The organism is Lacinutrix mariniflava, from assembly GCF_001418015.1.
GTDB classification, from domain to species: Bacteria; Bacteroidota; Bacteroidia; order Flavobacteriales; family Flavobacteriaceae; genus Lacinutrix; species Lacinutrix mariniflava.
The window spans coordinates 1-230,686 of the sequence record NZ_LIQG01000020.1; the positions used below are offsets into that span (position 1 = coordinate 1).

At 30.9% G+C, this 230,686-nt stretch carries 230 protein-coding genes, 1 other RNA gene and 2 pseudogenes; 133 read left to right on the top strand and 100 right to left on the bottom strand.

What is annotated here, in order from left to right:
- Window positions 1-28: 28 nt before the first annotated feature.
- The 4 genes from ASC44_RS03270 to ASC44_RS03285 form a co-directional block, all read right to left on the bottom strand.
- Window positions 29-1,210 (bottom strand): hypothetical protein, encoded by a 1,182-nt coding sequence (locus ASC44_RS03270; RefSeq protein ID WP_055446200.1) that lies wholly within the window; start codon window positions 1,208-1,210, stop codon window positions 29-31.
- A gap of 215 nt (window positions 1,211-1,425) precedes the next feature.
- Window positions 1,426-2,259: a hypothetical protein gene (locus ASC44_RS03275; RefSeq protein ID WP_055446201.1), complete on the bottom strand. Its 834-nt coding sequence runs from the start codon at window positions 2,257-2,259 to the stop codon at window positions 1,426-1,428.
- A 54-nt stretch (window positions 2,260-2,313) separates the two neighbouring features.
- Window positions 2,314-3,696 (bottom strand): MFS transporter, encoded by a 1,383-nt coding sequence (locus tag ASC44_RS03280; RefSeq protein ID WP_055446202.1) that lies wholly within the window; start codon window positions 3,694-3,696, stop codon window positions 2,314-2,316.
- 54 nt (window positions 3,697-3,750) lie between these two features.
- Window positions 3,751-4,584: a M48 family metallopeptidase gene (locus ASC44_RS03285; RefSeq protein WP_055446203.1), complete on the bottom strand. Its 834-nt coding sequence runs from the start codon at window positions 4,582-4,584 to the stop codon at window positions 3,751-3,753.
- A gap of 248 nt (window positions 4,585-4,832) precedes the next feature.
- Here ASC44_RS03285 and msrB (ASC44_RS03290) point away from each other — a divergent pair, with 248 nt between their 5' ends.
- The 3 genes from msrB (ASC44_RS03290) to lpdA all read left to right on the top strand — a co-directional run bounded on the left by msrB (ASC44_RS03290) (window position 4,833) and on the right by lpdA (window position 7,344).
- Window positions 4,833-5,315: a peptide-methionine (R)-S-oxide reductase MsrB gene (gene msrB, locus ASC44_RS03290; protein ID WP_055446204.1), complete on the top strand. Its 483-nt coding sequence runs from the start codon at window positions 4,833-4,835 to the stop codon at window positions 5,313-5,315.
- The gene (gene msrB, locus ASC44_RS03295) at window positions 5,308-5,706 is read left to right on the top strand and encodes a peptide-methionine (R)-S-oxide reductase MsrB (protein ID WP_055446205.1); all 399 of its coding nucleotides are present in this window, start codon (window positions 5,308-5,310) and stop codon (window positions 5,704-5,706) included. Before msrB (ASC44_RS03290) ends, msrB (ASC44_RS03295) begins: the two co-directional genes overlap by 8 nt.
- Before the next feature lie 261 nt (window positions 5,707-5,967).
- On the top strand, window positions 5,968-7,344 hold the full coding sequence (gene lpdA, locus ASC44_RS03300) for a dihydrolipoyl dehydrogenase (RefSeq protein WP_055446206.1): 1,377 nt from the start codon (window positions 5,968-5,970) through the stop codon (window positions 7,342-7,344).
- Between the two features lie 105 nt (window positions 7,345-7,449).
- Here lpdA and aroQ read toward each other — a convergent pair whose 3' ends face one another.
- From aroQ to ASC44_RS03320, 4 genes are all read right to left on the bottom strand, one after another.
- Entirely contained in the window at window positions 7,450-7,866 is a 417-nt protein-coding gene (gene aroQ, locus ASC44_RS03305) for a type II 3-dehydroquinate dehydratase (protein ID WP_055446207.1), read from the bottom strand.
- A gap of 161 nt (window positions 7,867-8,027) precedes the next feature.
- Complete coding sequence (locus ASC44_RS03310) at window positions 8,028-8,660, bottom strand: porin family protein (protein ID WP_055446208.1); 633 nt, start codon at window positions 8,658-8,660, stop codon at window positions 8,028-8,030.
- A 182-nt stretch (window positions 8,661-8,842) separates the two neighbouring features.
- Window positions 8,843-9,472: an outer membrane beta-barrel protein gene (locus ASC44_RS03315; RefSeq protein WP_055446209.1), complete on the bottom strand. Its 630-nt coding sequence runs from the start codon at window positions 9,470-9,472 to the stop codon at window positions 8,843-8,845.
- Between the two features lie 690 nt (window positions 9,473-10,162).
- Window positions 10,163-11,035, bottom strand: a complete 873-nt coding sequence (locus ASC44_RS03320; protein ID WP_055446210.1) for a hypothetical protein — start codon at window positions 11,033-11,035, stop codon at window positions 10,163-10,165.
- 49 nt (window positions 11,036-11,084) lie between these two features.
- Here ASC44_RS03320 and ASC44_RS03325 point away from each other — a divergent pair, with 49 nt between their 5' ends.
- The 3 genes from ASC44_RS03325 (at window position 11,085) to ASC44_RS03335 (ending at window position 13,641) form a co-directional block, all read left to right on the top strand.
- On the top strand, window positions 11,085-11,429 hold the full coding sequence (locus ASC44_RS03325; protein ID WP_055446562.1) for a TM2 domain-containing protein: 345 nt from the start codon (window positions 11,085-11,087) through the stop codon (window positions 11,427-11,429).
- 67 nt (window positions 11,430-11,496) lie between these two features.
- Window positions 11,497-12,393 carry a site-specific tyrosine recombinase XerD gene (gene xerD / locus ASC44_RS03330; RefSeq protein WP_055446211.1) on the top strand — a complete coding sequence of 299 codons (897 nt, stop codon included), beginning with the start codon at window positions 11,497-11,499 and terminating at the stop codon, window positions 12,391-12,393.
- Between the two features lie 129 nt (window positions 12,394-12,522).
- Window positions 12,523-13,641 (top strand): PAS domain-containing sensor histidine kinase, encoded by a 1,119-nt coding sequence (locus ASC44_RS03335; protein ID WP_055446212.1) that lies wholly within the window; start codon window positions 12,523-12,525, stop codon window positions 13,639-13,641.
- 38 nt (window positions 13,642-13,679) lie between these two features.
- On the opposite strand, the gene rny is transcribed toward ASC44_RS03335, so the two are convergent.
- From rny to ASC44_RS03350, 4 genes are all read right to left on the bottom strand, one after another.
- A complete protein-coding gene (rny, locus tag ASC44_RS03340; RefSeq protein ID WP_055446213.1) occupies window positions 13,680-15,254 on the bottom strand; it encodes a ribonuclease Y in 1,575 nt (524 codons plus the stop codon).
- Between the two features lie 52 nt (window positions 15,255-15,306).
- A non-coding RNA gene (gene ssrS / locus ASC44_RS17685) (6S RNA) lies at window positions 15,307-15,448 on the bottom strand.
- A 53-nt stretch (window positions 15,449-15,501) separates the two neighbouring features.
- Window positions 15,502-15,795, bottom strand: coding sequence for a cell division protein ZapA (locus ASC44_RS03345; protein WP_055446214.1), 294 nt, complete (start codon window positions 15,793-15,795; stop codon window positions 15,502-15,504).
- Between the two features lie 16 nt (window positions 15,796-15,811).
- Window positions 15,812-16,102 (bottom strand): hypothetical protein, encoded by a 291-nt coding sequence (locus ASC44_RS03350; RefSeq protein ID WP_055446215.1) that lies wholly within the window; start codon window positions 16,100-16,102, stop codon window positions 15,812-15,814.
- A gap of 243 nt (window positions 16,103-16,345) precedes the next feature.
- Between ASC44_RS03350 and ASC44_RS03355 the strand changes: the two genes are divergently transcribed.
- Together ASC44_RS03355 and ASC44_RS03360 are read left to right on the top strand one after the other, a co-directional pair.
- A complete protein-coding gene (locus tag ASC44_RS03355) occupies window positions 16,346-18,031 on the top strand; it encodes a M23 family metallopeptidase (protein WP_055446216.1) in 1,686 nt (561 codons plus the stop codon).
- 100 nt (window positions 18,032-18,131) lie between these two features.
- The gene (locus tag ASC44_RS03360; protein WP_055446563.1) at window positions 18,132-20,591 is read left to right on the top strand and encodes a TonB-dependent receptor; all 2,460 of its coding nucleotides are present in this window, start codon (window positions 18,132-18,134) and stop codon (window positions 20,589-20,591) included.
- Window positions 20,592-20,595: 4 nt separating this feature from the next.
- On the opposite strand, the gene ASC44_RS03365 is transcribed toward ASC44_RS03360, so the two are convergent.
- Entirely contained in the window at window positions 20,596-21,432 is an 837-nt protein-coding gene (locus tag ASC44_RS03365) for a tyrosine-type recombinase/integrase (protein WP_055446217.1), read from the bottom strand.
- Between the two features lie 629 nt (window positions 21,433-22,061).
- Here ASC44_RS03365 and ASC44_RS03370 point away from each other — a divergent pair.
- From ASC44_RS03370 to ASC44_RS03430, 13 genes are all read left to right on the top strand, one after another.
- On the top strand, window positions 22,062-22,886 hold the full coding sequence (locus ASC44_RS03370; protein ID WP_055446218.1) for a hypothetical protein: 825 nt from the start codon (window positions 22,062-22,064) through the stop codon (window positions 22,884-22,886).
- Between the two features lie 161 nt (window positions 22,887-23,047).
- Complete coding sequence (locus ASC44_RS03375; protein WP_055446219.1) at window positions 23,048-24,808, top strand: ATP-dependent nuclease; 1,761 nt, start codon at window positions 23,048-23,050, stop codon at window positions 24,806-24,808.
- 331 nt (window positions 24,809-25,139) lie between these two features.
- The gene (locus tag ASC44_RS03380) at window positions 25,140-25,709 is read left to right on the top strand and encodes a hypothetical protein (RefSeq protein WP_055446220.1); all 570 of its coding nucleotides are present in this window, start codon (window positions 25,140-25,142) and stop codon (window positions 25,707-25,709) included.
- Between the two features lie 157 nt (window positions 25,710-25,866).
- Window positions 25,867-26,379 (top strand): hypothetical protein, encoded by a 513-nt coding sequence (locus ASC44_RS03385; protein ID WP_055446221.1) that lies wholly within the window; start codon window positions 25,867-25,869, stop codon window positions 26,377-26,379.
- A 347-nt stretch (window positions 26,380-26,726) separates the two neighbouring features.
- Window positions 26,727-27,149, top strand: a complete 423-nt coding sequence (locus ASC44_RS03390) for a hypothetical protein (protein WP_055446222.1) — start codon at window positions 26,727-26,729, stop codon at window positions 27,147-27,149.
- Window positions 27,150-27,308: 159 nt separating this feature from the next.
- Complete coding sequence (locus ASC44_RS03395; protein ID WP_055446223.1) at window positions 27,309-27,761, top strand: hypothetical protein; 453 nt, start codon at window positions 27,309-27,311, stop codon at window positions 27,759-27,761.
- 146 nt (window positions 27,762-27,907) lie between these two features.
- Entirely contained in the window at window positions 27,908-28,525 is a 618-nt protein-coding gene (locus ASC44_RS03400; protein WP_055446224.1) for a hypothetical protein, read from the top strand.
- Between the two features lie 145 nt (window positions 28,526-28,670).
- Complete coding sequence (locus ASC44_RS03405) at window positions 28,671-29,255, top strand: hypothetical protein (protein ID WP_055446225.1); 585 nt, start codon at window positions 28,671-28,673, stop codon at window positions 29,253-29,255.
- A 124-nt stretch (window positions 29,256-29,379) separates the two neighbouring features.
- On the top strand, window positions 29,380-29,781 hold the full coding sequence (locus tag ASC44_RS03410; RefSeq protein WP_055446226.1) for a hypothetical protein: 402 nt from the start codon (window positions 29,380-29,382) through the stop codon (window positions 29,779-29,781).
- A gap of 145 nt (window positions 29,782-29,926) precedes the next feature.
- On the top strand, window positions 29,927-30,376 hold the full coding sequence (locus tag ASC44_RS03415) for a hypothetical protein (protein WP_055446227.1): 450 nt from the start codon (window positions 29,927-29,929) through the stop codon (window positions 30,374-30,376).
- Window positions 30,377-30,986: 610 nt separating this feature from the next.
- Window positions 30,987-31,781 (top strand): hypothetical protein, encoded by a 795-nt coding sequence (locus ASC44_RS03420; RefSeq protein ID WP_055446228.1) that lies wholly within the window; start codon window positions 30,987-30,989, stop codon window positions 31,779-31,781.
- A gap of 226 nt (window positions 31,782-32,007) precedes the next feature.
- Window positions 32,008-32,433, top strand: coding sequence for a hypothetical protein (locus ASC44_RS03425; RefSeq protein ID WP_055446229.1), 426 nt, complete (start codon window positions 32,008-32,010; stop codon window positions 32,431-32,433).
- Window positions 32,430-33,671 (top strand): hypothetical protein, encoded by a 1,242-nt coding sequence (locus tag ASC44_RS03430; RefSeq protein ID WP_055446230.1) that lies wholly within the window; start codon window positions 32,430-32,432, stop codon window positions 33,669-33,671. Before ASC44_RS03425 ends, ASC44_RS03430 begins: the two co-directional genes overlap by 4 nt.
- 538 nt (window positions 33,672-34,209) lie before the next feature.
- Here ASC44_RS03430 and ASC44_RS03435 read toward each other — a convergent pair.
- Window positions 34,210-35,202 (bottom strand): IS110 family RNA-guided transposase, encoded by a 993-nt coding sequence (locus ASC44_RS03435; RefSeq protein WP_055446231.1) that lies wholly within the window; start codon window positions 35,200-35,202, stop codon window positions 34,210-34,212.
- A 212-nt stretch (window positions 35,203-35,414) separates the two neighbouring features.
- Between ASC44_RS03435 and ASC44_RS03440 the strand changes: the two genes are divergently transcribed.
- From ASC44_RS03440 to ASC44_RS03460, 5 genes are all read left to right on the top strand, one after another.
- A complete protein-coding gene (locus ASC44_RS03440) occupies window positions 35,415-35,942 on the top strand; it encodes a hypothetical protein (RefSeq protein WP_055446232.1) in 528 nt (175 codons plus the stop codon).
- A 166-nt stretch (window positions 35,943-36,108) separates the two neighbouring features.
- Window positions 36,109-36,534 carry a hypothetical protein gene (locus ASC44_RS03445; protein ID WP_055446233.1) on the top strand — a complete coding sequence of 142 codons (426 nt, stop codon included), beginning with the start codon at window positions 36,109-36,111 and terminating at the stop codon, window positions 36,532-36,534.
- Between the two features lie 152 nt (window positions 36,535-36,686).
- Entirely contained in the window at window positions 36,687-37,313 is a 627-nt protein-coding gene (locus tag ASC44_RS03450; protein ID WP_055446234.1) for a hypothetical protein, read from the top strand.
- Between the two features lie 134 nt (window positions 37,314-37,447).
- The gene (locus ASC44_RS03455) at window positions 37,448-37,873 is read left to right on the top strand and encodes a hypothetical protein (protein WP_055446233.1); all 426 of its coding nucleotides are present in this window, start codon (window positions 37,448-37,450) and stop codon (window positions 37,871-37,873) included.
- 178 nt (window positions 37,874-38,051) lie between these two features.
- Complete coding sequence (locus ASC44_RS03460) at window positions 38,052-38,621, top strand: hypothetical protein (RefSeq protein ID WP_055446235.1); 570 nt, start codon at window positions 38,052-38,054, stop codon at window positions 38,619-38,621.
- Between the two features lie 170 nt (window positions 38,622-38,791).
- Here the strand turns inward: ASC44_RS03460 and ASC44_RS03465 are convergent, their stop codons facing one another.
- A complete protein-coding gene (locus tag ASC44_RS03465; RefSeq protein WP_055446231.1) occupies window positions 38,792-39,784 on the bottom strand; it encodes an IS110 family RNA-guided transposase in 993 nt (330 codons plus the stop codon).
- Window positions 39,785-40,295: 511 nt separating this feature from the next.
- The gene (locus ASC44_RS03470; protein ID WP_055446236.1) at window positions 40,296-40,961 is read right to left on the bottom strand and encodes a bacteriocin fulvocin C-related protein; all 666 of its coding nucleotides are present in this window, start codon (window positions 40,959-40,961) and stop codon (window positions 40,296-40,298) included.
- Window positions 40,962-41,506: 545 nt separating this feature from the next.
- Between ASC44_RS03470 and ASC44_RS18015 the strand changes: the two genes are divergently transcribed.
- Both ASC44_RS18015 and ASC44_RS03475 read left to right on the top strand, forming a co-directional pair.
- Entirely contained in the window at window positions 41,507-41,683 is a 177-nt protein-coding gene (locus ASC44_RS18015) for a hypothetical protein (RefSeq protein ID WP_161804997.1), read from the top strand.
- 364 nt (window positions 41,684-42,047) lie between these two features.
- Complete coding sequence (locus ASC44_RS03475; protein WP_055446223.1) at window positions 42,048-42,500, top strand: hypothetical protein; 453 nt, start codon at window positions 42,048-42,050, stop codon at window positions 42,498-42,500.
- Between the two features lie 442 nt (window positions 42,501-42,942).
- Here the strand turns inward: ASC44_RS03475 and ASC44_RS03480 are convergent, their stop codons facing one another.
- Both ASC44_RS03480 and ASC44_RS03485 read right to left on the bottom strand, forming a co-directional pair.
- Window positions 42,943-43,608 carry a bacteriocin fulvocin C-related protein gene (locus ASC44_RS03480; RefSeq protein ID WP_055446236.1) on the bottom strand — a complete coding sequence of 222 codons (666 nt, stop codon included), beginning with the start codon at window positions 43,606-43,608 and terminating at the stop codon, window positions 42,943-42,945.
- A gap of 505 nt (window positions 43,609-44,113) precedes the next feature.
- Window positions 44,114-44,533: a winged helix-turn-helix transcriptional regulator gene (locus ASC44_RS03485; RefSeq protein WP_055446237.1), complete on the bottom strand. Its 420-nt coding sequence runs from the start codon at window positions 44,531-44,533 to the stop codon at window positions 44,114-44,116.
- Window positions 44,534-44,611: 78 nt separating this feature from the next.
- Here ASC44_RS03485 and ASC44_RS03490 point away from each other — a divergent pair, with 78 nt between their 5' ends.
- The 4 genes from ASC44_RS03490 (at window position 44,612) to ASC44_RS03505 (ending at window position 49,234) form a co-directional block, all read left to right on the top strand.
- Window positions 44,612-45,307 (top strand): hypothetical protein, encoded by a 696-nt coding sequence (locus ASC44_RS03490; protein ID WP_055446238.1) that lies wholly within the window; start codon window positions 44,612-44,614, stop codon window positions 45,305-45,307.
- A 701-nt stretch (window positions 45,308-46,008) separates the two neighbouring features.
- Entirely contained in the window at window positions 46,009-46,953 is a 945-nt protein-coding gene (locus tag ASC44_RS03495; RefSeq protein WP_161804998.1) for a hypothetical protein, read from the top strand.
- Window positions 46,954-47,004: 51 nt separating this feature from the next.
- Entirely contained in the window at window positions 47,005-47,691 is a 687-nt protein-coding gene (locus ASC44_RS03500) for a DUF6932 family protein (RefSeq protein WP_055446240.1), read from the top strand.
- A 703-nt stretch (window positions 47,692-48,394) separates the two neighbouring features.
- Window positions 48,395-49,234, top strand: coding sequence for a hypothetical protein (locus ASC44_RS03505; RefSeq protein WP_055446241.1), 840 nt, complete (start codon window positions 48,395-48,397; stop codon window positions 49,232-49,234).
- Between the two features lie 300 nt (window positions 49,235-49,534).
- Here the strand turns inward: ASC44_RS03505 and ASC44_RS03510 are convergent, their stop codons facing one another.
- Complete coding sequence (locus ASC44_RS03510; protein ID WP_055446242.1) at window positions 49,535-50,080, bottom strand: mycothiol transferase; 546 nt, start codon at window positions 50,078-50,080, stop codon at window positions 49,535-49,537.
- Between the two features lie 346 nt (window positions 50,081-50,426).
- Between ASC44_RS03510 and ASC44_RS03515 the strand changes: the two genes are divergently transcribed.
- Window positions 50,427-51,074, top strand: a complete 648-nt coding sequence (locus tag ASC44_RS03515; protein ID WP_152973257.1) for a DUF4919 domain-containing protein — start codon at window positions 50,427-50,429, stop codon at window positions 51,072-51,074.
- Window positions 51,075-51,241: 167 nt separating this feature from the next.
- Here ASC44_RS03515 and ASC44_RS03520 read toward each other — a convergent pair whose 3' ends face one another.
- Window positions 51,242-52,234: an IS110 family RNA-guided transposase gene (locus tag ASC44_RS03520; RefSeq protein WP_055446231.1), complete on the bottom strand. Its 993-nt coding sequence runs from the start codon at window positions 52,232-52,234 to the stop codon at window positions 51,242-51,244.
- A 230-nt stretch (window positions 52,235-52,464) separates the two neighbouring features.
- Between ASC44_RS03520 and ASC44_RS03525 the strand changes: the two genes are divergently transcribed.
- The 15 genes from ASC44_RS03525 to ASC44_RS03590 all read left to right on the top strand — a co-directional run bounded on the left by ASC44_RS03525 (window position 52,465) and on the right by ASC44_RS03590 (window position 66,072).
- Window positions 52,465-53,289, top strand: coding sequence for a DUF4328 domain-containing protein (locus ASC44_RS03525; protein ID WP_055446244.1), 825 nt, complete (start codon window positions 52,465-52,467; stop codon window positions 53,287-53,289).
- 146 nt (window positions 53,290-53,435) lie between these two features.
- Window positions 53,436-54,053 (top strand): hypothetical protein, encoded by a 618-nt coding sequence (locus tag ASC44_RS03530; RefSeq protein ID WP_055446224.1) that lies wholly within the window; start codon window positions 53,436-53,438, stop codon window positions 54,051-54,053.
- 144 nt (window positions 54,054-54,197) lie between these two features.
- Entirely contained in the window at window positions 54,198-54,905 is a 708-nt protein-coding gene (locus ASC44_RS03535) for a hypothetical protein (RefSeq protein WP_152973258.1), read from the top strand.
- A 657-nt stretch (window positions 54,906-55,562) separates the two neighbouring features.
- Entirely contained in the window at window positions 55,563-55,778 is a 216-nt protein-coding gene (locus ASC44_RS03540) for a helix-turn-helix transcriptional regulator (RefSeq protein ID WP_055446246.1), read from the top strand.
- Entirely contained in the window at window positions 55,775-58,627 is a 2,853-nt protein-coding gene (locus ASC44_RS03545; RefSeq protein WP_055446247.1) for an N-6 DNA methylase, read from the top strand. The genes ASC44_RS03540 and ASC44_RS03545 overlap by 4 nt, the downstream gene beginning before the upstream one ends.
- A 2-nt stretch (window positions 58,628-58,629) precedes the next feature.
- Window positions 58,630-60,144, top strand: coding sequence for an AAA family ATPase (locus ASC44_RS03550; protein WP_055446248.1), 1,515 nt, complete (start codon window positions 58,630-58,632; stop codon window positions 60,142-60,144).
- Window positions 60,141-60,797 carry an HNH endonuclease family protein gene (locus ASC44_RS03555; RefSeq protein ID WP_055446249.1) on the top strand — a complete coding sequence of 219 codons (657 nt, stop codon included), beginning with the start codon at window positions 60,141-60,143 and terminating at the stop codon, window positions 60,795-60,797. The genes ASC44_RS03550 and ASC44_RS03555 overlap by 4 nt, the downstream gene beginning before the upstream one ends.
- Window positions 60,798-61,141: 344 nt before the next feature.
- Window positions 61,142-61,678, top strand: coding sequence for a DUF726 domain-containing protein (locus tag ASC44_RS03560; protein ID WP_055446250.1), 537 nt, complete (start codon window positions 61,142-61,144; stop codon window positions 61,676-61,678).
- A gap of 34 nt (window positions 61,679-61,712) precedes the next feature.
- Window positions 61,713-61,862, top strand: coding sequence for a hypothetical protein (locus ASC44_RS18490; RefSeq protein ID WP_161804999.1), 150 nt, complete (start codon window positions 61,713-61,715; stop codon window positions 61,860-61,862).
- Window positions 61,863-62,010: 148 nt separating this feature from the next.
- Window positions 62,011-62,595 carry a hypothetical protein gene (locus ASC44_RS03565; protein ID WP_055446225.1) on the top strand — a complete coding sequence of 195 codons (585 nt, stop codon included), beginning with the start codon at window positions 62,011-62,013 and terminating at the stop codon, window positions 62,593-62,595.
- Window positions 62,596-62,790: 195 nt separating this feature from the next.
- Window positions 62,791-63,570, top strand: coding sequence for a hypothetical protein (locus ASC44_RS03570; RefSeq protein WP_152973259.1), 780 nt, complete (start codon window positions 62,791-62,793; stop codon window positions 63,568-63,570).
- Window positions 63,571-63,697: 127 nt separating this feature from the next.
- Window positions 63,698-64,192 carry a DUF2947 family protein gene (locus ASC44_RS03575; RefSeq protein WP_055446253.1) on the top strand — a complete coding sequence of 165 codons (495 nt, stop codon included), beginning with the start codon at window positions 63,698-63,700 and terminating at the stop codon, window positions 64,190-64,192.
- A 146-nt stretch (window positions 64,193-64,338) separates the two neighbouring features.
- Window positions 64,339-64,929, top strand: a complete 591-nt coding sequence (locus tag ASC44_RS03580) for a hypothetical protein (RefSeq protein ID WP_055446254.1) — start codon at window positions 64,339-64,341, stop codon at window positions 64,927-64,929.
- On the top strand, window positions 64,913-65,272 hold the full coding sequence (locus tag ASC44_RS03585; protein ID WP_152973260.1) for a hypothetical protein: 360 nt from the start codon (window positions 64,913-64,915) through the stop codon (window positions 65,270-65,272). Before ASC44_RS03580 ends, ASC44_RS03585 begins: the two co-directional genes overlap by 17 nt.
- A gap of 155 nt (window positions 65,273-65,427) precedes the next feature.
- Window positions 65,428-66,072, top strand: a complete 645-nt coding sequence (locus tag ASC44_RS03590; protein ID WP_055446256.1) for a hypothetical protein — start codon at window positions 65,428-65,430, stop codon at window positions 66,070-66,072.
- 647 nt (window positions 66,073-66,719) lie between these two features.
- Here ASC44_RS03590 and ASC44_RS03595 read toward each other — a convergent pair.
- Window positions 66,720-67,712 carry an IS110 family RNA-guided transposase gene (locus tag ASC44_RS03595; RefSeq protein WP_055446231.1) on the bottom strand — a complete coding sequence of 331 codons (993 nt, stop codon included), beginning with the start codon at window positions 67,710-67,712 and terminating at the stop codon, window positions 66,720-66,722.
- 265 nt (window positions 67,713-67,977) lie between these two features.
- Between ASC44_RS03595 and ASC44_RS03600 the strand changes: the two genes are divergently transcribed.
- The 4 genes from ASC44_RS03600 (at window position 67,978) to ASC44_RS03615 (ending at window position 72,129) form a co-directional block, all read left to right on the top strand.
- Window positions 67,978-69,516, top strand: coding sequence for a hypothetical protein (locus ASC44_RS03600; RefSeq protein WP_055446257.1), 1,539 nt, complete (start codon window positions 67,978-67,980; stop codon window positions 69,514-69,516).
- Window positions 69,517-69,529: 13 nt separating this feature from the next.
- On the top strand, window positions 69,530-70,162 hold the full coding sequence (locus ASC44_RS03605; RefSeq protein ID WP_055446258.1) for a DUF6705 family protein: 633 nt from the start codon (window positions 69,530-69,532) through the stop codon (window positions 70,160-70,162).
- A 569-nt stretch (window positions 70,163-70,731) separates the two neighbouring features.
- Window positions 70,732-71,433, top strand: a complete 702-nt coding sequence (locus tag ASC44_RS03610) for a DUF7674 family protein (protein WP_055446259.1) — start codon at window positions 70,732-70,734, stop codon at window positions 71,431-71,433.
- Between the two features lie 210 nt (window positions 71,434-71,643).
- Window positions 71,644-72,129 carry a hypothetical protein gene (locus ASC44_RS03615; RefSeq protein ID WP_055446260.1) on the top strand — a complete coding sequence of 162 codons (486 nt, stop codon included), beginning with the start codon at window positions 71,644-71,646 and terminating at the stop codon, window positions 72,127-72,129.
- 756 nt (window positions 72,130-72,885) lie between these two features.
- On the opposite strand, the gene trhA is transcribed toward ASC44_RS03615, so the two are convergent.
- Together trhA and ASC44_RS03625 are read right to left on the bottom strand one after the other, a co-directional pair.
- The gene (gene trhA / locus ASC44_RS03620) at window positions 72,886-73,512 is read right to left on the bottom strand and encodes a PAQR family membrane homeostasis protein TrhA (protein ID WP_055446261.1); all 627 of its coding nucleotides are present in this window, start codon (window positions 73,510-73,512) and stop codon (window positions 72,886-72,888) included.
- A gap of 40 nt (window positions 73,513-73,552) precedes the next feature.
- A complete protein-coding gene (locus ASC44_RS03625; protein ID WP_055446262.1) occupies window positions 73,553-74,215 on the bottom strand; it encodes a DUF4294 domain-containing protein in 663 nt (220 codons plus the stop codon).
- 124 nt (window positions 74,216-74,339) lie between these two features.
- Here ASC44_RS03625 and ASC44_RS03630 point away from each other — a divergent pair, with 124 nt between their 5' ends.
- The 3 genes from ASC44_RS03630 to ASC44_RS03640 all read left to right on the top strand — a co-directional run bounded on the left by ASC44_RS03630 (window position 74,340) and on the right by ASC44_RS03640 (window position 76,913).
- Window positions 74,340-75,428, top strand: coding sequence for a M42 family metallopeptidase (locus ASC44_RS03630; RefSeq protein WP_055446263.1), 1,089 nt, complete (start codon window positions 74,340-74,342; stop codon window positions 75,426-75,428).
- A gap of 76 nt (window positions 75,429-75,504) precedes the next feature.
- The gene (locus ASC44_RS03635) at window positions 75,505-76,059 is read left to right on the top strand and encodes an NUDIX hydrolase (protein ID WP_055446264.1); all 555 of its coding nucleotides are present in this window, start codon (window positions 75,505-75,507) and stop codon (window positions 76,057-76,059) included.
- A 167-nt stretch (window positions 76,060-76,226) separates the two neighbouring features.
- Window positions 76,227-76,913 (top strand): PrsW family intramembrane metalloprotease, encoded by a 687-nt coding sequence (locus ASC44_RS03640; RefSeq protein WP_055446265.1) that lies wholly within the window; start codon window positions 76,227-76,229, stop codon window positions 76,911-76,913.
- On the opposite strand, the gene ASC44_RS03645 is transcribed toward ASC44_RS03640, so the two are convergent.
- The gene (locus ASC44_RS03645; protein ID WP_055446266.1) at window positions 76,903-78,393 is read right to left on the bottom strand and encodes a T9SS type A sorting domain-containing protein; all 1,491 of its coding nucleotides are present in this window, start codon (window positions 78,391-78,393) and stop codon (window positions 76,903-76,905) included. The genes ASC44_RS03640 and ASC44_RS03645 overlap by 11 nt on opposite strands.
- Before the next feature lie 171 nt (window positions 78,394-78,564).
- Here ASC44_RS03645 and ASC44_RS03650 point away from each other — a divergent pair, with 171 nt between their 5' ends.
- The 3 genes from ASC44_RS03650 to ASC44_RS03660 are packed head-to-tail and all read left to right on the top strand — an operon-like array spanning window position 78,565 to window position 82,040.
- Window positions 78,565-79,050, top strand: coding sequence for an acyl-CoA carboxylase biotin carboxyl carrier protein subunit (locus tag ASC44_RS03650; protein WP_055446267.1), 486 nt, complete (start codon window positions 78,565-78,567; stop codon window positions 79,048-79,050).
- Window positions 79,051-79,052: 2 nt separating this feature from the next.
- Complete coding sequence (gene accC, locus ASC44_RS03655; RefSeq protein ID WP_055446268.1) at window positions 79,053-80,492, top strand: acetyl-CoA carboxylase biotin carboxylase subunit; 1,440 nt, start codon at window positions 79,053-79,055, stop codon at window positions 80,490-80,492.
- A gap of 6 nt (window positions 80,493-80,498) precedes the next feature.
- Window positions 80,499-82,040: an acyl-CoA carboxylase subunit beta gene (locus ASC44_RS03660; protein WP_055446269.1), complete on the top strand. Its 1,542-nt coding sequence runs from the start codon at window positions 80,499-80,501 to the stop codon at window positions 82,038-82,040.
- Between the two features lie 19 nt (window positions 82,041-82,059).
- On the opposite strand, the gene ASC44_RS03665 is transcribed toward ASC44_RS03660, so the two are convergent.
- The 7 genes from ASC44_RS03665 to ASC44_RS03695 all read right to left on the bottom strand — a co-directional run bounded on the left by ASC44_RS03665 (window position 82,060) and on the right by ASC44_RS03695 (window position 92,868).
- Window positions 82,060-82,683, bottom strand: coding sequence for a MarC family protein (locus ASC44_RS03665; protein WP_055446270.1), 624 nt, complete (start codon window positions 82,681-82,683; stop codon window positions 82,060-82,062).
- A 19-nt stretch (window positions 82,684-82,702) separates the two neighbouring features.
- Window positions 82,703-84,310, bottom strand: a complete 1,608-nt coding sequence (locus tag ASC44_RS03670; protein ID WP_241491396.1) for a cytochrome-c peroxidase — start codon at window positions 84,308-84,310, stop codon at window positions 82,703-82,705.
- Between the two features lie 175 nt (window positions 84,311-84,485).
- On the bottom strand, window positions 84,486-85,934 hold the full coding sequence (locus ASC44_RS03675) for an alkaline phosphatase PhoX (protein WP_055446564.1): 1,449 nt from the start codon (window positions 85,932-85,934) through the stop codon (window positions 84,486-84,488).
- A 135-nt stretch (window positions 85,935-86,069) separates the two neighbouring features.
- Complete coding sequence (locus tag ASC44_RS03680; RefSeq protein ID WP_055446272.1) at window positions 86,070-87,839, bottom strand: ABC transporter ATP-binding protein; 1,770 nt, start codon at window positions 87,837-87,839, stop codon at window positions 86,070-86,072.
- 172 nt (window positions 87,840-88,011) lie between these two features.
- Window positions 88,012-90,585 carry a T9SS sorting signal type C domain-containing protein gene (locus ASC44_RS03685; RefSeq protein ID WP_055446273.1) on the bottom strand — a complete coding sequence of 858 codons (2,574 nt, stop codon included), beginning with the start codon at window positions 90,583-90,585 and terminating at the stop codon, window positions 88,012-88,014.
- A gap of 142 nt (window positions 90,586-90,727) precedes the next feature.
- A complete protein-coding gene (locus ASC44_RS03690) occupies window positions 90,728-92,335 on the bottom strand; it encodes a hypothetical protein (RefSeq protein WP_055446274.1) in 1,608 nt (535 codons plus the stop codon).
- A gap of 86 nt (window positions 92,336-92,421) precedes the next feature.
- Window positions 92,422-92,868, bottom strand: coding sequence for a DinB family protein (locus ASC44_RS03695; RefSeq protein WP_055446275.1), 447 nt, complete (start codon window positions 92,866-92,868; stop codon window positions 92,422-92,424).
- A 64-nt stretch (window positions 92,869-92,932) separates the two neighbouring features.
- Between ASC44_RS03695 and ASC44_RS03700 the strand changes: the two genes are divergently transcribed.
- Window positions 92,933-94,168 (top strand): multidrug effflux MFS transporter, encoded by a 1,236-nt coding sequence (locus tag ASC44_RS03700; RefSeq protein WP_055446276.1) that lies wholly within the window; start codon window positions 92,933-92,935, stop codon window positions 94,166-94,168.
- Here ASC44_RS03700 and ASC44_RS03705 read toward each other — a convergent pair.
- On the bottom strand, window positions 94,165-95,226 hold the full coding sequence (locus ASC44_RS03705) for a proline iminopeptidase-family hydrolase (protein ID WP_055446277.1): 1,062 nt from the start codon (window positions 95,224-95,226) through the stop codon (window positions 94,165-94,167). The genes ASC44_RS03700 and ASC44_RS03705 overlap by 4 nt on opposite strands.
- 45 nt (window positions 95,227-95,271) lie before the next feature.
- Window positions 95,272-96,033 (bottom strand): NYN domain-containing protein, encoded by a 762-nt coding sequence (locus ASC44_RS03710; protein WP_055446278.1) that lies wholly within the window; start codon window positions 96,031-96,033, stop codon window positions 95,272-95,274.
- Window positions 96,034-96,511: 478 nt separating this feature from the next.
- On the opposite strand from ASC44_RS03710, the pseudogene ASC44_RS03715 reads away from it, so the two are divergent.
- The 9 genes and pseudogenes from ASC44_RS03715 to ASC44_RS03755 all read left to right on the top strand — a co-directional run.
- Window positions 96,512-96,727: pseudogene (locus ASC44_RS03715) on the top strand (peptide-methionine (R)-S-oxide reductase); the annotation flags it as partial.
- A gap of 11 nt (window positions 96,728-96,738) precedes the next feature.
- Window positions 96,739-97,278, top strand: coding sequence for a peptide-methionine (S)-S-oxide reductase MsrA (msrA, locus tag ASC44_RS03720; RefSeq protein WP_055446280.1), 540 nt, complete (start codon window positions 96,739-96,741; stop codon window positions 97,276-97,278).
- A gap of 632 nt (window positions 97,279-97,910) precedes the next feature.
- Window positions 97,911-98,402, top strand: a complete 492-nt coding sequence (locus tag ASC44_RS03725) for a peroxiredoxin family protein (protein ID WP_055446281.1) — start codon at window positions 97,911-97,913, stop codon at window positions 98,400-98,402.
- Window positions 98,403-98,651 (top strand): glutaredoxin family protein, encoded by a 249-nt coding sequence (locus tag ASC44_RS03730; protein ID WP_055446282.1) that lies wholly within the window; start codon window positions 98,403-98,405, stop codon window positions 98,649-98,651.
- Entirely contained in the window at window positions 98,630-99,532 is a 903-nt protein-coding gene (locus ASC44_RS03735) for an alpha/beta hydrolase (RefSeq protein WP_338035186.1), read from the top strand. Before ASC44_RS03730 ends, ASC44_RS03735 begins: the two co-directional genes overlap by 22 nt.
- Before the next feature lie 21 nt (window positions 99,533-99,553).
- Window positions 99,554-101,116: a protein adenylyltransferase SelO gene (locus ASC44_RS03740; RefSeq protein ID WP_055446283.1), complete on the top strand. Its 1,563-nt coding sequence runs from the start codon at window positions 99,554-99,556 to the stop codon at window positions 101,114-101,116.
- A 41-nt stretch (window positions 101,117-101,157) separates the two neighbouring features.
- Entirely contained in the window at window positions 101,158-102,102 is a 945-nt protein-coding gene (locus ASC44_RS03745) for an aldo/keto reductase (RefSeq protein ID WP_055446284.1), read from the top strand.
- On the top strand, window positions 102,093-102,581 hold the full coding sequence (locus ASC44_RS03750; RefSeq protein WP_055446285.1) for a peptide-methionine (S)-S-oxide reductase: 489 nt from the start codon (window positions 102,093-102,095) through the stop codon (window positions 102,579-102,581). Before ASC44_RS03745 ends, ASC44_RS03750 begins: the two co-directional genes overlap by 10 nt.
- Before the next feature lie 250 nt (window positions 102,582-102,831).
- Window positions 102,832-104,133, top strand: a complete 1,302-nt coding sequence (locus ASC44_RS03755; protein ID WP_055446286.1) for a patatin-like phospholipase family protein — start codon at window positions 102,832-102,834, stop codon at window positions 104,131-104,133.
- A 97-nt stretch (window positions 104,134-104,230) separates the two neighbouring features.
- Here the strand turns inward: ASC44_RS03755 and ASC44_RS03760 are convergent, their stop codons facing one another.
- The 17 genes from ASC44_RS03760 to ASC44_RS03840 all read right to left on the bottom strand — a co-directional run bounded on the left by ASC44_RS03760 (window position 104,231) and on the right by ASC44_RS03840 (window position 122,836).
- A complete protein-coding gene (locus ASC44_RS03760; protein ID WP_055446287.1) occupies window positions 104,231-104,791 on the bottom strand; it encodes a YceI family protein in 561 nt (186 codons plus the stop codon).
- Window positions 104,792-104,886: 95 nt separating this feature from the next.
- Window positions 104,887-105,471 carry a Crp/Fnr family transcriptional regulator gene (locus ASC44_RS03765; RefSeq protein ID WP_055446288.1) on the bottom strand — a complete coding sequence of 195 codons (585 nt, stop codon included), beginning with the start codon at window positions 105,469-105,471 and terminating at the stop codon, window positions 104,887-104,889.
- A gap of 176 nt (window positions 105,472-105,647) precedes the next feature.
- The gene (locus tag ASC44_RS03770; RefSeq protein WP_055446289.1) at window positions 105,648-106,382 is read right to left on the bottom strand and encodes an acyl-CoA desaturase; all 735 of its coding nucleotides are present in this window, start codon (window positions 106,380-106,382) and stop codon (window positions 105,648-105,650) included.
- Between the two features lie 57 nt (window positions 106,383-106,439).
- Window positions 106,440-107,012: a Crp/Fnr family transcriptional regulator gene (locus tag ASC44_RS03775; RefSeq protein WP_055446290.1), complete on the bottom strand. Its 573-nt coding sequence runs from the start codon at window positions 107,010-107,012 to the stop codon at window positions 106,440-106,442.
- A gap of 37 nt (window positions 107,013-107,049) precedes the next feature.
- On the bottom strand, window positions 107,050-108,759 hold the full coding sequence (locus tag ASC44_RS18240; RefSeq protein ID WP_206542778.1) for a serine hydrolase: 1,710 nt from the start codon (window positions 108,757-108,759) through the stop codon (window positions 107,050-107,052).
- A 409-nt stretch (window positions 108,760-109,168) separates the two neighbouring features.
- On the bottom strand, window positions 109,169-111,076 hold the full coding sequence (acs, locus tag ASC44_RS03785) for an acetate--CoA ligase (protein ID WP_055446292.1): 1,908 nt from the start codon (window positions 111,074-111,076) through the stop codon (window positions 109,169-109,171).
- A 118-nt stretch (window positions 111,077-111,194) separates the two neighbouring features.
- Window positions 111,195-113,090: an acetate--CoA ligase gene (locus ASC44_RS03790; RefSeq protein ID WP_055446293.1), complete on the bottom strand. Its 1,896-nt coding sequence runs from the start codon at window positions 113,088-113,090 to the stop codon at window positions 111,195-111,197.
- A 2-nt stretch (window positions 113,091-113,092) separates the two neighbouring features.
- Complete coding sequence (locus ASC44_RS03795) at window positions 113,093-113,311, bottom strand: hypothetical protein (protein ID WP_055446294.1); 219 nt, start codon at window positions 113,309-113,311, stop codon at window positions 113,093-113,095.
- Between the two features lie 71 nt (window positions 113,312-113,382).
- Entirely contained in the window at window positions 113,383-113,748 is a 366-nt protein-coding gene (locus tag ASC44_RS03800; protein ID WP_055446295.1) for a response regulator transcription factor, read from the bottom strand.
- Between the two features lie 16 nt (window positions 113,749-113,764).
- Window positions 113,765-116,455 (bottom strand): sensor histidine kinase, encoded by a 2,691-nt coding sequence (locus tag ASC44_RS03805; RefSeq protein ID WP_055446296.1) that lies wholly within the window; start codon window positions 116,453-116,455, stop codon window positions 113,765-113,767.
- The gene (locus tag ASC44_RS03810; RefSeq protein ID WP_055446297.1) at window positions 116,448-116,642 is read right to left on the bottom strand and encodes a hypothetical protein; all 195 of its coding nucleotides are present in this window, start codon (window positions 116,640-116,642) and stop codon (window positions 116,448-116,450) included. The genes ASC44_RS03805 and ASC44_RS03810 overlap by 8 nt, the downstream gene beginning before the upstream one ends.
- Window positions 116,643-116,809: 167 nt before the next feature.
- Window positions 116,810-118,576, bottom strand: a complete 1,767-nt coding sequence (locus tag ASC44_RS03815) for a sodium:solute symporter family protein (protein WP_055446298.1) — start codon at window positions 118,574-118,576, stop codon at window positions 116,810-116,812.
- 123 nt (window positions 118,577-118,699) lie between these two features.
- Window positions 118,700-118,960, bottom strand: coding sequence for a DUF4212 domain-containing protein (locus ASC44_RS03820; protein ID WP_055436786.1), 261 nt, complete (start codon window positions 118,958-118,960; stop codon window positions 118,700-118,702).
- A 12-nt stretch (window positions 118,961-118,972) separates the two neighbouring features.
- On the bottom strand, window positions 118,973-120,220 hold the full coding sequence (locus ASC44_RS03825; protein ID WP_055446299.1) for a hypothetical protein: 1,248 nt from the start codon (window positions 120,218-120,220) through the stop codon (window positions 118,973-118,975).
- Window positions 120,221-120,325: 105 nt separating this feature from the next.
- A complete protein-coding gene (locus tag ASC44_RS03830; RefSeq protein ID WP_055446300.1) occupies window positions 120,326-120,745 on the bottom strand; it encodes a transposase-like zinc-binding domain-containing protein in 420 nt (139 codons plus the stop codon).
- A 162-nt stretch (window positions 120,746-120,907) separates the two neighbouring features.
- Window positions 120,908-121,261: a DUF779 domain-containing protein gene (locus tag ASC44_RS03835; protein ID WP_055436783.1), complete on the bottom strand. Its 354-nt coding sequence runs from the start codon at window positions 121,259-121,261 to the stop codon at window positions 120,908-120,910.
- Between the two features lie 75 nt (window positions 121,262-121,336).
- Window positions 121,337-122,836, bottom strand: a complete 1,500-nt coding sequence (locus ASC44_RS03840) for an aldehyde dehydrogenase family protein (RefSeq protein WP_055446301.1) — start codon at window positions 122,834-122,836, stop codon at window positions 121,337-121,339.
- A gap of 171 nt (window positions 122,837-123,007) precedes the next feature.
- Here ASC44_RS03840 and ASC44_RS03845 point away from each other — a divergent pair, with 171 nt between their 5' ends.
- Window positions 123,008-123,928, top strand: a complete 921-nt coding sequence (locus ASC44_RS03845) for an AraC family transcriptional regulator (protein ID WP_055446302.1) — start codon at window positions 123,008-123,010, stop codon at window positions 123,926-123,928.
- Here ASC44_RS03845 and ASC44_RS03850 read toward each other — a convergent pair.
- Complete coding sequence (locus ASC44_RS03850) at window positions 123,925-125,301, bottom strand: alanine/glycine:cation symporter family protein (RefSeq protein ID WP_055446303.1); 1,377 nt, start codon at window positions 125,299-125,301, stop codon at window positions 123,925-123,927. The genes ASC44_RS03845 and ASC44_RS03850 overlap by 4 nt on opposite strands.
- A gap of 63 nt (window positions 125,302-125,364) precedes the next feature.
- Between ASC44_RS03850 and ASC44_RS03855 the strand changes: the two genes are divergently transcribed.
- Window positions 125,365-126,453 carry a heparan-alpha-glucosaminide N-acetyltransferase domain-containing protein gene (locus ASC44_RS03855; RefSeq protein ID WP_083476234.1) on the top strand — a complete coding sequence of 363 codons (1,089 nt, stop codon included), beginning with the start codon at window positions 125,365-125,367 and terminating at the stop codon, window positions 126,451-126,453.
- Window positions 126,454-126,545: 92 nt separating this feature from the next.
- Here the strand turns inward: ASC44_RS03855 and ASC44_RS03860 are convergent, their stop codons facing one another.
- Together ASC44_RS03860 and ASC44_RS03865 are read right to left on the bottom strand one after the other, a co-directional pair.
- On the bottom strand, window positions 126,546-127,496 hold the full coding sequence (locus tag ASC44_RS03860) for a phosphoribosylaminoimidazolesuccinocarboxamide synthase (RefSeq protein WP_055446304.1): 951 nt from the start codon (window positions 127,494-127,496) through the stop codon (window positions 126,546-126,548).
- A 334-nt stretch (window positions 127,497-127,830) separates the two neighbouring features.
- Window positions 127,831-128,787 carry a PhoH family protein gene (locus ASC44_RS03865; protein WP_055446305.1) on the bottom strand — a complete coding sequence of 319 codons (957 nt, stop codon included), beginning with the start codon at window positions 128,785-128,787 and terminating at the stop codon, window positions 127,831-127,833.
- A 122-nt stretch (window positions 128,788-128,909) separates the two neighbouring features.
- Here ASC44_RS03865 and ASC44_RS03870 point away from each other — a divergent pair, with 122 nt between their 5' ends.
- From ASC44_RS03870 to ASC44_RS03895, 6 genes are all read left to right on the top strand, one after another.
- On the top strand, window positions 128,910-129,743 hold the full coding sequence (locus tag ASC44_RS03870) for an SAM hydrolase/SAM-dependent halogenase family protein (protein WP_055446306.1): 834 nt from the start codon (window positions 128,910-128,912) through the stop codon (window positions 129,741-129,743).
- 40 nt (window positions 129,744-129,783) lie between these two features.
- The gene (locus ASC44_RS03875) at window positions 129,784-130,080 is read left to right on the top strand and encodes a putative quinol monooxygenase (RefSeq protein WP_055446307.1); all 297 of its coding nucleotides are present in this window, start codon (window positions 129,784-129,786) and stop codon (window positions 130,078-130,080) included.
- Window positions 130,081-130,107: 27 nt separating this feature from the next.
- The gene (locus ASC44_RS03880) at window positions 130,108-130,902 is read left to right on the top strand and encodes an SDR family oxidoreductase (protein WP_055446308.1); all 795 of its coding nucleotides are present in this window, start codon (window positions 130,108-130,110) and stop codon (window positions 130,900-130,902) included.
- 37 nt (window positions 130,903-130,939) lie between these two features.
- Complete coding sequence (gldG, locus tag ASC44_RS03885) at window positions 130,940-133,333, top strand: gliding motility-associated ABC transporter substrate-binding protein GldG (protein ID WP_055446309.1); 2,394 nt, start codon at window positions 130,940-130,942, stop codon at window positions 133,331-133,333.
- Between the two features lie 167 nt (window positions 133,334-133,500).
- The gene (gene dnaN / locus ASC44_RS03890) at window positions 133,501-134,619 is read left to right on the top strand and encodes a DNA polymerase III subunit beta (protein WP_055446310.1); all 1,119 of its coding nucleotides are present in this window, start codon (window positions 133,501-133,503) and stop codon (window positions 134,617-134,619) included.
- A 224-nt stretch (window positions 134,620-134,843) separates the two neighbouring features.
- Window positions 134,844-135,221 (top strand): hypothetical protein, encoded by a 378-nt coding sequence (locus ASC44_RS03895; RefSeq protein ID WP_055446311.1) that lies wholly within the window; start codon window positions 134,844-134,846, stop codon window positions 135,219-135,221.
- Window positions 135,222-135,334: 113 nt separating this feature from the next.
- Here ASC44_RS03895 and ASC44_RS03900 read toward each other — a convergent pair whose 3' ends face one another.
- The 7 genes from ASC44_RS03900 to ASC44_RS03930 form a co-directional block, all read right to left on the bottom strand.
- Complete coding sequence (locus ASC44_RS03900) at window positions 135,335-135,556, bottom strand: glycine zipper domain-containing protein (RefSeq protein WP_055446312.1); 222 nt, start codon at window positions 135,554-135,556, stop codon at window positions 135,335-135,337.
- 4 nt (window positions 135,557-135,560) lie between these two features.
- Window positions 135,561-135,899, bottom strand: coding sequence for a DUF4870 domain-containing protein (locus ASC44_RS03905; RefSeq protein WP_055446313.1), 339 nt, complete (start codon window positions 135,897-135,899; stop codon window positions 135,561-135,563).
- A gap of 524 nt (window positions 135,900-136,423) precedes the next feature.
- Window positions 136,424-136,840 (bottom strand): YeeE/YedE family protein, encoded by a 417-nt coding sequence (locus ASC44_RS03910; RefSeq protein ID WP_055446314.1) that lies wholly within the window; start codon window positions 136,838-136,840, stop codon window positions 136,424-136,426.
- Window positions 136,841-136,844: 4 nt separating this feature from the next.
- The gene (locus ASC44_RS03915; RefSeq protein ID WP_055446315.1) at window positions 136,845-137,399 is read right to left on the bottom strand and encodes a YeeE/YedE family protein; all 555 of its coding nucleotides are present in this window, start codon (window positions 137,397-137,399) and stop codon (window positions 136,845-136,847) included.
- 12 nt (window positions 137,400-137,411) lie between these two features.
- On the bottom strand, window positions 137,412-138,827 hold the full coding sequence (locus ASC44_RS03920; protein WP_055446316.1) for an MBL fold metallo-hydrolase: 1,416 nt from the start codon (window positions 138,825-138,827) through the stop codon (window positions 137,412-137,414).
- A 112-nt stretch (window positions 138,828-138,939) separates the two neighbouring features.
- Window positions 138,940-139,734: a sulfite exporter TauE/SafE family protein gene (locus ASC44_RS03925; protein WP_055446317.1), complete on the bottom strand. Its 795-nt coding sequence runs from the start codon at window positions 139,732-139,734 to the stop codon at window positions 138,940-138,942.
- 68 nt (window positions 139,735-139,802) lie between these two features.
- Window positions 139,803-140,435, bottom strand: coding sequence for a Crp/Fnr family transcriptional regulator (locus tag ASC44_RS03930; protein WP_055446318.1), 633 nt, complete (start codon window positions 140,433-140,435; stop codon window positions 139,803-139,805).
- Window positions 140,436-140,684: 249 nt separating this feature from the next.
- On the opposite strand from ASC44_RS03930, the gene ASC44_RS03935 reads away from it, so the two are divergent.
- The 3 genes from ASC44_RS03935 to ASC44_RS03945 are packed head-to-tail and all read left to right on the top strand — an operon-like array spanning window position 140,685 to window position 145,691.
- On the top strand, window positions 140,685-141,104 hold the full coding sequence (locus ASC44_RS03935; protein WP_055446319.1) for a response regulator: 420 nt from the start codon (window positions 140,685-140,687) through the stop codon (window positions 141,102-141,104).
- A 42-nt stretch (window positions 141,105-141,146) separates the two neighbouring features.
- Window positions 141,147-143,861: a TonB-dependent receptor gene (locus tag ASC44_RS03940; protein WP_241491397.1), complete on the top strand. Its 2,715-nt coding sequence runs from the start codon at window positions 141,147-141,149 to the stop codon at window positions 143,859-143,861.
- Window positions 143,862-145,691: a YfiR/HmsC family protein gene (locus ASC44_RS03945; protein WP_055446320.1), complete on the top strand. Its 1,830-nt coding sequence runs from the start codon at window positions 143,862-143,864 to the stop codon at window positions 145,689-145,691.
- Between the two features lies 1 nt (window position 145,692).
- On the opposite strand, the gene ASC44_RS03950 is transcribed toward ASC44_RS03945, so the two are convergent.
- A complete protein-coding gene (locus ASC44_RS03950) occupies window positions 145,693-146,469 on the bottom strand; it encodes a M90 family metallopeptidase (protein ID WP_055446321.1) in 777 nt (258 codons plus the stop codon).
- 106 nt (window positions 146,470-146,575) lie between these two features.
- On the opposite strand from ASC44_RS03950, the gene ASC44_RS03955 reads away from it, so the two are divergent.
- The gene (locus ASC44_RS03955) at window positions 146,576-147,241 is read left to right on the top strand and encodes an HAD family hydrolase (RefSeq protein WP_055446322.1); all 666 of its coding nucleotides are present in this window, start codon (window positions 146,576-146,578) and stop codon (window positions 147,239-147,241) included.
- 85 nt (window positions 147,242-147,326) lie between these two features.
- Window positions 147,327-148,526 (top strand): sensor histidine kinase, encoded by a 1,200-nt coding sequence (locus tag ASC44_RS03960; protein WP_055446323.1) that lies wholly within the window; start codon window positions 147,327-147,329, stop codon window positions 148,524-148,526.
- Between the two features lie 136 nt (window positions 148,527-148,662).
- Here the strand turns inward: ASC44_RS03960 and ASC44_RS03965 are convergent, their stop codons facing one another.
- From ASC44_RS03965 to ASC44_RS18020, 6 genes are all read right to left on the bottom strand, one after another.
- Complete coding sequence (locus ASC44_RS03965; RefSeq protein ID WP_055446324.1) at window positions 148,663-148,869, bottom strand: family 16 glycosylhydrolase; 207 nt, start codon at window positions 148,867-148,869, stop codon at window positions 148,663-148,665.
- A gap of 64 nt (window positions 148,870-148,933) precedes the next feature.
- Window positions 148,934-149,317 carry a hypothetical protein gene (locus tag ASC44_RS03970; RefSeq protein WP_152973262.1) on the bottom strand — a complete coding sequence of 128 codons (384 nt, stop codon included), beginning with the start codon at window positions 149,315-149,317 and terminating at the stop codon, window positions 148,934-148,936.
- 1 nt (window position 149,318) lies between these two features.
- Window positions 149,319-149,738, bottom strand: coding sequence for a hypothetical protein (locus ASC44_RS03975; protein ID WP_055446326.1), 420 nt, complete (start codon window positions 149,736-149,738; stop codon window positions 149,319-149,321).
- Window positions 149,739-149,749: 11 nt separating this feature from the next.
- Complete coding sequence (locus ASC44_RS03980) at window positions 149,750-150,169, bottom strand: GreA/GreB family elongation factor (protein ID WP_055446327.1); 420 nt, start codon at window positions 150,167-150,169, stop codon at window positions 149,750-149,752.
- Between the two features lie 25 nt (window positions 150,170-150,194).
- On the bottom strand, window positions 150,195-151,499 hold the full coding sequence (locus tag ASC44_RS03985; protein ID WP_055446328.1) for a Glu/Leu/Phe/Val family dehydrogenase: 1,305 nt from the start codon (window positions 151,497-151,499) through the stop codon (window positions 150,195-150,197).
- Between the two features lie 178 nt (window positions 151,500-151,677).
- A complete protein-coding gene (locus ASC44_RS18020; RefSeq protein ID WP_161805000.1) occupies window positions 151,678-151,842 on the bottom strand; it encodes a hypothetical protein in 165 nt (54 codons plus the stop codon).
- A 272-nt stretch (window positions 151,843-152,114) separates the two neighbouring features.
- Between ASC44_RS18020 and ASC44_RS03990 the strand changes: the two genes are divergently transcribed.
- Both ASC44_RS03990 and ASC44_RS03995 read left to right on the top strand, forming a co-directional pair.
- Entirely contained in the window at window positions 152,115-152,498 is a 384-nt protein-coding gene (locus tag ASC44_RS03990) for a VOC family protein (protein WP_055446329.1), read from the top strand.
- An 11-nt stretch (window positions 152,499-152,509) separates the two neighbouring features.
- Window positions 152,510-152,923, top strand: a complete 414-nt coding sequence (locus ASC44_RS03995; RefSeq protein WP_055446330.1) for an SRPBCC domain-containing protein — start codon at window positions 152,510-152,512, stop codon at window positions 152,921-152,923.
- A 7-nt stretch (window positions 152,924-152,930) separates the two neighbouring features.
- Here ASC44_RS03995 and ASC44_RS04000 read toward each other — a convergent pair whose 3' ends face one another.
- The 10 genes from ASC44_RS04000 to ASC44_RS04040 form a co-directional block, all read right to left on the bottom strand.
- Entirely contained in the window at window positions 152,931-154,259 is a 1,329-nt protein-coding gene (locus tag ASC44_RS04000) for a sigma-54-dependent transcriptional regulator (RefSeq protein WP_055446331.1), read from the bottom strand.
- An 11-nt stretch (window positions 154,260-154,270) separates the two neighbouring features.
- Entirely contained in the window at window positions 154,271-155,359 is a 1,089-nt protein-coding gene (locus ASC44_RS04005; protein ID WP_055446332.1) for a sensor histidine kinase, read from the bottom strand.
- Window positions 155,360-155,412: 53 nt separating this feature from the next.
- Window positions 155,413-155,859 carry an META domain-containing protein gene (locus ASC44_RS04010; RefSeq protein WP_055446333.1) on the bottom strand — a complete coding sequence of 149 codons (447 nt, stop codon included), beginning with the start codon at window positions 155,857-155,859 and terminating at the stop codon, window positions 155,413-155,415.
- Window positions 155,860-156,076: 217 nt separating this feature from the next.
- Window positions 156,077-156,841, bottom strand: a complete 765-nt coding sequence (locus ASC44_RS04015; protein ID WP_055446334.1) for a hypothetical protein — start codon at window positions 156,839-156,841, stop codon at window positions 156,077-156,079.
- Window positions 156,842-157,227: 386 nt separating this feature from the next.
- On the bottom strand, window positions 157,228-157,731 hold the full coding sequence (gene tssO, locus ASC44_RS04020; RefSeq protein WP_055446335.1) for a type VI secretion system TssO: 504 nt from the start codon (window positions 157,729-157,731) through the stop codon (window positions 157,228-157,230).
- A 24-nt stretch (window positions 157,732-157,755) separates the two neighbouring features.
- Window positions 157,756-158,913, bottom strand: coding sequence for a hypothetical protein (locus ASC44_RS04025; protein WP_055446336.1), 1,158 nt, complete (start codon window positions 158,911-158,913; stop codon window positions 157,756-157,758).
- A gap of 32 nt (window positions 158,914-158,945) precedes the next feature.
- Window positions 158,946-159,953 (bottom strand): PKD domain-containing protein, encoded by a 1,008-nt coding sequence (locus ASC44_RS04030; RefSeq protein WP_055446337.1) that lies wholly within the window; start codon window positions 159,951-159,953, stop codon window positions 158,946-158,948.
- An 11-nt stretch (window positions 159,954-159,964) separates the two neighbouring features.
- Window positions 159,965-161,392, bottom strand: a complete 1,428-nt coding sequence (locus tag ASC44_RS04035) for a hypothetical protein (protein WP_241491398.1) — start codon at window positions 161,390-161,392, stop codon at window positions 159,965-159,967.
- A gap of 20 nt (window positions 161,393-161,412) precedes the next feature.
- Window positions 161,413-161,796 (bottom strand): type VI secretion system baseplate subunit TssF, encoded by a 384-nt coding sequence (locus tag ASC44_RS18280; RefSeq protein ID WP_241491399.1) that lies wholly within the window; start codon window positions 161,794-161,796, stop codon window positions 161,413-161,415.
- 5 nt (window positions 161,797-161,801) lie between these two features.
- Window positions 161,802-162,233: a GPW/gp25 family protein gene (locus tag ASC44_RS04040; RefSeq protein ID WP_055446338.1), complete on the bottom strand. Its 432-nt coding sequence runs from the start codon at window positions 162,231-162,233 to the stop codon at window positions 161,802-161,804.
- A gap of 210 nt (window positions 162,234-162,443) precedes the next feature.
- Here ASC44_RS04040 and ASC44_RS04045 point away from each other — a divergent pair, with 210 nt between their 5' ends.
- The 27 genes and pseudogenes from ASC44_RS04045 (at window position 162,444) to ASC44_RS04175 (ending at window position 185,075) form a co-directional block, all read left to right on the top strand.
- Window positions 162,444-162,701 carry a carboxypeptidase-like regulatory domain-containing protein gene (locus ASC44_RS04045; protein ID WP_055446339.1) on the top strand — a complete coding sequence of 86 codons (258 nt, stop codon included), beginning with the start codon at window positions 162,444-162,446 and terminating at the stop codon, window positions 162,699-162,701.
- Between the two features lie 248 nt (window positions 162,702-162,949).
- Complete coding sequence (locus ASC44_RS04050) at window positions 162,950-163,471, top strand: C40 family peptidase (RefSeq protein ID WP_055446340.1); 522 nt, start codon at window positions 162,950-162,952, stop codon at window positions 163,469-163,471.
- 7 nt (window positions 163,472-163,478) lie between these two features.
- Window positions 163,479-164,396 carry a hypothetical protein gene (locus tag ASC44_RS04055; RefSeq protein ID WP_152973263.1) on the top strand — a complete coding sequence of 306 codons (918 nt, stop codon included), beginning with the start codon at window positions 163,479-163,481 and terminating at the stop codon, window positions 164,394-164,396.
- A 10-nt stretch (window positions 164,397-164,406) separates the two neighbouring features.
- Entirely contained in the window at window positions 164,407-165,285 is an 879-nt protein-coding gene (locus ASC44_RS04060) for a TssN family type VI secretion system protein (protein WP_055446342.1), read from the top strand.
- Between the two features lie 133 nt (window positions 165,286-165,418).
- The gene (gene tssD, locus ASC44_RS04065) at window positions 165,419-165,805 is read left to right on the top strand and encodes a type VI secretion system tube protein TssD (protein ID WP_055446343.1); all 387 of its coding nucleotides are present in this window, start codon (window positions 165,419-165,421) and stop codon (window positions 165,803-165,805) included.
- 651 nt (window positions 165,806-166,456) lie between these two features.
- Entirely contained in the window at window positions 166,457-166,843 is a 387-nt protein-coding gene (tssD, locus tag ASC44_RS04070; protein ID WP_055446344.1) for a type VI secretion system tube protein TssD, read from the top strand.
- Window positions 166,844-166,936: 93 nt separating this feature from the next.
- Entirely contained in the window at window positions 166,937-167,332 is a 396-nt protein-coding gene (tssD, locus tag ASC44_RS04075; RefSeq protein WP_055446345.1) for a type VI secretion system tube protein TssD, read from the top strand.
- A gap of 12 nt (window positions 167,333-167,344) precedes the next feature.
- Window positions 167,345-168,070, top strand: a complete 726-nt coding sequence (locus tag ASC44_RS04080; protein WP_055446346.1) for a hypothetical protein — start codon at window positions 167,345-167,347, stop codon at window positions 168,068-168,070.
- 63 nt (window positions 168,071-168,133) lie between these two features.
- Window positions 168,134-168,898 carry a hypothetical protein gene (locus ASC44_RS04085; RefSeq protein WP_055446347.1) on the top strand — a complete coding sequence of 255 codons (765 nt, stop codon included), beginning with the start codon at window positions 168,134-168,136 and terminating at the stop codon, window positions 168,896-168,898.
- A 5-nt stretch (window positions 168,899-168,903) separates the two neighbouring features.
- On the top strand, window positions 168,904-170,670 hold the full coding sequence (locus ASC44_RS04090) for a type VI secretion system Vgr family protein (RefSeq protein WP_055446348.1): 1,767 nt from the start codon (window positions 168,904-168,906) through the stop codon (window positions 170,668-170,670).
- Window positions 170,671-170,685: 15 nt separating this feature from the next.
- On the top strand, window positions 170,686-172,134 hold the full coding sequence (locus ASC44_RS04095) for a T6SS phospholipase effector Tle1-like catalytic domain-containing protein (RefSeq protein ID WP_055446349.1): 1,449 nt from the start codon (window positions 170,686-170,688) through the stop codon (window positions 172,132-172,134).
- A gap of 11 nt (window positions 172,135-172,145) precedes the next feature.
- A complete protein-coding gene (locus ASC44_RS04100) occupies window positions 172,146-173,189 on the top strand; it encodes a DUF2931 family protein (protein WP_055446350.1) in 1,044 nt (347 codons plus the stop codon).
- 18 nt (window positions 173,190-173,207) lie between these two features.
- Complete coding sequence (locus ASC44_RS04105; RefSeq protein WP_055446351.1) at window positions 173,208-174,095, top strand: hypothetical protein; 888 nt, start codon at window positions 173,208-173,210, stop codon at window positions 174,093-174,095.
- The gene (locus ASC44_RS17690; protein ID WP_083476235.1) at window positions 174,088-174,762 is read left to right on the top strand and encodes a DUF4280 domain-containing protein; all 675 of its coding nucleotides are present in this window, start codon (window positions 174,088-174,090) and stop codon (window positions 174,760-174,762) included. The genes ASC44_RS04105 and ASC44_RS17690 overlap by 8 nt, the downstream gene beginning before the upstream one ends.
- 5 nt (window positions 174,763-174,767) lie before the next feature.
- A complete protein-coding gene (locus ASC44_RS04115; RefSeq protein ID WP_055446352.1) occupies window positions 174,768-176,807 on the top strand; it encodes a M23 family metallopeptidase in 2,040 nt (679 codons plus the stop codon).
- A complete protein-coding gene (locus tag ASC44_RS04120) occupies window positions 176,804-177,397 on the top strand; it encodes a hypothetical protein (RefSeq protein WP_152973264.1) in 594 nt (197 codons plus the stop codon). Before ASC44_RS04115 ends, ASC44_RS04120 begins: the two co-directional genes overlap by 4 nt.
- A gap of 297 nt (window positions 177,398-177,694) precedes the next feature.
- The gene (locus ASC44_RS04130) at window positions 177,695-178,198 is read left to right on the top strand and encodes a M23 family metallopeptidase (protein ID WP_055446355.1); all 504 of its coding nucleotides are present in this window, start codon (window positions 177,695-177,697) and stop codon (window positions 178,196-178,198) included.
- Window positions 178,195-178,812: a hypothetical protein gene (locus tag ASC44_RS04135; protein ID WP_055446356.1), complete on the top strand. Its 618-nt coding sequence runs from the start codon at window positions 178,195-178,197 to the stop codon at window positions 178,810-178,812. The genes ASC44_RS04130 and ASC44_RS04135 overlap by 4 nt, the downstream gene beginning before the upstream one ends.
- Before the next feature lie 79 nt (window positions 178,813-178,891).
- On the top strand, window positions 178,892-179,755 hold the full coding sequence (locus tag ASC44_RS04140) for a hypothetical protein (RefSeq protein WP_055446357.1): 864 nt from the start codon (window positions 178,892-178,894) through the stop codon (window positions 179,753-179,755).
- Window positions 179,756-179,812: 57 nt separating this feature from the next.
- The gene (locus ASC44_RS04145) at window positions 179,813-180,460 is read left to right on the top strand and encodes a hypothetical protein (RefSeq protein ID WP_055446358.1); all 648 of its coding nucleotides are present in this window, start codon (window positions 179,813-179,815) and stop codon (window positions 180,458-180,460) included.
- A gap of 33 nt (window positions 180,461-180,493) precedes the next feature.
- Window positions 180,494-181,183: a hypothetical protein gene (locus ASC44_RS04150; protein ID WP_055446359.1), complete on the top strand. Its 690-nt coding sequence runs from the start codon at window positions 180,494-180,496 to the stop codon at window positions 181,181-181,183.
- A gap of 7 nt (window positions 181,184-181,190) precedes the next feature.
- Complete coding sequence (locus tag ASC44_RS04155; protein WP_055446360.1) at window positions 181,191-182,225, top strand: hypothetical protein; 1,035 nt, start codon at window positions 181,191-181,193, stop codon at window positions 182,223-182,225.
- A gap of 141 nt (window positions 182,226-182,366) precedes the next feature.
- Entirely contained in the window at window positions 182,367-182,927 is a 561-nt protein-coding gene (locus ASC44_RS04160; protein WP_055446361.1) for a hypothetical protein, read from the top strand.
- A gap of 97 nt (window positions 182,928-183,024) precedes the next feature.
- The gene (locus tag ASC44_RS04165; RefSeq protein WP_055446362.1) at window positions 183,025-183,807 is read left to right on the top strand and encodes a hypothetical protein; all 783 of its coding nucleotides are present in this window, start codon (window positions 183,025-183,027) and stop codon (window positions 183,805-183,807) included.
- 222 nt (window positions 183,808-184,029) lie between these two features.
- On the top strand, window positions 184,030-184,179 hold the full coding sequence (locus ASC44_RS18025) for a hypothetical protein (RefSeq protein ID WP_161805001.1): 150 nt from the start codon (window positions 184,030-184,032) through the stop codon (window positions 184,177-184,179).
- Window positions 184,180-184,191: 12 nt separating this feature from the next.
- A pseudogene (locus ASC44_RS04170) lies at window positions 184,192-184,497 on the top strand (M23 family metallopeptidase); the annotation flags it as partial.
- Window positions 184,494-185,075, top strand: coding sequence for a hypothetical protein (locus tag ASC44_RS04175; RefSeq protein WP_055446364.1), 582 nt, complete (start codon window positions 184,494-184,496; stop codon window positions 185,073-185,075). The pseudogene ASC44_RS04170 and the gene ASC44_RS04175, both read left to right, overlap by 4 nt.
- A 321-nt stretch (window positions 185,076-185,396) precedes the next feature.
- On the opposite strand, the gene ASC44_RS04180 is transcribed toward ASC44_RS04175, so the two are convergent.
- Entirely contained in the window at window positions 185,397-185,741 is a 345-nt protein-coding gene (locus ASC44_RS04180) for a hypothetical protein (protein WP_055446365.1), read from the bottom strand.
- A gap of 715 nt (window positions 185,742-186,456) precedes the next feature.
- Here ASC44_RS04180 and tssD (ASC44_RS04185) point away from each other — a divergent pair.
- The 19 genes from tssD (ASC44_RS04185) to ASC44_RS04275 all read left to right on the top strand — a co-directional run bounded on the left by tssD (ASC44_RS04185) (window position 186,457) and on the right by ASC44_RS04275 (window position 198,445).
- Window positions 186,457-186,843, top strand: a complete 387-nt coding sequence (gene tssD / locus ASC44_RS04185; protein ID WP_055446366.1) for a type VI secretion system tube protein TssD — start codon at window positions 186,457-186,459, stop codon at window positions 186,841-186,843.
- A gap of 79 nt (window positions 186,844-186,922) precedes the next feature.
- Entirely contained in the window at window positions 186,923-187,318 is a 396-nt protein-coding gene (gene tssD, locus ASC44_RS04190; RefSeq protein WP_055446367.1) for a type VI secretion system tube protein TssD, read from the top strand.
- Between the two features lie 8 nt (window positions 187,319-187,326).
- Complete coding sequence (locus tag ASC44_RS04195; RefSeq protein WP_055446368.1) at window positions 187,327-187,959, top strand: hypothetical protein; 633 nt, start codon at window positions 187,327-187,329, stop codon at window positions 187,957-187,959.
- Window positions 187,959-188,387: a hypothetical protein gene (locus tag ASC44_RS04200; RefSeq protein WP_055446369.1), complete on the top strand. Its 429-nt coding sequence runs from the start codon at window positions 187,959-187,961 to the stop codon at window positions 188,385-188,387. Before ASC44_RS04195 ends, ASC44_RS04200 begins: the two co-directional genes overlap by 1 nt.
- Before the next feature lie 79 nt (window positions 188,388-188,466).
- Window positions 188,467-190,278, top strand: a complete 1,812-nt coding sequence (locus ASC44_RS04205; RefSeq protein WP_055446370.1) for a type VI secretion system Vgr family protein — start codon at window positions 188,467-188,469, stop codon at window positions 190,276-190,278.
- An 18-nt stretch (window positions 190,279-190,296) separates the two neighbouring features.
- Window positions 190,297-191,826, top strand: a complete 1,530-nt coding sequence (locus tag ASC44_RS17695; RefSeq protein ID WP_083476236.1) for a polymorphic toxin-type HINT domain-containing protein — start codon at window positions 190,297-190,299, stop codon at window positions 191,824-191,826.
- A gap of 11 nt (window positions 191,827-191,837) precedes the next feature.
- Entirely contained in the window at window positions 191,838-192,257 is a 420-nt protein-coding gene (locus tag ASC44_RS04215; protein WP_055446371.1) for a tetratricopeptide repeat protein, read from the top strand.
- Complete coding sequence (locus ASC44_RS04220) at window positions 192,254-192,799, top strand: tetratricopeptide repeat protein (protein ID WP_206542779.1); 546 nt, start codon at window positions 192,254-192,256, stop codon at window positions 192,797-192,799. Before ASC44_RS04215 ends, ASC44_RS04220 begins: the two co-directional genes overlap by 4 nt.
- 87 nt (window positions 192,800-192,886) lie before the next feature.
- Window positions 192,887-193,420, top strand: a complete 534-nt coding sequence (locus ASC44_RS18170) for a hypothetical protein (RefSeq protein WP_055446372.1) — start codon at window positions 192,887-192,889, stop codon at window positions 193,418-193,420.
- Between the two features lie 49 nt (window positions 193,421-193,469).
- Entirely contained in the window at window positions 193,470-194,087 is a 618-nt protein-coding gene (locus ASC44_RS04230) for a hypothetical protein (RefSeq protein WP_055446373.1), read from the top strand.
- Window positions 194,088-194,174: 87 nt separating this feature from the next.
- Window positions 194,175-194,300 (top strand): HINT domain-containing protein, encoded by a 126-nt coding sequence (locus tag ASC44_RS18285; protein ID WP_241491401.1) that lies wholly within the window; start codon window positions 194,175-194,177, stop codon window positions 194,298-194,300.
- 99 nt (window positions 194,301-194,399) lie between these two features.
- Window positions 194,400-194,684: an HNH endonuclease gene (locus tag ASC44_RS04240; RefSeq protein WP_275044199.1), complete on the top strand. Its 285-nt coding sequence runs from the start codon at window positions 194,400-194,402 to the stop codon at window positions 194,682-194,684.
- Complete coding sequence (locus ASC44_RS04245; RefSeq protein WP_055446376.1) at window positions 194,684-195,217, top strand: SMI1/KNR4 family protein; 534 nt, start codon at window positions 194,684-194,686, stop codon at window positions 195,215-195,217. Before ASC44_RS04240 ends, ASC44_RS04245 begins: the two co-directional genes overlap by 1 nt.
- Window positions 195,218-195,313: 96 nt before the next feature.
- The gene (locus tag ASC44_RS04250; RefSeq protein WP_055446377.1) at window positions 195,314-195,604 is read left to right on the top strand and encodes a polymorphic toxin-type HINT domain-containing protein; all 291 of its coding nucleotides are present in this window, start codon (window positions 195,314-195,316) and stop codon (window positions 195,602-195,604) included.
- A gap of 15 nt (window positions 195,605-195,619) precedes the next feature.
- Window positions 195,620-196,084, top strand: coding sequence for a hypothetical protein (locus ASC44_RS04255; RefSeq protein ID WP_055446378.1), 465 nt, complete (start codon window positions 195,620-195,622; stop codon window positions 196,082-196,084).
- Window positions 196,085-196,454: 370 nt separating this feature from the next.
- A complete protein-coding gene (locus tag ASC44_RS04260) occupies window positions 196,455-197,159 on the top strand; it encodes a HEAT repeat domain-containing protein (RefSeq protein WP_055446379.1) in 705 nt (234 codons plus the stop codon).
- A gap of 62 nt (window positions 197,160-197,221) precedes the next feature.
- Window positions 197,222-197,545 carry a hypothetical protein gene (locus ASC44_RS04265; protein ID WP_055446380.1) on the top strand — a complete coding sequence of 108 codons (324 nt, stop codon included), beginning with the start codon at window positions 197,222-197,224 and terminating at the stop codon, window positions 197,543-197,545.
- A gap of 41 nt (window positions 197,546-197,586) precedes the next feature.
- Entirely contained in the window at window positions 197,587-198,243 is a 657-nt protein-coding gene (locus tag ASC44_RS04270; RefSeq protein ID WP_055446381.1) for a hypothetical protein, read from the top strand.
- Between the two features lie 4 nt (window positions 198,244-198,247).
- Window positions 198,248-198,445: a hypothetical protein gene (locus ASC44_RS04275; RefSeq protein WP_055446382.1), complete on the top strand. Its 198-nt coding sequence runs from the start codon at window positions 198,248-198,250 to the stop codon at window positions 198,443-198,445.
- Window positions 198,446-198,609: 164 nt separating this feature from the next.
- Here the strand turns inward: ASC44_RS04275 and ASC44_RS04280 are convergent, their stop codons facing one another.
- The 4 genes from ASC44_RS04280 to ASC44_RS04295 all read right to left on the bottom strand — a co-directional run bounded on the left by ASC44_RS04280 (window position 198,610) and on the right by ASC44_RS04295 (window position 203,720).
- Window positions 198,610-199,263 carry an outer membrane beta-barrel protein gene (locus ASC44_RS04280; RefSeq protein WP_055446383.1) on the bottom strand — a complete coding sequence of 218 codons (654 nt, stop codon included), beginning with the start codon at window positions 199,261-199,263 and terminating at the stop codon, window positions 198,610-198,612.
- Window positions 199,264-199,380: 117 nt separating this feature from the next.
- Window positions 199,381-200,739 carry a DUF5458 family protein gene (locus ASC44_RS04285; RefSeq protein ID WP_055446384.1) on the bottom strand — a complete coding sequence of 453 codons (1,359 nt, stop codon included), beginning with the start codon at window positions 200,737-200,739 and terminating at the stop codon, window positions 199,381-199,383.
- Between the two features lie 3 nt (window positions 200,740-200,742).
- Window positions 200,743-201,192 carry a hypothetical protein gene (locus tag ASC44_RS04290; protein WP_055446385.1) on the bottom strand — a complete coding sequence of 150 codons (450 nt, stop codon included), beginning with the start codon at window positions 201,190-201,192 and terminating at the stop codon, window positions 200,743-200,745.
- A 68-nt stretch (window positions 201,193-201,260) separates the two neighbouring features.
- Complete coding sequence (locus ASC44_RS04295; RefSeq protein WP_055446386.1) at window positions 201,261-203,720, bottom strand: ATP-dependent Clp protease ATP-binding subunit; 2,460 nt, start codon at window positions 203,718-203,720, stop codon at window positions 201,261-201,263.
- 263 nt (window positions 203,721-203,983) lie between these two features.
- Here ASC44_RS04295 and ASC44_RS04300 point away from each other — a divergent pair, with 263 nt between their 5' ends.
- Entirely contained in the window at window positions 203,984-204,778 is a 795-nt protein-coding gene (locus ASC44_RS04300; RefSeq protein WP_055446387.1) for a hypothetical protein, read from the top strand.
- A 420-nt stretch (window positions 204,779-205,198) separates the two neighbouring features.
- On the opposite strand, the gene ASC44_RS18030 is transcribed toward ASC44_RS04300, so the two are convergent.
- The 5 genes from ASC44_RS18030 to ASC44_RS18175 all read right to left on the bottom strand — a co-directional run bounded on the left by ASC44_RS18030 (window position 205,199) and on the right by ASC44_RS18175 (window position 207,858).
- Window positions 205,199-205,351: a hypothetical protein gene (locus ASC44_RS18030; protein WP_161805002.1), complete on the bottom strand. Its 153-nt coding sequence runs from the start codon at window positions 205,349-205,351 to the stop codon at window positions 205,199-205,201.
- 173 nt (window positions 205,352-205,524) lie between these two features.
- On the bottom strand, window positions 205,525-205,935 hold the full coding sequence (locus ASC44_RS04305) for a 5' nucleotidase, NT5C type (protein WP_055446388.1): 411 nt from the start codon (window positions 205,933-205,935) through the stop codon (window positions 205,525-205,527).
- Between the two features lie 4 nt (window positions 205,936-205,939).
- Window positions 205,940-206,233: a hypothetical protein gene (locus ASC44_RS04310; protein ID WP_055446389.1), complete on the bottom strand. Its 294-nt coding sequence runs from the start codon at window positions 206,231-206,233 to the stop codon at window positions 205,940-205,942.
- Window positions 206,226-207,656 carry a viperin family antiviral radical SAM protein gene (locus ASC44_RS04315; protein ID WP_055446390.1) on the bottom strand — a complete coding sequence of 477 codons (1,431 nt, stop codon included), beginning with the start codon at window positions 207,654-207,656 and terminating at the stop codon, window positions 206,226-206,228. The genes ASC44_RS04310 and ASC44_RS04315 overlap by 8 nt, the downstream gene beginning before the upstream one ends.
- A gap of 61 nt (window positions 207,657-207,717) precedes the next feature.
- Window positions 207,718-207,858 carry a hypothetical protein gene (locus ASC44_RS18175; protein WP_169787489.1) on the bottom strand — a complete coding sequence of 47 codons (141 nt, stop codon included), beginning with the start codon at window positions 207,856-207,858 and terminating at the stop codon, window positions 207,718-207,720.
- A 214-nt stretch (window positions 207,859-208,072) separates the two neighbouring features.
- On the opposite strand from ASC44_RS18175, the gene ASC44_RS04320 reads away from it, so the two are divergent.
- Both ASC44_RS04320 and ASC44_RS04325 read left to right on the top strand, forming a co-directional pair.
- Window positions 208,073-209,092: a LytS family sensor histidine kinase gene (locus ASC44_RS04320; protein ID WP_055446391.1), complete on the top strand. Its 1,020-nt coding sequence runs from the start codon at window positions 208,073-208,075 to the stop codon at window positions 209,090-209,092.
- Window positions 209,093-209,845, top strand: coding sequence for a LytR/AlgR family response regulator transcription factor (locus tag ASC44_RS04325; RefSeq protein ID WP_055446392.1), 753 nt, complete (start codon window positions 209,093-209,095; stop codon window positions 209,843-209,845).
- 61 nt (window positions 209,846-209,906) lie between these two features.
- Here ASC44_RS04325 and ASC44_RS04330 read toward each other — a convergent pair whose 3' ends face one another.
- The 10 genes from ASC44_RS04330 to ASC44_RS04375 all read right to left on the bottom strand — a co-directional run bounded on the left by ASC44_RS04330 (window position 209,907) and on the right by ASC44_RS04375 (window position 226,090).
- A complete protein-coding gene (locus ASC44_RS04330) occupies window positions 209,907-212,993 on the bottom strand; it encodes a type I restriction endonuclease subunit R (RefSeq protein ID WP_055446569.1) in 3,087 nt (1,028 codons plus the stop codon).
- A 4-nt stretch (window positions 212,994-212,997) separates the two neighbouring features.
- Window positions 212,998-214,842: a DUF262 domain-containing protein gene (locus ASC44_RS04335; RefSeq protein WP_169787490.1), complete on the bottom strand. Its 1,845-nt coding sequence runs from the start codon at window positions 214,840-214,842 to the stop codon at window positions 212,998-213,000.
- Window positions 214,842-217,826: an NACHT domain-containing protein gene (locus ASC44_RS04340; RefSeq protein ID WP_161805003.1), complete on the bottom strand. Its 2,985-nt coding sequence runs from the start codon at window positions 217,824-217,826 to the stop codon at window positions 214,842-214,844. The genes ASC44_RS04335 and ASC44_RS04340 overlap by 1 nt, the downstream gene beginning before the upstream one ends.
- Before the next feature lie 140 nt (window positions 217,827-217,966).
- Window positions 217,967-218,632: a hypothetical protein gene (locus ASC44_RS04345; protein WP_055446395.1), complete on the bottom strand. Its 666-nt coding sequence runs from the start codon at window positions 218,630-218,632 to the stop codon at window positions 217,967-217,969.
- A complete protein-coding gene (locus ASC44_RS04350; protein ID WP_055446396.1) occupies window positions 218,619-219,017 on the bottom strand; it encodes a hypothetical protein in 399 nt (132 codons plus the stop codon). Before ASC44_RS04350 ends, ASC44_RS04345 begins: the two co-directional genes overlap by 14 nt.
- Before the next feature lie 2 nt (window positions 219,018-219,019).
- Window positions 219,020-220,261: a restriction endonuclease subunit S gene (locus tag ASC44_RS04355; protein WP_083476237.1), complete on the bottom strand. Its 1,242-nt coding sequence runs from the start codon at window positions 220,259-220,261 to the stop codon at window positions 219,020-219,022.
- A 2-nt stretch (window positions 220,262-220,263) separates the two neighbouring features.
- Entirely contained in the window at window positions 220,264-221,253 is a 990-nt protein-coding gene (locus tag ASC44_RS04360; protein WP_055446397.1) for a virulence RhuM family protein, read from the bottom strand.
- Between the two features lie 2 nt (window positions 221,254-221,255).
- Window positions 221,256-223,667: a type I restriction-modification system subunit M gene (locus ASC44_RS04365; RefSeq protein ID WP_055446398.1), complete on the bottom strand. Its 2,412-nt coding sequence runs from the start codon at window positions 223,665-223,667 to the stop codon at window positions 221,256-221,258.
- Between the two features lie 385 nt (window positions 223,668-224,052).
- Window positions 224,053-225,447, bottom strand: coding sequence for a tRNA uridine-5-carboxymethylaminomethyl(34) synthesis GTPase MnmE (mnmE, locus tag ASC44_RS04370; protein WP_055446399.1), 1,395 nt, complete (start codon window positions 225,445-225,447; stop codon window positions 224,053-224,055).
- Between the two features lie 4 nt (window positions 225,448-225,451).
- Window positions 225,452-226,090, bottom strand: a complete 639-nt coding sequence (locus tag ASC44_RS04375) for a rhomboid family intramembrane serine protease (protein ID WP_055446400.1) — start codon at window positions 226,088-226,090, stop codon at window positions 225,452-225,454.
- Between the two features lie 60 nt (window positions 226,091-226,150).
- On the opposite strand from ASC44_RS04375, the gene ASC44_RS04380 reads away from it, so the two are divergent.
- Window positions 226,151-227,041: a lysophospholipid acyltransferase family protein gene (locus ASC44_RS04380; RefSeq protein ID WP_055446401.1), complete on the top strand. Its 891-nt coding sequence runs from the start codon at window positions 226,151-226,153 to the stop codon at window positions 227,039-227,041.
- A 110-nt stretch (window positions 227,042-227,151) separates the two neighbouring features.
- Here ASC44_RS04380 and ASC44_RS04385 read toward each other — a convergent pair whose 3' ends face one another.
- The 3 genes from ASC44_RS04385 to glmM all read right to left on the bottom strand — a co-directional run bounded on the left by ASC44_RS04385 (window position 227,152) and on the right by glmM (window position 230,590).
- On the bottom strand, window positions 227,152-228,651 hold the full coding sequence (locus ASC44_RS04385) for an aminotransferase class V-fold PLP-dependent enzyme (protein ID WP_055446571.1): 1,500 nt from the start codon (window positions 228,649-228,651) through the stop codon (window positions 227,152-227,154).
- Between the two features lie 53 nt (window positions 228,652-228,704).
- Window positions 228,705-229,139, bottom strand: a complete 435-nt coding sequence (locus ASC44_RS04390; RefSeq protein WP_055446402.1) for a hypothetical protein — start codon at window positions 229,137-229,139, stop codon at window positions 228,705-228,707.
- Between the two features lie 62 nt (window positions 229,140-229,201).
- Window positions 229,202-230,590, bottom strand: coding sequence for a phosphoglucosamine mutase (gene glmM / locus ASC44_RS04395; RefSeq protein ID WP_055446403.1), 1,389 nt, complete (start codon window positions 230,588-230,590; stop codon window positions 229,202-229,204).
- Between the last annotated feature and the right edge of the window lie 96 nt (window positions 230,591-230,686).

Sequence of the window (230,686 nt, forward strand, 5' to 3'; positions counted from 1 at the left end):
TTTTTTTGTTTTAAATAATTTCTAATTATTAATAATAAGTATATTCCGTAGTATGCGTTTCTTCATCTGCGCTTCCTTGGTTATAAACTGTATTTGAGGTAATAGGATAATTATCTGAATTATAGGTATAAGTATTATTCTCATTATCAGGAACAGTTGAACCTCCTGTATTTATATAACTTAAATAATTATTATTAAAAGCAGTATAACCTAACACTGCAAAAACTTCTCTCTTATGAATGTTTTTGGAGATTCCATTCTTGTCATCATATGTATAAGTATAATCATTATTACCATTAGTATTGTTTTCTAATATTATATTTCCATTTTCAATGGTATAAATATAAACCTGACCTCCATCTTCATTATGTGTAATTGTTCCATCAGGATTATGCACATAATTATCTATTTGTATGTTAGTGTCGTCTAATGTAGTTGTTACTGTTATTAATTCATTATCTGAATTATACTCTAAAACCATAGAATCAGTTTCTGTAAAACCAGCAGAATTTTCAACAATATCTATTTGTGCTAATAAGTCACCATTATAAGTAAATTCTTCAACTTCCGTTTCCGTTGGTTCTCCAACAAAATTAATAGTATATTCTATTTTAGTCAATTTGTTACCATTAAACGTGTAATCACCAATAATTGTAGAACCATCAGCATAAGTTTGAATTGACTTTTTAGGTAAAACTAAATCACTAGTCTCCGAACAATCTCCCAAACCATCTATAGTAGCTTGTATAGAACCATCTGCATCACCACAAATTTCTATTTGTTCTTCCAACGCCATAACATATCCTGTACAAAATTGTGTGTACATATCGGCTGGAGCGTTATTTAAATTAACTTCAGCAATACCAGAATTTGCAATGGCAGATTCACATGTGTCTGGATCTAATGGTTCGCTACAATCTCCTAAAGTTCCTAACAAAGCTTGAATACTTCCGCTTGGATCTCCACAACTATCTATTAAGCCTTGTAAAGATGCTGCATAAAGTGTGCATAAAGGCGCGTAAGTATCTTCATTTCCATCCCAATTTCCAAAATTAGTAACAGCTGTACTGTAGGCTTGTGTTGCTGCTAAACAGTCTAACTCTGACGTCTCTGCTTGAGGTAGTAAACTTGGCTCTAGTGGTTCGTTATCACATGTAAATAAAGACATGGTTAAGAATAACATTAAAAAAGGTATGGTTATTTTTTTCATAATAAATGTTTATGTAACAAACATAAGAAATATTCTGTTAAACTCAGAACTCTTTATTTACAGACGTAATTAACAACTTAGGTATACTAGAATACTATTTCGGCGACACCCGATTTTTATTCAACTATAAATAAAATATTCCTAATAATAAGCAAAACAAAAAAGCCACTTTTCACATAAATGAAAAATGGCTTTTTTAAAAGTTATAAAATATATTAATTTAAAGTATAAGCATCCAACTCTTGTAAAGTAGTTGATGTAATATTATCTGCATTATCACTTATAGTTCCTTCTGCCTTTACTAATCCTACATCTTTAGCAAAATAATAATAAATTAAAGAATTAGTAGTTTGTTCTGGAGCCGCAGCCGTAAATGTCTCTTGTAAATACTTAACCTTAATAACATCATTATAAGTAGTACCATTAACCGTAGTAGAAATATCTTTCTCAACTACTTCAAGAGTATTACTAATGTTATTAGTTATAGACGGTAAATCTGGAAATGTTTCATCATTAGATGTAAATGAAGTAACCGTTTGTACATTACTTGTCCAAGTAGTACCAACATTTACATAATCTTTAAGAATTATTATACTATATCCTGTTTGAGATAACTCAAAAGCTCCATCAAGATAACTTGCAGATAAATCACCTACAGAAATAATATAGTCACCTCCATTTTTTCTAACATACGTATCTATTTCCAAACCATCAAATTCCGTCCCATCTGTACCTGTAGCAGATGGTAAGTATTGATTAAATCTAAAAACATTTTCACCTTGATAAACATCGGTTGATCCAATACTCATATCGTAATCGTCTTGAGCTACATCATCAGCATATAAATTATAAGTCCAAGTATTATCTACTGCTAAAGGCCAATAGTCTCCAGATGAAGCACCTCCTGGATCAGTAATTTCGCTATCATCTGGAATAAAGGTTCCATCTTCCGATAAGAAGTCTGCATCCAATGGTTCGTTTTCACAAGACAAAAAGAACATGGTAAATAATGATAATGATAACACTGAGGCTACTCTAACTAGTTTCATATATAGTAATTTAGGTTTAAATATAATATTTTAACAAACATAAGAAATATTAAGTTATTCTGAAACCTCTTCTTTTGGTACTCTAAAAAGTAAAATAATACCAATAAAAAAGAAAACGAATAAAAACAAAATAGCATAACGCATTGTACTAATTTGGTCTACCACTGCAAAAATAGTCATACCTATTACAATTCCTATTTTTTCTGCTACATCATAAAAACTAAAATATGAAGTAGTATCCTCTGTCTCTGGTAAAAATTTAGAATAGGTAGAACGTGCAAGCGATTGTACTCCTCCCATTACAAAACCTACTAAACCTGCTGCAATATAGAACTGAAAAGGAGTCTCCATAAAATAAGCATAGAAACATAAAAACATCCAAAATACATTAATTACAATTAGTGTTTTTATGTTACCAAATTTTGATGATGCCTTAGACGTTAGTACCGCACCTAATATTGCTACAACTTGTATTACTAAAATACTAATAATAAGTCCTGTCGTTTTTTGATCTTTATCTGCCCAAGAGATTTCTTTCTCTCCAAAGTAAACAGCCATTAACATTATGGTTTGCACAGCCATACTAAAAACAAAAAAGGCTCTTAAATATAATTTTAATCTTAGATTGTTTTGTAATTGTTTCCAAACAACCTTTAGCTCTCTAAATCCATTAAAAACAACATCTTTATTTACTTTATGTCCTGAAGAAACGCCTTTTGGTAAAATATAAAAAGTGTATTGACTAAAAATAATCCACCATAAACCTACTGTTATAAAAGAGATTTTCATGGCTTCAAAAGATGCAGCATTTTTAATTTCTTTCGCTTTTAAAATAATATCTGCTTCGCTACCATTATCCAAAATATTTTGTGGCACACTAATATCAAAACCAAACCAATCTGGTTTCATTACCATTGCAAGATTTAATATTAATAATAAAACACTTCCTATGTAACCAAAAGAGAAACCTTTGGCACTTATGCTATCTTGTTGCTCAGGAAAAGCAATATCTGGTAAATACGAATTATAGAATACTAAGCTTCCCCAATAACCCATTAAGCCCATAAAATAAAAGAGCATACTTAGATGTATATAATCTCTATTAAAAAAGTACAGTCCAATACAGCCTATACTTCCCAAGTAACAAAAGAATTTCATGAAATTCTTTTTATTACCAACATAATCGGCAATACCAGAAAGTATTGGAGAAAGTATAGCCACTACTAAAAAAGTAAATGCTGTAACTATCGAAATAAGTACGGTTGGTTTCATTTCTAAACCAAAAGCGGAAACTAACTCATCTTCAGAAGAAAATAATGCGCCATAAAAAATAGGGAATATAGAAGAAGCTATGGTAAGTGTATATACCGAGTTTGCCCAATCGTAAAAAGCCCATGCATTTAATAACTTTTTATCTCCTTTTTGTAATTTTTTCATAAAAAAAGCCACTCTATTATTAGAGTGGCTTCGAAAATAAGAATTTATATTCTATTAGTAAGGTGTTACTGCTCTAAAAGATTTAACACCAAACTTTTTAGCTTCGGCTTTCGCTGTTGGAGCTAATGCTTCTAAATTTGCAATACGTGTTGTAGTTGCAGGATGCGTGCTTAACATTTCTGGTGGTGCTTCTCCTCCACTTGCTGCGCCCATACGTCTCCATAAATTTGCAGCTTCGTCTGGATTGTAACCAGCAATTGCGGTTAGTATTAAACCTATTCTATCGGCTTCTGTTTCATGACTTCTGCTAAAAGGTAACATACCTCCTACAGTAGACGCTGTACCATAATACTGATTAAATAAGTCTCTTTTTTCACCTTGTAAAGCTACATTACCTAAAAGATTTACACCTTGTTGTACCATTCCAGCACTCATACGTTGTTGCCCGTGGTTTGCTAAAGCATGAGCAACCTCATGACCCATAATTGCAGCAACGGCTGCTTCGTTTTGTGCTACAGGTAAAATTCCTGTGTAAAAAACAATCTTTCCACCTGGCATACACCAAGCGTTTATTGTTTCATCCTTTACTAAATTGTATTCCCATTTATAATCGTTTAAATAACCTTGATTTCCATTGGCATTCAACCAACGCTCTGCAGCTACTGCAATACGTTGTCCTACTCTTGTAATCATTTCTGCTTCTTTTGTTCCTGTAACAATATTGTTTTCGTTTAAAAACTGATTGTATTGAGCAAAAGCAGTTGGAAATAAAGAGCTATTTTCTGTACCTGGCAATGCCATTGTTTTTTTTCCTGTAAAAGGATTTGTAGCACATGAAAAAAAGATAAGCATTGTAAATGCTAATGTTATACTCGATTTAAATTTCATTTTTTGTTGTTTTTAGTATTATAAAACCAAGTTACAAAAAGTTGCGTAAATATGTAGTGATGCACTATCTAAATAGTAGGTGGTTATTCGATAAAACACACATTTAGTCGTTAAAGGTGTGAATTCTAACGAAAGATGAATTTGATTATTATAATGTTAGGATTTATATAAAAATACGACTAAAAACGGATAAAAAGATATTAAATATCTTTGTCTAAAAAAGAAAAGTTAATTTTAAAAAGATTTTTATGAAAAAAATGGCACTATTGGCTTTCGCCTTTATCTTATTTAATTGTAATGGTAATGCGCAAGATGCAAAAAAAGAGAAAAAAGTTTACGAGATTACAAAAACGGATGCCGAATGGAAAGCATCACTTACTAACAATGAATATTATGTTTTAAGAGAAGCGGGAACTGAAAGGGCTTTTTCTAGTAAATTTAATAAAGAATACGGTGCAGGTACTTATATTTGCGCAGCATGTGAAACACCTTTATTTCAAGGAGAACACAAATTCGATTCGGGAACGGGATGGCCAAGTTTTGATAGAGAGATTAAAGGAAACGTAGATTTCTCTATAGATTATAATTTAGGTTATGCAAGAACCGAAGAGCATTGTGGTACATGTGGTGGTCATTTAGGACATGTTTTTAATGATGGGCCAAAAACGACAGGTAAAAGACATTGTATAAATGGTGTTGCAGTAAAATTTATTCCAAAAAAAGATGAGTAATTTTAAAATTAATAAGTCTGATAAAGAATGGAGAGACCAACTTACAGACGAAGAATATCGTATTCTAAGAGATAAAGGAACAGAAAGACCACATACTGGAGAATATAACCTTAATTTTGAAGAAGGCATTTACAAGTGTGCTGGCTGTAACCAACAATTGTTTGAAAGCTCAAGCAAGTTTGATGCCCATTGTGGTTGGCCAAGTTTCGATGAAGCTATTAAAGGTACAGTTAAAAATGTGTTAGATAAAACGCATGGCATGATTAGAACCGAAGTTGTTTGTAATAATTGTGGTGGGCATTTGGGTCATGTTTTTAACGATGGACCAACAGAAACTGGTGCGCGTTATTGCGTAAATTCTATTTCTGTAAAATTTGATAAGCCAAGCTAATAGATACTTCTTAATACATTTAAATACTAGAATGTGCGTGAGTGATAGTAACGGCATCCTTTTGCTTTTTCTGCAAAAGATATAGTGAATAGCACGACCTTTAGGGCACGCCCAAAATATTTTAAATCCTCAAAAAACGTATACTATTTTAAGAATAGTATATGTTTTTAGAATTTTATTGTTTTTGGTTTTTGGAATTTAGGATTTTCCACTTGAAAATCCTTAAATTTGATACTTTATATAACGACTAAAAATTATACAATGAGTAAATACGATATTATTGTTCTTGGAAGTGGTCCTGGTGGCTACGTAGCAGCTATTAGAGCTTCTCAATTAGGTTTAAAAACAGCTATTATTGAAAAAGAAAGCCTTGGTGGTATATGCCTAAATTGGGGTTGTATTCCTACTAAAGCCTTATTAAAATCTGCCCAAGTTTTTGAATATTTAAAACATGCTGAAGATTATGGTCTTTCTGTAAAAGGTTATGATAAAGATTTTAATGCGGTTGTAAAACGTAGTCGTGGTGTTGCTGAAGGCATGAGTAATGGCGTTAAGTTTTTAATGAAAAAGAATAAAATTGACGTTATTGAAGGTTTTGGAACACTAAAAACTGGAAAGAAAATTGATGTTGAAGGAAAAGAATATTCTGCAGATCATATTATTATTGCAACTGGAGCTCGCTCTCGTCAATTACCAAGTTTACCACAAGATGGTAAAAAAGTAATTGGTTATAGAGAAGCAATGGTTTTACCAGAACAACCAAAGAAAATGATTGTTGTTGGGTCTGGAGCAATTGGTGTTGAATTTGCATATTTCTATAACTCTTTAGGTACAGATGTAACTATTGTAGAGTATTTAGATAGAATTGTACCTGTTGAAGATGAAGACGTTTCTAAACAATTAGAACGTAGCTTTAAGAAAAGTGGTATAAACATTATGACTTCTGCCGAGGTAACAAGTGTAGATACTTCTGGAAAAGGTGTAAAAGCTACAGTAAAAACTAAAAAAGGAGAAGAAATATTAGAAGCGGATATTGTATTATCTGCCGTTGGTATTAAATCTAACATAGAAAACATTGGCTTAGAAGATGTTGGTATTGCTGTAGATAGAGATAAAATTTTAGTAAATGATTTCTACCAAACAAACATACCTGGTTATTATGCTATTGGAGATATTACTCCTGGGCAGGCTTTAGCACACGTTGCTTCTGCTGAAGCTATTTTATGTGTTGAAAAAATTGCTGGACAACATGTAGAAGCATTAGATTACGGAAACGTTCCTGGTTGTACATATTGTTCTCCAGAAATTGCGTCTGTTGGTTTAACAGAGAAACAAGCAAAAGATCAAGGTATCGATATTAAAGTTGGTAAATTTCCTTTTTCTGCTTCTGGTAAAGCAAGTGCTTCTGGTGCAAAAGATGGTTTTGTAAAAGTTATATTCGATGCTAAATATGGCGAATGGTTAGGATGCCACATGATTGGTGCGGGTGTTACAGACATGATTGCAGAGGCTGTTTTAGGTAGAAAACTTGAAACTACAGGTCATGAAGTATTAAAAGCAATACATCCTCACCCAACAATGAGTGAAGCGGTTATGGAAGCTGTAGCTGCTGCTTATGGTGAAGTAATACATCTATAAGAAAACAGATATTAAAATAGATATGAGTTTTTCTCATTCTAAATATTTTATATAAAAAATGCGATTCAATTGAATCGCATTTTTTTTTATTCTGTTTGTATTGCTTTAAATAAAACTCTGTATTGCTAGTTCGTAACTCTGTAATCCAAAACCTAAAATAACACCTTTTGCGTTAGCCGAAATGTAAGATTGATGTCTAAACTCTTCTCTTCCAAAAGTGTTAGAAATATGGACTTCTATAACCGGAGTTTCTATTGCTTTTACAGCATCTCCAATACCTATAGACGTATGTGTGTAAGCCGCAGCATTTAATACAATACCATCGTAACTAAATCCGCTTTCCTGTATTTTATCTATTAACTCTCCTTCTATATTAGATTGAAAGTACTCTAAAGCTACATTTGGGTATTTTTCCTTTACAGTATCGTAGAATTCTGTAAATGTTAAGCTTCCATATATATTAGGTTCTCGCTTACCTAGTAAGTTAAGGTTTGGTCCGTTGATGATGATTATTTTTTTCATGTCCTTTTTTATTGTTTAATGCCTCATGCTATTCGCTAATACTATAAAATTTATATTTATCATTTTAGAACACGCGCATTTTATAATGTAAAAATACAAAAGTTATGGTATAAAAAAACCGAAGCGGTTAGGCTTCGGTTTTTTAAACATTATGTTTTATATTAATTTAAAGAAAATAGAACGCCTACATTAAAGCTACTTCTTCCATTTGTAACAGAATCACCTTCGTTATTTTTAAACACATCTGAAACACCAGATTGTCCGTCATACTCAATATAAAGTTTAGTATTATCTGCTATTTCAAACTTGTAACCTATACCGAAAGCTAAACCGAAATCTGTAGTATTAAAAGCTTCTTTTACATCCATACCTAAACGAGAATCTTCAGCATTTAATAAAATACCTATATAAGGTCCAAAATTTAAGTACCATTTTCTAGTTGATCCAAAATGCCAATTTGCCATTACTGGAATTGTTAAGTATGATAATTGAAAATCTGTAGTAGTATTTTCAAGTGTATCTTCATTAAAGATAAAGCCATCTGCCCAACCTTTTTGGTCGTAGTTTAGTTCTGCTTTAATTCCCCAACGGTCTGAGAAATAATATTCGCCAGAAGCACCAAAATTGATAGATGTTAACGAGTTAGTAGAATTTTCTGAATTCCCACTCACTGTAACATTAGAAAAACTGGCACCAATACCTGCACCTAGCTCAAAATCTCCTTTGTCTAATTGTGCGTTTACTGTTGATACCGCAAAAATGGCTAAAGAAGCAATAAGTAATAATTTTTTCATAATAAATTTGGTTTTTAGTTAGGCCGTAAATTTAGAATAAATAAGTATTAAAAAATTGTAAAAAAACGTAATTGCAGTTATTTGCTTTTTTTTGATTAGATCTAAAGACATAATGCTAAAAATAAAGCACAAAAAAAACCGAAGCCGTTAGGCTTCGGTTTTAAATTTTATAGTGGTTCTAATTAGAACTTGTATGCAATACCAAAGTTGATATCAGATAAATCTAAACCAATATTGAATTGGTTTCTAGCTTCTGCTCCGTCAACATCCGCTTTAAAAGTATTGTAACCTAAAACACCAATAGATGCTTCTAATGTAATGCTATCTGAAACGAAATAGCTAATACCTGGTGCAAATTCAAAATCTAATCCATCAAACTTTTGGTCTTCCTCAACAAAATCTTGTTCGTTTTTACTTGCAACAAATTTTGCTGCTAATTCTCCGAAGAAAGAAAATTGACTAGCTGGAGTAGCATAGTAACGTCCAAATACACCTGCACTTAAAGAAGTTCTTTTAGATTCGATAGTTGCTTCTTCAAAAGTTACAGGATTAATTCCTGAATTTTCATTTTTAAAAGATTCAAATCCTAAAGATACTCCAACTGCGATGTTATCACTTACAAAAAATCCAACTTTTGGAGAAATTTCAAATTGATTGTCCTTAGAATCACCTTGAGTAGTTGATCCAAAACCTACTGCTCCAGAAATAAATACATCTCCATTAGCAAAACCACCAACAGTAGTATCCTCTTGTGCATTAACACTTGTAAAACCTAATACTGCAATTGCAGCTGTAAATAATAATTTTTTCATTTTAAATTGATTTTATTAATTTGTGGGTACAAAATTAGAAGATACTTACATATTGAACAAGTAAAAACAAGTTAAAAAAATCATGCGATTTATAACTATTTGATTATTAGATTTAAACATAAAACATTTAACACAAAATTTAGTTTTATATCCCGAATGAAATTCAATAAAACCACACAAATCACTAATAATCAATCACTTAAATATTGTATTCACAAATAAATAATCCTATTTTTGAGTTTTTATCATAAAAAAATGCATTGTACAACAGACTCTTTATAAAAAGACACGAAACGCAATAGAAAACTTAAAAATAAGGTGAAAATTTAACTTATTTACAATACCATTTCTACTACTTTCAAGAGAATTATTGCTATAAAATTTTAATATATAATAAAACAGTGTATTATTATGCCTATAAATTTAATTAATACAGATGTTAATCTAATTGTGCACATAAAAAAAACCGAAGCAATTGCTTCGGCTTTAAAACTTGTTTACTTTTATTAATGAACTAAAAGAATATCCAACTGAAACTTGAATTACATCATTATTAACACTAAAATTTTTATCTCTGTCTTCATTTTAAGCAATGTTTGCTAAACCTAAGTTATAACGTGCAGAACAGTTTAAACCACTCTTTAATTTATTACCAGCTACTCTTTTAATAAAATGACCTTATATAGTTCCTTATTTTAAATAAAAATCTATTTGAGTTTGTTCTCCAGCATTTAAATTAGTTAAGGCTTTAATTTTAGAGTCATCAACAAAAATCTCAATTACAGCAGTATTTGTAGACATACTCCCAACATTATCTGCAGTTAATATAAAGGTGTTCTTTTTATTAACTAAAGTTAGTGGTATGCTTTTTCGTTCTCTTTTAGTTTCAAAATTTCTTAAAATAGTATTACCATTATATTGTAAAGTTACTTTATCTCCATCAAGTTGGCCACCATCGAAAATTTCAATTCTAATATTTTTACTTTTAGAAAACACACTCATAGTTTGCTTGCTTCTTAAAATATTCATTTGAATAGAATCCATGGTTTTAGCAAGATTGATATTCTTTTTTTGTTCTTCGGTAATTCGTTTTGTCTTTTTTATAAACTTATTCGCTTTCTCAATTCTTTTTAACTGTCTTTCTTTAGTTGAAAGCAGAATTTTTCCATTTATACATTCTGTATTATCAGGAAACAAGCCTTTAAAATCACCTTTAAGTTTCGAAGATTTTCCCAATCTATAAGCGCTTGATGTAAAATTTATGTAACATAAATCATCTTCTGCAAAGTAAGATTTAGTATAAATGGTTTCTACCTCACGAAAACGTAAAATTTTATCTTCTTCGTTATAGTCTCCTACAACGCTAGTTTTTGTTTCATGCTCTCCACCTATATCTGTTACTGTAAAACCTTTAAGTTTACCGTTGGTTTCTTCTAGCTTAAGCGTTAAACTTATTAAAGAAGAATCGTTTAATTTAATAAAGCCGACATATTCATACTCTTGCTGAGCAAAACATAGTATTGAGCAAAATGAAATTAATAAAAATAGTGTTATACTTTTCATAAATTAAAAAAAAGTTGATATTGTGCTAACAAACTTAAACCAAATAAATATGAAAGTTAAACTATTACTCTCGTTTTTAGTATTCTTTATTGGAATCACTACAGCAAGCGCATCTTTTCCTGTTAAAAGAGCAACAACTACGGTTGAAAACACAACAAACGTAACTACAGATACTGTGGATACAGCAATGACTTCTCCTGCAGTAATGAAAGGAAATGACAAAACTACAGCCATTTTATTATGGGTATTCTTAGGTGGTTTTGCAGCACACAGATGGTATTTAGGAAGCCCAATTGGTTGGAATATTCTTTTTATTCTTACTGCTGGATTCTTTTTTGTTGGATGGGTAATCGATGGTATTGATATTATTACAGGTAAATATCCTGGACTATAATAACCAAATAAAAAATTTATTTTAAAAAGCCACTTCTTTATTGAAGTGGCTTTTTTATTTTAGTGCTATGAAATGGCAACATGCACTTAAAGATTATCAGCTCTATTTAAAAATAGAACGTGGCTTATCAGACAATTCAATAAGCAACTACAGTTTTGATGTTAAAAAGCTAATTAATTATTTAGACGATAATGATATTGTTGACTCCCCTATTTCTATTTCTAAAGAAACTGTGCAACAGTTTATATATACTATTGCTAAAACAGTTAATCCACGGTCGCAGTCTAGGCTAATATCTGGATTAAAAGGTTTTTTTAATTATTTAATTTTCGAAGATTATCGTGAAACCAATCCGATAGATACCATCGATTCTCCTAAAATTGGAAGAAAACTACCCGATACATTAAGTGAGAATGAAATAAACCAGCTTATTGATGCTATCGATTTAAGTACGCCACAAGGAGAGCGCAATCGTGCTATTTTAGAACTACTTTATGGTTGCGGCTTGCGAGTAAGTGAATTAACACATCTTAAAATTTCTGATTTATTTTTTGAGGAAGGCTTTATAAAAGTCACTGGTAAAGGAGACAAACAGCGTTTTGTTCCAATTATTGATGCTACACAGAAGTATATTAATATCTATAAAAAAGAGATAAGAACTCATCAAACCATTCCAAATGAATTTCAAGATACTTTGTTTTTAAACCGAAGAGGCAAACAGCTAACCAGAGCAATGATTTTTACTATTATAAAACAGTTAGCTGTAAAAATTAATTTAACCAAAACCATTTCTCCTCATACGTTTAGACACTCTTTTGCAACGCATCTTTTAGAAAATGGAGCAGACTTAAGAGCGATACAGCTTATGCTTGGTCATGAAAGTATTATTACCACAGAAATCTACATGCATGTGGACAAAAGTCACTTAAAAAGTGTGATAACAGCTTTTCATCCAAGACAATAGAATAACATTTTTACTTTGTCTATTGCTTTTCATAGTGTTTTTATATATATTTGATTATCAGCTATTACAATGCAATAAGTCTTTTTTAAACTAACCTACGTTCTTTTTATAAAGGCTAACCTTTTTTATATGGATTTAAATACGCCCGAATCTAACCTGCGAAGATTTCAAACTGCTTTAGAGATTTCTAAAATTGGTGTTTGGCATTTTAATGAAAAAAAACAGTGTATTTTCTTCTCTAAAACTTCTAAGGCAATTATTGGCTTAGAAGATGACGACTCTTTTGGTGACCATTTAGACGATTGGAATAACCGTGTACATCCTGATGATAAGAAAAAATATCGTTCTGATTTTCAAAACCATATTAACGGAAAAACGAAGCATTATATTAACAAGCATAGAGTATTGTGTAAAAATGGATCTTATAAATGGGTTCTAGATCAAGGTCAAATAATTAACGACCATGTTAAAGAGGGTTATATTCATTTTGTTGGCACACATACAGACATTACAGAACAAATAAAGAATGATATAAAAGTCCATAACTCATTAACCATTGCAACAAAACAAAATAATAAACTTAAAAATTTCGCACATATTGTAACTCATAATTTGAAACAGTATTCTGGAAATTTTGAAAGCCTATTAGAGTTTTACAATCAAGCCGAAAGTGATGCTGAAAAAGAAGAGCTTATTAGCCATTTAAAGGACGTATCGACCTGTTTAAATAGAACGATTCAAAATTTGAATAAGATTGTTTCTGTGCAATCAAAAAAAGACACAGACGTACAAAAGCTTAACATTAACGCTTCTATAATAGAAACATTAAAGTTATTAGATATCGTTATTTTTGAGAGCAATGCTACGGTTAATAATAGTGTAGATCCAAAATTATTTATCCGGTATAATCCTGCATATATAGAGAGTATTATTCAAAATTTACTCACTAATGCTATTAAATATAAGCACCCTGAAAGAGATCCTGTGATAACCATTAGTTCTAAATTAATAAAAAACAAATTAATTCTATCTGTTAAGGATAATGGTTTAGGTATCAATTTAAAAAAGTATGGCAAAGAAATTTTTGGATTGTATAGAACTTTTCATCACAATGAGGATGCCGAAGGTGTTGGTTTGTACTTAACAAAAAATCAAGTAGAAGCTTATGGTGGTAAAATAACTGTTGAAAGTAAAGTTAATGCTGGTACCACATTTAATATTATTATACCAAATAAAAGGCCCAATTAGTTTTCTAATTGGGCCTTAATATAATAACGTTACAGTTTCTATTTTGCAATATTCACCGCTCTTGTTTCTCTAATTACTGTTACTTTTACTTGTCCTGGATACGTCATATCTGTTTGTATTTTTTGTGAAATACTAAAGGATAAATCTGCTGCATTTTGATCGTTTACTCTTTCACTTTCAACAATAACACGTAATTCTCTACCGGCTTGAATAGCATAAGCTTTCTTTACACCTTGAAAACCAAAGGCTATTTCTTCCAAATCTTTTAAACGTTGGATATAACTATCTAAAACTTGACGTCTCGCTCCTGGTCTTGCTCCAGAAATAGCATCACAAACCTGAATTATTGGAGATAATAAAGAAGTCATTTCTATTTCGTCGTGGTGAGCACCAATAGCATTACAAACCTCTGGTTTTTCACCATATTTTTCTGCCCATTGCATACCTAAAATAGCGTGTGGCGTTTCCATATCTGCTTCTGCATCTGGCACCTTACCTATATCGTGTAACAATCCTGCTCTTTTGGCTAGTTTTGGGTTTAAGCCTAACTCTGCAGCCATTATACCACATAACTTTGCAACTTCACGCGAGTGTTGTAATAAGTTTTGTCCGTAAGACGAACGGTATTTCATACGTCCTACCATTTTTATTAATTCTGGGTTTAAACCATGAATTCCTAAATCGATAACCGTACGCTTACCTACCTCTATAATTTCTTGTTCTATTTGTTTTTGAGTCTTCTTTACAACCTCTTCAATTCTTGCAGGATGTATTCTTCCATCGGTCACTAACTTATGTAAAGAAAGGCGTGCAATTTCACGTCTTACAGAATCGAAACAAGATAAAATAATAGCTTCAGGAGTATCATCTACAATAATCTCAACACCAGTAGCAGCTTCAATAGCTCTAATGTTTCTACCTTCTCTACCTATAATACGTCCTTTAACATCGTCGTTCTCGATATTAAATACAGACACACAGTTATCGACTGCTTCCTCTGTACCAATACGTTGTATAGTGTTAATAATTATTTTCTTAGCATCTTGTTGAGCCGTTAATTTCGCCTCTTCCATTTTACCTTGAACGTAAGCCATAGATTCTATCTTAGCTTCACCTTTTAGAGATTCTACTAACTGCGTCTTTGCGTCTTCTGCAGATAAACTAGAAATAACTTCTAATTGCTCAATTTGGCTTCTATGAAGTCTGTCTACTTCTTCCTGCTTTTTATCTATAACTTCTAAACGGTGATTGTAGTCTTTTTGTTTAGCTTCAATTTCTAAATTAGATTTTTTAGCCTTTGCAAGCTCACTAGAAGTTTGAGACTCTTTGTCACGCGTACGTTTTTCAGCATCAGACATTTTCTTTTCACGAGAAGAAATAACCTTTTCGTGCTCAGACTTAAGCTCAATAAATTTTTCTTTGGCTTGAAGCATTTTATCTTTTTTAATGCTTTCGCCTTCACTCTTTGCATCTCTTAAGATATTTGATGCTGTCTTTTTAGCATTTTTAGTCAGTTTAGAAGCATTACTTCTTTCCATCATTTTTGCTATAACAAAGCCAATAATAGCTCCAATAGCAACTCCTGCGATACTAAATATAATTGTTTGATCCATTTTAGTTAGTTTAATTGTATAAAAAAAGCCTACACTAATTTTGGTTTTGTATAAACTCCTTAAAAACACGTTTAGGGTTAACAAGCTGATCAAGTATCTGCCCAAATAGATACTGAAATAAATTCAGCAATACTCTATTAGCAGCACGCTTTTACAACTTCAACTCACCCTTTTTAAAGAATTAACTGTTGAGTTTATCAAAAAAATAATTAATGTAGGCAGTAACCTAATTTTATTTATAAGAACGTTATGAACTTAAATGCAAATCTAGCAATTGGTTTAAAGCGTTTATCTTCTCTTCCACGTGCTCGTTTACATGTTCTTTATCTAAAGTCTTCTGTTCTACTTGAGAAGCAAATTGTAAAGCACACATAGCTAAAACATCTTGTTTATCTCTAACAGAATAACTTTGCTCAAATTTTATTATCATAGCTTCAATATTTTTAGCTGCTTTTCGCAATCCTTCCTCCTGACTTGGTGGTATTGTTAAAGGATATACTCTATTCGCTATCGAAAGCTTTATTTTAAGCATTTCTGCCATAAGTTGCTATGTTACATTATTCAGAGAGTTGACCAATACAATGATCTATTTCTCTTATTAATGCGTTTATTTTGAGTTTTGTTTCTCTTTTATCTTCATCACTGCCAAGTATTGTATTGGCCATTTTGAGTGTATTGTACTTATCTTTCCAAGCATTAATTTCTAATTCTTGTTTTTTTATTGTACCGAGATATTGTTCTTGTTCTTGAGATAATTTTAAATTAGTTTCCTTTAAAACACCTTGGTTTTGCAAGACTTTGCTTATTTTTTTCTCTAAAGCATCTACAATATCCTCTATATTACCCATCTACAAATATCAATACTTATCTTACAAAGTTAACAGAACATAACCTATTTAACAATAGTTTTTTCATAAAATTTAAAATAAAACTGAGTAATAGAATTTATTGTTATTTAAACTACAAAAAACCAATACAATGGCTAGCTCTTTCATTTTGTCTTTGCTATTAATAATCAATTGTATATTTTAGCATCTATATCCAAATTCGCTACTATTTTAATATTTTAAAAATCGGTACAAATAATACATATGCGTAAATTTCTCTTACTTTTTCTATTAAGTTATTCTGTTTTTTCGCAAAACGAATACCCTCAAGACTATTTTAGATCGCCTTTAGACATTAATATTGTTCTAGCAGGAACCTTTGCAGAGTTAAGATCTAACCACTTTCACTCTGGTTTAGATATTAAAACAAAGCAAATGGAAGGTTTAAAAGTTTATGGCATTGCAGATGGTTACGTTAGTAGAATAAAAATTGCGCATTTTGGCTATGGGAAAGCTCTATATATAACGCATCCTAATGGTTATACTAGTGTTTACGCACATTTGCAAAAATTTAGTCCTTCAATAGAAAAATACATAAAAGACAAACAGTACGAGAAAGAGTCTTTTGAAATTGAGGTTTTTCCAACTCCGGAAGAATTAAAAATTACTAAAGGAGAAATAATAGCTTATTCTGGTAATACAGGAAGTTCTTCTGGCCCACATTTGCATTTTGAAATTCGTGATAATGCCGAAAGACCAATTAATCCAATGTTATTTGGTGTTGATGTTAAAGACACCACAAAACCTATTGTTTCTAACGTTTACGCGTACCCAATTGGTGACAACTCCCATGTTAATGGTTCTAACAAAAAGCAAAAACTTCGCGTCATTCCTCAAAAGAACGGAGATTATAAAATTGAAGATTTAAAGGCCTTTGGAACCATTGGTTTTGCGGTTCAAACCGTAGATAGGCAAGATTTAGCTGCCAATAAAAATGGCGTGTATAATATTTCTACTTTTTTTAACGGTATTCAGAATTTCGAAATAGACTTTAAACGTTTTTCATTTGAAGAAACAAAGCATCTAAACCGTTTAATAGATTATTCTCATTTTAAATCTGATAAGCAAAGACTTCAGAAGTTATTTATTGAAGAAAACAATCCGTTAAGTTTGTATGATAATATTATTGACAGTGGTTATATTACTATTTCCGATAGTACTGCTTCTGTTTATAAAGCTAAAATAAGTGATTTTAAAGGGAACGAAACCAACATTGACATTGCCATTAAAGGTGATGTTAAATCTCCAAACGATGTTGAAGAACGTGTTACAACACAACATTACATTCAACATGATTTAGAAGCAGAGCTAGAACAAGATAAATTTAAAGTTAATTTTTACAAAGACACTTTTTACGATAGCTTTTTTATAGACTTTAGTGTTAATAACGATACGTTAACATTACATAAACCAGTACTTCCTGTAAAGAAAAGTTTTACTATTTCTTACGATATTAGTGATTACAATGAAGAAGATTTAAAACAACTTTACATTGCCGAATTAATAGGTTGGAAAAAATGGCCAAGCTATTCTACTACAAAAAGAAAAGGAAATACGCTTAGTACCTATACTAAAGACTTAGGAACATACGTTTTAGCAAGAGATACCATTGCTCCTACAATTAAAGCCGTAAATTTTAAAGATGGTGGTTGGTTAAGTAAGTATCGCTATTTAAAAGTAAAAATTAACGATATTGGTACTGGAATTTCAAATTACAGAGCAACCGTAAATGGTAAATGGGTTTTAATGGAATACAATTATAAAAACAAAATATTAACTTACGACTTTAATGATGCTGCTGTTACAGAAACTAAGAATAAATTAAAAGTAATTGTTACAGATAACGTAGGGAATAATACTACATTTGAAACTACTTTTTTTAGGAAATAATTCTTTGTCAGCCTGAACAAAATCGAATACCTTTTTAACTTAAAACTAAAAAGCATTTCGACTGCGCTCAATGTGACATATAAAATAAAAAACAACCTTGATTACAAAAACTAACTTCCTTAAACTATTAACCTTACTGCTACCACTCTATGCGTTGTCTCAAACCGCGACCGTAAATGGAGTTATTTTAGACGAAGGTAACTTTCCGCTTCAAGCTGTAAATGTAAAAACTGAAACAGCAGGAACATCAACCAACGGTAATGGTTTTTACGCGCTATCTATTCCTGCAAATACCGATATTACCATAGTGTATTCGCACGTGTCGCACAAAAATGTAACAGTAACAGTCAACTTAAAAAATGGTGAGTTTTTTGAGTTTAATCCTGTTTTAAAAACAGATGTAGATCAAATTGAAACCATTATTCTTAACGGAAGAAAACGAAAAGATGTACAAGGTATTATAAACATAGCTCCAGAAACATTAATTAAAATTCCGGGAGCACAAGCCGGCGTAGAGAATTTACTAAAAACATTACCAGGCGTAAGTGGAAATAACGAATTAAGTACACAATACTCTGTACGTGGTGGAAATTTTGACGAAAACCTTGTGTATGTAAATGGTATTGAAGTTTACAGACCATTTTTAGTGCGTTCTGGACAACAAGAAGGTTTAAGTTTTATAAATAGCGATTTAGTAGAAAATGTAGATTTCTCTGCTGGAGGTTTTCAAGCTAAATATGGTGATAAATTATCTTCGGTTTTAGACATTACTTATAAAAAACCTAAAGATTTTGCTGTGGCTGCAGATTTAAGTTTACTTGGTGGAAGCGTTGCCGTAGAAACAGCAAGTAAAGATTCTAAGTTTACAAGCATTACTGGTTTACGATACAGAGACAATTCGCTTTTAGTTCAAGCCAAAGAGACTGAAACCAACTACAACCCTATTTTTGCCGATGTGCAAACCTATTTAACATATAGGTTTACAGATAAATTAGAAGTAAGTTTTCTAGGAAATGCTTCGCTTAATAAATATAATTACGAGCCACAAACCAGACAAACCAATTTTGGAACCTTAGACAATCCGTTAGCTTTATTAGTCTTTTACGAAGGACAAGAACGTGATAGCTACCAAACACTTTTTGGAGCTTTACAAGCTAATTATGAGCTAAACGATGCTGTAACTTTAGGTTTGGTTGCGTCTACATATCACACCACAGAAGAAGAACATTTCGATATTTTAGCACAATACCGTTTAGGAGAAGTAAATAGTAATATTGGAGACGAAAATTTAGGAGAAGTAGAATTTTCTGAAGGTATTGGCGGTCAATTAAACCATGGTCGTAACGATTTAGATGCACTAATTACAACTATAGAACATAAAGGAACGGCAGATATTAACGGCAACGAAATAAAATGGTCTGTAAAGTACACAAAAGAAGATATTAGAGACCGTTTAATAGAATGGGAAGTTATAGACTCGGCAGGATTTTCTATAAATCCACCAGCTTCTGGAGGTTTTAGTCAAGAACCATATGAGCCAGATACATTTCCTATTACTGCTTTTCAAAATGTACAAGCAAGAAATAATACTCAAATTAATAGAATTCAAGCCTATTTACAATGGAGTAAACGTTCTACTTTAGGTGATGCCGATGTTTGGTACAATGCAGGAATTCGCGCCCATAATTGGCAGGTAAAAGATGCTAACGTTACTGGAGATAATCAAATAGTAATTAGTCCAAGAGCGCAATTCGCTATTAAACCAAATTGGGAAAACGACATGCTGTTTCGTGTTAGTGGTGGTTTATATTATCAGCCTCCATTTTACAGAGAATTACGAGATGCTAGCGGAACTGTACAACCCAATGTAGAGGCTCAGAAATCGGTTCATTTAGTTTTAGGAAATGATTTCAGTTTTAAAATGGATGATAGACCTTTTAAGTTAACCACAGAATTATATTATAAAAACCTAAGTGACGTTAATCCATACACCGTAGAAAACGTGCGTATTCGTTATGCTGCCGAAAATAATGCAACTGCCTATGCCTACGGATTAGATATGCGATTAAATGGTGAGTTTGTTCCTGGAACAGAAAGTTGGTTTAGTTTTGGATACCTTAAAACTGAAGAAAATATTAATAACCAAGGTAATATTGCAAGACCAACAGACCAACGTTTAAAATTTGCTGCACTGTTTCAAGATTATGTACCAAATTTGCCAAACTTTAAAATGTATTTAAACTTAGTTTATAATACAGGATTACCAGGTGGTTCGCCCAGTTATGCTGATAAATACCAATACCAAAGTAGATTGCCAGATTACAAACGTGCAGACATCGGTTTTCAGTTTGTAATTGTAGATGCCAATAAGCAATTTGATCATGGTTGGAAAAAGCCATTTAAAGATCTTTCTTTCGGTTTCGAAATCTTTAATGTTTTCGATGTACAAAACTCTATTACTAATACTTGGGTTCGCGATGTGTATAGCAAAAGGCAGTATGCAATTCCTAATTATTTAACACCTAGAGTCTTTAATATTAGAACTACTATGCGTTTTTAAAGGTTTAAAGAAAGTCTAAAGGACTAGGTACATTTTCTAAAGTTTTATTAGTTACATGTGTATAAACAAGTGTCGTTTTAATAGAACTATGTCCTAATAATTCTTTTATTATTCTTACATCTGTACCTCTATCCATTAAATGTGTTGCGTAAGCATGCCTAAGGCCATGAAGTGTAATATTCTTATTAACTCTAGATTTAGCTAAAGCCTGTTTAAAAACTTTTCTTAAACTTTCTGATGAATATTGGTTTCCTTTTTGACCGCAAAATAAATAGGTTTTAGGTTTGTATTCTAAATAATAAGTTCTTAAAATTACTTTTAACGATTCTGGAAACGGTATTACTCTATCCTTATTTCCTTTGCCAGAACGAATATGTATTTGGTTTCTATCTCCATCAATATCATTAATTCTCATATTAATAAGCTCTCCACTTCTTAAACCTAAAGCATAAATAACTGTAAGCATTGTTTTATGCTTTAAATTACTGTGGCTATCTAAAATAGCTTTTACATCTTTAGTTGAAATAATTTTGGGTAATGGTTTTGGACGTATGGTTGGATAAACAGGTAAAAAATCTATATCTCTACCATACATTTCTTTATAAAATAGTTTTAGTGCAGCACAAAGTTGTTTATGTGTTGTATAAGCCAATTGTTTTTCTTTAACTGCTTCTATAATAAATGCAAGTAAATCCTTATTTTCAAGATCTGCCATATCTACATGAAAACCAATATACTTGTGAAACGATTTTAAAAGTCCTAGATAAGTAATAATACTATTTGAACTGTATCGTTTTATTTCAAGTAATTTTTGAAAATTTGAAAAAGTTGTGATATCCATCTGAAAAACAAATATATACAAATTAATATAAAAGTTGGGTTATTCTACCATATAAGCATGTAATACCTTAAAAATTGATTAGATTTGGTATATATAAACGTTATCTATAAGTTACTCACCAACAAAAATTATTGGAAAATCTATAAGTCTGAACTTCCAACAAGGGAATAATTACTCAAATGAATAATGTAATCTGAAAAACGTTACGGATTGGATTCTGTTTGATTTTATAAACCAAGATAATTTTAGATTAAAAAGATCAATAAAGTAAACCAAGATTGAAAAGCTTGCGTTTATCGTTACGACTGAATTACACGCAGAAAAACCAATCTGAGCTAATCTGGACAGTAGAAACGTATCATTGCGCTTAAACCGTTGCTAAAACCAGAATTCCTAAATTATATTTATATAAAAATTTAAACATCTGAACTCTGGCTAACTATGAAAAGACCTATAGATAACAACGTATATAATTAATGGCTAGTTTTAGCTTGCTTACGAAAATCTTTGCAGATTTTCTATTCCGTTTTTATTTACTAAATTAGGTGCTGAAACACGCCACTAATCATATACAAACACGTTAGCAACAAGCACTCACTCGAATGGAAATAAACCCGAAAAAATAAAATATGATGTTATTAGATTTAGCCTGTGCTGATTGTATAATTGAACAAGTAGACAAAGAAGGAGAAAAAACATTTGACGGAACTTCAATACCTACACCATTCGAACAAGTCAATAATAACGGAATTTATGAATTTACTTGCTTAAAAGGTCACAAAGCAAAAACTGTTATAGATAATGTACATTTTGAAATTCTATTCGAATATGGACTAAATGCAATTGTTGATGGTTATTATCGTGAATCTGTTTCTTCACTGACTTCAGCAATGGAAAGATACTTTGAATTTTTTATAAAAACGACATTAAGAACATCCAAAATTGATTTTGAGTTAATAAATAAATCTTGGAAAAAAATCTCAAATCAATCAGAAAGACAACTTGGAGCCTACATAATGCTTTATTTACAAGCATTTAGAGAAGAACCTTTGTTATTAAATCCAAATAGTGAAATTCCATTTAGAAATAAGGTTATCCATAAAGGATATATACCAACAAAAGAAGAAACTATTAAGTTTGCAAATTCTGTTATGAAAATCATTGAGGAATCTCTTCTAAAACTTAAAAGTAAATATCCAAATGAGATTTTTGAAACGTTTGACCATTATGGTTACAAGAAAAAAGCAAAAGAAGATATTGAGAAATCAGAAAAAGAATCAGGAATAGAACAAAGCATTATGCTTGTCAATATAATGACTACTATTGATGTGAAAAATGGTAGAGAAAAAAACCCAAAAGATGGTCGTAAAGGAAAAGTAGAAGAACGAATTATAAATATTAAAGAAAGAAGAGAACCACGAAGTTTAATTCTATTAAAAGATAAAACGAAATAAAAGCCAGTTGCTAACACCGTATATAATTTATTGCTGGTTCTAGCCTGCTTACGAAAACCCTCGCGGATTTTCTATTCGGTTTTTATTTGCTAAATTTAGTGCTTAAACACGCAACAAACCATATACAAACACGTTAGCCACAAGTAAAAAAAAACTCACGAATGAAATTTAAATTATCGGAATTTACTATTAAAAATTTTCGCTCTATTTCAAATATTAAACTGACAATAAATGACGGAAATTTAATAACAATTTGTGGCTCAAATAATGTTGGTAAAACGAATTTTTTGAGAGCTTTAAATTTGTTCTTTAATCCAAATATTGAAAATTTCAATGCCGAAGACGATATACCTTATCACATAGTAGAAGGCTCTAGAGGACAAGGTTATGCGATTTCATTAAAGGCAAAAATAATTGAAACTGGAAGTAATATTATTTATTCAATAACTCAAAGTTTCACAGAAAAACAAGGAATAAAAGAAATAATAATAAAAGGAAAAAAAGGTGACATCGAACTTACAGAAAAAGAGACTCGTGATTTCCTTAGTAAAAACTTCAAATTCTTTTTTGTCGAGGCTAGTAATGTTAATATCCCGAAATTAGTTTCCGAAATAGTTAATGATGAAATATTGCCATTAGGCCTAGATAAAAGAAGAGGGAAAAACCAAAAAGAATCGTTAGCAAAACTTGACGAGTTTATTGAACTTTCAAAACAATCTGTTGGAAAAATAGAAAATGAATTAACTAAAATTTTCCAAAGCCTACTAAAAGAGGTAGATTCAATAGATTCCAATGATTGGAAACTTCAAATCCGCTTTCCAGAATATCTATTTTTAAGAGACGCAATATCTAAAATTATTGAGTTTACTTTGTTTGACACAAATGAGCGAAAATTAGAAACTAAAGGAAGTGGAATTCAAAGAACAATTTTATTATCTTTAATACAATACGTTAATTCAAGAACTAAAAGAGATATTATTTGGGCTATAGATGAACCTGAAGCATTTCTTCAAGCTGGTTTACAAAAAAGTTTATACTCTAAACTAATTTCAGAATCAAATTCAAGTCAAATAATAATTACAACTCATTCTCATTTCTTTATTGACGTTAACGAACTAAATAACACATTTTTATTTGAAGGCACAAAAGAACTAAAAGAATATTCACGAAAAAAAGGTTTACTTTTTTACAAATTAAATACAGTGATTTTTAAAGGTTCCAATTTTGAACAAGCACAGAAAATAAAAGAAAATTTTGGAATAGGGAGAAATGACTCTTGGGAAGTTATGCCTTTTAACTTGCTTGTTGAAGGACAAGAAGATAAAGATTTATTTATTGTATTAATGAAAAAATTTAATCTTCCAATACCTAATATTTTAGTTGGCGGTGGTGTTGACAAATATCCAGGGTTTTTACAATTCTTAAATGATTTCTGTTCGGAACTAGAATATAAACCGAAAATAGTTGCAATTTTCGATAGAGATCCAGCTGGACGAAGTAAATTTAATTCTTTAAACAATAAAACTTATGCATCCTTGGAACTTAATTGTTCATATATAAATAGATTTGATGATGAGAAGTTTAATGATTTAGAACTTGAGGATTTTATTTATCCAGATTTATTTTTTGACTCAGTAAATAAGTTTTTAAGAAAGAAAAAATATTCCCAAATAAAAAAAGCCGACAGAAAAAAAAGAACACTTCCTGCTTATAATAGAAAAGCAATTCTTGACTTCACAACTGAAATGTGCAGACAAAACAATGAAGATAAACACGAAATCGATTTTAATACATTAGGTATGAAATTATTTTTATCTAAAACGATTTGTGATACAATTTCAAAAAAAGATATTTCAACATACGATAAAGAACATCCGAAAGTTAAACAATATTTGAAGGAAATAATAAATACCTGTGGCTAACACCGTATATAATTTATTGCTGGCTTATCGCCTACTTACGAAAGTCCTCGCGGACTTTCTTGGTTGGTAATTATTTACTAAATTAGTTGCTTGAAACACGCAACAAACCATATACAACAACGTTCTGGTTAATGCGCCGCTGCGCTCTGCATTAACCAGAACTCCTGGCGGCTACGCCTAACGTTCTTGTTGATTGCTTCGCTTCGCTGCGCACTAAACAAGAACGTTAGGCTATAAGTCATTTTTTGAAATTTAAAAATACTTCGTATATTCAAATTTCAAAAAACAACTCATAGCCGCCAGGAGTTGTATGCAATTAAAACCAAACTTTATGAATAAAAATTTATTGATTATCCTACTGACTATTTTCACTTTAAATTCTTGTCAGTCACAGTCGAAAGACAAAACCGAAATGTATAAAACTGAATCAGATGAATATGCTTCTGAAAGCGGGAATTTCATAATTGATTTTCCAATGAAACCAAAATTACAAGTAATAGATAATCAAATTGGAATGGATAAATATAAAATCCATAATTATCAAGTTGTTGCAGGACAACAAATGATTTATATGGCTGAATATATAGATTTTCCTGAATACATAATGAAATCGGAATCTTGGTCTAAAGAACAAGCTTATAATCAGATTCTAAAAACTCTTGAGGCGAAATATGGTGGAGTATTTAAATTGACCAAACAAGAGCCAACTGAACAACATAATCTGAATGGACAATATTTTGAATTTTCTCTAAATCCAAATGCCAATGTTCCAAGAGGTCTAAAAGGAGGAATAAAAGGAAAAATATTTTTTGTTGGAAATAGGTCGTATCAAATAATGTATCTAGGCGAAGAGCAAGTATTAATTGAACAATTTCTTAATTCATTCCGACTGATAAAATAACTGCATACAACATCGTATAAAATTAAGTGCTAGTTTTTGCTTGTTTACGAAAATCCCTTCGGATTTTCTAGTTAGTATTTATTTACTAATTTAGTTGCTTAACCACGCACCTAACCTTATACAAAAACGTTAGCAAAAATTTGAAAAACCAATCAATATGAATAAAATAGTACTCACATCAATTAGCATAATTTTCGCTTTCAATTCAATATTCGGACAAACTAACGAGGAAAAATATGAGAAAGACGTAAAATCACTAGATGCGATAATAAACGCGTATTATGATGTTGTTTCTGGTTCGAGTAGTGAACCTTGGGAATTTGAAAGAGATAAATTTATTCATTCAAAAAATGCTATAATCACAAGATTAGACGAAAACGGAAAAGCGGAATCACATACTCTTGAAGCGGAATATATTCCAATCGGATTATCACCGAAAGAGGATTTTTATGAAAAGGAACTTAAAAGAAAAATTAGTAAATACGGAAATATTGCACAAGTTTGGAGCGCATTTGAAATACGAACTGACCCAAAAACTGAATCCAATGTTCGAGGACTAAATAGCATTCAACTTCATTATGAAAATGGAAGATGGTTTATAGACAGTTGGACTTGCGAAATGGAATCTGAAAAGAATAATTTAGTAACTGAATTTTTGAATAAGGAATAAAAACTTTTGCTAACATCGTATAAAAATAATTGCGGTTTAGCGCTTAATCAAAGGTCGTTGCGTGTTTGTAACGTCTGATTTTCCTTCGGAAAATCCTCGCATACAAACACGCAACTATTCTTATACATAAACGTTCTGGTTAATGCGCCGCTGCGCTCTGCATTAACCAGAACTCCTGGCGGCTACGCCTAACGTTCTTGTTGATTGCTTCGCTTCGCTGCGCACTAAACAAGAACGTTAGGCTATAAGTCATTTTTTGAAATTTAAAAATACTTCGTATATTCAAATTTCAAAAAACAACTCATAGCCGCCAGGAGTTAGGCAACATTTGAGAAACCGCGAACTGAATGAAAAAATGGATATTAATAATAGTCGGAATTGTTCTAATTGGAATTGTTGGAATCGGAATAAAAATCAACTCGGATTTTGACAAAATTGCGGAAGCGTTTCATTCTGAACATTCTCTAAAAGACGCCAGTTTCGTTCTTATCTCGGAATCTATTTCACCGAACAAAAAACACAAATATTACGAATATCAATTTGACAATGGCGGATTTGGATACTCAAGAGTTTTTTGGTCAGTTATCGAAAATAACGAAAACAAAGCAGACCTTGAAAACGGACTCATTCCAGATGGATTTAAAATAGTTGGTTGGACAAATGAAAACGAACTGATTTTAAAAATATGGAAACCTTATTACGGAATAAATAAAACCGAATTGAAAAACGGAATTGAGTTGAACGGAGTGAAAATCACTCTAACTGAATAAAAAAAACGTTGCCTAACACCGTATAAAAATAATTGCGGCTTAGTGATTAGTCAAAGGTCGTTGCGTGTTTGTAACGTCTGATTTTCCTTCGGAAAATCCTCGCAGACAAACCCGCAACTATCCTTATACATAAACGTTACCAAACATTTGACCAAACCAATGAAAAAAGGAGTTTTAATAACAATAATTGGAATTGTAATTATCGGAATTTCCTATTTTGGAATTGAAATGTTTGACTTTGCAAAAGGAGTAAATGAAGGCGCAAAAAAAATAAAAATTGAACTTGAGCGAAAACCGATTACAAAACTTACGGAATTAAAAAATGGACGTTGGATAAATACAATTGATTCACTTGCTGGAATTGAAATTAAAAACGGAAAATGGATTATGTTTTACAAAGGAATGGAAACTGACTCTTCCGATCTTTACGATTTCAAAATACGAAAAGAATACAAAAAGGAATTAGGCACTGAACATAAACCTTTTGAATATCTAACTATAACAAATGATTCTGATACTTTAGAATATTCTATACTTGAATACAGTAATGAATTATTAAGTTTGAGTTATATTCCGAGAGGAAACACTCTGAATTATAAACCTGAAAAATAAAAACGTTTGGTAACACCGTATATAATTAATGGCTGGTTCTAGCTTGCTTACGAAAATCTTTGCAGATTTTCTATTCGGTTTTTATTTGCTAAATTAGGTGCTTAAACACGCCACTAATCATATACAAACACGTTAGCAAACATTTAATGAACAACCTCAAAATCATATACATACCATTATTTTTTTGCCTAATCTCATGTAAAAAGTCAACGGACTTAAAAACTGAAAAAGTCATTCTGAATAAAACAGAAATTGACACTTCTAAACGTTACCAAAGAATTAATATTCCTTATTATGACAATGGCGAATTAGTTGGAGAAAACGAAGCATATGTTTCTAAAAAGCTAGATACCTTTTGGAATACTTGGCTTTTTTACAAAAAAGGAGTGATAGATAGTTCTAAAAGTAAATTTTTTGATTTCAATATTACTGGAAATAAAAAAGACTCAATTCTTAAAGGGAAAATCAGTATTTACTCGCCTGCTGATAGTATTCCTAAATCAAAAATTAGCTCAAGAGAAATAACATTAGTTTTTCTACAAAAAGAAAACGATTCTGTAATTGTTAAAGAAATTAAATCAGAAAAAAGCACGTTTGAATTTGACTATAAAAATTTTGAAAACTATGGATTTGAAGGTTTTGTAATGGACTTACGTTTTATTAAAATAGATTCAACTTCTGAAAAATTACTTCTGAATAGAAACTATTTTGCGTTGGACACAAAACTTTCAACTAACAACGTTTATGTAGAATTATTAGAATAAAAACGATTTGCTAACACCGTATATAATTTATTGCTAGTTCTAGCCTGCTTACGAAAACCCTCGCGGATTTTCTATTCGGTTTTTATTTGCTAAATTACGTACTTAACCACGCAACAAACCATATACAAACACGTTGGCAACAATAATGAAAAATCCGAACTTCGAAAATATAAATCTGTTTGAATTTCTAAAATCGGAATTCAAAACACGTAAAAAAAGAAAAAGAATTTTCGGAACAATCTGCTCATTTTTTCAACTGTTCGTTTTTGGAACATTTAATTATCAAACAAAAAAATCGTGGAATGAAATTCACAAATCGATAGAGAATAAACTATTGAATTTCTATCCTGAACTGAATTGTAAGTTCAATGGAAAAAGACCAACTTTTATCGAATTATTAAAAAATTACGGAACTGAACGAATTGAATTCAAATTTAATAAAGCGCACGTAGCTGTTACGAACGATTCTCTTTACGTTTTCCCATTCGATTCGGCTGAATTGAAAGACCAAGGAGCTTATTATGATATGCTTGAGGAACCATTTCGGATAGTTTATAATACAACAGAGAAAAATGATAAATATTCCGTAATAAGTACTATTTCTGAATTTATATCAATGAAATCTGAAAACGGAAAAACGAATATTGAATTTAAAACAACGGAATTGAATGCTAGAACGGAATTAATATTTGACCAAGAAATTACAGTTGCCAACACCGTATATAATTAATGGCTAGTTTTAGCTTGCTTACGAAAATCTTTGCAGATTTTCTATTCAGTTTTTATTTGCTAAATTAGGTGCTGAAACACGCCACTAATCATATACAAACACGTTGTATGCAATTTGACAACCAATGAACAAAGGATTAAAATATGGACTTCTGATTTTCGGAATTGTAATAATTACAGTTGTCGGATTTATTGGATTTGGACTTTACTCAATGGAAATTGAAGACCATTATGGCGACCTAAAAGAATTATATTATGATTCAAAAAGTGGAGATATAATACTGAATAAATCTACTTCTGAATTTGGAATAATCGAAAAAAACTGGAAACGTTTAAATATCCGAACTCATAAAAAAGATTCTACGGATTTATATAATTGGGTTTATCAAAACGGAATTGAAACCAAGGCGGAAATTTACAGACCGATAATTGAAACGGAAAACATAAATAGTTTGAATTATTCAGAGGTTGTTGACAAAATAAATGCTTCTGAAATGACTTTTATAAATGGAAATAAAAAAGAATAAAAACTGCATACAACACCGTATAAAAATAATTGCGGCTTAGTGCTTAATCAAAGGTCGTTGCGTGTTTGTAACGTCTGATTTTCCTTCGGAAAATCCTCGCATACAAACCCGCAACTATTCTTATACATAAACGTTGTACACAATTATGAAAAAATATTACGGAATAATTATGTTAATAATATTTATGGCTTGCAAAGAATCAACATATCCTTCTGGAAAAGAAGAGGTAGTTACAAAAGACGAAATTGCAAGACTTACTAATATAATTGAAAAACGCGGAGACATTTCTGTTTATGAATACACAAAATTAAATTTGGAAAGACTATATCAGTTTAAAGAATTACTACCCATATCTAAACTGATGTCTGACAAACATAATTATGAACAAGCAACCTATGATGTTTTTCAGACTTATAAGAATCTGAATGGTTTTGAATTATCCGAATTAACAAGAAGCGAACAACAAATTGCACTGAAATATTTATTAAACGCATATGATAACGGAAACCAAGATGCAAAAAACGATTTAGAAAAGTATTCAAAAAAAGACTTGTTTGTTATTAAAGAGAATAATAAATTTAAACTGAGAAAGTAACTGTGTACAACACCGTATAAAAATAATTGCGGTTTAGTGCTTAATCAAAGGTCGTTGCGTGTTTGTAACGTCTGATTTTCCTTCGGAAAATCCTCGCATACAAACCCGCAACTAGTCTTATACATAAACGTTATCTATAAGTTACTCACCAACAAAAATTATTGGAAAATCTATAAGTCTGAACTTCCAACAAGGGAATAATTACTCAGATGAATAATGTAATCTGAAAAACGTTACGGATTGGATTCTGTTTGATTTTATAAACTAAGATTGAAAAGCTTGCCTTTATCGTTACGACTGAATTACACGCAGAAAAACCAATCTGAGCTAATCTGACAGTAGAAATGTATCATTCCGCTTAAACCGTTGCTAAAACCAGAATTCCTAAATTATATTTATATAAAAATTTAAACATCTGAACTCTGGCTAACTATGAAAAGACCTATAGATAACAACGTATATAATTAATGGCTAGTTTTAGCTTGCTTACGAAAATCTTTGCAGATTTTCTATTCCGTTTTTATTTACTAAATTAGGTGCTGAAACACGCCACTAATCATATACAAACACGTTGTGCGTCATTAAATAAAAATCGTAACTAAAAACAAAATTGAGTAAACAAATTATAGAAATAGAATCTTTTAACCCTTATGAAACTCGATTTCCAAACAGGAAATTAGTAACTCGGGAAACTTTGATACTTATGAAGTATTTAAGAGAAGAAGGTTACGAAGTAAAAGTTTTGCCTGATAACGACCAACCGATTGAGATACTTTATAAAAAAGGACTTGCAGAATTTTTTGCTGACCCGATATTTATAGCTCTTATCGGAATTCCAATTGGAGTTATAACAGCTATAGTTTCAAATAAAATTCAGAAATTAATTGATAGTCTTGATAAAAAAGAAACAATCAATCCAGAACATTTGATAATTCAAATTGATAATTCCACACACAATTATTTGGGTGAAAACTTTCCAAAGGAAAAGACAAAAAGGATTAAAAAGAAAAGAAAAGAATTTAAAGACGGTTTTGAACGGTGTTTTGAAATCAAATCACCAAAGTCTAAATTTCCTACGCCTATGTTTTTAGAACATAAACCAAAGATAATTGGATGGTGCTCTCTTTACACAGATGATGATGGCTTAAAAGCTGAAGGAATGATTATTGACAAAGTAGTTAAAAGAAGAATTAAGCAAAACAGACTGAATGGAATGAGCGTAACTGGAATTGCGACAAAAACAGAATGTTCGATTTGTAAAAAAAGCTATACGGAATGTAATCACGTAGCGGGAAATGAATATGATAATAAAGGTTGTTATAATTCAATTATTAAAACAGATTATGTCGAAACAAGTATAGTAAAAGAACCTATTAATTCCGAATGTTTAGTAAATTTGAGATAATAACGACGCACAACAACGTATATAAAAAATAGCGCGAATCGTTGCTAACACGAATGTTCGGGCATTTTTAGGAAGTCGCCAAATTTTTAAATTTGACAAATTCCCAAAAATAAAATAATTAGTAAAATTTAAAAATTCGGCTTGTGTTTCATCCGAAAAGTTATCGCTTATTTTCAGCGCTACTTTTCATATACAAGACCGTTAGCAGTAATACAAAGAAAAACCTATGAAATATAAATTTCCGAAAGTCAAACTAAATAGTGATGGTAATTTTGGACCAACTAAAAATAAGAATTTTTATCATCCCGTATTTTACCACAACAAAACAGCAAAGAATAATTCTGACAAAACAAAATGGGTTTTGAAACAGAATGAACAATTTGAGGTTTTCAGACTATCTGACGAAGGAAAATGGGAATGTAAAGAAAATAGTGGATTATTCGGAATTTTAGAAAATGGAGATATTATTCTTGGAAATGGAGAAGAAAGAATATCATTTTTCCCGAACCCTGCAAATACCGATGACCCTTGGCACGGATTCCCAGTTCATAGTGGAGAATTTGAACCAAGTAATAAAACTGTTGATAAATGGTTAAAGGATAAAGTTATTGATAACAGGATGCATATTAAAATTTTAAAAGGAGCAATATGAAAACTCTCAAGTTCACATTAGAAGTAAATGCTATCGAAAGCTACATTTATAGTGGTCATTTATTTCTTGTTCTTTTAAATGGAAGAATTGCTTATGCGCCTTTATCTCGCATTATATACAAACTTATAAATGAATATCCTGATTATGAAAATCTGATTAGAGTGTCATTTCAACGTAACGATTATCTCAATAATAGACAAGCTGAAGTCTTTTTTGGTATTGGAGAAATGAAAAAAAGTTTTATTCAATTGTGGGAAAAAGCTTCTGAAGAAATGGAATTCAAAATAATTCTTAATGAAGATGATTATACAGTAATTGATGAAGTACCAACAATGCCAGTTCTTGACCTTAAAATGTATGCAATGCGTTTATATATTGGTAGTAAAGAAGGTTTATATGAGATTAATTTAAATTCGGATGACAGATATAATTTAGAACCTACCAAACCTCAAAAACGTTTCGACGGTAAAGTAACTTGTTTAAATGCTAAATCGGGAGAAATAATTATTTCTTCAAATAGTAATGGGTTATTTCACGGAACTTTTTTAAACAGCTCAAACAGTCTTAAAGTTATTGAAAAACCCGTTTCTAAAAAATCAATTAGAACTGGTTGGTCTGGATACGACGTTATAAACTATGATAAACAAAATGATTTTGATTATTTTGTAAATGAAACGCAGAAAATTGAAAATAAATTAACTTATTCAAAATTTGATGAAAATAGTGAAAGAAGAAGAATAACAGATTTTGGTTCTTCTAAATATGACCTCTCAACGTTATTGACTAATTCGAGAATAGAAAAAGAACAAATCAATTACTGCTTTAATAGTTCAACATCTGGATTCTTTTTTATGAAAGATGGGAGTTTTGTAAATATTAATTTAACAAAACCAAAAGACAAACAATTGTACTTTGTATCAAATAATAAAAACTTACCAACCTTAAAGAATGGAAGTGCTAATTTTTTAACACCATTATCTACATCAATAGTTCCAGAAGGTTGCGTAGTTGAATATTTTGATAAGGTAGTGCTTTATCAAAACTCAAAAGCTAAAATAATTGAAACAAGCCCTTCAATTAATGTAAGAACATATCCTTCATCAAAAAGATATAGAAATTTAATTTCAGTTACTAAAGAGAAAGAAATCACAATTCATTCTATATTTCCTTTTAAAGAAGATAATTTTGCTCTGACAGTAGAAGACTTTGACAAAAAATCAGTTTTTGAATTTATGTAAAGTACTACTGCTAACACCGTATATAATTTATTGCTAGCTTCTTGCCTACTTACGAAAGTCCTCTCGGACTTTCTTGGTCGGTAATTATTTACTAAATTAGTTGCTTGAAACACGCAACAAACCATATACAACAACGTTAGCAAAAACAGTGTCAATCCTCTATTTTCTCTGCTATTGTTTTGGTTTGGGCTTACCTAATTCCCTAACTTATAATTAACAAAATTTGCTTAGATAAATCGGAACTAAAAGTAAAACTGAAGTCACAAAGATTTTAATTAACTAAATAATAAACAGATTATCTGGTGCGTAAATCTATCTGCTCTTATTTAACGTTGGAAATTTCTTTTAATTAAGTTCGCTACTAATTAGAGCTGCATTTGCTAACAACGTATATAAAAAATTGCTAGATTAGTGCTTAATTAAAGGCTGTTGCTCTTTTGTTACTTCTGATTTTCCTTCGGAAAATCCGCCTGTACCAAAACGCAACTTTCCATATACGTATTCCAAGATCAATTCCTAATAAATATTCTGTTTTTTTTTAAGCTACATGTTGTTGAAGAACCACATAAGGTGTTCCTCTTTTTACAACTGCAAAAGCTCTTGCAATTAATTTGTTTCTAACATTGTTTATCGCTAACATTTTATCCTTTCCTTCTGCTACTTTTCGTTTGTAATATTGTCTTAGTTCACTATCATGTTGGATTGCAGAAACACTAGCCATACTTAATAAACTTTTCATTTTTCTATCTCCTAAATAATGACACTGTTTTCGCTTATAGATACTAGTTCCAGAGCGATGCTCGAATGGTGCTGTGCCACAATAACTCGAAAATGCACGCCAACTAGCAAAGCGTGTAAAGTTTCCTGTGTGGTAAATTAATTGACTCGCAACCACTAATCCTACTCCTTTTAAGCTCGATAGTAATTCATAATTCTTTTGCATAGAATCATCTTCAGAAATAATTTCTTTTATTCTATCCTCTACCGCTTTTACTTGCTTAGATAAATAGTCTATACTACGTTTTAAGCTTATGCATCCAGAGTCTGTAGTTGGACTAGATAAAAGCACTTTCATTTCTTTTAAAGTACCTTTAAGTCCTGCATTATTTCTAACCAATTGATCGCGCAATGCTAACAAGCGCCCAAGCTCTAAATGAGACATGCTTTTTACAGTACTTGGCGCCAACTCTTCTCTATAGAGCCAAGCATAACGTGCTATTAAAGCCGCATCCAACTTGTCTGTCTTTTCTTTTACAATTCCGGACGAACGTTTTATTTTTAACGGACTTTCTTCTACAAAAACTATAGATTCACTAGCTAAATAAAGAGCTAATTTTAAGGAGTAATAGCCTGTATTCTCAAAACAATAAAAAACATCACTATCTTTACTGTACTTCGAAACCCATTTTAAAAGACTTTTGTAGCCTACTACATCATTAATAAACTCCTTGTGTACTTCGGCTTGATAACAAAAGGCATCTATTGTTTTTTTTGATACATCGATTCCTACGACTTCTTTGTAATTTTTCATATTTTTACAATTAGAGTGAATAAATTTGTTGCGTTAACTACTTCCTTTATCGGGAGATCTTCACTCCTGGTATTCCAAATGGTTCTTGGCAACTATATAGAAAGAGAGGACTCGTACGTGTAAGGGAGCGTTATTCTAAAACACGTTATAGTTCTCCTCTTTTTCTATCTAAAGATATTTATTACAAACTAAAGAAACACGTTGTAAGCAATATGAGAAAAACATTCAGCATAATAATTACATTCATCGGAATTTCATTCTGTGTTGCTCAAAACGGAGTAATTAACGGAAAAATAATTGCCGAAATTCCAGAAGAATCAGAATTGATTGCTGGAAATACTAAAGTAATCCTTGAGATTAACGGAATCGAAAAAACTACAACTGTTGACAAAAATCTGAACTTTTCATTCTATAATCTCGAATCCGACTCAATCCGAATTAGAACTGAACCTCACTCATACTTGCGGAATAGAATAATAATCGGATTTTTAAAACCAAATGACACGGTTGAATTAAAAATTCCATATTCATTGTCTTGTAAATATGACCAATCAGAAGAAAACAAAACTTGTCCAATTTGTAAAAAAGAAGACAAAGTTATTCCGATTTCCTATGGACTTATAGCAGAAATAACAAAAAAAGGAGAAGAGAAAAAAGAAAAAGAATATAAATCTGGCGGATGCGTAACATCAGGTTGCGACCCAAATTGGTATTGTAAAAGAGATGAAATTAACTTCTGATAAAATACTGCTTACAACACCGTATAAAATTAATGGCTAGTTATTTTCTTACTTGGAAAATTCCTGCGGAATTTTCTCTGGCAAGTATTTGTTTACTAAATTAGTGGTTTAACCACGCCACTAATCTTATACAAAAACGTTGTACACAAGCTAAAAAAATTCGTAATTGATTAAAAAGATAGTTTTTGGAATATTAATTTTAGGTGTAATTGCGATAATCGGATATCTGATTTTAATGGCAAATTTTGACATATTTAATGCGCCAACAGAAACGGAATTAAAACTGGAATGTGATGATTCAGGATTGCGGAAAATAACGATGTATGAAGTAAGTGGAAACGCAACAACGAATAAATCTATTCTAATTAAATCTTCGGATTGTAATGCGAAATTATACTCTGACGAACTGATTAACCCTGAATTGATTTTTTCTGCTACTTTGCCTAATATTAAAAATTCTGATGTTAACTTTGAGTGGAGAAATTTTGATACAATTACGATTAGATACAATAAAAAATTGCGGATTTTAAAAATGGAATCGGAATCGAGTACCTTAAATCCGAAAATAACGTTTGAATATATTGCGCAGTAAGCCTGTGTACAACACCGTATAAAAATAATTGCGGTTTTTAGTGCTTAATCAAAGGTCGTTGCGTGTTTGTAACGTCTGATTTTCCTTCGGAAAATCCTCGCATACAAACCCGCAACTATTCTTATACATAAACGTTGTACAACATTTGAGAAATGACTTCCGAAATCGAGAAAAGTAATAGAAAAATACTGTACTTACTGAAAAAGAAATTCCCAATGGAAGTTGCAAAAGGAATTCGATTTGATTTAAGTAAATATTCAATTATTCCAAAAGGTAAGTTTTTAAAAAACATCTACACTTGGAAATTAACGGAATTTGATTTTGATATTTATTTACTATCTATTCGCAATTCATATAAAACTGAAATAATGGGAACTGGCGGAGAGTCAATGGTTGAAATAGATACTGAAAGCAAACATAATGGTTTGATTTTAAAAACCGAATCAAATCTTCCTGAACTAATAATTAGACCTGCTTATCTGAAAGAAAAAATTGCAAATCTAATCCTCAGATTTGACAAAAAACTTGATGATAGAAAAGAGTTCAACAAAAAATACATTTTGGAATCGTCATTAAGCCAAACAAAATTAGAAAACATAATAACACGAAATTTAACAGATGAATTGATTAAAGTCAATGGATTTAGTTTGGAATTTAAAGACAATACAATCTTTTTAAAATTCGAAAAAGAATTTAATGAGGAAGATTCTATTAAACTTATAAAACTTGGAAAAACAATAGAAACGGAATTAAAAAACGTTGTACAACACCGTATATAATTTATTGCTAGTTCTAGCCTACTTACGAAAACCCTCGCGGATTTTCTATTCGGTTTTTATTTGCTAAATTTAGTGCTTAAACACGCAACAAACCATATACAAACACGTTGTACACAAGCTAAAAAAATTCGTAATTGATTAAAAAGATAGTTTTTGGAATATTAATTTTAGGTGTAATTGCGATAATCGGATATCTGATTTTAATGGCAAATTTTGACATATTTAATGCGCCAACAGAAACGGAATTAAAACTGGAATGTGATGATTCAGGATTGCGGAAAATAACGATGTATGAAGTAAGTGGAAACGCAACAACGAATAAATCTATTCTAATTAAATCTTCGGATTGTAATGCGAAATTATACTCTGACGAACTGATTAACCCTGAATTGATTTTTTCTGCTACTTTGCCTAATATTAAAAATTCTGATGTTAACTTTGAGTGGAGAAATTTTGATACAATTACGATTAGATACAATAAAAAATTGCGGATTTTAAAAATGGAATCGGAATCGAGTACCTTAAATCCGAAAATAACGTTTGAATATATTGCGCAGTAAGCCTGTGTACAACACCGTATAAAAATAATTGCGGTTTTTAGTGCTTAATCAAAGGTCGTTGCGTGTTTGTAACGTCTGATTTTCCTTCGGAAAATCCTCGCATACAAACCCGCAACTATTCTTATACATAAACGTTGTGTGTAATGCAAAAACCGGCTCAAACACGAATTAACAATTGATGAAAAACATTATTTATATATTACTTTTATTTCTAACTTTTGGTTGTGCTGAATCTGGAAAAGAAATCTTTATTCAAGAATTTAATTGGACTTTGGAAATCCCAAAAGACTTTACCGAAGTTCCCTTAAACATTAGAAAAAAATCTCAAGAAAAAGGAACAAAATTGATTGAATCAGCTTATCCTGAAAACGAAGTGAACATAGATTTTAAAAACTTGTTTCACTACAATAACGGAAAATATAACTCTTTGCAAGCCCAAATATCAGAACTGAATTCTGAACAAAATTTTGAGAAAGAATTTGAGCAAGCGAATGAAATTGTTGTAAATGCCTTCGCAAAAGAAAGACCGAACACAAAATTTGAACAAAACGTAGGGAAAGAAATAATAAGTGGATTAGAATTTAAAACCTTTGACTTTAAAACTCTAAATGATTCTGGAGAAAACTATGAATTAAAAGTTTATAGCAGAATGTTCGGAATAAAAAAATTGGAAATAATTGTTTTAAATAATAAAAAGGAAAAAGGAAAATTAATTGAGAATAGTATTTTGAACTCGAAATTTGAATGAACAAAGCACTACACACAACACCGTATATAATTAATGGCTGGTTTTAGCTTGCTTACGAAAATCTATGTAGATTTTCTATTCGGTTTTTATTTGCTAAATTAGGTGCTGAAACACGCCACTAATCATATACGTATTCCAAGATCAATTCCTAATAAATATTCTGTTTTTTTTTAAGCTACATGTTGTTGAAGAACCACATAAGGTGTTCCTCTTTTTACAACTGCAAAAGCTCTTGCAATTAATTTGTTTCTAACATTGTTTATCGCTAACATTTTATCCTTTCCTTCTGCTACTTTTCGTTTGTAATATTGTCTTAGTTCACTATCATGTTGGATTGCAGAAACACTAGCCATACTTAATAAACTTTTCATTTTTCTATCTCCTAAATAATGACACTGTTTTCGCTTATAGATACTAGTTCCAGAGCGATGCTCGAATGGTGCTGTGCCACAATAACTCGAAAATGCACGCCAACTAGCAAAGCGTGTAAAGTTTCCTGTGTGGTAAATTAATTGACTCGCAACCACTAATCCTACTCCTTTTAAGCTCGATAGTAATTCATAATTCTTTTGCATAGAATCATCTTCAGAAATAATTTCTTTTATTCTATCCTCTACCGCTTTTACTTGCTTAGATAAATAGTCTATACTACGTTTTAAGCTTATGCATCCAGAGTCTGTAGTTGGACTAGATAAAAGCACTTTCATTTCTTTTAAAGTACCTTTAAGTCCTGCATTATTTCTAACCAATTGATCGCGCAATGCTAACAAGCGCCCAAGCTCTAAATGAGACATGCTTTTTACAGTACTTGGCGCCAACTCTTCTCTATAGAGCCAAGCATAACGTGCTATTAAAGCCGCATCCAACTTGTCTGTCTTTTCTTTTACAATTCCGGACGAACGTTTTATTTTTAACGGACTTTCTTCTACAAAAACTATAGATTCACTAGCTAAATAAAGAGCTAATTTTAAGGAGTAATAGCCTGTATTCTCAAAACAATAAAAAACATCACTATCTTTACTGTACTTCGAAACCCATTTTAAAAGACTTTTGTAGCCTACTACATCATTAATAAACTCCTTGTGTACTTCGGCTTGATAACAAAAGGCATCTATTGTTTTTTTTGATACATCGATTCCTACGACTTCTTTGTAATTTTTCATATTTTTACAATTAGAGTGAATAAATTTGTTGCGTTAACTACTTCCTTTATCGGGAGATCTTCACTCCTGGTATTCCAAATGGTTCTTGGCAACTATATAGAAAGAGAGGACTCGTACGTGTAAGGGAGCGTTATTCTAAAACACGTTATAGTTCTCCTCTTTTTCTATCTAAAGATATTTATTACAAACTAAAGAAACACGTTGCCATTCATTACGCAACGCACTCTGGACGAAAAAAAACGTCAACTTTGCCTCACAAACTACAAATTAATTACACTGTATAAAGGTATTTATTAGATTTAATATCTTAAAGAAATGGATATAAACACAAATTATAATATCACTTAAAATATATTGTCAAAATGATAATAAGAATTATCAATGTTTATTTTTTGTTGTTAGTGCAATTAGTTAAACTTTTTTCATTTATAAATTAGTGATTAAGTTTTAGTTTTTTCATTTATAAAAAATAAGCCACTGCAAAATTAAATACAGTAGCTTAAATATTTGATTATGAACAAATTCCTCCACAGTCAGAATTACCGAAAAAACCACAATCATCATTAGCGTTCCCTTTATCGCATGCTCCTTTAGACGTATCACAATCCCAAGAAGGACAAGCTAAATCATATTTACATTCGCAAGCTAAGCCGGGATCAACTTGGGCTAATTTGCTAATATTATTTAATTGATTCCTATTTTGTATAAAATCATCATTTACACTTTCAATTGTAAAAAACAGTTGATGAACAAAACTTTTATCCCAACCAAATTTTTTCATTCCAGCAATAGTTTTTTCATATAAAGACTTTTCTAATTCTTCATTAGTAACAAAGTCATAATTTATTTTATCAAACTCAACTGAATACCATTTTAAAAAATCTTCCTCTTCATTAGTCAACTCAAGTGACAATATATGGAGAACTTTATCTCTCCATATTTCATTTTTACGTAAAGGTGATAACTCTTTTAAAATTGCTTGTTGATATTTTCTGGGATAAGCTCCGATAGTTTCTCTATCAAATTGCATAACCTTAGATTTGTTTTCCACAATCCATGAATCCAAACTAACATTTGGATCTGGCTCAATAAACGAAGATTCTGTACAGCTATTAAAGAATAAAAAAATAAATAAGCAAATAATTACTGGAAAATAAATTTTTGTTTTTTTGATCATAATAAAAAATTAAGTTAATATATACTCTATTGTTACAAAACATGATGAAATGTTACCCGACATAAATAAAAAAAATAAAATTGAGTAATTTTTCAAGATTTAATATCTGAAAAAAAAATAGTTGCTTAATCTATAGTCAATATAAAATACTAATCGTAATTTTAATTTTGTTTTCAGAATTGAAAGCTACAACCCGAATTATATTAGAATTTTAGCAAGTTGTACAATTTTTAATATAATCGGAATTAAAAATATTGTGGAATAAAGCAGTGACTGATTTTACTTAAAAGCTGAAAGTGGAAAACTTTAAAACTAAATTTAGTAAGGTAATTTGAACTTTAAAAAATCAACGAAATGGCAACACCGTATATAAAAAATTGCTGGTGTTAGGCTTAAAAAAAGGTCGTTGCACGTTTACTACGTCTGATTTTCCTTCGGAAAATCCTCGAACGCAAACACGCAACTTTCCATATACAAACACGTTGCCATTCATTGCGGAGCGCAACCACGAATTCAAAATACTAACTTAAAACTAACAGACTTAAATGAAAAAAATCGGACTTATTAAACTTGCAGGAATTCTTCTTATGACTTTCGGAATTACAGATTTGGATTTCGAAAACTTAAATATTGATGTTAATTATAAAGCATATGCTTCAATAGTAATTGGATTAATTATAGCTATAATATCATTTTTTATGCCTGAAAAGTTGAAAGACTAATTTTTGGCAACGGATTTTTAGCTCGTTTAAGAAATCAGAAACTGAATTGAAAACCATAAATCGAACTGTGTACGAAATTTAGAAAATCGCGAAATTACACACTCAATCGAAATTGAAAAAATTTGCGAAATAAAATGCTGACTAAATTTACTCAAACGCTAAAAATTGGAAAACGGAATTTAGCTAAATAATAACATACTGAAAAAACAACGAAATGGCAACACCGTATAAAAATAATTGCGGTTTAGTGCTTAATCAAAGGTCGTTGCGTGTTTGTAACGCCTGAATTTCCTTCGGAAATTCCTCGCATACAAACCCGCAACTATCCTTATACATAAACGTTACCAAACATTTGACCAAACCAATGAAAAAAGGAGTTTTAATAACAATAATTGGAATTGTAATTATCGGAATTTCCTATTTTGGAATTGAAATGTTTGACTTTGCAAAAGGAGTAAATGAAGGCGCAAAAAAAATAAAAATTGAACTTGAGCGAAAACCGATTACAAAACTTACGGAATTAAAAAATGGACGTTGGATAAATACAATTGATTCACTTGCTGGAATTGAAATTAAAAACGGAAAATGGATTATGTTTTACAAAGGAATGGAAACTGACTCTTCCGATCTTTACGATTTCAAAATACGAAAAGAATACAAAAAGGAATTAGGCACTGAACATAAACCTTTTGAATATCTAACTATAACAAATGATTCTGATACTTTAGAATATTCTATACTTGAATACAGTAATGAATTATTAAGTTTGAGTTATATTCCGAGAGGAAACACTCTGAATTATAAACCTGAAAAATAAAAACGTTTGGTAACACCGTATATAATTAATGGCTGGTTCTAGCTTGCTTACGAAAATCTTTGCAGATTTTCTATTCGGTTTTTATTTGCTAAATTAGGTGCTTAAACACGCCACTAATCATATACAAACACGTTGCCATTCATTACGCAACGCACTCTGGACGAAAAAAAACGTCAACTTTGCCTCACAAACTACAAATTAATTACACTGTATAAAGGTATTTATTAGATTTAATATCTTAAAGAAATGGATATAAACACAAATTATAATATCACTTAAAATATATTGTCAAAATGATAATAAGAATTATCAATGTTTATTTTTTGTTGTTAGTGCAATTAGTTAAACTTTTTTCATTTATAAATTAGTGATTAAGTTTTAGTTTTTTCATTTATAAAAAATAAGCCACTGCAAAATTAAATACAGTAGCTTAAATATTTGATTATGAACAAATTCCTCCACAGTCAGAATTACCGAAAAAACCACAATCATCATTAGCGTTCCCTTTATCGCATGCTCCTTTAGACGTATCACAATCCCAAGAAGGACAAGCTAAATCATATTTACATTCGCAAGCTAAGCCGGGATCAACTTGGGCTAATTTGCTAATATTATTTAATTGATTCCTATTTTGTATAAAATCATCATTTACACTTTCAATTGTAAAAAACAGTTGATGAACAAAACTTTTATCCCAACCAAATTTTTTCATTCCAGCAATAGTTTTTTCATATAAAGACTTTTCTAATTCTTCATTAGTAACAAAGTCATAATTTATTTTATCAAACTCAACTGAATACCATTTTAAAAAATCTTCCTCTTCATTAGTCAACTCAAGTGACAATATATGGAGAACTTTATCTCTCCATATTTCATTTTTACGTAAAGGTGATAACTCTTTTAAAATTGCTTGTTGATATTTTCTGGGATAAGCTCCGATAGTTTCTCTATCAAATTGCATAACCTTAGATTTGTTTTCCACAATCCATGAATCCAAACTAACATTTGGATCTGGCTCAATAAACGAAGATTCTGTACAGCTATTAAAGAATAAAAAAATAAATAAGCAAATAATTACTGGAAAATAAATTTTTGTTTTTTTGATCATAATAAAAAATTAAGTTAATATATACTCTATTGTTACAAAACATGATGAAATGTTACCCGACATAAATAAAAAAAATAAAATTGAGTAATTTTTCAAGATTTAATATCTGAAAAAAAAATAGTTGCTTAATCTATAGTCAATATAAAATACTAATCGTAATTTTAATTTTGTTTTCAGAATTGAAAGCTACAACCCGAATTATATTAGAATTTTAGCAAGTTGTACAATTTTTAATATAATCGGAATTAAAAATATTGTGGAATAAAGCAGTGACTGATTTTACTTAAAAGCTGAAAGTGGAAAACTTTAAAACTAAATTTAGTAAGGTAATTTGAACTTTAAAAAATCAACGAAATGGCAACACCGTATATAAAAAATTGCTGGTGTTAGGCTTAAAAAAAGGTCGTTGCACGTTTACTACGTCTGATTTTCCTTCGGAAAATCCTCGAACGCAAACACGCAACTTTCCATATACAAACACGTTGTATGCCATTTGAGAGCAACATTATCGGAAATTAAGCAACATAGAATTATAACTATCTTGAACCGATTGAATAACAAAAGACTTATCTGAATTCAAACCTTCTATATCGTCTATTTCATTAAATTCTCGCATATTAGTATCGCCCCACAAACTGAATTCAATGATTATTGGAGTTAAACGAATTCCTTTTTCTGTTAACAAATAAATATTCTCTTTTTTATTTTCAGGTATTTTTGTTTTGGATATTAATTTATAGGATTCCAATAATTTTAATCGTGCAGACAAAATACTTGGAGCTATCCTTTCGTCCGAATCAGATATTTCTTTGAAAGTCTTTTTATGTTTAATTAACATATCTCGAATAATTAACAAAGACCATTTATCACCTATAACATCTAATGCAGATGAGATTGGACAGCCAGAGCGAAAATCTTTTTCCATTTTTTTACAGATTATTACTATCAATTCGAAAGTAATTATTACTTTTACTTTCAAATTGAAAGCAAAAATACAGAAATTATGTTAGCAGGCCATTTTACTACCGCATTAATAGCAAAACAAAAGTTCCCAAAAGGAACTTTACTTTATTTTTTAATCATATCACAATTACAGGATATTTTATGGTTTACTTTTCATTATTTAGGACTTGAAGTTACTGACCCAAGTGATGCTTTTGATGCCACTTTAAGTAATATGGCAGTTGATATGTTATATAGCCATGATTTAGCACCTCTATTATTCTGGGTAGCTATTGCATTTGTAATTGGAAAATTATTATTTAAAAGCACGCAAATAGGATTAGTAAGTATGGCTTTAGTATTAGGCCACTTTGTATTAGATTTCTTTTCTGGTCATATGCATCACCTGTTTGGAGCAGGTACAATGGGCGCTGGTATTGGTTTGTACGCTTCTAGCCCATATTTAGCCATTTTAATAGAAGCTATATTTAGCGTTGTGGCACTTTGGTATTTCTTTAAAGAAGAATCAAAAAAAGGAATTGTGCGAACCAATAAAAATAGAGCTGCTATTATTTCTGTTTTCGCTTATGGAATTATTTTTATGACACTAATTGCAACTCACTCTTTTAGAGACCTTTTAGGTATTCCTGAATTTGATTTAGGCTTTAACACTAATATGCCTACACTAATTTTTACTTATGTAGTTATGCTTTATTGCTTGAATTATTTTGTACCGAAATTTAAGACAACAGAATAGTTATGAGAATATAAAAAACGGCATACAACAATGTATAAAAGCAATAGCGGTTCAGGTGCAAACTCGAATCGTTTTTGCGTTTAATTAAGTATATTGTTTGCCGAAAGTAAGTGCATTTTAATCCGCCACTGCTCTTATACTAAACGTTCTGGTTAATGCGCCGCTGCGCTCTGCATTAACCAGAACTCCTGGCGGCTACGCCTAACGTTCTTGTTGATTGCTTCGCTTCGCTGCGCACTAAACAAGAACGTTAGGCTATAAGTCATTTTTTGAAATTTAAAAATACTTCGTATATTCAAATTTCAAAAAACAACTCATAGCCGCCAGGAGTTAGCGTTCATTTCTTACTCGGCTCAAAAAAAATACAAAGCGTTATAAATTGCTAAGATTTCGTGGATAAAAAAACTCAAAAACAATTATCCGATCCACCCAAAACGCAACTGTTGCGTCGGACAAACCTCACTCCTATCAAATATTACTAAACCGATTTACCAAGCATTACGCAACTGTTGCGGCGGATTTATATTCTGCACGAATAATTGCGGATGTATAAAAAACTTTAATTTGTAACGAACGCTAACAGTATGTATAAATAATGCTTAAATTAGTCCTGAAACTAAAGGAAGTGCTTCTTTTGCTAGCTTCTGATTTTCCTACGGAAAATCCCAGCAAGCAAAAACGCACTATCCATACATTTAACGTTGGCATTCATTTTAAAAAAACACACATTGAGCTTAAATAAGAAAATATCTGCAACTTCGATTTTAGCGTTAAAAGATGCTTTAGTCACAATATATTATCGAAAAAAAGACTTGAGACAATTTATCGAATTAACTATCGAAAACACTGCGATTGTATCAACTATTGATTGGACTGAAAATATTAAATATGAAAGTGTTTCTCAATTAATTGATAGAATGGTCAAACGTCAAGATTTATACCAAACTGACTTATTAAAGTTGGTACAAGAAGTTGGAAACATAAATGACTTTTCTCATCTAGAATATTGGGAAAAAGAAAACAAAGGATTAATCAAAAAAGCAGAATCTGCTGTTGCTAAATTGAGAAAACAAACAAAAGGCTACTTTGACACAATTGAGGAATTAAAAAAAGCAGAAAATAGACGAGAAACAACTAAAGAGAAATTAAAGGATAGTATTGCATATCAGCAAAAACTAGATGAATTGAAAATGGAATTTTATCAAATTGCGTCCAATTCCAATCCTCAACAGAAGGGTTTTCAATTTGAGAAATTTTTGAATAAGTTATTTATTTTCTTTGATTTAGACCCAAAATCTGCGTTCAAAGTTACAGGAGAACAAATAGACGGAGCATTCACTTTTGATAATGCCGATTACCTTTTGGAAGCCAAATGGCAAGAAAAATCAATTATCGCTGCTGACTTATATACATTTGGAGGAAAAATTCAAGGGAAACTAAAGAATACTTTAGGATTATTTATCTCTTTAGGACCATATTCTTCAGAATGTACCGAAACAGGAAGTCCTGTTCTTAAATCAATGATTCTAATGGACGGAATGGATTTAATGCAAGTATTGGAAGGCAGAGTCAGATTGAATGATATGATTTTAATCAAAAGACGACACGCCTCTCAAACAGGAGATATATATTATAAAATGGGATAAAAACGAAATCATATACAAACACATTATCATTCATTTTGCTAAACAATTAAAATGGAAAAAGAAAAATGGGACAGAATTAAAAATTACAAACTAAATTCTATCAATTTAAATTCACTAGAAAATGAAATTCAAAATCATTTTCAAAATATTATTTTAAATCCAAATATCAAATTACTTAAGATATTTTATGAATATTTACATACTAAAAATAATTTACTAGGAATAGAATACAGATGTTTGTGTTGGTTGGATATGATTTATAATTTTCCAACTAATTTAAATAAACCCTTTTTAAACGAACCTGTTTATATGGAACTAGGAGACTTTAAGAATAAATATATGATCACGAATAAAAGAACAGAATTATTAAATATATTAATCGATTTTATTTCAGATAAAAAAAAACAATCGAATTTGGATTATATGACTGTACTAATTGGAGGTAGTTTTACAGACTTAGATATTAAATTACCTAATGATATTGATTTAGTAATTATAAAACCAAACAATCTTGAACAATATAATACTGATTTTAATGCAACATATTTATATGCCTCAAATTCAATCCCTAAAGGTTTAGATATAGAATTTTTGCCTGAATCTTTAGATAAATCAAGTTTTAAAATTTTTTCTAGAATAATTGCTCTTGGAAATAATGCAGAAATAAAAGAAAAATCAAAATTACATATAAACTCTAATTCATTTAAACTAAGGAAAATAGTTGAATTAAAAATATAAACGAAATGCCAACACCGTATATAATTTATTGCTAGTTCTAGCCTGCTTACGAAAACCCTCGCGGATTTTCTATTCGGTTTTTATTTGCTAAATTACGTTCTTAACCACGCAACAAACCATATACAAACACGTTATGTTTAATAATCCCAGACTTCTGGAACTTCCCTTGTTCATTGCAATTAGCCCATTGTAAATTACAGAGTTTGCAATAAACTTGAATTGGAATACTGGATTTTGAGGAATAATTGTACCAACCCAAGCTTTCGATTTAAATCGGATGAGAGTTCTACTCTCAAATACGAATTTTGATTCGCATAAAGCTTGTATAAGGTAGTGAAATTTTCGGACAAAGTCAAGTATCAGAAACTATTAAAAGTTGATAACAACATATATTTACTAATACAAAGCGCTATTTGCTTCTAAAATCACGAACCATATCAGGCTTCATATAGTGCATAATTTTAAAACCATGCACATCGATCATGAAGTATCTATGTAGCGTCAGTGCTTACTACGTAATCTTGGAGATTCCCAACGGAATATCCAAATTACTAAACATAACAACGTATATATAAAATAGCTAATTGGTTGTTTAATCAATATTTTTTGTTTCTTTATAAAATATATACAAGCCGGAAAGACAAGTCATTATTTAAACGCTACTTTCCATATACGTATACGTTGTAAAACATTTAGACGAACATTGAGAATTCAAATTATCATATTGATTTTAATCACAAATTTTGCTTTCGGACAAAGTAAAGTTACTATTGACAAGAATATTTCCAAATATGAAATTAAAGATGAGTTCAATCGATTCGATGACATTGCAAACGAAATAAAGCACATTGAAAGTCTAAAAATTAGTTTCCCAACCGACTCTGAAATTGAAATTTCTAACAGTTATAGTTCGGGATATACAGGTCACGACATTTCTATTCGACTGAACAAAAATCTGAACATCAAAAGTGTAACTTATAATTATCGGACAGATGTTGTTGGATTAAATGAACCCAAATATATTGTGGATAAGATTTCTTTGAAACTAAATCAAGATCCTTTTAAAAACATAAAAGAACTTCGAGGACAATATATTTTGCAAATCAATAAAATAGATTCTATTGGAAAATTAATAAACACAAAAGAATTTAAAGGAAAATTCAAAACTTTCAAAGAAGTTGACAAAAATTCAGCTGATTATAAATGGACATTGGAACAGAATAAAATATTTTACGAAATCACTAATGAAAATGGAGTTTATCTACATCCCGATAAAAGACCGAGTTTAAAATCTGACACCAAATTATTGGTAAAAAAACTAAAGGGGTTGAGTAATAATTTCCCAACCAAATTAAGAACTTGGGTTGTGATTAACGAACTTGGTAAAATCGAAGAAAACTCTGTTCAATATCAAACCAAAGTTGGCTCTGAATTGAAAGATAAAATAACTAAACTTCTAATTGAAATGACAGAATGGTATCCAGCTTGTGTGAACGAGAAAGAGGTTAAATCGAAAATACCTTTGATAATCGGAATTGAATAAAAAACGTTTTACAACACCGTGTATAATTAATTGCTTGTTTTAAGTCTACTTACGAACATTCCTGCGGAATATTCTATCTGTGATTTATTTGCTAAATTAGTTGCTTAAACCACGCAACCAATCATACACAATCACGTTAGCTTTAATGCAGGAGCAAGTTTATGTAATCTGAATTTAAAAAAGAAAAGGCTAATATTCTATAAGGTACTATTTTTATTTAACTATCCCGAAATAATATATAGCATTTTATTTATAAAAAAAATCCGAATAAGTAAATTTACACATAAGGACTTCATTAAGCTATTTTGGAAATCTTGCTGTAATTAATTTAATTTGCCCCAAATGATGTGCTTGATGTTCCATTACGTGAAACCAAGCCCAATGATTACTTTTTGTCCACCAATCATCATTTCTCTTCTTGAATTCTTTTAATGTGTTCTTTCTTACTTTTTTGTAAATATCTAAATAACACTTTATTGGTTTTTCTTTAAGTATTTTTTTAGATTCATCAAGGTTAATGCCTATTTCGAGTAGTTCTTTTTCTTCTTGTTCATATTCATTAAATATATCTTCTCCAAATGACGATTTCTGATATGATGCTTCTACAGATGCTAAATGTAATATAATAGCTCCTATTGAATTTGCTTGTTCATCAAATTGGAAATCTGTTTCAAATTGGTTAAGGCCTTTTGTAGTTGAAATAATGTCGCTCTTTAAGCTTTCTAGCATATAGACCATAACTCCTATTTCTTTATCGTATCCTTTTTTACTATTTATTTTTTGAGCACTTAAAAAGTTAGTAGATAAAATAATGATTATTAATAAGCTTTTAAATAATATTTTCATAAACACAAATAGTTGATTGTTTTTTAAATAGTTATCTTAATTTTGATAATCTAGTTTTCTTTAAACGTGTTTAATTAGGGTTTATTATTGATTTTAAAAATTATATTAGTCGAAACGGAGGAATTAACTCAAACTCGAAAAAAGATAAATTGCGGAACTGAAAAACAAGAATAAATCATAAGCACTAAAAGCTAACACCGTATAAAATTAATTGCTGGTTTTTGCATATTTACGAAAGTCCTCGCGGACTTTCTATTTGTGATTTATTTACTAACTTTAGTGCTTAAAACACGCAACTAATCTTATACAACAACGTTATGTGCAAGCTGAAAAAAAAATCCGAACTATGATTAAACATTGTTTTACAACCTTAATATTTCTTTTCAATTTTACCATTGCAATTGGACAATCGGAAACGGAAATAAAAGTTCCTGAATTTGATGATAGTTTTAGTAAAACGGTGCAAATCCTTGAAAACGGAAAAACTGATATTGACTATAAATCATTTAGAGAAAGTTTTATTGAAAGTAAACAATTCAAAATTGCGTCTGAAAAAAGTTCGGAATTTAGAGATTTGAAAAAACAAATGTATCGACAAATGTCTGAATCGAAATACGACAGTATTATCTCTACCACGAAAAAAATGTTGAGTATTGACTATACGAGTATGACAGCACATAAAATATTGAGACAGACTTATAAAATAGTTGGAGATTCAATAAATGCGGAAAAATATAAAACAATTCAATTTGGACTTCTGACATCGATTGTGAATAATGGAGACGGAAAATCTTGTGAAAATGGTTGGTCTGTAATTCAAATATCTGAGGAATATTTTATCTTAAATATGCTCGGAGTTGAATTAAAAACTCAAAGTATCGATGGCGGAATTTGTGACCGAATGGAAGTCGTAGATGAAAACAGAGAAACGAAAGTGTATTATTTTGAAATAAGTAATGTATTTAAAGGAAAAGAAAATCTGAAAGAAAAATAAAGCCAGCACATAACACCGTATATAATTTATTGCTGGCTTCTTGCTTACTTACGAAAGTCCTCACGGACTTTCTTGGTCGGTAATTATTTACTAACTTAGTTGCTTAATCACGCAACAAAGCATATACGTATTCCAAGATCAATTCCTAATAAATATTCTGTTTTTTTTTAAGCTACATGTTGTTGAAGAACCACATAAGGTGTTCCTCTTTTTACAACTGCAAAAGCTCTTGCAATTAATTTGTTTCTAACATTGTTTATCGCTAACATTTTATCCTTTCCTTCTGCTACTTTTCGTTTGTAATATTGTCTTAGTTCACTATCATGTTGGATTGCAGAAACACTAGCCATACTTAATAAACTTTTCATTTTTCTATCTCCTAAATAATGACACTGTTTTCGCTTATAGATACTAGTTCCAGAGCGATGCTCGAATGGTGCTGTGCCACAATAACTCGAAAATGCACGCCAACTAGCAAAGCGTGTAAAGTTTCCTGTGTGGTAAATTAATTGACTCGCAACCACTAATCCTACTCCTTTTAAGCTCGATAGTAATTCATAATTCTTTTGCATAGAATCATCTTCAGAAATAATTTCTTTTATTCTATCCTCTACCGCTTTTACTTGCTTAGATAAATAGTCTATACTACGTTTTAAGCTTATGCATCCAGAGTCTGTAGTTGGACTAGATAAAAGCACTTTCATTTCTTTTAAAGTACCTTTAAGTCCTGCATTATTTCTAACCAATTGATCGCGCAATGCTAACAAGCGCCCAAGCTCTAAATGAGACATGCTTTTTACAGTACTTGGCGCCAACTCTTCTCTATAGAGCCAAGCATAACGTGCTATTAAAGCCGCATCCAACTTGTCTGTCTTTTCTTTTACAATTCCGGACGAACGTTTTATTTTTAACGGACTTTCTTCTACAAAAACTATAGATTCACTAGCTAAATAAAGAGCTAATTTTAAGGAGTAATAGCCTGTATTCTCAAAACAATAAAAAACATCACTATCTTTACTGTACTTCGAAACCCATTTTAAAAGACTTTTGTAGCCTACTACATCATTAATAAACTCCTTGTGTACTTCGGCTTGATAACAAAAGGCATCTATTGTTTTTTTTGATACATCGATTCCTACGACTTCTTTGTAATTTTTCATATTTTTACAATTAGAGTGAATAAATTTGTTGCGTTAACTACTTCCTTTATCGGGAGATCTTCACTCCTGGTATTCCAAATGGTTCTTGGCAACTATATAGAAAGAGAGGACTCGTACGTGTAAGGGAGCGTTATTCTAAAACACGTTATAGTTCTCCTCTTTTTCTATCTAAAGATATTTATTACAAACTAAAGAAACACGTTACCACACATTAAACCCCAAACTCAAAAATGACAGAAGAACAATTCGAAAATTGCAAACAATGTTTAAATCGAAAGAAAGGAGTAAATGAAAAAGAAAACATTTGTAATATAAAAGGGAAAAGTATGAACTTCGTGAATACTTGTACAGACTTTAACCTTGATAATAATGTCATTTTAGGAACAAAGAATAAAATTAATGCAATTAGACCTAATTTAAAGAGAGCAAAACTCGCTCAATTATTTATTTGGATAGTTATGGCTCTTGACATTATATCAATATTTTCATCTTACTTACAATATAATTTACTTAAGTCACTGCAAAACAACGAAGAAGTAACTGAACAAATGTTAAACTCAAATGATTCCAGGGAACAAATCATAGGAATTTTATATTTAGTAGTTTTTATAATTTCTGCGGTAACTTTTATTCAATGGTTTAGAAGGGCATATTATAACTTAAATATTAGAACAAATTGTAATCATTCTGATGGTTGGGCATCCGGAAGTTGGTTTGTACCAATAATATCATTATATCGTCCATATCAAATAATGAAAGAAATGTGGACTAAAACTACTCAATTAATAAAATCTAAAACTTCTGAATACACAGACAATAGCACAATGATAATTGGACTTTGGTGGACTTTATGGATTGTATCTAATTATATTGGTAAATATGTTATGAAAAGAACTTTTAAAGCAGAGACAATAGAAAACTTTTTAAATAGTACAGTTGGAGATATGATTTTGTCAATAATCGGAATACCTTTAGCTATTATAACTGTAATGATTATTAAATCATATTCATTAAAAGAAGAAAATATTTCTGAATTAGAAAAAGTCGAAAATTAAAAACGTGTGGTAACACCGTATATAATTTATTGCTGGTTCTAGCCTGCTTACGAAAACCCTCGCGGATTTTCTATTCGGTTTTTATTTGCTAAATTACGTACTTAACCACGCAACAAACCATATACAAACACGTTAGCAAACATTTAATGAACAACCTCAAAATCATATACATACCATTATTTTTTTGCCTAATCTCATGTAAAAAGTCAACGGACTTAAAAACTGAAAAAGTCATTCTGAATAAAACAGAAATTGACACTTCTAAACGTTACCAAAGAATTAATATTCCTTATTATGACAATGGCGAATTAGTTGGAGAAAACGAAGCATATGTTTCTAAAAAGCTAGATACCTTTTGGAATACTTGGCTTTTTTACAAAAAAGGAGTGATAGATAGTTCTAAAAGTAAATTTTTTGATTTCAATATTACTGGAAATAAAAAAGACTCAATTCTTAAAGGGAAAATCAGTATTTACTCGCCTGCTGATAGTATTCCTAAATCAAAAATTAGCTCAAGAGAAATAACATTAGTTTTTCTACAAAAAGAAAACGATTCTGTAATTGTTAAAGAAATTAAATCAGAAAAAAGCACGTTTGAATTTGACTATAAAAATTTTGAAAACTATGGATTTGAAGGTTTTGTAATGGACTTACGTTTTATTAAAATAGATTCAACTTCTGAAAAATTACTTCTGAATAGAAACTATTTTGCGTTGGACACAAAACTTTCAACTAACAACGTTTATGTAGAATTATTAGAATAAAAACGATTTGCTAACACCGTATATAATTTATTGCTAGTTCTAGCCTGCTTACGAAAACCCTCGCGGATTTTCTATTCGGTTTTTATTTGCTAAATTACGTACTTAACCACGCAACAAACCATATACAAACACGTTAGGCACAATATGAACAAAACTTTGCGACAAATATTATCAATTGGAATTTTGACATTATTTCTGACTCAAATCGGATTTAGTCAATCAATTGAAAATTTTGTGGATTCAACAATCAAAGTTGATAGTCTAAATGTTCCGACTGATTTAAAACAATCCTACTTTCCAACAGAGTTAATTGAACCCGAAAAAAACAATTCAGCTAAAAAGAAAGATTCAAGCAAAATAATAGATTTAGATTTTCGAAGTAGTTTACCAACGGAATGGTATTCTGAACATCTTTTTGCTATGAAAGAGCCACTTTTGTTTAACCGAAAAATAAACAAACAGGTTTACAGATTTACTTGGCTACGAACATTTAACAAACCAATGACATTTAGGTTCGAAAAATGGAATGACAGATATATTCTGTATTGGAAAGTATTAAATGGTGCTGGTGGTTATGAACCTGGAGAAATTGAAATTGAACGACTAAAAATATTGACAAAAAAAGAATGGACTGAATTTACTCAATTCATCGGAAAAGCGGATTTTTGGGAAATGGAATTAGGGCGGAGTTCATTTGGAACAGATGGTTCTGAATGGATTATGGAAGGTGTTAATCAAACGGACTACAGAGTTGTTAGTGTTTGGACGCCAAGTAAAGGGGGTTTTTATAACGCTTGTAATTATCTAATTTCCTTAACGAATTTGAAAATATCGGAAAAGGATAAATATTAAAATACTGTGCCTAACACCGTATAAAAATAATTGCGGTTTAGTGCTTAATCAAAAGGTCGTTGCGTGTTTGTAACGTCTGATTTTCCTTCGGAAAATCCTCGCATACAAACCCGCAACTATTCTTATACATAAACGTTAGCAAAAACAGTGTCAATCCTCTATTTTCTCTGCTATTGTTTTGGTTTGGGCTTACCTAATTCCCTAACTTATAATTAACAAAATTTGCTTAGATAAATCGGAACTAAAAGTAAAACTGAAGTCACAAAGATTTTAATTAACTAAATAATAAACAGATTATCTGGTGCGTAAATCTATCTGCTCTTATTTAACGTTGGAAATTTCTTTTAATTAAGTTCGCTACTAATTAGAGCTGCATTTGCTAACAACGTATATAAAAAATTGCTAGATTAGTGCTTAATTAAAGGCTGTTGCTCTTTTGTTACTTCTGATTTTCCTTCGGAAAATCCGCCTGTACCAAAACGCAACTTTCCATATACAAACACGTTAGCCACAAGCTGAAAAGCCAACGCGCAGTCAAGCACATTTCATTTTTTTCGTGCCTCAAAAAATAAAAAGAGCTTGCCTTTTCCCACCAACTACATCCTAATATTGATTATCCATTAAAAGTTGATATATTTGCATTAGATGCTAATAATTATGAATAAAAAAGCAATTAACAGACTAAAAGTTGTTTTAGCTGAACACGGAAAAACCAACAAATGGCTAGCCGAAAAACTGAATAAAAACGGAACAACTGTATCTAGGTGGTGTACTAATGAGGTACAACCTTCTTTAGATACACTTTTAGAAATTGCCAATTTGTTTGGTATTGATATGAAGGAATTAATCAATTCAACGCTAGACGAAAAATGAAATTAGAAATACAAATAGATAAAAACAAGAATAAAATATTTGCTCCTTTGCTAGATAAATGGATTAAGTATTCAGCAGAAGAAGAATTGAAGCAAAAGTTTATTTGTAGGCTTAAAAACACCTATGGATACTCGCTAAACCAACTAGGTCAAGATGTTAAAATAAAAAAAAGGTATGAAGCTGACATTGCAATATGGAGAAGCGAATTAGATAAGAAAAATAATTATATTCCTTCTATAGTTATCGCAGTTGAATGTAAAGCTGAGCATATAAAGATTAAGGAGTCTGACTATTCAATCGGTTACAATTTTGCCTCGTCCATTAATGCTAACTTCTTCATTGCGGTAAACTTAAAAGAAACTAAAGTTTTTCATATTAAAAGTGAAGTCGCTGCAAAAAAAGTTGAAAAACTAACTGAAATACCCAAAGCAGAAATACTTGTTGACAATAACAGTATAATCAAATATGTCAATGAAAATAAAAAATTTACTAGAGATGAATTTTCGAGATTATTAACTAGAAGCCATAACATAATTAGGAATAATGACAAATTATCTCCTGAAGCTGCTTTTGATGAAATTAGTAAAATTTTGTTTATGAAAATTATGTATGAACGAAGTTCTACAAGAGAAATGATTTTTTCAAGAGACAAGTTTAAAGCAGATGAAATTAATTATGAAGAAATTATTCGACCTAGTTTAAAAAAGGATGCTCCACACTTGGACCTAGATTATATGCAATATCTTTTTAATGAAACTAAAAAGGCATTTGCCACAGATGACCTTTTTGAACTTAAAGATATAATCAAAATAAAGCGAAATAGTTTTGAAATGATAGTCGAAGAACTTGAAGTCTTTAATCTTTCAGATACTTCAGATGACGTAAAAGGAATTGCTTTTGAACAGTTTCTAGGTAAAACTTTTAGAGGTGAATTAGGTCAATTCTTTACTCCAAGAACAATTGTAGATTTTATGATTGAAATACTTGACCCTCAAGAAGGGGAAGTTGTTTGTGATCCTTGTTGTGGTAGTGGAGGATTCTTAATTAGTGCTTTTGAATTTATGAGAGATAAAATTGATATCGAAATAAATGATGAAATCAAATCATTAAAACAAAAGTATTTTAATGACAATTTTGATAAATTATCATTGAAAGAACAAGAGGTAATTTCCAAATCGGTACAAGAAAAAATTGAAGAAATCAATCAAGAATTCGACATAAATAATGAAAAAAGCAGGTATCACAAGCTTTCTCATTATAGTATTTATGGAACTGATGCCAATGCAAGAATGGCAAGAACTGCCAAAATGAATATGATTATGCACGGAGATGGACACGGTGGAGTTCATCATAATGATGGCTTGCTAAATGTAAACGGGATTTTTGATGGTCGCTTTGACGTCATTCTTACTAATCCACCATTTGGCTCTAGAGTAGAAAAATCTCTTAAAGTAACAGAAGTAGATTTACCCTCAAATACAAAGCTAGAAAAATACAAAGCTAAATATCCAAATTATATAGAGAAAGTTATTGAACCATTAAGAGAATGGACTAACTACATCGATAAAAAAGATAAAAGTAAAGGGAAACCAATTCTTGATTTATTTGAAGTTGGAAAATGGAGTACATCAACAGAAGTACTTTTCATTGAAAGATCTTTAAATTTATTAAAACCTGGAGGAAGAATGGGAATCGTTTTACCAGAAGGTATTTTAAATAGTGCCAACTTAGAAAATACGAGAAATTATTACGAAGGAAAAGCTAAAATATTATTTTTAGTTTCTTTACCTCAAGATGTTTTTGTGAGTAGTGGAGCTGCAGTAAAAACAAGTTTGGTCTTTTTGAGAAAGTTTTCCGTAAAGGAGACTGAAAACTATAATAAAATATGTGAGTTTACAGAAAATAGAGTCAATAATAAATATAAAAAGGAAATTGAATTATTAAATAAAAAATTAAAGCTAGATAAATTATTGTCCGCAGCTGATAAAAAAAGTATCAGAGAAGAACTAAAATCTATTAAATTAAGGATACAACTTGAAGTAAAAAGTCTTGTTCAAAAAGAATTCGATTATGAAATTCCAATTTCAGACATACAAAAAGCTGGAATTACAACAACGGGAGCTAAAGGAGACAATCAACTTCCTGAATTAATTGAAAAGTACCTTGCAAACTCTAGAAAAGAAAAAATTACTAAATCAATTCAAGATTCGTCTTTCCAACTTTTTAGATATAAAAACCTTGCAAATTGGAGTGTTTCTCATTTACTTTCAAATACATTTGACTATAATGAGGATTTTAATCTAGTAAGAATTGGAGACTTTTTAAGCAGAAATAAAACAAGAATTGAAATACAAGATAATGTTCTTTACAAAAGAGTTACTATTAGGCTTTATAATAAAGGTGTAAAACTTAGAAATACTGCTTATGGCAAAGACATCGGCACTAAAAAACAATATTTAATTTCTAAGGACCAATTCCTTATTTCAAAAATTGATGCTAGAAATGGAGCATTTGGAATAGCGACAGAAGAAGTTGACAAAGCTATTATAACCGCAGATTTTATAGCATATAATATCGATACTACCAAAATCGACCCTTTATTCCTTGTACTTATAACAAGTACTCAGCAATTTTTAGATTTTGCTCAAAGCTCAAGTTCTGGAACAACAGGAAGACAAAGGATCGATGAAAAAAAATTCCTAGATGTCAAAATACCATTACCAAAACTTAGCAGGCAAAAGGAAATTTTAGGAAAGTATAGAGAAATATTGAGACAAAAGGAAATCATTATAGCAAAGGAAAAAAATGCAAAAGAAGATTTTGAACAAGAAATATTTAAATCTATTTAATTATGCTACTTAAAAAATTACACATAGCTGACTATAAAATTTTAAAGGATTTCACTATTCAATTTCCTTATGATTTTAAACAATACATTTCAGTTTTAATTGGAACAAATGGTTCTGGGAAATCAACCATATTAGAAGCAATTGCTCAAATTTTTAGTAGTGTTTTACTAAATAAAAAAGCAGAATTCGGTTTTGAGTTAGAGTATTCAGTTCGTCACGAACAAATGATAGAAGAAACAAGTACAACTTCTGAATTTCAAAATACTTACTTATCAGCAAAATTATCAGCAAATAAAAAAGGAGACACTATTCAAATTGAAACATTTGACAAGGATGGAAAAACTTTTAATAAGATTGATATTCTTGAAAAAGATAAAATGGTTTTTGTGTCAGGTAAAACTGCTTATTCATATTTGCCAGATAATATTGTAATTTATTATTCCGGTTTGTCTGAAATTATGCAAGAATTAGTTGAGCCACACAATGAAATAATTTCAACTGCATATAGAAAAAACAACACTTTAGCCAATAGAGATTTCTTTTATTTCGAACCTGACCATTTCGGAATTATCTTAACAAGCTTACTTTCATTTGAATATGGAGATATTCCTGGGTTTCTACTTTCAAAAGCGAAAATTGAAGGAGTTCAAAGTATTCAGATAAGATTGCATAAGCCTGAATGGGCTAATGATTCTATTCAAAATTTTTGGGGAGCTAAAGGAGAAGTGAGAAATTTCCTTGACTATTTAAACGAAAACTCAGCTAGTGCAGAAGATTTGGTAAATTCAACTAACTCCAAAAGTGTTGGAAATATAGTTATTGAATCATTACAAGATGAATCAATTATCATCACAATCATCACACAAGAAAGACTTTTTGAAATACGAAACCACTTAATAGAAGAACGAAAGCTTTTTGAGATTTTAAATATCCTATTAGCAGATGGTATGTTAAATGACATTACTTTTTCATTAATTAAAGTAGGTGAAGAACGTCAAAATTTTGGAACATTAAGTGAAGGCGAACAACAGATAATTATTATAAAAGGACTTACAGAATTACTTTCAGAAAAAAATTCACTTTTTCTTCTTGATGAACCTGATACATATTTACACCCTAAATGGCAGAGACAATTTATTACAGAAATTGAAAATACGACTAATCCTTCTACCAATTCTGAAAACTCTTATGTAATTGCAACACATTCTCCTCAATTATTAAGTAATGCAAAATCTGAACTAAATTTTGTAAAAATCATTGAAGAAGGTGCTTTAATAGAGAATACACCAAAATATTACGGGCGAGAAATAAACACTATTCTGTATGAATTAATGGGCGTTGAAGAACGAAATAAATTGGTAAGAGGTAAAATAAGTGATTTGTATACGCTAATTGCAGAGGAAGATATTGAAGAAGCAGAAAGTTCTCTTAAAGATTTACAAGATCTAATAGGAAAAGATGACCCAGAGTTAAAAAGAGCTGAAATTCAAATTACTTATTTAAAAGAAGACGAATGAAAGCTATAAACAAAGGAAATGAACCTATTTCTTTAACAGAACATAGAGTTAAACAATACGCTTCTTATGAAAATTTACCTAATGCTGACACAAGAGAATCTTTACTAGTAGAACAAGGTAATATTTGTTGTTATTGTATGAGAAGAATTCCCGAATCTGAAAAAACACCAGGTTCTAAGATTGAGCATTTTTTATGTCAAGATAACCACCCTGATGAGGAATTAAGTTATGGAAATATGCTTTTAGCGTGTTTAGGGTATGAAGGTTCTTCAAAACGATTGCAAACTTGTGATTCAAAAAAAGGTAATCTTAGCCTAACATATTCTCCATCTAATCTAGCTAGAAATATTGAGGATTTAGTAAAGTATAAACCTAATGGGGAAATTTACTCTTCTGATGAAACATTAAATACGGAATTAGAAACAGTATTGAATTTAAATGTAAAACAGTTAAAAGAAAACAGAAGAGTCGTTTATGAAAGTGTTCAAAATAGAATTAGAAACAAAGTAAAACAGCATAAAACAAATACATTACAGAAACGATTTTTAGAAGCTGAAAAAAGGAAATGGCTCAATTTGGTTAATGGAAAATATAAGGAGTTTTGTATGGTAGGAGTTTTTGTAATTAACAAGAAACTGAAAAGAATAGCTTAAATAGCCAACGTAAGTTCAAGCACATTTAAAGTTTGCTCGTACCTCACAAATTTAAAAGAGCTTTCACACCAACGCTAGCAAGTTTTCGGAAAAAAGCCAGTGGCTAACAACGTGTATAAAACATAGCTATTATAGGCTTTTCAAGAGGTTTTTGATTATTTAATAAGTCCACCAAATTTTTATTTTTGTATATTTAGAATATAAAGATAAATAGAAAAAATAAAAATTTGGCTCGTGCTAAATCCGAAAAGTTAGCGTTTATTTATACGCTACGTTTCATACACAACAACGTTAGCTAAAATTCCCAACAACATTCGGAAAAATAATAAAGATTTAGGTAAAAAATGAAAAGGAATCAAATGTTTCTAGAAAAAATAAGAGACGGAAAAGGAACTACAATAATAACTATTGATGGTTTTTTAAATGAAGGGAATAGCAATATAGATGACTGGCAAAAAGCTTTAAGGAATAAATATCCAAATAATCCTTGGTTTCATTTACATTGGAAATCTGAAAACCTTAATAAACTAATACAAAAAACAGCAACATCTTTTCTTTTAGCTTATTCCATACCTGCTACTTTGAGCTTAATGGCCACGAGTATAATTTCTATTCCTGTAGTTTTAATTAGGTTTAGCGGAATAATATTTTCTTGGAGAAAAGCTTTAAAAATTAGCGAGAAAACTGGAGAAAACTTACCTAAAATTATTGAAGAATTGAAAGTTGAAAAAATTATTTTAGTAGGACATTCATTAGGTAGTAGAGTTATTTATCATTGTCTAAAAAAAATAAAAACTAATACTGTTTACGAAATACATTTATTAGGCGGAGCAGTAAATAACAATAAACTTAAATGGGAATTAATCGAAAATAGAAAATAAAATTTTTAATTATCATTCAGATAACGATAGAATATTGCAATCAGTTTATAAAGTTGGCGCACTTGATAACTTTCCGGTAGGAAGAGAAAAAATAGGAACGAAAAAAACAATAGATATAGACGTAACACATCTCGTAAAAGGTCATTGCGAATTTAAAACTGAATTCCATAAATTTATAAATTAAAAAACTTTAGCTAACACCGTATATAATTTATTGCTAGCTTCTCGCCTACTTACGAAAGTCCTCGCGGACTTTCTTGGTCGGTAATTATTTACTAAATTAGTTGCTTAAAACACGCAACAAACCATATACAACAACGTTGGCAACAATAATGAAAAATCCGAACTTCGAAAATATAAATCTGTTTGAATTTCTAAAATCGGAATTCAAAACACGTAAAAAAAGAAAAAGAATTTTCGGAACAATCTGCTCATTTTTTCAACTGTTCGTTTTTGGAACATTTAATTATCAAACAAAAAAATCGTGGAATGAAATTCACAAATCGATAGAGAATAAACTATTGAATTTCTATCCTGAACTGAATTGTAAGTTCAATGGAAAAAGACCAACTTTTATCGAATTATTAAAAAATTACGGAACTGAACGAATTGAATTCAAATTTAATAAAGCGCACGTAGCTGTTACGAACGATTCTCTTTACGTTTTCCCATTCGATTCGGCTGAATTGAAAGACCAAGGAGCTTATTATGATATGCTTGAGGAACCATTTCGGATAGTTTATAATACAACAGAGAAAAATGATAAATATTCCGTAATAAGTACTATTTCTGAATTTATATCAATGAAATCTGAAAACGGAAAAACGAATATTGAATTTAAAACAACGGAATTGAATGCTAGAACGGAATTAATATTTGACCAAGAAATTACAGTTGCCAACACCGTATATAATTAATGGCTAGTTTTAGCTTGCTTACGAAAATCTTTGCAGATTTTCTATTCAGTTTTTATTTGCTAAATTAGGTGCTGAAACACGCCACTAATCATATACAAACACGTTGTGTGCAATTAACCAAACCAATAAACATTGAGGAAAAACCTACTATTTTTAGTACTATTAATAATAATTCAATCTTGTCAATCTGACCTTTTGACTGACAATAAATCTATAATTCAGGAAATTGATAAATTGAATTTTAGTAAAACAACATTTGAAGTTTCCATAGATAATAACGAAAACATAATAGATACGCTTTCAATTATAAAAACAAAAACGGATAAAAACGGTAAAATGCTTTATGTAATAAAAGAATATTTACCTAAAGTAGATGGAAGCATAATACAACAAAGCTATTTTAGGAATAATGAAGATTTGTTTTATAGAGAAACTGCTGCAACTGAAGAATTCAAATCAATCTTTCAAACCTTTGTTAATAAAGACAATATGATTGAAAACGCTCAAATGATAAGTTATACTTCTGAAAATCCCAATGATACAATCTTTATGAAATATGACTATAAATATAATAGCAAAGGAAAAAAAGAAACTTTATTTGTAACATTTGAAAAAGATTCTACGAATTCAATGGACTTTACAAAATACAATGAAAACGAAAAACCTGAATTTAGATATTTAATAATTGATAATGACACATTACAAAAACTAAAAATGAATTACCTTAATGGAAAAATGGTTGAATCAACATATGAATTCAAAGAACCTTTTAGAATCAAAATTTCCACTTATGATAATAACGAAAAAATAAAATCTGAAGTACAATATTTAAAAGTAAATGACACTATAAAAAAAGTATCGGAATCAACTTTTAATTATACTAAAAACACAGAATTAATAATTACGAAAAGCATTTTGAAAGACACTATAACAAAAACGAAAAAAATAACTGCACACAACACCGTGTATAATTAATTGCTGGTTTTAGCCAATTTACGAAAGTCCTCGCGGACTTTCTATCTGTGATTTATTTACTAACTTTAGTGCTTAAAACACGCAACTAATCATACACAACAACGTTGTAAAACATTTAGACCAACCATTGAACATAGAAGTAGACGATAGAGAAATAGTTCCTTTAAACGAATTTGAATTAGGCTGGAGATTTGAAAAAACTCATAGTCCTAATATTTCTGAATCTGAAAAGAAACAAATTCAACCAGTTTCTGAAATGGAATCGAAAAGACTGAATAAGGTCATTGACTATTTCGAACAGGAATATAATTTAAGAGAAAAATTTACTCAAACGGATTGGATAAGTGCGAATGCAGAAAGTGATGAGAAAATTGAGCGGTTTAGAAACCAACTCGAATTGACTTTGGAAAAATGGGACGAAGAAATAATAATAACTTGGCATCGGAACATTACGCTGAAAACAACGAAAGAAATATTTATAAAATATTGGACTGATTTTTTATATCCGAGTTCTGATGATGTAACTCTGATTTCGGAAAAAACGAATTGGGTAATGTTTTACCGACATTTTGAAGTGGCAAATATTTGGACTAAAACATCTGAATATTTAAAAGCGGAATAAAAACGTTTTACAACACAGTATAAAAATAATTGCTATTTTAGGCTTAAACAAAGGTCGTTGCGCTTTTGTTACGTCTGATTTTCCTGCGGAAAATCCTCGCACACAAAACCGCAACTATTCTTATACATAAACGTTGTAAACAATTTATGAAAATCGAGAAAATCATAATAATTTTAGTTCTGATTTTAACATTTAGTTGTCAAAAAGGAAAGAAACCATCGGAAACAAAAACTGATTCAAAAATTGAACTTGAAAATCAAAATTCAGATACCGAATCGAATTCTGAAAATAATGAGAATATAAAACCCCACTCTGAAAGTGTGACTTTTCGAAACATTACGGACCTGGAAAAATATAAAGGATTTGAAAAAGTAAGCGGAGAAGTATTGTCAAGGTCTGACAAAGCTTTAGTTTACATACAAAAAGACAGTTTAAAAGTTTTGATATTGGAAAGAATAATCAAAAACTCATCACCTAAGCCTAATTATTCAATATTAGATGAAGTTACTTTCATCAGCAAAAACTCTGAAAACTATATTGCTTTAACTTCGTGCGAATTAATTGAAAATTCTCAAAATGAGATTATTTTCAGCCTTGTCGAAGATGAAGATGAAGATGTTGAATACTTTAAAACAATACTAAAATCTTGGGTTATAGATTTAGACAAAGAGGTTTTCAAGGAAATTGAATCAAAAGATGTCAAATGCAATAACATACATTATGGCTACGACGGATAAAATAGTTGCTTTATTTCTAACTTTTAGTTTTTTAACTATTAGTTGTAATCAAAATCAGGATTCTAAATTTGAATTTAAACAATGGCATAAATCGGCTAACAGAAGTCCTTTATCCTCTACAATTTACCCTTATTTAGAATGGAATCAGGCTATGAATATAAAACTCGGTTTGACTGAAAAAAATGCGGAATTTGATTTCCAATATTATCATCATCCTGTAAATGCCATTATATTTACGAAATCACCGAAAAATGAAAATTATGAAATCGCTCTTAAACTATCTAAAGATAAAACTGAAGTGATTGATATAAGTTTTTTAAAATTGAAATCAGTAACTGAATAAAAAACTGTTTACAACACCGTATATAATTTATTGCTGGCTTTTCGCCTACTTACGAAAGTCCTCGCGGACTTTCTTGGTTGGTAATTATTTACTAAATTAGTTGCTTGAAACACGCAACAAACCATATACAACAACGTTGGGCGTAATATAACGAAATGATAGAACCAAAATACACTGAAGGGAAATTAATAGAATTTAAACTTAAATTTGAGGAATTAACAAAGACTATAAAAGTCAAATCATATTATGCTGTTAAGAATTCAGATTCAAATGATAATTACGCAGGTAAAATTATTGAGAATTACCGACAGAAAGTTCGAGATACACCTGAATCTGCTACTGAATATTATAATTCAAAAATTGAGGTAATAAACAGCTTTATCGATAAATTAGAGGATAAGTCTTCGAATAAATATGATTATGTACAATTATTTCTACCATCAGATGAGAATAGGAATGAATTATTAACTAATTTTTCTAATAAACATTTTAATTCAGAAAATGATTTCTCAACAAGTTTTTATAAAAAAAAGAACACGAGCATCGTTGGTTTAAACTGTGATGATGCAAATAACCTATTTACCTATGAAGAGCCAATTAATTTAAATAATCCACTTAAATCTATACTTCTCATTGACGATACGATTGATACAGGATGTACTATTAAAATATTTCTTAAAAAACTATATGAATTAAATATTTTTGATAAAGAAACAGAAATTAATGCTTTTATAATTTACAATAACTATAAAGCAGAAAAAATGACAAATCCAATGGATCTTTTGAGAAAAATGAAATAAATACTACGCCCAACACCGTGTATAATTAATTGCTGGTTTTAGCTCACTTGGGAAATTCCTTCGGAATTTCACCGTTCGTGCTTTATTTAGTAAATTCACTACTTAAACAACGCAACTAATCATACACAACAACGTTATCTATAAGTTACTCACCAATAAAAATTATTGGAAAATCTATAAGTCTGAACTTCCAACAAGGAAATAATCACTCAGATGAAAAATGTAATCTGAAAAACGTTACGGATTGGATTCTGTTTGATTTTATAAACTAAGAGAATTTTAGATCAAAAAGATCAATAAAGTAAACCAAGATTGAAAAGCTTGCGTTTATCGTTACGACTGAATTACACGCAGAAAAACCAATCTGAGCTAATCTGGACAGTAGAAACGTATCATTGCGCTTAAACCCTTGCTAAAATCAGAATTCCTAAATTATATTTATATAAAAATTTAAACATCTGAACTCTGGATAACTAGGAAAAGACCTATAGATAACAACGTATATAATTAATGGCTAGTTTTAGCTTGCTTACGAAAATCTTTGCAGATTTTCTATTCGGTTTTTATTTACTAAATTAGGTGCTGAAACACGCCACTAATCATATACGTATTCCAAGATCAATTCCTAATAAATATTCTGTTTTTTTTTAAGCTACATGTTGTTGAAGAACCACATAAGGTGTTCCTCTTTTTACAACTGCAAAAGCTCTTGCAATTAATTTGTTTCTAACATTGTTTATCGCTAACATTTTATCCTTTCCTTCTGCTACTTTTCGTTTGTAATATTGTCTTAGTTCACTATCATGTTGGATTGCAGAAACACTAGCCATACTTAATAAACTTTTCATTTTTCTATCTCCTAAATAATGACACTGTTTTCGCTTATAGATACTAGTTCCAGAGCGATGCTCGAATGGTGCTGTGCCACAATAACTCGAAAATGCACGCCAACTAGCAAAGCGTGTAAAGTTTCCTGTGTGGTAAATTAATTGACTCGCAACCACTAATCCTACTCCTTTTAAGCTCGATAGTAATTCATAATTCTTTTGCATAGAATCATCTTCAGAAATAATTTCTTTTATTCTATCCTCTACCGCTTTTACTTGCTTAGATAAATAGTCTATACTACGTTTTAAGCTTATGCATCCAGAGTCTGTAGTTGGACTAGATAAAAGCACTTTCATTTCTTTTAAAGTACCTTTAAGTCCTGCATTATTTCTAACCAATTGATCGCGCAATGCTAACAAGCGCCCAAGCTCTAAATGAGACATGCTTTTTACAGTACTTGGCGCCAACTCTTCTCTATAGAGCCAAGCATAACGTGCTATTAAAGCCGCATCCAACTTGTCTGTCTTTTCTTTTACAATTCCGGACGAACGTTTTATTTTTAACGGACTTTCTTCTACAAAAACTATAGATTCACTAGCTAAATAAAGAGCTAATTTTAAGGAGTAATAGCCTGTATTCTCAAAACAATAAAAAACATCACTATCTTTACTGTACTTCGAAACCCATTTTAAAAGACTTTTGTAGCCTACTACATCATTAATAAACTCCTTGTGTACTTCGGCTTGATAACAAAAGGCATCTATTGTTTTTTTTGATACATCGATTCCTACGACTTCTTTGTAATTTTTCATATTTTTACAATTAGAGTGAATAAATTTGTTGCGTTAACTACTTCCTTTATCGGGAGATCTTCACTCCTGGTATTCCAAATGGTTCTTGGCAACTATATAGAAAGAGAGGACTCGTACGTGTAAGGGAGCGTTATTCTAAAACACGTTATAGTTCTCCTCTTTTTCTATCTAAAGATATTTATTACAAACTAAAGAAACACGTTGGTGGTTAATTTTCGGGCTAACCATCATTTTTTTTACTAACTTTAAAAACCTGTTTGTACTTATGAAAAAACAAAAAATCAAAACCTTTCTAAAATTCGGAACTCTCCTGTTCGGAATATCCTTGTTCCTCGTTGCCTGCCAAAAAGACGACGATTTACAAACAAATTCTAATCTATTCCCTAAAAAATACTCTCCTTTTTCTATCACTAAAATTGGAGAATCTGAAATATTAAAAAACAAAGTATTAAGCAATAAACTTAATAAATTAAACACAACGATTAATCAAAACAGAACTGCTTCCATACAAAATAAAACGGTCTATTCTAGCGAATACGATTTTTATATAGATACAGAACAAGCTAACTTTATTCAAATAGATAGCACTTATCATTCCTATACTTTTACTATTAAAAGAGATTATGCTACATCTATAATAGAAAACCTATTAGTTTCCCTACAACAAGATGGAAGCTATAAAATGCTATTTGTAACTTACAATACAACGGCTCAAGAAAAACTTGATATTATTAATGATATTAATGTAGATTTAATTGATAAAGTTCAATATACAATTATTGATGATGATATTTTAATGTCTAATATTTTCAGTAAAGATATTGCTGGTGGTGACTGTGTCGTAATTGGTATTGGCGAATGTAGTAATGGTTTTAGTCATGACCATGAATCTACATCGTTTTGTGATGGTTATACGGCATTAGCTATTAACCTTGATTGCGCTAGTGGTGGCGGTGGTGGAACTCCCAGCTATGATGGAGTTCAAATCCCTGATTACGGAAACCCTAGCACCGGAAACAATGGACATGGAGGTGCTGGTGGCACTGGCAACACAACAAATCCAAATATTACTGTACCAACACCTTGTACTAGAGATTGTCCTGAAAAATTTGATTATATTGATGTGAAAAATTGTGAGGAATTACACAAATTCAGCTCTTCTGCTTATGCTCAAAATGAATTTATAGCTTTAAAAAATTGGGTAAACGAAGATAAAGAAAAAGGATATTTCGTTAAAGCAAGTCCAACAGCAGCACCTAATTTTAGCACTCAATATGGAGAATCTCCAAGTCTTGATGATTGCACAGAAATAAAAGTACCATATAGTATTCGTGGAACAACCTATGCTATAATGCATGTACACCCAACAGGATGCAATGAAGGCACCTATGGCATGTTTGGAATTGGTGATTTAAGAAACCTGTATTTAACTTCACAATATTACAGTCCAAGTTTAGTCCCAGAAGTTGGTAGCGACCCATCTATTTATGCTATTTATATGACAGTTGCCGAATATCATTATGCAATAAAAATTAATGACCCGACGAAATTAGCTAATTTAAGTACTATTTTTAGTAATAAAGAAGATAGAGAAAACTTTAGTACAAAGCTTGCGGATTTATATAAAGAAACTAATAATAGTCAAACTTTATTAGAGAAAGCTCTATTAAAATTTATGAATGAGACTTATAATTTAGGCATTTCTTTATACAGAACTAGTCATGATGATATTCAAGTAGGTTCTTCAAACTGGAAACGATTAACTTTAAATAATAACGATATAGTCTTAAAAGACTGTAATTAAAATTAAATATAATATGAAAAATTTAATAATATTAACCTTAACTGTATTTACATTTTTATCTTGCAAAGCACAACAACCTATAATAGCCTTATATAATGGAACAGATTATTTGGATACATATAATGCTTATTATAAAGATATTGATGGAGATTTAACTAAAATTGTAGGTACTTGGAAATACGTAAATGGTAATGAAGTTTTTAAACTTATAATTAAAAAAAAGGAGCAAAAATTGCTCACTCCTTCAGGTAGAAATATAACCTTTTACAAAGATGTTTTGTACGGAGAATATGAATACATAGACTTAAATGGCAATGAAATAATTAACACTCTTAATGAGATTGATTCTCAAACAGATGTTTCTGAAAACTCTATTTATGGTGGTTATATAAAAGGAGCTTCGGATAATCCACCTTGCGAAAATTGCGAGCCAGATGAGCGTATAGCAAAAGTATTGATAGAAGATCCTTCAAGAACTTATTTGTTTTATAATATGTCGATTAGACATTTTCCTGGCGAGATTTCATTAGGAACTACTGAACAAATTAAAATTAAAATTGATAGAGAAGATTATTCAGATATTCCAGAAGGTCAACCTGATAACGATAGAATACCGCTTGTAGAACTTACACTTGAAAAACAATAAAAAAACTAACCACAACCACGTATATAAAAAATAGCAGATAAGAGGTAAACTTAAAGTTTATTTCTTAACTGCTATCTTTGTTTTACAATCGAAAAGTAATACATTTAAATCTGCTACTTTTCATATACAAATACGTTGCCGTCCATTGCTCACTCGCCTCAAAAAACGGTAATTCACTCAAAAGTTAATAAAAATAAATAACGGTTTCCGATACATTAATTGCGCAATCTTTGCGTACGACTGACCTCACTTCCACGCAATCTTTGTTAAACCGATTTACCAAGCTTTGCGTAACTGTTGAGCCGATAAAATAAAATGGATTCCAATTTATAATTTACGCAATCTTTACTAATCCGATTTACCAAGCTTTACGTAACTCTTAAGCCGATAAAATAATTCCTGTAACGTACGGCAACATTGTATAAAAATAATGCTTAATTTAGTCCTTAAACAATGTAAGTGCTTCTTTTGCCAGCTTCTGATTTTCCTACGGAAAATCCCAGCAAGCAAAAACGCACTATCCTTATACGTAACCGTTACCTGCAAGCTAAAAAAAATCCGAACTACAAATGAAATCAAGAACTGAAATTGAACAATATTATAAAACTGGAAAAAGATTTTTCAGGAATATTGATTTTAATTTTGGACAAAGTTTTGAAAACTCGAATTTTGAAAACGCAATTTTTGAATTCTGCTACTTTGGAATTGAATTTAATAATTCAAATTTTAGAAATGCCAAATTTTTAGAATGCAATATGAAATCAACGAATTTCACAAACTGCGATTTCTCTAATGCTGAAATTAAAGAAAATTTAATGGAAGGGATTAACTTTAAAGGTTCTAATATTTCAAATTTAATATTCGAGAATAATATTAGTTATGGAGCAAAAGTCAAATTAAATTCTGAAACGTTAGAAATTGAATATAACATTCACAAACTGAATTATGAACTATATGAATTTATACCTGAATTTGAGGAAATTTCTGACCATTCAAATGACGAACATTTATACTCTGTATTTGGAGATTTGAGTATTGTCCTTGCAAAAGAAATTATAGAAAATGAAAATCTGACTAAATTAATAACGGATTCTTTTAAGTTTTTTAATTATTTAAGCGATAAGAAGGATAAAGAAATTGATAACTTATTAATTGTGGGAATTTACGAAGGAATATATCATTCTGGAAAATGTAATGAAATTGCGAAGAAGTTATTAAATAAAAAGGCAATAAATACATATGAATTTAATTTAGAAAAGTGGAAAAAATAATAAAGCCTGCAGGTAACACCGTGTATAATTTATTGCTTGTAATCGCTTACTTACGAAAGTCCTTTGGGACTTTCTTGGTTCGTGTTTTATTTACTAAATTTACTGCTTAACCACGCAACAAACCATACACAACAACGTTACCACACATGAAAAAATAAGAAAATGGCATAATAATTGAATTAATAAAGAAAATCAGAAAAAACCTTATTTATGAACAAGTTAAAATTACCAATAACACTTACTTTTTTATTAATTCTTTTTATAGCATGTAGTAATGATGATGAAGATAATTCATATGAAATATATACGATTGAAGATTTAAATTTACTACATAATAATAGCTCTAAAACATGGGAATTAGAAGCCTACTATCAGAACTACGATAATTGGATAAGTGATCAAAATGATTGTTTTATTGATGATAGTTACATTTTTAAAACAGATAATGAGGTAGAAGTAATTAGTGGAAATGAAAATTGTTATTTTGGTAATTCAGAAATTGCCGAAGCAAGCTATGATTTTTATGAAGAACAAGGGGAAGTTTGGTTGACTATGATTCGGGGGGAAATAACAGATAATCTTGTTAATAGTACATCGTTTTCATTAAAATTAATCGAGTTAAAAGAAGATAGAATGGTATTTTCTACTGGAGATAAAAGAGATTATAAAAAAGCTTTAATTTTCGTAAAAAACTAAAAAACGTGTGGTAACACCGTGTATAATTAATTGCTTGGTCACTGCCGACTTACGAACATTCCTGCGGAATATTCTATCTGTGATTTATTTGCTAAATTATTTGCTTAACCACGCAACTAACCATACACAATCACGTTGCCGTCCATTGTGACCCGTCCTGAAATAAGACTACATATTTTTTTAATCATTATATATAGAATCCACAGAGCAAATAGACGCCACAATAAATTTTTAAAATTAAAAAGCTTAACCGAACTTACAATCGGTAAACACACAAAGAGCGAGCTTTGTAAACTCTACTCTATCACTCCCACAACTGTGAACGTGTGGATTAAAAGCACAATTGTTAAAACTTATTATACTTAATGAAGTTTATGCATCATATATAACTTATATCCAAACTAAAAGGTTTTTACTATCCGCATTTCATAACGGGAATTCTGAAAAAACTAATACGTAATGTCAGTCCTAATTTAGAATTAAAAGGATATTAGAGAACACCTAATAGGCGCTGTTTATATAGCTATAAACATTAAAAAACTACTCATCATTACTTCGTTCATTCCATTAACACTTCTAGTCAGAAAGAGGAATTCAATATTATGTCAATAGATACAGACAAATTTTAAAAGAAAAATAATAGTATAACTGAAGTAAGATTACCATTAGACTTTAAACACCTAATACGTTATATAAATTATCTTCTAAATTCAATTTTAAGGTGTAGATATATTGAAACCACGGCACTCATAAAATTTAAACCACATATAAATATACCATCAAAAAGTGACAGGCAGCTCCAGCTAATACAAACAAGTGCCAAATTACATGGTAAAACATTTTCTTTTCTAGAGCATAAAAAACAATACCTATTGTATAAGCCGCTCCTCCAAGCATTAATAACGTAATCCCTTCTGGAGGCATTATGTTTTTTAATTCAGAAAAATCGAAAACAATTAGCCAACCCATTACTAAATATAATAATGTTGAGAATACATTAAATCTTCCTGTAAAAAATAGTTTTAAAACCACTCCAAAAGCTGCGATTCCCCATACAGTTGCAAATAAAGTCCAACCTAAGCTATGCTCTAAAGTTATAAGTAAAACAGGTGTATACGTTCCTGCAATAAGCAAATAGATACTAATATGATCTATTACCCTAAATTTATGTTTATACTTTTCGTTTTTAACATAATGATATGCTGTTGAAGCAGAGAACAAAATAATTATAGATAAACCATAAATAACAACACTTATTAAACTATAAGTAGTTTTATTAGTATCTTTTAATATAAGTAAAACTAAGGCTATAACTCCAAATATGGCTCCTAAACCATGGGTTATAGTGTTCCATAGTTCTTCGCGTTCCGTTTGTATGCGCATGTATAATTTAGATTTTTGTTCTATTAATTTTGTTTTTCCCCTAATTTAACCATTTATTGGTTAGCTCGAAAAAATCAAAATCTAAAGCAGATTCCTGTTTTTCTAATATTTCATTTTGAAAATTACGTTGTAAAATATCTTCAATTAAATAATCTTCTTTAACATTCTCCGGATCAAATTCTCGTTTTAAAGAGATATTAAACAAACTAGCGGTATTATTAAACCAAAAGGCTCTCCACCCATTTCTTAATTCTTTAATAAGCGTAAATGTTGTTTTTCCTGTTTGTCTATGAATTAACTTAATAAGTATCTGTCCTTCTGTTTTTGTCATTTTTTTTAATTCCGCAGAAAATTCACTTTCAATATATTTCTGAACTTTCTTAGCATAACGCTTTTGCTTTCTTTTCGAGTCCAAAGTTGCTAGTTGCCTAGTTAACGAATCTAATCTATCGGCAGCCATTTTAGCATAAGGATAAACCTTTAATGTTTTTCGTCTTAAAATATAATAGCGTCTTCTATTTTCTTTACTATCAAATTTAAGTTTATGCAATAGCATAACCTCCTCAAGATCTATGGCTTTACGCGGAATAGAATCGCCATCAATGATCATGTATTCTACATGTATTGAATCTTGTTCTATTTCTTGGATTTGTCCAAAAATCAACAATGGAAACACTAATAAAAGTGGTAAAATATACTTCATATAAAATATTATACTAAAACCATTCCAAAAAAAATTAACGGTTTCTCACAAAATTAATAATTATACTATTCTTAACTATTAAATAACTACGATTATTGTTATTTTAGTACAAAATTAAAAAACAATGGCAGAAAAGAGCATACTTAACAAAAAGTCTATGGACTTTTTAGAGAAATATTTAAACAACGCTTCACCAACAGGTTACGAATGGGATGGGCAAAAAATATGGATGGATTACCTTAAGCCTTATGTAGATGAGTTTTTTACAGATACTTATGGTACTGCTGTTGGTGTAATTAATCCAGAAGCAAAATACAAAGTCGTTATTGAAGGTCATGCCGATGAGATTTCGTGGTATGTAAATTACATAGACGACAAAGGTTTAATTTATGTGGTAAGAAATGGTGGTAGTGATCATCAAATTGCACCAAGTAAAGTGGTAAATATTCATACTAAAAATGGTATTGTTAAAGGTGTTTTTGGCTGGCCTGCAATACATACAAGAAGTAAAGCAAAAGAGCAAGCACCAAAACCAGATAATATTTTTATAGACTGTGGTTGTAAAACTAAAGCCGAAGTTGAGGAACTTGGTGTGCATATTGGTTGCGTAATTACATATCCAGATGAATTCCATATTTTAAACAAAAACAATTTTGTTTGTCGTGCTTTAGATAACAGAATGGGTGGTTTTATGATTGCTGAAGTGGCCCGTTTACTTAAAGAGAATAAGAAGACATTACCTTTTGGTCTTTACATTACAAATTCTGTACAAGAAGAAATTGGGTTACGTGGTGCGCAAATGATTACTGAAACGATTAAGCCAAACGTGGCTATTGTTACAGATGTTACACACGATACAACTACTCCAATGATTGATATGAAAGTTCAAGGTGAAGTAGAAATTGGTAAAGGTCCAGTTATTGCTTACGCTCCGGCTGTACAACAAAAATTACGTGATTTAATTACAGATACGGCAGACGCTAACAAAATACCGTTTCAACGTGCTGCCTTATCTCGTGCTACAGGAACAGACACAGACGCCTTTGCTTATAGTAATGGTGGTGTTGCTTCTGCATTAATATCTTTACCGTTACGTTACATGCATACAACAGTAGAAACTGTGCATAGAGACGATGTTGAAAATGTGATTAAACTAATTTATGAAACATTATTAAAAATTGAAGATGGTGAAACGTTTAGCTACTTTAAATAAAAGAAGCAATAGTAATTTTTAATAACAAATAACAACGTCATTACTTCAAAATAAAGTAATGGCGTTTTTTTCTATTATGACAGAAGAATACATTGATATAGTATCAAAAACAGGGAAACCAACCGGTGAATCTGTTTTAAAGAGCGAAATACACAGCAAAGGACATTACCATAATACAGTACACATTTGGTTTTATACTAATGAAGGTGAAGTTTTACTAGCACAACGTGCAGCTTCGAAAGTTATTTATCCTCTACTTTGGGATGTTAGCGTTGCTGGACATATAGATGCAGGTGAAACTATAAAAGCTGGTGCTATTCGTGAAATTAAAGAAGAAATAGGATTAAAAATTAAAAAGAAGAAGTTAAAAAAAATAGGTGTTTTTGAATGTTTTCAGTCTTATCCTAACGGCATTATAGACAATGAATTCCATCACACCTTTATAGCTGAATTTGAAGGATTCCTATCCGACTTAGTGCTTCAAGAAGAAGAAGTTGAAGCTATCAAACTAGTAAGTATGTACGATTTTCATGAGTTATTAGAAAACTCTGCAACTAATGGTCATTTTGTTGCAAGTAACAACGATTATTACCATAAAGTAATCGAAGCTATTTTAGCAAAAATAACTTAGTATTGGTTAAAAATAATGTCACTTCGAGTGATGCTGAAGTATGAAGCATTGTAGCGAGAAGTCATTTTTAATACAAATGTTCTCAATAAAAAATTTCAAAAAAAGCAATTTCACTCGAACTTACATAAACGTATACTTTTACTGAAATTATTTACTAAATTCGCCTCATGGAATTAATTATTTACGCACTTGCTCCGGTAGCTGTTGTTATACTTTACATTTATTTAAAAGATAAATACGAAAAAGAACCTAAACGTTTACTTATAATATCCTTTTTACTTGGTGCTATTGTTAGTATTATAATTACTACTGTCTTATATGGTGTTTTTGAATTAGCAGTTCCATTAACTAATAGCTTGAGTGTTCTTCAGCAATTTGTTCAAGCCTTTTTTGTGGTTGGTTTTTCTGAAGAATTAAGTAAATATCTTGTTGTTTTATTATTTGCACAAAGAAACAAAGCCTTTAACGAACAATTTGATGGTATTGTATACGCAGTAATGGTTTCCATGGGTTTTGCTGCTACCGAAAACATTTTTTATGTTATGGAAAGTGGTCCCACAACTGCTTTACTTAGAGCTTTTACTGCAATTCCTGCGCATGCAACTTTTGGAATATTAATGGGATATTTTATGGGAAAAGCGAAATTCTCAAATAACAAAATTTTACTAAATCTAACTGGATTAGGTTTAGCTATTTTATTTCATGGTTCTTACGACTTTTTTCTATTTATAGACTTTATTCCAGGTATTTGGGTTGGTGCTTTCGTGTCTCTAATTATAGGTGTTATTTTATCGCGAAACGCAATTAAAAGACACCAAAAAAATTCGCGTTTTAAAAATGATATTATTTTATAAATTTTAAAGTTTCTATTCTTCCTTCAATAGATAAATTAATAAAATAAAGTCCATTAGATATTGTTGAAATATCTATACTTCTACTATCATTAAGCTTAGATTGAGAGATAATTTGTCCTGTAATATTATAAATTTTGTAGTCTGTTTTATTATTTACAAAATCTCCCGAAATTGTTAAGGTTTCGTGGTTAGCATCGGTAAATACTTTTATTATTGATGTGGCACTTAACACTTCTGTATTAGAGAGTGTGTTAACATTAAGTTCTGCGACATAACTATCTATCGAAATACCGTCTTCTACTCCACTCCAATCGCTCCCAAATAACAAGCGCGTTCCTGTTGGACTAATGGTAACATGTGGTTCTCCCCAATAATCAATATTATCCTCATCACTTCTATGGTGTGCCACACGATAAACATCTGCATCTAACTCATTAACTTTAGCAATAAATAATTCTTGATCCAAAATTTGCACACCATCTTGTTGAAAGCCTAAAGAAGATACAGCAACCCAACCACCTTCTGTATTTTTATGTGCTAAAGCAGAGATATGCGTTCCAGATTTTGGGTATCCATAATCACTTTCAAGCGTTACAGAAAAGCAATCTCCTGTTGTAGCATTATGCGCTATTAATGTTCCTAAACAACCTCCTGTATTATCTCCCTCTGGTGGATCTGGAGGAAATGCTATTGCAAACAAAGCATCATCTCCATTACTTAATTTCCCTAAACAGGAGTGTTCTGTTTTTCTAATTTTTAAATCCCTGACAAAGTTCCCATTAACATCATATATTTTTTCTTCATGATGAAATAAATTACCGCTAGGAAAAGGCATTGGAGCATTATAAGCAATATCTGCAATATTAAACTGTGTTAGCGTACTTGTTGAAATTCTATAATAGTAAGCCGAATCGTTACCACATCTAAAAGAAAAAACATCATTATCCCAAGACATCATTTGTATATCACTTCCTCCTGTTAGTCCACTAGAACTAGGACAACCACTTACAGTTCTAATATTAACTATAATTGTTTTTACTTGTGTTTGTACATTATACCTATAAAGATTATCGTTATTATTATCCATATAAAATAAAACATCTGGATCTGTAAACGACCAAAACACAGCTTCTATATCATCTGGATTTATATCTGTCATGTCTCTAACAAATGTATAGTCCTGTCCATTTAATAATTTATGTACTCCGCCTCCATAAACAATCATTAAACTTTCGTCTGCATTCCAAGCTTGAATTGTGCTATACATTGGTGCAATAAAACTTCCCGCAGGCGCATTAGCAATGCGTTTTATTTGCGTATTTGGAAATGACGGATCTGTAACCGAAGCCAAATATCCAGGTTTTGCTAATGGTTGCATAGGATGTTGTACAAGATCGTTAGCAATATAACCTTGACCCAGGTCTTGAGAAAACCCTTGCTGTAATATAATTATGTAAATAATTAAAGTAATTTTTTTCATTATATATAGTATTAAACTTAATAAGATATACGGATTAAATCAAATTTTAGATGGTATACAATTCTTACAAATAAAACAATCAACTATAGAAAATTAGCATAAATTTAGTTATTCAGCTCAAACGTTTTCGTAATTATACATATATTTACTTGTATTTAAAATGATAAATAAATGAATCAAAACTTTAAAGCAAAAGTCAATAATTCTTCCGAATTTAATATTTCTGAAAAAGACATTGCTGCATTGGACAGTATAAAAATTAGTAATTCAAAGTTTCATGTTTTGCAAAATAATAATTCTTATGAAGCAGAAATGGTATCTTCAAATTTTCACAAAAAAGAATACCAAATAACAATCAATAATAACAATTACTCCATTAAGATTCAAGATCATTTAGATGCTTTAATAAAATCTATGGGATTTGAAGTTGGTGCCTCTAAAGTCGTTAACAACATAAAAGCACCAATGCCTGGACTAATATTAGACATAAATGTAAAGGTTGGAGAAGAGATAAAAGAAGATGCTCCGCTTTTAGTTTTAGAAGCTATGAAAATGGAAAACACTTTAGTTTCACCAAGAGATGGTGTCATTAAATCTATTGCTGTTAGTAAAGGTGAGGCAGTTGATAAAAATCAATTATTAATTGAATTCGAATAATAATGAAAAAAATACTAATCGCAAACAGAGGAGAAATTGCAATACGTGTTATGCGTACAGCAAAAAAAATGGGAATAAAAACCGTAGCTGTTTACTCTACAGCAGATAGAAATGCACCACATGTTAGGTACGCAGACGAAGCCGTTTTAATAGGAGAAGCACCTTCAAACCAGTCTTATTTATTAGGAGATAAAATTATTGAAGTTGCAAAAAGTCTTAATGTAGATGGTATTCATCCTGGTTATGGGTTTCTGTCCGAAAATGCTGGTTTTGCAGAAGCTTGCGAGAAAAACAATATTACATTTATTGGTCCAAAATCACATGCCATAAAAGTAATGGGAAGCAAATTAGCTGCAAAAGAGGCCGTTAAAGCTTATAATATTCCAATGGTTCCAGGTACAGACCAAGCCATTACAGACATCCCAGAAGCTAAGAAAATTGCTAAAGGCATTGGGTTTCCAATTCTAATAAAAGCATCTGCTGGTGGTGGTGGAAAAGGAATGCGTATTGTTGAGAAAGAAGACGAATTCGAATCGCAAATGAATCGTGCTATAAGTGAAGCCGTTAACGCCTTTGGCGATGGTTCTGTTTTTATAGAAAAATACGTAAGTTCTCCAAGGCATATTGAAATACAAATAATGGCAGATGCACATGGTAATGTTATTCATTTATTTGAACGCGAATGCAGCATACAACGTCGTCATCAAAAAGTAGTTGAAGAAGCACCTAGTGTGATTTTAACTCCAGAATTACGCCATGAAATGGGAGAAGCTGCCATAAAAGTAGCCAAAGCTTGCGATTATTTAGGTGCAGGAACTGTTGAATTTTTGTTAGATGAAAATAAAAATTTCTATTTCCTTGAAATGAATACAAGACTACAAGTTGAGCATCCTGTTTCCGAAATTATTGCAGATGTAGATTTAGTAGAACTTCAAATTAAAGTCGCGCGTGGTGAAGCTTTAAATATTGATCAAGACGATTTAAAAATTAATGGTCACGCCTTAGAATTACGTGTCTATGCAGAAGACCCTTTAAACGATTTCCTACCAAGTGTTGGTACTTTAGCGGTTTATAAATTACCGGAAGGTGATGGTATTCGTGTAGATAATGGCTTCGAACAAGGTATGGATATTCCTATTTATTATGATCCTATGCTAGCCAAGCTAATTACTTATGGAGAAACACGTGAGGAAGCCATTGAGTTAATGCTTAAAGCTATTGCTGATTATAAGGTAAAAGGAATTCAAACAACATTACCGTTTGGAACTTTTGTTTTTAATCACGACGCTTTTAAGTCTGGTGATTTTGATACACATTTTGTAAAAAAATACTATTCGCCAGAAGCTTTAAAAGCCAAACAAGATGAAGAAGCCAAAATAGCTGCAACACTTGCCGTAAAACAATATATCGAAGATCAAAAATTATTACGCTTACCAAACTAAATAGCAATGGAATCTAAAATAAAAGACCTAAACGAAAAATTAGCACAAGCCTATTTAGGAGGTGGACAAGCGCGAATTGATAAACAACACGAAAAGAAAAAACTAACAGCCAGAGAACGTGTACTGTATTTACTAGACGAAGGTTCCTTTGAAGAAATTGGTGCTTTAGTAACGCATAGAACCAAAGACTTTGGCATGGAAAAACAAATTTTCTATGGCGATGGTGTGGTTACTGGTTACGGCACAGTAAACGGAAGATTAACGTATGTTTTTGCTCAAGATTTTACCGTTTTTGGTGGCTCTCTATCTGAAACGCATGCTGAGAAAATTTGTAAAGTAATGGATTTAGCATTAAAAGTAGGTGCTCCATTAGTTGGTTTAAACGATTCTGGAGGCGCACGTATTCAAGAAGGTGTGCGATCGCTTGGTGGTTATGCCGATATTTTCTATAAAAACGTACAATCCTCAGGTGTAATACCACAAATTTCTGCTATTATGGGTCCTTGTGCTGGTGGTGCAGTGTATTCTCCTGCAATGACGGATTTTACACTAATGGTTGAAGACACTAGTTATATGTTTGTAACTGGTCCAAACGTGGTTAAAACCGTTACCAACGAAGAGGTTACAAGTGAAGAACTTGGTGGAGCAAGTACACACTCTACTAAATCTGGAGTAGCACACAAAACATCACCTAACGATGCAGAATGTTTAGAAGATGTAAAAAAACTATTAAGTTATTTACCACAAAATAATACTGAAACAGCTGCCCTTTTAGAGTACGATTTAAACGATGAAATAAGAGAGAGTTTATCGAGTATTGTTCCAGATAATGCAAATAAACCATATGACATGCATGCGGTGATTTCGGGTATTATTGATGAAGATTCTTTTTACGAAATACATAAAGACTATGCCGAAAACATTATTGTAGGCTTTGCAAGACTTGGTGGACGAAGTGTTGGTATTGTTGCCAATCAGCCACAATTTTTAGCAGGTGTTTTAGATGTAAACAGTTCTAAAAAAGCAGCACGTTTTGTGCGTTTTTGCGATGCCTTTAATATTCCTTTATTAGTTTTAGAAGATGTACCAGGATTTCTACCAGGAACAGACCAAGAGTGGAATGCAATTATTGTTCATGGTGCAAAACTATTATATGCTTTTAGTGAAGCTACTGTTCCAAGAATTACAGTCATTACTAGAAAGGCATATGGAGGCGCTTACGACGTTATGAACTCTAAACATATTGGTGCAGACATGAATTTTGCGTGGCCTAGTGCAGAAATTGCAGTGATGGGAGCAAAAGGTGCAGCCGAAATTATTTTTAAAAGAGACATTAATGCCGCAGACGATAAAGACGCTAAATGGAAAGAAAAAGAAGCAGAATATGCGACCTTATTTGCAAACCCATATAGCGCCGCACAACGTGGTTTTATAGATGAAGTTATTTTACCAAAAGATACCAGACGTAAACTAATTAAAGCGTTTGCAATGCTTGAAAATAAAGTAGTTGAAAGACCTAAACGTAAACATGGTAATATTCCATTGTAAAATAAATTTAATATTTACTTTATAGACCAAATATAGCAGTAACCGCAGCAATAATATACTCTACTCCTATTGCTATTACTATAAATCCAATAATTCTCGAAAGTGCATTTATACCAGATGCTCCTAAAAACTTCACTATTATATGTGCACTTTTAAGAACAAAATAAATAGTTAGTGCTGCTAACAGCATTGCAGCAACAAGAATTCCAATTTCAATAGTTTTTTGAAACTCCTGATTATATGCTATTAATAATGAAATGGTTCCTGGACCAGCAAGCATTGGTATTGCTAAAGGCGTTAAACTTATAGCATCCCGACTATGAATATCATCCTGAACTTTTTGACGTTTCATACCTTTGTGTTCTCTAAACTTACCAGTTAATAAAGCAAAACCTGAAGATGCTATTATTAAACCACCTGCTATTTTTAAAGCATTTAAACTAATCCCGAAAAAAGATAAAATATACTTTCCTGCAAAAAAAGATAAGAGTAAGATAACCAATACATCTATGGCTGTCCAAAACGCAGTAATTGCTCTCTCTTTTTTTGTATGATCTAATGTTAATCCTACAAAAACAGGCACTGTTCCTAAAGGATTCATGATTGAAAATAATGCGCCAAAAGCGACTAAAAATAGTTCCATTTTTGTAAAAAATTTAATTTTAATTATCGCTTAAACTATTCATGAAATTAACAAGATCCTTAATTTCATTTTTTGAAAGGTTTAAACTATCTGTTGGTAATGTTTGGTATTCTAAATCGAATCCTAAACCAGATCCACCTCCATTATTATAAAAGGTAATAACTTCTTCTAAAGAGTTGTAGACACCATTATGCATATAAGGTCCTGTTTTTTCAATATTTCTAATGGTTGGTGTTTTAAAAAACATTTTACGCTCGTCTGTTTTAAATACGTGATAGCGCCCAAGATCGTCACTTACTTTAGAATTTTTGTGTATAGATTTTGGGACACCTAACAGTTCCATTTCACTCTCGTTAAACGCCGGAGGTACTGTACCATTAAAAACTGGAGCGAAATGGCATGTAGCACATTTTCCTTTACCACTAAAAATATTAAAACCATTAATTTCACTTTCTGTAAGTGTGTTTTCTTGATTATTAATGTTTCTATCGAATTTAGAATTAAAAGTATTTAAGCTTCGTACGTATGTTGCTATTGCATGTCTTATTTCTCTTTCTGTTGTTTTATTATAAAGTGCTTTTAACTTATTAGTATACTCTAAATTCTTTGAAACGGCTTCCGTTATGTTTTCTAAATTAGTATGAAACTCATTCTTATTATCTACTACGCTTACAATTTGTCCTTCAAGACTACCTGCTCTACCGTCATGAAAAAAACTTTGTTGTAGAGAGGAGTAGGTTAATGTTGGTGTATTTCTATTTTGTTTAGAAAAAGTGACCATACCATCTGTAAAAGCTTTGTCTTTGTGATGGCATGTTGCGCAGCTCATTTCTTTATTTGATGATAAACTAACGTCGTTAAACAACTCTTCTCCTAATGCTATTTTCTCTTGTAAGTCTACTACTGGTTTGTTACTATCAGAAAAATAATTAACATTAAACGTTGCTTTTGAAAATAACGAGGTCATGTTATTAGTAAACGCTAGTTCAAAAGGAAATTCTACTTGCCAGTCTTTTTGTGTTTCTACTAAAAGTTCTAGTTGTTTATGTGTATGGTTTTTAATAAAATTATAGCGATTGAAAGTGCTAAATTCTTGATTTAAATCTATAATTGTTTTTGAAATTTCATCTTGCCAAGTTTTTAAAAGTTTGGCATTATTAAATTCGCTTTTACTAAACTCTAAAATGGTCTCAACCATCTTGTAAGACAACTGTGCTTCTATTAAAGATTGTTCTAAAACTGGAGAGTCGAAACCTGTAATACCTGTTAATGCTACACGTGCTATTTGATCTCTAATAAGCCAAATGACATGGTGCTTTTTTAGTTTTAACTTAGTATTGTTATGTATTAATGCCAAGCGATTTTTAGTTTCTTTTGCTGTGTTTTTAATCTGTTTTAAGGCTACAGTATTATCAAACAAAGACTCCTCTAAAACTTGAAAACCTTTAGGTTCTCTAATTTTAATATCTGTAGCATCTTCTTCCTCTATTTTAAGAATATTAGGTGCATTTAGAAACTTATAATTGTCTTTATCTACAAAGGCTAAAATGGGTTCTAATGTTTTAAAAGTACCTCTTGCTAATTTGTAATTTACTATGGCTTCAACTTTAGTTTTTGAAACTTCCAAAGCTTCTAACTGATTAATACATTCTTGCAGTTTAGTCTTATAATAATTTTCGAGAAGTGAAATTGAATTTACCTCGTAGCTTTTCTCTTCTTGTTTACAGTTAAAAAAGAGTAACAAAAACAAACACGCACAAAATGTGCGTGTTCTGTTAAATTTTATGATGGAAAATAACATATTACCTTTCTAATCCGTTTATAGTAAAAAGCATACTACCTTCTCCTGTTGTAGGTGCCGAATTTGCACTTGGATCTGTAAAATTGTTATTCCAACCATGATTTTGAGTTGTTAAAAGAAATGTACCGTCAACACCTACGGTTTCAGATATATCAATCATACCAGTTAATTCCCAAATACTATTAGTTGTACCATAACCTTGAGCTGCTGCATTATCTTGACCGCACTCTAAAACTGTTTTTAAATCTCCTGTATTCAAATTGTATTGGTACAATTGAGCAAAATGCTGCTTGTCTGGCGTATCAAAATACCCATTAGGATCTTCTTGAATATATGCATAGTTTTCGGTAACTACGATATTGTCTGGACTATGGAACATTTTGGCTTTTCCATTTTCTAAATCTCCATCTAATACACAAGTAATAATTCCTGATGAAGAAGGATCATTTTCATTCAAGGTTACTTTATAAACACGACCATAACTTGTTCCTTTCCCTACTAAACCTGGTTTTTTTCTTCCTGTTACACAAAAATAGATTTCTCTATTATTTACAGCAGAACCTCTTCTCCAATCAATGTCTTCCAATCTAGAAAAACCCATTGCTCCCTTGGTTTTAGCTTCTGTATCTAACATGTTAATTTCTGTTTCTTCTAATGGCACAAAATCAATAGCGTAAGATTGACCTTCTTGCATATCTACCTCAAAATCAATAGTATCGTCTGTAACACGTAAAGCAAATAATTGTCCTCCGTATAAATCGCCACGATTACCAACATACATTCCTAATTGTCCTGAAGGTGTTTCGTTATCCGCATGATCATCTCCAATAAAAACTACTGTTTTATCGGCATAAGCATCTTTACCAATTACTACTGCATTTTCTGTAGACCATTGTCCTAATGCTGGAAGCATTTGTGCATAAGATGAATTACCAGAACTCTTAAAAGGATCTGTTACAAAAACACCTTTACTTGCTCCTCCCCATTCTCCTCCAGATAAATATAATGGTCCAAAACCATGTTCTTGAGGTGTTACTAGAGATCCTGAGCATTGTGCTGTAGACGCTGTTGCATTAGCGTTTAAAATATACTCTCCTTTTACAGGTTTAAAAGTCTCATCTAACTCTATACGCGCTATTGCATAATCTGCCTCAATATTATTTATTAAAGTAAATGTACCATCATCATTTTTTAATAAACCAGAGCCATCTGCCATAGAACCAAACACAAAATCTGGAGATTGTTCTAATTGATCTTCCGAAGTTAGCAATGGATAAATGTTTACATCACTAAATTCTGAAGTAAGATTTAAAAAAGTAGGCGTTACAGATCTATCTTTTAACTCTACTGGATTTACGTTCTCTACTTCTACGTTATTATCATCTTCTTTACAAGATGCTAATGCTAAAAGAGAAAAGACTCCTAGTGATAATTTAAAATAGTTTTTCATTGTGTTTTTTTGGTTTGTTAATTCTGTTGCAAAACAAGACAAACTATATTAACACAATGTGTTCTAAAAAATATCTAAATATTAAGGTTAGTTTAAGTGAATGTTAACTATGACGTTAAGGTAAATAAAAGGTTATTAAATCTTAGCTTGATAAGTATATAGGTCAAAATACCTTCCTTCTGAAGCAATCAACTCATCATGATTACCACGTTCTGCAATTTTACCTGCTTCAATAACTAGTATCTGATCTGCTTTTCTAATAGTACTTAACCTGTGAGCAATAACAATAGTAGTTCTGTTTTTTGTTAATTCTGCTAAAGACTTCTGTATTAAAGCTTCACTTTCTGTATCTAAGTTTGAGGTTGCTTCGTCTAAAATAATAATTTTAGGATCTGCCAAAATCGCTCTAGCAATGGCAATACGCTGTCTTTGTCCTCCAGATAGCTTCACTCCTCTTTCTCCTATTAAAGTTTCTAAACCTTTATCGAAACGGTCTGTAAATTCATTTACATAAGCTGCTTTAACTGCCGCTTGTAATTGTACTTCTGTTGCATTTGGTCTTGGAAACATAATGTTTTCGCGTATTGTACCTTCGAATAGGAATTCGTCTTGTAAAACAACTCCTAAATGCTTTCTAAAACTGTTCAGTTTAACTTTAGACAAATCTTCACCATCTATAGTTATCTGTCCCGATTCTGGGTTTAAAAATGTTGCAGATAAACCTGCTATTGTCGATTTTCCAGATCCACTACTTCCAACTAAAGCAATTACAGAACCAGATGGTGCCTTAAAATCTATATTATGAAGTACAGGTTTTCCTTCTTCATAAGAAAAATTGACATTATTAAATGCGATATCACCTTTTACGTTTTCTAGTTCTACGGTACGGTTTTCGTCATCATCTTCAGCAGCCATATTCATAAGCTCTTCTGTTCTGTCTAAACCTGCTAAAGCTTCAGTTAATTGACTTCCAATATTACTCATTTGAATAATTGGAGCAATCATAAAACCTAATACTAAAGTGAAGAAAAGAAAATCTCCAGTAGTCATTTCACCTTGAATCATATAATAGCCACCAATTCCCATAATTCCGGTTGTAGCAACACCAATTAAAAATGTTGAAGAACTAGTCATTAAAGCCGTAGCCGTTAAACTCTTTTTTACATTTTGATACAATTTATCTACACCTTTTTCGAAAGCTACATTCTCTTGTTCTTCTGCATTAAAAGCTTTAATTACTCTTACACCTGCTAACGTTTCGGTAAGACGACCTGTAACCTCAGCATTAATTTTACCTCTAGTTCTAAAAATTGGTCTTATGTATTTAAAGGCTTTTAGTGCAATTATTCCAAAAATTGATAAAGGAACAAATACAAAAAGTGTCATCCATGGATTTAAATTAATTAATATCACTAGAGATACGACTGCTGTAAATGTACCACCAACCAATTGTACTAAACCAGTGCCTATAAGGTTTCTTACACCTTCAACATCTGTCATTATTCTTGAAACTAAAGCGCCTGATTTTGTGTTATCGAAAAAGCTAATAGGCAGTGATAATACTTTCTTTTGAACTTGAGCACGTAACTCTGAAATAAGATATTGTGCTTGTACACTCAGTATTTTTGTAAGTAAATAAGAAGTAACTGCTTGCACTGTTATTGCTGCAATTACTATAAGAATAAGCGTCCATAATTTGTTTGAATCTCCACTTGGTACAACATCATCTAACAATACTTTACTTTGCCAAGGCAGTATTAAACCAGAAATACTTTTAATTATTATTAATACTAGACCAATAAACACCAATTTACGTCTTGGCCAAATAATGGTTTTAAACGCTTGTTTTAAGGTTACTTTTGGCTTTGCTGTATTTTTAGAATCTTCGGTTTTTAAATGTCGCATATTAAATAATTATTGAGCAAAGATACGTTTGAAAAAAGCAATAGACTTCTACTAATAATTTAATGTTTTGTTAATTGAGAATAAACTTTAAATATTGTTAAATATATGCCATTAAAAAAGAGCCTCAATAGAGGCTCTTTTTCTTTTAATGTCACTAATAATTATCAACAATCTAGAACATTAACTTTTTAGTAATAATAGCGTTATTAGACAAGGTAACATTAATAAATAGCGCTTGATTATTTCTCTTTATAGATTCAACGTTAAACGCCTTCTCTCCGATATTTACTTTATCAAATATTCTTCTTCCTAAAGCATCAAAAACAGTAATACTATTAATAGTATGCGTTGACGATTTTACTTTTAGTTGCTCACTTTCATTTTCAAAGAATTTAATTTCGAAAGCTATTTCATTTTCATCTACTCCTAAGGTAGAAGCATCGTTTAAACTACTTATCCAAGCTCCTCTACCATAAGTTCCGGCAACAATTTTAGCTGTAGCGTAGTGTATTTCTAAATCTCTAACTGCTGTATTTGGCAAACCAATATTAAACAGCTCGAAAGATGATAAATTATTATTAACATAATATACACCTATATCGCCTCCCACATAAATAGCATCTGAAGTAGTATTATTAGTATAAACTATGGTATTCATTGGTATATTAGGTAATCCTGCTGAAATATTAGTCCAAGTAGTACCTCCATTCACAGATTTGTACACTTTAGTTCCTGCTTCGTAACCCGAATACGTTACCCAAATTTTATTTACATCTGTATTTGATACTGTTATACTTGACAATGCAACTGTAGTTGGTAAAGCTCCTGTAACATTAGTAAAGGTTGCTCCATAGTCTGTAGACTTAGATACTGCATTATCTTGTACTGTATAGATTACAGCATTATTACTAGGTGCAACTACAAAATCTTTAATACTTCCTGTTCCAGAAGAAGTCGCTAATGCAGACCAATTATCTCCCTGATTAGTAGATATATATAATGTTGGTGTACCTCCTGAATAAATAGTGTAATTATCTACAGGATCCATTTTAAATGGGCTATAAAAATCTATACCTGTTGGAAGACCTGTTACAATTTGAGTCGTGGTTGTACCACCATCGTAAGTACGCGCATATTTACCTTCTACATATTGAGTGTACACGGTATTATTATCTGTATAATCTATAAAACATTCACCGCCATCTCCACCATTTATGGCGTACCAACTCGATCCTGTTTTTAAAATTGAACCGTTATCTTGCTCACCAGCTATTATACTTGTTGCAACTAAAGGTGATAAGCCTAATTTAACTATCTGTCCTATTCCCATATTACCACTAATATCTACCCAATCATTACCATTATCTGTAGATTTAAAAATACCTCCATCATTACAAGAAAACATTGTTGATGAACTTCCAGGCATATAATACAATTCGTGAACATCTGCGTGAATTTCACCAGAATCCCAAACCGAAGTATTAGTCCAATTTACACCACCATCATAAGATTGCCAATGATTAACACCACCGGTTGTAACAATATTAGAATCTGTAGGTGATACTACAATAGATAAATCGTAAAATCCTTGACCACCAGTATCTCCTCCATTACCATCATAACCCAATAAGTTTGGTGTAGTAGATTGTGTTGAAAAAGTAGTTCCACTATCTGTAGAACGGTACAAACCATTAAAATTATTACCGGTAGCATTAGCACATAATGCATAAACGTAACTATTATCTCCCGCTGTTACACCAAGTGCCATTCTTACAATACTACTAGATGCTGGCAAACCAGAAGTGATTTCTGTCCAATTTGCACCAAAATCTGTAGATTTAAAAAATTGAGTACCAGAAGCATATACAGTTGTAGAACTTCCTGGTTTTAACTCCATATCTTGAAGGTTAGGATCTCCATTAGGAAATACGCCATAGAAAAATGTTGCCCAACCATCGTTAGTGTTGTAAGTACCAACATTAGTAGATGCAATCATTTTTAATGGGTCATTTGGATCCATTACTAATTTAGAAATAAGATAACCATTAGAAGGAGGAACCGCAAATGAAGTTGTATTCCAAGTCGCACCGCCATCTGTCGATTTTAAAACACCAATAGTTTTTCTATTACCTTCTAAGTCACCAGTAGCAAGGTACATAATATTAGTATTTGTAGGATCTATTACTAAATCTGAACAGCCAATAGCTGCTAAAAAGTCGGTATTGGTTGTCCAAGACGTTCCACCATTTATAGATTTCCATAAGCCACCGTCTGGTGTACCAACATACATTATATTGTTGTTATCAGGATTGAACCTTACAAAGTTAGTTCTTCCTGCTCCTGTTGTGGTATAAGGAGATGGTCCTCCTGCTGCACCAATTGGTCCAATCTCTGTCCAATTTGCTGGTGAGCTACTTTTGTTTGCACTATTATTAGCAGCGGTTTTACTATTATTTGTTCTCTTTAACCAAGATATGTAATTGTTATATGTGTTAGATGGTAAAGTTATATCTCCAGAAGGATAAACTCTTGGTGCCATATAATCTTCCCATCTTTTAAAAGGTTTATAACCTTGTCCTCTCTCTGGTGTTTTATCTTTCCAATATGAATTAAAGTCTGCTTGAAGATCATAGAAATTAGCCTCATTTGTATTACTATAAATAGAAGTCCAATCTGCATCTTTTTTAGCTTGACCAGATGCTAATCCAATACATAATACAAGTAGGAGAAATGTAATTTTTTTCATTTTTATTTTAATTAGGGTTATTATACTGTAAATATCAATAACCTTTAGATAGAATAAAAAATAATGACTACTCACTAATTACTCACAGCAAAAAAACATTGTTTTTACTGGATATACAGCGGTATTACAAAAAACGAACGTATTAACTAAGTGCTTTGTTATTTGAAGCAACCGTATCAAGAAATTCTAATAAACTTAGGTTAGATTCTGATAATTTAAGCTTTTTACCAATACGAAAACGCTTATTTTCTATAGCTCTTAAAGACTTGTTTAAAAACACTGCTACTTCCTTATTTTTAAAACCTATTTGCAGGTAATAACAGATAATAATTTCTGATTCATCTAATTGAGGATATTCTTCATTTATTTTATTAAAGAACTCAATATTTAAATCATTAACAAGTTCTAAGTGGCTTTTACTTTTATCTAAAACAGTAGAAGAATTTAAATGTAAATCTTTATACAATTTTTTAATTTGCTCTCTCTGTAACGAAACATCGTTTAATCTTGAAATACTTTTAATCTCCTTTTTAACTTCTACTATATAATCTTCTAATCCACGAACTTTAACCTTTAATTTTTCATGACTGCTTTGCATATATGAATATTCATCCTTCCGTTTTGCAAACTCGTTAATTTTCTGTTTTATTTTTTTATAACGCGTGGTAATAAAAATGGTAAGTCCTATTAAAACAAAAATCAAAATGCCTATAAAAATCCTATTAAGGTTTTTCTTATTGGTTTCATCTTCTAATTGTGTGTCTTTTTTTGCTAACGTTTCATTTAAATGAAGACCTGCATTCATTGTTTTTTCCAGAAGCGTATTCTTAAATTGAAGTAATGAGTCGGTATAAATTTTATAATACTCATTATTACCCGATTTCTTATAAGCTTCAGCATATAAGCTATAATAATCCTCCAAATTATTATAATTCATATTACTTGTTAATGCTTTATTTTTTTTCAAGTAATAGAATGTAGAGTCCAAATTATTTCCATCAAAATGGTGATGCGCCATGGTCGCCGTTAAACCTACTTTATAACCAGCATAATTAGAATAATAAATTGTTTTATTGTCTTTTAAAGATTCAAATTCCTTGCGAAATTTAAAAGCATTATCAAAATCTTTTAATTTCATATAATTTGAGGTTAACATAAACACTGCAAATAAGTGATAATAAGCGTCATCTTTAATGGCTCTAAACTCTTCTATATTTTTTAAAATAATTTCAATACTCTCTTCTTGTTTTTTATTTACAAAAGCCACATAAGCTGGCATAAGCTTTACTTCGGCTAATCCATTTACATTATTAGATTTAGTATAGTATTTTTTAGCTTTATCTAGATATGCAAAAGCCGAGGAATCTTTACTTACAAAATAAGTATTTGTAAAAAGCTCTAAACTTGCCATACCAGCAATATCATATTTTTCCTCAATTTCGGCATATTTTATTGCCAATCTATAATCTTGGTAAAGCTTTGCTTGGTTCCTTGATTTATCTGAAATTAATCCTTTAAGCTGATAATAATTCGCTAAATATCCTTCAATACTAGTCTCAACCGGTTTCGGTATCGAATCTAAAAACTGCTTAGCAACATTAGGCACTTCATCTACATAAATATCTGCCGAATCAATAAATCTAGAATATTTTTTTGAAGCTAGATTTTGAGAAAACGAAAAACTACTAAATAGAAATACAGTTGTATAAATAATTATTAGCCTTATATCTCCTTCTCTTTTTTCTATCATTTAAACGCTCTTATATTTAATAATGGAAAACAAATTTAGATAAATTAAGTAGTAATCCTTGTTAAGTTGAACTTCAATTTTAGATACTATTTATCAAAAAAACGTCTGTGGTAATTTATTTGCCCTAAATGATAAGACAAATGCATGACTAAGTGCATTAAAAAATATTCTGTTGTCATAGTCTCTTCGAGCGCTCTACGTTTATACTCTTTCTGCAAGTCTGTTTCTGTTAATGTTTTTAAGGTGTTTTCGACTACAATAATTGTATCCTTAACTTGACTTATTAATTCTATTCTAGGTACATTTTTAAGTGAAAATTCTAAATCGCGTTGCCTCACATAACCTGTATTACCTAAAGAAGCACCTATAAAAGCATTTAAATTACCAACTAAATGAAGGCATAGGTTTCCAGCTGAATTTGTAATCGTGTTATTTACATTCCACAAGGCTACTTCATTTGAGTATGCTTCAATTTCATTAATTAAGATATTTAAGTCTCTTTTGTATAGTTTTATTAAGCTTTCTATTAGCATAATTTAATTTTTTATTAGGATTTGAAAAGCTAAAAATAGACAATAATTGGTTTACTTTTGTTGCATGCAAGAGAACCAAACTGTAATAGATAAAAACCAATCTGTTAATTTCGAATTTATAGCTTTAATGGCGTCTTTAATGTCTATTGTCGCTTTGGCTATAGACGCTATTTTACCTGCAATCTCTTATATTGGAATAGACATTAATAGTCTAGATAGTAATAACAACCAATTATTAATTACCATGATTTTTTTGGGATTAGGTTTTGGGCAATTATTATTCGGACCACTGTCCGACAGTTTTGGAAGAAAACCAATAGTTTATTTTGGTTTTAGCGTCTTTGCTATTGGTAGCATTGTTTGCGTACTTTCTCCAAGTTTAGAGTGGATGATTTTTGGTAGAATTTTACAAGGTATAGGTTTAGCAGCACCTAGAACTATTGCTATTGCTATTATTAGAGATAAATTTAAAGGTGATTACATGGCAAAAATTATGTCTTTTGTGACCACTTTCTTTATTCTAATTCCAGTAATTGCTCCACTAACAGGAAAATTTATATTAAACCATTACAATTGGAGAGGCATTTTCTACGGACAATTAATTATGTCTTTTATAGTTTGTATTTGGTTTTGGAAAAGGCAACCAGAAACACTTAAACCAGAATATAAAATTAAGTTTAGTATACATGAGTTTTTGGATGGATTAAAAGAACTTCTTAAATATAAAATTTCTTTAGGGTTCACTATAATCTCCGGTTTTATATCCGGTGCTTTTATAGTGTATTTAAGTGCTTCTCAAGTTATTTTTGAAAACCAATATGGTTTGGTAGAAGAGTTTCCATATATTTTTGCGGGCTTAGCAGCTGGTGTTGGATTGTCTACTTTTTTAAACGGCTCTTTTGTAATGCGTTTAGGCATGTGGCGTCTGGCCTTTATTGCATTAATAGTGTTTAGTCTTAATTCCTTGGTATATGTGCTGTTATTTTGGAATGCAACCACAAACCCATCCTTACCAATACTACTAATATTTATGGCAATACAGTTTTTAACTATTGGTTTTATTTTTGGAAACGTTAGAGCCATTACTATGGAACCTATTGGGCATATTGCAGGAATTGGAGCTGCGATTACAGGTTTTGTATCTACACTAATGGCTGTACCAATTGCTAACTTTATTGGTAGCTTTCTAAATGATACCGCTTTACCTCTGTTTCTTGGCTTTACTATATTTGGAGGTCTTTCTTTATTAATTTTTATGAGAATGCGTGTATTACATACTAGAGAATTAGCAAAAACTTAATTAGCGTTAAATGTGCCATCATCCACACTTTTAATAAACTCAATTAAACCTTTAAAAAACACTTTCTGATCATCGAACTGGGATAAGTGACTCCCATTTGGGCACAATAGAAAATCACCATTTTTAACCTCAGTACTAATCCACTCCATATGTTTTGGATCCATAGTATCGTGCGTTGCACCAATAGTTAAAGTTGGAATAGTAATTTCTTTTAGTCTGTCTTTTACATCCCAATTTTTAAGTGTCGCATCACCTTTAATTCCAAATTCACTTGGTCCTTGCATGGTTACATAAACATCCGGATTTAAGTGTTTAAACGAACGGTTTATAGGTTCCGGCCATTGGTCTACAGGCATTCTAATAACATGTTCTGTATAGTAGTTATTTACAATTAACTCCATGTATCTAGGGTTACTATAATCTTCGGCATCTTCAAATGTCATGATTTCTTTAAGCACTTCGGGCTTCATTTGTAGTGCTAGCACCTCATCACTATATTTTTGATAATCAGGAATAGAAGCTACCATATTAGAAATTATTAAGCCTTTCATATTTTCTTGATATTTTAAAGCATATTGCATGCCTAAAATGCCTCCCCAACTTTGTCCATAAAGGTAGAAGTTGTCTTTATCTAAGTCCAAAGCAATACGCACTTGCTCTACTTCTTCTACAAAACGATCTAAATCCCAAAGGCTTAAATCTTTTGGTTGATCGCTGTAATACGAACCTAATTGATCGTAATAATAATATTCTATGTTTTCCTGCGGAAAATACCCATCGAAGCATTCGTAAATTTCATGTGTCATTCCTGGTCCACCATGTAACAACAATACTTTCATGGTTGGATTATTACCTACACGTTTAGTCCATACTTTAAACTCACCTTTTGGTGTTGTAATAGGAATCATCTTTATACCTCCAAGAAACTGATCTTTCTCTTGTGGTTTTAAATAGTTTTCTGCGGAATCACTTTGCACGATAACATGTTCTTGAACCTCTTGTTTACAACTGAAGCATATGACAAGTATTAAACTTAGAAATAGAATTTTGCTTTTCATAGTACTGATGGATTAGAATATTTTTAGGATTAAAAAATCAAGGGTTTATTTTCTTCTTCCTTTTCCTTTTTTTTCTTTAATTTTAACGTAGACCAATTTCAAACGACCTCTATTGTCCTCACGCCTGTCAATTTCAAAAGAAGGAATAGAACTTATTAAAGGTGTTAGTTTTTGAAACCCATAATTTCGTGAATCAAAATTAGGTTGTTTCTTTTGCATTAAACTCCCAACATCGCCTAAAAATGCCCAGCCATCGTCATCTGAAAGATCATCTATTGTCGACGCTATAAAAGTAATATCCTTTTGTGTTATTTTGTCATACTTGCTTTGTTTTATCGTCGCTTTTTCGGCATGCTCCAAATCATTTTCTTCAGATTGATTTCTTAAAATCTCTATATAAATAAATTTATCGCAAGCCACGATAAAAGGATTTGGTGTTTTCTTTTCTCCAATACCGTACACCTGCATTCCTGCTTCACGCAATCGCGTAGCCAAACGTGTAAAATCGCTGTCGCTCGAGACTAAACAAAAGCCGTCAACTTTTTCAGAATATAAAATATCCATAGCATCTATAATCATTGCAGAATCGGTAGCATTTTTTCCTACAGTGTAAGCATATTGTTGTATAGGTGTAATAGCATTTTCTAAGAGTAAATTTTTCCACTTATTTAAATGTGGCTTGGTCCAATCTCCGTAAATACGTTTTATAGTTGGATTGCCATATTTTGCAATCTCCTCCATCATCTCTTTTACATTGGCAGATGGTATGTTATCACCATCTATAAGTACTGCTAATTTTATATCCATAGTTTTTTTAAAAGTAATCGTTATACACACATAAAGATAATTGGTTCAAAGCAAAAAACCACTCAAAATGGAGTGGTTTTATTAAACTTTACTTTAGCACTTATGTACGTTTTGCTTTTTTAGCTAATTTTGCAGCCTTTTTTTCTTTAGGCGTTAATGCAGCCTCTTTTTTTACATTCTTTTTTGAATCTTGCGATTTTGCCATGACTTTATATTTTAGTATTAATCTTTTTATTTAAAGATTAAATATAGTGAATGGTTTGATAACTATTTATTTTTAATCTGAATTTATTTTCAAAAATGACTAAAGTAATTAAGGAAATAGAACTCTATCAAAGTTATTTCAAAGTTCAATTAAGCTATAAATATTTAAGGTGATCTTACTTTTTGAGTACCAACCACTACCTGTAAGTAATCCCTAAATTTCCCGACTAAGTTTAAAAGCATATACTAATTTAACAAAGAAAGGAACTCTAGTATGCTTACTTGGAAAAACGTAATTAATTTTACCGTAAAAGGCAATCCAACGCCTGACAAAACAGTCGAAAAAACAGAAAACCAATGGAGAACTCTACTCACTCCAGAACAGTTTAAAATTACCAGACAAAAAGGAACAGAAGCAGCACTATTCGATTCTACCATAAAATTTAGTTTAGGAACGGGTTGGTCTAGTTTTACACAACCTATTAAAGAAAGAAACAACAAATGAAAGTTAACAATTTAAAATTAGCCACTTTTGGTGGTGGCTGTTTTTGGTGTACAGAAGCTGTATTCCAAGAAGTAAAAGGCGTCGAAAAAGTAATCTCTGGTTATTCTGGCGGAAATGTCCCAGGACATCCAACCTATCGTGAGATTTGTTCTGGGTTATCAGGACATGCCGAAGTCATACAAATTACGTTTAATGAAACTATAATTTCTTACGAAGAAATTCTCGTTATTTTTATGACTACACACGATCCCACAACCTTAAATAAACAAGGAGCAGATAGAGGTACACAATACCGATCTGTTATTTATTATCACGATGAAAAACAACAGGAAATTGCAAACATTGTAATTAATGAAGTCGCAGTGTATTACGATAATCCAATAGTAACAGAACTAAGCGCTTTAACCGTGTTTTACGAAGCAGAAAAAGAACACCAAGATTACTATAGAAGCAATCAAACACAAGGCTATTGTAGTTTTGTAATTACGCCTAAGTTAACGAAACTTAGACAGCTTCATGCTGATAAATTGAAATAATACTGTCACTTCGAGTGATTTGTGAAGCATGAGCAAATTGTATCGAGAAGCCTTAATTAAACCGTCTTTAAAATACACGAAGCACTCTCATTAACTAAAGAACAAACAATCAATACTGTCACTTCGAGTGATTTGTGAAGCATGAGCAAATTGTATCGAGAAGCCTTAATTAAACCGTCTTTGAAATGCACGAAGCACTCTAATTAACTTAAGAACAAATAATCAATACTGCCACTTCGAGTGATTTGTGAAGTATGAGCAAATTGTATCGAGAAGCCTTAATTAAACCGTCTTTAAAATACACGAAGCAATCTCATTAACTAAAGAACAAACAATCAATACTGTCACTTCGAGTGATTTGTGAAGCATGAGCAAATTGTATCGAGAAGCCTTAATTAAACTGTCTTTGAAATACACGAAGCAATCTCATTAACTGAAGAACAAACAATCAATACTGTCACTTCGAGTGATTTGTGAAGTATGAGCAAATTGTATCGAGAAACCTTAATTAAACCGTCTTTGAAATGCACGACGTACTCTCATTAACTGAAGAACAAACAATCAATACTGTCACTTCGAGTGATTTGTGAAGTATGAACAAATTGTATCGAGAAGCAATAACATAAAACAACATGTCAAACACAACAAAAGAAACACCTATACAACGCGCACAAGAATTTAATGTAAAACAATGGATTGATGCCAACGGAAATAAAACAGAACAAATAAAACTGTCCGATTTTAAAGGACAGTTTAAAATACTTTATTGTTTCCAAAGTTCGTGTCCAGGATGCCACAGCAAAGGACTACCAGATTTAAAGAAAATGGTTGAGGGTTTAAAAGACAATAAAAATATTACATTTCTTGCTATACAAACAGTATTCGAAGGACACGAAAGTAATACCTACGAGAAGCTAATAGAAACGCAGAAACAGTACAATTTAAAAATACCATTTGGTCATGATGCTGGAGACGATAACAAATCGCATTCTAACATAATGGCAAACTATAAAACTGGTGGAACGCCTTGGTTTATAATAATCGACAAGCATGATAATATTGTGTTTAGTGATTTTAGTTTAAATCCTGATGCTGCTATTCAGTTTTTAAAAACATTAAAATAAATGAATGCAGATATTATACTTTATGGTGCCGAAAGGTGCCATAAAACAAAATACTATCAGTCTTTTTTAAAGAATGAAAATTTAAAATTCACTTTCTTAGATGTTGAAGAAAATGAAACGAATGCAAACGCTTTAAAGAACTTATACGCCAATAAGAAACTCAATTTTCCAACAATTACTATAGGAAACAAACGTTTAAGAAACCCTAACGATAAAGTCTTAAAAAAATGGATAGAGAAAGTGAAATAGAATTTGTTAATGCCAATTATTGGCATAGCTTAGCATTAAAAAAAAGAATGCATTACAAATTAATTTATCTTGCGTTACTCTCTCTACTACTCTTTAATTGTGCATCGCGTAAAATTAAAGATGTTTCATATATAACGAAGACAGAAACAAAGGCAGAAATTAAACCAACGCTAAACATTTTTGAGCCCAGAAATACTGAGGCTCTTAAAAATCCTGTGGTAATATTTGTACATGGTGGATATTGGACAGAAGGTGATAAAAAAACCTATGGTTTTTTAGGTAGAAATTTCGCTAAAAAAGAGGTTGTAACAGTAATTCCTGGCTACACATTAAGTCCGAATGCTAGTTATAACGACATGGCTAAAGAAATTGCTGAAGCTGTAGAATGGACCGTTAATAACATCGAAAAATATAAAGGTGATCCCGAACAAATTTATTTAATGGGACACAGTGCTGGAGGGCATTTAATTGCATTAATAACAACAAACCCTAAATATTTAAAAGATAAGAGTGTTGTAAAAGGTGTTATTTTAAATGATGCTGCTGCGTTAGACATGAAATCGTATTTAGATAAAAATCCACCAACTAGTAAATATCACTACGATGTTACGTGGACGAAAGATCCTGATAATTGGAAAGATGCTTCGCCTATTTATTTTTTAGATAAAACGGCACCTCCTTTTTTAATATATGTAGGCGAAAAAACATATCCATCAATAATTACACAAAATGCCTCTTTTGTTGACGCTTTAAAACCGTTTCAACCAGATGTAAAGCAACTGTTTTTGGATAAAAAACATGTAGCAATGATGTCTCATTATGTCTTTCCATGGACTAAAAGATACGACGAGATACTAGAATTTATTAGTAAGAATAAATAATTTATTATTTAAAAGAAAACAATGCAACTCAATATAAAAGATAAATTTAATAAAGAATTACCAGCAGATCCTATTCTTGAAAACACAAGAAGACAGGTTGAAAAAGCCTGTTTTTCTTACGCTACTCCAAAACAAACTGAAAAACCAGAGTTATTACATGTCTCTCCAGAAATGCTTAAAAACTTAGGCCTAACGGAAGAAGATGCTAAAAGCGAAGCCTTTTTAAAAACCTTTACAGGCAATAGCGTCTTACCAAATACCAAACCTTATGCTATGTGCTATGGTGGACACCAATTTGGAAATTGGGCAGGACAATTAGGAGATGGTCGCGCTATTAATTTAACCGAAGTCGAACATGACAATAAAACTTGGGCAATACAACTTAAAGGCGCTGGAGAAACACCTTACTCTCGTACTGCAGATGGTTTAGCGGTATTACGCTCTTCTGTTCGTGAGTATTTATGTAGTGAAGCTATGTATCACTTAGGCGTGCCAACAACACGAGCTTTGTCGTTATCGCTTTCTGGTGATCAAGTATTAAGAGATATGTTGTACGATGGTAATGCTGCTTACGAGAAAGGCGCTATTGTCTGTCGTGTAGCACCTAGTTTTTTACGCTTTGGAAGTTACCAATTATTGGCAGCAAGACAAGATAAAGACACACTTAAAACGTTAGTGGATTATACGATTAAACATCACTTTCCGCATTTAGGAACACCATCTAAAGACACCTATTTACAGTTTTTTCAAACGGTTGTAGACACGACTTTAAAAATGATTATTCATTGGCAACGTGTGGGTTTTGTACATGGTGTCATGAACACAGATAACCTTTCTATCTTAGGTCAAACTATAGATTATGGACCTTATGGTTGGTTAGAAGGTTACGATAATAATTGGACGCCAAATACTACAGACAGGCAACATAAACGCTATCGTTTTGGTGCACAGTTAGACGTTGGACTTTGGAACTTGTTTCAGCTCGCAAATGCGTTATTACTTTTAATTGAAGAAGCCGAAGGACTAGAACTCATTTTAAATGGTTACAGAGAAAAAGCAGCGACTCAATATTTAGAGATGATGCGAAGTAAACTAGGCTTATTTTCTACTGAAGAAAACGATGCACAATTAGTATCGAACTTAGAAGAAACCTTGCAGTTAACCGAAACAGATATGACGCTATTTTTTAGAAATTTAAGCCATTTTTCTGCTGATAAACCTTCGGAAGGACTAGACCTGATTAAAGATGCTTTTTATGCTTTAGATGAAGTGTCCGATGACATAAAACAACAATGGAATACTTGGTTTAAAACTTATGCAGACCGTTTACAAAACGAAACGCTTTCAGCTGAAGACCGACAAACTAAAATGAACCGTATTAACCCTAAATACGTGTTGCGTAATTATATGTCGCAACTCGCTATAGATGCTGCCGACAAAGGTGATTATCATTTAATAGACGAATTGTTTAATCTACTAAAAAAACCTTACGATGAACAGCCTGAAAACCAAAAATGGTTTGCTAAACGTCCAGATTGGGCTAGAAACAAAGTAGGTTGCTCGATGTTATCTTGCAGTTCGTAAACTACACTTTACTTAATAAAATTGATATCAAAATTTAAAATATGACATTAGGATTAGGAACAGCGGCTCTTGGAAGACCTCAATATATAAATGTACGTTTAGAGAATAGTAATAATTCTGATTTAGAAACCTTTAGAAAACAGAGTTTTTCTGTTTTAGAGCATGCTTACCATTTAGGCGTTAGGTATTTTGACACCGCTACAGGTTATGGTTTGGCTGAAAATTTACTTTTAGAATGGCTAAAAACCAAAAACGATTCTAGTATTGAAATCGCAACAAAATGGGGATACACTTATGTTGCAAATTTTAATGCTAACGCAAAAGTTCACGAGGTAAAAGAACACAGTTTAGAGAAACTAATCGAGCAATGGGAAGTCTCTAAACCGTTTTTGCCATACTTAAAAGTGTATCAAATACATTCGGCAACTTTAGAAACTGGTGTTCTAAAAAATGCGGCTGTTTTAGAACACTTAATGTTTTTAAAGAAAGAACACAACATAAAAATAGGATTAACAACAACAGGAACAAACCAAGTTGAAGTTATAAAAGAAGCTTTAAATGTTGTGATTAATGGTGAACAATTGTTCGATCTCTTTCAAGTGACTTATAACTTTTTAGATCAAAGTTTAAGTACTATCTATACTGAATTGATAAGACAGAATAAAGCGATTGTTATAAAAGAAGCTTTGGCTAATGGTCGTATTTTTAAGAATGAAAAATATCCACATTATAAAGAGTTATACTCTGCTTTAGAGCGTTTATCTATAAAACACAACGTTGGTGTGGATGCTATTTCATTAAAATATTGTGAGCAAACCATACCTAATAGTATTGTTTTAAGTGGTGCAAGCAGTATTAAGCAATTAGAAGAGAATTTAAAAACAAATTTATTTTCACTCTCTAAAAGCGATATCGAACTTTTAAATACTTTTAAAGCGACTCCAGAATCTTACTGGAAAGAAAGAAAAAACCTAGAATGGAATTAACCAAAATCGCATTTGGTGGTGGTTGCCATTGGTGTACAGAAGCGGTGTTTCAATCGTTAAAAGGTGTAGAAAAAGTAGAACAAGGCTTTGTGGCTTCGGTAGATGAAAACAGTAGTTTTTCTGAAGCTGTAATTGTGCATTTTCAAGTTGAAGACATTACTTTAAAAACCTTAATAGAAGTGCATTTACTAACGCATAAAAGCACGAGTAATCATTCTATGCGCAAAAAATACCGATCGGCTATTTATAGTTTTTCAGACAGTCAAAACAAAGAAGCTACAGTTTTACTTGATAATTTTCAAGAACAGTTTAATAAAAAAATTATTACACAGATTTATCCGTTTTCAGCATTTAAAGCTTCGGAAGAAGTTTTTCAGAATTACTATTTAAAAAATCCTGCTAAACCATTTTGTAAACAATTTATTAATCCTAAATTAGAGGTTATAAAAAAGAAATTCTCGAATTATGCGTCATTGTAATACTGATAGTTATCGGGATCGCAATGACGGTTTAAATGGAGTGATTTTTTATGCATTAAGGATTGAACAATTGTTGGAGCTCCTCGCAGAGAGCGACTTGTGAAAGCCTGACGTTTTGCCTTTTTTAGGCAAAAGGTAATGCCCAAATTATTATTAGAGAATATTAATTTATTGAGTTTCCCACTTTACTGAATCGAGTTCAGCATAAATCGTGGGAATTACGAAATTTCTGCTAAGGCCGAAAATTCTTATGAAAAACAACAAAAAAATAGGATTAAGCTTATCTGGTGGTGGTTATCGTGCGACTATTTACCATTTAGGGACTTTAAAAAAGCTTAAGGAATTAGAGATACTTGATACGGTTGATGTTATTTCTACTAATTCTGGTGGTTCTATTACTGGCGCAACTTATGGTTTACATGAAGGTGATTTTGAAGCCTTTGAGGACACCATTAGAAAAGGTGTAAAACGTAGTGTTATTAAAGGTGTTTTGACTTCTTGGCGCTTTATATTAGTGTTTATTGCGTCTCTTTTTTGGGTGTTAACGATACTCTATTTATTGGCTAATGGTTATGCCTATTCTAGTTTTGGGTTACTAATTGCTTTAATTATTGTGTTTTTATTGTTTCAGTTTAACCTCTTCCCTATTAGTAAGTTAAACGAGAGGATGTATAATAGGTTTTTCTTTAAAAACAAAACACTTAAGCATTTACGTAAAGATGTAAGATTTGCTATAAATACTACAAATTTAGAAAGTGGGCGTTTGTTTACGTTTAGCAATGATACTATGGGAGATTCGGCTTACGATTTTCCTTCGGATGATGATGAACCTATAAAATTTGAGTCGGATAATTTTCCTATCGCTCGTGCTGTTGCAGCTTCTACTGCTGTACCGTTTGTGTTTACTCCTATTAAAATTGATAAAAAGTTTTTTAGTAATATCGAGGATACCAAGCGTGCAACACCGCGATTAGTAGATGGTGGTGTTTACGACAACCAAGGTGCGCATAAAATTACGCAGACCAAAAGTGCTTACGGAAGTCAGATTGTTATTATTAGCGATGCTGGAAATGCGATGCCTTTTAAAAATTCGTATAGAAATACGTTAACTATGCTTATTAGAACCAGCGAAGTGTTTATGAATAGGATTAAAAACCTGCAAATGGTACAATATCTATATGAGAATCATAACAACCAAAAACGTGAGATTGCCTACCAATCGCTTGGTTGGGAGATTGAAGATTCTATTCCTAAATTTATAGATGGTGTTAAAGATGGTATTATTTTACCTCAGGTTTTAGAACACCATAATATTACGGAAACTGATGTTAGCAATAAAGACTGGACCACCATTAAAAACAAGCTAAAAGCGAGTATAGACTACAAAACTATAATTGCTAATGCGAATACAAAAGCGCAACTAGAAATTGCAAGAAGTGTAAGCACTAATTTAACGCCTTTAAAAGACGAAGAGATTGATGCTTTAATAAATCATGCTTCGGTTTTAACCGAAATACAAGTAAAATTGTATTGTGTGAGTTTGTTTGAGTGATAAGTTAAAAACCAGAATATATTAAACGAAAAAACCAGAACAATTACTGCTCTGGTTTTTTAATATTTACTATTCTGTTTATATAAATACGGTTTGCTTAAAACTGTAAGTCTACTACTAGATCAAACTCGTCGTAAATTGCTTTGTCTTTTAAGCCTTCGAAAAAACTAGCAGAACCATATTTTATATCATATTTCGTTCTATCTACTTTTAATGTTGCTGTTGCTTTACTTCCATATACAGATACATTTACTGTTACAGGATTTGTTTTGTCTTTAATAGTTAAATCTCCCGTAACTGTGTATGAGTTTTTACCTGAAGCTTCTACTTTTGTAAATACTAACTTTGATGTTGTAAATTTCTCTACACCAAAAAAATCATCAGATTTTATGTGTCCTTCAAATTTACCTTTGTATTCTCCTTCTAAATCTGTTGTATTAATAGTTGTCATGTCGATTACAAACGCTCCTCCTGTTAATACGTTATCTTTAAAAATTAAATCTCCAGATTGTAGTGCAATTGTACCTTGGTGTGCTCCTGTAACTTTGTAGCCTTTCCAAACGACTTTACTCTCTGCTGTGTTAATAGTTTTGTTTTGTGCTAAAACTGTTGTTGTAAATAATGCAAATGTTATAATTGCTGTTAAAACTTTTTTCATTTTTGTATGTTTTTATATTATGCCACAAAGATCTCACAACAATAGAACATAAAAGATGACCTAGTTTATTAAATGATGTTAATCTAGATTAACATTTACTTTCCAACAGCAATCTGGCTTTTAATTTTACTTAAAAACTCTTTTGTAATACCGAGGTAAGAAGCTACCATATATTGTGGAATGCGCTGTTCTATTTCTGGATAGCTGGCTTTAAAAACGATATATCTTTCTTTTGCAGAAAGGCTAAAGTTTCTAACTATTCGCTTTTGTGAAGCAACGTAAGCTTTTTCTATAATTTTTCGAAAGAAACGTTCTAGCTTTGGTATTTTGGAATACGCTGTTTGTAAATCGTTATACGTAATTTGAATAAGTTCTGTGTCTTCAATACATTGTACATTAAAATCTGATGCTGTTTGCGAAATAAAACTTCCCAAATCTGAAGCCCACCAATTTTCTACGCCAAACATTATAATATGTTCTTGACCCAAATGGTCTGCATAAAACATTTTTACACAACCAGATATTATAAAACAATTGGTATTACTAACATCACCTTGTTGTAAAATATATTGTCCTTTTAAATATTTACGGTGTTTTAATATTGAAGAAAAATATGCTTCTTCCTCCTCTGTTAAAGTAACTATTTTATTAATATAGGTTAGAAGTGGTTGACTATTCATTATACTATTTTGATTGCCTCACAAATATAAAAAAGCCATTGCATTTATTAGCCATATCACTTAGTAAATAATAGTGCCAAACAAAAAAGTCTGCATCAATAAATATATTAATGCAGACCTTTTAAACCATATAAGAGTTGTTTAAATATTAAAAACAAACCTCATCTATTGTATAATTAACTAGCCGTTTTTTTTAGCTTTATAAGAGTTAACTTATCTAAAACTACCATAATTAGATATGTAAAATCTACCTCATGCCATTTTACTCCAAAATTAGCACGACCAGAATGTGTGTGATGGTTATTGTGATAACCTTCTCCCATCATTAAAAAATCGAATGGTAATAAGTTTTTAGAAGTGTCGTTAACTTTAAAGTTTACATAACCATAAATATGTGCAAACCAATTAATTATTACACCATGAATTGGTGCCATAAAAAAGGCGATAGGTAAAAATAACCATTGCCACCAAGCTGTTGCAAACACAATAAAAAAGACAGTATAAGCTGCAGCCCAACCTAGTCTAGAAAATTTTGAACTTGCAAATTTATCGAAACCTTCCCATTGTGGAACGTTTTTAGTAAACTTATCTGCTACTGCAATTCTTTTGTTATTTATGTCTTGGTAAATGTTTTTTGTACGCCACATCATAGAAAATACAGTTGCATCGTATTTTGGTGAGTGTGGATCTTTTTCGGTATCTGCATATGCGTGGTGCATTCTATGCATTACGCCATAACCATAGGCGCTTAAGTAGTTAGAACCTTGTGTTACCCATGTTAATACGTAACATATTTTCTCCATTGCAGGAGACATTGTATAGGTTTGGTGCGCTGCATAACGGTGTAGAAAGAACGTTTGAAAAAACAGTCCTGAGTACCAAAGTGTTATTATTAATATTATAATCATCATAGTCTTTTGCTTTTCGCAAAGGTCGAGACTAATAATGGTTTACACAATGAACCTAAGTTAAGAAATTCGTTTTCTAATGCGGCTTAAGGCTTGTGCTGTAACACCAATGTAAGAGGCAATGTATTTTAAAGGAATCTCTTTTATTAGGTTTGGACGTTCTGTAAAAAGATTAAGATAACGCTCTTCCGCAGTTTCGTTTAAAAGCGATTGTTCGCGTTTAGATTTTATAAGAAATAAACGTTCTGAAGATAGACGACCAATAACATTACCCGCAAAACTTTTTTCGTAAACCTCTTGTAAGTCTTTATATGAAATGCTCCACATAGATACGTCTGTTAAAGCTTCTAGTCTGTAAAGTGATGGTTTTCTGGTTAAAAAAGAATCGTAAGCACTTACAAACTCGTTTTTAAAACAAAAGCCAAAAGTGATGGTTTTTTCTTTTTCTTCCTTCGGAATTAAAAAACGCGCAATACCACTGTCTATAAATGAAATGTAGTTTTCGGTTTCACCAACATTTACAATGGCACTCTTTTTTTTAAAGATTCTATTTTCTAATTTAGATGAAAACAGTTGCCAATCTTCATCAGATATAACAACTGTTTTCTCTATGTATTCTCTTATGTTTATCATATTCACATTATACAACGCAAATATCGTGCTATTTTAATTATTCTACACGCTGTCCAGGTAATATTTGTCCGTTTTGAAACAAAGTCATACTGTCTATTTTACCTTTATTATTTGCATTAAATTCTACTTTTGCTTCTACTACTTTTAAATAAAACTTGTTATAATCTGAAGGAAATATTTCAAATTTAGGCTGTGCTGTTGCTTGTAAAAACAAGTGTCCGTCTTCTGTTGTTATTGTTATAAAAAATGTTGGAGCTAATTGGTATTTACCAACGTAGCTTTCTAGCATTTGTTTAGAAACCTCAACTTCTTTGATTCCTTCATTTAAAGATTTTAAGACTTCTCTAGCATTATCGTTAGCAGCATTTATTTCTAAGGACTTTTTGTAGTTTTTAATGGCTAATTCTTGATTTCCGTTTTCTAAATAGGCTTCTCCTAAAGAATCGTAAGGATTAGCTTCGTTTGGAAACTCGGCAACATTTAATTTAAAAAGCGCTAAAGCGATGTCTTTTTTATCTTCTGATAAAAATTTATAGCCTAGTGTGTTTAATTCTTCAACTTCAAAATTATAATCGCTTGCTTTTTCTGCTTTAGTGTTTTTGTAAAATGTTATTCCTTTATCGATGCCATTATCTTTTATCTCCTTTTCTAACACCTTTGAAATTGAAGGCTTTAAGAGTTTTAATTTATAGTTTGGAACCATTAATTTAATAGCTATAGCATCTACATTTTCATTACTATTGGTTAAAACAACAACGCCTCTTTTTGCTTCCTTATCTATTGCGGACATTGCACAGTAACCACCTGTTGATCCGTTATGCATTAAAAACTTACCGTTTTCTATGTGCCAAGCTAATGCCATTTCTGCGTTTTGCTCTTCGCTTTTAAATGCTGACTTATGAGCCAACGCCATTGCTTTATGTAATTTAGAATCTAGAGTATCTGCATTTATATTAGCCTGAATATATTTTACCATATCACTTGCTGAAGAACGTATACCTCCTGCTCCACCAAGTGTAATAATATCCCAGTTTTCGGTTTCTGCTAATCCGTCATGTCCTTTTGCTAAATGACTTTTCATTGTTTGAGTTAATACTAACCTTGTGTCATCCATATCTAATGGATTAGCAATGTTCTCGATTACTAATTCTTGATATGTTTTACCACTTTGCAATTCTAAAATATGCCCAAGCAAGCCCATTCCTACATTAGAATATTCTTTTTTTGTTCCAATATCGTATTTCAATTGGCAATTAGAAATAAAGCTATAAAGGTTTTCGTATGTATAATCTGCAAAAGGATTTTTAAGATTTTTAGGATCCCAATTATCTGGCATTCTTGGTAATGATGATGTATGCGTTACTAAATGTTTTAAGGTAATTTCTTTTCCGTTTCTGGTTGGTGTTTTTACTGTTTTAGGTAAATACTTTGAAATAGGATCGTCTAAATTCATTTCTCCGCTATTGACTTTTAACGCTAAAAGTGTTGCTGTAAATGTTTTTGAAATGGAACCAATTTCGAAAACCGAGTTTTTATTAACTGCTACTCCATTTTGTAATGCAGTGTTACCATAGCTATAATAATCTATAGTGTCTCCATCTACAAAACCTACAACAATACCAACATTTATTTGGTTATTGACTCTTGATTGAATGTATTCTTTTACTTCTGTTGGAATTTTAGAGTCTTGTGCTTTAACTTGAAAACTTAATAGTAAGGTTAATGCGATGAATAGTAGTTTTTTCATTTTCTGAATGGTTTTAGATTCTGTTATTACAAAGTTAGTCCGTAAAGTGTTAACTGTTTTTTTATTGCGATTAACAAACGTTTTGGCAATAGTATTAACCAAATACAGAATGTAAATGGTATAACACAGCTACTTTTAAATAAGACGCTGAAATTAAATTTATGTTACATTACAATGTACTTATTAATACGCTTGCATAAGACTTACAGTGCTTTATAAACCCAAAACGCAACCTTTTTTTGGTTGCGTTTTGGGTTTTGCATTAGGGATAGTAGTGGCATCCTTTTGCTTTTTCTGCAAAAGATATAACGGATAGCTCGACACTTTGTAGCTTTAGCGGAAAAGTGTAATGCCCAACTTCTCGATACAATTTTTCGTTTCTCAAAATCACTCGTAATGACGTTATAATTTACAATACATTATCCATAATATCTTGTACACATTCTGGATTTAAGAGTGTACTAATATCGCCCAAATTACTGGTATCGTTTTCTGCTATTTTACGAAGAATACGACGCATAATTTTACCGCTTCGTGTTTTTGGTAATCCGTTAGTAAACTGAATTTTATCTAGCTTGGCGATTGGTCCAATACGATCGGAAATTAATTGGTTTATTTCTTGACGTAAATTATCGTGTTTTCTACTTTCTCCTGTCTCTTTTAAAGTTACATAACCGTATAATGCACTTCCTTTTATATCGTGTGGAAAACCTACAATTGCAGATTCTGCTACTGCTGGATGTTCGTTTATGGCATCTTCTATTGGTGCTGTTCCTAGGTTATGTCCTGAAACTATAATGACATCGTCTACTCTCCCTGTAATTCTGTAATAACCAACTTCGTCACGCAAGGCACCATCTCCTGTAAAATACATATTATCGAAAGCCGAAAAATAGGTATCTTTATAACGTTGGTGGTTTCCCCAAATGGTTCTAGCAATACTTGGCCAAGGAAATTTTATACATAATCTGCCTTCTACTTGGTTGCCTTTTAATTCTTTTCCGTTTTCATCCATTAATGCTGGTTGAATACCTATAAACGGTAAGGTTGCATAGGTTGGTTTTGTTGGTGTTACGTATGGAATTGGCGTAATCATCATACCACCTGTTTCCGTTTGCCACCAGGTGTCGATAATTGGACTTTTCTTTTTCCCAATAGTATCATTATACCAATGCCATGCTTCTTCATTAATTGGTTCTCCTACAGAACCTAATACTTTTAAGGATGATAAATCGTACTTATCTACTAGTTCTGTACCGTGTTTTGCTAAAGCTCTAATGGCTGTTGGTGCTGTATAAAACTGGTTTACTTTATGCTTTTGTACTATTTCCCAGAAACGTCCAAAATCTGGATAACTTGGCACGCCTTCGAACATTACTGTGGTTGCTCCATTTGCTAATGGACCGTAAACAATGTAAGAATGACCAGTAATCCAGCCAATATCTGCAGTACACCAATAGACATCGTTTTCTCTGTATTGAAATGCATTTTTAAACGTGTAAGCAGTATATACCATGTAACCTGCTGTTGTGTGTACCATTCCTTTTGGTTTTCCTGTAGAACCAGAAGTGTATAATATAAATAATGGATCTTCTGCGTCCATTATTTCTGCTTCGCATACTGTAGAAGCGTCGTCTAATAAAGGTTGTAACCATTGGTCGCGTCCTTCTTTCATGTAAATATCTGAATGGATTCTTTTTGCGACTAAAACAGAGGTTACACCTGGACAACTTTCTAGAGCTTCGTCTACAATACCTTTTAAATCTATTGATTTTTTTCCACGATATGAACCGTCTGATGTAATGACTATTTTACAGTCTGAATCGTTGATTCTTGTTGCTAATGCTGTTGCTGAAAAGCCTGCGAAAACGACCGAATGTATTGCTCCTATTCGTGCACAAGCTAAGGTTGCTATTGCTAATTCTGGAATCATTGGTACATAAATACAAACACGATCTCCTTTCTTAACACCTTGTGCTTTTAAAACATTTGCAAATTGATTAACGCGCTGAGATAATTGATTATACGTAATATGTTCTGCTGCTTCTTTTGGGTCGTTAGGCTCAAATAAAATGGCTGTTTTATCGCCTTTTGTTGTTAAATGCCTATCGATACAATTTTCTGTAATGTTTAATTGTGCGCCTTGAAACCATTTTACTTCTGGCTTTTTAAAATCCCATTCTAAAACGGTATCCCATTTTTTACGCCATACAAAATGCTCTTCGGCTATTTCTTCCCAAAAATTTTCTGGTTCTCTAATCGATTTTCTATAGACCTTATAATATTCTTCAAGATGTTTTATGTGGTAATTACTCATAATTTATTAGTTAAGGTTTTATTATTATACACTTTGATTTATCTTAGTGTGTGTTTTATTAATTTGAATTATTAATGAGATTACTCCTCACGAAAGTTATTGTAATCTCGATACTATTTTATTTATGAATTCCAATAGTATAGATTTCATATACTGATTTAATTTCTTCTATTATGGTTACATCATCAATGGTTGATGGTATATTATACTGTTGTTCGTCTGCGATATTACGCAACAATTTACGAAGAATTTTCCCGCTTCGTGTCTTTGGTAATCTATTTACAACTAGCACATCTCTAAAAGAAGCTACTGCTCCTATTTCGTTACGTACATCTTGTATAATTTCTTTTTGAATGGTGTCATTATCTGAAGTTTCTTCAGTTTTTAAAACCACTAAACCTAGCGGCTTTTGACCTTTAAGTTCGCAATGCACACCAAATACGGCACATTCTGCAACAGATTGGTGTGAGGATACTATTTCTTCCATTTCGGCAGTAGATAAACGGTGTCCTGCAACGTTAATAATATCGTCTACACGACCTGTTATAAACACATAGCCATCTTCGTCTTTATAACCACCATCTCCAGAGAAATAGTAACCTGGAAAACGGTCTAAATAACCAGATTTAAAACGTTCCGGATTTCCCCAAAGGTTACTTAATGTTCCTGGTGGTAACGGCAGTTTTATTACAACGTAACCTTCAACCGAAGATTCTACTTCTTCGCCTTCTTCATTTAATATTCTAATATCGTAACCAGAAACAGGTAAGCCTGCAGAACCTGGTTTTATGTCTTGCAATCCTACACCAACCATATTGCAAATCATTGGCCAACCACTTTCCGTTTGCCACCAATGGTCTATTACTGGAATTTTCAGTTTTTCTTCTGTCCAACTTAGCGTCGCGACATCACAGCGTTCTCCTGCTAAAAACAAATATTTTAAGCAAGACAAATCGAAACGCTTAATCATGTTTCCATTAGGATCTTCCTTTTTTATTGCTCTAATTGCTGTGGGCGCTGTAAACATAGCCTTTACATTATGCTCATTAATTACACGCCAAAACGTTGAAGCATCTGGTGTTTTAATGGGTTTCCCTTCAAACAGAATGGTTGTATTTCTATTTAATAATGGTCCGTAAGCTATAAAACTGTGTCCTACCACCCAACCAACATCACTTGCTGCCCAAAATGTTTCGCCTCCGTTAACACCATAAATGTATTTCATAGAGAATTTTAAAGCTGTGGCATAACCACCTGTATCTCTAATTATACCTTTAGGTGTTCCTGTGGTTCCTGATGTATATAATATATACGAAGGATGTGTGGATTGCACCGAAATAGCATCAATTGAAGGTGATGCTTCTACTAAAGTAGTGTAATCTATGTCGTAATTTTTCTTTGGTATCTCAACACCTAATTGTCTATCGAAAACAATAACATGTTCAGGTTTACTTTCCGCTTTAGCGATAGCTTTATCTACAAATGGCTTATAAGGAATAATACGATTAATTTCTACTCCGTTTGATGCCGTGATGATAACTTTTGGCTTACAATCGTTAATTCTAATCGCCAACTCATGTGGTGCAAAACCACCAAATACAACCGAATGTATTACACCTATTCTAGCACAGGCCAACATAGCATATAGTGCTTGCGGAATCATAGGCATATAAATAATACACGTGTCTCCTTTTTGCAATCCTAAACCTTGTAATCCACCTGCTAATTTTGATACTTCGTAGTGTAATTTATTAAAGGTGATATGTTCTTTTGTATTGGTAACTGGCGAATCGTAAATAATAGCATTCTGTTCTCCAAAACCATCGTTAATGTGCTTGTCTATACACAAATAACTTAGGTTAAGTTCTCCATCTTGAAACCATTGATTATACTCATATTTATCTTTAGATAATATACTTTTTGGCACTTTAAACCAATCTAATTTTAGGGCTTGTTCTTGCCAAAAGAGTTCTGGCTGCTCAATACTTCTTTTATAAAATTCTTGATAATACATAGTTAAGCTTTTTTAGAATTAAATAAGCCAAACCAATTAGGATTAAGTATTTTGAGTTTAATAAGTACCCAAATAATAACCACAAAACAAATACCCAAAACTATAGAAAGTATAGGGCTTGCGTTTGTGTTATTTTCGAATTTTAACCTTAAATAAAGCGTTACTATTACATAAATACTTATAATAATATCTGACGCTAATGGATTGATGTGAAATTTCATGTCTTTAAACTTTAATTAAACTTAGTTTGTTTGCACACAAAACCAATTTTAATAAAACTCAAAAATTATTTCTAAGTCACTAGTTCCAATATTTCTGAAACTATTTTTTTTATAGAAAAAGGTTTTGTTAAATACTTATCTGCTCCAAGTTTTAAACCTTTTTCAATATCTGAAGCTTTATTTTTAGCTGTTAAAAACACCACTTTGGTATCTTTTAAACTGTCTGTATTTTTAATATGTTTTAAGGTTTGATACCCATCTACATTTGGCATCATAACATCCAACAAAACAACGTTAGGGATATGATGTTTTAATATCTCTAAAGCTTCACTTCCATCTCTTGCAATAAACACTTCAAAATCTTGTTTTTTGAAAGTGTATTCTAACGACATAACAATATTAGGTTCGTCGTCAACAATTAAAATTTTCTTCTTCATACTTTATGACAACAATTTACTTAAAAGGTATGGTAAAAACAAGCGTTGCACCTTTTTTAACGTCTTTTTTTGCCCAAATTTTTCCGTTATGCTTTTCTATTATTTGTTTTGTGATTGCTAAACCCAATCCACTGCCTTGAGGTTTAATAGTATTTTGGTGTTTTGATTGGTAAAATTTATCGAAAATATAATCATAATCTTCTTCAGGAATCCCTTTACCATTATCGGTTACTGAGATTTCTACAAATGCATTACCTAACTTTAAATCAACTTCAATCTCTCCTGTTTTAGCATTACAAAACTTAATAGCGTTAGATAATAAATTAGTTAATACTTGAAGAATACGATCTTCATCATAATTAGTTTTAAAACTATGCACATTTTTATTATAAACGTTTACTTGTTTTTTAGCTGCAATTTGCGAGATGCTATTGATAGCTTTAGTTATGGTTTTTTGAAGGTCTTGGTACTGCATATCTAAATGTAAACGACCTGTTTCAAGTTTTTCGAAATCGAGAATATTGTGAATTAAACGTCCTAATCGATCGGAATCTTGAAGTATGTTTTTTAAAAATTGCATTTTTATTTCATGAGGCATATTATCTTCTTCATCCATCAATAACTCTGTTGCAGCTCTAATACCAGTTATTGGTGTTTTAAGCTCATGTGCTACTGTATCTAAAAATTCGTCTTTTTGTTTGTCTTTAGATAATAACTCTTCATTGGCATCTTTTAATTTTGATGACAGTTGAGACAACTCGTTCGATTTTTCTAACAATACTTTATTGCTAACGATGTTTTCTTTAGATTCTTCTAAAATCTTCAACACTTCTACTAAACTAATTTGTTCTTCTTTTACTACACTTGCAATTAATATTTTGGCTGAAGCCGAACCAATACTTCCGGTTAAAAGCTTTTCAGAAAAATTAATTAATCGTGCGTCTGCCAATTGCGTATCTTGTGGCAACTTGTATTTGGTGAAGAAGATTTTTAACGCTCGAGTAGCTCTTTTTTCACCTAAAAAACGAATTAATACATTTTTAATATCTGCTACATGTGCTTCTCCTTTCCATACCAATGCACTGTCTTGAAGTTTGGTAAAGTTTTTACTATCCACAAACATTTCGGCATAATTACGTTCTCGATAATTTCCTTTAGAAGTTAGTGAGAATACTAAATAACTCATGATATTAAAGGTCATGCTCCAAAAAAAGGCGTGCGCTGGAGGACTTAAAAAATCGATACCAAATAAAGCATAAGGTTTTAACACCTCAATACCAAGTAAACCAAATTGTGTAAAATCGTCTGTTCCTGTGTAAGCTTGTAATGTAAAAGGTAATACCAAAGCATATATGGCTATAAAAAAACCAACTAGTATACCAATAATTGCTGCTTTTGAAGACCCACGATTCCAGTACAAACCAATAAAAAAAGAAGGTGCTAATTGAGAAATAATAACAAACGATATTAAACCAATAGAATACAACGATAATTCTTTTGAAAATATGACGTAAAAGAAATATGCTGTAATTATAATTGTAAATATAGAAATACGGCGAATGTTTTTAATGTATTTTGAATTACGCTCTGGTTGATTTTTAATAAACTTATCTAGAAACCCGTAAGGTATAATTAAGTTATTACTCACCATTGTAGATAATGCTAATGTAGATACAATAACCATAGAAATAACTGCCGAAAAACCACCTAAAAAAACGAGTGTTGCTAAAAACGAATTTCCGTTTTCTAATGGCAATAGCAACGAGTAGTATTCTGCATTTTGTGTATTACCAAAGGTTAGTTTTCCTGCCCAAGCAATAAAAATAACAAACAGATTAAACAATAATAAGTATAATGGAAACAACCAAATCGCCTTTTTTAAGTGCTTTTCTCTATTGTTTTCTAAAACCGATACCTGAAATTGTCTTGGTAATAAAAATATTGCCATAAAAGATAAGCCTATTAAGAAAAACCAATTAAAACCATCCTCAATACCACTAAGTGTGGTGAGTTCTTTAAAGTTTTCGGTTACTGAAATCTGATTGTAAATATCTGTAGTGCCATCAAACAAATAAAATGTAACATAAATACCAATGGCTAAAAAGAATACGAGTTTTAAAACCGACTCAAAAGCTACTGTAGCAATGATACCTTTATGTTTCTCGGAAGCATCTGCATTTTGCGTACCGAAAAAAGTGGCAAATATTGCTAATAATAAGGCGACGTAAAATGTAGAATCGTCTATTACAGTCGTGGATACGTAACTGCTATCGTCTGACATGATTTCGAAGGTTTCTGACACCGCCTTTAATTGCAACGAAATGTATGGCAAGGTCCCAAATAAACAAACAACAGTTACTAATGCGCCAAGAAACCTATTATTACCATAACGTAGTGAAATAAAATCTGCAATTGATGAAATTTTATGTTGTTTAGAAATCCTGATAATTTTCCGAAGTACCACAATCCACAAAGGCGCAGCGATAACTGGTCCTAAATAAATAGGAAGAAAGTTAATACCAGAATTTGCGGCAATACCAACACTACCATAATAGGTCCATGCAGAACAATACACTGCTAAAGACAAAGTGTAAACGTATGGATTGTTAACCCATTTGCTTTGTCGTTTTTTTTCACCTAAAAAAGCAATGTAAAACAAGACTGCTAAATAGATAACAATTATAATTATTAATGCGTAGTTATTCATAATGGCGTTTTAAAACTATGTATGAAATAACAATAGATAGTAACCAAATTGAAAATATAGAAAAGTATAACGTAGGAATACCATAAACAGCACCTTCAAAATTAAAAATAAGAATGAATGGTATATTAAAAATTAAACATAATGCTATAGATAATACCACTAGCTTTTGTTCGTGCCGTTTTTTCATTTGGATGATTGGTTTTCTTTTCCGCGAAAGCGAAAAAATAATAACTTTACTAATATAAGAAATCAGCACTACATAAATGTAATGCTGATTTGCTAACTAACTAAATTTAAATTAAGTTCAATATTCTTTAGCTTTCGCTGAAAAATATTCAGACAGAACTCAATACTTTAATGGTCTTGAGCCTCACCTGCTCCTGAAGGTATTCTAATACTTTCAACCATATCTTGTACATCTTGCGGTGGCTCAGGCGTCATACGTGATACCACTAATGATATTACAATGTTTACCGTCATTGCAATGGTACCAAATCCTTCTGGAGACGTACCAAACCACCAATCTTCACTTGTACCACCACCAAACATGTCTAGTTTGAATTTCATCATATAGAATAGCATTAAAACGATACCTACAACCATTCCTGAAATGGCACCTTGGCTATTCATTCGCTTATCGAATATTCCTAAAATAATGGCCGGAAAAAAGGAGGCTGCTGCGAGACCAAAGGCGAGCGCGACGACTGCTGCTACAAATCCTGGCGGATTAATACCAAAATATCCTGCAATTAAGATAGCTACAAAAATTGCTATTCTTGCTACTTTTAATTCATCTTTATCTGAAATATCTGGCTTTAATTGTTTTTTAACTAAATCGTGAGAGACAGACGTTGAGATTACTAATAATAATCCTGCTGCAGTTGATAATGCTGCTGCCAATCCACCTGCTGCTACTAATCCAATCACCCAATTTGGTAAGTTGGCAATCTCAGGATTTGCTAATACCATAATATCTCTATCGACATATAATTCGTTTTCAGCATTACTTGGATTAGAAACTATACGTTCTCCGTTTGCTCCTCTCGCTTCTGTATATTCTGGTTTTTTACCTGATAACGAATTACCAGCTACATATTGAATTTTTCCATCTCCATTTTTATCAGACCAAGCAATTAACCCTGTATTCTCCCAGTTTTTAAACCATTCTGGAATTTCTTTATACTCTTTATTACTAACCGTTTCTATTAAATTTGTTCTTGAAAACACTGCAATTGCTGGTGCTGTTGTGTAAAGAATGGCAATTAAAAATAATGCATAACCTGCAGATTTACGTGCATCTTTTACTTTAGGCACCGTAAAGAAACGCACAATTACGTGTGGTAATCCTGCTGTACCTGTCATTAATGCTAAGGTAATTGCAAAAACATCCCAAGTAGATTTTGTTCCGCTTGTGTATTCGTTAAAACCAAGTTCTACATGTAACTTATCTAATTTATCTAATAAAAACTCACCACCTTCAACGGTTCCTCCCATTCCTAATTGTGGAATAATGTTTCCTGTCATTTGCATTGAGATAAAGAATGCAGGTACCATAAAAGCAAAAATTAATACACAATATTGTGCGACTTGTGTGTATGTAATCCCTTTCATACCTCCTAAAAGTGCGAAGGTTAAAACAACTGTCATCCCGATAATTACACCTATGTTAATATCGACTTGTAAGAATTGTGAAAATACGATACCAACGCCACGCATTTGACCTGCAACGTAAGTAAACGATACAATTAGTGCGCAAATTACTGCTACTGTTCTTGCGGTGTTAGAATAATATCTATCACCAATAAAATCTGGAACTGTAAACTTACCAAACTTACGTAAATATGGTGCTAAAAGTAAAGCTAAAAGTACGTATCCACCAGTCCAACCCATTAAGTAAACAGAACCGTCATACCCTGAAAAGGAAATAATTCCTGCCATACTAATAAAGGAGGCTGCACTCATCCAATCGGCTGCAGTAGCCATACCATTTGCTAAAGGAGAAACGCCTCCACCAGCAACATAAAATTCTTTTGTTGAGCCTGCTCTTGCCCAAATTGCGATTCCAAAATATAAGGCAAAAGTAATTCCTACTAATAACCATGTCCAAAATTGTACACTCATAATAATTGTTTTTTATAGTTCCCTTTAAACTTGTAAATGTTCTCGATACAATTCCGAAGAAAAATCGAAATCACTCGAACTGACAGTTAAGAATTTAAAGCAAACATTTAGTTATTAGTTAGACTACTCGTCGTAACCGTATTTTTTATCTAGTTTGTTCATTAATCTTACATACACGAATATTAATATTACGAATACATATATAGAGCCTTGTTGGGCAAACCAGAAACCTAGTTTAAAACCACCAAGTCTTATTTGGTTTAATTCTTCTCTAAAGAGAATGCCACATCCAAAGGACACAACAAACCATATAACAAGTAATATTGCTAAATACTTTATGTTCTCTTTCCAATACGCCGAAGCGTTTTTTTGTTTTTCACTCATAGTTTGCTAGTTTTATAGATATATCATGGCTTGAAGCGAAATAGTATTCGAATCTAAAGCTCCAAATTCTTGATTTTTATATTCTAAAGTTAATTTTGAATTGTGTCCACTCATGTAAGCATTTACACCAATACCTAAAGTAGATCTATCGTCTCCTACAGCATCATAACTATGCGTGCCGTAACTAACGTAAGGTTGGTATCTTGTTTTGGTTTTATCGCCTTTAAAAACATAACCTACATGACCATAAACCATACTTCCTGTACCATAAGCACTGTATAAATAGTCTTTACCGTAATCGCTGTTTTGATAGACAGCATACGCGGTAATTGCACTTCCTTCTTCTCCAATTGGAGCATCATAGAATGCATCTACTGCAAATATAGATACGTCTTCACCTTCTAAATTTGGCGTTAAAGCAGTACCTGTATCTATCACAGAGCCTTTAGGATGTAAAAAGAAACCTGCACCTACATTAAATATTTTTTTACCACCTAAATAACTACCTACTTTATAAGGCAGAAAGTTAGATTCTTGATCTAAGAAATTATAATCGAAATAACCAGCATATGTTTTACCAGCATCTTTAGAACCTAAAGTTGCGCGACCATTATAGACAGCATCCCCACCTGCAACAGCAGTTCGAGCATCTAAAGTTGAAACTGATGCATCATTAATAGCGACACGATATTGCAATTTATCGAATTTACCTTTTGCAAAAACACCTAAATGACGTGCAAATTGATCGGACAAGCCAATAGTTGCCCAAGATTGACGATTATTATCTAACGTCATCATGTTAAGTGTACTTTGATTGTTTAATCTAGAAATACCATTAAAGTAATGCAAACCACCACCAACTGTGTGGTCTTTACCTAAATTGTATTGTGCCCAAACATCATGAAAAAAGAGTTGTGAGCCATCTCCTTTTCCTGTTGGACTTAATGTAGAACTTGTTAAGCTGTTTAATCCGAAATGTGTTACAATTAAAAAGTCTTTATTAATTTGTGCAAACATTAATATACGAGCACGACGTAAATTAAAATTTAATTTACTGTTTTCGTTTCCGTTGGCATCAAAAGTATCGTCTGTATTGTAATTGGCTTGAACTTGCGCCCAAGAAATAAGCCGAAGATATTTAGATCCATCTTCGTTAAATTTAAACTTAAGACCTCCATCGTAATCTGGAGAGCCTTGAGCAATCATAAATTGAAAGGACATTAAAAAGAGTCCAGCCAATAAAAGGGTTTGTTTTCTCATTGTTTAAAGGATTAATTAGTAGTTAATTGGTTTTGTGTGCACTACAATCTCTTAAAAACAATGTGTTAACAAAAAATTAATATATTTTTTTGTTAATTTACTATACTAATCTTTAAAACGCTCCCATTTAATTAACATGAATTTATCTCCTAACTCTGTAACTACCACGCCTGCTCCTTTTATATTTTCAGCATTACTAAAATAAACAGCTAATTCTGAAGCATTTAAAATCTTGTAAGTAGGATGATAATTTGAGTTATAAGGTCGTTTAATATTATACTTTTTCACCCAATTCATGATACTAACGTGAGAAATACCTAAAATGCGTTCGATTTCTCGATACGTTAAGCCTTCTAAATATAATTGTAACGATTTATTAACGTAGTAGTCGTCTATCTTCTTTCCTATCTTATTTACAGAGAAGAAATAGTTGCATTTTTTACACTTATAACGCTGCCTATCGTTAACAATTCCGCTTTTAATGTAATGGTCTGATCCACAATTTGGACATAAATCTACTGTCATGTATATTAATTTAGCATAAATATATCAATTTAGCAATATAAATAAAACTATATTGTTAAAAACTTAAGAATTAGCAATAAAAAAAGCTCTAAAATTAAGATTATACTTAATTTTTAGAGCTTAAATTATTAAAATGAAAATATAGTTGGTTATATATAAGTGTTAACCATTAAAAAAAGACTCTTCTTCTTTAGTTAATAATCTTGAATGAATTAAAAAACGAAGACCTAGCGGAATCTCTAAAGAGAAACTAGCACCTCGACCTTCGGTTACGTCTACTGTTAAATGTGTGTGTTTCCAATATTCGAATTGATCTTGATTCATATAAAAATTGACATCGTTTAAAGTTCCCAAAAGGATATCGCTTTCATCTAAGTACATATCACCTTTTTCGAAAACCATTGGAGCAGAACCATCGCAGCAGCCTCCACTTTGATGAAAAATTAAATCGCCATGTTTTACTTTTAACTGTTCTAAAACTTTTGTTGCCGCTTCTGTAATTGCTACTCTTTCCATACTATTGATTTAAATTCATTAAAAAAAAGCTGAACTACAAGTTGTAATCCAGCTCTTCTCGCTATTTAACCTCTATTAAAAGAAACCTAATTTATTTTTATCGTAAGAAATTAGCATGTTTTTAGTTTGACGGTAGTAATTAAGCATCATCACATGGTTTTCTCTACCAAATCCAGATTTTTTATACCCTCCAAATGGTGCATGTGCAGGATAAGCATGATAGCAATTTACCCAAACACGACCTGCTTTTATAGCTCTAGGTATTTGGTATAATTGGTGTGCATCTCGCGTCCAAACACCAGCTCCTAGTCCGTAAAGCGTATCGTTAGCAATTTCTAAAGCTTCAGCTTCGTCTTTAAATTTAGTTACACAAACTACTGGTCCGAAAATTTCTTCTTGGAACACTCTCATTTTATTATGGCCCTCAAGTATTGTTGGCTTAATATAGAATCCGTTTGCTAAATTACCTTCTAATATATTAGCAGAACCTCCTGCAAGTACTTTTGCACCTTCCTCTTTTCCTATTTCTATATAGGATTGTATTTTTTCGTATTGATCTTTAGACGCTTGCGCACCAACCATTGTATTTGCATTGTATGGATTGTCTTGAATTATTGCATTGGTTCTTTCTACAACACGTTTCATAAAAGCATCATAAATATCTTCTTGCACCAAAATTCTAGAAGGCGCAGTACATACTTCTCCTTGATTAAATGCAAATAAAACAGCACCTTCAACGGCTTTATCTAAATAAGCATCATCATGATCCATAACCGAATTAAAGAATACGTTTGGCGATTTACCACCTAGTTCCATAGTTACAGGATTTAAGTTTTTAGACGCGTATTGCATGATTAACTGACCTGTTGTGGTTTCACCAGTAAACGCTACTTTATCTACTTTAGAACTAGATGCTAACGGTTTTCCTGCTTCTGGACCAAAACCGTGTACAATATTTATAACTCCTGGAGGAAAAACCTCAGCAATTTTCTCCATTAATAAAGTTGCTGTAGAAGGCGTTTGTTCTGCAGGTTTTAAAACCACACAATTACCAGTAACTAAAGCTGGAGGTAATTTCCATGATAACATTAAAAGTGGAAAATTCCATGGAATAATCTGACCAATAACACCTAATGGTTCTTTTATATTTAAGGATAATGTATTCTGGTCTAACTCTGCTGCGCTTCCTTCTTCCGAACGAATACAAGCTGCAAAGTAACGCCAATGATCTACAGCCAAAGGAATATCTGCATTTAATGTTTCGCGAATAGGTTTTCCGTTATCGCAAGTTTCCATGATTGCAAACTCCTCTAAATTAGCTTCAATAATATCTGCTACTTTATTTAATAACGTTGCTCTTTCTGTTGCTGAGGTATTTCCCCAAGCTTCTTTTGCTGCATTTGCTGCGTCTAATGCCATCTCTACATCTTCTTTTTGAGAACGCGGATATTTGGCTATTAAACTATTATCGATTGGAGACGTATTTTCGAAATATTGACCACCTATGGGTTCTACAAATTTTCCGTTTATAAAATTGCCATATTTCTCTTTAAATATTGGTTTAGAATAACTCATATAAAATCTTGTTAAATTAATAATTAGATAATTTTTTTATCTAAAAAATAGATTATCTTTAGTTTTGATAAAGTTATTTTATCATATCCTAATTACATTGAACATATATATCATAGTTTTGAACATATCTATTATTAACAGATTTTTCAATAAAAAAATTTAACATTAAGTATGGAATCGCTATTAAATCATCATAAAAACCATAGAAAACTAACCACTTTAGTAGAAAACAGAACGACTTATAGTGCTGATTATGCTGAACTTAATATTTTTGAAACTCATGCTTACGCGGAAAAAGTATCGTTGACCTTTAATTTTCCTGTTATAGCAAGCATGCTTACCGGAAAGAAAACGATGCATATTGATGGTTTTGAAGCATTCGATTTTTTTCCAGGCGAATCTGTAGTGATGCCAACCAATAAGGAAATGGTTATCGATTTTCCTTTAGCCACAAAAGAGAGCCCGACACAATGTTTAGCTTTAGGTATTGATGCTTTTAAAATTGATGAGGTTGTAGAGAAGTTTAATCAGCAAGTTGCTATTGAAAACGAAAACAATACTTGGAATTTAGACGAAACCACTTCGCATTTAATAAACAATACAGATGTTAATCATTTAATTGAACGCCTAACCTACACTTTTACAAATAACAATAAATCTAAAGATGTACTCTTAGATTTAATGATACAAGAATTAATAGTTAGATTATTACAAACTAAAGCGAAGTCCTTAATTATAAACGATCCTAATCAAATTTTTAACGATACGAGAATAGGAACTGTTATTAAATACATAAAAGAGAATTTAACCAATAAAGATATTAGCGTAGATATATTAGCAAAGAAAGCTTATATGAGCACCTCTCACTTTCATAAACAGTTTAAAAACACGCTTGGTATTTCTCCTATTGATTATATAAATTCAGAAAAAATTAAGTTTTCTAAAAAACTGATCAAAGAATCTAAAGATTTTAGAATGTCGGAAATTGCTTTTAAATCTGGTTTCAATAATACCAGTTACTTTAACAGGCAATTCAAAAAAATGGAATTAATGACACCTCAACAATTTAAGGTTTCTATAAATAAAGCTTAACTCTTTTTCATTCTTCTAAAATATGCTTTTGCTTCTTTAACAACTCTTGGTGCTAAAATTAATGTTGCTGTCATTGTTGGTATTGCCATTAGTGCAAATATGCCATCTATTAAATTAATCATTAAAGCCAACGAAGTTGTTGCTCCTAAAATGATACTTAAAATATAAAAATAGTTATAGTAATGTTTATTCTTATCACCTATTAAAAACGATAAACATTTTCCGCCATAATAAGCATACGAGAATAAAGACGATACACTAAACACCACAATACAAAGTAATAATAAATATCTACCATAGACTGGCATTGCTGCGCCAAAAGCATTAGCTGTTAAACTCACACCATTAGCTTCTGTTGTTTGCCAAACTCCTGTTACTAAAATTGCCAAAGCTGTTAATGTACACACAATTAATGTATCTATTGCAGGTCCTAACATTGCAACTAAGCCTTCACGTATTGGCTCGTTAGTTTTTGCTGCTCCATGTGCTAAAGGTGCTGTACCAATTCCAGCTTCGTTAGAAAAAGCTCCTCGTCTTACACCTAAAATTATTAATCCACCTAAAAGTCCGCCTAAAAAAGCATCGCCTTTATAATTTTCTGCAGCAAAAGCATCTGTGAAAATAAGCTTGAAATAGGTAGGTACAACTTCTGCATTACCTACTAAAATAACCATGATTAACACGAAATAAAGCAATACCATACTTGGCACTAACTTAGAGGCTACTTTACTAATTCGGTTTAATCCTCCTAGAATAACGATTGAAGTAATAACCACTAAAACAATACCTATAATTAGATTTGAAGTAAAGTTTACTGCAATTCCATTGGGTTTTAAAACGATATCGTTAATAGCTTGTGTTAATTGATTCACGTTAAAAACTGGCAATGCTCCTATCAAACCACAAAGACTAAAAAACACAGCTAACGGTTTCCAATGTTTTCCCAAACCTTCTGTTATAAAATACATTGGACCTCCTTGTGTATTGCCTTCGCTATCTTTACCTCTATACATAATTGCCAAACTCGACGTGAAGAATTTTGTAGACATACCAATTATTGCACTAATCCACATCCAAAAAACAGCTCCAGGTCCTCCAATAGAAATAGCAACTGCAACACCAGCAATATTTCCCATACCAATGGTAGATGATAATGCAGTTGTTAAGGCTTGAAAATGAGTTATTTCTCCTGAATCTTCAGGATTATCAAATTTACCTCGAAGCACTTGTATGGCATGACCTAAGTACCGAAATGGTAAAAATCGAGAAAGCACAAGTAGATAAAAACCACCTCCAATTAGTAAAATTAGTAATGGCAATCCCCAAACAAAAGAGGCGAAATCTGCTATAAAATCGTTTATTAATTTATACACGTAAATTGAGTTTAGACTTTAAATATAACCTATTATCTTTACACTTTTAAATATCTCTTTTATTTGAACCCAAATAGATTATATTTTATTGATGCCGTACGTGCATTTGCTATTTTAATGATGCTTCAAGGCCATTTTATTAGCACACTCCTAGACCCTATTTACAAAGATAACACCAATACTATTTATAACGTATGGTCTTATTTTAGAGGTATTACTGCTCCTGTTTTTTTTACTATATCTGGCTTAGTTTTTATATACTTAATATTAAAAGCCAAGGCTAAGGGTTGCGATAAAGCTAGAATTAAAAAAGGCTCAGAACGTGGCTTAATGCTAATTGCAATAGGCTATCTATTACGTATTCCTTTTTTAGGTTGGCTCTATGGCAGTTTTAGTACTTATTTTTTAATAATTGACGTTTTACAGTGCATAGGCTTGTCTTTAATATTACTAATTGGTTTCTACATTTTATCGCTAAAAAAACATAAAATATTATCTATTGTATTATTAGTCATTGGTACTTTATGTTTTCTATACGAACCTATTTACAAAGACCTAAATTTTAATTGGCTACCAGAACTATTAGCCAATTATCTAACCGAAGCTAATGGCTCGATTTTTACAATCTTACCGTGGTTTGGTTTCGTTGCTTTTGGCGGATTTTTAGCAACAGTTTTTTTTAGACATGTACATAAAGAACGTTTTAGATTAATAACTTCTATTTTATTTTTTAGTATCGGTTATTTATTAATAACATGCTCTTCTTGGGCGTTAATGAAACTTTACTATATAACAGATGTGGAAATATTTAAGGCTTCTGCCTATTACAATTACCTGTTTACTCGCTTTGGAAATGTACTTTTGCTATTTGGCGTTTTTTATAGTTTAGAAAACTTTTTAAAACAATCTATAATTTCTAAAATTGGAGAGAAAACCCTATCTATTTATTTTATACATTTTGTTATTATTTTTGGAAGTTTTACAGGCATTGGCTTAAAACATTTTTTCTACCAAAATCTAACACCAATAGAAGCTATTATTGGTGCTATACTATTTGTAGTGGTTGTTTGCTTTATTTCTTTTTACTATGTAAAAACGAATGCATTTATTTATAAGCAGATTCGTAAAGTCTATTTTAAATTGAAACGATAAAGCTTAAGCAGAAAGGCACTTGTTTTATAAACAAAAAAAAAGCCTCCCTTGTTATATAAACAAATGAGGCTTATCTATTTACAAAAATACTTTTAAGCTAAATATGCCAAAACATTTTTTTCTATGCGTTCTTCAATATTAGAAACATCTGCTTTTACAAATGGTTCTCCCATTATATTCTCGAAAAGCTCGATGTAACGTTCTGAAACGGTTTCAATATATTCATCACTCATTACAGGAACAGTTTGTCCTTCTAGTCCTTGAAAATCGTTTGCAATTAACCATTGACGTACAAATTCTTTAGACAATTGTTTTTGTACTTCGTTTTTATCTTGACGCTCTTGATATCCTTCTACATAGAAATAACGTGAAGAATCTGGTGTGTGGATTTCATCAATCAATACAATTTTTCCGTCTTTAGTTTTACCAAATTCGTATTTTGTATCTACAAGAATTAAACCTCTAGAGGCTGCTATTTCTGTTCCGCGTTTAAAAAGTTTACGTGTATAATCTTCTAAAATGATATAATCTTCTTCGCTAACAATAAATTTACTAATAATGTCTTCGCGCGAGATATCTTCATCGTGATCCCCCATTTCTGCTTTTGTAGCAGGTGTAATTATTGGAGAAGGAAATTTATCGTTTTCTTTTAAGCCTTCTGGCATTGCAACACCACAAAGTATACGTTTTCCAGCTTTGTACTCTCTTGCAGCATGTCCAGACATATAACCACGAATAACCATTTCTACTTTAAATGGCTCACACAAATGCCCTACTGCTACGTTAGGATCTGGAGTTGCTGTTAACCAATTTGGCACTAAATCTTCGGTAGCTTTCATCATACTTGTCGCTATCTGGTTTAGTATTTGTCCTTTGTATGGAATTCCTTTTGGCATGACAACGTCGAAAGCACTTAGCCTATCTGTTGCGACCATTACCAACTCTTTATCGTTGATATTATAAACAGCTCTTACTTTGCCTTTATAAAGACTCTTCTGATTTGGAAATTTAAAATTGGTGTCTGTTATTGTGTTATTAGCCACGAGTGTAATAGTTTTTAGTTGTGTGTTGTGTGTTTCCTAATATTTTAGGAGTTACAAAAATATTGATTAATTTTAAATTTAATGTCATTCTTAGCCTTTTGAATTAAGAAAATACCTGGAACCTTTTAAATAAAAAATCAATGTCTCTTAATATTGAGATTGCCACAATCGTGTCTCTTTCGCAATAAGGACATAAACGCTTAGCACTGATTACTTCATTCATTTTATTTACCTAAGTATCAATTATTGCTTAGCCCTGATTGATACGGCATCCTTTTTTGCCATTAAAAGCAAAAAAGATATAGTGGAAAGCAGGTTCCTGGCTCCTAAAAAACTATCCTTCTATATTTTCTATCTTTTTATAAGCTGCAATAACTGCTTTTACTAATTTATGTCGCACCACATCTTTATCGTCCAAGAAAACCATACCAATTCCTTCTACATCTTTTAAAACCAATAAGGCTTCTTTAAGCCCGGAAACGGTACGACGTGGTAAATCTATTTGGCCTGGATCGCCTGTTAAAAGGAATTTTGCGTTTTTTCCCATACGTGTTAAAAACATCTTCATTTGTGCGTGAGTAGTGTTTTGTCCTTCGTCTAAAATCACAAATGCATTGTCTAATGTACGACCACGCATAAAGGCTAAAGGTGCTATTTGTATGGTTCCGTTTTCTATGTATTGTGCTAATTTTTCGGGCGCAATCATGTCTCGCAAAGCATCGTAAAGTGGTTGCATGTATGGGTCTAACTTTTCTTTTAAATCTCCTGGTAGAAAACCTAAATTCTCTCCTGCTTCTACTGCTGGACGCGTTAAAATAATACGTTTTACTTCTTTATTTTTTAATGCTTTTACTGCTAATGCTACTCCTGTATATGTTTTTCCAGTTCCTGCTGGACCGATAGCAAAAACCATATCGTTTTTGCTCATTAAATCCACCAATTTGCGTTGGTTTGCTGTTTGTGCTTTAATTAATTTTCCGTTAACGCCATGCACTATTGTTTCTCCGCTTTTTGCAGTGGTATTATAATCGTCGCTAGTTTTACTTGTTAATACGCGCTCGATTGCGTTTTCGTCTAATTTTTGATGTTTGATAAAATGCTTGACAAGCATTTTTAGTTTTCTGTTAAACTCGTCTAAAAGCTCTTCTTCTCCAAAGGCCTTTATTTGATTGCCTCTAGCGACAATTTTTAAATTGGAAAAGTGCTTTTTTAGGAGCTTAATATTTTCGTTTCCTGGTCCAAAAAATTCTTTTGGAGTGATGTCTTCAAGTTGAATTATTATTTCGTTCAAAAGCGTATCGTTTTAATTAAGAATTTATAATCTATTTTCTTAGTTTTGTTCTGTGTTATAAACTTAATGAAGTTAGAGCACTTATATTCGCTAAAATCAAAATAAATATCAACAATTACTAAATGGCAATTATCACTTTAACTACAGACTTTGGTGAGAAGGATCACTTTGTTGGGTCTACAAAAGGCGCTATTTATAGCGAAATGCCAGAAGTGAGAATTGTTGATATCTCTCATTCTGTTTCTCCTTTTAATATTCCAGAAGCAGCTTATATTATTCAAAATGCTTATAGTAGCTTTCCTGATGGCACGATACATATTATTGGTTTAGATTCTGAAATAAACCAAGAAAATAAACATATTGCTATAGAATTGGATGGTCACTTTTTTGTGTGTGCTAATAATGGTATTATGAGTATGATTTGTGCGGAAATCTCACCCAAACAAATTGTAGAAATTAATATTCACGATAAAATTGAAACTAGTTTTCCAGTTCTAGACGTTTTTGTAAAAGTCGCTTGCCATATTGCTCGTGGTGGAACTTTAGGAGTTATAGGTAAAAGTATTGAAAGCATAAAACCTATAAGAAACCTAGAGCCTTATGTTAATGATGAGAAAACACAAATTATTGGGAGTATAATTTATATTGATAACTATGGTAATGTTATAACAAATATAAAAAAATCGTTTTTTGAAAACATTCAAAAAGGACGCGCCTTTGAAGTCTCTGCTCGAAACCATAAGTTTAAGAAAATACATACTAAATATAGTGATATTGTAAATTTTGAAACACCGGAAGAAAGCAGAAATGATGAAGGTCGTGGCTTAGTCGTTTTTAACTCTTCTAACTATTTAGAGATTGCTATTTATAAAAGTAATACTGGAAGTGTTGGTGGAGCAAGTACTTTAATGGGATTAAAATTGAGAGATACGGTTACAATTAATTTTATTAAGTAAAAGATTTCCGCCTTCGCTGAAATGAAAAAAGATATTATTTATGTTTGTAAGAATTGTAAAATTGAGTTTTGCTGAAGAAAATATCGAACAGTTTCTCGCTAATTTTGAAACTGTAAAACAAAAAATACGCGATTTTGAAGGTTGCCAGTTTCTGGAATTATATCGAGATAAAGAGAATACAGATATTTTCTTTACATATAGTTATTGGACTACTGAAGACGATTTAAATAACTACAGACATTCTGATTTATTTAAAGGTATTTGGGCAGAAACAAAACCGATGTTTAATGCTAAGCCCGAAGCTTGGAGCGTGGATAAACTGGAGAGTTTGGAGTAATTAATTACGATTAATCAATTTTAAATTATGAGTTTCAATAATAAAGTGATTTGGATTACTGGAGCCTCTTCCGGAATAGGTAAGCATTTAGCTATTGAATGTTCTAATCTAAACGCCAAACTTATTCTATCTTCTAGAAATTTAGACTCTTTAAAAGCGGTTAAAGCACTTTGTAAAAACCCTGATAATATTAAATTAATTACATTAGATCTAGAAAACTACACTACTTTAGAAACTAAAGTAACCGAAGCCATATCTTGTTATGGTTCTATAGATATTCTTGTAAATAATGGAGGTATTAGTCAGCGTTCTTTAGCCAAAGAAACAAGCGTAGAGGTTGACAAACGCATAATGGATATTAATTACTTAGGAACTATTGCTTTAACAAAAGCACTATTACCACATTTTATTAAGCAACAAAATGGTCATTTTGTAGTTACAACAAGTATTGTAGGTAAAATAGGCACACCTTTACGTTCTAGTTATGCAGCAAGTAAACACGCTTTACATGGTTTTTTTGATAGCTTGAGAGCCGAAACACATAAAGATAACATAGCTGTAACTTTGGTTTGTCCTGGTTTTGTTAACACCAACATATCTTTAAATGCTTTAACTGGTAATGGCAAAGCACAAAACAAAATGGATACTGCTACCAAAAACGGAATAGCACCGGAACGCTTTGCACAATTAATGGCTAAAGCCATATATAAAAAGAAGCAAGAAGTTTATATTGCTGGGTTTAAAGAAAAATTGGGCGTTTATACAAAACGTTTTTTTCCAAAATTGTTATCTAAAATGATACGTAAATTAAGCGTAACCTAAATTTAGTAAGTACTTTTACAAAAACATTAAAATTTAAATGCTAGCACTCTTAAAAAAAGAAATAAACTCATTCTTCGCTTCTCCAATAGGTTATTTGGTGATTGCTATATTCTTATTATTAAACGGCTTGTTTTTGTGGCTCTTTAAAGGAGAATTTAATATTTTAGATTATGGTTTTGCAGACCTTTCGTCTTTCTTCTTATTGGCACCTTGGATACTTATTTTCCTTATTCCTGCTGTTACTATGCGTAGTTTTAGCGATGAAAAAAAACAAGGTACTCTAGAACTTTTATTAACTAAACCTATTTCGCATTTACAAATTGTACTTGGTAAATATTTTGGTGCTTTTTTATTAATAGTCTTAGCACTTATTCCTACACTTCTATATGTTTATACGGTTAACCAATTAGGAAAACCTGTAGGTAATTTAGATGTCGGTAGCACATTAGGTTCGTATTTTGGGCTTTTATTTTTAGTAGCTGCTTATACCGCTATTGGCATCTTCTCCTCTACTTTAAGCGATAACCAGATTGTTGCTTTTATTATCGCTGTTTTTCTTTGTTTCTTATTTTATGTTGGTTTCGAAGGCCTAGCAGATATTTTAGGTGGTTTTGTAGAACAAATAGGTATGGCTGCTCATTTTAAAAGTATGAGTCGTGGTGTTTTGGATACACGAGATATTATTTATTTTTTAAGTGTTACAGCTTTATTTATCTTCTTAACCGTAAAACGTATTAATGCGGAAGGTTCTCAACCTGTAAAATGGTTACATATTGCCATATTACCAATAGCCTTAATTGTTTTAAATGTTGGTAGTGCTTCTTTATATCAACGTTTTGATTTGACTTCAGACAGTCGCTATACCTTAAATCAAGCCTCTTTAAATGTAGTTAAAGAAGTAGATTCTCCTATAGTAATCGATGTGTTTTTAGAAGGTGATGATTTTCCTTCGGAATTTAGAAGACTTCAAACTGAAACAAAACAGTTGTTAGAAGAGTTTACAGCCTATAATAGTAACATAAAATTCAATTTTATAAATCCTATTGAAGATGAAGCCACTAGAGATCGCGCTATTGCCCAACTTACAGAACGTGGTTTAACACCAATGCAGTTAAGCGTTCAAGAAAATGGTAAGCAATCGCAACGTGTTATTATTCCTTGGGCTTTGGCTAGCTACAATAACCAAACGGTAGATATTCCTTTGGTTAAATATAAGGTAAATGCAAATCAACAAGAATTAGTAACCAATTCTGTACAACATTTAGAATATGCTTTTGCCGATGGTTTAAGCAAACTAGTAAACCCAAAACGTAGAAAAATTGCTGTTTTAAAAGGTAATGCTGAGTTAGAAGATATTAAGATTGCCGACTTTCTAAAAACACTTGGTCAATACTATTACATTGCTCCTTTTACTTTAGATAGTGTTGCTACAAATCCACAAAAAGCTTCGAAATCGCTTAATACTTACGATTTAATAATTGCTGCAAAACCTACCGAAGCATTTTCTGAAGAAGAAAAATATGTGCTCGATCAATACACCATGAATGGCGGAAAAAGCCTCTGGCTTATAGATCAAATTAACATGGAGAAAGACAGTTTATTTAATCCGCAAGGCATGAATGTTGCCGTACCACGCGATTTGAATTTAACCAACTTCTTTTTTAAATATGGCGCTCGAATAAACCCTTTACTAACAAGTGTTAAGAGCCAAAATATTGGAAGAATAACCTTAGAAACTGGTCAAGATGAAAGTTTAAAGCTCCAACATTTTTTATGGCCTTATTCGCCTTTAGCATTAAGCGATGTAAACCATCCTATAACAAATAACATAAACTTTGTTAAGTTTGATTTCGCAAGTCAAATAGACACGCTTAAAAACGATATAAAGAAGACTATTCTACTTAAAAGTGATAAACCAAGTCGCTTAGAAGGTACTCCTAAAGAAATTAGTTTAAGTTTTGCTTTACAAGAACCGCCTTCAGAATTATTCACAAAAGATAGACAGAATCTTGCAGTGCTATTAGAAGGTGAATTTACTTCGGTTTACAACAATCGAGTAAAGCCACTTCAACTTGAAAATGACAAAACAAAAAGTCCTGAAACTAAAATGATTATTATAGCAGATGGAGATGTTATTAAAAACGATTTAGACAAAGGAAGACCAACCGCTTTAGGCTTCGATAAATGGACAAAAGAAACGTATGGAAACAAAGAATTCTTGCTTAATGCTGTCAACTACCTTTTAGATGACGACGGACTTATAAACATTCGAAGCAAAGAAGTAAAAGTTGCTTTCTTAGATCAAGCGAAAATTGCAAAGGAAAAAACCAAATGGCAAACCATAAATATTGTATTGCCTTTATTGCTTTTAGGCTTGTTTGGGATTGTTTTTAACTTTTTAAGAAAACGTAAATACACTAAAAAAGCTTAAAATTAGTATCACATATTTTTTGTTTTCATAAAAAAAATCTGTTAATAAGTTTGTTTCCGTTTTAGACTGTTAAACTCTATATTTGTAGTAAGATTAAGTTTGCTTTATATTTATTTATCAACCATTCTTAAAACCGTAATACAGACCATAAATACCACATAAATAAGATGAAATTTATAGTATCAAGTACATATTTGCTTAAGCAATTACAAGTATTAGGAGGTGTAATTAATAGCTCTAATACTTTACCAATTTTAGATAATTTCCTTTTTGATATTGAAGACAATTCACTAACTGTTTCAGCAAGTGATTTAGAAACAACAATGTCTTCTAAATTAGATATTGAAAGTGATAGCAAAGGAAGTGTTGCTATTCCTGCTCGTTTATTATTAGATACTTTAAAAACGTTTCCTGAACAACCGTTAACGTTTACAGTTGAAGAAAATAACACAGTAGAAATTAGCTCTAACCATGGTAAATATGCTCTAGCATATGCAGATGGTGCTGAGTTTCCAAAAGCTGTTGCTTTAGAAGATCCTTCTAGTACAACAATAGCTGGACATATTTTAGCAACTGCTATTAGTAAAACTATTTTTGCTGCTGGTAACGATGATTTAAGACCAGTAATGAGTGGTGTTTTCTTTCAGTTTTCTACAGACAATTTAACGTTTGTTGCTACAGATGCTCACAAACTAGTTAAATACACACGTGAAGATGTTTCTGCTTCTCAAGTTGCAGAATTTATTATGCCTAAAAAGCCTTTAACTTTGTTAAAAGGAATTTTAAATGCAAGTGAAGAAAATGTAACTATTGATTATAACGATTCTAATGCAAAATTCACATTTGAGAATACAGTATTAATTTGTCGTTTAATTGATGGTAAATATCCTAATTACGAAGCGGTAATCCCAAAGGAAAATCCGAATAAATTAAGCATCGATCGTACACAGTTTTTAAACTCTGTAAAGCGTGTTAGTATTTTCTCTAACAAAACAACACACCAAATTAGATTAAAAATTGCTGGTGCAGAACTTAATATCTCTGCGGAAGATATCGATTACTCTAATAAAGCGGAAGAACGTTTAACTTGTGATTATCAAGGAGACGATATGCAAATTGGTTTTAACTCTCGCTTTCTAACAGAAATGTTAAATAACCTTAGTGCTACAGATGTACAATTAGAAATGAGTATGCCTAACAGAGCTGGAATTTTAACGCCTATTGATGGATTAGATGAAGGTGAGCATGTAACAATGTTAGTAATGCCAGTAATGCTAAATAGCTAAACTATTAAAGAACATAAATAAGCCTTTCTTAAATAGAAAGTTTTAATATACTATTAAACACAACTTATATTTAGGTTGTGTTTTTTTTTATAATTAGCTATGTTAGAAGTTAAAATTTGATATAATTTAAGAATCCTTAAATTATTTTAATATATTTATGCCTATTATTTTTAATAGAACTCTTAATTCTCTGAAGAAAATTAAGTTAAATTATACATACCGTTATGAAGTTCAAGCTAAAGTCAATATTATTAACGCTATTATGTGCAATAACATTAGCATGCAGTAGTGACGACGATAATACAATTGAGAGTCCTAGCAGTGATTCTCTAATTGGAGAATGGCTAAGAAATGATTTTAATGAAAATATTCAATATAAACTTACTTTTAACACAGATAATACTGTATTAAGAACCTTTAGTACTCAAACTAACGATGATGCTATATCTACAGCATCTTCTTACAATTGGACTATTAGTAATGATATAATTACAATAGAAAACTTTGAAAATAACACAAACGCTTCCACTGGATATGAATTCCTATCGAATGAAACTGTTGTTTTAACTGGCTTATCTGAATTTGAATTTGTAAGACAGTAAAAAAAAAATTATACTACTTTATGAAAATTAAAAAACGCAACCTTTTCGGGTTGCGTTTTTCTTTATCTTAAAATAAAATTCAACTAATTAACAAAATTAAAAGATAAAGGTATTTATTTTTGATTTTTACTAATTTCGGACCCTTCTTTAATTTTAGAGCCATAAACAATTGCTACAACTATTCCTATAGTGATTCCTATGGGTATTCCTAAACTAATCCAAGTGCCTACGTCATTTTTTAATGCTCCAATAACTGCACCCATTGTTATACCTAAAGAACATCCTAATGCTATTCCTAGACCAACGTATTTAGTGGTTTTACTTTCGCTATTCATGGTATTAATTTATGAAATTATAACTAAAAGGGTATGATGGATTCTCACCATTGTTTGCTTTAATAGCGTTGATTATTGGAAACAATACTGAGATTACTCCTAAAATAGCAAAGCCTAAAAGACCAAGTCCAAATAATAATATTAATGGAATACAAATTATAAAGTTTACAATTAAACTTAATTGGAAATTAATAATTTCCTTTCCTTGTTCGTCTATCTGGTAATCTTCGTCCTTTTTAGTAAACCATATTATTAAAGGAACAATAAGTCCTCCAAAACCCGTTATTGCAGTTAACAATTGACTTAAATGGGTTATTACTAATAATTGTCTGTCTTCTTTCATAGTGTTTTGATTTAGTATGCTGAAATAGATTCAGCTGATTGATTGATACTAATAAGACGCAGGAACTTATAAAATGTTACAAGAAAATATAAAAACAAACTTTTTATTTATAGTTTCAATAAAAAACTATTTACTTAAAACATTGTAAAACACAACTAAATAAAATATTGCTATTTTTTAAAAAGTATAAAAACTTAAAACAACCTGTAACCTAAAAAAACACTACGCGTTGAAAAATAAAAAACTACGACTTACATCCTATTGACGTCTTTTATAGTTGTTATTTAATATTAGCTCTCGCTTTTAATAGCTCAGTAATCCTTTATAACTGGTTAAAGTCTGTAGTTTAAATATCTCTAAGAAATTTTACAACCGAGTATATTTGCGTTAGCGATTGAACGGTTTGTTTGAGCTCCTTTTTGCTTTTCGAAAAAAGAGCGAGTAGAGAAAGTGCTCCCGATAGCTATCGGGATTGTGGTAACGCCCTAATTTATATTTTTAATACTAAAAAAACCAAACCGTTTTTAATGCGGCAACTTATTTCTCAAAGCACCATAAACAAAAGTGCCTAAAAGTGCTCCTAGAATTAAAACTAAAATACTTGGCAACATAGAACCTAACAATACATACATAGGACCTGGACAAGCACCTGCTAGTGCCCAACCTAAGCCAAAAATAACACCACCAGCAATGTATCTTGTAAAGCCTTTTTCTTTTGGGTTAATAGTGATTTTGTTTCCACTAAAATCTTTAGTATCATTATATTTAAAATACTTAACCATTACTATACCTATAGCAATGGCCGAACCAATAATGCCATACATATGAAAGCTTTTAAACTGAAACATTTCGTAGATACGAAACCATGAGGCTACTTCAGATTTAATAAATAATATACCAAGGAATAAACCAATTCCGAAAAATGATAAAAATTTCTGCATAACTCTAAAAGATTAAAGGAAATATTAAATGAACCATTACTAAACCACCAATAAAAAAGCCAACTACAGCAATTAACGATGGTAATTGTAAATTACTTAAACCCGAAATAGCGTGACCAGAAGTACAACCTCCGGCATAACGTGCTCCAAAGCCAACTAAAAAACCGCCAATTAATAAAATAGAAAAACCTTTAATGGTTAATAAGCTATCTAAACTGAATAATTCTGTAGGTAAAAATGCTGAATTGGTACTATTAATTCCTAACTCTTGAAGTTGTGCAACTACGTCAGGATTTATTTGTGGAGCTGTTGGAGATAAAAACTGTAACGCTACAAAACCACCCAGAATAACTCCTGCAACTACATATAAGTTCCAGATGTCTTTTTTCCAATCGAATTTAAAAAAATCGACAAATTTCCCAGCTCCACCAATAGAACACATGGTTCTTAGATTTGAAGACATTCCGAACTTTTTACCCATTTTCATGAGTAAAAACATAGTAAGTGCTATTAACGGTCCAGCCACATACCATGGCCAAGTACTGTATATAAAATCCATATAATAATTGAATTATTTTTTTAATGTTGTAGGACAAACAAAATCTGAAACTGGAATACCAGCTTGTTTTATGGCTCCCATTCCTCCTGCTACATCTACTAAATTATGAATTCCTCTACTTTTTAAAATAGAAGCTGCAATTACAGAACGATAACCACCTCCACAATACACATAAAAAGGTTCCTTCTCAGGAAATTCTGTTAAATGCGCATTTAAATTATCTAAAGGTGTGAAATTTGCTTTTTCTACGTGTCCTGCAATAAACTCTCCTTCTTTTCTTACATCGAAAACTGGAATAGTCTCTTTTTCTAATCTGTTTTTAAATTCATTGGCAGAAATAGAGATTAAATTATCTGTTTCTTTACCTGCTGCTGTCCAGGCTTCTATTCCACCTTCTAAAAACCCTAGAGTATTATCGAAACCAACGCGAGATAATCTTGTAATAGCTTCCTCTTCATTTCCTTTGTCTACAACCAATAACAATGGTTGTTTTACATCTGCAATTAATGCACCAACCCATGGCGCAAAACCACCTTTAAGTCCTATAAATATAGAACGTGGAATGTGGTTTTTTATAAATTCTGACTGATGGCGTACATCTAATACTAGTGCTTCAGTTTCGTTTGCTGCTGCTTCAAAAGCTTCTGGAGAAAGTGCTCTTGAACCTTTTTCTATTACTGTATCAATATCTTCGTAACCTTCCTTATTCATTTTTACATTTAAAGGAAAATATTTTGGTGGAGGTAATAAACCATCTGTTAACTCTTTTACAAATTCAGCTTTAGTCATGTCTGCTCGTAAAGCGTAATTCATTTTCTTTTGGTTCCCCAAAGTATCTACAGTTTCTTTCATCATGTTTTTTCCACAAGCTGAACCTGCTCCATGACCTGGATATACAGTAACATCGTTTGCTAGTGGTATAATTTTAGTTCGAAGACTATCGAAAGATAAACCTGCAAGGTCTTCCATAGTCATATCTGCTGCTTTTTGCGCTAAATCTGGTCTACCAACATCTCCTAAAAACAAAGTATCGCCACTAAAAATGGCATGATCTTTTCCGTTTTCATCTTTTAATAAATAGGTTGTGCTTTCCATAGTATGACCAGGAGTATGCAAAGCTGTAATAGTTACTTTCCCTAGTTTAAATACTTGACCATCTTTAGCTATTATAGCTTCGAAAGATGGATTAGCTGTTGGGCCATAAACAATTGGAGCACCAGTTTCTTTAGATAAAGTGACGTGTCCAGAAACGAAATCTGCATGGAAATGTGTTTCGAAAATATATTTTATCTTAGCGTTACTGTCTTCCGCTTTAGCGATATAATTTTTAACTTCACGTAAAGGATCTATAATTGCTACTTCTCCTTCACTCTCTATGTAATATGCACCTTGTGCAAGGCAACCTGTATATATTTGTTCTATTTTCATTTTAATCTTATTTTAAATTTCACCTAAAACTCATTTGCTTTAGTTCTATTTATTTTTAATTCTTCAAATTTACTAATGTTTTTAAATTTCTATAGTAACTTAAGTTACATACTTATAAAACCAACTCCTTTAAAATGATATAAATTGACATTGCTAATACAAACCAACCAAAACTCTTTTTTAATTTTTTTCCTGAAACATATTTAGAAAAATAACCGCCTACTAAAATTCCAATTATTGTTAATAGAGAAAATGATAGTAGAAAAAACCAATCTACATCTAATGTTTGTACATCTCCATAAAAACCTATTAATGAGTTTATAGCTACAATTATTAAAGAGGTACCTACTGCTTTTTTCATGTCTAAACCAGCCCAAAGTACTAATGCTGGCACATATAAAAAACCACCTCCTGCTCCAATTAAACCTGTAATAGTACCTATAATAATACCTTGGACAAAGGTTTTATAATAAGGCTGAGTACTTTTATTGTTCTCATTTCTTTGTTTTGACTTTATCATAGAAAAAGCTGCCAAAAACATGATTAACGCAAAAAATATCATGATTGCCATTCCTTTTGTTAGTGTAAAATCACCAACTGTAAACAGTGTTTCTGGAATTGCAGGAACTAAAAACCGTCTTGAGAGATAGACTGCCATAAATGAAGGAAAACAAAAGGACAATCCTGTTTTAAAATCTACTAACCCTTTTTGGTGTTTTTGAATAACACCGACTAGAGATGATGAACCCACTACAAATAATGAATATGCAGTTGCTACTACTGGATTAAATCCTAAAAAATACACCAGTAAAGGCACAGTAAGAATTGATCCTCCTCCTCCAATCAAGCCTAAAATAGCGCCTATAAAAAAAGCGCCTAAGTAAGTTATTATTTGTTGTACATCCATTTTTAAAACCAGTTATGGGACAAATTTAATTAACTTATTAAGTGTATTTAGTAACAATAGTTACACTACTATAAATCAATGATTTTTATATTATTTCTATACAATTCTATTTTGCCTTTAATTTCTAAAGTTTTTAGTAGTCTAGAAATCACTACGCGAGAGGTGTGCAAATCGCCAGCAATTTGTTTATGCGTAACATGTATTACATCACTATGATTAACCATTGCCTTGTCTTTAAGGTACTTAAACAAACGTTCGTCCATTTTTAGAAACGCAATAGTGTCTATGGCCTCAAGAAGTTCTGTCATACGGTCATGATAACTTTGCAAAATAAATTGTTGCCACGTTTTATATTTACCCAGCCAAGATTCCATTTTTTCAACAGGAATCATTATTAACTTTGTATCCGTTTCTGTAATCGCTCTAATTTCACTTTTAGAATTACCTATACAACATGATAATGTCATTGCACAAGTATCACCTTGTTCAATAAAGTATAGAATTAACTCATCTCCTTTATCATCTTCTCGAAGAATTTTAATTGCTCCTTCTATTAGTAGAGGCATCGATTTAATATAATCTCCAATCTCTATTAATTTTGTGCCTTCCGAAAGTTCTTTATATATCCCAACTTTATTAATTTCTTGAAGTAATTCGTCTTCAAATAAATAACCATATTGTTCAGTAAGTGCTTTTAACATAAGTCTATTTTCCTTTTGCAAATTTACTACTTTGCCTTTCGTTTAAAGTAAAAAACGTTATATTTATCGCAAATCAACTAGCTAAAATGACTCTTTATTATTACTACTGTACTAGTAAAAAAATCATATAATTCTTAAAATTAGACACATAAAAACCATTTCACTGTGTTTTTTTTGCCTTTAAACGAAGATTAGTTATGCGCTAGTGCAAATTAATAGTTGACATATAATATCTATTATTTTTACAAAATGGAAAAGGTTATTGAATGTGTTCTACTAATTGACGATGATAAAGTTACAAACTTTTATAACAAAAGAGTTGTTAGTAAAATTAATAATTTCAAGGAAATAAATACGGCTACTAACGGTCAAAAAGCTTTAGATTATATAAATAATTCTAAAAATGGACTGTGTAAAAAACCTGATTTAATTTTTTTAGATATTAATATGCCTGCTATGAATGGTTGGGAGTTTATTGAGGAATTTAAGAAAATAGATACCTCTTTTACTTCGAGTATAAAAATAGTAATGCTTACCACTTCTAATAGTCCTGAGGATTATGAAAGGTCTTTAACTCTTGATAGTGTTGACGATTTTATAAACAAACCTTTATCTATTGATTTACTATCAAATCTTATAGAACACCATTATTCTATTAAAATATATTAATTTAGCGATTCTAACTAATTTTTATTTAAAACTTTAGCATCTGTGAATCCCTCAATACAATTAAGAAAAAATTATTTACTATTCTTTCTTTTCTTTTCCCTAATTAGTCTTTCCGCTCAAAACAGAGCGACTATTAATGGCGTGGTCTCAGACGATTATGGCGCATTACCTGGAGCTACTGTTACTATTGAAGGTACTACTTATAAAACAACTACAGATTTAGATGGTGGTTATACTTTTAGTTTAGAAGAAGGTGATTATATTGTTGTTGCGTCGTTTGTAATGTATGAAACTAAAGCAAATGCATTGAGCCTTAAAGTAGGCGAAACCATTTTACAAGATTTTAAATTAAAAACTGGTTTCTCTATGGATGAACCCGTTTCTTTAGGTACAAGAGCAAAACCACAATCTTCATTAAAAAATACGGCTGCGGTAGATATTATTTCTCCACAAGAAATAACTAATGCTTCTCAAATTGAATTAAGTCACTTACTCCATTATATTGTTCCATCATTTCATTCTACAAATCAAACTATTGCCGATGGTACAGACCATATCGATCCTGCTACATTAAGAGGTTTAGGACCAGATCAAGTATTAGTATTAATTAATGGTAAGCGTAGACATAACAGTGCTTTACTTAATGTTAATGGAACCGTTGGGCGTGGTACTGTTGGTACAGATTTTAATGCAATACCGGTAGCTTCAATAGAACGTATTGAGATTTTAAGAGATGGAGCTACATCCCAATATGGGTCTGATGCCATTGCGGGAGTTGTTAATATAATTTTAAAAGAACAAGTAGAAACTATAGAAATAGATGCTCGTTATGGTTTAAATACAGAAGGTGACGGGAAATCTGTTTATATGGGAACAAATTTCGGATTTAAAGTTGGAAATAAAGGTTTTATAAATGTTACTGGAGAATACAGAAAAAAGGATGCAGTAAATAGAGCTGGAAATTATACTGGAAGCGTCTATTCTAATGATCCAGAAGAAGATGCTGTTTTAATTGCCGAAAATAATTTTTTTAGTACTACAGGTTTTGAAAACAAACAAGTTATGGAAATAGGTAGTGCTGAAACTCAAAACTTATCTGTGTTTTTTAATAGCGAATTACCTCTTTCTAATAATTCGAAATTCTATTTTCATGGTGGAAGAAATTATAGAGAAGGAAAATCTAAAGGTTTTTTTAGGTTACCAAAAGATGAAGACAGAGTTGTTTTAGAACAATACCCAAATGGTTTTTCTCCTGAGATTTTAACAGATATTCAAGATGATGCCATTGTTTTAGGTTTTAAAGGTGTTAAAAACAAATGGGATTTAGACTTTAGTCATTCTATTGGAAAAAACAGTTTAGATTATACCGTTAATAACTCTAACAATGCCTCGCTTGGTATTGCATCTCCTCATACATTCTATTCTGGAGGATTTCAATACAAACAAAGTACTTCTAATATTGATATCTCACGAAAGTACGATTGGTTAAAAGGATTAAACGTAGCATTTGGTGCAGAAATTAGAGTAGAAAACTATCAAATTATTGCTGGAGAAGAAGCGTCATATATAGATGGAGAAGAAACTTATATAGATGGAAATGGAGATGAACAACCAAGAATTCCTGGTGCTCAAGTATTTCCAGGTATACAACCCGAAAATGAATTGAGTCGTTTTAGAACAAACTCTTCTGCTTACGTTGACCTAGAAACAAATATTACAGATAAATTTCTGGTTAAAACTGCTGCTAGATACGAGTCTTATAACGACTTTGGAGGTCAGTTAATTTACAAAGTATCGGGTCGTTATGCTTTTAATGATAATATTAGTTTAAGAAGTGGTTATGCTACAGGATTTAGAGCTCCATCGTTACATCAAGTTTATTTTCAAAACATAAGTTCACAGTTTATAAATGGTGAAATTGTACAAGTTGGTACTTTTAATAATGAAAGTGCGATTGCATCTGAAGCTTTTAAAATTGGCGAATTAAAACCTGAGCTATCAAATCATTTTAGTACCGGTTTAAGTGGTAAAATAAAGGAGAACTTTACTTTTACCATAGATTATTATTATATAAAAATTGAAGATCGTATTGTTTTATCTGGACGTTTTGCTGAAGGCTACGAGACAACTTTAGAGCCTTTTAATGTGAGTGCTGCACAGTTTTTAACTAATGCTATCGACTCTAAAACTAATGGTTTTGATGCCGCTTTAAATTATAAAACACCTATTAACAATGGAATGTTTAATGCCTCTTTTGGTGCTAACTTTACAAAAACAAAGGTTGTAGGACCTATAAAGGTGTCCGAATCCTTAATTGGTCAAGAAGAAGTATTATTTAATAGAGAAGAAGTTGCTAGAGTTGAGAGCTCTCAACCTAATTTTAAAATGAATACCAATTTTTCTTATAAAATTAATGCTCTTAAAATACAATTAAACAACACCTATTTTGGCGAAGTAGATTTTGTACATCCATCTGATGGTGACCAAAATAATTGGGTTACAAATACATTAACTAATGTAATAGAAACTAGAGATCAAACATTTACTCCTAAATTATTAACAGATTTACTTTTATCTTATCAATTAAATAAACAAACAGTTTTAACAATTGGTGGAAACAATATTTTTAATGTATATCCAGATAAACAGAAACACTCTGCTAACATAGATGATGGTAGTTTTATTTACAGTAGACGTGTACAACAGTTTGGAGTAAATGGCGCTAATTATTATATACGTGCTCATATTAAATTATAAATGATTAATAAAGAATCTAAAACAAAACACTTTACATTAAAAATAATAGTAGCGTTACTATTGCTTCCATTACTTGGTTATTCTCAAGAAAGTAATGACAACCAGCAAGTAAAAAGGCTACAACGCGCTATTTTTATATTTAATTTTGCAGAGCAAGTAACTTGGGAAAACCAAGATACTGATTCCAATTTTAATATAGGTGTTTTAGGTCCAGACCGTACTTTTATAGATTTATCATCCCTTTCTACAAAGCGTAAGATAAACAATAAGGAAGTAAAAATTGTTAGATTTAATAGTGTAAAAGACATTGCTAATATTCAGCTGTTATACGTTAATAAATCTTTTAATTTCGATATTGATTATATTTTAAATAAGATATCAACTCAAAATATCCTTTTAGTTAGTGAGGACTATAGTTACAAGACCTCAATGATTAATATGGTTAATATTGGGAATACTTTTGAGTACGAAATAAATAATAATTTATTGAGTAAAGAGAATTTCTCGATAGCAAATTCTTTAAATAAACATAGTATTAGTTCTTCAGAAAAATGGAAAAAACTATTTAAAACTACGGAAGCTTCTTTAGAGGAAAGCAAGAAACTAACAGCCGAAAAACAAGCAGCTCTTATAAAGAAAGAACAAGAACTAAATAATAAAAAAGAAGCTATTGCTAATCAAAAAAACACAATAACAGAGCAAAAGGATTCTATAAAAACTGTAAAAAGTTTAGCTAATAAAAGAAAAAAATGGCTAGACCTCTTATCTCAAGAAAACAATTTACAAAAGCAAGCATTAGACTCTAAAATAGCAATAGAGTTAGAACTAGAACAAACTATTTTATCTCAATTAGAAATACTTAAAAATCAAGAAGTCAAAATTAATTCTAGCAATGCTCTTCTACTAAATCAAGAAGACAGTATTAAGCAACAACAGATTAAAATTAAAGAAAACTCGGCCATTTTATTAGGAAAAAACCATGAGATAAAGACGCAACGTAATATTAATTACTTGCTTATTGGTATAGTATTGTTAGCACTACTAGGTGCTTTTTTATTATATAGAAATTTTAAGATAAAGAAAGAGCTGGCAGAAACACTTAAGATTAAAAATGCAGCAATATTAAAACAATCTAAACAACTTGAAGTTAAAAATAATGAACTAGAGCAATTTGCTTATATAGCGAGTCATGATTTAAAAGAACCCTTAATTACTATTTCAAGTTTAATAGATATTTTAGTTGAAGATTATGGCGAAAAATTTGATGAAGAAGGACGTTTAAGTCTAATCTATGTAAAAGAGTCTAGTGATAGAATGAAAAAACTAATAGAAGGCATTCTCTCTTATTCTAGATTAGGAAAGTCTAAAGCGTTTTTAGACCTAGATTGCAATACACTAATTAGTATACTTCGCGCAGATTTAAGCCACGTATTTAAACGTACAAAAACCAAACTTGAAACCTCAAACTTACCAGTAATAAAAGGAGACGAATTAGAAATAAGACTGCTTTTTCAAAATTTAATTAGTAATGGTATTAAGTTTACCAAACCTGATGTTACTCCGTTAATAAAAATCGATTCTGAACAAACAGTTATTAACGACGTAAATTTTTGGAAATTCTCTGTTACAGATAATGGTATTGGAATTCCGGAAAAACACAAAGAACGTATCTTCTCTATTTTTCAACGTTTACACTCTAGAGAAGAATACGAAGGTACAGGAATTGGATTAGCACATTGCAAGAAAATTGTGGAGTCTCATGGCGGAAAAATATGGTTAGAATCGGATGTTGGTATAGGCACAACTTTCTTTTTTACAATCCCTGTTTAAATTAAACTCTATTTTTAGGTTGCTGAAAACATTGTGAAAGCATTGCATGCAATTCTGGATGTTTTTGTTTAAATAACTTTGGCCTTTCAAAAAAATACTCTGAAGCTACGGCAAAAAACTCTGCCTCACTTGTACCTCCATATTTTCTAATATCAGATGCATCATTATTAATAGCTTCCATTTCTTTATGCATTAGTTCTAACCAAGGTGAAATATATTCTTTCCCAAGAAAAAACTCGGGAACACCATCTGTTTGCCCGTCCATTTTATCAAGTAAATGAACAAATTCATGAACAGGAGTATTATGTTTATCTGTTTTATTATTAAAAGCTAAACGAATTGCTTTTTTAGAAAGAATCATTTGTTTCTCGAACTGGCCTGTACCAACCATTCCTAAAATCTGTTTGTTTTCATCTTTATCAGAAAATTGCAAGTCTTCATTAAAGCTATCTGGATATACAATAATACCTGTTAAATTATTATAACTCCAATTAGAAAAACCAAATACCGGAATAATTCCGCTAGAAGCAATAAGTATCCTATCTAATTCTTCAATCTCTGTATTAACACCTTCTATATTGATTTCACTTAAAAAAAGCATCATTCTTTTTCTAAATATTAATTGGTTCTCTTTAGATAGATTTTTATAAAAGAGAACTTTCTTAACTAATATGGAGTGCCAATGTTTAGGTACCTTTTCTACTTTTTTAGGTTTCATTTTAGAAAAAGCATAGATTACAAAAATCACAAATACTATAAAAATAAGCGTATAAATCATGTTCTTAGGTTATTGCTGCAAAATATTCTAAAAATGAGAGAGAAAAAAATATATGTTTAGTTAATAAAGTGTGCTTAATAATTATCTTAGCACAAAAACTATAAGAATGCTAAAAGCTGTTTTATTCGATATGGATGGTGTTATCGTAGATACCGAACCTTTACATAAAAAAGCCTATTTTTTAATGTTTGATGCCTTTAATATTGATGTTTCAAACCAATTATACGAATCCACTACAGGACAGTCTACTATTAATGTATGTAAAAAACTTTGTGAGATTTTTGATTTAGAAAATAGTCCTGAAGAATTAGTACAATGTAAACGTGATTTTTTTAAGGACTTATTTCATAGCGATCCCAGTTTACAGCTTATTGATGGTGTCCTAGAATTAATAAAAAACTACTACAATAATGGACTAACGTTAGTACTCGCCTCTTCTGCCTCTATGCCTACGATTAATAATGTTTTTAATCGTTTTGAATTAAACCAGTATTTTAAAGCTAAAATTAGTGGAGCAGATTTGAAAGCCTCAAAACCTCATCCTGAAATTTTTGAAAAAGCCGCAGAACTAGCAGTGTTTCCAAGAGAAAACTGTATGGTTATTGAGGATTCTACAAATGGAATTAAAGCCGCAAAATCTGCAGGTATTTTTTGTGTTGGTTACAATAGTTTTCATTCAAAAAACCAAGATTATAGCTTAGCAAATTTAGTTGTAAATGATTTCTCTCTTATTTTTTATGAAAAAATTAATAACTATTTAATTAAAAAATAAAACCTTGCAACCATCAATTGCGTAATTAATCTAACAAAATTACGTTTCGACGATTAAAATTGAGTAAATTTAACAAATCCTACTAATGATTGAGCCAAAATTCCCTGATAATGAATATGAAAGGCAGCGTGCTGTAGAACGTTATGACCTTTTAGATTCTCTTCCTGAAGAAAGTTATGATAACATTACTGAAATAATGTCTTACATAACTAAAGCTCCTATTTCGTTAATTACGCTATTAGATAATGATCGAAATTATATAAAATCTAATTGTGGATTCCCTCTTAATGAATCACCTAGAAACATCTCTTTTTGTGGACATGCCATTGAATCTGAAGATGAAATAATGATAGTTGAAGATGCCAGAAAAGACAAACGTTTTCATGATAATCCTCTCGTAGAAAACCATGAAGCCATCTTTTATGCTGGTGTACCATTGGTAAGTCCTGAAGGTTATAAATTAGGCACATTGTGTATATATGACCATGAACCGCGACAGTTAGATGAAGCGCAAAAGAAAGCATTATTATCAATGTCTAAGCAAGTTGTTAGCCTATTCGAACAACACAAGCAAAATAAGACTCTAAAGAATATTAAATATAAATTAGAAAAAAGGAATCTAGAATTAGACAAGTTCGCTTCTGTTGTTTCACATGATTTAAAGTCACCTTTAGCCAACATAATCTCTCTAACAGAATTGTTAGAACAAGAGAATGCCGGTAAACTAAATGAAGAATCAAAGACTTATCTTAGTTATTTAAAAAACTCATCTTCTTCATTAAAAGATTATATTGATGGTATCTTAAAATATTATAAAGATGATATCTTACATAGTTATAAAAAAGAAACTTTAACTCTCAGTACATTAATATCGGAGGTGAAAAAAATTGCGGTTCCAAAAAACGACATTAAACTTGAGTATTCAGAAAACTTAGAAGTTTTAAATATAAATAAACCTGTTGCGCTCCAAGTTTTAGTTAATTTAATTACAAATGCAATAAAATATAATGACAAGAGTACCACAGAAGTAACAATAGGTCTTGAAACTTCAAATACTCATTATCACTTTAGCGTTAAAGATAACAGTAAAGGAATCCCACTTAATCATTTAAATACAATTTTCGATTTATTTACAACCTTAGGTCAAATTGATAAAGATGGAAATATTGGTACAGGAATTGGCTTAGCTACTGTAAAAAAATTAGTAGAAAGTCAAGGAGGAGAGATTTCTGTAATTTCTACAGAAGGTGTTGGTAGTACTTTTAGTTTTAGTATTGAGAAATAAAAAAGTGCATTTAGATAACTAAACACACTTTACAATTATTAAATATTAAAAACCTTTACATAATCAATAACAAACTCTTGGGGCAGTATACTATCATCAACTTCCGGTCCCCAAAAACCACCTCCAATAGCTAAATTTAATATGATATAAAATGGCTTGTTGTAAGGCCAAGTCTTATCGTTTTTATTTCTGGATTAAAAGTATAGACCAGCTTAGAATCTATAAAAAACTCTATTTTATCTTTATTCCATTTGGTTTTGTAAACATTAAAACCTTCTTCTATATTTTCGTCTACAGTTATTTTTGTGTTTTTAGATTGCCCAAAGCTATCTGATGTAGGCAATGTTGGATTAATTTAATCCAACATCTTTGTAAATTTGTTACTATAAACAGAACTTAGCTTATGATTAATTACGTTTAAACCTTTTAAGTAACGTGTAATACTGATTCTTAAAAGTATTAAAATGCTCTACTAAAACTATATAACTCTCTCGCTTTTGTTCGTGAACTTTTAGTCGGTTTATATCATATTCTGTTTTACCATATTCAAACTCTCTTTTGAGCTCTTGATCATACTTACATAAATTAGCCATTAACATTACATTTTTTCTTCGTAAGGCTAGAATTTCATTAGAAACCGAATTGATTTTTATGAGTTGCTTTTCTATAGCACTTAAATGATCTAGTTCTATGCTTAAGCTTTCTAAAACGTTATGCCAAGAAGATAACTCGTTCAAGTCCTTTTTTATACAAAGTCTTCGATGTAAATCTATTTTATGTAATGTTATCAAATTAATTAGTTTTTACAAAAGTAAATCGACCTTGTACCTTATTAAAGAACTCATCTTTAAGCTTTCTATATTTATCTAAATGATATAAATATGTTCTTCTATAGCTTTCGTGCTCTGTAATATATACCATATCACATTCTGTATCTTCACACTCAACAATATTTAATCTAGAGTTTGAATATTTTTTAAGAGCATTAAATAGCACTTCATTTTCAACGTGCTTTTTTTCGAATCGTACAAAAACACTACTATCGTCTAACTTATCGTTGAGTTCGTTTTTACAAATATTAATAAGGTTTGTTATTTCTTTATTAATATATTTTAAATGATTTATCCAATTATCAAGTTCCATAGTATTCACCTTATGTGTAACATCTACATTAGTATCATGGTTGAATATTTCAATATTTTCTGATTTCATAATATTAAGTTTTAAATAACAATGTCTAAGCCTTTTAATGTGTCTTCTTTTTTAACATCCAGAATCTTAAGTTTTTGTTTCCCTCCCGGGAATTCCCAATCTACTATATCTTCTTTAGAATAACCAAAAAGAGCTGCTCCCATAGGTGCTAAAACAGAAACCTTATTTAACGACAAATCTTTATCTTGAGGAATAACAACTTGTAACATTCTTTCCCAACCTTTATCGGATTTTACCGTTACAATACTATTAAATCTCACCACATCCATTGGCACTTCTTGATCATCTACAATGTTTGCTGTTTTAAGTTCGTCGGATAATTTTAATAAAGACTTTTGTACTTCGTGATCATCTGCATATCCCGAGATATTAAGTATGCGTTTTAAATAGACATACTCCTTTTTTTCTAAAATTAAACTTCCGTATTTCATAATAATTTTCTTAATAATTAATAAATCAAGGAAAAATCCCTCTTTGTATATATGCCTTTTCAATACGCTGTATTGCTATGCAAAATGCAGCTGTACGCATATCTACACCCTCATTTTTAGAATAATCGTAAACCTTGTTAAAAGACTCTTTCATCTTCTTATCTAGCTTAACCATAACTTCGTCTAATTGCCAGATTTCTCCATTTCGGTTTTGTAACCATTCAAAATAACTACCCACTACACCTCCTGAATTACATAAAATATCAGGAATAATAGAGATACCTCTTTCTAGAAGAATTTTCTCTCCCTCCACATTGGTAGGGCCATTTGCTCCTTCAGCAATAAGTTTCGCTTTTATTTTATGTGCATTCTCCTTAGTTATCTGGTTACCCAAAGCAGCAGGAATACAGATATCACAGTCTAAAGTGAAAAATTTGTTTTTCTCTACAATTTTAGAGTCTGGAAAATCGACAATGCTACCATCGTTAATACGACTATAGTTAAAGAGATCTTCTACTTTAATTCCTTTTTGATTTTGAACACTTCCAAAAGCATCTTGAACACCAACTAAAACCGCACCATCGTTTTCTAGGAAATGTGAAGCCCAATAGCCTACATTACCAAAACCTTGAACAATAAACCTTTTCCCTTTTAAGTTTGTTTCATTTTTTTCTGCCCAAAATTTTATTGATAAATACACGCCATAGCCAGTTGCTCTATCTCTACCTTCCAATCCTCCACTTCCATCTGGTTTACCTGTAACAACGTGTTGATTTGCTGTGCGTTCTGCTGGTGGACGTGTACTCATGTAAGTATCTGCAATCCAAGCCATAGTTTGGCTACTTGTATTAACATCTGGAGCTGGGATATCGTGTTCTGGTCCAATATTATCTGCTAGAGCAAACGTAAAACGCCTTGTAATACGCTCTAATTCTGTTTGCGAATATTTAGAAGGATCAATTTTAATTCCTCCTTTCCCTCCTCCATATGGCAAACCTGCTAATGACGTTTTCCAAGTCATCCACATAGCTAAAGCTCTAGCAGCATCAATATCTACTGTTGGATGATAACGCAAACCTCCTTTATATGGTCCTAATGCGTTATTGTGTTGTACTCTATAACCTGTAAAAATCTCAACATCTCCATTATCCATTTTTACTGGAAAATTTACTAGAATTTCATTGTTAGTTATACTTAATATTTTTCTAATATTTGGATGGAGATTAATATGGTCTGCAGCACTGTTAAACTGCTCCATTACATTATCCATCATACCTCTTACAGGTACTTTTTTAGTTGTTTTTTTCAAATCTACTGTTGCTATTGTCATTGTAAATGATTTTTAAAATTCCTATTTGAAATATCGATTTGTTATTGATCTCTCATTATATTTTTCAGTGATGTATTTTTTTCTTGAAGCTCTACTACTCGAATTTTTATTTATATCATTTCGAGTTGTTAATGCCGTAACTAATGTGTTGAAAATCATAATTTTTATTATTAAAATATTAAACTAATTCTAAAGCTCGTTTTGGTTGCTTTAAATTACCAATAATAGCTTTGCTTGGTTTGATTTCATCAAACTCACTACAAGACCAGACTTTCTCTTTCTGAGCTGTTAATGAACATGAATTGCTATGTATGCAACTCGGACAAATATTAAAGTGATTCATATTAAAACTTATTAATGTTATATAGATACCAAAAAGCAATGTGTATGCCAAAACAGTAATAATAGAGACTTAAAAGGTAAGAATACTATATAGATAAAGGGATTCAAGAATATAACACAAAGAGGAATAATTTTACGCAGTGGTACAAAATGCCCCAATTGAGTAAAAATGTATCATAAATTCCAGTTGAAAAAACGTAATAAATTAGAGTATCATTTTTTAATTTGGAATAACTCTTTTATATTTAAGGAGCAATTTTTAAAAATAACACTATGAAAATTAATCCTGTAGTTTGGTTCGAAATCTATGTAAACGATTTACAACGCGCTAGATTATTTTACGAAACCGTTTTTAAAACTGAATTAAGCGAATTACCAACTCCAGATACTGGACAGGACGTGAAAATGTTAGCTTTTCCAATGGAAATGCAAGGTGATGGCGCCTCTGGCGCTTTGGTAAAAATGAAAGGCTTCGAAGCTGGTGGTAACGGTACACTTGTATATTTAAGAAGTGATGACTGCTCCATTGAAGAAGGCCGAATATTAAAAAGCGGTGGTAAAATAGTACAATCTAAACAATCTCTTGGGGAATTTGGTTTTATGGTGTTAGCCTATGACACCGAAGGTAATATGTTTGGCATTCATTCAGAAAAATAAAAATCACAAAAATGAAGACTATAATTACAGTAGAAACCATAATAACCAGTAACATAGATATTGTATGGAACACTTTTATAAGTCCGAAACATATAAAAAAATGGCATACTGCTTCTCCAGAGTGGCATACTACCAAAGCAGAAAACAATTTAATAAAAGGTGGAGGCTTTAGCTCTAGAATGGAAGCTAAAGACGGTAGTTTTGCCTTCGATTTTGGTGGCGTTTACGATAAAATTATTACTAATCAGCTAATTTCTTATACTTTAGATGATGGACGAAGTGTATCTATTACTTTCACTAAAAAAGATAACACTGTTTTGATTACTGAGGCTTTTGAACCTGAAAACCAAAATCCCGTAAATATGCAAAAACAAGGTTGGCAAGCTATTTTGGATAATTTTAAAAAGTACGTTGAAACCGTGTAAATAGAGATTACTCTTCAAGTTTTATTCTAATGGTTTTACGGTCTATTCCAAGAATTTCAGCAGCTTTTGTTTTATTATTTGCTGTAGCTCTCAATACTTTTTCTATATATTGTTTTTCGATAACTTTTAAGGGTAATAATTCATCTTCAGAAAAACTTAATGTATATTTCAAATGTTCTGGTAAATGCGCTACATTAATAACTTTATCGCACATTATTACAGCACGTTGGATAACGTTTTCTAATTCTCTTATATTCCCAGGCCAATTGTAGCGTTTTAGAATAGTCATAGCCTCTTGTGTAATTTTAATATACCTGTCTTTATACTCTACTCCATATTTAAAGAGAAATTTATCGACTAATAACGTAATATCTTCTTTACGTTCTCGTAATGGTGCTATTTCAATTTCGACAACTGTAAGTCTATAAAACAAATCCTCTCTAAAGGTTTGTTTTATTATCATTTCTCTCAAGTTGCCATTTGTTGCTGCAATTATACGAATATCAATTTTTTCTGCTTTAGTAGCACCAACTCTAACTATTTCTTTCTCTTGTAAGACGCGTAATAATCGCGATTGCACAGCTAATGATGCATTGCCAATTTCATCTAAAAAAATGGTACCTCCATTTGCTGCTTGAAAAAAGCCTTCTCTATTAGTTTCTGCTCCTGTAAACGCACCTTTTAAATAACCAAATAATTCTGCTTCTAGAAGGTTTTCTGGTATTGCTCCACAATTAACTGCTATAAAAGGTGCTCTTGAAAATTTACCTTGGTAATGTATGGCTCTTGCAACTAACTCTTTACCGGTTCCGCTTTCTCCTTTTATAAAAATTGTAGCCTTATTATCTTTTACACGCTCTATAACCTGAATAACATTATTTATCTTTTCAGAATTACCAATAATCTCTCCGTAGGCTTTATTTATATCTATAGATTTACTTTTAGGTTGCAACTCTTTAGCTTCTGAAGGTTTTAAAGACTTATCTAAAGCACATTTTAATTCGTCTTTGGTAAACGGTTTTGTTAAATAATCTACAACTCCAGATTTAATAGCGGCTAAAGAATCTTGAACTGAAGGATAACCTGTAACTACTAATTTTGGCAGTTTTGGATAATGCTCAGACACAAACTTAATAAGTTCGGAACCATCCACTTCTGGCATTTTTAAATCGGTTATCAATAAATCGATACTAGTATCGCGTAAAATAGTAACCGCTTCTTTAACTGAAATGGCTTTAAAAACGTGATAATTCCATGATTGTAAATGACGTTGCAACAATTCTAATATGTTAACATCGTCATCTACAATAAGTATATTTTCTTTGCGTAATTGCATAGTTCTATTTATTATTTGGGAAGTATAACTGTAAAAATAGCTCCTTTATTTATATTATTTTCTGCAGTAATTTCACCTTTATGTGAAGCCACAATACCATGAACAACACTTAAACCTAAGCCAGAACCATCGCCAGTAGGTTTGGTTGTGAAAAATGGTTGAAAAATTTTATTTAAATCATCAGTCGTAAAACCTATCCCTTCATCGCTAATTTTAAGAATAATCTCATTTGCTGTGGTTTTAGCTTCTATAGTCACCAAACCGTTTACAGGCGAAAAATAAATAGCATTTATTAATAAGTTGAAAATAATTTGAGTTAATTGTATTGGATCTGCCTTTAACCACATTTCCTCTTCTTCAATTTTCACAATATATTTTACCTGCTCTTTTCTAAAAGTTGCATCTAGTAAATTAATAGCATTTTTAATATTAGGAACAAGGTTTACACTTTTCATTTCTTGAGGCATTTCGCATGCAAAAAACATAAGCTTCTTAACCACTTCTCTAGAGAAAATAGCATTTTTAATAATTTTATCTACATCTTCAGATTGTTTACTTTTAGGAGTTAAATCATCTTTTAGTAATTCGGCAAAGCCTAAAATATTAGCTAAAGGCGTGTTTAATTCATGTGCAATCCCAGCTGTTATTTCTCCTAAAATACCTAATCTATCGGCACGTTCCATTTGCCTCTTTAAAGATGTTTCATTTTTCTGAATCTCCAAACGCTCTAATAGATTCCCGATTTTCATTGCAATATTATCAAGAAGCAATTGTTCTTCATTTAAAAAATTTACTGTTTCAAATTTAGCACTATCTAAATGTGCTACTAATTGCCCTTTAACCTCATTAAAAAGACTGATTTCTGCATGAATTGATATTGTATTTCTTAATGTATCTTTTGTGGAAATAGTAACAATATTTGTAATTATCTCAATTTCAGTTTCTGTTGGGAATTGAAATCCTTTTTTTATACTAAAAGCAATTGCTTGAAGAGTATCTTCTATAAGTTCTGCATTTGCATTTACTATAATAGAAGACACTTCGTAAAGACATGTTAGCTCTTTTAACCGTTCTTGTAAAGCCTGCTCAGTAGTGTTCATATAATTACTTATTTACATTATAATTGAATACTTATAAATGTTTGGAGTAGATTTCAATCCATATAAACCGCTTCAAAAATGGCTAATGGCGCTCTTTTTCCTATATTTAAAGTTAGAATATCATCATTTATTGTGTAATTATCAACTAATTCAAAAACTTTAAAAAATTGAGATTCATTGACATCTACATTCGGACATGCTATAAGTGTTGATATTATGTTTGCAAAATGAATGCTCTTATCTTTATCTAAAGTAAAATCACCTCCAAAATTATTACAACCTGCAAAACCTTTAACTTTATTATCCTTTATTTTTAATGTGAAGAATATTTCGCGTGTTTGATTTTCTGCCATGGTAACATCCTTTCCTTCTAAGGTTTTAAGTTTCCAATACTTTTCGGTTATTACATTGCTTGTTACTGCACTAATTAGCTTTTTTTCAGAGTTACAACTCATTATAGATATCATGATTACGGCTAATATGCTTATTTTTATTTTCATATAATGACAATGTGATAAATTATCCCTACAAATTTACTTTTACTTATAATATAGACAATTAAAAATCTATAAAGTATTGCTATATTACTATTTGGGTTTTATATACTATTTTTTAGAAATAAAAACATAAAAAAAATAAAACAATACGATTGTGTATTTTTTATATAATCTTAATAAATTAATTGACCTAATTAAATTAAAATCTTCGTTAAGTTTCCTATTTTATATATTGTTTCAATATACTTCTAAGAAGCCTTACATCTTTATCTTTTTCACGACTTAAGTTCTTGTTATCATCACATTCGAATGAAGCATAATTAATTTCAATTAAATTAATATCCTTTTTCTCAAGTACATCTTTTCGCCTTTGATTGTATTTTATTATCTGCTCACCTCTGGTAATACCACTTACAGTCATGACATCTAATTTTTCTAAATGCTCTTTGGTTTTATTTTGTTTATCGGAAAACTCAATAACTAAATTAGCTGTTTCATAAAAAGCTGCTAAAGGCAATTTTGTTCTTGTTTTTCCTTTTTTGTGCATATCTCCAAACAAAAAAGAGAACGTGTGCTTACGCGACGCCTTTTCCATAAGGATTTCATCACAAAGATCTAAAATATAGTACTCATCACTATTTTCTCTAATCTCTTTAGATTTTTCCTTTTTAGAAACAGTAGTTATAGCTTCGTTTTCTGGAAACTCCGTTCCTTTTCTTAATAAGTACCAATAGATAGCTGTCTCCGTTCTTTCGGCATGTACACAAGGTATTGCGTCTAAGTTTTTTTCTTTGTCTAAAGCTCGTAAGACTTTTCTAAGTGGTAAACCTTTTTTATTATCCTTTACAAAAACACCTGCTGTTATTAAATCTTGCATGATATCTTTTACTGGAATCCAATCTTTATCGGTATGGGTGTTAAAGTAATTTTCTATTACCTTATTTATTTGAGTTACTTTGTCTTCGCTATTGCGTCTATTCTCCATGATTATTACTTTTATATTAATTGTATTGACTACAATTAAAACGGGCGCAAGATAAGTCTATATTATTTTGAAATAATTATACTTCTCGTTTAATTTAATTACATAATATTATATTCTAGTGTTTTGAGATATTCTAATAAAACTCTCAATGAAATCAAAGACATATTATTTTTGGAACATCTTGTATTTAGTTTGAAATATAATTTTGTAAAAACCAAGCGTCACTTTTAGGTTAAATTCCAAATTTTAATCAATTGCTTACTTTAAGTATTAGAACAAATCTTTACATGAGTTAAATGAATAGCTTACATAATAAGTTTAAAAAGTATAATAAACTTATTATGTATTAGTTACTGTAGAAAGTCTATTTTAAGCTTAACCTTAAATTATTTTCTTGAAGCAATTTGCAGTTCTCTATTTAATCTGATGACATTCTGGTCACATTTTTCTAGCTCTGTTTCAAAATCTTTTATTTGTTGCTCTTTCTCGCTAACGTCTAGCAGTCTATTTTGAGACTTCTGCAGCTTTACATATGTCATAACAATATTTTCGTATAACAGGTAATTATGCGTAGAGTCTGTTTCTGGAATAGAATTTTTTAGTTCTGCTAGTTTTTGACCTATAGTAGCATTATCGAAAGCCACGGTAGCTCCTGCCGCTGTTATAGAATCTATAATTACAGAAACCTCTTCCATATCATCTATAAATTGATCTTGAAATTGATGTTCTGCTCTAATCTTAAGCGCTTGTTGTTTTAATACTTGGTTCTCTTTGTCTACTATTTGAAAGTTAAAAAATACGGCAGTAACTATTGTACCTACGGTTACTACGAAAATTAATAAAAATTTTAAGAAACTATTTCTTCTTTCTTTACTGTTTTTTGGTTTCATCTCTACTATTATAATTAGGTCTTATTAATCTAATAAAAAGCTTCTTCTACTTTTTACTTCTACATTATCTACTACTTCTTCTTTTACAAAGATATTAGAATCTGACTTTTTACCAATGTAATCTAGCTCATTTAATTTTTTATAAAGAGATAACATTAATCTAGTAAATGCAGATGTCTTATAAAGCGATTCATTAATATTAGTATGCACGTATTCGAGTTCTATCATATCTATAAGTACATTCTCGAAAGCTCCTTGATTTAAATCGCACCAATCTGTTAAATAGTTAAGTAATTCTTCTTTTCCGGTACCCACAAAAACATCTAAAGCACTTTTAATTACTCTTGCTAAACTTACTAATTTTGTTAGCATTACAACAGGAGCTTCGTATTTATCTTTTAATCTAAATTCAGGAATAACACTATTAAGATATTGACCTGTTCTTTGAGAGAGGTGCAACACCATATGCGCCAAATCGTTAGTTTGCTTTTTCTGATGAATTTTTTGCGTAATGTGCATAGAGTAATTTTCCATTTGATTTAAAAACGAACCAATCTCTGTGTAAGTAAACTTTAAATCTGGGTGACTTTGTACTGAACGACAAGGCGGAATAAAATCTTCTACTAATACAGGATCCTCTCCAACCATTGCTACTTTACCAATAGTAATATGATATAATCCGACTTCTTGACTAGAAGCTTCAGATTTTGGTATAACATCTATTTTATAATCTGAAAGCACATAAGGATGACGTGGCGGATCTTCATCTGGATCTGCATCACCAACTGGTATCTTATTAAATGGGTTAACGTATAATATAATAAACCATTCTTCGTCTGCTGTATCTAAAGAGTATTGATGCTTTAAAACGTTACCAGACTGCTCTAATAATGCTTTAGTTTCCTCGGTAATATTAATTTCGTAACCACCTAAAGTAATTGCTCTACAAGTATTTAAAGTTACATGTATTGTAGATTGACCATCAATTGATATTGTCATATCAATGGAGTTCTGAGCGTTTCTAAGAGATGGCAACAACCCAAAATTAATTGGTGTTACATTATTAGAGTTACTACTATATAAAGCACTCATCATAGCGCTTTCCATACCAATAAAATGATTTTTATTAATCTTCATTCCATCAACCCAATTCACTCTATGATGCGTATTTCTTTCTTTCATTTTACAACTTTTTTAAATACAACAATTTAATCTTAAAATATTAATCTTCTATAGATTAATGAAACATGGTTTATGCAGTTCGTTCCTTTTTCTACACCTAAATTTAAAGATTTTATTTTTATTTTCTTGTCAGTTATTTTTTGACAAAGCACAGTAAAAGTCATAACCTTGGTATTTACAGTTACTTTTTTATCAATATCTCCACAAAAATATTTTTTAAAGTCTAAAGCAGTTTTTCTACCACTTGCTACTTGTAATAACATTCTTTCAAAGCCTTTTTCTGATATATTAGGAGCGGTTATTGGTTCATTTTTATCAACCGCTTCTTCATCATCTTTATTTGGATTATAACCTTCTGGGTATTCTGGAATATTCCAATTTTTATTAATTACTGGTGTACGCTCACGATTGTCCAGTACTGAAGCTTTCTTTTTCTCTTCAAGCACTCTTATTTTTTTAGGAGTTACATATTCTATATCATTATTAACTACTAATTTTACGGTATATAAACCTGCTTCCTTGTAAACATAAGTTGCTGTTCTATTTTCGTTATCAACTCTAGCTGTTTCTCCAAAACGCCATTCCCAAGAAGTAGCATTAGTAGTTTCATCTTTAATTACTAAACTCTCTCCTACTCTAATCGTTTTTGGGAGCGTATAAACTGGAAATCTAGTAGAGTCTTTTATTTCAATTGCTTCAGCTATTTCAATAGTTTTAAAACCTGCACAACTTCCGTTTACTAACAACTCTACATCATAAGTACCAGCGTTTTTATAATAATGCAAAGGACTTTTTTGAGATGAAGAATTATTATCTCCAAAGTTCCATTGCCATCTTTCGGCATTTAAGGTTAAATCGCTAAAAACAATACCCTCATCAACGGTATAACTTGACGCATCTGTTTTAAAGAAAACTTCATTGCAACTTGATCTGTTTTTAAAATGATAACCTAAAACAGAAGCAGATGTAAAAAATGCAATTATGAATAAATACTTAACTGTTTTATCCATGTGGTAATGTGTTATATTTTTTTCTGACATGACTATAAATTTTATATAATTCTAATTTTATATGGAAATACACTAACCGAATGATTTTCCAAAAATAATAATAAATTACTATTTAAAGCTTCCCATTCTTCTTCATTTGTGTTTTTAGAAGTATTTGGTGTTAATACAATCTCGATACATTGCACTAAACCTTTATTTAATGCGATATCTTTTATGTAATTTTTCTCAATTTTTATATCGGTTATTTTATCGTTATAAACTTCATAACATAATGCCCTCACATCTTCTTTTGTTACAATTCTATCTCTTGATAACAAAGATCGCCTGTAGGAATTAAGCCGTTCATCCATAGACAAATGGTCTTTACCTCCAAACGTAGGAGTAAGTAATATACTACTTTTTTGTTTTATACCTATACCTTTATACAACTCAAGTTTACTTCCGGTTTTTAAATTATTGGCAAGTGTGCCATTAGTAGTCCAATAATCAACCAAAAGTGTTTCTTTTACATTAAAAGGCTTTAAGCTTAGGTAAGTGGTTTCACTAACTTCGTTAGTAATTTCAGAGACTTTTTTCTCTAATCTAGCTATTAATTGATTTAATTCCTTCAGATTAGACTGTAAAAAATCATTATTAAACATAGAGAAAGAGGCACTCTCATCCTTTAATAATTCAAGTAAATAAACAACATACTCCTTAGCTTTTCTATAACCCAATTTACCCACATTTTCCGTTCTTGTTATATATGTGCCTTTATCTTGATTAGAGTTATCTTTACTTTGCGGCTTATAGAGCTTACCATTTGTATTTGTAAGCGCATTCATATCTAAAAACAAATCGTCTGTTTTAACCGGTATAATACCTATAAACTCTTTAAGCCTATATGAGAAACTATGAAGCTCTCTATTTAGTACAGGAAAAGCATTTAAAGTTCCAAATACGTTATTAAGAGTATTGTTTGAGATAACCCTAGGAAAAACAATTTTTATCCATCTTACATCGTCCTCAATCTTTACTTTGTTATCGCTTATTAAGGTATCTAACTCTTCGAAATTAGACTTCTTAAAAGTCAGACTCTTTTTAGTGTTAGCAATCTTAACAAAATTCTTATTATAAAAATTACATGTCTGCTGTACTAAGTTATTGGTTTTACTAGAGACATCTTCAAAAATAGAATCTAAATCTAACTTGGTACTTTCTGAGTTATTTGCAAAACCCGGCTCTGTAGCAATTTTTTTATCAGCAGTAAACCATTCTGAAAATTTTAAATGATGATAAAACAATGCTTCATCATCAATATCTAAAAGTTCAAAATAAAACGAAAGATTACTTAAGTCTAAAGCTTCAATATCACTTACAATACCTAGATAAATTGTAGAATTTGGTAATGCGTTGGTAGATGCATTTTTTAATAAACTAATAGAATTATTCTTACCATTAATTTCCTTTATAGAATTACCAACTGCCACATAGCTTATATTGGCTTTAATTAAATTTGTAGGTAAAACTGGAGTGAAATAGAGGTTTTTAAAATTTTCTGTTGTCTTTTTTTTGTAATCTTTTTTTTATAATAAAAAAGAGTTTCTGAACTGACTGCAACTCTATCCTCACTAGGCTGAGAACTCATTATACTATGAGCTGGCTTAGGACCATAGACTGTTTCTGGCGTCATTAATTGAATTATTTTCTCAGTAATTCGTGTCTGTGATTCGTTAATTTCACCACTAATTTTTTCGATTTCCGATGCGCAAGCACTAATTAATAATGCTACTAATGGATCAAAAGACATTTCAATTTCATTGGCAGGAACTCCCCAAAGCGTTGCTGCTTTCTTGAGCATCCTATTTTTTATTTGTTCTTTGGTGTTTTTCATTTAATTTAATATGATAATGGTCCAATAAAAAAATACTCTACGTAAGAAAAATCTTCATCAATTTTAATTATTTTTCCTTTTACATTAATATCCACACGTTTTTTAATTCTATTATTTTGCCCATTAAGATCAAGCTCTTCTTGTTTTATTTTAACAGTAATATCTAATTTAGTTAATCTTTTTTCGTGTAACTTTAAAGAATCATACAGAGACTCTTCAATTAACGCCTTCAATTTATTTGTACTCTTTAAATTGTCGAAATCTATATTCCATATAGAACAACCATAAGTATCATCAAACGCACATTCTCCAAAATAAGAAGTGGTAATTAAATGTATATTATTGGCAATAGAGCTAGATAAATTACAAGTATCGTGACTCTTGCTACTTATAAGCGCTTCGGCATTAATTGGTAATTTGTAATAATTATTGTTCATTACTTATTTATTCTAGTGTTTTATAAACTCATAAATGTTAGAAAGAAGGGAGGAGTCAAATATAAATTATATACTTTAAAAAAAAGTCCATTTTATACTTGTTTTGTTGTATTTCATCGATATAAAATGAACGGATAGATTTTTTTTATTTAAATTTATGCTTTATATTTTAATTTCGAAAGTAAACATCTTTAAATTATACCTACAATAATGAAAAAAACAATCCTCACATCTGTACTATTTCTATTCTTTTTCTTAAATTATGCTCAAGGCAATTATATTGAAGGAGTCGTAATAGACGAACAATTGGCTACACCCATAAAAGGTGCAATAGTTACGATTAGAGGGACAGAATTTACTGAAGGAACCGATAATAATGGAAAATTCATTTTTAAACAAGCACTTCCCGAAGGCACATACAATGTAACTGTTGAAAAAGAAAATTTTGAAGAGAAATTTTTATTATAGACGTTCTGCCTGGTAAAAAAATTGAAGTAGAAGAAGTAAAACTAATTCCTACAAAAAGAGAAGAATACAAAAGAAAAAAACAAGCAAAAAAAGATAAAAAAGAGAAAAGAATAGCAGATAAACTTGAAGCTGAAAGAGTTTCTGATCTTGAAAGACAATTAGAAAGAGAAGATAAAGATATAGCTAAAGAGATAAAGCGATTAGAGAAAAGAAGAAGAAAAGGAAAAGTTGATGACGAAGACGTTATTGTGCATTATGAAGACACAACTATTGAGCCTGAACCATTAATAGAAGACCCTGTTTATGTTTCTGAAATTCAAAAAAAATACGGAAAAATTCTCGGTATGGATCCAGCAGACCTTACAGAAGTTGAGCTTTATGAGTTAATTGATGAGTGGGACGATGTAGACTATTTCTATGGCGGAGTTACAAAAAACGGCGTTGATTGCTCTTCTTTTACTCAAGCAATTCTATTTAAAATCTATAATATTAGAATTGAACGCACAGCTGAACAACAATTCCATTCCAAAATAAATGATGAATATAAAGGAAGACAAGTCTTTAACGAAGGAGATTTAATTTTCTTTACAGGTGTTGGAACAAAAAATAATGATATAAATCATGTTGGTGTATATTTGCATAACAACATGTTTGTTCACTCTACAAGCAATAAAGACAAAAATGGTAAAGCAGGCGTTCAAATAAGTGATTTAACAGACGATTATTGGGCAGCTAAGTTTCTTGCTGGAGGAAGACAACGAAGAAATTAAATTTTTAATGGATACAACTGAGATTAAAAACGTATTTAAAGAACTAATAACCGTATATCAAAACTTAAAGACAGAAGTTTTAATAGCGGAGGTTCAAGAACGTACAAGTTTAAAATCAGACCAAATTATAATTAATAACAAAAGTTCTTTTAATAGACCGTACAGAAGAGATCTTTTAGATATAGACAAGTCTAAACTAGAAGATAATTTATTAAGTATTGATTTATCGAGAAGTGGTCTTTACGATTATCTTCCAGAAGGTTTTTTTCATACACAGAAAAACAACAATCAAAGAAGTTCCTTTTCTGCAAATAGAATAAAATCTAAAAAAGAAGAAGCAGCTGCAAGATCTCTTTTTTCGCCTATAGAAAATGAGTTTTTTCATCAAAGATTAAATATTGAAAAAAATGAGCGTATATTACTAAACAATTTTTATAGTTTAAAAGATGACTATTTAATAGATTTCTGGAAATTAAATCAAGATATGCCACGTGAATATCTTCTTAAATTAATAAAACTTCTCCCTTATACTTTTAAAATTGCAGGGAATTTAGAATTAACCAGATTAAGTTTAGAAAAAATATTAAAAAATAATGTTACGTTTAAAATAAAATATATTTCGGAAAATGATACAAAAAAAAGAAATCAACAAAGCAATAACAGATTAGGTGTTGATGTGATACTAAATAACATAGACAATGTTATTGCTCATCCTTATTTAGAAGCAACTATTTGGTTAAAAAACAATCAAGAAATTGCCAGTTATGTTTCTAATAAAGGAATAAATAAGTTTCTAGAAGTTTTTTACAGTTATTTTTTACCCTTAGAATTAGATGTAAAAACAAAGTACCAAGTAAAAAGTAGCATTGTCTTTTCCTTAGATGAAAAAGACAATGCTACATTAGGAGTTTCAACTAAAATATAAACAAAAATTAATGGGTTCTATTTCAGGTTTATTAAGTGGTAATGCTTTTAAAATTAGCATTCTATTATTTATTGTAGGTTCGGTAATAATGATGCTTTTTACCAAAGTAAGAAAAGTTTTTACTAAACAAAAAAAGCAGGCAATTCTATATGCCATATTTATATTAATCACTTTTGCATTAGTAGGCTTTATAAGTTCTAGCAAAATTTTAAACGATACCGCATTAAATAGTTTTATTGGAATGCAAATAGTATTTTTATTATTAGGTATTTTACACCTATATATTATGAGAAAGTTTTTTGATTCTTTATCGGAGGATAAATCAGATTTCTTTTCGGAGTTTCTATTTACCATAGCGATAACATTAATTGGTCTATTTGCCTTTTTAAATGTTGTAACCAAGTTTAGAGAAGGTATAAATTACACTTTTTTAGCCTCTGCTATATTTTTTATTGTTCCCTATTTAGTCTATAAATTATTCGAATACTCGTTACTAATTCCGGTTCCTGTTTTCAAGAAATGGTTTTATCCTTTAGAGGTTGACGTAAAAGAGCCTACTAGAAAAGAACTACAAAACCCTTTAGTTATTAGTTTTGAATTTCAGAAAAAACAAGATTTACCAGATGTTACTAATTTTAGAGTTAAAGCTCCAGAAAACATGGAGTTTGGAAAATTATTTTACTTTTTTATTAATGATTATAATGAGAGACACCCAGAAAGTAGAATCGATTTTTTAGATTATAATACTCAAGAGCCTCATGGGTGGATTTTTTATAAAAAACCAAGCTGGATTAGATCTCTAAGGCATATAAATTTCTCAAAATCCGTTTTAGGTAATGATATAAAAGAGGACTATGTAATTGTATGCCAAAGAACAAACTCGAACTAGCATTAACACTTACTCTTTATCGACTAAATATACTTTTTATCTTTTTTATTTGTATTAGCTCAATAATGTTAATAAATTTATTGCATGCCATTGATGGCGTTTAAACTTTTTTATTAATTAAATATTTTTTATTATGGCTTTTAAAGCAAAACTTAAAGTAGGTGGACAAGAGTACAATGTGTTAAATTGTTCTTACGAACTTTACCAAGAAACAGATTCAACAGGAAGACCTTCTTCTATTACTAGAGGTGGTAAAATTAAATTAACAGTAGAATCTACTGCAGACGTTAGTCTATCAGATTGGATGTTTAACAACTTCGAGCGTAGAGATGGTAGTATTAGATTCATCAAAAGAGATAGTGACTCTACTTCTAAAGAATTAAAGTTCACAGAAGGTTATATGGTTAAGTATCTTGAGAATTTCGATGCTACAGGAAAAAACCCAATGTCTGAATCTTTCGTTATCTCTGCAAAAGCAATTGCAATGGGTAATGGTGAACATGTTAACGAATGGGTGTAATTAACGCTCAATAAATATTATATTTATTAATTAAGGGAGTCGCTTTTGCTACTCCCTTTTTTTATATTATCTATTCACTAAAACTCGAGCAACTATATTGTTTTCAACAAAACTGAAGAGCCCTGATGATTAAATGAATATATTATAATACTCCTCTCTCTCTTTCATGTAGCTCTAAATGTTTCGGTTAAATCATCTTCACGTATTAGACAATCTGCTACATAGAGAGAAACAAAATAGCATCCTAGAACAGCAGCTACTGTAAAAACTAATATTAGATGTAGTTATTTTAAAAAAGCGATTCTAATAAATATACAACACCAAACATTGTATAGATTAGCCTTTAATATCAGATTACAGTTCTAAAGACACATAATAATGACACTTTTAAAATCTAATAATTATTAGTTCAATGTAAATCATTCATTTATTATATTTTTTTTTATAAAACACCTATTACCAATAAGTTAAAATTAAAACTTGTAACTATTTAAACTACAAGAATGTAAATCCACCTACTTCTAGCGTTGTGTTTTATCTAAAAAACACGTATTTCGTCTTATATATTTGTTTTAGTTCGGTAATCGCGTTATATTTATGCTATGCCGTTAATGGCTTTTAAAATTTTTTATTAATTAAATATTTATTATTATGGCTTTCAAAGCAAAACTTAAAGTAGGTGGACAAGAGTACAATGTGTTAAATTGTTCTTACGAACTTTACCAAGAAACTGATTCAACAGGAAGACCTTCTTCTATTACTAGAGGTGGTAAAATTAAATTAACAGTAGAATCTACTGCTGATGTTAGTCTATCAGATTGGATGTTTAACAACTTCGAGCGTAGAGATGGTAGCATCAGATTCATAAAAAGAGATAGTGACTCTACTTCTAAAGAATTAAAATTCACAGAAGGTTACATGGTTAAGTATCTTGAGAATTTTGACGCTACTGGAAAAAACCCAATGTCTGAGGCCTTTGTTATCTCGGCTAAAACAATTGCAATGGGTAATGGTGAACACGTTAATGAATGGGTGTAATTAGCTCTCATTAAATATCATACATATTAATAAAGGGAGTCGCATATGCTACTCCCTTTCTTATTTTCTTTATTCACTAAAATTCAAGTAATTATGTCGTTTTTAGCAAAACTTAATATCGATGATAACGAAATGAATGTATTAGAATGCTCTTTTGGTTTTCACCAAGGTGCAGATAATTCAGGTCGCCCATCTCAAAAACCTCGTGGAGGACAAATAACTATACTTATAGAATCTACCAATAAAACAGACTTTTTAGAATGGATGATTTCCAGTAACATGACTAAAAGTGGAAGCATTATCTTTTATAAAAGAGATAATATGTCTAGTCTTAAAACCGTAGAGTTCAACGAAGCATTCTGTTTAGATTATGTAGAAAATTTTGATGCGGAAGGCTCTCAGCCTTTAAAAACAAGAGTTGTTATTTCTGCAAAAGAAATTAGTGTAAAGGGCACTACCTACACTAATAATTGGCCTGCTAAAGTTTAACATCCAAACCGTATGGGCAAGCAGAAAACTAAATTAGAAATTAAAGAAGAATTTAAGCACTATTATGGTCAAAAACCTAAGGCTTATGCCGGATATGTTGATGAACCTAGTGAAAAAAAAATATTAGATCTTTTTGAAGATATTGGAGGTAGGTTAAACATTCTACCATCATATCTGTTCACAATTGCTTGTGGTGAAGGACTTAGTAAGCATTATTTAGATAAAAAAACCTCGAGTTATTATAATAATAAAGGTGGTTTAATGACAGATAAAGCAATGTCAGCATTTTCAATTCTGGGTTTAGATTTTTTTGGTTCTCCAAAAGAATTTCCTAGGATAAAAAAATACTTACCATCAGATTATAATGAAGGAGATGAATATGTTTCCTACAATGCAGAACGTAATGAGCGCTATGGTAAGGAAGCGGTACCTAGCGCTTATTTTGATGGTTTTCAAAGTGCTATCGAAGGCTTTAGTGCCGTATTGGCCCACAGAATAGAACTTTTTGATAAGCAAAGAAAAAAATTAGGGTACGCTTTACCTACAGAAGATGAGAAAGCCTACTGGTACTACGCGTATTTCCAAGGAGAAGGTGATGCAAATAGAGCATTAGAAACAAACAAAGACTATAGTTTTTTAGCGCATCAAGCCGCAGCATCTCCGGAGGTGCATCGGTTATGTTTAGAAAGAGTAGCAACTTGGAGGTACTTATTAGCTTTTAATATCTTTTCTAGGTAAGTACTTATAATCTAATTGTGAGTTAAAAAAAACGTTGTAATATACTTTAAGATAAATAGTAAAATGAAGCACTATTTTTTATTAACATTTTTTTCTTTTTTCATTCTCTCTTGCGGAGAAAAAGCACAAGCATTAAAAGAAAAGTCTTACTTATCCTTTAGTAAGACATACGATAAATATGTAGAAAATGAATTCGATTATGACGGAAGAGATACCATATTAAAAAGATTTAAAAATGAGCTTTCTACTGCCTTAAATGATGAGGCTTTAAAAAAATATTATTTCCCTAAATGGGATAAAAAACGAGCTATTTCTGTATCAAAAGACAGCACGCTAACCATTTTGTCTTGGGACTGGGAAAATAATGGGACATTTCATAGGTACGAATCCATGTATCGTTTAGTAAAAAATAATAAAATTTACACAGGTTTTTTATTTGAACATGATGGCGGTCAAAAAGAAATATTTTCTACTGTTTACTATAAGTCCTATTCGCTACCTAATAGTTCCTTTCTCGTAAAAGGATGGGGAACCCATGGCGGAGGAAAAGAATTTTTTGTTTTTAGAAACCTTAAATTGAAGAACGGAAGGCTTCAGGATTGTTTATCTTGTTTTAATGGTGAAAATCAACTTTTTTACGAGATTACAAGAGGTAAAGATAATTTAGAGCCCAAATTTGATGCTGTTACTAACGAAATTTCATACCACGAACTCACTGAAAACTTTGTCGATGGAGACAAAGACTCACCATCAGGATTTATGGATGCTACTGGTAAAATTTTAAGATTACAATATAAAGACGGTGAATTTGTTAAACCAAATAATTAAACATTATGGCATTACAAAGTAAAACAAGCATATATATAAGTGGAAAAGAAATTACTGCTTTTAAAAGAGTTATGTTACATCAACAAATAGATTCTCACCATATTATGGAACTCGTTTGCAGAATGGATGTTTTAGAAGACCTATCTCAAGCATTAGGGGAATCTAGCAAAAACTATCTAGGCGAAACTATAACATTACAAACAACATCAATAGATGCTTTTACTGGTTATAAAACTTTAGAATTTAAAGGTATTGTAACACAAGTTAAAACCGTAAAAGGTCATGAAGCAAGTTCTGGAGACTCTGTTATTATTAAGGCGCAAAGCCCAACTTTTATAGCAGACGATGGTCCACATTATGCTTCATATAATGATTTAACACTATCTGATATATTAGACCGCACATTTAGTGATTACGATAAATCTAAATTAGAGGTCTTAATACAACCCAATAACACCACTACCCTACACTACTCTGTACAAAACAACGAAAGCGCATACGATTACGCAAGTCGTTTAGCAGCGCAATATGGTGAATGGTTTTACTATAACGGAACACAACTTATTTTCGGAACACCAGAAACCGAAGAGTTAAGCCTAACCTACGGTTTCGATCTTAAAGAGTATAATTTAAACCTTATACCACAATCTCATAATTATAAATATTATGCAAACGATTATTTATTAAGCGATGTGCACCAAAAGAACTCTAACGATGTTAGCTCTGGAGCAAGTGGATATAGCGGTTTTGTATCTAGTAAAGCAAATACCATTTTCAAGAAACAAACTAAAGTATGGCATAATCTATACAACGATCCTAATGCTAAACAACGCCTAGATAATAGTATCGAATTACAAAAAAAAGCTTTAGAAATTCAACAAGTTAAACTTAATGGTGTTAGTGATAATCCAGGTGTAAAACTAGGAAATATTGTTACAGTAGAAGGCGCAAACTATAGAGTAACAAACGTTACGCATACCAATACAGAAAATGGAGATTATCAAAACCGCTTTCAAGCGGTAACAGCTGAGTTTGACGCTTATCCTAACACAAACATCAATGCGTTTCCTAAAAGTGAAACACAAACAGCTGTAGTGATGGAAAACACAGACCCAGATGGTTTAGGAAGGATTCGTGTACAATTCCCATGGCAAAAAGACATGGGAGAAATGACACCTTGGATTCGTATAGTTACACCACACGCAGGTGGAGACAAAGGGTTTCATTTTATACCAGAGATTGATGAAGAAGTTTTAATAGGCTTTGAAGGTGGTAATGCTGAACACCCATACATGATGGGAAGTTTGTATAATGGAAATGGTAATGCTGACGCTTTTAAAAGTGATGCCAACGATATTAAAGCAATAAAAACTAGAAGTGGTCACACCTTTGAACTTAACGATACCAATGGCTCAGAAAGCATTACTATTACAGATATGAATGGTAATATTATAACCATTGATACTGCTAATAATAACATTACTATTTCAGCTATAGAAAACATGTCACTTAATGCTAAGAACATGCAAATTAATGTTGAAGAAAATTTAGACATAACTGTTGGGCAAAATAAAACAGAAACTATTAACGAAAATAGCACTATAACTGCTACAAACGAAGACAAACAAATAGGTGAAGAAATAAAAGTTATAAGCTCAACCTATAAGCAAGAAGCACAAGAAATTACAACAGATGCTAGTGGAGCAATAACAACCAACGCTGGTGGAAAAATTAGTATTTCTAGTGCAGAGACTGTAGAATATGGTGAATAATTTAAAAGTATAAATATGTCTGTAGAATTAACATCACAACCAACAGGAGATCAGGAAGTTTCTAAAGAAGTCTTAGGAAGCATCGCTGTAAAAACAGCAAAGGTAGAAGTTGGAAATTCAGAATTTAATGAAAACACACCCGAAGACAGCACTAATATCACTGTGGGTGTTTTCTTTGATGGGACTCAAAACAATCGACAAAACATTAACTCTCGTATAGAAAAAGAGAAAAAAGATAATAATGAACCTTACAATAAAGCCTTAGTAGAGCAATACGTCTTTCAAGAAGAAAGTAGTTATGATAATGACCATTCTAACATTTCAAGAGGAGAGCCTTTTTATAAAGTAAAAGAGGAAGAAAAAAATCAGCAATTCTCTATTTATATTGAAGGCGCAGGAACTGGTAACGGTGAAGAGGATAACTTTTTTAACGGTGTAGCACAAGGAGAAGGCGCTCAGGGAGTAATTGCAAAAGCTAATAAGGGAATTGAAGACACTGCAAAAGGAATTATTGAGACGTGTAATAATGTTGGGACTAAAAAAATTGAAAGACTAACCATAGACACATATGGGTTTAGTCGAGGTGCTGCAACAGCAAGGTATTTTGTCTATAGAATAACGAAACGAAAAGGTGAAGTAAAGAAAACCAATTCAAGAGGAAGACCTATTAGGTGGACAGAAAATTGGGGTACTTTAGGCGAAAAATTAAGAGCATCTAATATAGAAGTAAGAAACCTCACTATACGTTTTGTTGGCTTATACGATACAGTTGCCTCTTATGGATTAAGACATGGTAATGATACTAAAGAATTAAGACTTAATGTTATTGGTACAAAAGCAAACTGTGTATTCCAAATTGGAGCAGACGATGAGCATCGTGTAAACTTTCGCCGCACAGACATTGGTAGTGTACCAAAATCTAAAGGTCTAGAAGTGCTATTTCCAGGTGTGCATTCAGATATTGGTGGCGGCTATAATGATAACTCAAAAGAAGAATTACTTGTCGTAGATAAATCGCACTATTTGCCAAACATGAATGAAGAAAAAAACCGTTTAGTAGAAAGCGGTTGGTATAAAGAATCTCAATTAACCGTAAACAGACACAACGGAAAACTTGAAGCCACTAGAAATAGCATAAGTAACAAATATAGTTTTGTACCATTACAGACCATGACTGAATATAGTATTTCTAAAGCTATCGAATACAAATTGTCAAGTCTTAAAAAAAAATATCCTATTCAGGATCAACTATTAATAAAGGTAAAGAAAGAATTGGATGGCTATGTTAGCGGTAAACGAAAAAAAGTAGAGTTTGCAAACCCGCAAGATAGAGCTATGATAAAAAATTTACGTAATGGTTATTTTCATTTCTCATCTCATTATACTTCTAGCTATTGGGTACTACACCCTAATAAACCCAATATAGATGGAGGCGAACGCGTAAGAAAAGTTAATCCAGGTTAATAAATTAATATATGTTAATAAACTTTAAGTTAATTATAATAGTTCTTTTTATAGGATTAACATCTTGTAATAATAAAAGTAATAGTCAAAATAAAACCATGAAAAAATTTGAATGGCGACCTACAGCAAATGCTCCCAAAAATTATCCTGCAGAAATTATATCTGGTAATTTTTATCTAGAAGATAGTACAAGCGTTTATATTCCTTCTGGGCACGCACTCATCTCTGGCTGGGGAAATACAGGTGCAAGACATATTGTTGGTGAAGATTTTAAAGCTATACCAAATAAGTTCGATATTAAGTGGGTATCCTATTTAGAACAAAAATTTTATGGAGGAACTTTTAAGCTTCCTAAAGATAAAATATTAAACATATTTGAAGAAGGATTCATTGGTTTGTCTGGTGAAAAAGAAACCTTTACAAATATTGTGTTAGGTCTGGCTCCTGGTGGAGTAATTGTTATATGGCTCAATGGAAACAAATCAGTTGAAATAGGTAGATTTAATGCGAAGGAAATAGAAGTAACAAAAGAAGAATTTATACCTAATGCAGTACTAAGTGTTAAAGAGTTTGTTCAAGAATCTAGAGAAGATTTTATAAACGAAGATATTAAAGGCGCTATAGATCCAGATAACATTCCTTTTGGACTTTGGAATAACTATAGTACAAATACCTATAATTACAAAACCATCTTTAGTTTAAAATCTAAAGGCTCCTTTTCAGATATATACTTACACTACATTAATGGCGAGAATTTTTTTACTGTAGCAAATAATCCAGAATTAAAAGAATACAAACTTTCTGCTCTACCACTAAGAACAGCAATCTATTGGGAAGATGAAAACAAAAATGTTTACGGCAGCAAGCTCGATTTTAATGAAGATGAAGTAAAAAAAGCTTTTGAAGCTATAAATAATACCTCAGAAAACAAAAAAATAGATCTTGTATTTGAAGTCGATAAATACAATGGGAATATTGAGATTTTATTAAAAAGTGATACTGACTCTTATAAATTAGAAAAAACAAAAATTAAAATTTTTGAAACTACTAAATAAAACCATTTTTAATTCCTAATGAAAAACACACTATCTCATACAACAGAAATACTAAAGTTAAATGGCGAACGCATTCCACGTCATTATACTGCAGAGATAAGTAATGAGGTTATACAAGGTAATAAACGTAATAAAACAACTATAGCTTTAGGTTTTAGCCTAACTTATTTAGGCATGAAAAGTCAAAACACGCTAAGTTATAGGCTAAAAGTAGATTTTCGTTATTTTTTAAACGATAAATTAAGTGCCATAAAAAAACTAAGTAAAGCACAAAAAATTGCTGCTACAGTTTCGGCGATTAATAATACTTTAGACTTTAAACTAAGTAAAAACTTTAAGCTATTAGAAGTTACAAATACAGATGATATAAGAATAAATTGGAAGAAAGCTAAAAGTGAAATATTATTAAAACATCCAGATCTTGAAGATCTTGCCAAAGATTTCGATTGGCAATTACAAGAAAATAATATTCAACAAATATACTTAGAAGATAATTTCTACTTCTTTTTGTTCTCTAATATCTTTTATCAAGAATTTGAGAAAGACAAACCATTAATTGAAGAAAAAATAATTTCTAATGGTTTAGGAAATTTAAACATTCCTATAATAGAAGAAAAGAAAATTATAAAACAAGATCGCGCTTTTACTAACGTTACCATAGGAACAGAAGCTAAAATAGATACAGAACATAAAAAATTTCCGTTAGCAAAACTAAACGCCTTTATAGGAGATTTACAAACCGTTAAAGGTGAAAATTATAGTCTAGATTTTAACTATAAAGCACAATATAATGTAGTACCACAATTAGGCCTTGTAACGAATGCCAATCTAGAATATGTTTTTAATATTAAAGACATATATAAAAAAACAACGGCTATAACCTTTAATTTAGAAAACAATGAGTAGCAAAATATATGTATTAGATGGCGCTTTATTAGAGTGTAATCAAGGTTTTACACCAGCAAAATTATTGGTAACGCAAAACCAAAAAGTAAAGATTCAAGGCAAATTTAAAGCCACAGACATGGATGTACAAGTACCAGCAACTTTTGGGCAATGTAAACTAAAGCCTACAAGTGGTGGTTATCTACCTTGTATTCCAGGATTACAAAAATGGAGTAAAACCTCAAAGAAATCTACTTTAGGAAGCTCTAAAAAATGGCTTTTTGATGACTCAGAATGTATGTGTGCTACAGGTGGTAAAGTTACCATTACAGATCCTACTCAATTAAATTTAGCAGGAAGTGTACAAGAAGAATTTATGGATATTGCCATGACTATTCCTGGTGCTATGATGGGAAATGACAAAGCACCAAAAGTAGTACAAACCTATTGGATGGATGAGAGTCAAACCAAAAGAACCAATAAAATAGAATACGGACAACAAGCCACCATATTTGTAAGAACACAAAATGTTGATGCAGGAGAAACCATAAAGGTTAACGTAAAAGAAAAAGACGGTAATAAAATTGATGGTTCTAAAAACACGATAACTTTTTCTGGTACTGTAAATGGAGATGGCACAGCACAATTAGAAGCTTTACAAACAGATAAAGACTGGAATAAAAAATAAAAATTATGGCAGGTAGAAATAGAACATTAGTCTTAGAAGCCGAAGTTAGCGGTCGTAGTTTTTCTTTTGAAGACCAAGAATTAGCATTGGTAGGCGACGATCCTGAAATAATTACTGCCTATTTCGCTGAAAAAAAAAATGAATATGTTGAAAAAGACCATGAAGATCCTTTTACTTTTAAATTTTCAGATGATAATAATGATTTAACAAACAAAGATGATGATTTAGTAGACGACGCTAAAAGAAGAAAACTAGCAAGTTACATCTATGGAAAGGTAAAAGCAGATGGCGATAAAAAATATACTACAAACACTAAGGTTTACGATGCATTAACCGAAGCTTCTTATAAAACCGACGATGAAATCACCATTACTACCTACAAAAAAGAAAAAAAAGAATATTACAGTAAAATTACTACTGCTCCAATGGGTTACCAAGTTTATTTGGTTGCCGAGACTAAAAAACTAGACGGTAAAACCCTTAAAATAAAAATACTTGAAAGTAAAAGCCAAAACCAAGAAAAAACTAACGTTTTTAAACTTGTAAAAACAGAAACCGATAAACTACCTGTTTTAGTATTCGCAAAATTAGAAGATAAAACTACAACTACAGAAGCTGGAGATTGGATAGAGATAGACATAAAAAAACAAGATCAGAAAATTTTAGGCAAAACTGAAGGCACAGAAATAGAGGTTGGTATTAAAAAAATACAATTGCGTCCAAAAGAAGATAAAATTGCTTCTGAAAAAGAAGATGCTATTAAAAGTTTTGAAGGTTGGCAAGAAGCACTTTACATTCGTGAAGATGAAACTGTAGCTGGTAAAAAAGCAGTTGAAGACGCAAAAAAAGATAAAGCAGATAGAGATCAAGAAGTTGTGAAGTTTAATTTCAATAAGGGTGCAGACAAGAAAACCTATCCAGCAGGAAAAATAGATGCACCTAAAACCGCTATTATTGGAAAAGCAATAGAATATATTTTAGACATCGATATTAAAGATAAAGATTACAAGTATAAAGCTACAGCCACAGAAGAAGACAAAAAGAATATTAGATGGTCTTTATACGTACAAGGAGAAGCTAAAACCGATAAAAAAGGTACTTATATTACAGCTAAAACTAAAACAGGAGTATATACATACGCCAAAACCGAAGTTGTGGATAAAAAAATTAAATTAACCATAGTTTTTGATAAAGCATTAAAAGGCAAAAAAGTACAAATAGAACCATTTAGAGGCGCGCCAGACCTTACTACAAAGCCAGATTATGTACGTACAACTACAATTAAAGAAGCAGCAACATCAAAAATAACCATTAGAGATAAAGCGCATTTATATTTAAAAACGCAATGTGATAGTATAGAAGAAGAAGGTGAAACTATAGATAATGAGTTTTTGAAAAGTACTGCTTTTAAATTAGAAACACCAAGACTATTATTTCCATTTCAAACTATACCATTAAATCATCCTGATGGTTTTAAAAATGATAATTATATTAAGTATGACTATACTCTACATGAAAAGAAGGCTCCTACTTTTGGAGTATTAAGGTCAAGCACTAGAATTCATGCTGCTAGAGATTTGTATTATGAATTGAATGAGCCAATTTATGCAATTGCTAATGGTGTCGTTACTGATGTTCACTCATTTTACAGAGACACATGGAGGATTGAAATAGAACACGAATATCAAAAAATTAAAGGATTCGATCTAGTAGTGAGATATGGAGAAGTTAATAAAAACAATATTTTAGTAAAAAAAGGTGATTACGTAAAAAGAGGTCAAAAAATTGCTGAAATAGGCTTACTAGTGCCTCATGTTCATCAACCCTCTGGAGAAAAAAGAGGAATGCTTCACATAGAGTTTTATACAGGAGAAGGAAGTGGTAATTTATCCGATACAGGTATAAAGTATAATGAAATGCTTTATGCAAAATCTGGAAAACATATAAGTGGCTCTTCTTTTCAAAGAAGAAAGGATTTATTTGATCCTTTACCTCTATTAAAAAAAATGTATATCAATTCTAAAAAAGAAGGTTCTATAAAATGAAAAATATTAGCAGAATAACTTTATTAATTTTTCTATTGATTTTGAGTTGTAAAGAAAACTCGAAAGAAATTGTAACTGAAACAAATATTAATGTTAAGGGTATAATAGAGAATAATACTGAAAAATCAGAAAGAGTAAACAATGTTACTTCTTTTCTTAGTGAAATAGATAATAAGAAACTAATTCCATTAAATTTAATTAATGAAGATGCAGGTGTTTATAAAAAATATCAAATAGATTTTTATGCTGTATGCATGTGTGATTCTCAATCTATGCTTATTAATACCAAAGATAGTATTTTTACTATTTTTGATTATTGTTATGGAGACATGCCTAACAACAAAGAAATCTCTAGTGAATATCAAATTAAAAAAATAGAAGAAACTAAAGATCAAATGAAAGTTCACTTAAAAACACCCGAAAAAGAGCTTTATTTAAAAATCAAGAAAACCAAAGATGTTAAAATTTATAAAATTGAAATAATTGGCTCATATCCATTCTATAATAGGTTAAAAGATTATAAATTCTATTCTTTTTTATCTGACCAAAAACTATTTAGTAAAGAAGACTGTGGAGATTTTGATGGTTAAAAAACAACAAAAACTGGAGACAACAATAAGTTAACTATAATTTTCGACAAAGCATTAAAAGATAAAAAAATACAAATAGAACAATATCGAGACGATGCTCCAAAAATTGACCAAAGTAAAGTAAGCCATGATTTTATTAAAACAACAACAATTAAAGAAGCTGATGCTACTTTATCAAAAATAGCAATTAGAGACAAAGCACATTTATATTTAAAAATCGAAGGTGACGATATAAAAAGTACTGAAGAAGAAAGAGCTAATGGTGTTTTAAAAAAAGTTACTTTTAAATTAGATAGCATGCATTGGTTTGACCCATTAGAGAAAATGGAGTTGAGAGGTTGGTATGGAAATGGACTAACATGGGCACCAGAAAGAAGCCCTTTTTTACCTTACACTATCTACAGAACTAAGAAAAAACATCAAGGATTAGACTTATATGCGCCAGTGGGTACTAATACTTATGCATGTATTGAAGGAGAAGTGTATCTTAAAAGGTCAACAGACATCTATGGGAACCAAATAGGTATAAAAGGAAAATATAAGGAAAAAACTTATTACTTTTTTTATGCACATCTAAAAGATTCTGCCCTATTTAATTTAGGGGATTTTGTCAAAATGGGAGAAAAAATTGGATATACTGGTAAAACCGGATATGAGAATGATCCTGATAGACATGCTCATCTGCATTTTGAAGTTAGAAATACGAGTAGTTTTACTGGAGGAAGACTAAACCCAGTACAAACTATTCCTGAAATAGGTAAGAATCTAAATATCAACCCAGAAGAAAGCGATCAACCATGAAAAAACTTATAATTATTTCACTAATAATAATATTTTGTTATTCTTGTAAGAACACACCTTTAAATAATGAAGGTGTTAATAAAAGCTCTCAAAACTTTTTAAAAAAGGATAGTACTTTTAAAAGACAAAATAAAGATTTTATAATAAATACATCTTTAGAAGATAGTATAAACTTAATATATATAGGGAAAAAATACAAAGATCCAATAAAAAATTATAAAAATTGGGGAGGTCAATTAATTTCTATAATTGACTTAGGAGAAGAAGTAGAAATGCTGGAGAAATTTAGCTATAATTTATATTCAGATGATGATTATTTTATTTATTGTTTTGAGGAAATTAATATTGAAAACAAAACAATATTAGATACTATTATGGTAGCAAAAAAAACACTTTCTAAAAAATCAACTATTGTTGTAAGCTGTGATTATATATTAAATCAAAATAAAATAATATCACCTGTTTTTGCAATAGCTCCAATAGAAAAGAAAGAAAATGATATATATCAAAAAATTGTCAAAGCTTGGGGGTTTGATTTTAAAAACAAAAAAATAATTTTATTAGATTCTAATAAAGTTATCTGTGCAAACGAAGGTGATTGGGAGTTAGATTAGCCTTAGTGTATGATAAAGCATTAAAATACAAATAGAACCTTATAGAGGTAAACCAGACCATAAAGCAGAAAAAGAATGGATGTACGAAAACACAGTCTCTGGTTTTAAAGTTGACAAAAGAGATACAGCAAAACTATATCTCAAAATAGAAGGTGATGATATAGAAACCGAAGAAGAAGAACGAGCTAATGGTGTTTTAAAAAACATTGCTTTTAAGTTGGAAATAGCTAATACCATACACATATATGAATATGGTAAAATTAGCAAACTAAATTTAGAAGGTTTAAAAAAGGTTAAATATAGGTATTATGATAACAATAGTGATGTTCACGATTTAGGCACTTTTGAAATTTCTGATGCGCAAAAATGGAAAAATGGTTCTAAATACAAAAAAACAGGTTGGAAAAAAATCACATCTACTGATAATGATGGTTCGTCAATAAATCGATATTATGAATATGATTCAGGTAAAATAAAATTGATAAAATTTAAATTACCTATTTCTTATCAAAAGAAAGATCTAAAAATCAAATTGAATGATAATCCATCAAGAGAATACATTAATCCTGAAGCCTACGCTTGTCTTATAGGTGCAATTGCGGATAATGATTTTCCCGACCTTACTCTAAATGGTTTCACTTCTGCAGATGGAACAAGTGCGCCAAGTGTAACGCATTATAATGGAATTGCTGGAGACTTTAGGTACTTAAGAAAAGATAAAAAAGTACAAACTTTACATATAAACACTTCACCTAATGATCTTGATGTTGTTAGACAAGATAAATTTATTGATGCCTTAATGAAATTTGGTTGGGGAAGTTTTTTAAGTTATGATATTACTCTAAATGGCTCATCGTTTAGATTAGAGCATACTGAACATAAGCCACACCATCATCACCATTTACATCTTAACAAGGAAGATTTCAAACCTAATTATAAATAAATCATGAAAGTATACTTTTTAATAATTTTAAATAGTCTTATTCTTTTTTCCTGTAAAATGAATAATAAAATTCCCGAGCGAGATATAGAAGATAGCACTAACATTGCTGCAAAAGTTAACAAACAAGAAAAACTTAAAACAACACAAGATACTATAGATATATTTATTCCAGAATCTGCTTTATCCCAACCAGAATATTTTTCTTTTAAAGAAGAGGTGTTTACGAAAACTCAGCTTAAAAAATATCAGAATATTCAATCAAAATTGACAGAACTAAATGGTAATTTTTTAGGAGATACAGATGAAAATGACATTATTGGCCATCCAGATTTCGATTATGATGGATTAACAATATGGGGTAATGAAACGAATAGAAAAAAAGCAACATTTAATGCTGAAAAAATTTTAAAAGCCTATGGTTTATATTATATTGATAGTAAATTGATCTTGATTACAGAAGCTACCAAAACAAAAAAAGGCTATATAATGGATTCAATATTTTTCGATGACAAAATTTTAGTTTGGAAAAATACAAGTCAAGGTTATGTTAAGGATAAGAAAATGTTGAAAAACAAGGAAATATATTTAAAAAGATTGAGTAAAGAAATAGAAGAAATCTATATTAACGAACTTGGATACATAGAAAAATATAATTATACTAAAGACTCTATGTCATCTTTCGTTATTGGAAATTTAAAAAATTAATTATAGCCATTTTTATAAATAATTAAATTATTCATGAAAAGTTTAATAATTGCTTTAGTTGTATTATGTTTTGCTTGTAAAAGCAATACAAGTGATATTTCGAAAATAGAAAACCCTAAACTCGAAATTAAAAAACCAACAGATTCTATTACAAGAACTTTACCAATAGGTATTTCAAAGTTAATGGATAAAGATTTTAAACTTGACACCAATGATGATGAAGGCTCTAAAGAATACAAATCTATATTTGACTTTTACGATACATTACTTAAAAGTGACTCAACTAAGCTATATAATAAATATTCAACATTATCATATATTCCCGATAAATCATTTATTCAAGAGAAAGATAAACACCCATTATTGGGAGACGAAGAAAACCAAACAGATTTAAAAACTAAGCCTTTTAACATTGTAAAGATTCTACCAAAAAGCGGCGATTTTAATGTGGTAATTGTATCTGGTACTACACCATATAATGAGTATCATTCAATAAATAGAATGGAATTGTTGACCCTAAATAATGAACTTGAAATAATTGATGAATTTAATATTTACTATGCCTATGCAAGTGAAATAAGTACTAAACAAAAGTTTTTTTTTATAGATAAAAGCTATAATATATTTATAAGATATTACTTTGAAAAAGAAGAAAAACCATCTTACTTCTCCGAGGTAAAAAAATATAAGTTATCTCCTAACGGCAAAATTATTAACCAATAAATAATTCATGAAAAGATTATTACTTATTTTATGTTTTGGTTGTAAAAAAAGTAATATTGAAAAACATATTGTTAGTACTAACGACTCTATAAGCACAAACACCTTCTTAGACATTATTACTAAACAAGAGTTACCAATTAATTTAATTCAAATAATAGATGATTCTATTTCCCAGATATCTTTAGGAAGTAAATTTCTTATATATAATTTCCCTAAAGGAGGCGTAAATAATAAGATAAGTAGTAAAAATAAGCACTATAATTATTTATTAGATTCAATATACATAACTTATGAAAGAATAGATAACTTAAAAACATCGAATTGTTACAAATCAAATGAAGGAATATTACATGAATATTTTGAATCTGATGAATTAGTTGACGACTCAAATACTGAGTATTTTGAATATTTAACTAAACTACCTAAAATTCATGATTTTGAAATTTCTATTGAAAAAGTTACAAAAAAATGTAATAAAGAAAATAGTTTGGAAACTCAATATTGTTTAGTTCTAAGTAAAAACAAAAAGGTTATAAGACGATATAATATAGGATACATAGATTATGGTGATTTGAGTACCTCTTCAAAATATTGGTTCATAAGCAAAGATTATATTGTACATACAAGAATATTCGGAGAAGTAGCCGAGGAAGATGAAGAATTCTCTAGTACTTTTATTAGCAAAGTGAATAGCTATATAATAACAAAAAGTGGCCATTTAGTTTCTTATTTTAATAAAAATGGTATTTATAAAACAGAAACAGAAGAAGGTTTGGTTAATGACCATTTAAAGCATGGTGAGTGGATAGAAAAAAAATCAAACTATGGTTATGTTAATAATGAAACTTACGCTATTGGTAATTATACAAATGGATTAAAAACAGGAATGTGGAATTATTTTGAACTAGAAACAATTGAAGTAGTTAATGATGATGGATATATAACTAATACTCATACTAAAAAAGGTTCTAGATTGTTAATGACAGAAGAATATTCTGATAATGGAGAACTCTTAAAAAGAGAAATATTGGATAATAATTAAGCAGTCAATGGAAAGATTATTAATGGTCATAGTTGTTTTTTGTTTTAGTTGTAAACAAATCAAGAATGATAAAATATCAAATAATTCTACACTAAAAATAGAAGACAGATTAGCTATTAAAAAATAACGAAGAGCATAATTTTGGTAATACAAAAATTATTTCAACAAGAAAATACACAAAAAAAGAATAGGCTTTCAACAACAAAAGGAGATAATATTCAATTGGTGTATGCAAAAGATATCCCTTCTTATGAATCAGGAAGTATCAAGTTTAAATTTTTGACATGGAATTCAGATACAGGTCGCTGGTATATTAATCCATTCTGTTTCGCAGGATTGCTAGGAGCAATGATTGAAGAAAGTATAGTCGATTTAGGGTTTAACGGGTTCAGCGTGAAAAATGGAAATACTGCTGGAGGAAGTTCTAGTCATATTAATGGAGAGAAAGGTGATTTGAGATATTTTAGCACAAATAAAAATGGAAAAGCTATTCATTTATTTACTAATCATACTACTAAAATTAAGAACCCTAATTTTGATTATGATAGACAAAACCGCTTCAATGATGCCCTATACAAATATGTTTGGGGAAGGATTGCAAAAATGTATTCTGAAGATTTCTATATTGAAGGAGAAAAAGAAGAAATAAATCCTAAAACAAATAAAATAGAAAAGAAAAAACAAGAGTCAAGCACCTATTAAATCATTGCGTGCATAAAATGAAATTAGGTAAAAACGGTTATAGGCATTATCATCACATTCATCTAACGGGTTTTGATCATTAAATAATTGAGAAAAAATGAAAATAACAACTATTTTATTCCTACTAGCAACTATCATTAGTTGTCAAACAAAAAGAAATGACAAAACTAAAATTACTGTAGCTAAAGTAAATTCTATAAAAGCAAATAGTCCTTTTTTGACCAAAAGAACAGATATAAATTTTCTTTTAGAAAATCTTCCATCAATTGATTTTCCATATTCAAGTAAAAGTATTATATCAAAAGTCAAGTACTATGATACCATAGGAGGTTTCTTTATAGATACAACTTTTACCAAAATAGGGATTCAAAAACTATCTACTTATATAGATATTGAAAATTCGATACAAATTTATGAAGGTGATACTTTAAGTATTGATTTTTTTACTCAAAAAACGAATACTGTTATCAAAGACGATATTACTTTTGCATATAAAAATAATAATGATTTTAATTATAACATAGATTCACAAATTTTATTTCCATTTTTTAAAAAAGAATTAGAAAAGGTCAATTTAATTGGCAGCTATTCTCAATATTTTGGTGAAAATGATATTGCAGGTGTTTTTTTTATTTTAACAAGTTTTAATAAAGCAGGGAAGCAAATAGATTATTTAATCATATTTAATAGATTTTCATGGGAAAATGGTTTAGAAATAGATTTTGAAATAAAAAAAGACTTTAGTATTCAACTTGATAGAAAAGAAATTGAATATTTTGACGGCGATTTAGAAAAGGAATTAGACCCTCCAAGAGTAAAAAGAAAGTTAGAAAATTACATCCTTAATGATAACGGAATATTTGAAAAAGTTATAAAATAAATAGAGCCATTTAGAGATACGCCAGATCTCTTAGTACAAAACCACATTGTACGCACAACAACAATAATTAAATAACTCACAACTCCAAAAACAAGTATTAAGGACAAAGCACATTTACACCTAAAAATACAAGGTGATGATATAGAAACCGAAGAAGAAGAAGAAGAAGAAGAAGAACGAGCTAATGGTGTTTTAAAAAAAGTTACTTTTAAATTAGATAGCATGCATTGGTTTGATCCATTAGAAAAAATGGAATTAAGAGGTTGGTATGGAGCAACCCAATGGACTCCCCGAAAAAGTGATTTTCATGGAAGAACTGGAGGGAAGCATGATGGTTTAGATCTTTACTCGCCTGTTGGAAAAAGTGTTTAAGCCTGCTTAGAAGGGAATGTAACATTTAAATCTGATCCAAGTGGATATGGGAACCGAATTTATCTAAAAGGAGAATATAGAGGGAAAACGTATTATTTAATGTATGCTCACCTTACAACTTACAAAACTGGGAACGTAAAAATTGGAGATATCATTGGAACAACAGGCCAATCAGGAAATGCTAAAAGGCAAGCTGCTAAAATGGCTCACTTACACTTTGAAGTAAGAAAAGTAAAAAATAGCAAACCTACTTTTGACCCACTAAAAGAAATGAGTTTGTCCGTAATTACTAATCCTGATAAAAATTCACAAAAATGAAAACACTTATATTAATACTATCACTCTCCATTTTTTCTTGCTCTTGCAAAAGCCAAAATAAACCAATAGAGGTTTCTTTAGAGAAAAAAATACCTCAAGATTTGGTAGTTGATAAAATAGAACATTTAAACTTTGATAACGATAAAGAGATTGAAACTATAATAACAGCGTCAGACTCAACTGCTTCATATATCTACGAATTTTGGTTCAAAAAAGATAAACTATTCAATAAAATAGTTTATCCATGGGTATCAATTAACTACAAATGGTTTGTTAATATAGATGATGATAATCTACATAAAATCATTAGGGCTCAGGGATATGAAGATGGAATAAACTATGCTATATATGATATTGTTGAAAATAATCATGAGCCATTATTGTTTTTTACTCCATTGTTAATGGATGAAGAATATCCTAATAATTATTTTTGGGGATATCCATGGGATATTACCTCTATAATTATTAATAATCAAAAAGAAATTTTAATCTCGTTAGATAGTTCTATAGAAAGGGAAGATGACTTTACTCTTGCTCCTAAACAAAAAAAACTTCCTATCAATTTTTTTTCAAGGTAAAAGTACTCAGCCAGAATTTAAATTTGATAAACATAAAATAAATCAAAGGTTTTTAGGTGTTAATATGATACTAAGTAATACTAAGGACTAATAAGGCTTAATATTTGCAAAATTCGGTAAGAAAGCAATAAAAACGTATCCAGCAGTAAAAATAGATGCACCTAAAACCGCTATTATTGGAAAAGCAATAGAATATATTTTGGACATCGATATTAAATACAAAGATTGTAAGTATAAAGCTAGATCCACAGAAGAAGACAAAAAGAATATTAGATGATCTTTACACGTACAAGGAGAAGCTAAAACCGATAAAAAAGGTATTTATATTACAGCTAAAACTAAAACAGGCGAATATACATACGCCAAGACCGAAATTGTAGATAATAAAATTAAATTAACCATAGTTTTTGCTAAAGCACTAAAAGGAAAAAAAGTACAAATAGAACCATTTAGAGGCACACCAGATCTTAGCACAAAACTAGATTTTGTACGTACGACAACTATTAAAGAACCTACAACGGTAAAAATAACGATTAGAGACACCACTAAACTATACCTAAAAATACAAAGTGATGATATAGAAATTACAGAAGAAGAAAGAGCAAATGGTGTTTTAAAGAGTGCTACTTTTAAGTTAGATGCAAAGCCTTTTGGGACATATCCCATAAAAAATTCTTAAATTAAATTGTACAATTTTTCTGCTGTTTACAAGCCCAAAGGAAGCTGCTTTGGAAATTTAGCACCATTTACATCTTAACAAGGAAGATTTCAAACCTAATTATAAATAGTCTTATTCTATTTTCTTGTAAAATGAATAATAAAACTTTCGAACAAGTTTCAGAAAATAGCATTTGAGTTCCTAAATGAGACAGCTATCTTCCTTGTACATTTTATCTAAATAGTTTAAAACATGAAGGTTTAAATTAATCCTCTTCTGTCGGAATATCATATGCTCACGTAATTAGTGAAGTTTGCAAAAATTATTTTTCAACTACTTATGGTAATTGCAAATTATAAAGAAGGTAAACCAACCGGAACTTAGCAATCATTCAATTCAACAAATCATAATGAAAAAGGTTTAAAACTATTAATTACCACGTAATATATTGATATCAGAAAACTTACAAAACAATTAGAGGCTCCTACTCCCACTCTAATTACTAATAATAACATAATCTACTACTCTTTTCTTAAATTTCCTTTTGTTAGGTTTCATAAATATTAAAAATCAAAAAAAAATCGAATTAATTTAATTTAAATACACTTAAACTAATAAAAACGTTATTTAGCTTGTTTATTTGTAACACATCGAGAACCTTGATAAATTTATAACATGCCAATATTGGCTTTTAAATTTTTTATTAATTAAATATTTTTTATTATGGCTTTCAAAGCAAAACTAAATGTAGGTGGACAAGAGTACAACGTACTAAACTGTTCTTACGAACTTTATCAAGAAACAGATTCAACTGGAAGACCATCTTCTATTACCAGAGGTGGTAAAATTAAATTAACTGTAGAATCTACTGCAGATGTTAGTTTGTCTGACTGGATGTTTAACAACTTCGAACGTAGAGATGGTAGCATCAAATTTATTAAAAGAGATAGCGACTCTACTTCTAAAGAATTAAAATTCACAGAAGGTTATATGGTTAAATATCATGAAAATTTTGATGCAACTGGAAAAAATCCAATGTCTGAAGCTTTTGTAATTTCTGCAAAATCTATTGCAATGGGTAATGGTGAGCATGTTAATGAGTGGGTATAATTAACCCTCTTTAAATATAAGGGAGTAGCATATGCTACTCCCTTTCTTTTATCCTTTATTCACTTAAATCTTAGTAATTATGTCGTTTTTAGCAAAACTTAATATCGATGATGATGAAATGAATGTTTTAGAATGCTCGTTTGGTTTTCACCAAGGTGCAGACAATTCAGGTCGACCATCTCAAAAACCTCGTGGAGGACAAATAACTATACTTATAGAATCTACCAACAAAACAGACTTTTTAGAGTGGATGATTTCTAGTAACATGACTAAAAGCGGAAGCGTTATCTTTTATAAAAGAGATAATATGTCTAGTCTTAAAACCGTTGAATTTAATGAAGCGTTCTGTCTAGATTATGTAGAAAATTTTGATGCTGAAGGTTCTCAACCTTTAAAAACCAGAGTTGTTATTTCTGCAAAAGAAATTAGTGTAAAAGGAACAACTTATACTAACAACTGGCCTGCTAAAATGTAATATAAATAATGAATTACATTAAGAGAACAGATTTCTACGATATATATATTGAACCTAGCCGAAAGACAGTAGTTATACGCCAAAAATGGAAATATAATTGGGTTGTTGGAGAGGAAGTTTCTAATTGGACCTATTTAGAAAAAAAAGCTTGGCATCAAAAAGCTGACAATGTTATTTGGCAACAATGGGGAAGCAAATTTACTTTTTGGTCTTTAGTAGAGAAGGCATTAACAAGTAATGAATACTTACATCGTAAAGAATTTAATGTAGAATTTGATATCCAATGGGTAACAACAAACCAACATTGGACAGTAAATGTTGCAAAAATTGGTCCTTATGAAGAAGTTGTTTCTAGAGTAAATTACACCTCCAAAAATATATATTTAGCACACATAGATACAGAAAGAAGAATAGAAGCAGATATTAATCAGAATACACTAAAACACGAATTCGGACATGCAATTGGTGTACCAGATGAATATGGTAAGAAACACGGGAACTCTTACAACCCTTATCATGTAGATGATACTAAAGCATTAATGAATATTGGGAATGAGTTGCGATACAGGTATCTACGTGGTGTGAAAAAAGAAATTAATACTATGATTCCTGGAGTTTCATTTGCAAGTTTTTTAAATTAATGAAAAAAAATAAAAACATTCTTTTACTCTGTACATTCTTACTAATATTTTTGTCATGCAAAAATAAGCAAGTAAAAAATGTAACTAATTTAGAAAAAAAAACTATAGACTCTATATATACTTGCTTACAAGATTCAATTACAGTGCCTTTTTTATCAAAAACAAGTTATAAAAATGCCATAAAAACCTGCAATCTTACAATCTCAAATAATGAGTTTATTTTGGGAGAACATGGTTTAATGGGACCAAGTAGAATTCTAAAAAAACATTTCTCTAAAATAGAAATTAGTAACCAAAACATAGTCATTAAGCATGTCTTTTGGGAAACAAAAGATGGAGAACATTTTATTCAAGTTTGGTACCAACAAAAAAACAATATTTGGCTTCCAATTGAAGCTTATAAATATAATAAATCAACACAGTTTTAATAAAAATAAAAGTAAACAACTAAAACTATAGATTAAACGTACTTATTTATAGGTATCGTTTTAATAAAAAAATATTACTATGGCATTACAAAGTAAAACAACAATATTTATATCGGGAACAGAAATTTCTGCATTTAAGGCAATTAACCTACACCAACGAATAGATTCTCATCATAAATTAGAGCTTGTTTGCCGTATGGATGTTTTAGAAGATTTATCTTTAACACTAGGAGAATCAAGTAAAAACTTTTTAGGTGAGACTTTAACTCTTCAAATAACCTCGATTGGTACATTTAATGGCTATAAAACACTAGAATTTAAAGGTATTGTTTCTCAAATAACAACTGTAAAAGGTCATGAAGCTAGTTATGGAGATGAAATAATAATTACTGCCTTAAGCCCAACCTTTATAGCAGACGATGGTCCTCATTATGCTTCATATAATGATTTAACACTATCTGATATATTAGACCGCACATTTAGTGATTACGATAAATCTAAATTAGAGGTCTTAATACAACCCAATAACACCTCTACCCTACACTACTCTGTACAAAACAACGAAAGCGCATACGATTATGCCAGTCGTTTAGCAGCGCAATATGGTGAATGGTTTTACTATAACGGAACACAACTTATTTTCGGAACACCGGAAACCGAAGAATTAAGCCTAACCTACGGTTTCGATCTTAAAGAGTATAATTTAAACCTTATACCACAATCTCATAATTATAAATATTATGCAAATGATTATTTATTAAACGATGTGCACCAAAAGAACTCTAACGATGTTAGCTCTGGAGCAAGTGGTTATAGCGGATTTGTATCTAGTAAAGCAAACACTATTTTCAATAAACAAACTAAAGTATGGCATAATTTATATAACGATTCTAATTCAAAACAACGCCTAGATAACAGTATCGAATTACAAAAAAAAGCTATAGAAATCCAGCAAGTTAAACTTAATGGTGTTAGCGATAATCCAGGTGTAAAACTAGGAAAAATTGTTACAGTAGAAGGCGCAAACTATAGAGTAACAAACGTTACACATACCAATACGGAAAATGGAGATTATCAAAACCGTTTTCAAGCCGTAACAGCTGAGTTCGATGCTTACCCTAACACAAACATAAATGCATTTCCTAAAAGCGACACACAAACCGCAATAGTTATGGAAAACGCAGATCCAGATGGTTTTGGTAGAATACGCGTACAATTTCCTTGGCAAAAAGACGTAGGAGAAATGACACCTTGGATTCGTGTAGTTTCACCACATGCAGGCGGAGACAAAGGCTTTCATTTTATACCAGAAATAAATGAAGAAGTTTTAGTAGGTTTCGAAGGTGGCAATGCTGAGCATCCTTATATGATGGGAAGTTTGTATAACGGTAATGGAAAAGCAAGCGCATTTCAAAGTAATTCTAATGCCATAAAAGCACTACAAACTAGAAGTGGCAATAAAGTAGTGATGAATGATGATGATGGCAGCATAACCATTGCAGATCCATCTGGAAATGTAATAGTCATGCAAGGTAATGGCGAAATTATAATACAAGCCCCAAACAAACTAACATTAGCTTCCAAGGATATTAATATAATGGCGGGTAACAGTATTAACATTATAGCAAAACCAAACGAAGAAGGTGGTGGTGTCGGAACAATGAGTATATATGCACAAAGAGATTTAGGGATTAATGTAGCAGACGAAGGTATTGGTATAAAAGCAAATAAAGATATCACCATTACTAGTGAAACCGCAAGCGCGAATCTTAATGCAAAAACCGATGCTAATATCAAGGGTGAAACAAGCGTAAATTTAGATGGAGACAAACTTAATATTACTGGAGGTAGTAAAATTAAAATAGAATCTTCAGACACAGATATTTTATAATATTCTAAAAAATAAACTATGCCACATGATTTAGAATACGTCGTAAAAGATGCATTAATGATGTGCGATAAAGGTGTTGCTCCAGCTCCCTTTACGCCCACATCAAACACCCATATAAAAATTAATGGCTGCTTAGTAACTACTAAAGCAGACAAAGCACCAATGACTAACATTCCGCCTTTTGGAGCATGCTCTGTAAAAAACGGAAGTCCTTGTACACCTGCTCCAACAGATTGGACAGATACCTATAAAGTAAAAGTAAAAGGACAAGAAACCATTTTGTTTAAAAGCAAAATGCAGTGTGGTACAGGTGGCAAAATAGAATTTATTACTAGCGGGCAAGTGCCTATACCTCCAGAAGAGTACGATAAACTTTTAGAAGAACACGGTGAAGAGGAAGATTCTGGTTGGGGCTGGTGGGATACCGCAGAACTAATACCTGTAGTTGGTAATATTATTGGTATGGTTAGGGAAGCCCAAAAAGGGAATTGGTGGATGGTAGGTTTAAATGCCGCGTTTCTAGTAGTAGATATCGTTAGTTTTGGTACAGCATCTGTTGCTACAGCTGCTGCAAAAGGCGCCGTTAAAGGAGGTATAAAAATCGCTGCAAAAAAAGTAGCACAAGAAGCTTTAGAAGCAACGGTAAAACTAGGCACCAAACAAGGCTTAAAAACAGCTGGAAAAGGATTTGCTAAAGCTGCTGCTAAAAAAGTAGATGATATTGCTATTAAATATGGTAAAGTATGTGTATTTGCTTGTTTTACAGCAGGCACTAAAATAGCAGTAAAAGAAGGACATAAAAATATAGAAGATGTAAAAGTAGGTGATCTTGTTTGGGCATATAATGAGGCAACGGGTGAAAGCGATTTAAAGCCAGTGCTTAACACCATGCAAAAAGAAATTGATGCTACTATAGAGCTTACCTTAGGCGGAGAAGTTATAGAAACCACCGCAGAACACCCTTTTTACACACAAAGTGGTTGGAAAGATGCTGCCGATTTAACCTTGCAAGACGAAGTAAAAACAAAAAATGGAAAATGGCAACGCATAGAAGCCACAAACTTCTTGTACACCAAGAAAAAAGTATATAACTTTGAGGTAGCAGATTGGCATACCTATTTTGTTGGTGCTTGGGAGTGGTTGGTGCATAATGCAGGGAAATGTATTTCTAAAGGAATAAAAAAAATAAGCAACCGATTAAAGTATTTAGGAAGAACACCTGGAAAAGGATCTAAAACGGGTAAAGCGGTATTTGATAGAATGGTCAAGGAAGGTACTGCTAAAGTAACTAAAAGTGGTAAGAAAATTTTTAAAGATGCTTCTGATGGAAAGTGGAGAGATATTGCAGAGGCGGATATGGGACATTTGACTGATGCAGTAACTTGGTGGAATAAAAAAGGTCGAAAGTTAGGTGCTAAAAGCAAAGAAGTAAGAGAATGGATGCTAAATCCAAAAAATTATGAATTAGAGTATTTTAGATATAATAGATCTAAAGGATCTATTTTAGGTAAAACTAAGGAAGGGAAATATTTACCAACATTAAAATAATATTAAAACAAATGAATATAAATGAAAAAATTTTTGAACTCTATGATTATATCGATGAGCATAGTTTAGATGATAATAAAGAATTAGAGAAACACTTAAATTTTGTTAACATAGAATGGGATAAATTACCTGATTCAAAATTAGACGATTCAGATAGAACTCTTTTAGCTGATACAATGATTGAATGTTTATTTAAAACTAAAAATTATCAATTAGCTGAAAATTGGGTCAATATTTATCTTGATAATAAAAGTTTTCCTGAAGAAGTTGCTTTTCATTATGGACGCTTAGAATTTGAAAAAGAAAACTTTGAAAAAGCTTTAAAGTTGTTTAAGGAAGCTTACAAAGCGTCAAAAGGAAGAATTATAGAAGGAAAAGGCAAGTATAAAGACTTCTTCCTTCATCCCGAAAAATATATAATAAAGGAATGAAACCCTCTAAAATGAAAGAGCTTTCAGATAGCGATTATGTTCGTATCGAAAAACTAAGTGAAGAAGGAAACGACCTTTACGAGCAAGAAAACATACGTCCAGCCTTGAGAAAGTATGAAGAAGCATTAAATATTGTGCCAGATCCAAAAACAGAATGGGAAGCATCCACTTGGCTTTACACTAGTATTGCGGATGCACATTTTTCATTAGGAAATATCGATGAAGCAAAAGAAAATTATTACAATGCGCTTAATTGTCCTGATGGTCTATCAAATGCATACATACATTTTAGTTTAGGACAAGTACTTTATGAACTTGAAGAAAGTAAAAAATCTCAAGAATCATTATTAAGAGCCTATATGCTTGAAGGATTAGAAATCTTTGAAGATGAAGACCCAAAATATCTCGATTCAATTAAGGGTTTGATAGATGAAGATATTGAGGATAAGAACATTGACACACAAATACAACAAAAATACATCTACAAAAACGGTAGTCGTTTCTACAAAAATGAAGACGGTAATTTAATTGAAGATAATTAGTACTAAAACCGCTTTGTAGCGGTTTTTTTATGACTTAAAAATTACAAATAAAACACTACTTATCAACGCATAGAAGCCACAAACTTCTTGTATACTAAAAAGAAAGTCTATAACTTTGAGGTAGCAGATTGGCATACCTATTTTGTTGGTGCTTGGGAGTGGTTGGTGCATAATGCTCGACCTTGTTTGAGTAAGATAAAGCATTTACCTGATTATCTTGCTAGAATGCAAAAAGGGAATTATTTCAATTTTATTAGAGAAGGTGCATATAAACAAATGGGAGGATTTAGTGAACTAGTTCTAAAAAATGGTAAGAGAATTGACAGTTATATTCCCGGTATTGAAATTGTATCAAGAAAATTTACGCAATTGGGTAAAACTTCGGTCAAAAATGCTAAAAACAGCATAGATGAACTTGCAAAAAAATATAAACCAGGAACTGAGTTAAAAAACACATCTCGAAATGCAGACGCTATTAGTCAAGGTGGAAAAAAATTAGACGGACAAATGATATTGGAGGTGCCTCCACAAAAAGTTCCTGTACCTGATGATGTTTTAAAACACGCTTCAGATAATGACGTAATAATAAGAGATACCGGAGGAACAATTTTAAACCCTTAATAATAATATGAAAATAATTTATCAAGGATATTCATCACCTAGAAAAAAGATGAAACCAGAAGTGGACACTGTCGCAAAATGGGATACTTGGAATGGTACAAAATTTAAAAAGGATTTAGAAAATGGAAAAAAAACATCAAAAGAAATAGCTCAAAATAACCATAAAGTTGGATTGGATTACGAATTTTCAGCTATGTATGAAGATGATACCTCTGACTTTCCTTTTTGTTTCGTTAGTGTTGTTCCTGAAAATAAATTTATTGGTGTGGAATTTATGGATGGTGTTGGAAGAAAATATCTAAAATATTCTTTTGGAAAAAATGAAGACAAAAATTTATTATTTCTTGAAGAAATATGGTTTTATGAATTTGCCAATGAGGATACTGATAAAATGAAATCAAGAACACATTTTGTTTTTGACGAAGTTGGAAATGTGAATTATAGGGTTTACGATATGATACAAGGTAAAACCTTAGATTATGAGAGTAAAGAGCCAATGGAAACAAGTGCGCTTTATGAGCCTTATCCTGAATTTGGAGAATATGAAGGCGTAATTCGATTAGAAAGAGACATTCCGATTTTAAAAGATAATGTAAGAACATACATTTATAAAAATGGTACACGCTACTATAAAGATGAAGACGATAATTTAATTGAAAATAATTAGTACTAAAACCGCTTTATAGCGGTTTTTTTATGACTTAAAAATTACAAATAAAACACTAATTATCAACGCATAGAAGCCACAAACTTCTTGTACACCAAGAAAAAAGTCTATAACTTTGAGGTAGCAGATTGGCATACCTATTTTGTTGGTGCTTGGGAGTGGTTGGTGCATAATTCTGCTTGTGTATCAGAAGCAATTAAGCAAGTAGCTTAAAGGTTACCTAGAACTAAAGGTAAATGGATAGGAGAAGCTGGAGAAGGTGTTTGGAAGTCTACTAAAAAAGCGGTTAATAAAATTACTAAAGGAGAAGGAATACCATTTAAGAATGGGTATCCTGACTTTAGTAAATGGTCAAAAGGTAAAATGAAATTTAAGAATTTAGATGGAACAGCCAAAGATTTTGACAAAGTATATCAAAGAGTTGCCAAACAAAAAGGGCTAAAGAACAAAACTCAAGCAAAAAAATATCTTAAAGATAAAGGATTAACACCTCATCATCATCAAGACGGAAAAACTATAGAATTAATACCAACAGCGTTACATAAAAACATTCCACATTCGGGTGGCGCTGAAAATCTAAGAAACGGAACTTTATAATGGAATATATTAGAAAAATAATATTTAAGTTAGGTCAAACTGAACTAACTAAGGTTTTAAAAAAGAAAAAGGATAATAATTTTGATTACGAGAACTATATAGAATCAAATAATTTAAAACTATCGGATGAATATATATATTTATCTAAAGAATATGGTTATAATCAGTTTAATGAAGATATAGTTTTTAAGAGTTTAAATAAGTTACCAATAACCAGAGATGATAATCTATGTCCTATTGGAATTATTTATGGTTGGGGAACAGGTGAAAATTCTCTTCAAGAAAACAGAAAAATTTTTCTTGACCAAATCCCCGAAAATTATTTTGTATTTGCTGAAGGTTTACCTGGTGATCAATTGTGTATTAATCAAATTGATCAAAAAATATATTATTGGCACCATGAGTCTTTAGAGAATGAAGGATTATATTTGGTTGCAGATTCTTTAATCGATTTTTTAAAATCTTTACATTTAAACCCAAATTCTGAAATTGAAGACGATTTAGAAGAAGAATGGTTCTCTGATGATTTTTAATAAAATATATTCTACCACAAATGCTTATTTATATCTAGTACAAAAATGGTAAGTTCAATACAAACAATAAAAGCTATGTATTTATATAGGTAGCTTTTGTATTTTAAGTTATGCGTAGAGAGTGGCTGGAAAGATGCTGCCGTTTTAACCTTAAAAGGCGAAGTAAAAACCAAAAATGGAAAATGGCAACGCATAGAAGCCACTAACTTCTTGTATACTAAAAAGAAAGTCTATAACTTTGAGGTAGCAGATTGGCATACCTATTTTGTTGGTGCTTGGGAGTGTTTAGTGCATAATATAGCTTGTTTTAAAGGTTCGCTAAAAGTTATTAGTAAACGATTAAAATATTTAGGACGTACTCCTGGAAAAGCTTCTAAAACAGGTTGAGAGGTTTTTGACAGGATGTTGAAAGGAGATCCTCCGACAGCAATAATTTTTGATGATTTTGGTAATAAAGTAAAAGAATTTTGGGAGATTGTAGCCGTAGTCGTAGCCGCAGTCGTGGTCGCTGCAGTGGCGCTTATAGTGGTAACAGGAGAATCTGCTATTGGTGCTATTAGCGCAGCGTCCGGAGCATTAGCTACAACCGTTGCGGTAACGGTCGCTACATTAGAAGTTGTAGGTTTAGCACTCGAAGTAAAAGCATTATACGACTATACTCAAGATCGAGATGAATATGTATTAGCTAAAAATGTGGCACCTGGTTTATTATTTTTAGGAGCTGGTAAATTAGTAGAAAGAGTTGGAGGAGAAATAATTAAACATTTTTCCAAAGGAGTTGATGAAGCTTTAGAGGCTGGATCTAAAGGAGTTGATGATGTTGTTGAACAACTTGACGAGATTGCAGATCCTCGAATGGAAAGCTAAGAAATAAAGACGGCACATATGCAAAGACCATAAAACTAAAGGAAAAAGTCCTAAATATAACCGTAACGCTGCTGAAAGAAGAAAAGCGCTTTTACGTGATGCTAAAGATCCTAATAGCTGGCTTTCTGACCGAGCTAGAAAGCAAATTTTAGATTCGGATGGTAAAAATGTTCCTAAAGGATATGAAGTATCTCATGAAAAACCATTATATACTAGAACATCTAATACGGGTAAAGCAAAATTAGACAAAGCTGATAATATGAAAACTCAACGTAAGTCTGATCATCCTAAAAGACACAAAATTTGTGGAGACCAATATCATGAATTTGGACCTGCAAATAAACCTTATAGTTCAAAACCTTAATTATTAATGAAAATAGATGAACTAAAAATTAAATACAAAGAACTCCTTAGTTTAGAAGACTCTGATGATGGTATTTTCGAGTTTAAAAAGTTATTATTAGAAAGTGATGAAGACGAAATTATACAATTTCATATTGACATATTAAACGATAGGGAAAATCAATATTTACATAGGGATATTCGTTCCTTTTTTTCAAAAAGAAAAAATTCAAAAAAAGTAATATCTTTAATTCTCAAAAAAATAAATGAAGGTATTAAAGAGCCATTACTTCTTGCTGATTTAATTCAAATTTTAGGAAACTTTAGAAGCCCACTTGCTAAAGAAATAATTGTAAAAGAAATACGATCATCTGTTAGAAATATTAGGTATAAATGCATTATAGTTTTAGGTTGGATTGGATCTAATATTGATGATTTAAACATATTAAATGAAAGGATGTTAAATGATGAAGACGGTCAGCTAAGAGGTTATTCTGCAACAGCAATGAGACAAATATGGCACAACAAAAAAAACACTAAAAACAAGATTACAATATTCATTAAAAAAGCGATGTCTAAGGAAAATAATAAGGATGCATTAACAGGTATGATTTTAACTATTCAAGAACTACACAAGAAGAAATTAGGCTTTAAAGAATCTAACTATGGTGATGTTACAGGAAATGTAGAAGAAGCTAAAACAAAAACAATAAAAATGTTAGAAAAGCTATAATTATGATAATATTTTTATGCGATAAAGAATCTGATTAAGAACTTCAAGACGAAGAATTAAATTTGGACGAAGCTTTGACCGAATTTTATCAATTATCAGATAATAAAGATTCTTTTTTTGGAATTAAAAAAGGAGAAGATTCTATTCAGTTTACTTGGGAAGATGAAGATAAATGGCTAATAGATGTACCATATGATATGACAAACTTTATATGTCTTCAAAAATTTTCAGATTATAATGAATGCTATGAAATCATTAAATCTATATATGAAGGAGCGATTATTAAAGAAATTAAAAATTTAATTAAAGTCAATATTATGACGAATAATATAGACAGCATCACTAACCCTCTCAAAAGAAAAACTCGCTTTTTATTAGATGAATAAATTAATGACCCTTTGAAAACTTTATACAGTACTATAAATCTATGCTAAAAGGAAAATTACAAGAAGGAGATATTTTTTTCGTTAAACGAAAAGATAAATATTTTTTTGGTAAAATTTTATTAGATGTTTCAGAACGTATTCTAAAACTTGAACCTCAAAATTTAGGTTTAAAATTTTATAGCGGCTGTTGTCTTACTGCTGTTTATAAAGGGATATATGACAAGCCAGAATTAGGAACAGAAGAACTAATAATTCCAAGTAGTTTTATATTTAAAAAATTCTTTTATTCTAAAAAATATAAAGTAGAATGGAATTTCTATAAAAATGAACCAATAGATTATAGAAGATTAGATTTTCCTGAAGCATTACAGTCAGTACATGAAAAAGGAATATGTTTTTCTAAGGGAGAATTGCAACTTGTAACTAATATTACAGAAGAACAGTATGAAAATGAATATAAAATCATAAAGGGAATTAAAGGAAGTTTTGAGTCTTTAATAGATATTGCTAGTCATTATCAAGAAAGAGAAGACTTAATGGATGTTATCTCTAAAAAACAATTAGAATGGTCTGATTTTAGATTTGCACCAAAAAAAAGAAAAGAAGTCTATAAACAAATAGGTGAAGATATGAACCAAAGTTATTATGAAATGGCTCTAAAGCATAGTTTTGACTTAGGTAAATTTTACGAAAAATAAAACTATGAATAAATATCCTCAAAAATTAATTATTGATGCTGTTTGGAATTTTAAAAAAGATAAATATAATCTGTTAGAAGCTTTCATTACAGACTTGTTAGTTTATAACGAAAAACTAATTGGTGAAGATTTTGAATTCGAAAAAGATAAAAAAACACTAAACAGTCCTAAAGTTGTTATACAGTACAATACTATTAGATAGTTTTATTAAAACAATATCTTTCTACTCTTATCATGCCGGGTTGCACAAGAGATCGCTTACTGTTTTTTTTTTTTATGAAATTATTTTTTAATTAAGTATATACCGTCAAAAAAAAATCCCAAGATTATATAATCTTGGGATTTTTAACTGTTATTGACTATTTATTAAAACTTAAACATAACACCAAATGTTACAGATTGAAAAAAATTGCTAAAAACATTTAGATCTGCTGTAAGATTACTATTAGTATATTCCTCACGAGTTGTTTCTCCTAAGAGTTTTTCCTCTTCATAAGTTAACGATTGGTATCTAGCGATATCAGACAATACAAATGAAATTGCAATATTATCCTTTACAAAGTAGTTTATCCCCATATCCAAGCCAACCTGAAAACCAGTTCCTGTTCCTTGCGCAACGTCTTCGCCATCATCTTTATAATAGCCTCCACCAAGCTCTCCATAAACTTTAAATCTTTCTCCTAAATCTAAGAAATAAGATCTTATAAATGGACCTGCTTCTATTGAAACTAACTCTACAGTATCTGCACCTTCAGTCTCATTTTTGGAAGATTTATAAGTTAAATCTAAACCAATAACAAAATCATCACTAATTAAGTAACCAATCTTAGGATTAATAGTGTATGAAGATGTTTTAACACCTCTAAGTTCATCCTTATCATTACTAAAACCTAACTTACCTTCTACAATAAAGTCACCTTTTAAAAGATAAAAATCAGAACGATCTACTTTCTTTTCTTCCTGAGCATAAAGACCTGTTAATGTTAAAAATAACGCGAAAAAAAATAATTTGTTTTTCATATTTAATACTGTTTACTGTTTATTATTGGTTTAATCTCTATATTTTAAAAGTCTAAAAAAATACATAAAAAAACCCGAAGCGATAACTCCGGTTTCTTTTATCTTAAAACTTTTCTATTATTTTTGTTGTTCGTATTCTGCGTCCCACTCATTTCCTTCATCTCCTTTTTGTCCGTCCATTTTAATCATAAAGTTCTTAGCTGGGAAATATGGTTTCATATGCACATCTAAATATATACGATCTTTTTGGTTATGATCTTGCTCAAAACGTTTAATAGAAAAGTCCTCAATTAACTTGTCTGGTCCTGTTATATTGTCTAAAAATTTAACAATCTGATTCATTAATTCCTTTCTAGTTTTTGCATTGAAGTTCTCGAATGCACGACGGTTTAAGAAATCCATTAAAACTTTTGTTACATAATCGAAAACACGAACTACAGAATAAGTTTGTAACCCTAAATTATCTCCATTAAATAATGTTTTAGCAGAAAATGCCATTACTTTACCATACTCATTAACCATTGGTACTAACCCTAATTTTTCTAGCTGAGCAATTTCACTCTTCTTTAAATCAAAACGAACACCATCAATCTCGTTAATACCACCAAATTTCTTACCAGCAGTAACTTGAGACATTAATGTGTTATATATTTTTCCCGCTAAAGCTCCTGCAGGTGGTACGAACAAATCGTCTTCCTCTCCTACCTCATCGTGTTTTCCTCTCCCTACTAACCAATTACAAGACATTATAACATTAGAACGGTACTTATCTCCTCCTGTTAAATTAGCAGATTCAAACATTTCCATAACATCATCCGGCTCATCTAAATGTGCGAAATCTGTAACCAACATTACTTTATTTTCATGTGCAATTTTCGCCCATTTTTCTACTACTTTATTAGATCCTAAATATCCAGGTATAACAAGAAGTCCGTAGTTTTCTCTAAGATCTAAACGATCATAAGCTCCATTTAACTCTTCAGAAATTGCATCAATAAAACGCGTATTATCTAAATCTTTAATTTGATCTAAATCTGCATTTACTATAGAGATGTTTTTTAGTTTATCTGATTCTGAATTCTTATAGAAAAGTGCCATAGACCTATACGATCTTTCTAAGTCTCTAGTAGCATTAACTGCTCGTCCTAAATTCTTTTTTAAAGATACATCTGCCTCTTGAGAAAGCTTTTGTGAACCTTCAACCATATCAGATATATTCTCTGAACCTGAAAGAACAGAAGACCACATTTCTAATACTTTTTTTAGAGTCTCACGCTCATCTTTTTTCGCGTTTTCTGTTAAAAAGATCTTTTTCCTAGCCTTTCTTTCTGGGTTCATGTTCTGAACGCCTTCTACACAAGCTTCCATTAAGTCAAAACCACCATATTTGGCTAGTTTTTCGTTATTATCCTTTAAAAATTGTGAAGGATTCTCAACTGGTTGAAATCCTTGTGCTTTATCTTGAGATGCTGCCATGATCTATTTATTTTCTTCTATTTCTGTTAATAATGCTCTAATTGAATCTAAAAGAGCTTGCTTAGCTTCTGGATTTTCTAAGGCTGTTTTAAGAATTTTGTTGGTTTTTAATTGCTTAGCAATCTTAACATACTGATCCTTTTCTGTACTTAAATCTTTTAAAAACTTACTTTGCTTTGTAATACCTATAGCTCCATAATCTCCAAGATTTTTGAAATTTAGTGTTTCTTTTCTTTCTGCTCCTTCTGAATCTTCAAACTCAACTTCAACATTTGGTTTGTAATGTTCAAAGACATCGTCGATAGTTTTTAATCCCTTAACTACCTCAGGCTTTATCGGTTCGTCTTGAGTTAATTTCTCTACAAGTAGTGTTCTGTTTTGTGGAATGTCTTGAATAGCTTCTGCTCCATCAGACTTTACTTCATTACCGCCTATTCCGTAAGTTTCACTCATTTTAATTCAAATTTGATTATTAATTAATTACGTTAAATATAAAACTATTTTTTTTATTATTAAATTATTTATTTAGATATATCCCAAGTTAATTCACCTTTTTTATCTACATCTAGTTTAATCTTTGATCCTTTGGTTAATTCGCCAGAAATTATTTTTTTAGATAGTGGTGATCTTAGATCCGATCTTATAACACCTCGTAATGGTCTTGCTCCATATTTAGGTGTAAATCCTTTTTTAGCAAGGTGTTTTGTCGCTTTTTCGCTTAATTGTAATGCTATATCTTGTTTTTCTAATGCTTTATACAAGTCTTTAAGTTGTATTTTAAATATCTTGGTTATAAAGTCTTCCATTATTGGTGAGAAAGGAACAATTTCGGTTAGTCTTCCTAAAAATTCTGGTCTAAAGTGTCTTCCCATCATTTCTAATAAATCATTAGATTTTGGTACAACGCCTTTATTAAACGATTCTACAATGTGATCACTACCAATATTTGAAGTAAACAAAATTACTGCATTAGAAAAATCACCTTCTTTACCTAATCTATCGTGTAGTTTTCCTTCATCTAGAATTTGTAAAAAAATATCGAAAACCGATGGATGTGCTTTTTCTATTTCATCGAACAAGACAATCGAATATGGTTTTTGTCTTATTTTATTAACTAACAAACCACCTTCTTCATAACCTACATAACCTGGAGGTGCTCCGTATAGTAACGCTGCAGAATGTTCTTCTTTAAACTCAGACATATCAAAACGTATGATAGAGGTTTCTGTTTGAAACAAAAATTCGGCAAGTGCTTTGGCTAATTCTGTTTTTCCTGTTCCTGTTGGTCCAGAAAAGAAGAATGAACCTATTGGTAGTCCGGGTTTACTTAATCCGGAACGAGATTCTAGCACTGCTTCTGTAATAACTTTTACTGCGTGATCTTGACCTATAACTCGCTTTTTAAGCTGATCTTCCATATTTAACAAACGATCTTTTTCGTCTGCTTGTAATTTTCCGGTTGGAATACCTGTTTTATTTGCTATAGTTAAAGCGATATCATTTTTTGTAACTTCAGTTTTCTCATTAGATGCTACTTTTAACAACTTCTTTAATATCGAATTTAATTCCTTAAAACCTTTTGCAGGTGTTGTTATATGCTCTAACTGATTTTCTTCTTCAAGCTCAGTAAATAAAAGATAGCTTAACTTATCTTTCATTTGTGTGTACATCCATTTAATTTCACTTATTGCTTCATCATTTGGACGTTTTTCTTTTTTTAAATCTGCTACACGCTGCTTTAGTGTTTCAATTTCAGAAACTGATGTTTCTATCATAAATTTTGCAGCAGACATTGTTCTGTCTATTAAATCTATAGCAGAATCTGGTAAACTACGTTCTTTATTATAGCGCTGCGCTAATCTTATAGCTTCTGCAATGGTATCATTATTTATTTCAAGGTTATGATGAGTAGTATAATAAGAGATCGTATTCTCTATCATCCTTAGGGCTTCAACTGGAGATGGCTCCTCTAATCTAATAGTTTCAAACTGTCTAGATAATCCTTCATCTACTTCTATATGCTTTCTAAAAGCATCGTTTGTTGCTGTAGCTATAATGGTAAGTTCTCCTTTTGTTAATTCAGATTTTAAGATATTTACCAAACCTTGGTTTCCATGACTTTTATCTGTAATAGCGTTTAATTCGTCTATTAACAATATAGCCTTATCATGTTTTTTAATTTCTTCAATAACTTTTTTTAATCTATCCTCAATTTCTCCTTTATAACCTGCTCCTGAAACAAGACTTATAAAATCTAACTCGAATACTTTAGCGTTCTTTAACTGCTCAGGAATATTATCATTAATAGTCGCATAGGCTAACCCATTTAACATAACTGTTTTACCAACTCCTGGTTCTCCAATAATAATAACATTTGGCTTGGAACGTCTACCTAAAATTTCGGTAATCATTTTTATTTCGGCATCTCTACCTGAAATAATTTCTAGGGTATTATTATTTGCTAATTCTGTTTTATCTAAGGTATAATCTATTGTCTGTTTTGCTCCAGACTGTTCAGTACTCTTACCTTTATAATCGCCACTACTAGCCGAAGACTTCACGCTAGAATTCTTAATAACATCGCTTGCTTGCAATGGAAAAGTTTTAAGCTGCTCATAAGAGAAACCTACTCCTGGTGTTGCTAAAGCTGCTAATACAGAATGTACATTTACATCTTCTACTCCTAATTTTAACTTTACACTCTCTGCTTCATTAAAAACAGCTTCTACAAAAGCATCATGGTTAGGCTTTTCTGGAATTTTGTTTGTTTTAGGAAATGACTCTAAACGTACTTCTGCCCATTCTTCGATATAATAAGCGTCTTGTCCTATACTTTCTAAATATTTAAGCATTCCAATATCTTTATGTAATAATGCTTTTAATAAATGTGCAGATGAATACTCTTTATGAGCATATTCTTTTGCTATAGATTGGGCAATATGTATCGCTTGATTTAAGGTTTCATTTAATGTGTATTCCATATTGGGAAGAAAGTGGCTATTTATGTGGTTGTTCTTAAAAAATAAAAATAAATAAATATTTCCAATCGATATTATAAATACGAATAAGTGTATGTTTTTATCTATGAAGGGTATATTTTCAAGAAAAACTGAATCATTTTTTAAATTTAAATTCGATAAAAACAAAATATCATTATAAATTGGTCTGAATTAAAATAAACTACTAAATTTAGCCTTCCCTAATTTTTGATGCTTAGCTATATTAAAATTTAAGATTAATTCTCATGATTAAAAGAATAATAGTACTCTTTATATTTATTAATTTTGTGTCTTGTGCAGAAGAAAAAACAGATTTTGAAGGCCAATGGCAATGTAATGATGGCTCTTCCAGAATTTACACGTTTAAAAAGATTAATACAAATTCCTACTTACTTAAATGGGATGAAGACAACTACCTTACAGGAGTTGTAAATAGTAACGGTGTTTTTGAAACTGCAAATGCTATTTTTGCTTTAGATAACAAAACTAAAGAACTTATTCTTCCTGAAAATTGGCCATGTAAAACAGCAGCCAAACTAATTTTGCTAAGTGAGGAGGAAGAAACTTCACCAATACTAAAAGATACCGGCGACACATTAACTATAAAAAAAGATACAATTAGTCCTCAAACTGAAAAGATTGAAATTATAAAAAAAGAGAGTAAAATAAATAATAGTATTATAACTGAAACTCCTTTTACAAAAAAAGAAATTCCTAATAACATTACAAATTTGTTAACTAAAGAATCTACAAACTATAATTGTTTAGTGCGCCAAATAATTAGAAGTGGAGAGTATAAGTTGTTAACTGTTGATTTTATTCAGTTGAATAAGATTGAAACGAATAACGAGCAGTCTCTTCAAGTAGTAAATACAAATCCAAAATTAAGAACCTTCTTATTAACAGACGATACAAAAACCTCTCCAAGCAACCTGAACTTTAATGTAATCAAGAGTTTTGAATCAGATAGTGATGAAGGTCAAATATTTGAAATCACGACTGAAAATGGTGTAATTGTTTCTCTTACTAAAAAGAATTAATTTTTAGTTATTTATTGCTATAAATAATCAAATTTATTTTTAATTTCTTCTAAAAACACATTAGGTATTAACTTGTTTTTTGACAATTCATCAAACGCATTTACAAAAAACAGAGCATCAAAATATAGTCTTCATTTTACTAAAAGAAATAATAACAACTTTTTAAATTATTTAGTTCTTTTTGCGCTTCATATACTATTTGGGTAATAAATAATAAAAAAGACGCCAAACAAAATTTGCTTGACGTCTTAGTAACTGCATAAAACAAATATTAATTATTCCTCTCTAGAATTATAATATTCATCGTTATTAGGATTTAATTGATTTGAATGGTTGTCATTGTCTGCTTGAATTTGATCTTCATCTCTGTGATCTCTCATAATAATTGAATTTTAAAATTAATAATTAAATTGTGTTGTATTATTTGTTTTTTTTAGGCTTAATTTTCTTTTTTACTGCACGGTCAATTCTCTCAATAAATAAATCATCTCCTTTTTCTTTTTTAGTTTTTTTATCTATTGCTTTTTTTATTCGTTTTACATCTTTTTCTTTTATTGGCTTTTGTTTGCTCATAATTATTTGTTTAAAAAATTAATATTTCAAGTTTAAAATAGATGGCCATCATATAGTTTACTTGTTCTGTTTTTCAAATGTAACTTTACTCTTAATTACATATTTTAATTTGTGATAAACGGGCTATATTTGGGATATTTCTCCGTGTTTTTGGGATATAAAAAACTTATCTTTTAATACAATAGATAATCTAGAACATGATGCCATCCTAAAAAGGCATCAGTACCAAAATGAATATGCTCTCCTTCAAATTTATCAACTCCATGATTTTTTGTGTCATCAATAATGTAATCACCTTTTACTAAGTTTTTATGATGAGTTAGTATCAATCTTTTATTAGCTTCCAAACCCAAGTGTTTTTCAACCCATAAACGTTTTTCCATCCAACAATGTGGGCTACTCCAAACTGGAGTTGTTACTATATAACAATCATACTTCGTACTTAATTCTTTAAAAGCATTTAAAGCTCCTTTTATTGGCTTATTATTTAAGAAAAATCCTTTCTTATTTTTATTCTCCCTAAATGGCCCATCACCTAATTCTACTAAAACACCATCCATATCTATTAGTACTATCTGCTTCATAACTTTAAATATTATCTATTATTAAATACTTTTGAACTCTTGTTGTTGCCAAATACTCTTGAAACTGACAATAAAAGCAAGTAATTAAGGTTTTGTTATCTACTTTAATAAAGAGTTCTTCATTTCTATTTTTATTTGCTTTCTTCAATACGTTTCGGCTAACAATAAGTAGCGTGTTACAATTATTTGGTTCTATCCCTTTTAAAATTTCGGACAAAAGATTATCACTAACTTGCCTATCCCATTGTCTATAACAAAAGTGTTCTGATTTAAAAAAACCTTCTACTCTATTACTCATAAGAAACCTCCTCCTTTCTTAAATCTTGGTTCTTATTAGTATTCCAATTATAAACTCCACCTCTATTTAAAAATTTATCTAGATCATAATTCATTGTTTTTAAAGCTTCTTGTATACCAACTTCTAAAATTGGTTTACTATAATTATGTGTTCCTGCTGCATTATCAAAAAAACGTCCTGCAGGATCTACCATAACATAACTTCCTTTAATTTCATCATTAGATTCTGGAACAATAGTTTCCACATCTTTATGCGTGTCTAAAAAATTAGCGTATTCTTCATCTGTAATTTTAAATGCATCAATTTTATTATCATTTTGACCTTTTATTGGTAATACTTGTAATACTTTCCAACGTTTTGGTTTGGCCTTTGCTATAAAGGAAGCTAAGTTGTCTTTATAGTTTACTTTGTTAACAACTGTATTAATTTTTAAGCCGTAACCATATTGATGAATCTTATCTATCAAGTCATAATAAAATGCTTTAGACAATGGTTTTTTTCCAGTGATTGCTCTTCCTATTTTAATATTATTTTCTTCATCTAAACTGTCTATACTTACAGCAATCCAATCTAAATAGGCTTTGTTTTCCTTTAAAAAAGAATCAGTTAACTTACTTCCGTTAGTAACAATCATAGTAGTCATTCCTAATTGCTTTGCTGTTTTAATTAGTTTTGGCAACCATTTGCAAAGCAAAGGTTCTCCTCCTGCAAAGGTTATTTTTTCAAATCCTGCTGCTGCTATTTTCCTCACCACTTCTAAAGCTTCATCCTCTGGTAAATGTCCTTTTGGCACATACTCTTGCTTTACATCTAAAAAAGTAGCAAAACAAAACTTGCATCGCATATTGCATGGTTGCCATAGATGAAAGTTCACACTTGGTATTTTACTTACAGCGTTACTTTTTTGGTAATGTTCTATTATTAAATCTGCAACTTCATTAGCTGTTAAATCATCTGTGTCAATAACCAAATCATAGTTTTTATCGTTAGTAAAATCTACACCATAATTATCTTGAAACCGATCTCTCATTTTCTGATTTCTTTGCTGAATGGCTTTTGTACTTGTAACCTCATCACTTCTATTTGCTAAACGAATTCTTTTAGAAGCGCTTTCATCAGATACTTTTAATAACACATGAAATGCATTTTTAATAAAATGAAACCCTAATCTGTAATCAATTACAAGATTCTCTTTGCTATTACATTCTAATCTAAACTTCTCGTCTATTTCATTATCCAATTCTGGTTGTGCTTTGCATTGCTCTTGAAATTCGTTAATAGTCAATCCATACTTTTCCATTGCGTATTGCCTTGAGTAATTTCCAACAGAAACAAACTCAAAGTTTAATTGTTCTTGAATACGTTTTCCTACTGTAGATTTTCCTGTTCCTGCAAATCCGCTTAATGTTATTTTGGTTTTCATAATTTTTAGTTTAGTGGTTAGTTAAACCTCATCTCTACATTAAAGACGAGGTTTAGTTATTTTACTTTTTAGAATTTTGATTAGGATTTAACTGCTTACCTCTGTTACCATGCACTTTACTATTAGTGCTGTTACTTCCAAAAGTTCCTTTGTTAGGATTTGCTTGATTGGCTTTGTGATTGTTTTGTTTTGAATTACTCATAATAGTGTATCCTTAATTAAATTATTAAGAGTTTAGCACTCTACTAAACTTCTTGTTATTACTGTAAAGATGCAGATGATTGAAATTAAATTTTCTAGTTTGTGACAGACCGACTATATTTGGGATATCGAGTTGCTTTTTTGGGATATAAAAAAGTGATTTTGAAAAATTCACGCCTTTAATCAACCAACCACCAAATACTTACACTAGTTTTATGGATTTATTTTTAGACTATCTCCAACAATTGAAAGCCATCAAAATCCCCCTTTTTATATTAATTCTGATAATTATTAGAAATTGGTACAACTTCTTCAAAAAGAGCTCTTTTAAAAAGAAGAATGATGAGATAACAGAACAGCTACAAGCTACACAACTAGCAATAACAACCTATGATGATAAAATCAACGACATCACAAACCTTGAAGAAAAATTAACGAGTAAACACACTGAGATTTATCAATTAAAACAAGAAATTGAGGATTATAAAGAAAAGTTCTTTTCTACTTTAAGCGAAAAAGAAAAGGAAATAGCGCTACAAAAGGAAGAAATCAATCATCAACAAAAAGCTTACGAACGTTACGTAAATTTTAAAAATGTAGAAGCTAATAACACTAGACTTGGTGCACATTTTATTAAGAATGTAATTAGCCAGATACATGAAGACATTAAACAAACCGAAAGTAATTACAAGTCTTTTTTAGGTTTTAATTATAAAATTGGAAGCAACAAAAGCAAAGTACCACCAACCAAAGCATTAAAAAACATATTTAAACTTCTGGACTACAACGTATCTTCATTAAACTTAGAAAGTACCTCTATTGAAGACGAGTTAGAACACATTAACATGTTTTTAGATCTTATTAAATATCTTAAACCAAATACCAATATTGAGTTTAATAACAGGCTAGATCCTAAACAAAACAGTTCTATAAAAATTAAGCCAACACTTTTCTTTCCGTTTGTAGAAAACGCCTTAAAACACGGTAACTTAAACAACCAAAATTCTTTTATTAGCATTATTCTAAAAGAAAACGAAGACAAACAATTAAGTTATTGCTTAGTTAACAGTGCCGAACAACGCTTAGACTACGAAAACAGAGCAATGCAATCCTCTAATTTTGGATTAAATGCTTTACAACAGTTACTGGATGCTTATTATCCTAAAAGTAAATTAGAGCATAAATCACTCCCAAATAATCAATATTTGTCGGAATTAACTTTATGCCTAAACTAAATGATACGTTATATACTTGTAGATGATAACCAAAGTGTTTTAGAGTCTGTTAAAGCTAAAATCGATACACTACCAAAAGATTACGGTTTACAGCACGTAAAAAGCTATGATAGTTCTAAACAAGCCTTTCAAGAGATAAACGAAGACGATTTTGATTTACTAATTGTAGATTTTGAAATGCCAGTGTATAACGGTTTAGAGTTGGCAAAAAAAATAGGAGAAGGCAAAAAAATCATCTTTTTAACATCAACAACTGGTAATACTAAACTTGTTATTAATAGTCTAGATATTTCAGGTTATTTAAGTAAACCTTTCGAAATTGAAGAATTTGAAGCAATTTTGAAAAATAAGGTTATTGGGAAAACAAATAACTCAGCCAAAAATAACAACAAATTAATCACATTACATATTGGCAGTAATAGAGACGTAAGATTTAAACCAGAGCAAGCGTATTATATAAGTACTTCACATTTTAATATAACAGAACCCACAGGAAAAAATTGCGTTCATATTTATGGAAAAAATGATATAGTTTTATATAAAAATGTTAGAAAAAGTATTAATGAACTCTACAAAGAATTAGAGACATTCAATTTTGAAAAAACTAGCCAAAGCACCATTATAAACTTGGCGCATGTAAAAGAAAGAGACAATACCAATATTTCTCTTTTTGATGTTAAAACAACATTTGACCTAAAACCTCTGGAAAAACAAGGTTTTGTTTCTAAATTGCGAGCTAAACTTAAGTTTTAAGCTAATTACCTCATTTTTAAATCATCTAGCATTTTACTTATATCTTTTCATTCTTAAACTCCTATTTACCTGCACTAGCCATACGCTTCATGGTATCAAAAAACGCTGTTTTAAAAGCATCATCCTTAGCGTACAATCTATACAAGTCTAACTCTTGTTTACGCTGTTTAGACATTACCTCATCTAGTATTTTCTGAAATGCTAAATTCTTATTTTGTTCATCAGAATTCTCAAGAACTTTAGGTTGAAAATCTGGATGTGCTTGAATAGACTTTGTTAACCCTATAAATTTTACGCGTTGATCTTCTGGTGTAGCTTCCCAACCTTGAAACCAACGTTCATTAAACGACTGAATAATTAAATCTAAAGGATCATGCTCCTCTTCACCTCCATGTGCACCTCTTGGGTTTGGATTTTGAGGATCTACTTCACTTTCGGTATCATCCAAACCTATAGACTCGTTTAAGCGCACGCGCTCTAAACCATAAGTAGATAAATCAATAGACTCTAATAATTCATCTAAGCCGTCGATGTCGTCAGGTCTTACAGGTAATTTAGGTACTAAAAACTTTAAAAACCAAAATAGCTTTTCCCATTCTAAGATTTCAAAAGGCATAATGGCAGCCATTTGTCCGTAGATTTTTACGAATTGTTTTGCTTTAATTTTAAAATCGGCTTTGTCATCATCTTCTAACTCTAATTCGTTAACAAAACGTTCTGCAGCGCGTTCTATAATTGGGCTTAAAACTTGGGCATCTTCTTTATTAAAAAACTTCTCATTAAAGTCCTCTACTTCACTCCACTCGTAAACACCAACATCATCTAACACTTCTTTTAATTCATGTAGCACATTTACATCTGTAGCTTCACTTAATGACGTTGCTGTGTAAAATGGATCGAATGATGCTTTTATATCCGCTGTAGAATTAAAGAAATCCAACACAAACACATCTTCTGTTTTCTTTGCTAATTTTGTAGCCGCTCTATTTAAACGGGATAAAGCTTGCACAGCCAAAACGCCTTGTAGTTTTTTATCCACATACATAGCGCAAAGTTTAGGCTGATCAAAACCTGTTAGGTATTTGTTTGCAACTACTAATATTCTGTAGTCGTCTTTATCAAATTTATCTTTGGTGTCTTTTTCTGCAAAGCCATTCATTTCGGCTTCAGTATATTCTATCCCATCCACTTTTTTAGTGCCAGAAAAGGCAATGGCTATTTTAAACGGATGCCCTTTATCTTTAAGTATGTTTTGCAATGCTTTATAATAACGTATTGCAGATTCTATACTTTGGGTAATAACCATCGCTTTAGCCTTCCCTTTAAGCTTTTTCTTATTCACGATATTCGGAATAAAATGATCTAAAATAATATCGGCTTTGGTTTGTATGGTTTCTTGATGCTGTTCTACATAAGCTCGTAATTTTTTCTGTGCTTTAGTACTGTCAAACAACGGATTGTCTTCTATAGACTTTTCTATTTCGTAGTAACTTTTTAAGGTGGTATAATTCGCTAACACATCTAAAATAAAGCCTTCTTCAATGGCTTGTTTCATCGAGTATAAGTGAAATACGTCTTTTCCAGTTCCTTCTGATTTAGGTATTCCAAATTTCTCTAAAGTAATTGGTTTTGGTGTTGCTGTAAACGCTAAGTAACTTGCATTACCTCCATTTTTATCCTTTGAATTTAATCGCATTTTACGCGATTGCATGGCTGCCACAATTTTATCTTGCGCATCCAATTCATCATCTTCATTAGCTTGCTGTCCCATAGCGGTATTCATGCTATCATGAGCAGATCCACTTTGACTAGAGTGCGCTTCATCAATAATCACCGCAAAACGCTTGTCGCTTAAATCTGCTATACCATCTATAATGAATGGGAATTTTTGAATGGTAGTAATAATTATCTTTTTGCCTTGCTCTAAACTCGCTCTTAATTCTTTAGAAGAATATGCAGGCGCAATAATATTTTTTATTTCTGAAAAACTGGCGATATTTTCTCGTATCTGTTTATCTAATAAACGTCTGTCTGTAACCACAATTACAGAATCGAAAAGTGGCTGTTCTATACCTCTATTACCAGGAACATTTTCATCTTCAGGATAGGTTTCTATAAGTTGATATGCTGCCCAAGTAATTGAATTTGATTTACCAGAACCTGCTGAATGCTGTACTAAATACGTTTGCCCTACTCCTTTTTTACTGGCATCTTCTATAATTTTACGCACCACATCCATTTGATGGTAACGCGGAAAAAATAACGTCTTGGTTTGTAAAGGATCTTTCTTTTTACCATCTAAACGCACAAAATGCTGAATGATATTTGCTAGACTTTCTCTCGTGAAAACTTCATTCCATAAATAATTGGTTCTATGGCCAGTTTCTCCTTTTGCTAATTCTGGATTTCCTTTTCCGTGTTTGTTTCCTTTGTTAAATGGTAGAAAAAATGTTTTCTTTCCGTCTAACTTTGTAGTCATATAGGCTTCGTCTGTGTCTACCGCAAAATGAACCACACAACGTGCAAAGTTTAATAAGGGTTGTTTGGTGTCGCGTTGGGTTTTATATTGATGTTGTCCATGTACTCTTGCATTTTGACCTGTCCATTGGTTTTTTAATTCCATGGTAACAATTGGCAAACCGTTAATAAATAAGACCAAATCTATTTCTTCTCTTGGGTTGTCTATAGAATAGCGTAATTGTCTTGTTACACTAAAACGGTTTTGTTCAAACCTGTCTTTTATACTTTGGCTACTACTTGCTAATGGTAATTGATAAAACAACGTAAAGTTGGCATCATCTACTTGTAAGCCTTTCTTAAGCAAGTACAGAATACCATATTTTTTAACCAAACGATCATAGCGATTTAGAATTTTTAATTTCCAATCGCTTTGCTTTTGCAACTTTTCTAATTCTTCTTTTTGAGTACTTTCTAAAAAAGACCAAAAGAACTGGGCATCTATAGCAAATTGCGCATTAAAATTATTAGCTTGACCAATATAATAGCCTTTTCCTGTTCTGTAGATTTCTGCATTTTCGTTAACTGCATTAATAGATAGACCTTGTTTTTTTATATCTTCTAAACAAGAACCTGTGAGTATTTTTTCAATTGCAGCTTCTAAGTCTTTTTCTTTTGTTTGGCTATGCATAAAATTAATTTTTATAATAAGATTTTGCCCATATTTTATAGCAAAGTTGTTCAACCATTTTCGCTCTTTCTACTATATCATTTTTCTTCAATTGTTCATGATACTTAAAACCTACGTCTCCCAAAATTTGTGAATTTAAAAAATTTGGGTTTTTCTTGTAAAATTCTGGATGTAAGGTCTGCGCATAAGCATTTTCTTTAATATAATGATCCAATTTATCCTCATAGATATCACTACTAAAAGATTGATTAATACCATTAGGAAGTAAAATTAATGCACCTATAGAATTTCTCCAATGTATAAAATCGTTTTCCTGTTCAAATTCATCCTTATGTCTATTAAATTTATTACCCCATAAATGTTCGATTTCAAACTTCTTACCCTTAGGTTCTTGATACGATACATAATTAGTAGGTCTACCTACCTCTTGATCTATGAAACCTGTAATTCTAGATAATAAATGCTTAACAAATCTCCTATTTTGTTGATGCATTGAGAAATTTGTAATATTTGAAAAACTCTCGGGTAATGATTCAATTTCTTCTAAAAGTTTATCTTTCAAAACATCAAGGTCGGCATCTCTAATTGACTTTATTATATTGAAAAATGTGTAACGAATTGATGATGAGCTAAATTTTCTATAATTCACACCTCGTCGCACCGTATAAGTTTCGATAAAACGAGCAACAGCATCGAGCTTACTTAATACAACACTATCACTATCTGTGTGTTTTAACGTAGCTAAAAGCAAACTATCTTGAAGTGATGGTGCAATACCCCAACGGTTTATATAAAATACATGAGGACAATTATCATTAAATTCTGCCATAGAATCCCAAAATTTCATGTACCAATCAATCATAAAAACAAATTGATTCTTAAAAAATGAATAGAAGTCATCAGAAGTTTTTAAGTTGAAAAGTGACTCGTGATTTTCTTTAAACCAGTTGTGAAATCTAGTTCCTATTAGTTCGAAATCTTCATTTTCTGCCCCTGCTTTTGCTTGTCTCATACTAACAGCATATTTCCCTCTAAACCAAGCCTGAAAAAAGCCAATATCAGCGCCTGTATCGTATTGATGTAAATTCCATATTTTATCTTTCCAAATTTCATTTATCTCACTACGTTGTTTTTTATCCTTTATCCTGGAAAGCACATAACCCTTTAGCATTTCTGTAGGAGTCAGATTCATCCCCCTATCATTCATTGTCTCAAAAATAGTGTAGGCATTTTCATCTGAATAGGCTGTTATTTTTACTATTATAACATTACCAATAAACCAATCAATAAAATATGGCAAAGCATCCCCAGTTAATTCTTCTGGAAATACATTATCTATATCTTTATAGCGCTCATTGATATTAATAGTTGTCTCATCTTCAGTTTTGCTTGCATCATATTCTCCTTTTTCATATAACGCCTTTAATACTTCTTGCCGATCTTCATCGGTCATGTTAAATGACTTTTCACCGTATTTTTCTGAGAACACTAGATTTTCAATTGCAACTTTAGAAGGATGGTCACTTTGTAGATTGTTTAAATAAATCAAAAATAATGTAATAGACGTTATTCGTTGCTGACCATCAATAATTGAATCTTTTCCTGCTTGCGAATTACTAAACACCACTGGTCCCAAATAATAACTTTGATAATTTGCAACCTCTGCTCTAGAATCATCAATCTTATAGGACTTTAAAAAAGTAGTAGTCAAATCCTCAATAAGCGTAACTATATGTTTTTCTTGCCAACGGTATTCACGTTGAAAATAATCAATGTAGAATTTTTTATCTTTTAATAAATCATTAATGTTTTCATCTGAAGCTTCAATCTTATTTTCTATTTTGCTCATTATTCTCTATTTAGTTGTGAAAAAACAAACTGCATTCCTCTAAAATGTTCAGAATGTTTATCTGTTGCTTGATCATATGTGTGTTGTTTAATTTGATACATCAAAAGTTGATTAGTTTCTGAAAGATATTTTTGTAATAAATCTGTTCTGAAATAATGAAAATTTTCAGAGTTTAAATCGTTTTTCGATAAATACTCTTTAAAACATAAATCTAAATTAGAATCTAAAATTTTGGTTTTAGCAGAATCTATAGTAAGTTTTAAATATTTACCTATATTTGGTGAAGGGATTTCACAGCTCAATGTTGGTATTTGTTCGGAATCTGATTCCCAGAGAAAATCCATTAGTGTTTGTTCGTATTCAAAATAACAATTATCATTAACTGTTATAGTTACTTCTTTGCCTACATCTTCAAAATTGAATTCACCAGATTCCCTCACTTCAAAGGAACTAATCTCCCTAGTGATTTCTTTAGTACCTTCAAGTGGTATACTATGAGTACTCTTATTTAAACTAGGAACAGTATCTGCCCAATATAATTCACCAAAATAAACTTTTGATAACGAACCTCCTCCGTGAAGATCATGATCCCAATCAAAATCTCTATTTTCTATTCCCGAAATATGTTCAAGAACTTGGTCTTTATTAACAAAAAATGATTTTACCTCTATCCAAGACCTAGTTTTGTATTTTTCGTCTAGTTTTTGATCAATAAATGCTGATAAGAGAGTATAATCTTCTCTTTCATAAATATTATTTAATACTTCATAGTTAGCCTCATTTACCCAATCACCTTTCTCTAAAGTACGATTAACAAAAAAATCAGTTTTAATAATTCTTTCATCTATTGTAATATTGACATCATAACTTGGTTCAATTTCTGTATCACTTAATCTCTGAAAATGCTTCTCATATGATGAATCTTTTTCAGACCAAATACCTAGTTCTTTATGTCCTAATAAATAACCTGCATAATTGAAATATGCAATCCATGAGTATTTTTTACCCAATCTATCTACTTTTATTCTACTACCTAACAGACTAGATCCATTATAAAACGATTGCTCTCTATCTGCTAATCCATCTGCATCTGTTATATAACCTAATCTTTTAATCTCTTTATAAATATGTGCTGTATGTTGGCTTGTAGCTTCATGATTTTGCCTACTGAGTCGAGGAATAGTATAATGAACAAAGTCTCCAGACAGTGGATCTGGATTTGGACTAGACTGCCAACTAATAGAATTACTTATTGCATTAATATCCTCTTGATTTATTTCAAACCAATCGGTTTTAACAAATTCATATTCAGCTAAACGCTTTAAATTAGATTCATCCAATTCAAAGACTCCTTTTAAAATTGCAAGATCAATAATATGTTTATAAGAATCTATAACTATATAATTATATGAAGGATTAACGGGCTTTTCTGAAAATTGAAGATCATATAAAAAAGGCGCTATTTCATTCAAATTATTTTTAACAAATGCCTCATTATTTTGCAAACGTAAACATACACCATAACAAACAAGTGCTAAACGCTCTTGAATATATACGCGATTTGTACTAGAGTATTTATTAATTGTAGGCAATACTAAGGTTGGGTAACTTGAAAAATATTGTAATAAAAAGCGAGTACTTTTATCTCTAAGGTCTCTTATTGTAGTTTCTGATAACCAAATTGCAGTTTCTAAAATTATGGTGTCATTTTCATTACCCTCTAATTCTTCTGGTTTATTGATAAAGTGCACTAAGAACTCACTAAAATTATAATAATTATTATAAACATGAAGTGTCCATGTAAAATCTAAATCATAACTTGAATGCTTTAACAAAACGTCCCTAATGAATAGGAAATTTATATTCGATTTTAAATCATAAAATGTAATTGAAGTATCATTTATTAATGTTCTAATTTCTTTTACTGAAAATTCAGTTTGCTTAAGCAACGAAATTAACTCTTGATTTTTATCTGATGGTTTAGATCTCTGTAAATTAAGTAAAGTGAATTTTTTAATAACATCGAGATCCATGTAATCTGAATATAATAAAGAGCTAACATCACTTTTAGCTATTAAAAATTTTAATATATCGTCTTTTAAATTGTGGTATGATCCAGAATTACCTAAAATAAAATCAAGGAAAAACTGTGATTTTACAACAGCATCAACAGTCCCAAAATCATCTATTAATTTATACGCTAATAAATAGCCTCCAACTTCTTGCTGAGTATGTACTATAACATCTCTATTATCTTTATTCTCATCTAAATAAATTAAGTATTCTTGTAAAATTTCATAACCAATAGAGCCAACTATGTTATCAATAAACTTCCCTTGCATTTTTTCAAGAAATTCCATTTTAGGAACAAAAGCTTTTACCTCATTTAGCATTGCTTGAGAAACAAGAGCTATTCCATCAGTAATTTGATCGATAGTTGGAAGATTTAATTTTTGAAATATTTTATTTTCTAAATTAGATACGTACTTGTCAAATACTTGTGTAAAGCCTTCTAAACCCAGCAAGGGATCAACAATATTTGATTTATCGCCATTTAACATTTGGCAATATAAATCAAGAAACAAAGGTGTTTTGAAATAGAATTTATCAGATTCTATTACAATATCGGTATTTATTTTATATTCAGTAAAATAATTATGTATTAGTACATTTAATTTATCTCCATCAAAACCATTAAGTTCAATCTGACTATAAGGTAAATTGTTATCTGTCCAAACTCTAGGAATATATGAAGTACGCAATGTTGCTACTAAATATAAATATGGAAATGATTTTAGAGCCTCAACAAAAGAGTCTAAACTATTAATCCATAATTGACTAAAACCATCATGTGCATAACTAGTTTCATTTAAACCATCAAAAATTAAAGTTACACGAGTACTATTCTTCTTAGCGTATTTATTAAGCCTTTTTAAAACATCTTCTAACCTGTAATTATCAGGTATCATAAGATTATTCATCAAAATTTCATCAAAACTATCTGGATCTCCGTTAAAAGATTTACCACTAATAATTATTACAGGTTTATCATCTTTTTTTAATTTATTATATACGAATGCTGAAAAATTAGATTTACCCATTCCTGCATTTCCATGAATAAATTTTAATGAATTACTTTTTTTTGTTCAATTAATCTATTAACACTTGCAATTTGAGTAACTATTTGAGATAATCTTCTAAAAACAATGACAACAGAAAAACTATCGGATGGTTCTTGTTCTATAAAACGATATTCTTGATTATATTCAATAAGTTTTTGAAAACTGAATCCTTCTGAAACTTTAAGACTCTTATTGTCTATTTTATTTAATTTAAGTGGAAGTATTATTTTATCTGAACCTATAATTAGATTATTCAACTTAATATATCTTAATAAGTTGTTAGAGTTTTTCAATAAAAACTCAAGTTGAGTGTATTGTTTTGAACTCTTGTTTATTTTAATATTCTCTATGTCTAATAGACTCTTAAGATTTTTATATTCTTTAATAAAACCTTCAATCCAATCGTTAAGTATTCTTAGTTCATTGGATAAATAACCGAAATGAGTTTCATTTAAAAGTATTTCATTTATTAAGGCTTGACCTGCATCTTGATCTTGATCTACAAATAGATTTTCATTGTATTTAGAAGTAAACTCAGAAGAATAATGTTTTGCATCTAACTCTCCAAACCATTCATCTGTTATTTTATATGGCTTTCTAAATATTTTAAAATTATTTATAATATTTACCTGAAACCAACCTGAAAAAACATTACTATTCTTTGTCATAATGGTTAGTTTGAATATTAATTGTAAACCAACCAGAAAAGATATTCTTGGCGTTTATTATTTTTTGAGGTTTTAAAATTCCAAATTCAATTAGAAGGCATGAAATTAAAATTATGAAAGCAATAGCAATACCGATATAATTTATGCCACCTCCAAACTTATCTACCAGCCAACCAGATAACACCTTTGTTGGCTCACCATATTTTTCTCCAATTTTTGTATAATTTGGTTCTGCTGCTGTTGGTATATCTACATTATTTAGCTCCACAATAATGTAAGTTATACAAGCAAAACCAGTAACTTTATAAAGAATTTTTGCACGAAACAGCCATTTTATAGCTAAAACGAATAAATCCCACATTTCTTTCACAATATTTTTAATCATATCTAACACACCTTTACCTTACCAGTTACAACCCCATTTATTAAACTACTCTTATACTCCTTTAACTTCTCAATTTCTTGCTGTTTTAAGCTAATGGCGGTTTCTATTTTTTGAGTACCATTTTCGATATACTCAACAATCTTGTTTTGTTCATCAATTGGTGGACGAGAAATCGGATGATTATTCAAATCACCTTGCGTCATACTAGGTAATGCAGTTGCAGTACTGTAAAAACTAAAAGGTAATGTTGTTGCTAAATAATATAAAAACTTCACTATGTTTCCATTTTTGGCATTAGCATAAAACATTGTGTCTACAGCCCAAAACTTACCTTTAAAATAAAGTGGTTTGTCAATTGTACCTTTTCTACCTAATAAAACGACTTCTCCATCATACATATAATCAGAAGCATATGCAAATTGACCTCCAGAACCAATAACAGGATAACCTTCATCAGTTTGAATGTGTTTGTAATCTGAACCATTATTAATATTTAAACAATGTTTCAACCGCTTCACCTCCCAACCCACAGGTATCTCACCAATCCACTCCATACCAGAATCTTTTAGTGTTACATTTGGGTTTAAACCTTGTGTTACTGCTTTGTGTATGAGTATTTGTTTGCGTTCTTTAAGCAGTTGTATTTGTTGCTGTTTTATAGCAATAGCTTCGTCTATTTTGGTCGTTTTATCGTCTAAAAATTGTGCTATTTTGGTTTGTTCTGTTATTGGTGGAAGTGGAAACGGAAATCGTTTAAAATCTTCAAAACTTATATTCTGTCTTAATCCAGAACCAAGCCCATAAATAACTTTGTTTATATCGATTGTATATAAATAGTAATGATAAAAAGAGTTATCATTTTTCTTATTTACTCTTAAATTGATATATGCACTTGTAATTATACCTTCATTTTTAGCTAAACCAGTTCTTAAACTTGTTTTATCATTTTGTAAATCTGTAGGTCTAATTATTATATCTCCAGGCTCTACTAATTGATATGTTTCAAAAGATTCAGGAACTAATCCTGTTAGTTTTTCTTTGGGTTTTACAATAACATTCCCATAGCTTAACGATAGAACTGTATCTTCAATAAAACCTGTGTTTTTCTTTTTACTTTCGGTTAAGATTGTGAAACCTGGTCTTACTTCCCAATGCTCAGGAATTTCACCTAACCATTCCACACCAGAGTCTTTATATGATTCGTAACGTTTCATATTCTTCTCTACAGCTGTTTCTTTCATCATCATTATTTCTTTTTTAGCTGTTTTTGGGTTTGGTCTAAATGAGCAATAAAATCATTTTCTGCTTTAGACAACTCATTTTTAGTTTGTTCTTTATATTCTAAATAAGTATCGTTTGCTTTTTCAAGTGCTTGTTTGTGGCTAACGGTTCCTGCGTGTGTTAAAATATCGTTTCCTGTTAAACTTAAAAAATCGTCTGCACGTTGCAACCAATCTTTCATAGTCATCGGTTTACGGTTTAGTGCTTGCAGTTCTGCAACTTCTAAATAGGCAGTTACCATTCGGTTGAGCACATTTAACTCGTCTTCATTTAAATAATTTTTAGCTACACCAACTTCTTGTTTGGTCGGTTTTTCACCTTTAAAAGTGGTTAAACCTAAAAATGGTTTTGCAGCATCTATTCGGCTATAGACAACTTCGGCTGCGGTTTGCCCATGTGCTGCCCAATGCATTTTATTTTGTATGATTTTAAAAAATAGTTGAGAGGTATCTGCTTTCGGGTCGTAATCTACACTGGTGGCATAAATGTCTAATACTTTGCGCCAAAACACTTTTTCTGAAGAGCGTATGTCACGAATACGTGCTAAAAGTTCTTCAAAATAATTACCACCACCTGCTTCTTTTAGCAAGTCGTCGTTCATGGTAAAACCTTTTACAATGTACTCTCGCAAACGTGCGGTTGCCCATTGTCTAAACTTAGTACCTTGTACACTTTTTACACGATACCCAACTGAGATAATTACATCTAGGTTGTAATAATTGGTATCATAATTTTTCCCATCTGCCGCAGTTGTTCGGAAATTCCGAACAGCTGAATCTTGCTCTAATTCAAGGTCTTCAAATACATTTTTAATATGTTCGCTAATGGTAGATTTTGCTTTCCCGAACAAGGTTGCCATTTGTGCTTGGGTTAGCCAAACGGTTTCGTTTTCTAATCGCGTTTGTATTTTGGTTTCGCCGTCTTCGGTTTGGTATATAATTAGTTCTGAAGCCATTGTTACACCAAGTTTAAAATTTCGGCAATTAAACCATCACTTTTGCTTTCTAAATCTAAAATATCTTTAGTAACATCTTCTATACTACGTAAAGGTGTGTGCTTGTAAAAGTATTTGTTAAAACTAATTTCGTAACCAATTTTTGTAGCGTCTAGGTTTATCCAAGCTTCGTTAACGTGTGGTTTTACTTCGCGTAAAAAGTATGCGTGTATGTTGTCTTTAAGTGGGACGTTTTCAGTATCTCTTAGGTCGCTTTCGGTTTCGTAGGTTATGTATTCTCCTTTTTTAAGAGACTTTAAAGATTCTTCTTCTTTAGCACTTCGACTGCGCTCAGTGTGACATTTTAGGTAACCATTTGAATAGTACCCAAAGTCTGGTAAGTCTTTTGCTTCGCAATCTAAATGCGCTAAAAGTTTGGTTAATTTATCGCCAGATAATTTTTCTACTTTTTTAATTACTTTATCGGCTTCAGCATCATACCAACTTACGGCATTTAAAATGGCTTTCTTATCACTTGCAGAAATATCTAGTTTTTGTGCTTTTACTTCGGCGTCTACTTCTTGTTTAAAGTCGTTAAAATTGGTGTACAATTTATCGCCAAAGACATTTTGTAGGGCTTTTGCATTGGTTACTAAACGCAAATGCTTTTTCCAAGTATCTTGTTTGCAAAGTTTGGTTTTGTTAGCAGACGATAGATTTAACTCTTCTTTTTCTGCCCAATCTAATAACTCCTTTTCGTATTGTTTTATGTTGGTGTACACACTATCTCCAAAGGTATCATAGGCGTATTGCATGGCTTCGTTTAAAGACTTATCGTAACGTAAGGTTTCTATACGTTCTGTAGTAAACTGTGCTTTTAAACGTTTTGGTCTTTCTATAGTCGCTTTATAATAGCCAAAGTCTGTATTATCAAACACTTGTGCTGCAATACCTTGTTCTGCTTCGCGTTCTGCAACGCTCATGTCTGTGTACGTTTTTACAATCTCTGTAATGTGCTCTGGTGAGAACTCGCAGTTTTTGTTTCCTAAATTTTTACGTAATTTTTGGTATAGTTGTCCTGCATCAATTAATTGTACTTTTCCTTTTCGGTTGGCGGTTTTGTTGTTGCTTAAAATCCAGATATACGTGGTAATTCCTGTATTATAAAATAAGTTATTTGGTAATTGCACAATGGCTTCTAACCAATCGTTTTCTATAATATGACGTCGTATATTGCTTTCGCCTCCTCCAGCATCTCCTGTAAAAAGGCTACTACCATTATGTACAGATGCAATACGTGTACCAGTGCTACTTTGGTTTAAGGGTTTCATTTTATTTACCATTTCCATAAGAAATAGTAATTGCCCATCTGAAGAACGCGGAATGGCATCTACATCTTCTAAAACATTAAAATAGTTAGTGTTTTGAATTTTAAAACGTGGGTCGATAACGTCTTTTCCATCCTTGATATATTTTTGTTCGCTGCTCCAAGATTTACCATACGGCGGATTGGATAGCATAAAATCAAACGATTTACCTGCAAACTCGTCTGTAGATAAGGTAGAACCTACTCTGATGTTTTCAGGATTGTTTCCTTTAATCATCATATCCGACTTACAAATGGCGTAGGTCTCGTCGTTTATTTCTTTTCCGAAAAGGTAGACGTCTCCTGTTGCTTTAATTTCGCCTGCTTCATCTTTAATAAAGTTTTGACCTTCGGTTAGCATTCCTCCAGAACCACAAGCAGGATCGTAAATGGTCATTACTGGTGGTAAGTTGTCTTTTATGGGATCGAAGATAATGTGTGTCATTAAATCAATCACCTCACGAGGTGTAAAATGCTCTCCAGCTTCTTCGTTATTTTCTTCGTTGAATTTTCGAATTAATTCTTCAAACACATAACCCATTCCTAAATTAGACAAGGCTGGTAATTTTCTACCGTCTGGATCTAGTTTTTCAAAAGGTGTTAGGTTGATGTTTGAGGATGTGAATTTTTCTAATACATCTAACAACACATCTTTACTCGCCATGTGTGCTACTTGATTACGTAATTTAAACTTGCCAATAATTTCCTTCACATTAGGACTGAAACCATTTAGGTAGTCTTCAAAATTACCTTGTAGTATTTGTGTGCTGTTAGTAGCGGTATCTTTTATTTTTTGAAGCGTCCATTTACTAGTATTATAAAACACGTAGCCTGAAGCTTCACGCAATCCTGTTTCGTCCCACTCTGTAAACTTGGCTTCGTCACGTTGAAAGGCTAATTCTTCTAAAACGGCATCCTTTGTTGGTTCTAAAAGGGCGTCTAAACGACGTAAAACAATCATTGGTAAAATGACGTCTCTATATTTACCACGCACGTAAACGTCTCTAAGGCAATCGTCTGCAATAGACCAAATAAAGGATACTAATTTGTTATGTGATGATTTATTCATTTAAAAATAAATGTGTTTTTTGGTTTGTTCGTTTAATACTAAGCAATCAATGTTTAAAGGGAGAGTTTAAATATAAAGCCTTTTTAAAAATTGACCTTACGGGAAACCTCAAAATATGATTATTTTTTTTTAAAATACAGTTATTATAATTTCATAATAGAAATAAACAGATGATTTACAAGTGTTTAATTACAAAACAAAAGTGCAGAATAAAATATTTCTTTTTAAAAACACTTAAAACGATTAATTAAGCTTCAAAAAGAAACGAGGTACAAAAAACTCCTAATTTGTACCATAAAACTAATTTTGAAGAGAAACACGCACATAAAAAAACCCTTATTTAATAAGGGTTTAGAGTATTTTAAATTTAATTTAGTTAGTAAAATTACTTCCCGATGCAAAAATTCGCAAAAATATTACCCAACAAATCGTCACTTGTTATCGTTCCAGTAATTTCTCCAAAATGATACAACGCCTGCCTTACATCTATGGCTAATAAATCTCCCGAAATACCAGTTTCTAATCCAGATTTTACGCTATTAATTTCTTGAAATGCTTTTAAAAGTGAATCGTAATGACGTGTATTTGTTACTATGGTTTCGTTATTTCTAAGTGCTCCTGTATTAACAAAACCTATTAGTTTTTCTTTAAGTTCTTCTACTCCAACACCTGTTTTTGCAGATAATAAATGAAGTTCTTCAAACTGAGATTTTAATGTACTTAATTCAGCTTCATTTAAAGTATCTACTTTGTTAGAGATTATTATTAAAGGCTTTAATGGAAAACGGTTTTTTATCTTCTCTATTTCTACTTTTAATCTTTTACTTTCAGTTTTAAATTCTTCAGCAGAAAACAATAAAACAACCACTTGCGCTTGCTCCATTTTTTCGAAAGTCTTTTTTATCCCAATACTTTCTATAACGTCTTTTGTTTCTCTAATTCCTGCAGTATCAATAAACCTAAAACCTATTCCTTCAATAACTAATTCGTCTTCAATAGTATCTCTAGTAGTACCTGCTATATCACTAACAATAGCGCGTTCTTCATTTAAAAGGGCGTTTAAAAGTGTCGATTTACCCACATTAGGCTCACCAACAATAGCAACAGGAATTCCGTTTTTAATGACGTTTCCAACAGCAAAACTGTCTATTAAACGCTTTAAAACAAACTCTATACGTACTATTAATTCTTTAAATTGGGTTCTATCGGCAAATTCTACATCTTCTTCAGCAAAATCTAATTCTAATTCAATTAAAGAAGCAAAATTCATTAATTCTTCGCGCAATTTTGCGATTTCACTAGAAAAACCACCACGCATTTGTTGCATCGCTATTTGGTGAGAGGCTTCGTTATCACTGGCAATTAGATCTGCCACAGCTTCTGCCTGACTTAAATCTAATTTTGCATTTAAAAAAGCTCTTAAAGTAAACTCTCCTGCATTTGCCATTCGGCAACCATTCCTAAGAAATAACTGAATAATTTCTTGCTGAATATATATAGAACCATGACAAGAAATTTCGACTACATTTTCTCCTGTGTACGAGTTTGGGTTCTTAAAAACGGAAACCAAAACCTCGTCAATAGTACGTTTCCCATCCATTATATGTCCTAAATGGATGGTATGTGTTTTTTGGGTAAGAAGTGATTTATTCTTTTTAACAGACTGAAAATTAGCATCTGCAATAGTAATGGCTTCTTCTCCAGATAATCTTATTATTGCTACTGCTCCAGCACCAGAGGCTGTTGCTAGTGCAACTATGGTATCGTTATTATAATTCATAAGACTATATTTTACCTAATTTTTTCATAACAAATAACAAAACAATAGGTAATGCTAATACAAGTACCATTGTTAAATCTGTTTGGATTAAACTTGGAGCACATATTAAAGTAATTACATAACCTCCTACAGCTCCTCCAAAATGTGCATCATGACCAATGTTATCTGTTTTGTTTTTCATTCCATAAATTGAATACAACAAATACCCAATACCAAATAGCCATCCAGGAATAATACCATAAATTTTCAAGTAATAAGGTTCTAAAAGTATTGCTGAATAAATAATACCCATAACTGCTCCACTTGCTCCAACGGCACTATAGTGGTAGTTGTTTTTATTAAACGCTAAAGACAATAAGCTACCAGCAACTAAACTCGCTAAATAGATAATAACAAATTGAACTTCTCCTAATTTGGCAATAACGATGTAAGCAAAAAAGTAAAGTGTAACCATATTAAACAATAAATGCTGCGGATTTACATGTAAAAACCCAGAAGTCAACATCCTTATTTTCTCTCCTCTTTTTATTGCTCCAACATTAAATTTATATTTTTCAAAAAAACTAAAATCCTTAAATCCTTTAATAGAAAATAACACATTAACTACTATTAATACAATTGTTACAACATTTAAATTACCCATTGAGCATTCTATTTTTTTAAATATAGCATATATTTGCTGCTACAAATTTAAAACTAATTCATGCAATTATTAGCCTACATTTTAATTTATCCATTTTTATGGTTAGTATCTATACTTCCGTTTAGATTATTGTATGCCTTTTCAGATTTTCTTTACCTTTTTATCTATCGTGTTTTCGGGTACCGTAAGCAGGTTGTTCAAGAAAACTTAACATTAGTTTTTCCTGATAAGTCTTCGGAAGAAATAAATACCATCACTAAAAAGTTCTATCACCATTTATGTGATATGGTCGTTGAGGCTATAAAATCTATGTCGATTTCTGAAGCTCAAATGAAAAAACGTTATGCGTTTACTAATATTGAAGTGCTTCAAAAATTAGAAAAAGAAAAACGAGACGTTATTATAATGTGTGGTCACTATGCGAGTTGGGAGTGGATTTTCATCCTTCAAACTTACGTAAGCCATAAAGGATTCGCAGTTTACAAAAGATTGAATAATAAATATTTTGATGGTTTAGTAAAGCGTATTCGTGCACGTTACAACAGCCATTTAATTACTACAAAAGAAACTGTACAAACACTAAAAGATGTAAAAGCAAGTGGCGAATTAAGCATCACTGGTTTTGTTGCCGACCAATCTCCAAAAGTAGATAAAGCACACCATTGGAACGATTTTATGGGTATTAAAGTTCCTTTTTACACTGGTGCCGAAATGCTAGCCAAAGACCTAGATATGGCTGTTGTATTTTTTGATGTTAGAAAAGTAAAACGTGGGTATTACGAAACGACTTTTAAAACTATTGCAGAACACCCAAAAGAGTTTAGTAATTACGAAATTACAGATGTTTTTAAGGCGTTTGTTGAAGCACAAATAAAAGAGCAACCAGAATATTATTTATGGACACACAAGCGTTGGAAACATCGTGATAAAGTGCCTGCTAAATTTCTTTAAAGACATTAAGTCTTAAAATAAAAAAAAATCCAAATAGAAAACTATTTGGACTTTTTTTTATGCTTTAAAATTTACTATTTACTTGAACCTTTTTTATGCCTAAAAATGCATTACATATCGAACCAGCTGTCTACTCTCAATTCTTGAGTAGGCACATACGTTTTATGTATAAACTCGTTATTCGCCTTATTATACTCGTAATCTTTAGCCCATTCTTTATGGTTCTTGGCTAAAGCAATTAAACTTTCGCACACGTAATCTATTTCATCGCAAGTTGTTGTAGGATGTATAGACATACGTATCCAACCTGGTTTACGCATTAAGTCTCCTAAAGTGATTTCGTTTATTAAATCGTGAGACTGCTCTTGATCTACATGTAACAAATAATGACCGTAAGTACCTGCACAACTGCAACCACCACGTGTTTGTATTCCAAAACGATCATTTAAAATTTTAACTCCTAAATTAAAATGTAGTGCCTCAATATAAAAAGAGACCACACCCAAACGATCTTTATGGTCACTAGCTAATATTTTAAGATTATCAACGCCGTCTAAATTAGAAAACACTTGGTGTAATAATTCGTGTTCACGGTCGAGCATATTTTTTACGCCCATTTTTTCTTTCAACTTAATAGACAAAGCTGTTTTAATAGTTTGCAGAAAACCTGGCGTCCCACCATCTTCTCTATCTTCTATACTTTCAATATACTTGTGTTCTCCCCAAGGATTGGTCCATGAAACGGTGCCTCCGCCTGGACAATCGGGAACCATATTTTTATATAATTTCTTATTAAAAACCAATACTCCAGAAGTTCCTGGTCCGCCCAAGAATTTATGAGGCGAAAAGAAAATAGCATCAAGAGCTTCATCTTCATTTTCTGGGTGCATATCTATATCTACATAAGGAGCAGAACATGCAAAATCGACAAAACAAACACCTCCATGCTTGTGCATTAGCTTTGCTATTTTGTGGTGTGGTGTTTGGATACCTGTAACATTACTACCTCCTATAACCGAAGCTATTTTTAGTGTACAGTCTTTATATTTTTCTAATAGTATTTCTAAGTTTTCAAGACTAAATAATCCATCGTCTCCAGCAGGAATCACTTCCACTTTTGCCATAGTTTCTAACCAAGAGGTATGGTTAGAATGGTGCTCCATATGTGTTACAAAAACTACAGGACGAATTTCGTCTGGTATTTTAGCATATTTAGCAATATTCTCTGGTACTTTTAAACCTAAAATACGTTGAAATTTATTGACCACACTTGTCATTCCATTTCCTGAAACAATTAAAACATCGTCTGCATTAGTATTAACGTGACCTTTAATTATGTTTCTGGCTTTATGGTATGCATTCGTCATTGCAGTACCAGAAACCGTAGTTTCTGTATGTGTGTTTGCTACAAAAGGTCCAAATTGATTGACTATCTTATCTTCAATTGGTCTGTATAATCGACCAGAGGCAGTCCAATCTGTATAAATAATTTTTTGTCTTCCGTAAGGCGATTCGAATTCTTGATCTACTCCAACAATATGCTTTCTAAATTGAGAAAAATAGTGTTCTAATTCAGATTGTCTTTCTCTTGGTTCTTTTGTAGTTATCATAGCCATTTAATTTTGTGCAACTTAATAATAGTTAAAGGTTTTAGTCATAACCTTTAATTCACTTCTGACATTCCAAATTGGTCAATAACCTGTTTCTCGTTCAATTTATTGAGGTAAAAACTTAAGTCAGTCCAAGCCGTTCCTTCAATTCCTTTTAAAACAATTCCTTTTTCAGTTTGAGTTATCGTAAATAAAAAATCTGCTAGATTTGCATCTTTTTCCGAAGCTATTTTATCGAATGTCGTCATTCCGTATTCATCAATTGCTTGTACTTCATCGTCCTCAAAATTAAATTCTAAATCAATCCATGCGCTACCTTTTAGACTTTGCATTCTAATTCCGCTATCGGTCTTTTCAATTACAACTTTAAAACTTTTTAAATTGTTTTGCTTTTTCTCTTGAGCAACTAATTCAGAACTCGCTGCAAAAATAACAATAGCCGCTAATATATTTGAAAAGTGTCTTTTAATATTCAATTTTATTTTCATCTTTATATTTTTTAATTCTATTTATTAGGTTCAAAAAAGTTTCAGAAAGCAATCAAAAGCTACTAAATATTAGCAATTACTTTAATCTCACCAATAATCTTATCAGCTAAATTGTCTGCAATTTCTTGTGATAAAGCTTCAGTATAAATTCTAATAATTGGTTCTGTATTACTTTTTCTTAAGTGTACCCAATTTTCAGCAAAATCAATCTTAACACCATCAACAGTGTTTAGGTTTTCATCTTTATATTTATCGGCCATTTGTAATAAAATAGCATCAACATCAATTTGAGGTGTTAAGGCTATTTTCTTTTTACTCATAAAATAGCTTGTATACGTTTTACGTAATGCGCTAACACTTATTTTCTTCTCGGCTAACATCGTTAAAAATAAAGCCACACCAACTAAAGCATCACGACCATAATGAGAGGCTGGATAAATAATACCACCATTACCTTCTCCTCCAATTACTGCGTTATTTTTTTTCATTAAAGTAACAACATTCACTTCTCCAACAGCACTTGCTTCGTAAGTTCCACCATGTTTTTCGGTAATATCTCTTAACGCACGAGTAGAACTCATGTTACTTACTGTATTTCCAGGATTTCTACTTAAAACGTGATCTGCACAAGCAACTAATGTATATTCTTCGCCAAACATTTCACCGTTTTCATCCATAAAAGCCAATCTATCGACATCTGGATCTACTACAATTCCAAAATCGGCATTATGCTTTATTACTTCGGCAGATAAATCTGTTAAATGCTCTTTTAATGGTTCAGGATTATGAGGAAATTCTCCTGTAGGATCGCAATATAATTTTACAGCTTCAACGCCTAAACGTTCTAATAATAAAGGAATAGCAATTCCTCCTGTAGAATTTACACCATCAACAACCACTTTAAAGTTTGCTTTTTCAATAGCATCTTTATCTACATATTCAAGTTCTAAAACTTCGTCAATATGAATATCTATATAAGCATCATTTTTAGTAATTTCTCCTAAACTATCTACATCTGCAAATTCCATAGCATCACTTTCTGCTATTTCTAAAATTTTAGCACCTTCTGCGGCATCTAAAAATTCACCTTTAGCATTTAATAATTTTAAAGCATTCCATTGTTTTGGATTGTGACTTGCAGTTAAAATAATACCACCATCTGCATGCTCCATTGGCACAGCAATTTCTACTGTGGGAGTTGTAGATAAATCTAAATCGATAACATGAATACCTAAACCTACTAAAGTATTCATTACTAAATTCTGAATCATTTCTCCAGAAATTCTAGCATCGCGTCCAACAACAACTCTATAATCTTCTTTTACACGTTGCGATTTTAACCAAGTTCCGTAAGCTGCTGCAAATTTTACAGCATCAATTGGTGTTAAATTTTCACCAACGTTTCCGCCAATAGTTCCTCGAATTCCTGAAATAGATTTTATAAGTGTCATTAATTATATTTTAAAATTGAATTACAAATATACCATTTCAAAAGCAGATTTCTTAAAACGGTTTTTGTAAATTGACAGTCTTATTCAAACTAATTT

Excerpts from the sequence above, each read along its gene's own strand:
- ASC44_RS03565 (WP_055446225.1), top strand. The coding sequence starts at position 62,011 with ATGAAAAATCCGAACTTCGAAAATATAAATCTGTTTGAATTTCTAAAA.
- ASC44_RS03410 (WP_055446226.1), top strand. The coding sequence starts at position 29,380 with ATGAACAAAGGATTAAAATATGGACTTCTGATTTTCGGAATTGTAATA.
- ASC44_RS03325 (WP_055446562.1), top strand. The coding sequence starts at position 11,085 with ATGAAAGTTAAACTATTACTCTCGTTTTTAGTATTCTTTATTGGAATC.
- ASC44_RS03440 (WP_055446232.1), top strand. The coding sequence starts at position 35,415 with ATGAGAAAAACATTCAGCATAATAATTACATTCATCGGAATTTCATTC.
- ASC44_RS03765 (WP_055446288.1), bottom strand. The coding sequence starts at position 105,471 with ATGAATAGTCAACCACTTCTAACCTATATTAATAAAATAGTTACTTTA.
- ASC44_RS03310 (WP_055446208.1), bottom strand. The coding sequence starts at position 8,660 with ATGAAAAAATTATTACTTATTGCTTCTTTAGCCATTTTTGCGGTATCA.
- ASC44_RS03795 (WP_055446294.1), bottom strand. The coding sequence starts at position 113,311 with ATGAAATTTCACATCAATCCATTAGCGTCAGATATTATTATAAGTATT.
- ASC44_RS04365 (WP_055446398.1), bottom strand. The coding sequence starts at position 223,667 with ATGAATAAATCATCACATAACAAATTAGTATCCTTTATTTGGTCTATT.
- ASC44_RS04150 (WP_055446359.1), top strand. The coding sequence starts at position 180,494 with ATGAAAAGTTTAATAATTGCTTTAGTTGTATTATGTTTTGCTTGTAAA.
- ASC44_RS03955 (WP_055446322.1), top strand. The coding sequence starts at position 146,576 with ATGCTAAAAGCTGTTTTATTCGATATGGATGGTGTTATCGTAGATACC.
- ASC44_RS03845 (WP_055446302.1), top strand. The coding sequence starts at position 123,008 with ATGGAATCGCTATTAAATCATCATAAAAACCATAGAAAACTAACCACT.
- ASC44_RS04205 (WP_055446370.1), top strand. The coding sequence starts at position 188,467 with ATGGCATTACAAAGTAAAACAACAATATTTATATCGGGAACAGAAATT.
- ASC44_RS03745 (WP_055446284.1), top strand. The coding sequence starts at position 101,158 with ATGACATTAGGATTAGGAACAGCGGCTCTTGGAAGACCTCAATATATA.
- ASC44_RS03645 (WP_055446266.1), bottom strand. The coding sequence starts at position 78,393 with ATGAAAAAAATTACTTTAATTATTTACATAATTATATTACAGCAAGGG.
- ASC44_RS03450 (WP_055446234.1), top strand. The coding sequence starts at position 36,687 with ATGACTTCCGAAATCGAGAAAAGTAATAGAAAAATACTGTACTTACTG.
- ASC44_RS03630 (WP_055446263.1), top strand. The coding sequence starts at position 74,340 with ATGGCAGAAAAGAGCATACTTAACAAAAAGTCTATGGACTTTTTAGAG.
- ASC44_RS03560 (WP_055446250.1), top strand. The coding sequence starts at position 61,142 with ATGAAAAGGAATCAAATGTTTCTAGAAAAAATAAGAGACGGAAAAGGA.
- ASC44_RS03555 (WP_055446249.1), top strand. The coding sequence starts at position 60,141 with ATGAAAGCTATAAACAAAGGAAATGAACCTATTTCTTTAACAGAACAT.
- ASC44_RS03585 (WP_152973260.1), top strand. The coding sequence starts at position 64,913 with ATGGCTACGACGGATAAAATAGTTGCTTTATTTCTAACTTTTAGTTTT.
- ASC44_RS04005 (WP_055446332.1), bottom strand. The coding sequence starts at position 155,359 with ATGAACACTACTGAGCAGGCTTTACAAGAACGGTTAAAAGAGCTAACA.
- ASC44_RS04325 (WP_055446392.1), top strand. The coding sequence starts at position 209,093 with ATGATACGTTATATACTTGTAGATGATAACCAAAGTGTTTTAGAGTCT.
- ASC44_RS03460 (WP_055446235.1), top strand. The coding sequence starts at position 38,052 with ATGAAAAACATTATTTATATATTACTTTTATTTCTAACTTTTGGTTGT.
- ASC44_RS04360 (WP_055446397.1), bottom strand. The coding sequence starts at position 221,253 with ATGGCTTCAGAACTAATTATATACCAAACCGAAGACGGCGAAACCAAA.
- ASC44_RS03540 (WP_055446246.1), top strand. The coding sequence starts at position 55,563 with ATGAATAAAAAAGCAATTAACAGACTAAAAGTTGTTTTAGCTGAACAC.
- ASC44_RS03625 (WP_055446262.1), bottom strand. The coding sequence starts at position 74,215 with ATGAAGTATATTTTACCACTTTTATTAGTGTTTCCATTGTTGATTTTT.
- rny (WP_055446213.1), bottom strand. The coding sequence starts at position 15,254 with ATGGATCAAACAATTATATTTAGTATCGCAGGAGTTGCTATTGGAGCT.
- ASC44_RS03490 (WP_055446238.1), top strand. The coding sequence starts at position 44,612 with ATGTTAGCAGGCCATTTTACTACCGCATTAATAGCAAAACAAAAGTTC.
- ASC44_RS03590 (WP_055446256.1), top strand. The coding sequence starts at position 65,428 with ATGATAGAACCAAAATACACTGAAGGGAAATTAATAGAATTTAAACTT.
- ASC44_RS18020 (WP_161805000.1), bottom strand. The coding sequence starts at position 151,842 with ATGAATCACTTTAATATTTGTCCGAGTTGCATACATAGCAATTCATGT.
- ASC44_RS03735 (WP_338035186.1), top strand. The coding sequence starts at position 98,630 with ATGGATAGAGAAAGTGAAATAGAATTTGTTAATGCCAATTATTGGCAT.
- ASC44_RS04380 (WP_055446401.1), top strand. The coding sequence starts at position 226,151 with ATGCAATTATTAGCCTACATTTTAATTTATCCATTTTTATGGTTAGTA.
- ASC44_RS04115 (WP_055446352.1), top strand. The coding sequence starts at position 174,768 with ATGGCAGGTAGAAATAGAACATTAGTCTTAGAAGCCGAAGTTAGCGGT.
- ASC44_RS04135 (WP_055446356.1), top strand. The coding sequence starts at position 178,195 with ATGAAAAAACTTATAATTATTTCACTAATAATAATATTTTGTTATTCT.
- ASC44_RS03995 (WP_055446330.1), top strand. The coding sequence starts at position 152,510 with ATGAAGACTATAATTACAGTAGAAACCATAATAACCAGTAACATAGAT.
- ASC44_RS03640 (WP_055446265.1), top strand. The coding sequence starts at position 76,227 with ATGGAATTAATTATTTACGCACTTGCTCCGGTAGCTGTTGTTATACTT.
- tssD (WP_055446367.1), top strand. The coding sequence starts at position 186,923 with ATGTCGTTTTTAGCAAAACTTAATATCGATGATGATGAAATGAATGTT.
- ASC44_RS03480 (WP_055446236.1), bottom strand. The coding sequence starts at position 43,608 with ATGATCAAAAAAACAAAAATTTATTTTCCAGTAATTATTTGCTTATTT.
- ASC44_RS04270 (WP_055446381.1), top strand. The coding sequence starts at position 197,587 with ATGCTAAAAGGAAAATTACAAGAAGGAGATATTTTTTTCGTTAAACGA.
- ASC44_RS03370 (WP_055446218.1), top strand. The coding sequence starts at position 22,062 with ATGATGTTATTAGATTTAGCCTGTGCTGATTGTATAATTGAACAAGTA.
- ASC44_RS04085 (WP_055446347.1), top strand. The coding sequence starts at position 168,134 with ATGAAGCACTATTTTTTATTAACATTTTTTTCTTTTTTCATTCTCTCT.
- ASC44_RS03380 (WP_055446220.1), top strand. The coding sequence starts at position 25,140 with ATGAATAAAAATTTATTGATTATCCTACTGACTATTTTCACTTTAAAT.
- ASC44_RS03500 (WP_055446240.1), top strand. The coding sequence starts at position 47,005 with ATGGAAAAAGAAAAATGGGACAGAATTAAAAATTACAAACTAAATTCT.
- aroQ (WP_055446207.1), bottom strand. The coding sequence starts at position 7,866 with ATGAAAAAAATAATCATCATCAACGGACCAAACCTTAACTTACTAGGT.
- ASC44_RS03930 (WP_055446318.1), bottom strand. The coding sequence starts at position 140,435 with ATGTTAAAAGCACTTACTGAACAATATGGTTATTTATTTGAAGACGAA.
- ASC44_RS03925 (WP_055446317.1), bottom strand. The coding sequence starts at position 139,734 with ATGGATGTACAACAAATAATAACTTACTTAGGCGCTTTTTTTATAGGC.
- ASC44_RS03760 (WP_055446287.1), bottom strand. The coding sequence starts at position 104,791 with ATGAAAAAAGTTTTAACAGCAATTATAACATTTGCATTATTTACAACA.
- ASC44_RS03400 (WP_055446224.1), top strand. The coding sequence starts at position 27,908 with ATGAACAACCTCAAAATCATATACATACCATTATTTTTTTGCCTAATC.
- ASC44_RS03875 (WP_055446307.1), top strand. The coding sequence starts at position 129,784 with ATGTTTGTAAGAATTGTAAAATTGAGTTTTGCTGAAGAAAATATCGAA.
- tssD (WP_055446344.1), top strand. The coding sequence starts at position 166,457 with ATGGCTTTCAAAGCAAAACTTAAAGTAGGTGGACAAGAGTACAATGTG.
- ASC44_RS03525 (WP_055446244.1), top strand. The coding sequence starts at position 52,465 with ATGACAGAAGAACAATTCGAAAATTGCAAACAATGTTTAAATCGAAAG.
- ASC44_RS03365 (WP_055446217.1), bottom strand. The coding sequence starts at position 21,432 with ATGGATATCACAACTTTTTCAAATTTTCAAAAATTACTTGAAATAAAA.
- ASC44_RS04220 (WP_206542779.1), top strand. The coding sequence starts at position 192,254 with ATGAAACCCTCTAAAATGAAAGAGCTTTCAGATAGCGATTATGTTCGT.
- ASC44_RS03320 (WP_055446210.1), bottom strand. The coding sequence starts at position 11,035 with ATGAAAAGTATAACACTATTTTTATTAATTTCATTTTGCTCAATACTA.
- ASC44_RS03610 (WP_055446259.1), top strand. The coding sequence starts at position 70,732 with ATGAAATCAAGAACTGAAATTGAACAATATTATAAAACTGGAAAAAGA.
- dnaN (WP_055446310.1), top strand. The coding sequence starts at position 133,501 with ATGAAATTTATAGTATCAAGTACATATTTGCTTAAGCAATTACAAGTA.
- ASC44_RS03960 (WP_055446323.1), top strand. The coding sequence starts at position 147,327 with ATGATTGAGCCAAAATTCCCTGATAATGAATATGAAAGGCAGCGTGCT.
- ASC44_RS04255 (WP_055446378.1), top strand. The coding sequence starts at position 195,620 with ATGTTGAAAGGAGATCCTCCGACAGCAATAATTTTTGATGATTTTGGT.
- ASC44_RS04295 (WP_055446386.1), bottom strand. The coding sequence starts at position 203,720 with ATGGAATACACATTAAATGAAACCTTAAATCAAGCGATACATATTGCC.
- ASC44_RS04080 (WP_055446346.1), top strand. The coding sequence starts at position 167,345 with ATGGGCAAGCAGAAAACTAAATTAGAAATTAAAGAAGAATTTAAGCAC.
- ASC44_RS04280 (WP_055446383.1), bottom strand. The coding sequence starts at position 199,263 with ATGAAAAACAAATTATTTTTTTTCGCGTTATTTTTAACATTAACAGGT.
- ASC44_RS03350 (WP_055446215.1), bottom strand. The coding sequence starts at position 16,102 with ATGGGTAATATAGAGGATATTGTAGATGCTTTAGAGAAAAAAATAAGC.
- ASC44_RS04230 (WP_055446373.1), top strand. The coding sequence starts at position 193,470 with ATGAAACCAGAAGTGGACACTGTCGCAAAATGGGATACTTGGAATGGT.
- ASC44_RS03665 (WP_055446270.1), bottom strand. The coding sequence starts at position 82,683 with ATGGAACTATTTTTAGTCGCTTTTGGCGCATTATTTTCAATCATGAAT.
- ASC44_RS04345 (WP_055446395.1), bottom strand. The coding sequence starts at position 218,632 with ATGACAAAGAATAGTAATGTTTTTTCAGGTTGGTTTCAGGTAAATATT.
- ASC44_RS04180 (WP_055446365.1), bottom strand. The coding sequence starts at position 185,741 with ATGGGATATGTCCCAAAAGGCTTTGCATCTAACTTAAAAGTAGCACTC.
- ASC44_RS03830 (WP_055446300.1), bottom strand. The coding sequence starts at position 120,745 with ATGACAGTAGATTTATGTCCAAATTGTGGATCAGACCATTACATTAAA.
- ASC44_RS03880 (WP_055446308.1), top strand. The coding sequence starts at position 130,108 with ATGAGTTTCAATAATAAAGTGATTTGGATTACTGGAGCCTCTTCCGGA.
- glmM (WP_055446403.1), bottom strand. The coding sequence starts at position 230,590 with ATGACACTTATAAAATCTATTTCAGGAATTCGAGGAACTATTGGCGGA.
- ASC44_RS03775 (WP_055446290.1), bottom strand. The coding sequence starts at position 107,012 with ATGATAAACATAAGAGAATACATAGAGAAAACAGTTGTTATATCTGAT.
- ASC44_RS04355 (WP_083476237.1), bottom strand. The coding sequence starts at position 220,261 with ATGATGAAAGAAACAGCTGTAGAGAAGAATATGAAACGTTACGAATCA.
- ASC44_RS03395 (WP_055446223.1), top strand. The coding sequence starts at position 27,309 with ATGAAAAAAGGAGTTTTAATAACAATAATTGGAATTGTAATTATCGGA.
- ASC44_RS03825 (WP_055446299.1), bottom strand. The coding sequence starts at position 120,220 with ATGAGAAAACAAACCCTTTTATTGGCTGGACTCTTTTTAATGTCCTTT.
- tssD (WP_055446345.1), top strand. The coding sequence starts at position 166,937 with ATGTCGTTTTTAGCAAAACTTAATATCGATGATAACGAAATGAATGTA.
- ASC44_RS03945 (WP_055446320.1), top strand. The coding sequence starts at position 143,862 with ATGATTAATAAAGAATCTAAAACAAAACACTTTACATTAAAAATAATA.
- ASC44_RS04260 (WP_055446379.1), top strand. The coding sequence starts at position 196,455 with ATGAAAATAGATGAACTAAAAATTAAATACAAAGAACTCCTTAGTTTA.
- ASC44_RS03680 (WP_055446272.1), bottom strand. The coding sequence starts at position 87,839 with ATGCGACATTTAAAAACCGAAGATTCTAAAAATACAGCAAAGCCAAAA.
- ASC44_RS03470 (WP_055446236.1), bottom strand. The coding sequence starts at position 40,961 with ATGATCAAAAAAACAAAAATTTATTTTCCAGTAATTATTTGCTTATTT.
- ASC44_RS04145 (WP_055446358.1), top strand. The coding sequence starts at position 179,813 with ATGAATAATAAAATTCCCGAGCGAGATATAGAAGATAGCACTAACATT.
- ASC44_RS03730 (WP_055446282.1), top strand. The coding sequence starts at position 98,403 with ATGAATGCAGATATTATACTTTATGGTGCCGAAAGGTGCCATAAAACA.
- ASC44_RS03315 (WP_055446209.1), bottom strand. The coding sequence starts at position 9,472 with ATGAAAAAATTATTATTTACAGCTGCAATTGCAGTATTAGGTTTTACA.
- ASC44_RS03690 (WP_055446274.1), bottom strand. The coding sequence starts at position 92,335 with ATGATAGAAAAAAGAGAAGGAGATATAAGGCTAATAATTATTTATACA.
- ASC44_RS18240 (WP_206542778.1), bottom strand. The coding sequence starts at position 108,759 with ATGAAAAAACTACTATTCATCGCATTAACCTTACTATTAAGTTTTCAA.
- ASC44_RS04165 (WP_055446362.1), top strand. The coding sequence starts at position 183,025 with ATGAAAATAACAACTATTTTATTCCTACTAGCAACTATCATTAGTTGT.
- ASC44_RS03615 (WP_055446260.1), top strand. The coding sequence starts at position 71,644 with ATGAACAAGTTAAAATTACCAATAACACTTACTTTTTTATTAATTCTT.
- ASC44_RS04320 (WP_055446391.1), top strand. The coding sequence starts at position 208,073 with ATGGATTTATTTTTAGACTATCTCCAACAATTGAAAGCCATCAAAATC.
- ASC44_RS03815 (WP_055446298.1), bottom strand. The coding sequence starts at position 118,576 with ATGAGTGTACAATTTTGGACATGGTTATTAGTAGGAATTACTTTTGCC.
- ASC44_RS04385 (WP_055446571.1), bottom strand. The coding sequence starts at position 228,651 with ATGATAACTACAAAAGAACCAAGAGAAAGACAATCTGAATTAGAACAC.
- ASC44_RS03900 (WP_055446312.1), bottom strand. The coding sequence starts at position 135,556 with ATGAATAGCGAAAGTAAAACCACTAAATACGTTGGTCTAGGAATAGCA.
- ASC44_RS04310 (WP_055446389.1), bottom strand. The coding sequence starts at position 206,233 with ATGAGTAATAGAGTAGAAGGTTTTTTTAAATCAGAACACTTTTGTTAT.
- ASC44_RS04030 (WP_055446337.1), bottom strand. The coding sequence starts at position 159,953 with ATGTCAGAAAAAAATATAACACATTACCACATGGATAAAACAGTTAAG.
- ASC44_RS03345 (WP_055446214.1), bottom strand. The coding sequence starts at position 15,795 with ATGGCAGAAATGCTTAAAATAAAGCTTTCGATAGCGAATAGAGTATAT.
- mnmE (WP_055446399.1), bottom strand. The coding sequence starts at position 225,447 with ATGAATTATAATAACGATACCATAGTTGCACTAGCAACAGCCTCTGGT.
- ASC44_RS03415 (WP_055446227.1), top strand. The coding sequence starts at position 29,927 with ATGAAAAAATATTACGGAATAATTATGTTAATAATATTTATGGCTTGC.
- ASC44_RS03475 (WP_055446223.1), top strand. The coding sequence starts at position 42,048 with ATGAAAAAAGGAGTTTTAATAACAATAATTGGAATTGTAATTATCGGA.
- ASC44_RS03550 (WP_055446248.1), top strand. The coding sequence starts at position 58,630 with ATGCTACTTAAAAAATTACACATAGCTGACTATAAAATTTTAAAGGAT.
- acs (WP_055446292.1), bottom strand. The coding sequence starts at position 111,076 with ATGAGTAATTACCACATAAAACATCTTGAAGAATATTATAAGGTCTAT.
- ASC44_RS03800 (WP_055446295.1), bottom strand. The coding sequence starts at position 113,748 with ATGAAGAAGAAAATTTTAATTGTTGACGACGAACCTAATATTGTTATG.
- ASC44_RS03580 (WP_055446254.1), top strand. The coding sequence starts at position 64,339 with ATGAAAATCGAGAAAATCATAATAATTTTAGTTCTGATTTTAACATTT.
- ASC44_RS04045 (WP_055446339.1), top strand. The coding sequence starts at position 162,444 with ATGAAAAAAACAATCCTCACATCTGTACTATTTCTATTCTTTTTCTTA.
- ASC44_RS18025 (WP_161805001.1), top strand. The coding sequence starts at position 184,030 with ATGCATTGGTTTGATCCATTAGAAAAAATGGAATTAAGAGGTTGGTAT.
- ASC44_RS03700 (WP_055446276.1), top strand. The coding sequence starts at position 92,933 with ATGCAAGAGAACCAAACTGTAATAGATAAAAACCAATCTGTTAATTTC.
- msrB (WP_055446205.1), top strand. The coding sequence starts at position 5,308 with ATGAGTAATTTTAAAATTAATAAGTCTGATAAAGAATGGAGAGACCAA.
- tssD (WP_055446366.1), top strand. The coding sequence starts at position 186,457 with ATGGCTTTCAAAGCAAAACTAAATGTAGGTGGACAAGAGTACAACGTA.
- ASC44_RS03695 (WP_055446275.1), bottom strand. The coding sequence starts at position 92,868 with ATGCTAATAGAAAGCTTAATAAAACTATACAAAAGAGACTTAAATATC.
- ASC44_RS03405 (WP_055446225.1), top strand. The coding sequence starts at position 28,671 with ATGAAAAATCCGAACTTCGAAAATATAAATCTGTTTGAATTTCTAAAA.
- ASC44_RS18280 (WP_241491399.1), bottom strand. The coding sequence starts at position 161,796 with ATGAAAAACACCAAAGAACAAATAAAAAATAGGATGCTCAAGAAAGCA.
- ASC44_RS03605 (WP_055446258.1), top strand. The coding sequence starts at position 69,530 with ATGAAAAATTTAATAATATTAACCTTAACTGTATTTACATTTTTATCT.
- ASC44_RS03895 (WP_055446311.1), top strand. The coding sequence starts at position 134,844 with ATGAAGTTCAAGCTAAAGTCAATATTATTAACGCTATTATGTGCAATA.
- ASC44_RS03975 (WP_055446326.1), bottom strand. The coding sequence starts at position 149,738 with ATGAAATCAGAAAATATTGAAATATTCAACCATGATACTAATGTAGAT.
- ASC44_RS03650 (WP_055446267.1), top strand. The coding sequence starts at position 78,565 with ATGAATCAAAACTTTAAAGCAAAAGTCAATAATTCTTCCGAATTTAAT.
- ASC44_RS03520 (WP_055446231.1), bottom strand. The coding sequence starts at position 52,234 with ATGAAAAATTACAAAGAAGTCGTAGGAATCGATGTATCAAAAAAAACA.
- msrB (WP_055446204.1), top strand. The coding sequence starts at position 4,833 with ATGAAAAAAATGGCACTATTGGCTTTCGCCTTTATCTTATTTAATTGT.
- ASC44_RS03385 (WP_055446221.1), top strand. The coding sequence starts at position 25,867 with ATGAATAAAATAGTACTCACATCAATTAGCATAATTTTCGCTTTCAAT.
- ASC44_RS03915 (WP_055446315.1), bottom strand. The coding sequence starts at position 137,399 with ATGGATTTTATATACAGTACTTGGCCATGGTATGTGGCTGGACCGTTA.
- ASC44_RS04215 (WP_055446371.1), top strand. The coding sequence starts at position 191,838 with ATGAATATAAATGAAAAAATTTTTGAACTCTATGATTATATCGATGAG.
- ASC44_RS03810 (WP_055446297.1), bottom strand. The coding sequence starts at position 116,642 with ATGAAAAAACGGCACGAACAAAAGCTAGTGGTATTATCTATAGCATTA.
- ASC44_RS03835 (WP_055436783.1), bottom strand. The coding sequence starts at position 121,261 with ATGGAAAGAGTAGCAATTACAGAAGCGGCAACAAAAGTTTTAGAACAG.
- ASC44_RS04315 (WP_055446390.1), bottom strand. The coding sequence starts at position 207,656 with ATGAAAACCAAAATAACATTAAGCGGATTTGCAGGAACAGGAAAATCT.
- ASC44_RS04300 (WP_055446387.1), top strand. The coding sequence starts at position 203,984 with ATGATTAAAAGAATAATAGTACTCTTTATATTTATTAATTTTGTGTCT.
- ASC44_RS04305 (WP_055446388.1), bottom strand. The coding sequence starts at position 205,935 with ATGAAGCAGATAGTACTAATAGATATGGATGGTGTTTTAGTAGAATTA.
- ASC44_RS04130 (WP_055446355.1), top strand. The coding sequence starts at position 177,695 with ATGCATTGGTTTGACCCATTAGAGAAAATGGAGTTGAGAGGTTGGTAT.
- ASC44_RS03285 (WP_055446203.1), bottom strand. The coding sequence starts at position 4,584 with ATGAAATTTAAATCGAGTATAACATTAGCATTTACAATGCTTATCTTT.
- ASC44_RS03935 (WP_055446319.1), top strand. The coding sequence starts at position 140,685 with ATGGAAAAGGTTATTGAATGTGTTCTACTAATTGACGATGATAAAGTT.
- ASC44_RS03545 (WP_055446247.1), top strand. The coding sequence starts at position 55,775 with ATGAAATTAGAAATACAAATAGATAAAAACAAGAATAAAATATTTGCT.
- ASC44_RS04285 (WP_055446384.1), bottom strand. The coding sequence starts at position 200,739 with ATGGCAGCATCTCAAGATAAAGCACAAGGATTTCAACCAGTTGAGAAT.
- ASC44_RS04200 (WP_055446369.1), top strand. The coding sequence starts at position 187,959 with ATGAAAAAAAATAAAAACATTCTTTTACTCTGTACATTCTTACTAATA.
- ASC44_RS03535 (WP_152973258.1), top strand. The coding sequence starts at position 54,198 with ATGAACAAAACTTTGCGACAAATATTATCAATTGGAATTTTGACATTA.
- ASC44_RS04275 (WP_055446382.1), top strand. The coding sequence starts at position 198,248 with ATGAATAAATATCCTCAAAAATTAATTATTGATGCTGTTTGGAATTTT.
- ASC44_RS04290 (WP_055446385.1), bottom strand. The coding sequence starts at position 201,192 with ATGAGTGAAACTTACGGAATAGGCGGTAATGAAGTAAAGTCTGATGGA.
- ASC44_RS04025 (WP_055446336.1), bottom strand. The coding sequence starts at position 158,913 with ATGAAAGAAAGAAATACGCATCATAGAGTGAATTGGGTTGATGGAATG.
- ASC44_RS03755 (WP_055446286.1), top strand. The coding sequence starts at position 102,832 with ATGAAAAACAACAAAAAAATAGGATTAAGCTTATCTGGTGGTGGTTAT.
- ASC44_RS03790 (WP_055446293.1), bottom strand. The coding sequence starts at position 113,090 with ATGTATTATCAAGAATTTTATAAAAGAAGTATTGAGCAGCCAGAACTC.
- ASC44_RS03870 (WP_055446306.1), top strand. The coding sequence starts at position 128,910 with ATGGCAATTATCACTTTAACTACAGACTTTGGTGAGAAGGATCACTTT.
- ASC44_RS04175 (WP_055446364.1), top strand. The coding sequence starts at position 184,494 with ATGAAAACACTTATATTAATACTATCACTCTCCATTTTTTCTTGCTCT.
- ASC44_RS03485 (WP_055446237.1), bottom strand. The coding sequence starts at position 44,533 with ATGGAAAAAGATTTTCGCTCTGGCTGTCCAATCTCATCTGCATTAGAT.
- ASC44_RS03805 (WP_055446296.1), bottom strand. The coding sequence starts at position 116,455 with ATGAATAACTACGCATTAATAATTATAATTGTTATCTATTTAGCAGTC.
- trhA (WP_055446261.1), bottom strand. The coding sequence starts at position 73,512 with ATGCGCATACAAACGGAACGCGAAGAACTATGGAACACTATAACCCAT.
- ASC44_RS03710 (WP_055446278.1), bottom strand. The coding sequence starts at position 96,033 with ATGGATATAAAATTAGCAGTACTTATAGATGGTGATAACATACCATCT.
- ASC44_RS03335 (WP_055446212.1), top strand. The coding sequence starts at position 12,523 with ATGGATTTAAATACGCCCGAATCTAACCTGCGAAGATTTCAAACTGCT.
- ASC44_RS03685 (WP_055446273.1), bottom strand. The coding sequence starts at position 90,585 with ATGAAAAAAATTACATTTCTCCTACTTGTATTATGTATTGGATTAGCA.
- ASC44_RS03740 (WP_055446283.1), top strand. The coding sequence starts at position 99,554 with ATGCAACTCAATATAAAAGATAAATTTAATAAAGAATTACCAGCAGAT.
- ASC44_RS03355 (WP_055446216.1), top strand. The coding sequence starts at position 16,346 with ATGCGTAAATTTCTCTTACTTTTTCTATTAAGTTATTCTGTTTTTTCG.
- ASC44_RS03600 (WP_055446257.1), top strand. The coding sequence starts at position 67,978 with ATGAAAAAACAAAAAATCAAAACCTTTCTAAAATTCGGAACTCTCCTG.
- ASC44_RS04155 (WP_055446360.1), top strand. The coding sequence starts at position 181,191 with ATGAAAAGATTATTACTTATTTTATGTTTTGGTTGTAAAAAAAGTAAT.
- ASC44_RS03635 (WP_055446264.1), top strand. The coding sequence starts at position 75,505 with ATGACAGAAGAATACATTGATATAGTATCAAAAACAGGGAAACCAACC.
- ASC44_RS04375 (WP_055446400.1), bottom strand. The coding sequence starts at position 226,090 with ATGGGTAATTTAAATGTTGTAACAATTGTATTAATAGTAGTTAATGTG.
- ASC44_RS04105 (WP_055446351.1), top strand. The coding sequence starts at position 173,208 with ATGAAAAACACACTATCTCATACAACAGAAATACTAAAGTTAAATGGC.
- ASC44_RS03990 (WP_055446329.1), top strand. The coding sequence starts at position 152,115 with ATGAAAATTAATCCTGTAGTTTGGTTCGAAATCTATGTAAACGATTTA.
- ASC44_RS04100 (WP_055446350.1), top strand. The coding sequence starts at position 172,146 with ATGTTAATAAACTTTAAGTTAATTATAATAGTTCTTTTTATAGGATTA.
- ASC44_RS04095 (WP_055446349.1), top strand. The coding sequence starts at position 170,686 with ATGTCTGTAGAATTAACATCACAACCAACAGGAGATCAGGAAGTTTCT.
- ASC44_RS03430 (WP_055446230.1), top strand. The coding sequence starts at position 32,430 with ATGAAAACTCTCAAGTTCACATTAGAAGTAAATGCTATCGAAAGCTAC.
- ASC44_RS03750 (WP_055446285.1), top strand. The coding sequence starts at position 102,093 with ATGGAATTAACCAAAATCGCATTTGGTGGTGGTTGCCATTGGTGTACA.
- ASC44_RS03950 (WP_055446321.1), bottom strand. The coding sequence starts at position 146,469 with ATGATTTATACGCTTATTTTTATAGTATTTGTGATTTTTGTAATCTAT.
- ASC44_RS04090 (WP_055446348.1), top strand. The coding sequence starts at position 168,904 with ATGGCATTACAAAGTAAAACAAGCATATATATAAGTGGAAAAGAAATT.
- ASC44_RS04000 (WP_055446331.1), bottom strand. The coding sequence starts at position 154,259 with ATGCAATTACGCAAAGAAAATATACTTATTGTAGATGACGATGTTAAC.
- ASC44_RS03515 (WP_152973257.1), top strand. The coding sequence starts at position 50,427 with ATGATTAAACATTGTTTTACAACCTTAATATTTCTTTTCAATTTTACC.
- ASC44_RS03660 (WP_055446269.1), top strand. The coding sequence starts at position 80,499 with ATGGAATCTAAAATAAAAGACCTAAACGAAAAATTAGCACAAGCCTAT.
- ASC44_RS03390 (WP_055446222.1), top strand. The coding sequence starts at position 26,727 with ATGAAAAAATGGATATTAATAATAGTCGGAATTGTTCTAATTGGAATT.
- gldG (WP_055446309.1), top strand. The coding sequence starts at position 130,940 with ATGCTAGCACTCTTAAAAAAAGAAATAAACTCATTCTTCGCTTCTCCA.
- ASC44_RS03280 (WP_055446202.1), bottom strand. The coding sequence starts at position 3,696 with ATGAAAAAATTACAAAAAGGAGATAAAAAGTTATTAAATGCATGGGCT.
- ASC44_RS03435 (WP_055446231.1), bottom strand. The coding sequence starts at position 35,202 with ATGAAAAATTACAAAGAAGTCGTAGGAATCGATGTATCAAAAAAAACA.
- ASC44_RS03465 (WP_055446231.1), bottom strand. The coding sequence starts at position 39,784 with ATGAAAAATTACAAAGAAGTCGTAGGAATCGATGTATCAAAAAAAACA.
- ASC44_RS04195 (WP_055446368.1), top strand. The coding sequence starts at position 187,327 with ATGAATTACATTAAGAGAACAGATTTCTACGATATATATATTGAACCT.
- ASC44_RS04040 (WP_055446338.1), bottom strand. The coding sequence starts at position 162,233 with ATGAACAATAATTATTACAAATTACCAATTAATGCCGAAGCGCTTATA.
- ASC44_RS03840 (WP_055446301.1), bottom strand. The coding sequence starts at position 122,836 with ATGAGTTATTCTAAACCAATATTTAAAGAGAAATATGGCAATTTTATA.
- ASC44_RS04335 (WP_169787490.1), bottom strand. The coding sequence starts at position 214,842 with ATGAGCAAAATAGAAAATAAGATTGAAGCTTCAGATGAAAACATTAAT.
- lpdA (WP_055446206.1), top strand. The coding sequence starts at position 5,968 with ATGAGTAAATACGATATTATTGTTCTTGGAAGTGGTCCTGGTGGCTAC.
- ASC44_RS03675 (WP_055446564.1), bottom strand. The coding sequence starts at position 85,934 with ATGAAAAACTATTTTAAATTATCACTAGGAGTCTTTTCTCTTTTAGCA.
- ASC44_RS04015 (WP_055446334.1), bottom strand. The coding sequence starts at position 156,841 with ATGGAGAATAGACGCAATAGCGAAGACAAAGTAACTCAAATAAATAAG.
- ASC44_RS03425 (WP_055446229.1), top strand. The coding sequence starts at position 32,008 with ATGAAATATAAATTTCCGAAAGTCAAACTAAATAGTGATGGTAATTTT.
- xerD (WP_055446211.1), top strand. The coding sequence starts at position 11,497 with ATGAAATGGCAACATGCACTTAAAGATTATCAGCTCTATTTAAAAATA.
- ASC44_RS03920 (WP_055446316.1), bottom strand. The coding sequence starts at position 138,827 with ATGAAAATAGAACAAATATATACAGGTTGCCTTGCACAAGGTGCATAT.
- ASC44_RS04055 (WP_152973263.1), top strand. The coding sequence starts at position 163,479 with ATGGATACAACTGAGATTAAAAACGTATTTAAAGAACTAATAACCGTA.
- ASC44_RS04120 (WP_152973264.1), top strand. The coding sequence starts at position 176,804 with ATGAAAAATATTAGCAGAATAACTTTATTAATTTTTCTATTGATTTTG.
- ASC44_RS03980 (WP_055446327.1), bottom strand. The coding sequence starts at position 150,169 with ATGAAATACGGAAGTTTAATTTTAGAAAAAAAGGAGTATGTCTATTTA.
- ASC44_RS04330 (WP_055446569.1), bottom strand. The coding sequence starts at position 212,993 with ATGCATAGCCAAACAAAAGAAAAAGACTTAGAAGCTGCAATTGAAAAA.
- ASC44_RS03770 (WP_055446289.1), bottom strand. The coding sequence starts at position 106,382 with ATGATGATTATAATATTAATAATAACACTTTGGTACTCAGGACTGTTT.
- ASC44_RS03725 (WP_055446281.1), top strand. The coding sequence starts at position 97,911 with ATGTCAAACACAACAAAAGAAACACCTATACAACGCGCACAAGAATTT.
- ASC44_RS03985 (WP_055446328.1), bottom strand. The coding sequence starts at position 151,499 with ATGACAATAGCAACAGTAGATTTGAAAAAAACAACTAAAAAAGTACCT.
- ASC44_RS17690 (WP_083476235.1), top strand. The coding sequence starts at position 174,088 with ATGAGTAGCAAAATATATGTATTAGATGGCGCTTTATTAGAGTGTAAT.
- ASC44_RS04060 (WP_055446342.1), top strand. The coding sequence starts at position 164,407 with ATGGGTTCTATTTCAGGTTTATTAAGTGGTAATGCTTTTAAAATTAGC.
- ASC44_RS18175 (WP_169787489.1), bottom strand. The coding sequence starts at position 207,858 with ATGAGTAATTCAAAACAAAACAATCACAAAGCCAATCAAGCAAATCCT.
- ASC44_RS03530 (WP_055446224.1), top strand. The coding sequence starts at position 53,436 with ATGAACAACCTCAAAATCATATACATACCATTATTTTTTTGCCTAATC.
- ASC44_RS03905 (WP_055446313.1), bottom strand. The coding sequence starts at position 135,899 with ATGAAAGAAGACAGACAATTATTAGTAATAACCCATTTAAGTCAATTG.
- accC (WP_055446268.1), top strand. The coding sequence starts at position 79,053 with ATGAAAAAAATACTAATCGCAAACAGAGGAGAAATTGCAATACGTGTT.
- ASC44_RS17695 (WP_083476236.1), top strand. The coding sequence starts at position 190,297 with ATGCCACATGATTTAGAATACGTCGTAAAAGATGCATTAATGATGTGC.
- ASC44_RS03375 (WP_055446219.1), top strand. The coding sequence starts at position 23,048 with ATGAAATTTAAATTATCGGAATTTACTATTAAAAATTTTCGCTCTATT.
- ASC44_RS03510 (WP_055446242.1), bottom strand. The coding sequence starts at position 50,080 with ATGAAAATATTATTTAAAAGCTTATTAATAATCATTATTTTATCTACT.
- ASC44_RS04350 (WP_055446396.1), bottom strand. The coding sequence starts at position 219,017 with ATGATTAAAAATATTGTGAAAGAAATGTGGGATTTATTCGTTTTAGCT.
- ASC44_RS18015 (WP_161804997.1), top strand. The coding sequence starts at position 41,507 with ATGAAAAAAATCGGACTTATTAAACTTGCAGGAATTCTTCTTATGACT.
- tssO (WP_055446335.1), bottom strand. The coding sequence starts at position 157,731 with ATGAAACCAAAAAACAGTAAAGAAAGAAGAAATAGTTTCTTAAAATTT.
- ASC44_RS03705 (WP_055446277.1), bottom strand. The coding sequence starts at position 95,226 with ATGAAAAGCAAAATTCTATTTCTAAGTTTAATACTTGTCATATGCTTC.
- ASC44_RS04140 (WP_055446357.1), top strand. The coding sequence starts at position 178,892 with ATGTACGAAAACACAGTCTCTGGTTTTAAAGTTGACAAAAGAGATACA.
- ASC44_RS04010 (WP_055446333.1), bottom strand. The coding sequence starts at position 155,859 with ATGAAAATAAAAATAAGCATATTAGCCGTAATCATGATATCTATAATG.
- ASC44_RS18030 (WP_161805002.1), bottom strand. The coding sequence starts at position 205,351 with ATGAGCAAACAAAAGCCAATAAAAGAAAAAGATGTAAAACGAATAAAA.
- ASC44_RS03275 (WP_055446201.1), bottom strand. The coding sequence starts at position 2,259 with ATGAAACTAGTTAGAGTAGCCTCAGTGTTATCATTATCATTATTTACC.
- ASC44_RS03910 (WP_055446314.1), bottom strand. The coding sequence starts at position 136,840 with ATGCAGAAATTTTTATCATTTTTCGGAATTGGTTTATTCCTTGGTATA.
- ASC44_RS03270 (WP_055446200.1), bottom strand. The coding sequence starts at position 1,210 with ATGAAAAAAATAACCATACCTTTTTTAATGTTATTCTTAACCATGTCT.
- ASC44_RS04390 (WP_055446402.1), bottom strand. The coding sequence starts at position 229,139 with ATGAAAATAAAATTGAATATTAAAAGACACTTTTCAAATATATTAGCG.
- ASC44_RS03820 (WP_055436786.1), bottom strand. The coding sequence starts at position 118,960 with ATGAGTGAAAAACAAAAAAACGCTTCGGCGTATTGGAAAGAGAACATA.
- ASC44_RS04245 (WP_055446376.1), top strand. The coding sequence starts at position 194,684 with ATGGAATATATTAGAAAAATAATATTTAAGTTAGGTCAAACTGAACTA.
- ASC44_RS03595 (WP_055446231.1), bottom strand. The coding sequence starts at position 67,712 with ATGAAAAATTACAAAGAAGTCGTAGGAATCGATGTATCAAAAAAAACA.
- tssD (WP_055446343.1), top strand. The coding sequence starts at position 165,419 with ATGGCTTTTAAAGCAAAACTTAAAGTAGGTGGACAAGAGTACAATGTG.
- msrA (WP_055446280.1), top strand. The coding sequence starts at position 96,739 with ATGAAAGTTAACAATTTAAAATTAGCCACTTTTGGTGGTGGCTGTTTT.